Origin of the sequence: Pseudomonas sp. BP11-1-1, from assembly GCF_052112105.1 — a bacterium.
GTDB classification, from domain to species: Bacteria; Pseudomonadota; Gammaproteobacteria; order Pseudomonadales; family Pseudomonadaceae; genus Aquipseudomonas; species Aquipseudomonas alvandae.
In genome coordinates, this window is the sequence record NZ_JAUTYU010000002.1 from 173,014 (window position 1) to 397,858 (window position 224,845).

General features: G+C 61.8%; 209 protein-coding genes, 1 other RNA gene and 4 pseudogenes (2 of these 214 running past the window's edge). 119 read left to right on the forward strand and 95 right to left on the reverse strand.

All coding sequences use genetic code 11. The features are described 5' to 3' along the window. The 4 genes from Q7C33_RS04345 to tssA form a co-directional block, all read right to left on the reverse strand. Nucleotides 1-321 carry the 5' portion of an Hcp family type VI secretion system effector gene (locus tag Q7C33_RS04345; protein ID WP_030138239.1) on the reverse strand. 168 nt of this gene lie to the left of the window's left edge, so the window shows 321 of its 489 coding nt (coding positions 1-321); it begins with the start codon at nt 319-321; its stop codon lies beyond the left edge, outside the window. A 223-nt stretch (nt 322-544) separates the two neighbouring features. Next, nucleotides 545-2,041 (reverse strand): type VI secretion system contractile sheath large subunit, encoded by a 1,497-nt coding sequence (gene tssC / locus Q7C33_RS04350; protein ID WP_030138240.1) that lies wholly within the window; start codon nt 2,039-2,041, stop codon nt 545-547. Between the two features lie 12 nt (nt 2,042-2,053). Next, entirely contained in the window at nt 2,054-2,569 is a 516-nt protein-coding gene (gene tssB, locus Q7C33_RS04355; protein ID WP_025216163.1) for a type VI secretion system contractile sheath small subunit, read from the reverse strand. An 81-nt stretch (nt 2,570-2,650) separates the two neighbouring features. Next, nucleotides 2,651-3,679, reverse strand: coding sequence for a type VI secretion system protein TssA (tssA, locus tag Q7C33_RS04360; protein ID WP_407682902.1), 1,029 nt, complete (start codon nt 3,677-3,679; stop codon nt 2,651-2,653). A 401-nt stretch (nt 3,680-4,080) separates the two neighbouring features. Here tssA and tagH point away from each other — a divergent pair, with 401 nt between their 5' ends. The 12 genes from tagH (at nt 4,081) to tagQ (ending at nt 21,411) form a co-directional block, all read left to right on the forward strand. Then, nucleotides 4,081-5,541 carry a type VI secretion system-associated FHA domain protein TagH gene (gene tagH, locus Q7C33_RS04365; RefSeq protein WP_407682903.1) on the forward strand — a complete coding sequence of 487 codons (1,461 nt, stop codon included), beginning with the start codon at nt 4,081-4,083 and terminating at the stop codon, nt 5,539-5,541. A 69-nt stretch (nt 5,542-5,610) separates the two neighbouring features. Further along, nucleotides 5,611-6,117: a type VI secretion system lipoprotein TssJ gene (gene tssJ, locus Q7C33_RS04370; RefSeq protein ID WP_030138243.1), complete on the forward strand. Its 507-nt coding sequence runs from the start codon at nt 5,611-5,613 to the stop codon at nt 6,115-6,117. Between the two features lie 15 nt (nt 6,118-6,132). Continuing rightward, complete coding sequence (gene tssK, locus Q7C33_RS04375) at nt 6,133-7,467, forward strand: type VI secretion system baseplate subunit TssK (RefSeq protein ID WP_030138244.1); 1,335 nt, start codon at nt 6,133-6,135, stop codon at nt 7,465-7,467. 6 nt (nt 7,468-7,473) lie between these two features. Continuing rightward, nucleotides 7,474-8,784, forward strand: coding sequence for a DotU family type VI secretion system protein (locus Q7C33_RS04380; protein WP_030138245.1), 1,311 nt, complete (start codon nt 7,474-7,476; stop codon nt 8,782-8,784). Then, entirely contained in the window at nt 8,781-12,281 is a 3,501-nt protein-coding gene (gene tssM / locus Q7C33_RS04385; protein ID WP_407682904.1) for a type VI secretion system membrane subunit TssM, read from the forward strand. The genes Q7C33_RS04380 and tssM overlap by 4 nt, the downstream gene beginning before the upstream one ends. Beyond that, nucleotides 12,278-12,931 (forward strand): type VI secretion system-associated protein TagF, encoded by a 654-nt coding sequence (gene tagF / locus Q7C33_RS04390; RefSeq protein WP_407682905.1) that lies wholly within the window; start codon nt 12,278-12,280, stop codon nt 12,929-12,931. Before tssM ends, tagF begins: the two co-directional genes overlap by 4 nt. Further along, complete coding sequence (locus Q7C33_RS04395; protein ID WP_030138248.1) at nt 12,932-13,663, forward strand: PP2C family protein-serine/threonine phosphatase; 732 nt, start codon at nt 12,932-12,934, stop codon at nt 13,661-13,663. Then, complete coding sequence (locus tag Q7C33_RS04400) at nt 13,660-16,752, forward strand: serine/threonine-protein kinase (protein WP_334598527.1); 3,093 nt, start codon at nt 13,660-13,662, stop codon at nt 16,750-16,752. The genes Q7C33_RS04395 and Q7C33_RS04400 overlap by 4 nt, the downstream gene beginning before the upstream one ends. Beyond that, nucleotides 16,752-17,468: an ABC transporter ATP-binding protein gene (locus tag Q7C33_RS04405; RefSeq protein WP_198796203.1), complete on the forward strand. Its 717-nt coding sequence runs from the start codon at nt 16,752-16,754 to the stop codon at nt 17,466-17,468. The genes Q7C33_RS04400 and Q7C33_RS04405 overlap by 1 nt, the downstream gene beginning before the upstream one ends. Next, a complete protein-coding gene (locus Q7C33_RS04410) occupies nt 17,468-18,664 on the forward strand; it encodes an ABC transporter permease (protein ID WP_030138251.1) in 1,197 nt (398 codons plus the stop codon). Before Q7C33_RS04405 ends, Q7C33_RS04410 begins: the two co-directional genes overlap by 1 nt. Further along, nucleotides 18,657-20,384 (forward strand): formylglycine-generating enzyme family protein, encoded by a 1,728-nt coding sequence (locus Q7C33_RS04415; protein WP_030138252.1) that lies wholly within the window; start codon nt 18,657-18,659, stop codon nt 20,382-20,384. Before Q7C33_RS04410 ends, Q7C33_RS04415 begins: the two co-directional genes overlap by 8 nt. 85 nt (nt 20,385-20,469) lie before the next feature. Beyond that, nucleotides 20,470-21,411 (forward strand): type VI secretion system-associated lipoprotein TagQ, encoded by a 942-nt coding sequence (gene tagQ, locus Q7C33_RS04420; RefSeq protein WP_030138253.1) that lies wholly within the window; start codon nt 20,470-20,472, stop codon nt 21,409-21,411. Nucleotides 21,412-21,931: 520 nt separating this feature from the next. Here tagQ and Q7C33_RS04425 read toward each other — a convergent pair. Next, the gene (locus tag Q7C33_RS04425) at nt 21,932-22,312 is read right to left on the reverse strand and encodes a DUF6124 family protein (RefSeq protein WP_407682906.1); all 381 of its coding nucleotides are present in this window, start codon (nt 22,310-22,312) and stop codon (nt 21,932-21,934) included. A 457-nt stretch (nt 22,313-22,769) separates the two neighbouring features. On the opposite strand from Q7C33_RS04425, the gene Q7C33_RS04430 reads away from it, so the two are divergent. Further along, nucleotides 22,770-23,150, forward strand: a complete 381-nt coding sequence (locus Q7C33_RS04430) for a helicase (RefSeq protein WP_217860632.1) — start codon at nt 22,770-22,772, stop codon at nt 23,148-23,150. Between the two features lie 186 nt (nt 23,151-23,336). On the opposite strand, the gene Q7C33_RS04435 is transcribed toward Q7C33_RS04430, so the two are convergent. The 6 genes from Q7C33_RS04435 to exbB all read right to left on the reverse strand — a co-directional run bounded on the left by Q7C33_RS04435 (nt 23,337) and on the right by exbB (nt 30,263). Then, complete coding sequence (locus tag Q7C33_RS04435; RefSeq protein ID WP_407682907.1) at nt 23,337-24,734, reverse strand: aminoacyl-tRNA deacylase and HDOD domain-containing protein; 1,398 nt, start codon at nt 24,732-24,734, stop codon at nt 23,337-23,339. Nucleotides 24,735-24,813: 79 nt separating this feature from the next. Further along, nucleotides 24,814-26,889, reverse strand: coding sequence for an ATP-dependent DNA helicase RecG (recG, locus tag Q7C33_RS04440; protein WP_334598523.1), 2,076 nt, complete (start codon nt 26,887-26,889; stop codon nt 24,814-24,816). 9 nt (nt 26,890-26,898) lie between these two features. Then, nucleotides 26,899-27,819, reverse strand: a complete 921-nt coding sequence (locus Q7C33_RS04445; RefSeq protein ID WP_030142183.1) for a hydrogen peroxide-inducible genes activator — start codon at nt 27,817-27,819, stop codon at nt 26,899-26,901. A gap of 285 nt (nt 27,820-28,104) precedes the next feature. Continuing rightward, complete coding sequence (locus Q7C33_RS04450) at nt 28,105-28,860, reverse strand: energy transducer TonB family protein (RefSeq protein ID WP_030142182.1); 756 nt, start codon at nt 28,858-28,860, stop codon at nt 28,105-28,107. Continuing rightward, the gene (gene exbD, locus Q7C33_RS04455) at nt 28,857-29,285 is read right to left on the reverse strand and encodes a TonB system transport protein ExbD (protein ID WP_030142181.1); all 429 of its coding nucleotides are present in this window, start codon (nt 29,283-29,285) and stop codon (nt 28,857-28,859) included. Before exbD ends, Q7C33_RS04450 begins: the two co-directional genes overlap by 4 nt. A gap of 6 nt (nt 29,286-29,291) precedes the next feature. Continuing rightward, the gene (gene exbB, locus Q7C33_RS04460; RefSeq protein WP_030142180.1) at nt 29,292-30,263 is read right to left on the reverse strand and encodes a tonB-system energizer ExbB; all 972 of its coding nucleotides are present in this window, start codon (nt 30,261-30,263) and stop codon (nt 29,292-29,294) included. 189 nt (nt 30,264-30,452) lie between these two features. Here exbB and Q7C33_RS04465 point away from each other — a divergent pair, with 189 nt between their 5' ends. Then, entirely contained in the window at nt 30,453-31,310 is an 858-nt protein-coding gene (locus Q7C33_RS04465; RefSeq protein WP_030142179.1) for an SDR family oxidoreductase, read from the forward strand. A 133-nt stretch (nt 31,311-31,443) separates the two neighbouring features. On the opposite strand, the gene Q7C33_RS04470 is transcribed toward Q7C33_RS04465, so the two are convergent. The 6 genes from Q7C33_RS04470 to Q7C33_RS04495 all read right to left on the reverse strand — a co-directional run bounded on the left by Q7C33_RS04470 (nt 31,444) and on the right by Q7C33_RS04495 (nt 36,750). Next, complete coding sequence (locus Q7C33_RS04470; protein WP_407682908.1) at nt 31,444-32,184, reverse strand: hypothetical protein; 741 nt, start codon at nt 32,182-32,184, stop codon at nt 31,444-31,446. Nucleotides 32,185-32,240: 56 nt separating this feature from the next. Next, entirely contained in the window at nt 32,241-32,621 is a 381-nt protein-coding gene (locus Q7C33_RS04475) for a RidA family protein (protein WP_030142177.1), read from the reverse strand. Between the two features lie 35 nt (nt 32,622-32,656). Then, nucleotides 32,657-34,762 carry a bifunctional GTP diphosphokinase/guanosine-3',5'-bis pyrophosphate 3'-pyrophosphohydrolase gene (gene spoT / locus Q7C33_RS04480; RefSeq protein ID WP_407682909.1) on the reverse strand — a complete coding sequence of 702 codons (2,106 nt, stop codon included), beginning with the start codon at nt 34,760-34,762 and terminating at the stop codon, nt 32,657-32,659. Between the two features lie 60 nt (nt 34,763-34,822). Further along, nucleotides 34,823-35,086: a DNA-directed RNA polymerase subunit omega gene (gene rpoZ, locus Q7C33_RS04485; RefSeq protein WP_003177259.1), complete on the reverse strand. Its 264-nt coding sequence runs from the start codon at nt 35,084-35,086 to the stop codon at nt 34,823-34,825. Between the two features lie 167 nt (nt 35,087-35,253). Then, nucleotides 35,254-35,874 (reverse strand): guanylate kinase, encoded by a 621-nt coding sequence (gmk, locus tag Q7C33_RS04490; RefSeq protein ID WP_030142175.1) that lies wholly within the window; start codon nt 35,872-35,874, stop codon nt 35,254-35,256. A gap of 12 nt (nt 35,875-35,886) precedes the next feature. Next, nucleotides 35,887-36,750, reverse strand: a complete 864-nt coding sequence (locus tag Q7C33_RS04495; protein WP_407682910.1) for a YicC/YloC family endoribonuclease — start codon at nt 36,748-36,750, stop codon at nt 35,887-35,889. Between the two features lie 262 nt (nt 36,751-37,012). Between Q7C33_RS04495 and rph the strand changes: the two genes are divergently transcribed. After that, complete coding sequence (gene rph / locus Q7C33_RS04500) at nt 37,013-37,735, forward strand: ribonuclease PH (RefSeq protein ID WP_003177262.1); 723 nt, start codon at nt 37,013-37,015, stop codon at nt 37,733-37,735. A gap of 30 nt (nt 37,736-37,765) precedes the next feature. After that, nucleotides 37,766-38,134 (forward strand): DUF4870 domain-containing protein, encoded by a 369-nt coding sequence (locus tag Q7C33_RS04505; RefSeq protein WP_198796211.1) that lies wholly within the window; start codon nt 37,766-37,768, stop codon nt 38,132-38,134. Nucleotides 38,135-38,311: 177 nt separating this feature from the next. Here Q7C33_RS04505 and Q7C33_RS04510 read toward each other — a convergent pair whose 3' ends face one another. Next, nucleotides 38,312-39,091 carry an exodeoxyribonuclease III gene (locus Q7C33_RS04510; protein WP_013694557.1) on the reverse strand — a complete coding sequence of 260 codons (780 nt, stop codon included), beginning with the start codon at nt 39,089-39,091 and terminating at the stop codon, nt 38,312-38,314. 83 nt (nt 39,092-39,174) lie between these two features. Between Q7C33_RS04510 and pyrE the strand changes: the two genes are divergently transcribed. Continuing rightward, nucleotides 39,175-39,819: an orotate phosphoribosyltransferase gene (gene pyrE / locus Q7C33_RS04515; RefSeq protein WP_060740059.1), complete on the forward strand. Its 645-nt coding sequence runs from the start codon at nt 39,175-39,177 to the stop codon at nt 39,817-39,819. Between the two features lie 225 nt (nt 39,820-40,044). Here pyrE and argB read toward each other — a convergent pair whose 3' ends face one another. From argB to coaBC, 4 genes and pseudogenes are all read right to left on the reverse strand, one after another. Beyond that, nucleotides 40,045-40,950: an acetylglutamate kinase gene (argB, locus tag Q7C33_RS04520; RefSeq protein WP_030138216.1), complete on the reverse strand. Its 906-nt coding sequence runs from the start codon at nt 40,948-40,950 to the stop codon at nt 40,045-40,047. A gap of 27 nt (nt 40,951-40,977) precedes the next feature. Continuing rightward, nucleotides 40,978-42,381, reverse strand: a pseudogene (locus Q7C33_RS04525) (phosphomannomutase/phosphoglucomutase); the annotation flags it as partial. Nucleotides 42,382-42,631: 250 nt separating this feature from the next. Continuing rightward, nucleotides 42,632-43,087 carry a dUTP diphosphatase gene (gene dut, locus Q7C33_RS04530; protein WP_030138214.1) on the reverse strand — a complete coding sequence of 152 codons (456 nt, stop codon included), beginning with the start codon at nt 43,085-43,087 and terminating at the stop codon, nt 42,632-42,634. Nucleotides 43,088-43,092: 5 nt separating this feature from the next. Beyond that, nucleotides 43,093-44,301 carry a bifunctional phosphopantothenoylcysteine decarboxylase/phosphopantothenate--cysteine ligase CoaBC gene (coaBC, locus tag Q7C33_RS04535; protein ID WP_030138213.1) on the reverse strand — a complete coding sequence of 403 codons (1,209 nt, stop codon included), beginning with the start codon at nt 44,299-44,301 and terminating at the stop codon, nt 43,093-43,095. A 145-nt stretch (nt 44,302-44,446) separates the two neighbouring features. Between coaBC and radC the strand changes: the two genes are divergently transcribed. Next, complete coding sequence (radC, locus tag Q7C33_RS04540; protein WP_030138212.1) at nt 44,447-45,121, forward strand: RadC family protein; 675 nt, start codon at nt 44,447-44,449, stop codon at nt 45,119-45,121. Nucleotides 45,122-45,209: 88 nt separating this feature from the next. Here the strand turns inward: radC and Q7C33_RS04545 are convergent, their stop codons facing one another. After that, nucleotides 45,210-46,799, reverse strand: coding sequence for an ABC transporter substrate-binding protein (locus Q7C33_RS04545; RefSeq protein WP_407682911.1), 1,590 nt, complete (start codon nt 46,797-46,799; stop codon nt 45,210-45,212). A gap of 436 nt (nt 46,800-47,235) precedes the next feature. On the opposite strand from Q7C33_RS04545, the gene rpmB reads away from it, so the two are divergent. Both rpmB and rpmG read left to right on the forward strand, forming a co-directional pair. Beyond that, nucleotides 47,236-47,469 carry a 50S ribosomal protein L28 gene (gene rpmB, locus Q7C33_RS04550; protein WP_003177273.1) on the forward strand — a complete coding sequence of 78 codons (234 nt, stop codon included), beginning with the start codon at nt 47,236-47,238 and terminating at the stop codon, nt 47,467-47,469. Nucleotides 47,470-47,480: 11 nt separating this feature from the next. Further along, nucleotides 47,481-47,636, forward strand: a complete 156-nt coding sequence (gene rpmG / locus Q7C33_RS04555) for a 50S ribosomal protein L33 (RefSeq protein WP_003177274.1) — start codon at nt 47,481-47,483, stop codon at nt 47,634-47,636. A 184-nt stretch (nt 47,637-47,820) separates the two neighbouring features. On the opposite strand, the gene Q7C33_RS04560 is transcribed toward rpmG, so the two are convergent. Then, nucleotides 47,821-48,183, reverse strand: coding sequence for a cupin domain-containing protein (locus Q7C33_RS04560; protein ID WP_030138210.1), 363 nt, complete (start codon nt 48,181-48,183; stop codon nt 47,821-47,823). A gap of 231 nt (nt 48,184-48,414) precedes the next feature. Between Q7C33_RS04560 and Q7C33_RS04565 the strand changes: the two genes are divergently transcribed. Then, complete coding sequence (locus Q7C33_RS04565; RefSeq protein ID WP_407682912.1) at nt 48,415-49,908, forward strand: aldehyde dehydrogenase; 1,494 nt, start codon at nt 48,415-48,417, stop codon at nt 49,906-49,908. Between the two features lie 162 nt (nt 49,909-50,070). Next, on the forward strand, nt 50,071-51,213 hold the full coding sequence (locus Q7C33_RS04570) for an MFS transporter (protein ID WP_407682913.1): 1,143 nt from the start codon (nt 50,071-50,073) through the stop codon (nt 51,211-51,213). A gap of 42 nt (nt 51,214-51,255) precedes the next feature. Here the strand turns inward: Q7C33_RS04570 and Q7C33_RS04575 are convergent, their stop codons facing one another. Further along, a complete protein-coding gene (locus tag Q7C33_RS04575; RefSeq protein WP_217860626.1) occupies nt 51,256-52,824 on the reverse strand; it encodes a phospholipase D family protein in 1,569 nt (522 codons plus the stop codon). Between the two features lie 175 nt (nt 52,825-52,999). Between Q7C33_RS04575 and Q7C33_RS04580 the strand changes: the two genes are divergently transcribed. The 3 genes from Q7C33_RS04580 to Q7C33_RS04590 all read left to right on the forward strand — a co-directional run bounded on the left by Q7C33_RS04580 (nt 53,000) and on the right by Q7C33_RS04590 (nt 57,002). After that, nucleotides 53,000-53,749 (forward strand): DUF1120 domain-containing protein, encoded by a 750-nt coding sequence (locus Q7C33_RS04580; RefSeq protein ID WP_334598520.1) that lies wholly within the window; start codon nt 53,000-53,002, stop codon nt 53,747-53,749. A 131-nt stretch (nt 53,750-53,880) separates the two neighbouring features. Then, nucleotides 53,881-54,585 carry a fimbria/pilus chaperone family protein gene (locus Q7C33_RS04585; protein ID WP_033864412.1) on the forward strand — a complete coding sequence of 235 codons (705 nt, stop codon included), beginning with the start codon at nt 53,881-53,883 and terminating at the stop codon, nt 54,583-54,585. Continuing rightward, entirely contained in the window at nt 54,585-57,002 is a 2,418-nt protein-coding gene (locus tag Q7C33_RS04590; protein WP_407682914.1) for a fimbria/pilus outer membrane usher protein, read from the forward strand. Before Q7C33_RS04585 ends, Q7C33_RS04590 begins: the two co-directional genes overlap by 1 nt. Nucleotides 57,003-57,036: 34 nt before the next feature. Here the strand turns inward: Q7C33_RS04590 and Q7C33_RS04595 are convergent, their stop codons facing one another. Further along, the gene (locus Q7C33_RS04595; RefSeq protein WP_407682915.1) at nt 57,037-58,467 is read right to left on the reverse strand and encodes an aminotransferase-like domain-containing protein; all 1,431 of its coding nucleotides are present in this window, start codon (nt 58,465-58,467) and stop codon (nt 57,037-57,039) included. Between the two features lie 178 nt (nt 58,468-58,645). Between Q7C33_RS04595 and Q7C33_RS04600 the strand changes: the two genes are divergently transcribed. Next, a complete protein-coding gene (locus tag Q7C33_RS04600; protein WP_030138202.1) occupies nt 58,646-58,891 on the forward strand; it encodes a DUF1127 domain-containing protein in 246 nt (81 codons plus the stop codon). 175 nt (nt 58,892-59,066) lie between these two features. Here the strand turns inward: Q7C33_RS04600 and Q7C33_RS04605 are convergent, their stop codons facing one another. Then, nucleotides 59,067-60,380: an NAD(P)/FAD-dependent oxidoreductase gene (locus Q7C33_RS04605; RefSeq protein WP_407682916.1), complete on the reverse strand. Its 1,314-nt coding sequence runs from the start codon at nt 60,378-60,380 to the stop codon at nt 59,067-59,069. A gap of 146 nt (nt 60,381-60,526) precedes the next feature. Here Q7C33_RS04605 and Q7C33_RS04610 point away from each other — a divergent pair, with 146 nt between their 5' ends. Further along, nucleotides 60,527-60,880, forward strand: a complete 354-nt coding sequence (locus tag Q7C33_RS04610) for a YkgJ family cysteine cluster protein (protein WP_030138200.1) — start codon at nt 60,527-60,529, stop codon at nt 60,878-60,880. 133 nt (nt 60,881-61,013) lie between these two features. Here Q7C33_RS04610 and Q7C33_RS04615 read toward each other — a convergent pair whose 3' ends face one another. Continuing rightward, complete coding sequence (locus tag Q7C33_RS04615; protein ID WP_003206849.1) at nt 61,014-61,502, reverse strand: Lrp/AsnC ligand binding domain-containing protein; 489 nt, start codon at nt 61,500-61,502, stop codon at nt 61,014-61,016. 155 nt (nt 61,503-61,657) lie between these two features. On the opposite strand from Q7C33_RS04615, the gene dadA reads away from it, so the two are divergent. The 6 genes from dadA (at nt 61,658) to Q7C33_RS04645 (ending at nt 67,791) form a co-directional block, all read left to right on the forward strand. Further along, nucleotides 61,658-62,962 (forward strand): D-amino acid dehydrogenase, encoded by a 1,305-nt coding sequence (gene dadA, locus Q7C33_RS04620; RefSeq protein WP_030138199.1) that lies wholly within the window; start codon nt 61,658-61,660, stop codon nt 62,960-62,962. Beyond that, nucleotides 62,934-63,287 (forward strand): RidA family protein, encoded by a 354-nt coding sequence (locus Q7C33_RS04625; protein ID WP_258648520.1) that lies wholly within the window; start codon nt 62,934-62,936, stop codon nt 63,285-63,287. The genes dadA and Q7C33_RS04625 overlap by 29 nt, the downstream gene beginning before the upstream one ends. A gap of 97 nt (nt 63,288-63,384) precedes the next feature. Further along, nucleotides 63,385-64,458: an alanine racemase gene (gene alr / locus Q7C33_RS04630; protein ID WP_407682917.1), complete on the forward strand. Its 1,074-nt coding sequence runs from the start codon at nt 63,385-63,387 to the stop codon at nt 64,456-64,458. 128 nt (nt 64,459-64,586) lie between these two features. Beyond that, complete coding sequence (locus tag Q7C33_RS04635; protein WP_030138196.1) at nt 64,587-65,135, forward strand: cupin domain-containing protein; 549 nt, start codon at nt 64,587-64,589, stop codon at nt 65,133-65,135. Nucleotides 65,136-65,318: 183 nt separating this feature from the next. Beyond that, nucleotides 65,319-65,732, forward strand: coding sequence for a c-type cytochrome (locus Q7C33_RS04640; protein WP_309475726.1), 414 nt, complete (start codon nt 65,319-65,321; stop codon nt 65,730-65,732). Nucleotides 65,733-65,868: 136 nt separating this feature from the next. Next, a complete protein-coding gene (locus Q7C33_RS04645) occupies nt 65,869-67,791 on the forward strand; it encodes an acetyl-CoA hydrolase/transferase C-terminal domain-containing protein (protein ID WP_407682918.1) in 1,923 nt (640 codons plus the stop codon). 120 nt (nt 67,792-67,911) lie between these two features. Here the strand turns inward: Q7C33_RS04645 and Q7C33_RS04650 are convergent, their stop codons facing one another. Together Q7C33_RS04650 and rep are read right to left on the reverse strand one after the other, a co-directional pair. Beyond that, a complete protein-coding gene (locus Q7C33_RS04650; RefSeq protein WP_030138190.1) occupies nt 67,912-68,484 on the reverse strand; it encodes a xanthine phosphoribosyltransferase in 573 nt (190 codons plus the stop codon). 53 nt (nt 68,485-68,537) lie between these two features. After that, on the reverse strand, nt 68,538-70,547 hold the full coding sequence (rep, locus tag Q7C33_RS04655; RefSeq protein ID WP_030138189.1) for a DNA helicase Rep: 2,010 nt from the start codon (nt 70,545-70,547) through the stop codon (nt 68,538-68,540). Nucleotides 70,548-70,820: 273 nt separating this feature from the next. Between rep and Q7C33_RS04660 the strand changes: the two genes are divergently transcribed. Next, a complete protein-coding gene (locus Q7C33_RS04660; RefSeq protein WP_407682919.1) occupies nt 70,821-72,494 on the forward strand; it encodes a putative bifunctional diguanylate cyclase/phosphodiesterase in 1,674 nt (557 codons plus the stop codon). 112 nt (nt 72,495-72,606) lie between these two features. On the opposite strand, the gene Q7C33_RS04665 is transcribed toward Q7C33_RS04660, so the two are convergent. Continuing rightward, nucleotides 72,607-74,001 (reverse strand): NorM family multidrug efflux MATE transporter, encoded by a 1,395-nt coding sequence (locus tag Q7C33_RS04665; protein WP_407682920.1) that lies wholly within the window; start codon nt 73,999-74,001, stop codon nt 72,607-72,609. On the opposite strand from Q7C33_RS04665, the gene Q7C33_RS04670 reads away from it, so the two are divergent. The 5 genes and pseudogenes from Q7C33_RS04670 to Q7C33_RS04690 all read left to right on the forward strand — a co-directional run bounded on the left by Q7C33_RS04670 (nt 74,000) and on the right by Q7C33_RS04690 (nt 78,695). Further along, on the forward strand, nt 74,000-74,125 hold the full coding sequence (locus Q7C33_RS04670; RefSeq protein ID WP_258648517.1) for a hypothetical protein: 126 nt from the start codon (nt 74,000-74,002) through the stop codon (nt 74,123-74,125). The two genes, Q7C33_RS04665 and Q7C33_RS04670, sit on opposite strands and share 2 nt — an antisense overlap. Before the next feature lie 33 nt (nt 74,126-74,158). Continuing rightward, nucleotides 74,159-75,079: a LysR substrate-binding domain-containing protein gene (locus tag Q7C33_RS04675; RefSeq protein WP_030138186.1), complete on the forward strand. Its 921-nt coding sequence runs from the start codon at nt 74,159-74,161 to the stop codon at nt 75,077-75,079. A 344-nt stretch (nt 75,080-75,423) separates the two neighbouring features. Continuing rightward, nucleotides 75,424-76,338: pseudogene (locus tag Q7C33_RS04680) on the forward strand (Cache 3/Cache 2 fusion domain-containing protein); the annotation flags it as partial. 180 nt (nt 76,339-76,518) lie between these two features. After that, nucleotides 76,519-77,241 (forward strand): methyl-accepting chemotaxis protein, encoded by a 723-nt coding sequence (locus Q7C33_RS04685; protein WP_442095322.1) that lies wholly within the window; start codon nt 76,519-76,521, stop codon nt 77,239-77,241. Between the two features lie 239 nt (nt 77,242-77,480). Next, nucleotides 77,481-78,695 carry an aldose 1-epimerase family protein gene (locus tag Q7C33_RS04690; RefSeq protein ID WP_407682922.1) on the forward strand — a complete coding sequence of 405 codons (1,215 nt, stop codon included), beginning with the start codon at nt 77,481-77,483 and terminating at the stop codon, nt 78,693-78,695. 6 nt (nt 78,696-78,701) lie between these two features. On the opposite strand, the gene Q7C33_RS04695 is transcribed toward Q7C33_RS04690, so the two are convergent. Further along, nucleotides 78,702-80,195 carry a YifB family Mg chelatase-like AAA ATPase gene (locus Q7C33_RS04695; protein WP_407682923.1) on the reverse strand — a complete coding sequence of 498 codons (1,494 nt, stop codon included), beginning with the start codon at nt 80,193-80,195 and terminating at the stop codon, nt 78,702-78,704. A gap of 221 nt (nt 80,196-80,416) precedes the next feature. On the opposite strand from Q7C33_RS04695, the gene Q7C33_RS04700 reads away from it, so the two are divergent. Continuing rightward, a complete protein-coding gene (locus Q7C33_RS04700; RefSeq protein WP_323154095.1) occupies nt 80,417-81,694 on the forward strand; it encodes a sensor histidine kinase in 1,278 nt (425 codons plus the stop codon). Between the two features lie 6 nt (nt 81,695-81,700). On the opposite strand, the gene Q7C33_RS04705 is transcribed toward Q7C33_RS04700, so the two are convergent. From Q7C33_RS04705 to Q7C33_RS04715, 3 genes are read right to left on the reverse strand one after another with little or no spacing between them, the layout of a single operon-like run. Beyond that, complete coding sequence (locus tag Q7C33_RS04705; protein ID WP_323154096.1) at nt 81,701-83,335, reverse strand: GMC family oxidoreductase; 1,635 nt, start codon at nt 83,333-83,335, stop codon at nt 81,701-81,703. Then, on the reverse strand, nt 83,332-83,859 hold the full coding sequence (locus Q7C33_RS04710; RefSeq protein WP_407682924.1) for a sugar dehydrogenase complex small subunit: 528 nt from the start codon (nt 83,857-83,859) through the stop codon (nt 83,332-83,334). The genes Q7C33_RS04705 and Q7C33_RS04710 overlap by 4 nt, the downstream gene beginning before the upstream one ends. Nucleotides 83,860-83,889: 30 nt before the next feature. Continuing rightward, nucleotides 83,890-85,314, reverse strand: a complete 1,425-nt coding sequence (locus Q7C33_RS04715; protein ID WP_407682925.1) for a cytochrome c — start codon at nt 85,312-85,314, stop codon at nt 83,890-83,892. A 462-nt stretch (nt 85,315-85,776) separates the two neighbouring features. Here Q7C33_RS04715 and Q7C33_RS04720 point away from each other — a divergent pair, with 462 nt between their 5' ends. Further along, entirely contained in the window at nt 85,777-87,417 is a 1,641-nt protein-coding gene (locus tag Q7C33_RS04720) for a methyl-accepting chemotaxis protein (RefSeq protein WP_323154099.1), read from the forward strand. A gap of 91 nt (nt 87,418-87,508) precedes the next feature. On the opposite strand, the gene Q7C33_RS04725 is transcribed toward Q7C33_RS04720, so the two are convergent. Beyond that, a complete protein-coding gene (locus Q7C33_RS04725; RefSeq protein ID WP_053148583.1) occupies nt 87,509-87,769 on the reverse strand; it encodes an accessory factor UbiK family protein in 261 nt (86 codons plus the stop codon). 415 nt (nt 87,770-88,184) lie between these two features. Here Q7C33_RS04725 and glnK point away from each other — a divergent pair, with 415 nt between their 5' ends. The 4 genes from glnK to sutA all read left to right on the forward strand — a co-directional run bounded on the left by glnK (nt 88,185) and on the right by sutA (nt 90,954). Beyond that, the gene (gene glnK / locus Q7C33_RS04730; RefSeq protein WP_002555808.1) at nt 88,185-88,523 is read left to right on the forward strand and encodes a P-II family nitrogen regulator; all 339 of its coding nucleotides are present in this window, start codon (nt 88,185-88,187) and stop codon (nt 88,521-88,523) included. 33 nt (nt 88,524-88,556) lie between these two features. Beyond that, complete coding sequence (locus tag Q7C33_RS04735) at nt 88,557-89,891, forward strand: ammonium transporter (RefSeq protein ID WP_030138181.1); 1,335 nt, start codon at nt 88,557-88,559, stop codon at nt 89,889-89,891. A gap of 212 nt (nt 89,892-90,103) precedes the next feature. Then, a complete protein-coding gene (locus Q7C33_RS04740; protein WP_030138180.1) occupies nt 90,104-90,529 on the forward strand; it encodes a secondary thiamine-phosphate synthase enzyme YjbQ in 426 nt (141 codons plus the stop codon). A gap of 101 nt (nt 90,530-90,630) precedes the next feature. Further along, a complete protein-coding gene (sutA, locus tag Q7C33_RS04745) occupies nt 90,631-90,954 on the forward strand; it encodes a transcriptional regulator SutA (protein WP_007941277.1) in 324 nt (107 codons plus the stop codon). 203 nt (nt 90,955-91,157) lie between these two features. On the opposite strand, the gene Q7C33_RS04750 is transcribed toward sutA, so the two are convergent. The 6 genes from Q7C33_RS04750 to lptM are packed head-to-tail and all read right to left on the reverse strand — an operon-like array spanning nt 91,158 to nt 95,768. Further along, nucleotides 91,158-91,862 carry an HAD family hydrolase gene (locus Q7C33_RS04750; protein ID WP_030138179.1) on the reverse strand — a complete coding sequence of 235 codons (705 nt, stop codon included), beginning with the start codon at nt 91,860-91,862 and terminating at the stop codon, nt 91,158-91,160. After that, complete coding sequence (gene xerC, locus Q7C33_RS04755; RefSeq protein ID WP_030138178.1) at nt 91,859-92,758, reverse strand: tyrosine recombinase XerC; 900 nt, start codon at nt 92,756-92,758, stop codon at nt 91,859-91,861. The genes Q7C33_RS04750 and xerC overlap by 4 nt, the downstream gene beginning before the upstream one ends. 2 nt (nt 92,759-92,760) lie before the next feature. Then, nucleotides 92,761-93,483, reverse strand: coding sequence for a DUF484 family protein (locus Q7C33_RS04760; protein WP_217860617.1), 723 nt, complete (start codon nt 93,481-93,483; stop codon nt 92,761-92,763). A 13-nt stretch (nt 93,484-93,496) separates the two neighbouring features. Further along, nucleotides 93,497-94,327, reverse strand: a complete 831-nt coding sequence (gene dapF / locus Q7C33_RS04765) for a diaminopimelate epimerase (RefSeq protein ID WP_030138176.1) — start codon at nt 94,325-94,327, stop codon at nt 93,497-93,499. Between the two features lie 4 nt (nt 94,328-94,331). Next, the gene (lysA, locus tag Q7C33_RS04770; protein WP_030138175.1) at nt 94,332-95,579 is read right to left on the reverse strand and encodes a diaminopimelate decarboxylase; all 1,248 of its coding nucleotides are present in this window, start codon (nt 95,577-95,579) and stop codon (nt 94,332-94,334) included. 9 nt (nt 95,580-95,588) lie between these two features. Continuing rightward, the gene (gene lptM / locus Q7C33_RS04775; RefSeq protein WP_030138174.1) at nt 95,589-95,768 is read right to left on the reverse strand and encodes an LPS translocon maturation chaperone LptM; all 180 of its coding nucleotides are present in this window, start codon (nt 95,766-95,768) and stop codon (nt 95,589-95,591) included. 226 nt (nt 95,769-95,994) lie between these two features. Between lptM and cyaY the strand changes: the two genes are divergently transcribed. The 3 genes from cyaY (at nt 95,995) to rnk (ending at nt 97,261) form a co-directional block, all read left to right on the forward strand. After that, complete coding sequence (cyaY, locus tag Q7C33_RS04780; protein WP_030138173.1) at nt 95,995-96,327, forward strand: iron donor protein CyaY; 333 nt, start codon at nt 95,995-95,997, stop codon at nt 96,325-96,327. Between the two features lie 4 nt (nt 96,328-96,331). Continuing rightward, nucleotides 96,332-96,550: a DUF1289 domain-containing protein gene (locus Q7C33_RS04785; protein ID WP_198797536.1), complete on the forward strand. Its 219-nt coding sequence runs from the start codon at nt 96,332-96,334 to the stop codon at nt 96,548-96,550. A 300-nt stretch (nt 96,551-96,850) separates the two neighbouring features. Further along, on the forward strand, nt 96,851-97,261 hold the full coding sequence (gene rnk / locus Q7C33_RS04790; protein WP_030138171.1) for a nucleoside diphosphate kinase regulator: 411 nt from the start codon (nt 96,851-96,853) through the stop codon (nt 97,259-97,261). A 7-nt stretch (nt 97,262-97,268) separates the two neighbouring features. Here the strand turns inward: rnk and Q7C33_RS04795 are convergent, their stop codons facing one another. From Q7C33_RS04795 to Q7C33_RS04805, 3 genes are all read right to left on the reverse strand, one after another. Further along, a complete protein-coding gene (locus Q7C33_RS04795) occupies nt 97,269-100,112 on the reverse strand; it encodes a class I adenylate cyclase (RefSeq protein WP_323154100.1) in 2,844 nt (947 codons plus the stop codon). Between the two features lie 177 nt (nt 100,113-100,289). Beyond that, the gene (locus Q7C33_RS04800; RefSeq protein ID WP_030138169.1) at nt 100,290-100,535 is read right to left on the reverse strand and encodes a TIGR02647 family protein; all 246 of its coding nucleotides are present in this window, start codon (nt 100,533-100,535) and stop codon (nt 100,290-100,292) included. A gap of 255 nt (nt 100,536-100,790) precedes the next feature. Further along, nucleotides 100,791-101,075: a hypothetical protein gene (locus Q7C33_RS04805; RefSeq protein ID WP_198797534.1), complete on the reverse strand. Its 285-nt coding sequence runs from the start codon at nt 101,073-101,075 to the stop codon at nt 100,791-100,793. 125 nt (nt 101,076-101,200) lie between these two features. On the opposite strand from Q7C33_RS04805, the gene Q7C33_RS04810 reads away from it, so the two are divergent. Then, entirely contained in the window at nt 101,201-101,860 is a 660-nt protein-coding gene (locus Q7C33_RS04810; RefSeq protein ID WP_407682926.1) for a glutathione S-transferase family protein, read from the forward strand. Between the two features lie 136 nt (nt 101,861-101,996). On the opposite strand, the gene argH is transcribed toward Q7C33_RS04810, so the two are convergent. Beyond that, the gene (gene argH / locus Q7C33_RS04815; RefSeq protein ID WP_217860610.1) at nt 101,997-103,391 is read right to left on the reverse strand and encodes an argininosuccinate lyase; all 1,395 of its coding nucleotides are present in this window, start codon (nt 103,389-103,391) and stop codon (nt 101,997-101,999) included. 314 nt (nt 103,392-103,705) lie between these two features. On the opposite strand from argH, the pseudogene Q7C33_RS04820 reads away from it, so the two are divergent. The 8 genes and pseudogenes from Q7C33_RS04820 to Q7C33_RS04855 form a co-directional block, all read left to right on the forward strand. Next, nucleotides 103,706-103,855 (forward strand): annotated as a pseudogene (locus tag Q7C33_RS04820) (sensor histidine kinase); the annotation flags it as partial. Then, nucleotides 103,852-104,598 (forward strand): LytR/AlgR family response regulator transcription factor, encoded by a 747-nt coding sequence (locus tag Q7C33_RS04825; protein WP_030138167.1) that lies wholly within the window; start codon nt 103,852-103,854, stop codon nt 104,596-104,598. The pseudogene Q7C33_RS04820 and the gene Q7C33_RS04825, both read left to right, overlap by 4 nt. Before the next feature lie 127 nt (nt 104,599-104,725). Further along, nucleotides 104,726-105,667, forward strand: coding sequence for a hydroxymethylbilane synthase (gene hemC / locus Q7C33_RS04830; protein ID WP_258648513.1), 942 nt, complete (start codon nt 104,726-104,728; stop codon nt 105,665-105,667). Next, nucleotides 105,664-106,410, forward strand: a pseudogene (locus Q7C33_RS04835) (uroporphyrinogen-III synthase); the annotation flags it as partial. The gene hemC and the pseudogene Q7C33_RS04835, both read left to right, overlap by 4 nt. A 36-nt stretch (nt 106,411-106,446) precedes the next feature. Continuing rightward, nucleotides 106,447-107,577 (forward strand): uroporphyrinogen-III C-methyltransferase, encoded by a 1,131-nt coding sequence (locus tag Q7C33_RS04840; protein ID WP_030138191.1) that lies wholly within the window; start codon nt 106,447-106,449, stop codon nt 107,575-107,577. Further along, nucleotides 107,574-108,815 (forward strand): heme biosynthesis protein HemY, encoded by a 1,242-nt coding sequence (locus tag Q7C33_RS04845; RefSeq protein ID WP_030138165.1) that lies wholly within the window; start codon nt 107,574-107,576, stop codon nt 108,813-108,815. The genes Q7C33_RS04840 and Q7C33_RS04845 overlap by 4 nt, the downstream gene beginning before the upstream one ends. A 192-nt stretch (nt 108,816-109,007) precedes the next feature. Then, nucleotides 109,008-109,550: a disulfide bond formation protein B gene (locus Q7C33_RS04850; RefSeq protein ID WP_030138164.1), complete on the forward strand. Its 543-nt coding sequence runs from the start codon at nt 109,008-109,010 to the stop codon at nt 109,548-109,550. A 176-nt stretch (nt 109,551-109,726) separates the two neighbouring features. Further along, nucleotides 109,727-110,185, forward strand: a complete 459-nt coding sequence (locus Q7C33_RS04855) for an Rsd/AlgQ family anti-sigma factor (protein WP_030138163.1) — start codon at nt 109,727-109,729, stop codon at nt 110,183-110,185. A gap of 53 nt (nt 110,186-110,238) precedes the next feature. Here the strand turns inward: Q7C33_RS04855 and Q7C33_RS04860 are convergent, their stop codons facing one another. Continuing rightward, the gene (locus tag Q7C33_RS04860) at nt 110,239-110,904 is read right to left on the reverse strand and encodes an FKBP-type peptidyl-prolyl cis-trans isomerase (RefSeq protein WP_030138162.1); all 666 of its coding nucleotides are present in this window, start codon (nt 110,902-110,904) and stop codon (nt 110,239-110,241) included. Nucleotides 110,905-111,097: 193 nt separating this feature from the next. Here Q7C33_RS04860 and Q7C33_RS04865 point away from each other — a divergent pair, with 193 nt between their 5' ends. Then, nucleotides 111,098-112,282, forward strand: a complete 1,185-nt coding sequence (locus Q7C33_RS04865; protein WP_407682927.1) for an AlgP family protein — start codon at nt 111,098-111,100, stop codon at nt 112,280-112,282. On the opposite strand, the gene Q7C33_RS04870 is transcribed toward Q7C33_RS04865, so the two are convergent. Then, nucleotides 112,279-112,743, reverse strand: a complete 465-nt coding sequence (locus tag Q7C33_RS04870; protein ID WP_030138160.1) for a TIGR02444 family protein — start codon at nt 112,741-112,743, stop codon at nt 112,279-112,281. The genes Q7C33_RS04865 and Q7C33_RS04870 overlap by 4 nt on opposite strands. A gap of 50 nt (nt 112,744-112,793) precedes the next feature. On the opposite strand from Q7C33_RS04870, the gene Q7C33_RS04875 reads away from it, so the two are divergent. The 3 genes from Q7C33_RS04875 to rhtB all read left to right on the forward strand — a co-directional run bounded on the left by Q7C33_RS04875 (nt 112,794) and on the right by rhtB (nt 116,009). Further along, nucleotides 112,794-114,704, forward strand: a complete 1,911-nt coding sequence (locus Q7C33_RS04875; RefSeq protein WP_030138159.1) for an ATP-binding cassette domain-containing protein — start codon at nt 112,794-112,796, stop codon at nt 114,702-114,704. Then, on the forward strand, nt 114,704-115,285 hold the full coding sequence (locus Q7C33_RS04880; RefSeq protein ID WP_030138158.1) for a mechanosensitive ion channel family protein: 582 nt from the start codon (nt 114,704-114,706) through the stop codon (nt 115,283-115,285). Before Q7C33_RS04875 ends, Q7C33_RS04880 begins: the two co-directional genes overlap by 1 nt. 91 nt (nt 115,286-115,376) lie before the next feature. Next, nucleotides 115,377-116,009 carry a homoserine/homoserine lactone efflux protein gene (gene rhtB, locus Q7C33_RS04885; protein WP_030138157.1) on the forward strand — a complete coding sequence of 211 codons (633 nt, stop codon included), beginning with the start codon at nt 115,377-115,379 and terminating at the stop codon, nt 116,007-116,009. 142 nt (nt 116,010-116,151) lie between these two features. Here the strand turns inward: rhtB and Q7C33_RS04890 are convergent, their stop codons facing one another. From Q7C33_RS04890 to Q7C33_RS04905, 4 genes are all read right to left on the reverse strand, one after another. Beyond that, a complete protein-coding gene (locus tag Q7C33_RS04890; RefSeq protein WP_407682928.1) occupies nt 116,152-116,895 on the reverse strand; it encodes a penicillin-binding protein activator LpoB in 744 nt (247 codons plus the stop codon). Between the two features lie 3 nt (nt 116,896-116,898). After that, complete coding sequence (gene lpoB, locus Q7C33_RS04895; RefSeq protein ID WP_030138155.1) at nt 116,899-117,486, reverse strand: penicillin-binding protein activator LpoB; 588 nt, start codon at nt 117,484-117,486, stop codon at nt 116,899-116,901. Nucleotides 117,487-117,634: 148 nt separating this feature from the next. Beyond that, nucleotides 117,635-118,006 (reverse strand): YcfL family protein, encoded by a 372-nt coding sequence (locus Q7C33_RS04900; RefSeq protein ID WP_030138154.1) that lies wholly within the window; start codon nt 118,004-118,006, stop codon nt 117,635-117,637. Nucleotides 118,007-118,024: 18 nt separating this feature from the next. Then, on the reverse strand, nt 118,025-119,419 hold the full coding sequence (locus Q7C33_RS04905; protein ID WP_198797524.1) for a COG3014 family protein: 1,395 nt from the start codon (nt 119,417-119,419) through the stop codon (nt 118,025-118,027). Between the two features lie 312 nt (nt 119,420-119,731). Between Q7C33_RS04905 and Q7C33_RS04910 the strand changes: the two genes are divergently transcribed. Beyond that, nucleotides 119,732-121,630, forward strand: a complete 1,899-nt coding sequence (locus Q7C33_RS04910; RefSeq protein ID WP_407682929.1) for an FTR1 family protein — start codon at nt 119,732-119,734, stop codon at nt 121,628-121,630. A 94-nt stretch (nt 121,631-121,724) separates the two neighbouring features. Beyond that, complete coding sequence (locus tag Q7C33_RS04915) at nt 121,725-122,180, forward strand: YaiI/YqxD family protein (RefSeq protein ID WP_030138151.1); 456 nt, start codon at nt 121,725-121,727, stop codon at nt 122,178-122,180. A gap of 139 nt (nt 122,181-122,319) precedes the next feature. Here the strand turns inward: Q7C33_RS04915 and elbB are convergent, their stop codons facing one another. Next, nucleotides 122,320-122,988 (reverse strand): isoprenoid biosynthesis glyoxalase ElbB, encoded by a 669-nt coding sequence (gene elbB / locus Q7C33_RS04920; protein ID WP_407682930.1) that lies wholly within the window; start codon nt 122,986-122,988, stop codon nt 122,320-122,322. Between the two features lie 121 nt (nt 122,989-123,109). On the opposite strand from elbB, the gene Q7C33_RS04925 reads away from it, so the two are divergent. Beyond that, a complete protein-coding gene (locus Q7C33_RS04925; protein WP_407682931.1) occupies nt 123,110-124,345 on the forward strand; it encodes a sterol desaturase family protein in 1,236 nt (411 codons plus the stop codon). Here Q7C33_RS04925 and Q7C33_RS04930 read toward each other — a convergent pair. Then, complete coding sequence (locus Q7C33_RS04930; RefSeq protein WP_030138148.1) at nt 124,326-124,949, reverse strand: DedA family protein; 624 nt, start codon at nt 124,947-124,949, stop codon at nt 124,326-124,328. The two genes, Q7C33_RS04925 and Q7C33_RS04930, sit on opposite strands and share 20 nt — an antisense overlap. 204 nt (nt 124,950-125,153) lie before the next feature. Between Q7C33_RS04930 and hemB the strand changes: the two genes are divergently transcribed. Continuing rightward, on the forward strand, nt 125,154-126,167 hold the full coding sequence (gene hemB / locus Q7C33_RS04935; RefSeq protein ID WP_030138147.1) for a porphobilinogen synthase: 1,014 nt from the start codon (nt 125,154-125,156) through the stop codon (nt 126,165-126,167). 17 nt (nt 126,168-126,184) lie between these two features. After that, on the forward strand, nt 126,185-128,401 hold the full coding sequence (gene ppk1, locus Q7C33_RS04940; RefSeq protein ID WP_030138146.1) for a polyphosphate kinase 1: 2,217 nt from the start codon (nt 126,185-126,187) through the stop codon (nt 128,399-128,401). A 206-nt stretch (nt 128,402-128,607) separates the two neighbouring features. On the opposite strand, the gene ppx is transcribed toward ppk1, so the two are convergent. The 5 genes from ppx to Q7C33_RS04965 form a co-directional block, all read right to left on the reverse strand. Continuing rightward, entirely contained in the window at nt 128,608-130,110 is a 1,503-nt protein-coding gene (ppx, locus tag Q7C33_RS04945) for an exopolyphosphatase (RefSeq protein WP_030138145.1), read from the reverse strand. Nucleotides 130,111-130,368: 258 nt separating this feature from the next. Then, on the reverse strand, nt 130,369-131,103 hold the full coding sequence (locus tag Q7C33_RS04950; RefSeq protein WP_030138144.1) for an amino acid ABC transporter ATP-binding protein: 735 nt from the start codon (nt 131,101-131,103) through the stop codon (nt 130,369-130,371). Further along, nucleotides 131,090-131,740: an amino acid ABC transporter permease gene (locus Q7C33_RS04955; protein ID WP_198797519.1), complete on the reverse strand. Its 651-nt coding sequence runs from the start codon at nt 131,738-131,740 to the stop codon at nt 131,090-131,092. The genes Q7C33_RS04950 and Q7C33_RS04955 overlap by 14 nt, the downstream gene beginning before the upstream one ends. Beyond that, complete coding sequence (locus tag Q7C33_RS04960) at nt 131,737-132,405, reverse strand: amino acid ABC transporter permease (RefSeq protein ID WP_030138142.1); 669 nt, start codon at nt 132,403-132,405, stop codon at nt 131,737-131,739. Before Q7C33_RS04960 ends, Q7C33_RS04955 begins: the two co-directional genes overlap by 4 nt. Nucleotides 132,406-132,426: 21 nt before the next feature. Continuing rightward, complete coding sequence (locus Q7C33_RS04965) at nt 132,427-133,212, reverse strand: transporter substrate-binding domain-containing protein (RefSeq protein ID WP_258648506.1); 786 nt, start codon at nt 133,210-133,212, stop codon at nt 132,427-132,429. 255 nt (nt 133,213-133,467) lie between these two features. Between Q7C33_RS04965 and Q7C33_RS04970 the strand changes: the two genes are divergently transcribed. The 7 genes from Q7C33_RS04970 (at nt 133,468) to Q7C33_RS05000 (ending at nt 141,743) form a co-directional block, all read left to right on the forward strand. Further along, complete coding sequence (locus Q7C33_RS04970) at nt 133,468-134,175, forward strand: FadR/GntR family transcriptional regulator (RefSeq protein ID WP_323154107.1); 708 nt, start codon at nt 133,468-133,470, stop codon at nt 134,173-134,175. A 121-nt stretch (nt 134,176-134,296) separates the two neighbouring features. Then, the gene (trxA, locus tag Q7C33_RS04975) at nt 134,297-134,626 is read left to right on the forward strand and encodes a thioredoxin TrxA (RefSeq protein WP_003206727.1); all 330 of its coding nucleotides are present in this window, start codon (nt 134,297-134,299) and stop codon (nt 134,624-134,626) included. 241 nt (nt 134,627-134,867) lie between these two features. Beyond that, entirely contained in the window at nt 134,868-136,127 is a 1,260-nt protein-coding gene (gene rho / locus Q7C33_RS04980; RefSeq protein WP_003206716.1) for a transcription termination factor Rho, read from the forward strand. A gap of 134 nt (nt 136,128-136,261) precedes the next feature. Next, entirely contained in the window at nt 136,262-138,217 is a 1,956-nt protein-coding gene (locus Q7C33_RS04985) for an acyltransferase family protein (RefSeq protein ID WP_198797517.1), read from the forward strand. A gap of 79 nt (nt 138,218-138,296) precedes the next feature. Further along, on the forward strand, nt 138,297-139,763 hold the full coding sequence (ubiD, locus tag Q7C33_RS04990; protein WP_198797516.1) for a 4-hydroxy-3-polyprenylbenzoate decarboxylase: 1,467 nt from the start codon (nt 138,297-138,299) through the stop codon (nt 139,761-139,763). Further along, nucleotides 139,763-140,731: a CDP-6-deoxy-delta-3,4-glucoseen reductase gene (locus Q7C33_RS04995; protein WP_198797515.1), complete on the forward strand. Its 969-nt coding sequence runs from the start codon at nt 139,763-139,765 to the stop codon at nt 140,729-140,731. The genes ubiD and Q7C33_RS04995 overlap by 1 nt, the downstream gene beginning before the upstream one ends. A gap of 343 nt (nt 140,732-141,074) precedes the next feature. Next, on the forward strand, nt 141,075-141,743 hold the full coding sequence (locus Q7C33_RS05000) for a gamma-glutamylcyclotransferase (protein WP_217862117.1): 669 nt from the start codon (nt 141,075-141,077) through the stop codon (nt 141,741-141,743). Here Q7C33_RS05000 and glpT read toward each other — a convergent pair. Then, complete coding sequence (glpT, locus tag Q7C33_RS05005) at nt 141,719-143,068, reverse strand: glycerol-3-phosphate transporter (protein WP_030138135.1); 1,350 nt, start codon at nt 143,066-143,068, stop codon at nt 141,719-141,721. The two genes, Q7C33_RS05000 and glpT, sit on opposite strands and share 25 nt — an antisense overlap. A 309-nt stretch (nt 143,069-143,377) precedes the next feature. Between glpT and Q7C33_RS05010 the strand changes: the two genes are divergently transcribed. After that, nucleotides 143,378-143,983, forward strand: coding sequence for an energy transducer TonB (locus tag Q7C33_RS05010; protein ID WP_198797514.1), 606 nt, complete (start codon nt 143,378-143,380; stop codon nt 143,981-143,983). 131 nt (nt 143,984-144,114) lie between these two features. Here Q7C33_RS05010 and Q7C33_RS05015 read toward each other — a convergent pair whose 3' ends face one another. Further along, a complete protein-coding gene (locus tag Q7C33_RS05015) occupies nt 144,115-145,092 on the reverse strand; it encodes an NADPH:quinone oxidoreductase family protein (RefSeq protein ID WP_198797513.1) in 978 nt (325 codons plus the stop codon). A gap of 150 nt (nt 145,093-145,242) precedes the next feature. Here Q7C33_RS05015 and Q7C33_RS05020 point away from each other — a divergent pair, with 150 nt between their 5' ends. Then, complete coding sequence (locus Q7C33_RS05020) at nt 145,243-145,659, forward strand: flagellar basal body-associated protein FliL (protein ID WP_030138132.1); 417 nt, start codon at nt 145,243-145,245, stop codon at nt 145,657-145,659. Between the two features lie 67 nt (nt 145,660-145,726). On the opposite strand, the gene Q7C33_RS05025 is transcribed toward Q7C33_RS05020, so the two are convergent. From Q7C33_RS05025 to Q7C33_RS05040, 4 genes are all read right to left on the reverse strand, one after another. Then, nucleotides 145,727-146,845, reverse strand: a complete 1,119-nt coding sequence (locus Q7C33_RS05025) for an ABC transporter permease (protein ID WP_030138131.1) — start codon at nt 146,843-146,845, stop codon at nt 145,727-145,729. Further along, complete coding sequence (gene rbbA, locus Q7C33_RS05030) at nt 146,845-149,568, reverse strand: ribosome-associated ATPase/putative transporter RbbA (RefSeq protein ID WP_030138130.1); 2,724 nt, start codon at nt 149,566-149,568, stop codon at nt 146,845-146,847. The genes Q7C33_RS05025 and rbbA overlap by 1 nt, the downstream gene beginning before the upstream one ends. Beyond that, nucleotides 149,565-150,530: an HlyD family secretion protein gene (locus Q7C33_RS05035; RefSeq protein ID WP_030138129.1), complete on the reverse strand. Its 966-nt coding sequence runs from the start codon at nt 150,528-150,530 to the stop codon at nt 149,565-149,567. The genes rbbA and Q7C33_RS05035 overlap by 4 nt, the downstream gene beginning before the upstream one ends. Nucleotides 150,531-150,611: 81 nt before the next feature. Next, entirely contained in the window at nt 150,612-151,061 is a 450-nt protein-coding gene (locus Q7C33_RS05040) for an EVE domain-containing protein (RefSeq protein WP_030138128.1), read from the reverse strand. Nucleotides 151,062-151,256: 195 nt separating this feature from the next. On the opposite strand from Q7C33_RS05040, the gene Q7C33_RS05045 reads away from it, so the two are divergent. After that, nucleotides 151,257-151,403: a hypothetical protein gene (locus Q7C33_RS05045; protein WP_085987032.1), complete on the forward strand. Its 147-nt coding sequence runs from the start codon at nt 151,257-151,259 to the stop codon at nt 151,401-151,403. 35 nt (nt 151,404-151,438) lie between these two features. On the opposite strand, the gene Q7C33_RS05050 is transcribed toward Q7C33_RS05045, so the two are convergent. The 4 genes from Q7C33_RS05050 to Q7C33_RS05065 all read right to left on the reverse strand — a co-directional run bounded on the left by Q7C33_RS05050 (nt 151,439) and on the right by Q7C33_RS05065 (nt 152,896). Next, entirely contained in the window at nt 151,439-152,044 is a 606-nt protein-coding gene (locus Q7C33_RS05050) for a 5-formyltetrahydrofolate cyclo-ligase (protein ID WP_198797510.1), read from the reverse strand. Nucleotides 152,045-152,162: 118 nt separating this feature from the next. Further along, a non-coding RNA gene (ssrS, locus tag Q7C33_RS05055) (6S RNA) lies at nt 152,163-152,342 on the reverse strand. Nucleotides 152,343-152,372: 30 nt separating this feature from the next. After that, a complete protein-coding gene (locus tag Q7C33_RS05060) occupies nt 152,373-152,690 on the reverse strand; it encodes a cell division protein ZapA (RefSeq protein WP_030138126.1) in 318 nt (105 codons plus the stop codon). Then, on the reverse strand, nt 152,687-152,896 hold the full coding sequence (locus tag Q7C33_RS05065; protein ID WP_030138125.1) for a TIGR02449 family protein: 210 nt from the start codon (nt 152,894-152,896) through the stop codon (nt 152,687-152,689). The genes Q7C33_RS05060 and Q7C33_RS05065 overlap by 4 nt, the downstream gene beginning before the upstream one ends. Nucleotides 152,897-153,025: 129 nt before the next feature. Between Q7C33_RS05065 and Q7C33_RS05070 the strand changes: the two genes are divergently transcribed. The 8 genes from Q7C33_RS05070 to gcvH all read left to right on the forward strand — a co-directional run bounded on the left by Q7C33_RS05070 (nt 153,026) and on the right by gcvH (nt 162,158). Further along, nucleotides 153,026-153,580, forward strand: coding sequence for a YecA/YgfB family protein (locus tag Q7C33_RS05070; RefSeq protein WP_030138124.1), 555 nt, complete (start codon nt 153,026-153,028; stop codon nt 153,578-153,580). Between the two features lie 27 nt (nt 153,581-153,607). Continuing rightward, entirely contained in the window at nt 153,608-154,942 is a 1,335-nt protein-coding gene (gene pepP, locus Q7C33_RS05075; RefSeq protein ID WP_407682932.1) for a Xaa-Pro aminopeptidase, read from the forward strand. Further along, the gene (gene ubiH, locus Q7C33_RS05080; protein WP_407682933.1) at nt 154,939-156,126 is read left to right on the forward strand and encodes a 2-octaprenyl-6-methoxyphenyl hydroxylase; all 1,188 of its coding nucleotides are present in this window, start codon (nt 154,939-154,941) and stop codon (nt 156,124-156,126) included. Before pepP ends, ubiH begins: the two co-directional genes overlap by 4 nt. A 61-nt stretch (nt 156,127-156,187) precedes the next feature. Beyond that, on the forward strand, nt 156,188-157,405 hold the full coding sequence (locus tag Q7C33_RS05085; protein WP_407683037.1) for a 2-octaprenyl-3-methyl-6-methoxy-1,4-benzoquinol hydroxylase: 1,218 nt from the start codon (nt 156,188-156,190) through the stop codon (nt 157,403-157,405). A gap of 187 nt (nt 157,406-157,592) precedes the next feature. Next, nucleotides 157,593-158,597 (forward strand): extracellular solute-binding protein, encoded by a 1,005-nt coding sequence (locus Q7C33_RS05090; protein WP_407682934.1) that lies wholly within the window; start codon nt 157,593-157,595, stop codon nt 158,595-158,597. Between the two features lie 238 nt (nt 158,598-158,835). Continuing rightward, complete coding sequence (locus Q7C33_RS05095; RefSeq protein ID WP_407682935.1) at nt 158,836-160,452, forward strand: ABC transporter permease; 1,617 nt, start codon at nt 158,836-158,838, stop codon at nt 160,450-160,452. A 187-nt stretch (nt 160,453-160,639) separates the two neighbouring features. Continuing rightward, complete coding sequence (gene gcvT / locus Q7C33_RS05100) at nt 160,640-161,722, forward strand: glycine cleavage system aminomethyltransferase GcvT (protein ID WP_217860593.1); 1,083 nt, start codon at nt 160,640-160,642, stop codon at nt 161,720-161,722. A 52-nt stretch (nt 161,723-161,774) separates the two neighbouring features. Beyond that, nucleotides 161,775-162,158: a glycine cleavage system protein GcvH gene (gene gcvH / locus Q7C33_RS05105; RefSeq protein WP_030138117.1), complete on the forward strand. Its 384-nt coding sequence runs from the start codon at nt 161,775-161,777 to the stop codon at nt 162,156-162,158. A 119-nt stretch (nt 162,159-162,277) separates the two neighbouring features. On the opposite strand, the gene Q7C33_RS05110 is transcribed toward gcvH, so the two are convergent. The 5 genes from Q7C33_RS05110 to Q7C33_RS05130 all read right to left on the reverse strand — a co-directional run bounded on the left by Q7C33_RS05110 (nt 162,278) and on the right by Q7C33_RS05130 (nt 166,443). Then, nucleotides 162,278-162,598, reverse strand: coding sequence for a DUF2388 domain-containing protein (locus Q7C33_RS05110; RefSeq protein ID WP_172680574.1), 321 nt, complete (start codon nt 162,596-162,598; stop codon nt 162,278-162,280). 65 nt (nt 162,599-162,663) lie between these two features. Continuing rightward, nucleotides 162,664-163,113: an NfeD family protein gene (locus Q7C33_RS05115; RefSeq protein ID WP_264430527.1), complete on the reverse strand. Its 450-nt coding sequence runs from the start codon at nt 163,111-163,113 to the stop codon at nt 162,664-162,666. A 9-nt stretch (nt 163,114-163,122) separates the two neighbouring features. Then, on the reverse strand, nt 163,123-164,043 hold the full coding sequence (locus Q7C33_RS05120; protein ID WP_030138115.1) for an SPFH domain-containing protein: 921 nt from the start codon (nt 164,041-164,043) through the stop codon (nt 163,123-163,125). A 126-nt stretch (nt 164,044-164,169) separates the two neighbouring features. Further along, complete coding sequence (locus Q7C33_RS05125; RefSeq protein ID WP_030138114.1) at nt 164,170-165,954, reverse strand: GspE/PulE family protein; 1,785 nt, start codon at nt 165,952-165,954, stop codon at nt 164,170-164,172. A gap of 150 nt (nt 165,955-166,104) precedes the next feature. Beyond that, nucleotides 166,105-166,443: a hypothetical protein gene (locus Q7C33_RS05130; RefSeq protein WP_217860592.1), complete on the reverse strand. Its 339-nt coding sequence runs from the start codon at nt 166,441-166,443 to the stop codon at nt 166,105-166,107. Nucleotides 166,444-166,569: 126 nt separating this feature from the next. Between Q7C33_RS05130 and Q7C33_RS05135 the strand changes: the two genes are divergently transcribed. Then, nucleotides 166,570-167,040: an Lrp/AsnC family transcriptional regulator gene (locus tag Q7C33_RS05135; protein ID WP_198797502.1), complete on the forward strand. Its 471-nt coding sequence runs from the start codon at nt 166,570-166,572 to the stop codon at nt 167,038-167,040. Between the two features lie 130 nt (nt 167,041-167,170). Here the strand turns inward: Q7C33_RS05135 and Q7C33_RS05140 are convergent, their stop codons facing one another. Beyond that, nucleotides 167,171-168,538, reverse strand: a complete 1,368-nt coding sequence (locus tag Q7C33_RS05140; RefSeq protein ID WP_407682936.1) for a CYTH domain-containing protein — start codon at nt 168,536-168,538, stop codon at nt 167,171-167,173. A gap of 313 nt (nt 168,539-168,851) precedes the next feature. Here Q7C33_RS05140 and argE point away from each other — a divergent pair, with 313 nt between their 5' ends. The 3 genes from argE (at nt 168,852) to Q7C33_RS05155 (ending at nt 173,242) form a co-directional block, all read left to right on the forward strand. Then, nucleotides 168,852-170,009 (forward strand): acetylornithine deacetylase, encoded by a 1,158-nt coding sequence (gene argE / locus Q7C33_RS05145; RefSeq protein ID WP_407682937.1) that lies wholly within the window; start codon nt 168,852-168,854, stop codon nt 170,007-170,009. A 136-nt stretch (nt 170,010-170,145) separates the two neighbouring features. Beyond that, nucleotides 170,146-171,444, forward strand: coding sequence for an amino-acid N-acetyltransferase (gene argA, locus Q7C33_RS05150; protein WP_198797500.1), 1,299 nt, complete (start codon nt 170,146-170,148; stop codon nt 171,442-171,444). Between the two features lie 472 nt (nt 171,445-171,916). After that, complete coding sequence (locus tag Q7C33_RS05155) at nt 171,917-173,242, forward strand: OprD family outer membrane porin (protein ID WP_407682938.1); 1,326 nt, start codon at nt 171,917-171,919, stop codon at nt 173,240-173,242. An 83-nt stretch (nt 173,243-173,325) separates the two neighbouring features. Here the strand turns inward: Q7C33_RS05155 and hepT are convergent, their stop codons facing one another. Together hepT and mntA are read right to left on the reverse strand one after the other, a co-directional pair. Continuing rightward, nucleotides 173,326-173,754, reverse strand: a complete 429-nt coding sequence (hepT, locus tag Q7C33_RS05160) for a type VII toxin-antitoxin system HepT family RNase toxin (protein WP_030138107.1) — start codon at nt 173,752-173,754, stop codon at nt 173,326-173,328. Continuing rightward, nucleotides 173,744-174,139, reverse strand: a complete 396-nt coding sequence (gene mntA / locus Q7C33_RS05165; RefSeq protein WP_407682939.1) for a type VII toxin-antitoxin system MntA family adenylyltransferase antitoxin — start codon at nt 174,137-174,139, stop codon at nt 173,744-173,746. The genes hepT and mntA overlap by 11 nt, the downstream gene beginning before the upstream one ends. Before the next feature lie 335 nt (nt 174,140-174,474). On the opposite strand from mntA, the gene Q7C33_RS05170 reads away from it, so the two are divergent. The 7 genes from Q7C33_RS05170 to Q7C33_RS05200 all read left to right on the forward strand — a co-directional run bounded on the left by Q7C33_RS05170 (nt 174,475) and on the right by Q7C33_RS05200 (nt 180,073). After that, nucleotides 174,475-175,113, forward strand: a complete 639-nt coding sequence (locus Q7C33_RS05170) for a peroxiredoxin (protein WP_258648492.1) — start codon at nt 174,475-174,477, stop codon at nt 175,111-175,113. A 302-nt stretch (nt 175,114-175,415) separates the two neighbouring features. Further along, a complete protein-coding gene (gene ssuE / locus Q7C33_RS05175; RefSeq protein WP_407682940.1) occupies nt 175,416-176,009 on the forward strand; it encodes an NADPH-dependent FMN reductase in 594 nt (197 codons plus the stop codon). Nucleotides 176,010-176,100: 91 nt separating this feature from the next. Further along, nucleotides 176,101-177,066: a sulfonate ABC transporter substrate-binding protein gene (locus Q7C33_RS05180; RefSeq protein WP_217860588.1), complete on the forward strand. Its 966-nt coding sequence runs from the start codon at nt 176,101-176,103 to the stop codon at nt 177,064-177,066. A gap of 24 nt (nt 177,067-177,090) precedes the next feature. After that, nucleotides 177,091-178,239 carry an FMNH2-dependent alkanesulfonate monooxygenase gene (ssuD, locus tag Q7C33_RS05185; protein ID WP_198797495.1) on the forward strand — a complete coding sequence of 383 codons (1,149 nt, stop codon included), beginning with the start codon at nt 177,091-177,093 and terminating at the stop codon, nt 178,237-178,239. A gap of 7 nt (nt 178,240-178,246) precedes the next feature. Further along, on the forward strand, nt 178,247-179,029 hold the full coding sequence (ssuC, locus tag Q7C33_RS05190; RefSeq protein WP_407682941.1) for an aliphatic sulfonate ABC transporter permease SsuC: 783 nt from the start codon (nt 178,247-178,249) through the stop codon (nt 179,027-179,029). Then, nucleotides 179,026-179,832 (forward strand): aliphatic sulfonates ABC transporter ATP-binding protein, encoded by an 807-nt coding sequence (gene ssuB / locus Q7C33_RS05195; protein ID WP_003206644.1) that lies wholly within the window; start codon nt 179,026-179,028, stop codon nt 179,830-179,832. Before ssuC ends, ssuB begins: the two co-directional genes overlap by 4 nt. Before the next feature lie 25 nt (nt 179,833-179,857). After that, nucleotides 179,858-180,073 carry a TOBE domain-containing protein gene (locus Q7C33_RS05200; RefSeq protein ID WP_003177394.1) on the forward strand — a complete coding sequence of 72 codons (216 nt, stop codon included), beginning with the start codon at nt 179,858-179,860 and terminating at the stop codon, nt 180,071-180,073. Between the two features lie 116 nt (nt 180,074-180,189). Here Q7C33_RS05200 and Q7C33_RS05205 read toward each other — a convergent pair whose 3' ends face one another. The 4 genes from Q7C33_RS05205 to Q7C33_RS05220 form a co-directional block, all read right to left on the reverse strand. Further along, nucleotides 180,190-181,161 carry a CorA family divalent cation transporter gene (locus Q7C33_RS05205; RefSeq protein WP_407682942.1) on the reverse strand — a complete coding sequence of 324 codons (972 nt, stop codon included), beginning with the start codon at nt 181,159-181,161 and terminating at the stop codon, nt 180,190-180,192. Between the two features lie 41 nt (nt 181,162-181,202). Next, entirely contained in the window at nt 181,203-181,385 is a 183-nt protein-coding gene (locus tag Q7C33_RS05210) for a hypothetical protein (protein WP_053182876.1), read from the reverse strand. Nucleotides 181,386-181,495: 110 nt separating this feature from the next. Next, nucleotides 181,496-182,209, reverse strand: a complete 714-nt coding sequence (locus Q7C33_RS05215) for an MgtC/SapB family protein (protein ID WP_053182873.1) — start codon at nt 182,207-182,209, stop codon at nt 181,496-181,498. A 472-nt stretch (nt 182,210-182,681) separates the two neighbouring features. After that, nucleotides 182,682-183,317, reverse strand: coding sequence for a TetR/AcrR family transcriptional regulator (locus Q7C33_RS05220; RefSeq protein WP_018610580.1), 636 nt, complete (start codon nt 183,315-183,317; stop codon nt 182,682-182,684). Between the two features lie 687 nt (nt 183,318-184,004). Between Q7C33_RS05220 and ltrA the strand changes: the two genes are divergently transcribed. Continuing rightward, nucleotides 184,005-185,396, forward strand: coding sequence for a group II intron reverse transcriptase/maturase (gene ltrA, locus Q7C33_RS05225; RefSeq protein ID WP_407682943.1), 1,392 nt, complete (start codon nt 184,005-184,007; stop codon nt 185,394-185,396). Between the two features lie 83 nt (nt 185,397-185,479). On the opposite strand, the gene Q7C33_RS05230 is transcribed toward ltrA, so the two are convergent. After that, nucleotides 185,480-186,856 (reverse strand): glutamine synthetase family protein, encoded by a 1,377-nt coding sequence (locus tag Q7C33_RS05230; RefSeq protein ID WP_030138099.1) that lies wholly within the window; start codon nt 186,854-186,856, stop codon nt 185,480-185,482. 278 nt (nt 186,857-187,134) lie between these two features. On the opposite strand from Q7C33_RS05230, the gene Q7C33_RS05235 reads away from it, so the two are divergent. From Q7C33_RS05235 to Q7C33_RS05270, 8 genes are all read left to right on the forward strand, one after another. Continuing rightward, nucleotides 187,135-187,911 (forward strand): gamma-glutamyl-gamma-aminobutyrate hydrolase family protein, encoded by a 777-nt coding sequence (locus Q7C33_RS05235; RefSeq protein WP_030138098.1) that lies wholly within the window; start codon nt 187,135-187,137, stop codon nt 187,909-187,911. Between the two features lie 40 nt (nt 187,912-187,951). Next, the gene (locus tag Q7C33_RS05240; protein WP_030138097.1) at nt 187,952-189,310 is read left to right on the forward strand and encodes a glutamine synthetase family protein; all 1,359 of its coding nucleotides are present in this window, start codon (nt 187,952-187,954) and stop codon (nt 189,308-189,310) included. 56 nt (nt 189,311-189,366) lie between these two features. Continuing rightward, nucleotides 189,367-190,731: an aspartate aminotransferase family protein gene (locus tag Q7C33_RS05245; protein ID WP_198797493.1), complete on the forward strand. Its 1,365-nt coding sequence runs from the start codon at nt 189,367-189,369 to the stop codon at nt 190,729-190,731. A gap of 169 nt (nt 190,732-190,900) precedes the next feature. Then, nucleotides 190,901-191,998 (forward strand): polyamine ABC transporter substrate-binding protein, encoded by a 1,098-nt coding sequence (locus Q7C33_RS05250; RefSeq protein ID WP_030138095.1) that lies wholly within the window; start codon nt 190,901-190,903, stop codon nt 191,996-191,998. Between the two features lie 185 nt (nt 191,999-192,183). Further along, nucleotides 192,184-193,281 (forward strand): polyamine ABC transporter substrate-binding protein, encoded by a 1,098-nt coding sequence (locus Q7C33_RS05255; RefSeq protein ID WP_030138094.1) that lies wholly within the window; start codon nt 192,184-192,186, stop codon nt 193,279-193,281. A gap of 71 nt (nt 193,282-193,352) precedes the next feature. Then, on the forward strand, nt 193,353-194,495 hold the full coding sequence (locus tag Q7C33_RS05260; RefSeq protein WP_407682944.1) for an ABC transporter ATP-binding protein: 1,143 nt from the start codon (nt 193,353-193,355) through the stop codon (nt 194,493-194,495). Continuing rightward, the gene (locus tag Q7C33_RS05265) at nt 194,492-195,412 is read left to right on the forward strand and encodes an ABC transporter permease subunit (protein WP_030138092.1); all 921 of its coding nucleotides are present in this window, start codon (nt 194,492-194,494) and stop codon (nt 195,410-195,412) included. Before Q7C33_RS05260 ends, Q7C33_RS05265 begins: the two co-directional genes overlap by 4 nt. After that, nucleotides 195,409-196,296 carry an ABC transporter permease subunit gene (locus Q7C33_RS05270; protein ID WP_217860585.1) on the forward strand — a complete coding sequence of 296 codons (888 nt, stop codon included), beginning with the start codon at nt 195,409-195,411 and terminating at the stop codon, nt 196,294-196,296. Before Q7C33_RS05265 ends, Q7C33_RS05270 begins: the two co-directional genes overlap by 4 nt. Before the next feature lie 406 nt (nt 196,297-196,702). Here Q7C33_RS05270 and Q7C33_RS05275 read toward each other — a convergent pair whose 3' ends face one another. Further along, nucleotides 196,703-197,341, reverse strand: coding sequence for an HD domain-containing protein (locus Q7C33_RS05275; protein ID WP_407682945.1), 639 nt, complete (start codon nt 197,339-197,341; stop codon nt 196,703-196,705). A gap of 184 nt (nt 197,342-197,525) precedes the next feature. On the opposite strand from Q7C33_RS05275, the gene Q7C33_RS05280 reads away from it, so the two are divergent. Beyond that, the gene (locus Q7C33_RS05280; protein WP_258648490.1) at nt 197,526-198,491 is read left to right on the forward strand and encodes a GlxA family transcriptional regulator; all 966 of its coding nucleotides are present in this window, start codon (nt 197,526-197,528) and stop codon (nt 198,489-198,491) included. A gap of 2 nt (nt 198,492-198,493) precedes the next feature. Here the strand turns inward: Q7C33_RS05280 and Q7C33_RS05285 are convergent, their stop codons facing one another. The 4 genes from Q7C33_RS05285 to Q7C33_RS05300 all read right to left on the reverse strand — a co-directional run bounded on the left by Q7C33_RS05285 (nt 198,494) and on the right by Q7C33_RS05300 (nt 204,333). Further along, nucleotides 198,494-198,835, reverse strand: coding sequence for a carboxymuconolactone decarboxylase family protein (locus Q7C33_RS05285; protein WP_003206631.1), 342 nt, complete (start codon nt 198,833-198,835; stop codon nt 198,494-198,496). Between the two features lie 87 nt (nt 198,836-198,922). Further along, complete coding sequence (locus Q7C33_RS05290; RefSeq protein ID WP_407682946.1) at nt 198,923-201,328, reverse strand: penicillin acylase family protein; 2,406 nt, start codon at nt 201,326-201,328, stop codon at nt 198,923-198,925. Between the two features lie 373 nt (nt 201,329-201,701). Further along, nucleotides 201,702-203,828, reverse strand: coding sequence for a type III effector (locus Q7C33_RS05295; protein WP_407682947.1), 2,127 nt, complete (start codon nt 203,826-203,828; stop codon nt 201,702-201,704). A 16-nt stretch (nt 203,829-203,844) separates the two neighbouring features. Then, nucleotides 203,845-204,333 carry a type III effector gene (locus tag Q7C33_RS05300; protein ID WP_334598488.1) on the reverse strand — a complete coding sequence of 163 codons (489 nt, stop codon included), beginning with the start codon at nt 204,331-204,333 and terminating at the stop codon, nt 203,845-203,847. A 151-nt stretch (nt 204,334-204,484) separates the two neighbouring features. Between Q7C33_RS05300 and Q7C33_RS05305 the strand changes: the two genes are divergently transcribed. Continuing rightward, on the forward strand, nt 204,485-205,606 hold the full coding sequence (locus Q7C33_RS05305; protein ID WP_407682948.1) for a transglycosylase SLT domain-containing protein: 1,122 nt from the start codon (nt 204,485-204,487) through the stop codon (nt 205,604-205,606). Between the two features lie 149 nt (nt 205,607-205,755). On the opposite strand, the gene Q7C33_RS05310 is transcribed toward Q7C33_RS05305, so the two are convergent. Continuing rightward, nucleotides 205,756-206,913, reverse strand: coding sequence for a serine hydrolase domain-containing protein (locus Q7C33_RS05310; protein WP_407682949.1), 1,158 nt, complete (start codon nt 206,911-206,913; stop codon nt 205,756-205,758). 582 nt (nt 206,914-207,495) lie between these two features. On the opposite strand from Q7C33_RS05310, the gene Q7C33_RS05315 reads away from it, so the two are divergent. After that, nucleotides 207,496-208,710, forward strand: coding sequence for a cytochrome P450 family protein (locus tag Q7C33_RS05315; protein ID WP_030138416.1), 1,215 nt, complete (start codon nt 207,496-207,498; stop codon nt 208,708-208,710). Nucleotides 208,711-208,824: 114 nt separating this feature from the next. On the opposite strand, the gene Q7C33_RS05320 is transcribed toward Q7C33_RS05315, so the two are convergent. Continuing rightward, nucleotides 208,825-209,421 (reverse strand): GNAT family N-acetyltransferase, encoded by a 597-nt coding sequence (locus Q7C33_RS05320; protein WP_030138415.1) that lies wholly within the window; start codon nt 209,419-209,421, stop codon nt 208,825-208,827. Continuing rightward, the gene (locus Q7C33_RS05325; RefSeq protein ID WP_030138414.1) at nt 209,418-209,969 is read right to left on the reverse strand and encodes an RNA polymerase sigma factor; all 552 of its coding nucleotides are present in this window, start codon (nt 209,967-209,969) and stop codon (nt 209,418-209,420) included. The genes Q7C33_RS05320 and Q7C33_RS05325 overlap by 4 nt, the downstream gene beginning before the upstream one ends. 319 nt (nt 209,970-210,288) lie before the next feature. Between Q7C33_RS05325 and Q7C33_RS05330 the strand changes: the two genes are divergently transcribed. The 12 genes from Q7C33_RS05330 to Q7C33_RS05385 all read left to right on the forward strand — a co-directional run bounded on the left by Q7C33_RS05330 (nt 210,289) and on the right by Q7C33_RS05385 (nt 221,428). After that, the gene (locus tag Q7C33_RS05330) at nt 210,289-211,416 is read left to right on the forward strand and encodes a TyeA family type III secretion system gatekeeper subunit (RefSeq protein ID WP_198796917.1); all 1,128 of its coding nucleotides are present in this window, start codon (nt 210,289-210,291) and stop codon (nt 211,414-211,416) included. Then, complete coding sequence (gene sctV / locus Q7C33_RS05335) at nt 211,413-213,500, forward strand: type III secretion system export apparatus subunit SctV (RefSeq protein ID WP_217860580.1); 2,088 nt, start codon at nt 211,413-211,415, stop codon at nt 213,498-213,500. The genes Q7C33_RS05330 and sctV overlap by 4 nt, the downstream gene beginning before the upstream one ends. 160 nt (nt 213,501-213,660) lie before the next feature. After that, nucleotides 213,661-214,554 carry an FHA domain-containing protein gene (locus tag Q7C33_RS05340; RefSeq protein ID WP_258648486.1) on the forward strand — a complete coding sequence of 298 codons (894 nt, stop codon included), beginning with the start codon at nt 213,661-213,663 and terminating at the stop codon, nt 214,552-214,554. Then, nucleotides 214,548-215,909, forward strand: coding sequence for a FliI/YscN family ATPase (locus Q7C33_RS05345; RefSeq protein ID WP_407682950.1), 1,362 nt, complete (start codon nt 214,548-214,550; stop codon nt 215,907-215,909). Before Q7C33_RS05340 ends, Q7C33_RS05345 begins: the two co-directional genes overlap by 7 nt. Beyond that, nucleotides 215,896-216,315 carry a hypothetical protein gene (locus Q7C33_RS05350; protein WP_407682951.1) on the forward strand — a complete coding sequence of 140 codons (420 nt, stop codon included), beginning with the start codon at nt 215,896-215,898 and terminating at the stop codon, nt 216,313-216,315. The genes Q7C33_RS05345 and Q7C33_RS05350 overlap by 14 nt, the downstream gene beginning before the upstream one ends. Further along, nucleotides 216,308-216,877, forward strand: a complete 570-nt coding sequence (locus Q7C33_RS05355) for a type III secretion system HrpP C-terminal domain-containing protein (protein WP_407682952.1) — start codon at nt 216,308-216,310, stop codon at nt 216,875-216,877. Before Q7C33_RS05350 ends, Q7C33_RS05355 begins: the two co-directional genes overlap by 8 nt. Further along, nucleotides 216,874-217,974: a type III secretion system cytoplasmic ring protein SctQ gene (sctQ, locus tag Q7C33_RS05360; protein ID WP_407682953.1), complete on the forward strand. Its 1,101-nt coding sequence runs from the start codon at nt 216,874-216,876 to the stop codon at nt 217,972-217,974. The genes Q7C33_RS05355 and sctQ overlap by 4 nt, the downstream gene beginning before the upstream one ends. Further along, nucleotides 217,971-218,624, forward strand: a complete 654-nt coding sequence (gene sctR, locus Q7C33_RS05365; RefSeq protein ID WP_030138406.1) for a type III secretion system export apparatus subunit SctR — start codon at nt 217,971-217,973, stop codon at nt 218,622-218,624. Before sctQ ends, sctR begins: the two co-directional genes overlap by 4 nt. Nucleotides 218,625-218,633: 9 nt before the next feature. Beyond that, nucleotides 218,634-218,888, forward strand: a complete 255-nt coding sequence (gene sctS, locus Q7C33_RS05370; RefSeq protein WP_030138405.1) for a type III secretion system export apparatus subunit SctS — start codon at nt 218,634-218,636, stop codon at nt 218,886-218,888. Then, entirely contained in the window at nt 218,888-219,685 is a 798-nt protein-coding gene (gene sctT, locus Q7C33_RS05375; RefSeq protein WP_030138404.1) for a type III secretion system export apparatus subunit SctT, read from the forward strand. Before sctS ends, sctT begins: the two co-directional genes overlap by 1 nt. A gap of 15 nt (nt 219,686-219,700) precedes the next feature. Then, nucleotides 219,701-220,801: a type III secretion system export apparatus subunit SctU gene (gene sctU, locus Q7C33_RS05380; RefSeq protein ID WP_407682954.1), complete on the forward strand. Its 1,101-nt coding sequence runs from the start codon at nt 219,701-219,703 to the stop codon at nt 220,799-220,801. A 117-nt stretch (nt 220,802-220,918) separates the two neighbouring features. Beyond that, nucleotides 220,919-221,428, forward strand: coding sequence for a type III effector (locus Q7C33_RS05385; RefSeq protein ID WP_407682955.1), 510 nt, complete (start codon nt 220,919-220,921; stop codon nt 221,426-221,428). Between the two features lie 129 nt (nt 221,429-221,557). Here Q7C33_RS05385 and Q7C33_RS05390 read toward each other — a convergent pair whose 3' ends face one another. The 5 genes in view from Q7C33_RS05390 to Q7C33_RS05410 are tightly spaced (at most 50 nt apart) and all read right to left on the reverse strand, a layout consistent with a single transcriptional unit that may run on beyond the window. After that, nucleotides 221,558-222,007, reverse strand: coding sequence for a type III secretion system chaperone (locus tag Q7C33_RS05390; RefSeq protein ID WP_407682956.1), 450 nt, complete (start codon nt 222,005-222,007; stop codon nt 221,558-221,560). Nucleotides 222,008-222,057: 50 nt separating this feature from the next. Continuing rightward, a complete protein-coding gene (locus Q7C33_RS05395; RefSeq protein ID WP_407682957.1) occupies nt 222,058-222,435 on the reverse strand; it encodes a hypothetical protein in 378 nt (125 codons plus the stop codon). A gap of 6 nt (nt 222,436-222,441) precedes the next feature. Then, the gene (gene hrpT, locus Q7C33_RS05400; RefSeq protein WP_407682958.1) at nt 222,442-222,639 is read right to left on the reverse strand and encodes an HrpT family type III secretion system protein; all 198 of its coding nucleotides are present in this window, start codon (nt 222,637-222,639) and stop codon (nt 222,442-222,444) included. Between the two features lie 8 nt (nt 222,640-222,647). Continuing rightward, nucleotides 222,648-224,798: a type III secretion system outer membrane ring subunit SctC gene (gene sctC, locus Q7C33_RS05405; RefSeq protein WP_407682959.1), complete on the reverse strand. Its 2,151-nt coding sequence runs from the start codon at nt 224,796-224,798 to the stop codon at nt 222,648-222,650. Next, nucleotides 224,791-224,845, reverse strand: the end of a protein-coding gene (locus Q7C33_RS05410; RefSeq protein ID WP_407682960.1) for a type III secretion system chaperone. Its footprint extends 371 nt past the window's final position; only the last 55 of its 426 coding nucleotides appear in the window; its start codon lies off the right edge, out of view; its stop codon occupies nt 224,791-224,793. Before Q7C33_RS05410 ends, sctC begins: the two co-directional genes overlap by 8 nt.

A 224,845-nucleotide genomic window follows, 5' to 3' on the forward strand; every position in this document is an offset into this window, starting at 1 on the left:
GATCAGCACTTCTTCCAGGTTGATGATCATGTACTCGACCTGGCTTTCACCACCGGCCTTGCGCACGGTCAGCTTGACCTTGTCGACGTGCTTGCCGCTGGCGCAGTGCATCATCAGGTTCGGCGAAGCCTTGTCGACGTACTTGGTCAGCGACAGGTCCTGGATGTTGACCTTGCCCGCGCCACCGCCGCTGCCGACGTGCATGTTGCCGGACTGGGACATGCCCCAGCTCCAATTCAGGACGTCGATCTCGTCCTTGTGGGCCTTGTCCATGGACTCGCCCTTGATGTCGCCAATCTTGATGAAAATATCAACAGCCATGTTTTCTCCCTGTGTGGTCTCTACCACATTGTTTGGTTGACGCTGACCTTGCGAAATTACTGCTGTTGAACGTTACGCAGGCGATCTCCAATCCACTGAAGATCCCCTGTGGGAGCGAGCTTGCTCGCGATAGCGGAGTGTCAAGTTCAGGCATGACAACTGATCCACCGCCATCGCGAGCAAGCTCGCTCCCACATTGGCCCTTGTTCCGTTCAGTAAAGCTTTACGCGCCCTTGGCCGAAGGCAGTTTCGATACCAGGCGCAGCGACACGGTCAGCCCTTCGAGCTGGTAGTGCGGGCGCAGGTAGAACTTGGAGTTGTAGTACCCCGGGTTGCCTTCGACTTCTTCGACGATCACTTCGGCGGCAGCCAGTGGATGCTGGGCCTTGGTGGTCTCGGTGGAGTGCGCCGGATCACCGTCGACGTAGTTGAGGATCCAGTCCTGCAACCAGCGCTGCATCTCGTCCTTCTCTTTGAAGGAACCGATCTTGTCGCGCACGATGCACTTCAGGTAATGGGCGAAACGGCAGGTGGCGAACAGGTACGGCAGGCGCGCGGCCAGGTTGGCGTTGGCGGTGGCGTCCGGGTCGTCGTATTCGGCCGGTTTCTGCAGCGACTGGGCGCCGATGAACGCGGCGAAGTCGGTGTTTTTCTTGTGCAGCAGCGGCATGAAACCGTTCTTCGCCAGTTCCGCTTCACGGCGGTCCGAAATGGCGATCTCCGTCGGGCACTTCATGTCCACGCCGCCGTCGTCGGTCGGGAACGTGTGGGCCGGCAGGTTTTCCACTTCACCGCCCGATTCCACGCCACGGATGCGCGAGCACCAGCCGAAGTGTTTGAACGAACGGTTGATGTTCACCGCCATCGCGTACGCAGCGTTGGCCCAGGTGTACTTGGAGCTGTCGGCGCCGTCGGTGTTTTCTTCGAAGGCGAAGGCTTCCACCGGGTCGGTCTTGGCGCCGTACGGCAGGCGCGCCAGGAAGCGCGGCATGGTCAGGCCGATGTAGCGCGAGTCTTCCGATTCACGCAGCGAACGCCAGCCGGCGTATTCCGGAGTGGTGAAGATCTTGGTCAGGTCGCGAGGGTTCGACAGTTCCTGCCAGGAACCCATGCCCATCACGGTGGGCGAAGCAGCGGCGATGAACGGTGCGTGCATCGCGGCGCAGACTTTCGACAGTTCGCCCAGCAGTTCCACGTCCGGTGGCGACTGGTCGAAGTAGTAGTCACCCACCAGGCAGCCGTAAGGCTCGCCGCCGAACTGGCCGTATTCTTCTTCGTACATCTTCTTGAAGATCGGGCTCTGGTCCCACGCGGTGCCCTTGAATTTCTTCAGGGTCTTGTGCAGGTCAGGCTTGGAGATGTTGAGCACGCGGATCTTGAGCTGCTCATCGGTCTCGGTGTTGTTGACCAGGTAGTGCAGGCCACGCCAGGCGCTTTCCAACTGCTGGAAATCCGGGTGATGGATGACCTGGTTGACCTGGGCGGTGAGCTTGGCGTCGATGGCGGCGATGATCGACTCGATCGACTTGATGGCATCGTTGGACACCAGGTCGGTCTGCGCCAGGGCCTGTTCGGCCAAGGTGCGCACGGCGGTCTCGACGGCTTCGCGGGCGCGTTCGGTCTTGGGTTTGAATTCTTGCAGCAACAGCGAGGCGAACTCGCTGGTTTCTTCGGTGGCGCCCAGGTTCTGGGGCTGATTGTCGCGTACCAAATCGTTCATGATCGTTAGTCCTTAAGCCTTGGGCTCTGCGTCGGCGGGCTTCGGCGCGCTCGCCAGGGCCTGCAACAGCGCTGGGTCCTTGATCGCCTTCATGATGATTTCCTCGGCGCCGGTCTTGCCGTCCATGTAGGTCAGCAGGTTGGCCAACTGAGTGCGCGCTTCGAGCAGCTTGTTCAGCGAATCGACCTTGCGCGCCACGGCTGCCGGGCTGAAGTCGTCCATGCTTTCGAAGGTCAGGTCCAGGCTCAGGTTGCCTTCGCCGGTCAGTTCGTTAGGCACATGGAACGCCACGCGCGGCTGCATGGCCTTGAGGCGCGAGTCGAAATTGTCGACATCGATCTCGAGGAACTTGCGATCGGCCACCGGTGCCAGAGGCTCGGCGGGCTTGCCGGCGAGGTCGGCCATGACGCCCATGACGAAGGGCAACTGGACCTTTTTCTCGGCGCCGTAGAGCTCGACGTCGTACTCGATCTGCACTCGAGGCGCGCGGTTGCGCGCGATGAATTTCTGAGAACTTTGCTTCGCCACGTTGCTGCTCCTGGTCGCTTGAGCGACGGTGTTGGCGTCATCGGGGGTACCTATGACGTGACTGCGTGATCCGCTCGCTTTTTATTCGCTTTCCGGGCCGCGCAGGTTTTCAAATTGACTCATGCCGTCGGGAATCAGATTGCGCACGATCGCCGCAAAGTCGGCGTGCACCAGATTCTTCGCCCGGTTCAACAGCACCGGCAGCGGGCTGGAGGGCTCGTGGCGGGTGTAGTACGCCAGGATCCGGTCCAGGCTGCGCAGCACGTCGTCACGGTTGTTGATTTCCCCCGGGACGGTACTGCCGCGCGGCGCGCTCGGTGCGCTGGGGTGTTCAGCCGGCGCGGTGTGGTCGGGTTCGACGGGATCGGCGAGGTCGCTGTCGCCGCTCTGTGGGGCGAACTGACCGAGAATCTGCAGGGCCATCTTCAGCGGTTGTTTCAACGGGCCGAGGTCCACGCCCTGGGCGGAACCGACCTGGTCGCTGACTTGCTGTTCGATGGTTTCGGCGGCGCTGCGGGCTTCCAGCAAGGCGGCACGGATGGTTTCCAACTGCTCGGGATCGCTGTCGAGCAGGGCCCCGGCAAGCTGTTCGGCACCGAGGCTTTCATCGGCAAAACTCTGCAAGCCGCTGGCATTGGCGGCGGCGCGCAGGCTGACGGCACCGAATGTCCGTGAGCGGGCCAGGATGCTTTCACGCAGCAAGCGAATGGTGACGTCCGAGGTCAGGCCGGCGAGGGCGTTGATGCGCACGGTGGGGTCATTGTCGTCATCGGCGTCCAGGCGCGGATGCAGATCAGCCCAATACTGCTTGAGCAGTTCGCTGATCAGCGTCAGTACGCGGGCGAGGCCGGGAATGCCTTCCAGGGCCAGGGAGCTTTGCAGCAGGAAATGGGTGATGCGCAGGTCTTTGCTGCGTTGCAGCAGGTCCAGGCTCTGCTGCTGGATGCTGCGCCACTCGGGAGGTTCGGCAGGCAGGATCGAATCGCCCATGCTGCGCTCGGGTTGGCCCCGAGAGTCGCGTTCCAGGCGCAAGAAATCCGCGTCATATTCCAGGTCTTCACCGCAAGGCGAATTCGCGGAAACGGCGGCGAGCAACAAAGGCACATCCACTTGGATCGATCTCCCTATCACCCGCTGAAGAAGTCGGGCAGTGCACACGCAAGTTTCGGATGAAACTCCACATGTTCCTTGATGATAATGGCGCTATAAGTGCGAGATGATCTTAAAGTGCCATCATGTATATTCAAGAAGTTGTGCATTTTTGGTGTAGTACTTATCCGTTGTCAAGGTAAGCTATTTCGCCGATGTGACAGTTGTGAGGTGCTTAACAACCCGCGCGACCCATGGGTCGAAGCGCGCACCGATGCAGGGTTTTTGTCATGCGGGCCGGTTAAGATCAGCAATCATGCTGGCAAAAAGCCGTTTCGGGTTGTTTGCAAGGTGTGTGGCGCATAGCCGGCGCCGCTCCCAATGTATCGTCGGCGACAAGAAGTATTCAGCAAGGAGGCGAGATGCCGCTGTGTTTGACTATCACTAGTTATCACAAGATTACCCCCGGACAGTGCTCTGAAAAGACCTTGGGCCAGGGGGTGATGGCAATTGGCCGCAATTCCGATAATGACTGGGTATTACCGGATCCGGAGCGCCTGGTCTCGGGCAAACATTGCGTTATCCAATATAAGGATGGGCGCTATTACTTGACCGATAACAGCACTAACGGTGTGGAATTGGTCAAGGCCGGTATTCGCTTGCGCAAAGGCAACAGCGAGCCGTTGCAGGACGGCGAAGTGATCCGCATCGGTGACTACGAGATCCAGGCGCGGGTGGACTTCGACCTGCCGATGACCGACAGCAACCCGTTCGCCGAAGCCCCCAGCAGTTTCGAAGCCTTGATGGGACGCCAGAGTGCCCCCGTGCATACGCCTTCGCCAATGCCCGTGAGTACGCCGGCGCATTTCCAGGGTGTGTCGTCGATGGACACGCTGCCGGACCTGTTCGATTTTCTCGCGCCGACCAGCGTCCCGCCGGCCACCCAGCCGGACCACGTGCCGGCCGAGCAGCATGATTTCCGTCCGCCTACGCCGATTACACGCCCGAGCCCACCACCGGTGGCTGAGCCAGTGTTCGAGCCGGTGGCCGTGACGTCCGCCCCGGTCATCCCGGATGACTGGGACCCGTTCAGCGACAAGTCTGTGGCGGTGGCACCGATGCCCGTCGCGCCGCTGCCTGAGCCGGTTTCCATGCCGTCGCTGCCGGTGCTTGAACCAGTACCCCCGCCGCCGATCCCTGTGGTTGAAGTTGTTGCGCCGATTGAATCCGCGCCACAGCAAGAAGCGCCGGTCAGCCGCGTCGAGCCGACAGCCACCCCGGCGCAAACCTCTCAACCGGACCTGCTGCAAGCCTTCCTGCGTGGCGCCGGGCTGGATCAGCTGCGCCTGGACAAGGCCAACGCCGAAGCCCAGATGGAAAGTATCGGTCGCAGCTATCGGTTGATGGTCGAAGGCCTGATCGATGTACTGCGCGCCCGCAGCAGCCTCAAGGGTGAATTCCGCATCCAGCAGACGATGATCCAGCCGGTGGAAAACAACCCGCTGAAGTTCGCCCCCAATGTCGACGAAGCGCTGCTGTTACTGCTGCGCCATGGCAACCAGGCGTTCATGGCGCCGGATGCGGCGGTGCGCGACAGCTTCGATGATCTGCGTGCCCACCAACTGGCGGTGATGGCCGGCGTGGAAGCGGCGATCAAGCATTTGCTGGCGCGTTTCGAGCCGGCGCAGTTGGAAGAGCGCATGGGCAAGCCCGGTGGGCTGTCGGGCATTTTCAGCGGCTCGCGACAGGCCCAGTACTGGCAGCAATTCACCGAGCTCTACAGCAACATTTCCCGGGAAGCCCAAGAGGATTTCCAGGACCTGTTCGGTCGCGAATTCAGCCGCGCCTACGAAGAACACAGCACACGACAGCGACGCCGTTGAGCGCCGCCGTCTTATAACAATACTGATCAAGTCAACAACGGATAGCTCAAACGTCATTGAGGACGCAGGATGATTCCCAGGTTTTTACTCGCAGTCGCCGCAGCGCTTCTGCTGACGGCGTGTGCCAAGGATGCGGCCCCACCCCAGCCCGAAGAAGCTGAGGCCGACACCGCCGCCATCGAGTTGCATTTCCATGCCATTGCCGGCCTCAACCCCGGCGCCACCGGACAGCCGGCCCCGGTCCGGGTGCGCATTTTCGAACTGAAAAATGCCGCGACCTTTGGCCGTTCGGATTATTTCGCCTTGGCCGAGCGAGCCCAGGCCACCCTCGGCGCCGACCTGATCGACCAGGACGAAGTGCTGATCCAGCCCGGCCAGCAATTGAGCCTGCAACGCGACCTCGACCCTTCAACGCGGCACATCGGAATCCTGGTGGGCTATCGCGAGCTGGACCAGTCGCTGTGGCGCACGGTGATGAATGTCCCGCCGCGCGAATACACCGAATACCAGATCAGCCTCGACGTGCGCGCCGTGCGCAGCGCCGTCGTCGTTACCCCATCCAGCCCTGCCCAATAAGCAATCGGAGCCCCCATGTCCTGGAACAATCGCGTGGTCTGGTCGGAAGGCATGTTCATTGGAACGCAGCACTTCCAACAGCATGACCGTTACCTGGAAAACCTCATCGACGCACGCAGCCGCCCCTTGTCGGCCGGCGCCTGGGGTTTTTCCGAATTGCTGATCGACCAGGGCCTGCTGGCCCAGGGCAAGCTGGCGATCATTTCGGCGCGGGGCCTGTTGCCGGACGGCACGCCGTTCAACATTCCCCAGGATGACCTGGCGCCAACGCCGCTGAACGTCGATGACAACCTGCGCGATGGCCTGGTCTACCTGGCCTTGCCGCTCAAGCGCGCCGGTGCCCGCGACACCGTGGACGAAGGCGAGGACCTCGGCGCTGCACGTTATGTAAGCCAGGTGTGCGAAGTGCGCGACGACAACGCGCCGTTCGAAAACCGCGCGCCGGTGGCCCTCGGCTCGCGGGCCCTGCGGTTGTTGACCGAGCAGGATGGCATCGGCGACTACGCCGCCATCGGCGTGGTGCGCATCAAGGAAAAACGTGCCGACCGTGCGTTGGTGCTCGACGATGTCTACATCCCGCCGCTGCTGGATGTCATCGCCTCCAAGCCATTGGCGGCGTTCCGCAGTGAACTGCTGGGCCTGCTGCATCAACGTGGCGAAGCCCTGGCCGGGCGGGTGGTGGCGTCCGGTGCCGGTGGCGCCTCGGAGATCGCCGATTTCATGCTGCTGCAACTGGTCAACCGCGCCCAGCCGCTGATCCAGCACCTGAGCCAGTTGAGCCCGCTGCACCCCGAGCGTTTCTACAGCGAACTGGTCAGCCTGGCTGGCGAGTTCTCCACCTTCACCGCCTCCGGCCGACGACCGCAGCAATATCCGCCTTACCAGCACGATGACCTGGCGCTCAGCTACGCGCCGGTGATGCAGGCCCTGCGCGAAGCCTTGTCGATGCTGATCGACAGCAAGGCCACGCCGATCCCGATTGTCGAGAAAGCCTACGGCATCCACGTGGCGATGCTGGCCGACAAGACCCTGCTCGACAGCGCCAGCTTCATTCTCGTGGTGCGCGCCGATGTGCCCGCCGAAACCCTGCGCGGCCGCTTCGGCCAGCAGAGCAAGGTCGGTTCGGTGGAGCACATCCGCGACCTGGTCAACCTGCAACTGCCGGGCATCGGCCTGCTGCCGTTGCCGGTGGCGCCACGGCAACTGCCGTACCACGCCGGTTCCACCTATTACGAATTGGACCGGGGCAGCGACCACTGGCAGCAACTCAGCAACTCCGGTGGCTTTGCGTTCCATATCGCCGGCCAGTTCCCAGGGTTGAACCTGGCGTTCTGGGCGATCCGAGGATAAACCGCGATGAGCAACGACGATCGTACCCAGTTCATGCCGACGCCCGGTGGCCGTGGCGCGGATCCGTTCCGTCCGGACCCGGCACGCCAGCAGCCGGCACCCGCACCGGCGCCGTTGTCGATGCCGGCCGCGCCAGTCCTGACCGGCAAGGCCCAAGGCCTCAACCCGCTGGAAAGCGCCGCCGGCCCGCTGCTGGCCCTGCTGACGCGCCTGCGCAACACCATCGCCCACCCGGCGCCGGCCAGTTTGCGCGCGCAACTGTTGGCGTACCTGCGCCAGTTCGAAGAGCGCGCCGAGGCCGCCGGTGTGGTGCGCAACGATGTATTGCTGGCCCGCTACGCCTTGTGCACCGCGCTCGATGAGGCGGTATTGAGCACGCCCTGGGGCGGCACCAGCGACTGGGGCAAGCAAAGCCTGTTGATCACCGTGCACAACGAGGCCTGGGGCGGCGAGAAGGTGTTCCAGCTGCTGGAGCATTGCCTGCAAAGCCCGCGCGAGCGCCTGTATCTGCTGGAGCTGCTGTACCTGTGCATGTGCCTCGGTTTTGAAGGCCGCTATCGGGTGATGAACGACGGTCGCAGCCAACTCGAAGCATTGCGCGAGCGCACCAGCGCGGTGATCCGCAGCGCCCGTGGCGACTATGAACGCGAGCTGTCGCCGCACTGGCGCGGCGTCACCGTGGCCCGCGATCGACTGGCGCAATTCATGCCGCCGTGGATTGCCGTGGCCATCGGTGTGGCTTTGCTGCTGGCGCTGCTGTTCGGCCTGCGCATGAAACTGGCCGCCGATGCCGAGCCGGTGTTCAAGAACATCCATTTCCTCGGTGAAATCCCGGTGCAGACCATTGACCGTCCGGTGGTGCAGCCGAAAGTGATCGAGCGCCCACGCCTGGCCGGTTTCCTTGCCGATGAAATCCGCTCCGGCAAGGTCGCCGTGGAAGACGCCGTCGATCGCTCGGTGGTGACCATCCGTGGCGATGAACTGTTCGCCTCCGGCAGCGCGAGCATCAAGGATGATTTCCAACCGCTGATGCTGCGCATCGCCGATGCCGTGCGCAAGGTCAAGGGCCAGGTGCTGGTGACCGGCCACAGCGACAATCGTCCGATTGCCACGTTGAGGTTCCCGTCCAATTGGGCCTTGTCCGAGGCACGGGCGCGGTCGGTGCTGGACATTCTTTCGGCCAAGACCGGCCAACCCGAGCGCTTCAGCGCCGAGGGCCGCAGCGACACCGAACCGTTGGCGTCCAACGCCACGACCGAGGGACGTGCGCGCAATCGTCGGGTTGAAATCACAGTGTTGGCGGAGGGGGTCGAGTGAAGGCGTTTTTCAGTTTCATGATCCGCTGGGTCATTCCATTGCTGGGGCTGATTGCCCTGAGCCTGATCATCTGGTTCGTTGGCCCGCTGCTCGATTGGCTGGTGCCAGAAGGGCGGCGCTGGACGTTGATCATCCTGGTGTTCGCGGTGTGGATCGCCTACCGGGTGTTCCGCATTATCCAGGCCCGCCGCCAGGCCGCGGAAGTGATGCGCAGCCTGGCCGCGCAGACCCCGCCCGACCCGACCAGCATCGCCACCGCCGAAGAACTCGAGACCCTGCGCCAGCGCATGGACGAAGCCTTGGCCTTGCTCAAGAAAGCCAAGCTCGGCGGCGACGAGCGTCGCAACCTCTACGAACTGCCGTGGTACGTGATCATCGGCCCGCCGGGCTCGGGCAAGACCACTGCGCTGGTCAACTCCGGCCTGCATTTCCCGTTGGCCGCGCAACTCGGTGCCGGTGCCGTGCGCGGTGTCGGCGGCACGCGCAACTGCGACTGGTGGTTCACCGACCAGGCGGTGCTGCTCGACACCGCTGGCCGCTACACCACTCAAGACAGCGACGCGACCGTCGACAAGGCGGCGTGGCTGGGTTTCCTTGGCCTGTTGAAGAAGCAACGGGCGCGTCGGCCGATCGATGGCGCGTTCATCGCCATCAGCCTTTCGGACCTGCTGTTGGGCAGCGACGCCGAACGCGCCGCCCACGCCGCAGCGATTCGCCTGCGGATCCAGGAGTTGTACACCCAGCTAGGCGTGCGTTTCCCGGTCTACCTGATGCTGACCAAGCTCGACTTGGTGCCGGGCTTCATGGAGTACTTCGACAGCCTGAGCAAGGAAGAGCGCGCCCAGGTCTGGGGCATGACCTTCGCCCTGGACGATGGCAAGAGCAACGACAGCCCGTTGGCGCACCTGCAAAGCGAATTCACCTTGCTGGAGCAGCGTCTCAACGACCGCCTGGTGGAACGCCTGCAACAAGAACGCGACCCGGCGCGGCGCGACCTGATCTACGGCTTCCCGCAGCAGTTCGGGGCGTTGAAGGACTGCCTGCAAAGCTTCCTCGACGGCGTGTTCAAACCCAACGCCTTTGAAGAGCGGGTGTTGCTGCGCGGTGTGTATTTCACCAGCGGCACCCAGGAAGGCAGCCCGATCGATCGCCTGATCGGCTCCATGGCCCAGAGCATGAACCTGGACCGCCAGCACCTGGCGCGCCAGACCGGCACCGGGCGCAGTTACTTCATCGAAAAACTCTTCAGCGCCGTGGCGTTTGCCGAGCGCGGACTGGTGGGTGTCGATCCGAAGGTCGAGCGTCGACGCAAATGGATCGCCCGTGGTGTGCTCGCGTCCACCGTCGTGCTGGTGTTGGTGGTCAGCACGTTGTGGTGGGTCAGCTACCGCGCCAACCAGGCCTACATCGCCCAGGTCGATCAGAAAGTCGCGCCGCTGGGCCAGACCGTGCAGAACCTCAGCCCGGCCCAGCGCGACGTCCTTGCGGTGTTGCCACTGCTCAATGCCGTCAAGCATTTGGCCGGCGACGCGCCCGACTGGGCTGAAGGCCTGGGCCTGTATCAGGGCGACATGCTCGAAGCCGAGTCCGGCAGCGTCTACCGCAAGCTGTTGATCGCGGTGTTCGCGCCACGCCTGCTGACGCGCATCGAAGAGCAACTGCACAGCGGCGGCAATTCGGACTTCCTCTACGAAGGCTTGAAGGCTTACCTGATGCTCGCTGATAACGAGCATTACGACGCCGACTTCATCAAGGCCTGGATCGCCCTGGATTGGGACCGCAGCCTGCCACGGGATTTGCCGGCCGAGCAGCGCCTGGCCTTGACCGGGCATTTGCAGGCGCTGTTCGAGCGGCGTCCGCCGACCGCGCGCCTCGACCCGCGCCTGATCGAAGACCTGCGTCGCCAGCTGCAACAACTGCCGGTGGCCCAACGCGTCTACGACCGCATCAAGCGCCAGAAGCTGCCCGAAGGCATCCCGGACTTTCGCATCAACGAAGCCGCCGGGCGTGACGCCGCGTTGGTGTTCAGTCGCAAGAGCGGCAAGCCATTGGGCGAACCGCTGAGCGGGTTCTTCACCGTCAAAGGCTACCGCCAGGGGTTCTTGCTCAGCAGCCTGAGCCAGACCGGCACCCTGGCCGAAGAACAATGGGTACTGGGCCACGAAGAGGCCGATCAGCAGAACGTCGCCAGCCTGGCCGCCGATGTGCGTCGCTTGTACTTCCAGGACTACATGCGCCAATGGGACGCCTTGCTGGCCGACATCGACTTTGTGCCGATCACTAGCGTGGCCCAGGCCGCCGACGTGCTGCGGGTGATTTCCGGCCCGACCTCGCCGTTGAAAAAGCTGCTGGTGGCGGTGGCGAAGGAAACCGACCTGCAACAGGATGAACGCCTGCTGGCCGCACAAGGCGCGCCGGTGGAAGGTGGCGTGGACAAGCTCAAGGAGCGCCTGGGCAGCTTGCTCGGCCAGGAACAGGCGACGTCAAACGCGCCGGCCACCAGCGATGACCCGATCACCGCGCATTTCGCCGAGCTCAACAGCATCGTCAACAAGAACGAAGGCGAACCTGCAGCTATCGACGGCCTGCTGTCCGACATGAACGCGCTGTACGTGCAAGTCAGCGCCATGGTCGGTGCCAGCGGCGATGCCTTGCTTGGCGAGGCCAAGAACCAGGCGTCGGCCGCCGCGACCCGCGTCAGCCTCAATGCCGAACGCCAGCCGCCGCTGGTGCAAGGCCTGGTCAAGTCGGTGGTCAACTCCACCACCAACACCATGATGGGCGGGGTACGCAATCAACTGAACGCCGCCTGGACCAGCGAAGTGGTGAACATCTATCGCCAGTCCCTGGCCGGGCGTTATCCGATGTCGCCGGGCAGCGCGCGGGACGCGACCCTGGATGACTTCGGCCAGTTCTTCGGCGTCGGCGGGGTGATGGACAACTACTTCCGCAAGTACCTGCAACCGTACGTGGACACCTCGACGCAGACTTGGCGCTGGCAGCCGGGCGCGGCGCAGAAGCTCGGGATTTCCCCGGGTGTGCTGCAGACCTTCCAGCGTGCGGCGACCATCCGCGATGCGTTCTTCCGTTCCGGCGGCACGCAGCCGATGGTGCGCTTCGAGCTCAAGCCGGTGGCGATGGATTCGACCATCACCCAATTCCTCCTCGACCTCGACGGCCAGCAGTTGAGCTACGACCACGGCCCGAGCCGGCCGACCGCCATGCAGTGGCCGAACCCAGGCAGCATCGGCGTGGTGCGGATCTCGATCATGCCACCGTCGTCCAGCGGTCGTTCCGGCATCACACTGGACGGGCCGTGGGCCTGGTTCCGCCTGCTGGAGCAATCGGACCTGACCGCCGGCAACTCGCCGGATCGCTTCAACCTGCGGCTGCGGGTCGATGGCGCCAGCGCCTCTTACGAATTGCGCGCCAACAGTGCGTTCAACCCGTTCAAGAGCCGAGTACTCAGCGGTTTCAGCCTGCCGGAGCGTCTATGAGTACGCCGGGCTTCTATGGAAAGTTGGCCAGTCGCGGGGACTTCGTCAGTCGCGGCTTGCCCCAGAGCTTTATCGGGCCGTGGGACTCCTGGCTGGCGGCGGGTTTGCTCGCCAGCCAGACCAGCCTCGGCGAGCGTTGGCTGGACGCCTATCTGGTCAGCCCGCTGTGGCGTTTCATGGTCGCGCCCGGCGTGTGCGGGCCGGACGCTGCCGTTGGCGTGGTGATGCCGAGCATCGACCGGGTCGGGCGCTATTTTCCGCTGACCGTCGCGGTATTGCTGGACCCGGATGCGGACCCGGCCTCGGTGGTCGGTGGCGCGGACGACTGGTTCGAGCGGGTCGAGAACCTTTTGCTGAGCACATTGAGCGTCGAGGCCAGTTTCGAGGCATTCAACGAACAGCTGGAAAACCTGGGTAGCCCGATGTACCTGCCGCGCACCCCGAGCAGCCGCTTCGCCAGCCTGCATCGCTTCGACGCCACCGACCCGCAGCGAAGGATGAACGCCCTCGCCGAGTCGTCCTGCGAAGGCGCGAGCCTGTGGTGGGGCCAGGGTTCGGAGCGCATCGCGCCCGGTTTGATGCGCTGCCAGGGATTGCCGGCGGCGGCTGATTTTGCGCAATTTTTGCTCGGCCAAGAAGGTGTTGTGTAGATGCGTCCAAGTGCCGGAAAAGCAATCAAGTCTGCCAGCAAGAGCCACGTCGGCATGGTCCGCCAGGTCAACGAAGACGCCTGCCTGGACCTGCCGGAAAACGGCCTGTGGGTGGTGGCCGACGGCATGGGCGGGCACGCGGCGGGCGACTACGTCAGCAGCCTGATCGTCGATAGCCTGCGCAGCATCGCGGTAGGCCGTTCCCTGGATGAATACATCGCGGCGCTGCAAAGCGACCTGCTGCGGGTGAACGCCGCCGTGCGCGAAGAAACCGCCAACCGTGGCGTGACCATGATGGGCAGCACCGTGGTGGTGCTGGCCGCCCGCGACCTGCGCGGCATGTGCCTGTGGGCCGGCGACAGCCGCTTGTATCGCTTGCGCGACGGCGTGCTCGAAAGCATTTCCCGGGACCACAGCTACGTCCAGGATTTGCAAGACAGCGGCCTGCTCAGTGAAGCCGAGGCCCGCGTGCATCCGCGCGCCAACATCGTCACCCGCGCCATCGGCGTCGAGGCGCAACTGAACCTGGCGATGACTGAGCTGTTGCTGGTGCCCGGCGACAGCTACCTGTTGTGCAGCGACGGCCTGACCAAGACCGTCGAGGACGAGGAAATCCGTGAAGTCTTGAGCCACGACGAGCCCGGCGAGATCGCCAGCAGCCTGGTGTCCCTGGGCCTGATGCGCGGCGCGCCGGACAACATCACCGTGGTCGTCGTGAAGGTGCCGTCATGAGCTTGACCCTGAACATTGTCATCCCCGGATACGACATCGACGGCGAGATCGGCGAAGGCGCGATGGCCAGCGTGTACCTGGCGACCCAGCGCTCGCTGGAACGCAAGGTGGCGCTGAAAGTCATGGCCGCCGCCCTGGCCGCCGACCCGACGTTTTGCGAACGTTTCCTGCGCGAAGGCAAGACCCTGGCGCGCCTGTCGCACCCGCACACCGTCACCATCCATGACATCGGCAACGTCGGTGAGTTGTATTACATGGCGATGGAATACCTGCCCAACGGCACGCTCAAGGAGCGCATCGCCGCGGGCCTGACGCCGGAGCAGGGCCTGACCTACATCCGCCAGATCGCCTCGGCCCTGGGTTACGCTCACGGCTTGGGCCTGGTCCACCGCGACGTGAAGCCGGCCAACATTCTGTTTCGTGCCGACGGCACGGCGGTGCTCTCGGACTTCGGCATCGCCAAGTCCCTGGACGACCGCACCCAATTCACCCAGGCCGGTTTCGCCGTCGGCACACCGAGCTACATGAGCCCGGAACAGGCCCGAGGCCAAGACATCGATGGCCGCGCCGACCTGTACGCCCTGGGTGTGGTGCTCTACGAAATCCTCGTCGGCAAGCTGCCCTACACCGGCAGTGACGCGCTGTCGACGGCGCTGGCACACCTGACCGAACCCTTGCCGGAACTGCCGGTGCATCACGGCCGTTACCAGGACGTGTTGCGCAAGCTGCTGGCGAAGGATCCGGCGGAGCGCTTCCCGGACGCGGCGGCGTTGCTGCGGGCGTTGGACAATTTGCCCCAGGAATCGTCGGAAGCGACGCTGATCCGGCCGTTGTCGTTTGAACTGCCTGCCGTGCCGCCTCCGGTGGATGACTTGGCGGGATTGACGCCCATGTCCATCGACATTCCCAGCGGGCCCGCGCAACCGCAGTCGCAGCCACAACCCAAGCCTGTTCCGCCGCCGGCCAAGCCGACGCCGCAGTCCACCGTGTCGGAGCAGCGCAAGGGGCCGGTGTTCGCCCTGGCGGCTGTCGCGGTTGCCGTGGCGCTGGCGTTGGGCGGCGCGGGTTATTGGTGGTTGGCTGGCGGCGATGGCAAGGAAGTGAAGACGCCGGTGGCCAAGACAACATCGGTCAAGCCTCCGGAGGTCGCCCCACCGAAAGCCCCCGAGGTACCTGCGGTCAAGCCTCCCGTCGCCCCTCCAGCCCAGCCGCCCGTGGCGACCGAGGCCGACGGCGGCCAGCGTCCGCTGCTGATGGCCGGCAAGAAAACCCTGTTCCAGCGCGTGCTCAGCAAGCCGGGAGCGAAGTTGGCCGCCGAACCGGGCGCCGCGCCGGACAAGGCTTTGCCGGCGTTTTCCGTGTTGTATGTCTACCAGCGCAAAGACGTGGATGGCAGCGGATGGGTGCGCGTCGGCGCGGCCACCGACGGACGCAGCGACGGCTGGTTGCCCGCCGCCCAGGTCAGCGACTGGAAACAGAGCCTGGTGCTCAAGTTCACCGAGCGCTCCGGCCGTGCGCCGGTGATGTTCCTGCGCCAGCCCGGCGAGGTGGAGAAGCTGCTGGCCAATCCGTCGGCGGCCAAGAACGTGTTGCTCAAGGCCCAGCAGAGTCCCCAGGACGACCAGCAAGTGCTGGCCCTGGAACCGGCCGCCAGCGCCGTGCCGCAGAACCAGTTCTACCTCTTGCCGATCTTCGATTCCCGCGAGAGCTTCGACGACAACGGCCAGCCGGTGCAGTTGTTGAACGTGGCCTCTATCGACCCGGGCAACATCCCCAAGGCTTCGGGCAACACACCGATCACCACCGCCAACGCCGACGCGTTCCGCACCGCCGTGGTGCTGGTGGTGGACACCACCGTGTCGATGCAGCCCTACATCGATCAGGTCCGTGACGTGGTGCACCAGCTGCAGACCCGCATCGGCGAACGCGGCGAACTCGACAGCGTCAGTTTCGGCATGGTCGGTTTTCGCAGCAGCATCAAGAAAACCCCGGGCCTGGAGTACACCGCCAAGACCTTGATCACCCTGGAACAGGGCCGCGACCCGCAACGCTTCCTGGAGATGGCGCGGCAGGTCAAGGCCTCCACGGTGTCGAGCCATTCGTTCAACGAAGATGCGTTCGCCGGGGTCATGGAAGCCGTCGAAGGCATGGACTGGTCCGGCTACGGCGGACGCCTGATCCTGCTGGTCACCGATGCCGGTGCGCTGCGCAAGAACGACCCGTTCGCCGCCACGCAAATGAACGAGGCCGAAGTGCGCCAGGCGGCGCTGGGCAAGCAGATCAAGATCTATGCGCTGCACCTGCTCAGCGACGCCGGCAAGAAGACCCACGCCGGCGCCCAGAGCCAATACCGCACGCTGACCGCCGACGCCAACCCGCAGATCGGCGACCTGTACATCCCGGTGCCGGGCGCCGATGTGCGCAAGTTCGGCGAGCGCGTCGACGAGATCGGTTCGGTGTTCGCCGACCTCGTCCATCAAGTGCGCAGCAATAAGCCGCAGAGCGTGCCGTTGCTCAGCGCCGCGCCAAGCCTGACCGACAAATCGGCAGCGGTCGGCTACGCAATGCACATGGATTTCCTGGGGCGCAAATCCGCCAGCCAGGCGCCGCAACTGGTCAGCGCCTGGACCGCCGACCGTGACCTGACCAACCCGGCGCTGCCGGCATTCCAGGTCTGCGTGATGCTGACCAAGCTGCAACTCAACGATCTGCAACAGTCGCTGAAACTGATCGTCGACGCGGCGCGCAAGACCCAGAGTTCACCCAAGGACTTCTTCCAGGAAATCGCCAGCGCCAGCGCCTACATGAGCCGCGACCCGTCGGCCCTGCGCAAGGGTGGCAACCTCGCCACCGGCGGGATTCTCGGCGAGTACCTGGAAGGGCTGCCGTACCGCAGCAAATCGCTAAACATGACCCAGGACTTGTGGCTGTCGTTGAGCGTCGCCGAGCAGGAGGATTTCATCGACGAGCTGGAGTCGAAGATCCGCCTCTACGAAACCTTCCACAATGACCTCGCCAACTGGGTGCGCTTCGGCGATGCCGAGCCGGGCGATGCGTTGTACCGCGTTCCGTTGTCGACGCTGCCGTGATGCTGAACCTGAGCGCGGTGCACAAAAGCCGGGGCGCCGGCGGCCAACGCTACAGCCTGGTGATACCCCGGCTGCAACTGCGCGCCGGTGAACAACTGGCGGTGGTCGGCCCCAGCGGCTGCGGCAAGAGCACCTTGCTGGACTTGCTGGCGCTGGTCCTGGCGCCGGATCAGGCCGGGCAGTTCGACTTCACGCCCGCCAACGCGCCGCTGGACATCGCCAAACTGTGGCGTGCGTCGCAACAAGGCACCTTGGCCGAGCTGCGCAGCCGTCACCTGGGCTATGTTCTGCAAACCGGTGGCCTGCTGGGCTTCCTGGACGTACGCGGCAACATCGAGTTGTCGCGCAAATTGCTGGGCTTGAAGGATGACGGCAGCGTGAAGCGCCTGGCCGGACAATTGGACATTGCCGATCAACTGGACAAGAAACCGGCGGACCTTTCCGTCGGCCAGCGCCAGCGGGTCAGTTGCGCCCGGGCGTTGGCCCATGGCCCGCGCCTGCTGCTGGCCGATGAGCCGACCGCCGCCCTCGACCCGCTGAACGCCGAACGCGTCATGCAATTGCTGGTCACCCAGGCCCGCGAGCACGGCGTGTGCTGCGTGGTTGCCACCCATGACGAAGCGCTGGCCCGCGCCAGCGGCTTGCAGGTGCGCCGCATCAGTTGCCGTCGCGATGTCGACGGTGGCGTGACGGCCACGCTCGGGGAGGCTTGCTGATGCGCGGCGCGCTGGTGGCTTCCCTGGCCTGGCAGGATTACCGCAACGACGCCTGGCTGTCGGCGTGTTCGGTGCTGGCGTTGGTGGCCGTGGTGGCGCCGTTGCTGGTGCTGTTCGGCCTGAAGTTCGGCCTGGTCAGCAGCCTGACCGAACGCCTGCAAAACGACCCGGCCACCCGGGAAATCATTCCCTTGGGCGGCGGCCGCTTCAGTGCCGGATTCGTTGAACAGTTGGCGCAGCGCAGTGATGTGGCGTTTGCCTTGCCGCGCACCCGACAGATCGCGGCCACGGCGGACCTGAGCAGCGAGGCTGCCGCCGTCACGGTCGAGATGATTCCCACTGCCGCTGGCGACCCTTTGTTCGATCACCTGCCGGTGCCACAAGGCTTGGATCAAGTGGTGCTCAGCCAGACTGCTGCTGAAAAGCTCGGCGCCAAGGCCGGTGATTGGTTGCAGGCCAGTTTCGGTCGGCAGGTGGCCGGTCGCAGCGAGGCGCAGCGCACGCGGGTTCAGGTGTTGAACGTGCTGCCGCTGGAAGCCTTTGCGAGGGACGGTTTGTTCGCACCGTTGGCCTTGCTCGAAGCCGCGGAAGATTACCGTGACGGTCGCGCCGTGCCCGCGTTCGGTTGGCCGGGCGATGCGGTGGGCGAGGCCGGGCAACGGGTCTATCCGGCGTTTCGCTTGTACGCGCGCAACTTGGGCGATGTCGAGCCGCTGCGCCAGTTCTTCGCCGGGCAGAACCTGTTGGTGTCGACCCAGGCCCAGACCATCGCACAAGTGCAATCGTTGAGCCGCAACCTGTCGATCGTGTTCTGGATCATCGCCGGGTTGGCGTTGGCCGGCGCCTTCGCGGCGATCTTTGCCGGTGCCCTGGCGGCGGTCGAACGCAAGCGCCGCGAGCTGTCGGTGCTGCGCCTGTTGGGGGTTTCCACCGCGGCACTGTTGTTGTTCGTGGTGTTGCAGGCGCTCTACAGCGCCACGTTTGCGGCCCTGCTGAGCGCTGGCCTGTATGGCCTGGCGCAGTCGGGCCTGAATCTTTTATTTGCGCAGATGCCCGGCGAGTACGCCAGCCATCTGCTGGTGCGTCATTACACCTTGGCCCTGGTGGCCGTGCTCGGCGTCAGCGCCGTCGCGGCGGCTTGCGGTGGTTGGCGGGTGGCGCGCATCCAGGCGTGTGAAGGAATTCGCGATGTATAAGTTATTGGGTGCCGCCGTGGCGCTGAGCCTGGCCAGTCTGGTCTGGGCGGATGAGGGCACGGACAAGCTGGACAATCCCAAGCCGTTGCCCGACGACGTCAGCCTGCCGCTGCCGTGTGAAGGGCAGATGGTGTTCCGCTACGTCTATATCCTCGCCCAAGGCACCCTGGACGATCGCGAGATCAGCCTCGGCTACCCGTTCAGCGAAGGCGAGGCGGGCTATCAACAGTCGTTCATTTCCGGCTACCGGCGCGACTTCATCAACGGCCAGTTCACCCTCAAGGACCTGCCCAAGGACTGGAACAAGACCATCACGCCGTTGATGCCCAAGACCGACGCCAAGACGCCGCTTAAGCCGATGCTGTACTTCATCGGCAAGTACGAAGTCACCGCTCGCCAGTACGCCCAGGTCATGGCGCAGGCGCAGTCGCTGGCCAGTGGCGAAGCGGCGCCGGCCTGCGAGGCGCTGTTGGCCGAGTTGCCCCAGGGCATGGCCGGGCGCTTACCCAAGGTGAAGCTGTCGAAGTTCGAGGCCGAGCGCTTCTCGGCGGTGTACAGCGCCTGGCTGATGAAATATCACAAGGACCTGCTGCCGGTGAGCGGTCGCGGCACTTCCGCCGAAGACGGCGGCCTGGGCTTCGTGCGGCTGCCCACCGAAGTGGAGTGGGAGTTCGCCGCCCGGGGTGGGCAAGCCGTCAGCCGTCAAGAGTTGGAAGGCCGGCTGTTTCCACGACGCCTGGAAGGCAGTGAAAGCGACGGGCCGCTGGCCGATTGGGCGGTGTTCAACCAGGTCGCCGGCGGCACCGGCCAGGCTGCGCGGCTGATGCCTATCGGCACCAAATTGCCGAACCCCATCGGCCTGTTCGATGTGGTCGGCAACGCCGCCGAGATGGTCCAGGAATCGTTCCAGTTGGTGCACGCCGGTCGCCGCCAGGGCGCCTATGGCGGCTTCGTGGTCAAGGGCGGTAATTACCTGGAAGGCGAGGGCACGCTGTTCACCGGCATGCGCCGCGAGTACCCGTTATTTGCTGCCGACGGCACTGAGCAAAGCAACGAAACCACCGGTTTTCGGGTGGCCGTCGGCGCGTTGTCGGCGCCGCGTTCGCGCTACAAGGAATTGTTCGCCCAGTGGCAGAAGGAGGGCCGGCTTGCATCCTTGACCGATGCCATCGACGACGCCGACGACCCGACCAAGCGCCTGGACAGCATCATCTCCGCGAGCACCGATCCGCGCCTGCAAGCCGAGTTGGGCCTGGTCAACGAAGAGCTCAAGCGCAACGTCTCGCTCATCGCCCAGCAGCGCGAAGAAGCGGCGGGCAACCTGATCCAGTCTTCGGCGCTGGTGGCCGAGACCATCAACAACTACAACATCCGCCTGACCAATCTGCAGAACAGTCGGCAGGCGGCCTTGGATGCCAAGGACGAGGCCAGCGCCACGCTGTTCGCCACGGCCATCGACAACGGCCGCAGTGCGCTGGACGGCGCGGTGGCGATCTACATCGACAACCTGGCAACCGGCACGCGCTACACCGATGCCGTGATCCAGGCGCAGTTCCAGCGCATCAAGGAAGAGCTTGAGCGCAAACCGGTACTGGGCAAGAGCCTGGTGGCGCGTGCAACGTTATTCGTTCGTCATGTCGGGGATTATCGTCAGCAGAAACGAGCCGACCCGGCGGCGATATTGAAGGAATTGCTCGCATCGAATGCTCAGCGGTCTTGAGTGTTCGTTGTCAGCGAGCTTGGAAGGGACTCAGGCGGCGATAGGGCTGCGCTGAGCTGGTCAAAACTTAAACGAGAACACAACTATGCTTTTCTCCCGTAAACCTTTTGCTTCGGTTTCCAAGCGTCATTTGCTGCTGGTCGCTGTTGGCTTCAGCACCGTACTGACCGGCTGCGCTTCGTCGCCGACCTCCAAGGTCGCTTCGAGCACCAAGGTCGAGTACTACCCGAATTGCTACGAGCCGGTGCAGCACCTGCGCTCCACCGAAGGCAACATGACCAAGTCGGTCGTCACTGGCGCAGCCGTCGGTGCCGTCGGTGGTGCGCTGCTGGGCGCCCTGACCGCCGACAAGGAAGACCGTGGTCGCAACGCCGCCATCGGTGCCGCGGGCGGCGCCCTGGCCGGTGGTGCAGCTGGTTACTACACCGAGCGCCAGAAGCAGATCGCCGATGACAACATGCGCATCGCTTCCTACGCTGCCGACGTCAGCAAGAGCGCTTCGGACATCGACCGCAGCACCGCGTACGCCAAGGCTTCGCAACAGTGCTACCAGAACGCGTTCAGCAAACTGGTTGCCGACCGCAAGGCCAAGACGGTCAACGACACCGAGGGCCGCAAGCGCCTGGCGGAAATCGTTGCCGGCCTGAAAGAGTCCAACGACCTGATCGTCGCGGTGAACGGCAAGGCGTCCGAAGACCTGAACAACTACACCCAGGCTTACGAGAAAGACCTGCAACAAGTGGGCGTGCAGCGCACTGACGTGGTGACCGTGGCCACTGCTGACACCACGCAGGTTGTGGCGGCGCAGACCAGCACCAAGACCAAGAAGAAAGTGACGCCGGCGAAGAAGAAAGAACTTCCAGTGGTGCCGAAAGAAGCGGTCGCTACCGAGAAGACTTTGCAGGATGCCAAGGCCAAGCAGGATCAGAGCAAGCAGGTTGCGAGTGCCGGTACTACGCAGGTGAACAGCATGTGCAAGAACCCGGACCTGGGTGACTGGGCGCCGGTTCCTTGCCCGAATGTTTGATCGGGTGCATATCCGTTGCTGCGGTGATGGCGGCTGGCGGTTACGCCCTTACGGCGTGTCACTTTTGGCAAACGCCCCAAAAGTAACCAAAAGGTCTTGCCCCACCACTCGGCACCTCGCCTAGGCTCGGTGTGCCCGAACGCAGGCATTGCTCCGTGGGCCGCCGCGAAGGGTCATCCATGACCCAGCGCGGCTAACCCGGCATCCATGCCGGGTTGCCCACTGCGCAATACCTGCGTTCGGCCATCGTGGTTAACGGGGCCCCAAAATCAAAAGCCAAGCCGAGGCGGCCTTAAAGCCGACCTGGCTTTGGGTGAGACCGTGTTTCCTCTGTGGGAGCGGGCTTGCTCGCGAAGGCGGCCGTTCAGCTTGCATCGATAGCGACTGATCGACCGCTTTCGCGAGCAGGCTCGCTCCCACAGTTGTTTTGTGGTGACCGAAATATCTGCGACAACCCCGATCCCTTGTGGGAGCGAGCTTGCTCGCGAATGCGTCGGTTCAGCTTGCCTCTATGTCCGTCCTATCCCTTGGCTGCGGACGCCGCCCCCTTCGTCTCCAGATGATCCAACGCCCGCTCGACCAACAACTGCACCCCATCGGCCATGCGGCTGATCGCCAGGGCGATGCAGCGGCGTGATTCGTCGATGTCGTCGGCCAGGTCGGCGGCGATGGTGCTGATGGAGAGCAGGTCTTCGGAGGCGTTGGCGAGCAGGGTTTCGGTGTCGATGTGGGGAGAGACGATGAAGAGTTGGTCTTTGTCGGGTTCCGGCGGTGAGGCGGGGTGGGGCTTGAGGTAGTAGTCGAGGGCGCGGTTGGTGGCGTCTTCGAGGCGTTTTTCTTCGAGTTTTTCGGCGCGGGATTTGTGTTCGTTTTTCGGTGGATTCGGTGAATGCTTGACCATATCTATGTACCAGAGTTGGGGTCGACATCCTTTCGCTTGCATTCGAAGAGGTGGCAACTGTACGTAGGTGTGCAAGACCGGTCCGGTACCGCCGGCAGACCCGAAGGTCTCCCACGCACAATTGCCATAACGGACGCGAGCATAAAAAAATGCTCGATCAATAGCCATAACCAATTGCGTACCAGTCCGGACTTGCACGTCCGTGTCACCGTTTTTTTGCGATGACGAACAGAGGTTAGCGGCCCTGGGGACCGCTGCCTAGTTCATGGACAGCCCGGCGTATTGAAGGAAATGTCCGACGAGTCTGAAGGCCAACGAATGACGCTTCTAAACGTGACTTGGCGGTCATCATGCGCAAAAGATGGCCGATCTTCCGCAAACTGGATTCGATGATGGCGTTCTTCTGAAGAATCGCTAAACTGCGCCAGCCGTTCATTTTTCTCACGAGGCTGTGCCGATGAAATTTCGTTTCCTGTTGTGGCTGCTGGGGTGGTTGATGGGCAAGGCCAGCCGCACCAATCCGGCGTTCCAGCAGCAGCTGGGCGACAAGGAGCTGGTGTTCCAGCTGCAAACCCTCGACGGCAAGGTTGCCCGGCACTTCACCGTGAAGAACCAGCGCATCACCAGCCAGTCGGGTGTTTATCCGACGCCGGCCTTCGCCATCGCGTTCAAGGATGCAGGCTATGGCTTCGCCACGATGCAGGCGAAGAACAAGCAGTTGGCATTCATGACGGGGATCCAGGACAAATCGATCCAGATCAAGGGCAACCCGGCGCTGGTGATCTGGTTTCAGGGGTTGATGAAGTATTTGAAGCCGAGGAAGGCGAAGAAGGCTTGAGCCCAGTGAGTCACTGTTCTGAGAGAGGCTTCTGTGGCGAGGGGATTTATCCCCGCTGGACTGCGCAGCAGGCCCCAAAAAGCTAAGTGCGGTGAGCCTGCTTAACCGGGGGGCTAGGTTTTAGGGCTGCTTCGCAGCCCAGCGGGGATAAATCCCCTCGCCACAACAGCCCATCTGCCGCATTCATTAGTGGCTGAACTGCGAAGCCAGCTCCCGCAGCAGCACTTCAGCCTCAAGCACCTTGCTCACCACATCATCGGCCTTTTCCCGAGTCAGCCCTACGCGATCGAGCAGTGCATCCGGGATCTCTTCGTCCGGACCGGAGCCGATGCTGCGCGAGCGCAGCAGGCGCACGGCCAGGCACACCAGGTTCGGGTAGGCGGCGTATTCGCCGTCGTAGTGGGGGTCGTGCTGGAAGCGCAGGGCGGTGGCCAGTTCGTCGGGCATGTCCCAGTAGCGCATCAGCCAGGCGCCGATCTGCTCGCGGCTGATGCCCAGCAGATGTTGCTCCACGTAGCTGTGGCACAGGTGCGGGTTGACCTCCAGGTGCCGACAGATCAATGAAAAATGCGGCGGGAACACATGGGCCAGCAGCAGATAACCGAAGTTGTGCAGCAGGCCCGACAGGTAGGTCAGGCCGCCTTCCGGGCGCTGGGCGCGGGGCATGGCGCGGGTCAGGCCTTCGATGACGGCGGCGGTGTAGATCGATTGCTGCCAGTACGGCGTGGTGTGTTGCGGGTGATCCTTGGGCAGGCTCAAGGTCTTGCCCAGGGCCAGGCCCAGCGCCAGGTTGATCACCAGGTCGAAGCCCAGCACGCGGACGATGGCGTCTTCCACCGAGCGAATCTTGCCCGGCGACGCGTAGTACGGTGATGCAGCCCAGCTCACCACTTGCGCGGCCAGGGCCGGGTCGGTTTCGACGACGCCGGTGATGTCGTCGATGGTGGCGTCGGGGTCGACCCGCAGCTTGATGATTTTCTGCGCGGTTTCAGCCAGCGGCGGGATCTCGATGGTTTCTTCCAGCCGTTGCTGGATGCGCCGGGCGGTGAATGCCTGTACCGCTTGGGTGATTTCCTTGCGGTCGTCGTCCGGGCGGTCCAGGTTCGGGGTGATGTTGCTCACAGGTTCGCCGAATGTCGCGGCGCTGGCCTTGGTGAGCATGGTCTTGAAGGCTTCGCTGGTGACTTCCAGAAGCAACCCCGGCTCACCGGAATTGATCAGCAACTTCGGCTCGCGCAGCAGGCCTTCTTCGTACAGGCACGGCGAACTGGTCAGCGCGGGCAGCCCCGGCAGCAGGCTCAGGCTGTGTTTGCCGAGCATGCGTTCCAGGCGCTCGGTCGGCACCGCCGTGAGCTTGCGGCCCGTGAGTTCGGCGAGGCGGTTGAGGTCCAGCAATTGGCTTTGCGGAAACAGCACCATGAGCGCGCCGACGGCGTCGTGCAACAGCACGGCCTGCACTTTGCGAGCGGGGTTGAGGCCCGGTCGTTCGATGACTTCGTCAAAGGCGATGCCCAATTTCTCGAGCAACTGCCGAATCACAGACGGAGCGTGCGGGGTTTCGGGAACGAGGGCAGCTTCAGTCATGGTCTGTATCCGTTTTCCTACAAGTGGGTCAGTATAACCAGCTTGTCCAACAGGCGCGTCCAGAAAACTGAGCGCGTGCTCACACTTGGCCGTATTGCTGCCCATGTCGCAGCCAGCGGTCCAGCAGCGGGCTGACATGGTCGGGCCAGCGCTCCAGCAGCGCCTGGGCAGCATCGCGTACTGCCGGGAGCAGGTCGGCGTCGCGCATCAGGTCGGCCACCTTGAATTGAAGCAGACCCGTCTGGCGCGTGCCGAGCATTTCACCCGGGCCGCGCAATTCGAGGTCTTTTTCGGCGATGACGAAACCGTCGTTGGTTTCGCGCATGATGCCCAGGCGCTGACGGCCGATCTGTGACAGCGGCGGGTGATACAGCAGCACGCAATGGCTGGCGGCGCTGCCCCGACCGACGCGGCCACGCAACTGGTGCAGCTGCGCCAGACCCAGGCGCTCGGGGTTCTCGATGATCATCAGGCTGGCGTTGGGTACGTCGACGCCGACCTCGATCACGGTGGTGGCGACCAGCAGTTGCAGGGCGCCGGCCTTGAACTCGGCCATCACCGCGGCTTTTTCGGCGGGCTTCATGCGACCGTGGATCAACCCGACCTTCAATTCGCCGAGGGCGGCGGTGAGGTCTTCATAGGTGGTTTCGGCCGCCTGGCAGGTCAGTTCTTCCGATTCTTCGATCAGCGTGCAGACCCAATAGGCTTGCCGTCCTTCGGTGCAGGCGCTGCGCACGCGCTCGATCACTTCCACTCGTCGGGTATCGGTGACCAGCACCGTGTTGACCGGCGTTCGACCGGGCGGCAGTTCGTCGAGGATCGAGGTGTCGAGGTCGGCGTAGGCACTCATCGCCAGGGTCCGCGGGATCGGTGTCGCGGTCATGATCAGTTGGTGCGGGCACATCCGCCCGCCGACGCCTTTCTGCCGCAGGGCCAGGCGCTGTTGGACGCCGAAGCGGTGCTGTTCGTCGATGATCACCAGGGCCAGGTTCTTGAACTGCACTTCGTCCTGGAACAAGGCGTGGGTGCCGACCACCATCGGCGCGCCCTCGGCGATCTGCGCGAGGGCGGCGGCGCGGTTCTTGCCCTTGAGCTTGCCGGCCAGCCAGGCGACTTCGATGCCCAGGGGTTCGAGCCAGCGCTGGAAGGTGATGAAGTGTTGCTCGGCGAGGATCTCGGTGGGCGCCATCAACGCCACCTGATACCCGGCTTCCAGCGCTTGCAGGGCGGCGAGGGCAGCGACCACGGTCTTGCCCGCGCCCACGTCGCCCTGGATCAGCCGCAGCATTGGCTCGGGCTGGCTCAGGTCGTAGGCGATTTCGTTGCCGACCCGCTGCTGCGCGCCGGTGGGGGTAAAACCGAGATTGGCCAGGTAGCGAGCCGGCAGCTTAGTCGCCTTGGGCATGGCGGGGGCGCGCAGCGAGCGCAGGCTTTCGCGCAGGCGTTGCTGGGACAGTTGATGAGTCAGCAGCTCTTCGAAGGCGAGGCGATGCTGGGCCCAGTGGTGTCCGAGGGCGAGCTCTTCCACATCCGCGTCGGCAGGCGGGTGATGCAGGTAGCGAATCGCGTCGGCCAGCGGCGCAAGCTGATAATCCCGGGCCAATTCCTTGGGCAGCCAGTCCGGCAGGCTGGTGGGGCCGAGCATTGTCAGGGTTTGCTGGCAGAGTTGGCGCAGGCGCTGTTGGGTCAGGCCTTCGGTGAGCGGGTAGACCGGCGTCAGGGTTTCCGCGACGGGCGGCGGCTCGTCGCCGGTGATGGCGCGGTATTCCGGATGATAGATCTCCAGCCCCGAGGCACCGGGCCGCGCCTCGCCGTAGCAGCGCACGCGGGTGCCACGCTTGAGGCCTTCCTTTTGTGCATTGCTGAAGTGATAGAAACGCAGGCTCAACCCGCCGGTGCCGTCCTGCAGGCGCACCACCAGGCTGCGACGCCGGCCCATGACCACGTCGGCGCCGCTGACGGTGCCTTCCACCACCGCATCCTGCCCGGGCCGCAAATGACCGATGGGCACCACGCGGGTGCGATCCTGATAGCGCAACGGCAGGTGAAACAGCACGTCCTGGAGGTTTTCCAGGCCGACCTTGGCCAGTTTCTCGGCCATGGCTTCACCGACACCCTTGAGTGTCGTCACCGGCACTTTCGACAGCTCAGTCATGGCTACGGCTTACTTGGCGGCAGGCGGCTTGGCCACGGAGCACAAGCGGATCGAGTCGGCGAGGATCTCGATGGCCTTGGGTCGCGGGAAGCTGGCGCGCCAGGCGATGGCAACGGTGCGGAACGGCACGGGGGCCGTCAGCGGGCGGACTTCGATCACGCCGGGGGAGTAATGATGGCTGTCCACCGCCGACAACGGCAGGATCGAAATGCCCAGGCCGGATGCGACCATGTGGCGAATGGTTTCCAGGGAGCTGGATTCCACCGTGGTGTGCTTGGCGCCTTCGCTGCCCTTGGTCAGCGTCGGACAGGCTTCGAGTACCTGGTCGCGGAAGCAGTGGCCTTCGCCGAGCAACAACAGGCTCTTGTCGTTGAGCAGGGCCGCGTCGATGGTTTTTTTCTGGGTCCAGGGGTGCTGGGCCGGCATCAAGACGTAGAACGGCTCGTCGTAGAGGGGCAGGGTCAGGACGTCGGCTTCGTTGAACGGCAGGGCGATGATGATCGCGTCCAGTTCGCCGTTGCGCAGCTTGTCACGCAGCACGTGGGTGAAGTTTTCTTCGATATACAACGGCATCTGCGGGGCAACCCGGTGCAGTTGTGGAATCAGGTGCGGGAACAGATACGGCCCGACGGTGTAGATCGCGCCGACTTTCAGCGGGGCGGTCAGCTGGTTCTTGCCGGCCTGGGCCAGTTCGCGAATGCCCTGGGCCTGTTCCAGGACCTTTTGCGCCTGGGCGACGATGCCTTCGCCCACCGGGGTCAGGCGCACGGCGCTTTTGCTGCGCTCGAAAATCAGCACACCGAGTTCGTCTTCAAGCTTTTTCACACCCACCGACAGCGTCGGCTGGCTGACATGGCAACGCTCGGCCGCGTGGCCGAAATGCTGCTCTTGGGCGAGGGTCACGATGTAGCGTAATTCTGTGAGGGTCATGGCGAAACGTCCGTGAAGTTGCGAGCCAAGCATACCGGCTGCAATCGATAGACGCACGTTATCAGACTGGAGGCGCGGTGCGACACTGGCGAATGTCTGATGTGGTGAGGGGATTTATCCCCGTTGGGCTGCGAAGCGGCCCCAAAAACAGGATTGGCGACGGGAAAGCCGGGGGGCATGTCAGCTTTTTTAGGGCCGCTACGCGCCCCAGCGGGGCGGTGCGACGTTTCGCTAAATCCCCTCGCCACAAATAAGAAGCCCCTAACAGGGGCTTGCAATTTGAGGTCAGCGCCGACGCTTGTCGATGGAATACAGGAACGGCGCCGTCAGTTCGACCGTGCCGTTGGTCAGCAGGTCGGCCGGTGGCTTGGGCAGCGGTTGGGCGCGGCGGATCATTTCCAGGGTGGCCCGGTCCAGATCGGCGTTGCCTGACTTGCCCACCAGTTCGAAGGACAACACGTTGCCTTCGGCATCCACCACGAACCGCAAGCGGTTCATGCCTTCCTTGCCGCGTGCCTGGGCGCTGGCCGGGTACTTCTTGTATTTGCCCAGGTGCGCCAGCAGCGTGCCTTGCCAGCTCGCCTTGGCTGCCATTTGCGCGGGCGAAGGGCCTGGGGCCGGCTGCGCGGACTTCTCGGTCGGCGCCTGGGTGGGCTGAGTGTCGGCGGGCTTCTGCTCCGACGGCGTTTCCTTCGGCGGCTCCGGCTTTTTCTCCACCGGCTTGGGCTTGGGCGGTTGAGGCTTCGGCTTGGGCTTGACCGGCTTGGGCACGGCGATTTCCGCCTTCGGCGCTTCGGCCAGTTTCGGCAGCGGCAGCTCTTCCACCGGCTCGGGCGGTTGCGGCGGTGTGACGACTTTTGGCGGGGCAGGCGGTGGCGGCGCTGGAACCGGGGCCAGTTCGACCATCATTGCCTGGGGCGGCAATTCGATGGGCGCACGTGTCGTCCAGTTCAGCGTCAGCGCGATGGCGAGCGCGTGCACGCCCAGCACCACGGCCAGGCTACCGCTGTAACGCGTCAGCTTTTGGCGCGTCGTGATCATTTTTTCGGCGCCGTCTCGAGTCCGACCAGGCCGACCTTCAGGTAACCGGCGCCGCGCAGGGCGTCCATCACGCTCATCAGGTCGCCGTAATCCACGCCTTTGTCGGCCTGGAAGAAGATCGTCGTGTCTTTCTTGCCCTGGGTCTTGGCGTCCAGGGTCGGGCCGAGGCTCTCGACCTTGATTTCCTCTTCGCCCAGGAACAGGCGCTGGTCAGCCTTGACGCTCAGGAACACCGGTTTTTCCGGCCGTGGCGACGGCTTGGCCGTGGACGCGGGGAGATCAACCTTGATGTCCACGGTGGCGAGCGGGGCGGCCACCATGAAGATGATCAACAGCACCAGCATCACGTCGATGAACGGCGTGACGTTGATTTCGTGGTTCTCGGCCAGATCGTCGTCTGCGCCTTCTTTCAAATGCAGGCCCATGGCCGATTACCCCACTTTCACCATGTGCGGTTGCGAGCCACGCTCGGGCGGCAGGTGATCGAGGTCGCGGCTGACCAGCAGCAGGACTTCGGCCGAAGCATCGGAAACCTGGGCCTTGTAGCCAGCGATGGAGCGAGCGAAGACGTTGTAGATCACCACCGCCGGGATGGCCGCGACCAGGCCTAATGCGGTCGCCAGCAAGGCTTCGGCAATGCCGGGGGCGACGACGGCGAGGTTGGTGGTCTGGGTCTTGGCGATGCCGATGAAGCTGTTCATGATCCCCCACACGGTACCGAACAGGCCGACGAATGGCGCGGTGGAGCCGATGGTGGCGAGCACGCCGGTGCCGCTGCTCATGTTGCGACCGCAGGCAGCCACCAGGCGCTCGAGGCGGAAGCTGACGCGTTCCTTGATGCCTTCCTTCTCGCGGCTGTTGGCCGACAGCTGCATTTCTTCGAGCGCGTCGTGCACCAGCAAATTGGCGAGGGTGCCTTCCTTCGCGGCGCTGGCGCTGGCTTCCTTGAGGGTGGCGGCCTTCTTCAGTGCGGCGATTTCACCCCGCAGGCGACGCTTGGCGCCCAGCAGTTCGAAGCCCTTGGCGATCCAGATGGTCCAGGTGATGATCGAGGCGATGGCCAGGCCGATCATCACGGCTTTGACGACCACGTCGGCGTTTTTGTACATGCCCCAGGGCGACAGGTCGTGGGCCATGCCCAGGGTGTTGTCTGCTTCGAGCACTTGAGGCGCGTCGGCTTCGACGGCCTGAGTCTGATCGGTGGCCACGGGCGTCGCAACGGGTGCGGCCGGGTCGGCGGGTGCCTGGGCGGCGGCCGGCGCGGTGGCCGGAGTCGTGGCGGGTGCCTGGGCATCAGCGAAGGCGGCGCTTGGCGCCAGCATCAGGCTGAGCAGCAGGGCTGCCACCGCGCTCCAGGCGCGAGGTCGGTTGGTTGGCGAAGCGGAAGAGAGAGAGCGTGTCATGCTGGCCGGACCTGAGAGGAAAAAGAAGGTTGATGTTCTTCCAGGCCTCGTGAGGCCGAGAACAAAAGTGGCAAGCATTATTGCAAGTAATTCTTGTTAACAAAAGTAATACAGTTACTTTTTTTGTCGCATGGCTAGCCGCTCATCCCTCTGGCAGCTAGTCTGCGGCTTTTCCAAAAGGAGATCCTGATGCCCGCGCCTTCTGTTTTGATTGCCGGTTGTGGTGATGTCGGCGGTCGTCTGGCCACGAAACTGCTGGCGGCTGGCTGGCATGTTTATGGCCTGCGCCGTGATGTCTCGCGGTTGCCGGACGGTGTGACTGGCGTTGCCGGCGACCTGTTCAATGAGGACTGCCCCATGACTTGGCCGGTAGGCGCTATCGATTATGTGGTTTATTGCGCCGCCGCCACCGACCACGATGAGAATGGCTATCGGAAGGCATACGTCCAGGGACTGCAGAACGTGCTGAGTTGGTTGGGTGACTACGGGCAGGTGCCCGATCGACTGATTTTTGTATCCAGCAGCAGTGTGTATGGCCAGCAGGACGGTGCATGGGTCGATGAGACCTCCGAGACTGTCGCTGCCGGCTATTCCGGACGCTTGATGCTTGAAGCCGAGCAGGTGGCACTCAATAGCGGTATTCGCGCAAGTATCCTTCGCCTGACGGGCATTTATGGCCCGGGCCGCGAATGGCTGCTGACGCAAGTGCGTCGGGGTTATCGCGTGGCGACGGAGCCGCCGCTCTATGGCAACCGGATTCATGCGGACGATGCTGCTGGATTGCTGGCGTTTCTGTTGGAAAAGGATCGGCAGGGCGTACAGCTGGAGGATTTCTACATCGGTGTCGACGATGCACCCGCGCCGTTGGCCGAAGTGGTGGGTTGGCTGCGCGAATATCTGGGCGTGACCGAGTGGGCTGATGACGCCAGCGTGCGCCGCACGGGTAGCAAGCGTTGCAGCAATGCGCGGGCGAAAGCGTTGGGCTGGGTACCCCGTTATCCGAGTTATCGCGAGGGGTATGCGGCGATTCTGGAAGGGCGCTGCTGACTTTCCTGCCCCCCCAGAACAACTGTGGGAGCGGGCTTGCTCGCGAAGGGGTCCTGACAGTCAACGAAGATGTTGAGTGTCAGGCCCCCTTCGCGAGCAAGCCCGCTCCCACATGAGAGTTGCGTCGGGGCTTCTATCGCTTTTCAAGTACCCAACGCCGAGCACCTGGTGTGAACGATGGAATTTCATCGGCGAGAGACGCGTTGATGGTCTCGAAGATTTCCAGCGTCTTGCCGTCGCGGGCAAAGATCCAGGTGTTGCCCAGGCCGTTCTGCTGTAGCCAGATGTTGTCGTTGCCGTTGCTCATGGAGGCGCAGCCGCCAGCCAGGCACAAGGCGTAGCGATCGGCACCCGGCAAGCCGCTGACCTGGCCGTCAGGTTGGAATTGCACCGTGGCGCCCTGGCCTGGTCCCTCGACAATGTTCCAATTGCCGCCCAGGTAGGCTGCGTACAACGCTCGCTCAAAGCTGGCGCCAATCGGTGCGCCTTCCGGTACCTGCACTTGGGCGCGGTCGAAAACCTGCTGTGGTTCGTTCTCGGTGGCGGTCTGGCTCAGTTGGTCGCCGTCGCGCTTGAGTTCGCTGGCGGAGCTGCCGTAGAAATCGACTTTCCAGGCGCCATCTTCTTCGCCGAGCAGCTTGCCTTCGACATTTTCAAAACCGTTGGTGTAGCGCGCCTGGCCGGCTCGGGTGTTGACGTCCCATTCCAGGTTAGGGCCATAGGCCTGCAGTGCTTCGCGAAGCGGGCCGCCCTTGGCGGCAGTGTCGATGGCGGCCTGGTTGATCCAGGTGCCGCTGATGTCTCGGTCGGCAGGGTCGCTGGCGCAGCCGCTCAGAAGGAGGGCAAGCAGCGAGAAGGCAAGCGCTTTGCGCATGGAGGAATCCTTTCAAAACGAAAACGGCGCAGCGGGGAAACGCTGCGCCGGGCTTTTTACTCGATGACCAGGATGGCGTCCATCTCGACTTGGGCGCCCTTTGGCAAGGCAGCCACGCCAATGGCTGCGCGGGCCGGGTAAGGCTGGTCGAAATACTTGCCCATGATCTCGTTGACCTTGGCGAAGTGGCTCAGGTCGGTGAGGAAGATGTTGAGCTTGACGATGTCCTTGAACGAACCGCCAGCGGCCTCGGCCACGGCTTTCAGGTTCTCGAAGACCTGCACGGTCTGGGCTTCGAAGCCCTCGACCAGTTCCATGGTTTTCGGGTCCAGCGGAATCTGGCCCGACATGTACACGGTGTTACCCGCCTTGATCGCCTGGGAATAAGTACCGATGGCGGCCGGGGCCTTGTCGCTGGAGATAACGGTCTTGGTCATTGATGACTCCTTGTAATGAGGCGCTGTTTGCAGAGCTATGCACGCATCCGCGTAATGCGGATAACCCCTGTCAGGGCGCGCAGTTTCTTGATCACGCGGGCCAGGTGTACGCGGTCGTGCACGCTGACCACCAGCTGGACGACGCTGATGCGGCCATCGCGTTCGTCCATGCTGATTTTCTCGATGTTGCCGTCGGCGGCGTTGACGCTGCTGGCCAGCAGGGCGATCAGGCCGCGCTGGTGCTCCAGCTCGACCCGCAGCTCGACATTGAATTCGCCGGTGACATCCTTGGCCCATGAAAGCTGGATGCATTTCTCCGGGTTGTGGCGGATTTCGCTGATATTGCGGCAGTTGTCCAGGTGCACCACCATCCCCTTGCCGGCAGACAGGTGGCCGACAATCGGGTCACCCGGGATTGGCGTGCAGCACTTGGCATAACTGAGCACCAGGCCTTCGGTGCCGCGAATCGCCAGCGGGCCTTCGGGGCTCGGCAATTGTTCGCCTTCGCCGAGCAGGCGACGGGCGACGACGTAGGCCATGCGATTGCCCAGGCCGATGTCTTCAAGCAGGTCTTCGATCAATTCGAGACGGTATTCGTTGAGCATGACCTGCACGCGTTCCGCCGGGATCTTGTCCAGGGAGCTGTCGAAACCGTTCAGGACCTTGTTCAGCAGGCGTTCGCCGAGGCTGATGGACTCGGAGCGGCGTTGCAGCTTCAGCGCGTGGCGGATGTGCGTGCGGGCCTTGCCGGTGACCACGAAGTTGAGCCACGCCGGGTTGGGGCGCGCGCCGGGGGCGCTGACGATTTCCACCGTGGAGCCGCTTTGCAGCGGTTCGGACAACGGTGCCAGGCGGCGGTTGATGCGGCAGGCGATGCAGCTATTGCCCACATCGGTGTGCACGGCGTAGGCAAAGTCCACGGCCGTGGAGCCCTTGGGCAGCTCCATGATCCGGCCTTTGGGCGTGAAGACGTAGACCTCGTCTGGAAACAGGTCGATCTTTACGCTTTCAATGAACTCCAGGGAGTTACCGGCGCGCTGCTGCATTTCCAGCACGCCCTTGACCCATTGCCGCGCGCGGGCGTGAGTGCTCTTGGGTTGCTCGTCGCCGCTGGATTTGTACAGCCAATGGGCCGCGATGCCATTGTTGGCCATCTCTTCCATTTCGCGAGTGCGGATCTGGATTTCGATCGGTACGCCGTGCATGCCGAACAGCGTGGTGTGCAGCGATTGGTAGCCGTTGGCCTTGGGGATCGCGATGTAATCCTTGAAGCGCCCCGGCAGCGGCTTGTACAAATTATGTACGGCACCCAGCACGCGGTAGCAGGTGTCGACCTTGTCGACGATGATCCGGAACGCGTAGACGTCCATGATCTCGTTGAAGGCCCGACGCTTGCCGCGCATTTTCTTGTAGATGCCGTAGAGGTGTTTCTGCCGTCCGCTGACTTCGCCTTCGATGCCGTCGATTGCCAGGCAGTGGCTCAGGGACTCTTCGATCTTGTTGACGATTTCCTTGCGGTTGCCCCGGGCGCGCTTGACGGCCTGGTTGATCCGCGCCGAACGCATCGGGTGCATCGCCTTGAAACCCAGGTCCTCGAACTCGATGCGGATCGCATGCATGCCCAGGCGATTGGCAATGGGGGCGTAGATTTCCAGGGTTTCCTTGGCGATGCGCCGGCGCTTTTCGCCGGAGAGCACTTCCAGGGTGCGCATGTTGTGCAACCGGTCGGCGAGCTTGACCAGGATCACGCGGATATCGCGGGCCATGGCCATGGCCATCTTCTGGAAGTTCTCGGCCTGGGCCTCGGCCTTGGTCTCGAAATTCATCTGGGTCAGCTTGCTGACCCCGTCGACCAGTTCGGCCACGGTTTCGCCGAACTGCGCTTGCAGCGCTTCCTTGGCAATGCCGGTGTCTTCGATCACGTCGTGCAGCATGGCCGCCATCAGGCTCTGATGGTCCATGTGCATGTCGGCAAGAATATTCGCCACCGCAAGCGGGTGCGTGACGTACGCCTCGCCGCTGCGGCGGCGCTGGCCGTCGTGGGCTTGTTCGGCGTAGAAATAGGCTCGGCGGACCAGGTTGACCTGGTCCGTGCCGAGGTAGGCCGATAAGCGATCGGCGAGGGCGTCTATGCTCGGCATGATGATGACTCCTGCCGTCTGCTGTGACCCCGCGCCGTGCTACGTCGACCAGGCATAGGCTTAGACCGCCTCGTTGGACTCGTCCTCGAACGCCGCGAACAGCGGTTCGTCTTCAACGATTTCAGCGTTGGCGATGAACTCGTAGCTCATCAGGCCTTCGGCGATTTCACGCAGCGCTACCACGGTAGGCTTGTCGTTTTCCCACTGGACCAATGGCTCTTTGCCGCCGGTGGCCAGTTGACGGGCACGCTTGGTAGAGAGCATGACCAGCTCAAAGCGGTTTTCCACGTGTTCTAGGCAGTCTTCAACGGTTACGCGGGCCATGGTATTCCTCGGAGCGAATGCAATATGCGCGCTGCCCGGTTGGGCGAGCGGACTCGACAGTTTAAAAAAACACCAGCGTTTAGGGAAGCGCTGATTTTTTGATCAAGCCCCTCGGCGCGCTGCGAGTACCAATGTAAAGCCGTCGCAGCGGTTTTGGGAAGGGCTGTTCAGCCCAGCAGTTCGGCCAATAATTTACCGAAACGTTGCTGTTGGCGTTTTTGCTGGAGCTGGCTGGCGCGGAAAATCGCCTTCAAGTCATCCAGTGCATGGGCGAAATCGTCGTTGATGATCAGGTAATCGTAGTCGACGTAATGGCTCATTTCGCTGACCGCTTCGCGCATCCGGCCTTCGATGATTTCATCGCTGTCCTGGCCGCGGTTGGTCAGGCGCTGGCGCAAGGCTTGCTGGCTCGGCGGCAGGATGAAGATCGAACGGGCGTGGGGCATCAGCTTGCGAACTTGCTCGGCGCCCTGCCAGTCGATTTCCAGGATCAGGTCGTGGCCCTCGTCGAGGGTCTGCTGCAAATAGCTTTGCGAAGTGCCGTAGAGGTTGCCGAAGACTTCGGCGCGTTCGAGGAAGTCGCCGTGCTCGGCCATCTTCACGAACTCCTCACGATCGACGAAGTGATAGTTCACCCCGTTGACTTCACCCGGGCGCATGGCGCGGGTGGTGTGGGAGACCGAAACGCGGATCTGCGGCTCTGCGTCGATCAGGGCCTTGACCAGGCTGGTCTTGCCGGCGCCCGAAGGCGCGGAAATGATGTAGAGAGTGCCGGTGCTGTGGGTCATGTCGGGTTAGCCTTACTCAATGTTCTGCACTTGTTCGCGCATTTGTTCGATCAACACCTTGAGGTTGACCGCCGCTTGGGTGCTGCGCGGGTCGAAGGCTTTGGAGCCCAGTGTATTGGCCTCGCGGTTGAGCTCCTGCATCAGGAAGTCGAGGCGGCGACCGGCCGCACCACCGGACTTGAGCACCCGGCGAACTTCGATGATGTGGGTGCTCAGTCGATCCAGTTCTTCAGCCACGTCGCTTTTTTGCGCGAGCATGACCATTTCCTGTTCCAGGCGCTGCGGGTCCAGCTCGGCCTTCATGTCGGCGAAGCGGTCGAGGACTTTCTGGCGCTGGGTGGCGAGCATCTGCGGGACCAGCTCGCGCAGGGTGATGACGTCTTCTTCAATGGAGGTCAGGCGCTCGTTGATCAGCCGGGCCAGCTCCGCGCCTTCGCGCTCGCGACCGGCCTTGAGTTCCTTCAGGCCTTGATTGAACAACGCCAGCGCCTCGGCATTCAGCGCTTGGGGATCGCTCGCGTCGCCTACCAGTACGCCCGGCCAGGCCAGGACCTCCAGTGGATTCAGGGCGGCGGGATTCTTGATCAGGCTGGCGACGGTTTCTGCGGCGGCGACCAGTTGCGCCGCGCGCTCGCGGTCGATCTGCAGCGTCTTGCCGCTGCTTTCTTCGGTAAAGCGCAGAGTGCATTCCAGCTTGCCCCGGGACAGGCCCTGGCGCAGCGCTTCGCGCACGCCGCCTTCGAGGTCGCGGAAGGACTCGGGCAAGCGCAGGTGCGGCTCCAGGTAGCGGCTATTGACCGAGCGCAGTTCCCAGCTCAGCGTGCCTTGGGCGCCGGCCTTCTCGACGCGGGCGAAGGCGGTCATGCTGTGCACCATGGAGGTTCCTCGCAATGCAGGCAGCCACAACGGTGGTCGTGGCGCCTGGGACTTGTGGATAAATGCCGCAGGGCAGCAAAGGCGCAGGATTGTAGCGCAGTGGGACGCAGTGCCCAAACAGCTCCGGTTACAAAGCGCTGCAGCCCGTCGGCCGGGGTCTCTAGCGTGTTCACCCGTCGCGTCGGCTTTTTAGATATGCCCTATGGCGGTCCACGGCTCTATAATGCCCAGCAGTTTTCCGTCCTCTGTACAGGTGTTCCCTATGAAACGTCCAAGTGGTCGCGCTGCCGATCAGCTTCGCTCGATCCGCATTACCCGCAACTACACCAAACACGCCGAGGGATCTGTACTGGTCGAATTCGGTGATACCAAAGTCATCTGCACCGTCAGCGTCGAAAACGGCGTGCCTCGCTTCCTCAAGGGGCAGGGCCAAGGTTGGCTGACCGCCGAATACGGCATGCTGCCGCGCGCAACCGGCGAGCGGAACCAGCGTGAGGCCAGTCGTGGCAAGCAGGGCGGCCGGACCCTGGAAATCCAGCGCCTGATCGGTCGTTCGCTGCGCGCCGCGCTGGACATGTCCAAGCTGGGCGACGTCACGCTGTATGTCGACTGCGATGTGATCCAGGCTGACGGTGGCACTCGCACTGCTTCCATCACCGGTGCCATGGTTGCGCTGGTCGATGCCTTGAAAGTGATCAAGAAGCGCGGCGGCCTGAAGGGCGGCGACCCGCTCAAGCAAATGATCGCCGCCGTGTCGGTGGGCATGTACCAGGGCGAGCCGGTGCTGGACCTGGACTACCTGGAAGACTCCGCCGCCGAGACCGACCTGAACGTGGTGATGACCAGCGCCGGTGGCTTCATCGAAGTCCAGGGCACTGCCGAAGGCGCGCCGTTCCAGCCGGAAGAATTGAACGCTATGCTGGAGCTGGCGAAGAAAGGCATGAACGAAATCTTCGAATTGCAAAAGGCCGCCCTGGCCGACTGATCGTTGTGCGCTTCAGACAAGGAGAATGTCATGAGTGATGAGCAAGTCCTGTTGCCCCAGCCGAGCAGAGAAGTGCGGCAATGGGCGATGTTTTGTCACCTGTCTGCGCTGGTGGGGATTTTCATTCCGTTCGGTTCGCTGATCGGCCCGCTGATCATCTGGCAGATCAAGCGTGAATCCGACCCGTTCATCGATGCCCAGGGCAAGGAAGCGCTGAACTTCCAAATCACTGTGGCGATCGCCGCGGCTATCAGCTTGCTGCTGATGATCGTGGTGATCGGTTTCTTCCTGTTTGGCCTGGTGGCAATCGGTGCGTTGGTGCTGACCATCATCGCTGGCGTGAAGGCCAATGAAGGGCAGCCGTATCGCTATCCGTTCACCTGGCGGTTGGTCAAATAACGATCAGTAAACGCCTGTCCCTGTGGGAGCGAGCTTGCTCGCGATAGCGATTTTTCATTCAGCATCGGTGTTGAATGATCCACCGCCATCGCGAGCAAGCTCGCTCCCACAATGGGTCTTCAACGCCCACAAAAAAACCGACATTGCAGTCGGTTTTTTTGTAGCTGCGGATGACACTTAGATCGTCAACGTCCAGTCGTAGTCCACGATCAGCGGCGCATGCTGCGAGAACCGAGGCTGGCGCGGCAGGCGGGCGCTGCGTACGAAGCGGCGCAGCCCAGGCGTCAGCAACTGGTAGTCGAAACGCCAGCCGAGGTTGAGCATCTCGGCCTGCTCGTTGTCCGGCCACCAGCTGTACTGGTCGCCTTCGCGGCTGACTTCACGCAGGGCGTCGACATAACCCATGTTGCCAATGATCTCGTCCATCCAGGCCCGTTCCGGCGCCAGGAAACCAGGAGATTGCTGGCTGTCGCGCCAGTTCTTGATATCCAGCTTCTGTTGCGCCACGTACAGCGAGCCACAGTAGATGTACTCGCGACGTTTGCGCCGCTGTTTATCAAGGTAACGGGCGAAGTCGTCCATCAACTTGAATTTCTGATTCAAATCTTCATCGCCGTTCTGCCCCGATGGGAGCAGTAAGGTCGCGATGCTGACCTTGTCGAAATCGGCTTGCAGGTAGCGCCCGTAGCGGTCCGCCGTCTCGAAACCGAGACCGTTGATGACAGCCTTCGGTTGCAGCCGCGAGTACAGAGCCACGCCACCCTGGGCGGGGACTTCGGCATCGCAGGCATAAAGGAAGTAACCATCCAGTTGGAAGGCTGCATCGTCCAGTTCAAAGGCGGAGGCGCGGGTGTCCTGCAGGCAGATGACGTCGGCATTCTGTGCTTGCAGCCAACTGAGCAAACCACGCTCGACTGCAGCCTGAATACCATTGACGTTCACACTGATGATCCGCATAAATGGCCCCAAAAATCACGTGCGTGTATGATACACGCCGTGTACCTATTTAGCTAAATCCGCGGTATTTGAGGCTTTTTTTCATGCAGGCGTATCAGCGCGATTTCATTCGCTTTGCCATCGATCGCGGCGTTTTGCGCTTCGGTGAGTTCACCCTCAAGTCCGGGCGCACCAGCCCGTACTTCTTCAATGCGGGCCTGTTCAACAGCGGAACCGCGCTGGCGCAGTTGGGCCGGTTCTATGCCGCGGCCATCGTCGAGAGCGGCATTCCGTTCGACGTCTTGTTCGGCCCCGCCTACAAAGGCATCCCCCTGGCCGCCACCACCGCCGTCGCCTTGGCCGAGCACCATGGCCGCGACTTGCCTTGGTGCTTCAACCGCAAGGAAGCCAAGGCCCACGGCGAGGGCGGCAGCCTGGTCGGCGCGCCGCTGACCGGCGACGTGCTGATCATCGATGACGTCATCACCGCCGGCACCGCCATCCGCGAAGTGATGCAGATCATCGCCTCGCAAGAAGGCGCCAAGGCCGCCGGCGTGCTGATCGCCCTGAACCGCCAGGAGCGCGGCAACGGTGAGCTGTCGGCGATCCAGGAAGTGGAGCGCGACTTCGGCATCCCGGTGATCAGCATTGTCTCGCTGAACCAGGTGCTGGAGTTCTTGGCCGACGATCCGCAGCTCAAGCAGCATCTGCCTGCGGTTGAGGCTTATCGAGCGCAGTTCGGCGTCTAAGAAGCCCGATGATTTTGATCTTGTGGCGAGGGAGCTTGCTCCCGCTGGGTCGGTCCGACGCTTCGGGCGCAGCGGCCCTAATATCTTTACGGTCGCTGCGCACTGGAGCGCCAGCCCGGCCGAGCGGGAGCAAGCTCCCTCGCCACAAAAGCATCATCTGAAAAAGTGGTGTAAAAAAAGACCCGCTCAACCAGGTTGAGCGGGGTCTTTTTTTCAGGGTATTGCTTACGGACGCTTGCGATTGCTGATCAGCGTGCCCACGCCGGTATCGGTGAAGATCTCCAGCAGGATCGCATTCGGCACACGACCATCGATGATCAGCGAGCTGCCGACGCCGCCTTGTACCGCTTCCAGCGCGCAGCGAATCTTCGGCAGCATGCCGCCGTAGATCGTGCCATCGGCGATCAAGTCATCGACTTGTTGGGTCGACAGTCCGGTCAGGACCTTGCCGGTCTTGTCCATCAGGCCGGCAATGTTGGTCAACAGCATCAGCTTCTCGGCCTTCAGTGCCTCGGCAACCTTACCGGCCACCAGGTCGGCGTTGATGTTGTACGACTCACCGTTGGCGCCCACGCCGATTGGCGCGATGACCGGGATGAAGTCGCCCTTGACCAGCAGGTTCAGCAGGTCGGTGTTGATGCCGACCACTTCGCCCACCTGGCCAATGTCGATGATTTCCGGCTGGGTCATCTCCGGGGTCTGGCGGGTAACGGTGAGCTTCTTCGCCCGAATCAGCTCAGCGTCCTTGCCGGTCAGGCCGATGGCGCTGCCGCCGTGGCGGTTGATCAGGTTGACGATGTCCTTGTTGACCTGGCCGCCGAGGACCATTTCCACCACGTCCATGGTCTGCGCATCGGTAACGCGCATGCCATCGATGAAGTGGCTCTCGATCGACAGGCGCTTGAGCAGGTCACCGATCTGCGGGCCACCACCGTGCACCACCACCGGGTTGATGCCCACGGCCTTCATCAGCACGATATCGCGGGCGAAGCCGGTCTTGAGCTCCTCGCTTTCCATCGCGTTGCCGCCGTATTTGATCACCAGGGTCTTGCCGACGTAGCGTCGGATATAAGGCAACGCTTCGGACAGGACCTTGGCGGTGTTGGCGGCGGCTTCGCGTTCGAGGGTCATTCAGGGCTCCGGTAGTGCTTCAAAAAATCAAAACGGTAGTTGGAGATCAGGTGCAACACGTTTGAGTTGGGCGTGGAACACGTCCTTGATGCGCTGCAGTTCGGCTTCGTTGTCGGCCTCGAAGCGCAGTACCAGCACCGGTGTGGTGTTGGACGCGCGAACCAGGCCCCAGCCGTGTGGATAGTCGACCCGAACGCCATCGATGGTGGTCAGTTCGGCGCCTTCGCCCCACTGGGCGTCGTGCAGTGCATCAATGATGCTGAATTTGCTCTCTTCGGTCACATGGATATTGATTTCTGGCGTAGAAATATCGTTCGGGAAGGTCGCGAACAGCTCTTCCGCGGTGGATTTCTCCTTGCTGAGGATCTCCAGCAGACGCGCGGCGCTGTAGATACCGTCATCAAAACCGAACCAGCGTTCCTTGAAGAAGATGTGGCCGCTCATTTCGCCGGCCAGCAGGGCACCGCTTTGTTTCATTTTCTTCTTGATCAAGGAATGACCGGTTTTCCACATGAGCGGACGACCGCCGTATTCCTTGATCAGGGGTACCAGGCGACGGGTGCATTTCACGTCGAAGATGATTTCGGCGTCGGGGTTGCGTGCCACCACGTCTTTGGCGAACAGCATCAACAGGCGGTCCGGGAACACGACGCTGCCGGTCTCGGTCACCACGCCCACGCGGTCGCCATCGCCGTCGAAGGCCAGGCCCAGGTCTGCCTTGGTTTCCTTGACCTTGGCGATCAGGTCCTGCAGGTTTTCCAGCTTGCCCGGGTCCGGGTGGTGGTTCGGGAAGTTGCCGTCAACGTCGCAGAACAGCGGGATCACTTCGCAGTTCAGGGCTTCGATCAGTTGCGGGGCGATCACGCCAGCCGCGCCGTTGCCGCAATCGACCACCACTTTCAGGCGGCGGGCGAGTTTCACGTCCTTGACGATCTCGTCGTTGTAGCGCGGCAGAATGTCGACCTTGGTCACGCTGCCTTGGCCGCTGCTCAAGTCATTGGTCTTGAGGCGGGTGTGCAGTGCCTGGATCTGCTCGTTGGCGAGGGTGTCGCCGGCGACGACGATCTTGAAGCCGTTGTAGTTCGACGGGTTGTGGCTGCCGGTGAGCATCACGCCGGATTTGCCGGCCAGCACGTTGGCGGCGTAGTACAGCGCCGGTGTTGGCACCAGGCCGACATCGCTGACGTGGCAGCCACTGTCGGCAATGCCCTTGATCAGTTGCTCGACCAGCTCCGGGCCGGACAAGCGACCATCGCGGCCGACGTTCACGTTCGGTTCGCCCTGGGCCAGGCTCTGGGAGCCGATGGCACGGCCAATCCAGTAGGCGGTTTCAGCCGTCAGGGTTTCCGGCACGACGCCACGGATGTCGTAGGCGCGGAAGATGCTGTCAGGAAAGATCGGGGCGATTGCGGCTGGGGTGTTCATGGGCGGGGCGCTCTATCAGGAAGGTGACTGGACAGGCCGACATTGGGTGTCGGCAGGCTCAAGCTGAAGGGTATGACGACGTTTTTGGCAGAGAGTTCGCGGTGGGAAAGTGCCATGAGACAGCGTTACCCCGGTCTGAACCGTCTAAAACGTTGATTCCGGATGGGAAACCTCGTCGCCAGCCGTCGCGCATTTTTCGTCCTGAAACAGAAGCTTAATAAAGCAGCCGGGCAGGGCACCCGGCTGGATATGTGGCTCAATGGCTCCCGGAATGCCCGAAACCACCTGCGCCACGCTGGCTTTCGTCGAATTCCTGGACCAGCTCGAAGTGGGCCTGGACCACCGGCACCAGCACCAGTTGGGCAATGCGCTCGCCCACGGCGATGTTGAAAGCGGTCTGGCCGCGGTTCCAGCACGACACCATCAATTCGCCCTGGTAATCGGAGTCGATCAGGCCCACCAGGTTGCCCAGCACGATGCCGTGCTTATGGCCCAGGCCCGAGCGTGGCAGGATCAGCGCGGCAAGGCCCGGGTCACCGATGTAGACCGACAGGCCGGTCGGAATCAGCAAGGTCTGGCCTGGTTCCAGCACCGTGTCCTGCTTGAGCATGGCCCGCAGGTCGAGGCCGGCGGAGCCAGGTGTGGCGTATTGCGGCAGCGGGAATTCGTTGCCAATGCGTGGGTCGAGGATCTTGGCTTGTAGAGCGTGCATTGAAATTAAACCTGGTTCAGCCGTTCGGCGATGAAAGTGATCAGTTGGCGGGCGATCTTGCCCTTGCTGGTCTGGGCGAAAAGCGTGGCGTGCAACTGGCGGTCGATCACGCTGCAGGCGTTTTCTTCGCTGTTGAAGCCGATGCTCGGGTTGGCGACGTCATTGGCGACGATCAGGTCCAGATTCTTGTCCTTGAGCTTACGCGCGGCGTAATCGAGCAGGTGTTCGGTTTCGGCGGCGAAGCCCACGCTGAATGGACGGTCGGGGCGGGTGGCGATGGTGGCCAGGATGTCAGGGTTGCGCACCATTTGCAGGAGCAGGCCGTCGCCGCTCGTAGGGTCTTTCTTCAATTTTTGCGGGGCGACGACTTCAGGGCGGTAGTCCGCCACTGCCGCCGAGGCGATGAACAGGTCGCACGGGATGGCGGCTTCGCAGGCTGCAAGCATGTCTCGGGCGCTGACCACGTCGATACGGGTCACGCGGTCCGGCGTTGGCAGGTGCACGGGGCCGGTGATCAGCGTCACCCGGGCGCCGGCCTCCACGGCGGCTTCGGCCAGGGCGAAGCCCATCTTTCCGGAGCTGTGGTTGGTGATATAGCGCACCGGGTCGATGTTTTCCTGGGTCGGCCCGGCGGTGATCAGCACGTGCCTGCCCGTCAGGGCCTCGCGTTTGAAGCAGTCGGCGGCGCACTGGGCCAGGTCGGTGGCCTCGAGCATGCGGCCCATGCCGACATCGCCGCAGGCCTGGCTGCCGGAAGCCGGGCCGAAGACTTTCAGGTCGCGGCTTTCAAGCAGTTGCAGGTTGGCCTGGGTGGCCGGGTCGCGCCACATCGCCTGGTTCATGGCCGGTGCCACGGCGACCACTGCGTCCGTGGCAAGCACCAGGGTGGTCAACAGGTCATTGGCAATGCCTTGGGCGAGGCGAGCGATCAGATCGGCCGTCGCCGGGGCGATCAGCACCAGGTCGGCCCACTTGGCCAGTTCGATATGACCCATGGCGGCTTCGGCCGCCGGGTCGAGCAGATCCAGGTGGACCGGGTGGCCGGACAGGGCCTGCATGGTCAGCGGCGTGATGAACTCGCTGCCGCCACGGGTCATGACGACCCGCACTTCCGCGCCCTGGTCGATAAGCCTGCGAACCAGCTCGGCGCTCTTGTAGGCAGCAATGCCGCCGCCGACGCCCAGAACGATGCGTTTCCGATACAGCCGCTGCATAGGCCTGCCTTTCGATTTCAGTGGTCAGTGCAGGGCGAAACCCTCGGCATGAGCCTGCCTGGGTGCAAATCGCCTGCAAAAAAGATGGGCTAAGATATCACAGCGTCCGCTACGGAACAGCGGCGCCCACTATCAGGGAGATGCCATGAGTATTCGGGATTGGCCCGTGGCCGAGCGGCCGCGGGAAAGGTTATTGGCGTCGGGAGCGGGGAGCCTTTCGGACGCCGAGTTGCTGGCGATATTTTTACGCACGGGTGTGGCGGGCAGAAGCGCGGTGGACCTGGCGCGACAACTCTTGATCCAATTTGGCAGCCTGCGCGCGCTGCTTGAAGCGGATCAGATCACCTTCAGTAACCATATGGGGCTCGGACCGGCAAAGTTTGCCCAGCTTCAGGCTGCTCAGGAAATGAGTCGTCGGCATCTGGCTGAACGGGCACGGGAGAAGACCACGCTGGAAAGCCCGTTCGCGGTTCGTGACTATCTGAAATCAATGCTGCGCCACGAGCCCCACGAGGTGTTTGGGTGCCTGTTTCTCAATTCCAAGCACCAGGTGCTGACCTTCGAGGCGCTGTTTCGCGGCTCGATCGATAGCGCCAGTGTCCATCCCCGGCAAGTGGTCAAGAGGGCATTGGCCCACAACGCCGCTGCCGTGATCCTGTGCCACAACCACCCCTCCGGCAACACCGAGCCCAGCCAAGCCGATCGAGCGCTCACCGAGCGGCTTCAGGAAGCGCTTGAGCTGATCGATGTGCGGGTATTGGACCATTTCATCGTTGGCGATGGGGAGCCACTGTCCATGGCGGAGTGTGGGTGGATGTGAAGCAGCGGCAAGCTATCAGCTTCAAGCGGCAAGCCAGGGCTGTATGCGGTCTGCTCTTGACTTGCGCTTGAAGCTTGAAGCTTGAAGCTTACGGCTTGAAGCTGACGTTCGAATAATCCTGGCGCCCAAACGGGCTCACCGCATACCCCTGCACATCCTTGCGGGTCAGTGCGAAGGCGGTGGGGTGTGCCAAGGGCAGCCAAAGGGCCTGCTGCTGGATCTGCGCCTGGGCCTGCTCGTAGAGCTTGGTGCGTACACCTTGCTCGCCAGTGGTCTTGCCGGCGCTGATCAGCTTGTCCAGGTCCGGGTTGCAATAACGGGCGAAGTTGGTCCCGGACTTCACCGCGGCGCAGGAAAATTGCGGGGTGAGGAAGTTGTCCGGATCGCCGTTATCCCCGGCCCAGCCCATGAACAACAGGTCATGTTCGCCGGCCTTGGCGCGGCGGATCAGCTCGCCCCATTCGATCACGCGGATTTCCGCCTGGATGCCGATCTCTGCCAGGTCCGATTGCAGCAACTGTGCCCCCAGGCTCGGGTTGGGGTTGAGCAGGCTGCCGGAGGGGCGAGTCCAGATAGTGGTCTTGAAGCCTTCCTTCAAACCAGCCTTGGCCAACAACTCCCGAGCCTTGGCCGGATCATGGGCATAGCCGGGCAGGTTTTTCGCGTAGCTCCAGGTGTTCGGTGGGTAAGGGCCGTTGGCCGCTTCGGCGGTGCCCTCGAAAACGGTCTTGAGGTAGCTGGGCTTGTCAAAGGCGAGATTGATCGCCTGGCGGACTTCAGGCTTGTCCAATGGCGGATGCTGGCTGTTGATCGCCAGGAAGGCGGTCATGAAGGCGTCAGTCTGTTCCACTTTCAACGTGGGCTCTTGCTTGGCGGCCTGTACGTCCAGTGGCTTGGGCGACAGTGCGATCTGGCATTCATTGCGCCGCAATTTCTGCAATCGGACGTTGGCGTCCGGGGTGATGGCGAAAATAAGGGGGTCTACCTGAGGCTTGCCGCCAAAATATTCGTTGTTGGCCTTGTAGCGAATCGAGGCGTCTTTCTGAAAGCGGTTGAAAATGAACGGGCCAGTGCCGATGGGTTGGCTGTTGAGCTGTTCCGGCTTGCCGGCGTTCATCAACTGGTCGGCATATTCGGCTGAATAGATCGACGCGAAACCCATGCTCAGCGTGGCCAGGAAGGTTGAGTCGGCGTGGTCCAGCGTGAATCGCACCGTCAGCGGGTCGAGTGCGTCGATTTTGGTGATCAGCGCAGGCAGTTGCATGGACTGCGCGTGGGGGAAGCCGCTTTGCGCAACTTTATGCCAAGGGTTGGCCGGATCGAGCATCCGATCGAAGCTGAACTTGACGTCTTCGGCCGTCAGGTCGCGGCGCGGTGTGAAATAGTCGGTGTGATGGAACTTGACCTGTGGCCGCAGCTTGAAGACATAGGTCAGGCCGTCGGGCGAGACGTCCCAACTGCTGACCAGGCTCGGCACCACTTTGCCGCTGGCCGTGTCGAAATCCACCAGGCGGTTCATCAGCACGTCGGCGGAAGCATTGGTGGTGGTCAGCGAGTTGTATTGAACGACGTCGAACCCCTCCGGGCTGGCCTCGGTACACACGCTCAGGGCGGCGGCCTGGGCCAGCGGGCTGATCAGCAGAGGGGCGAGCAACAAGGGTAGGGCAGCGAGGCGCATGATTGATTTCCTGTGCAGGTCGGAGGCCCATCTGCGAGTGCAGTCTGGAAAAGGCCTACCCTAGTGGGCTCGCCGGTAAATGACTATCCCCTTTTTGCATTTTCCGGCACTCTGCGGCGCTGTACTCAGGTTCCCATCGGGTGCCAGTGAAAAATTACCTGCGTGCAGCGACGAGCGGTAAAGGGCTGCGCCAGCCTCTGCCCCCGCCGTCCGGGGCGCTTGCTCGAAGATTCCCCAGGAAGACAAATCACAACGGCTGTTGTTGTGCCTGGGTCTTTCTGGTATAAAGCAGCGCTCTTTTCTAGGGGCCCGGTTCCTTCACTGTAGGTGTAGCCGGTAAGACCCTTAAAGAAACGCGGCGCCTGGCGCCAAATGACTGAGAGATTAAGCGGCCAACCCATGCCGGGTTGGGCATGTGGTTTTAGAGGGCTGAGGCATGTCTAGAGTCTGTCAAGTTACCGGTAAGGGTCCGGTGACTGGGAATAACATTTCCCACGCAAACAACAAAACCCGTCGTCGTTTCCTGCCGAACCTGCAGCATCACCGCTTCTGGGTTGAAGAAGAGAAACGTTTCGTACGTCTGCGCGTATCTGCCAAGGGCATGCGCATCATCGACAAGCGTGGCATCAGTGTCGTGCTGGCCGAACTTCGTCGCGATGGCAAGGTTTAAGGGAGCTAATCATGCGTGAATTGATTCGTTTGATCTCGAGCGCCGGTACTGGTCACTTCTACACTACCGACAAGAACAAGCGTACTACCCCGGACAAAATCGAGATCAAGAAATATGATCCGGTTGTTCGCAAGCACGTGATCTACAAGGAAGGCAAAATCAAGTAATTGATTTTTCCCTCTTTACGAAAAAGGCCCGTATCGCGAGATACGGGCCTTTTTTGTTGTCTTTTTTCTGTCTGTCAGGACCTCATCGCGAGCAAGCTCGCTCCCACAGGAGTCCAGGCGTCACACAGTCCAGTGTGGGAGCGAGCTTGCTCGCGATGGGGCCAGTCCAGGCAACACAAAATCCTCAAGCCTTCTGCTCAAACACCACATAGATCTTGCGGCACGGTTCCAGCACTTCCCAGGTGCCCTTGAACCCGGCCGGGATCACGAAGCGATCGCCCGCCCGCAGGGTCTTGGCGTAGCCATCGTTGTCCCGCAGTACGGAGACACCTTGGACGATCTCGCAGTATTCATGCTCGGTATAGTTGACCGTCCACTGGCCGACGGCGCCTTCCCAGACCCCGGCATTCATTTGCCCGCAGGGGCTGCTGTAGTGGTTGAACACCGCTTGTTCGGGATCGCCCTTGAGTACCTTGGCCGGGTCCGGGCGATAACGATCGGCGGGCGTATTGGCCTGGCCAAAATCGACGATGTCCTGAATGCTCATGCGCTTGGTCTCCGGTGATGGCTTGGAAGGCCTCGAGTCTATGTTTATTAAAATGAACATCGCAAGGCCGTTTGCCTGGGTTGTGTCAAATATATTGAAACATTACCAGCGGCTGGTTTAGGGTGGTGGATGCCCGTGCCGAAAACAACGCCGTAAACAGGCTGGCGCGGCAGGAATTCTTGAACGCTGCGCGGGACGCGGCGTTCCTACCAATAAGAGGAGGACACTCGCATGACCACCCTGACTCGTGCCGACTGGGAACAGCGCGCCCGCGACCTGAAGATAGAAGGCCGCGCCTTCATCAACGGTGAATACACCGATGCGGTGTCCGGCGAAACCTTTGATTGTTTGAGCCCGGTCGATGGCCGCCTGCTGGGCAAGATAGCCAGTTGCGACGTGGCTGATGCCCAGCGCGCCGTCGAAAACGCTCGTGCGACTTTCAGTTCCGGCGTCTGGTCGCGCCTGGCACCGAGCAAGCGCAAGGCCACCATGATTCGTTTCGCCGGCCTGCTCAAGCAGAACGCCGAAGAGCTGGCCCTGCTGGAAACCCTGGACATGGGCAAGCCAATCAGCGACTCCCTGAACATCGACGTTCCTGGCGCGGCCCAGGCGCTGAGCTGGAGCGGCGAAGCCATCGACAAGATCTACGACGAAGTGGCCGCTACGCCCCGCGATCAGTTGGGCCTGGTGACCCGCGAACCGGTTGGTGTCGTGGGCGCGATCGTGCCGTGGAATTTCCCGTTGATGATGGCTTGCTGGAAGCTCGGCCCGGCGCTGTCCACCGGCAACTCGGTGGTGCTCAAGCCCTCCGAGAAATCCCCGCTGACTGCGATTCGCATCGCTGCCCTGGCCATCGAGGCCGGTATCCCGAAAGGCGTGCTGAACGTCCTCCCGGGGTACGGTCACACCGTTGGCAAGGCCCTGGCCTTGCACATGGATGTCGATACGCTGGTGTTCACCGGCTCCACCAAGATCGCCAAGCAATTGATGATCTATTCCGGCGAATCCAACATGAAGCGCGTCTGGCTGGAGGCCGGCGGCAAGAGCCCGAACATCGTCTTCGCCGATGCGCCGGATCTGCAAGCCGCCGCCGAATCCGCCGCCAGCGCCATTGCCTTCAACCAGGGCGAAGTCTGCACCGCCGGTTCGCGGCTGTTGGTGGAGCGCTCCATCAAGGATACGTTCCTGCCGCTGGTGGTCGAGGCGCTCAAGGGCTGGAAACCCGGCAATCCGCTGGACCCGGCCACCAATGTCGGAGCCCTGGTCGATACCCAGCAGATGAATACCGTGCTGTCCTACATCGAGGCCGGTCACAGCGATGGCGCCAAGCTGGTGGCGGGCGGTAAGCGGATCCTCGAGGAAACCGGCGGTACCTATGTCGAGCCGACGATTTTCGACGGCGTGAGCAACGCGATGAAAATCGCCCAGGAAGAGATTTTCGGCCCAGTGTTGTCGGTCATTGCCTTCGACAGCGCCGAAGAAGCCATCCAGATCGCCAACGACACGCCTTATGGCCTGGCGGCGGCGGTATGGACCAAGGACATCTCCAAGGCTCACCTGACCGCCAAGGCACTGCGCGCCGGCAGCGTGTGGGTCAATCAATATGACGGTGGCGACATGACCGCGCCGTTCGGTGGCTTCAAGCAGTCGGGTAACGGTCGCGACAAGTCGCTGCATGCGTTCGACAAGTACACCGAGCTGAAGGCGACCTGGATCAAGCTCTGACCGGGGCTTCATGCAGCGCTGATCCTTTGTGGGAGCGGGCTTGCTCGCGAAGGCGGTTTAACATTCAACGGTTATGTTGACTGGTACTCCCCCTTCGCGAGCAAGCCCGCTCCCACATTGCTGTGTGCAAGGCTTGAAATCTGAATCCACAGGAGCGTGGAAATGCGTTGGGCGACTTATTTCGCCGTGTTGGCTTCTGTCCTGAGTGTCGGCCTGGCCTTGGGCGTAACCATGCCCCTGGTGTCGCTGCGCCTGGAAGGCTGGGGTTATGGCTCGTTCGCCATCGGTGTGATGGCGGCCATGCCGGCGGTTGGCGTGCTGGTAGGGGCCAAGGTGTCGAGCCGGCTGGCGGCGCGCTTCGGCACGGCGGCGCTGATGCGCTTGTGCCTGTGGGCCGGAGCGCTGTCCATCGGGTTGTTGGCCCTGATGCCAAGCTATCCGGTCTGGTTGGTGCTGCGGCTGGTGATTGGTGTGGTCCTGACCCTTGTATTCATTCTGGGCGAGAGTTGGATCAATCAGTTGGTCATCGAGCGATGGCGCGGGCGGTTGGTAGCGCTGTATGGCAGCAGTTATGCCTTGAGCCAGTTGTCCGGTCCGTTGCTGCTGGGGGCGCTGGGCACCGATCACGACTACGGCTTCTGGGTGGGCGTCGGCCTACTGCTGGGCGCGCCCTTGTTGTTGCTCGGTCGCAGTGGCGCGCCCAGCAGCGAAGCCAACAGTGTCACGCTCAAGGATTTGTGGGGCTTTTGTCGAGGCCTGCCGGCGATCGGCTGGGCCGTGTCCTTGTTTGCCGCCTTCGAAGCGATGATCCTGACGTTGCTGCCGGTCTATTGCTTGCGCCAGGGTTTCAGTGCGGATGTTGCGTTGGCGATGGTCAGCACCGTGGTGGTCGGCGATGCCTTGCTGCAACTGCCCATTGGCGCCTTGGCTGATCGCCTGTCACGCCGTTCGCTGTTTACCGGGTGCGCGGTCGCCTTGATGTTCTCGAGCCTGGCGGTGCCGCTGTTGATCGACACGCTTCTCATCTGGCCGTTGTGGGTGCTGTTTGGTGCCAGCGCGGGCGGGCTGTTCACGTTGTCGTTGATTCTGATCGGCGAGCGTTATCGTGACGATGCGTTGGTACGGGCCAATGCCCATATCGCCCAACTGTGGGGGATTGGGTGCCTGGTTGGTCCGCTGATCGCAGGCGCGGGAAGCCAGTGGGTCAGCGGGCATGCGTTGCCATTGTTCATGGCGGCAGGGGCGTTCGGATTGGTGATTCTATTGCTGCGCCAAGGCGCGTTCGGGGCGACGCAGACTGCCTGAAAGATAGAAGCGACTTGTGACTACCAGAAAAGCAGTCAATCTCTATAGCATCCGCTCCAATCCGATCGTCGTGGCGAACCAGGCATTGAACCGGCGCCACCAACTGCCCGGCTCACGGTCCAGGTCGTGCAGCTTGCCATTGTCTTCGGTGGTCCATATCAGCTTTCCGGCATCATCGAGGCGGGCCTGATAGCTCAGGGTTGGCGCCATGCCCTGCAATGCCAGCTCGCGCACCTGGCCGGCAAGTTCCGGGCTGTCTACCAGGACGCCGACTTCGGTATTCCATAGCACTGAGCGCGGGTCGAAATTGAACGAGCCGATGAACGATTTCTGCTGGTCGAAGATGATCGCCTTGCTGTGCAGGCTGGAGTCCGATTCGCCGTAGGACTTGCTGTAGAACAGGTGCGGGCTGCCGCCGGTGTCGCCCGGTTGTCGACGCAGCTCGAACAGGCGCACGCCGTGCTGCAACAGGGCGTTGCGATACGGCGCATAGCCGCCATGTACGGCGGGCACGTCGGTGGCTTCCAGGGAATTGGTCAGCAGGCTCACCGACACGCCGGCATCGGCGCGGCTGGTCAGGTACACCAGGCCTGGCTGGCCGGGCACGAAATAGGCGGAGATCATGATCAGTTCTTTGCTGACGCCGGCCAGCTCCGGGCCCAGTTGGGTGGTCAGCAACAATTGCGGGTCCGGCTCGTCTTTCGCCAGGACTTTACTCGGCGCGTCCCACAATGCCTGGTTCCAGGCCCAGGTCAGTTGGCTGCGCCAGGTGTCCAGGCGCGGTTGGGTCTTGTAGGCAGTCAACTGTTGGTACAGCGCGTGGTTTTCCTTGTGCGTCTGCTCCAGGGACTCCTGCAGGCGTAATCGGCTGTTGGCCAAGTCCTTGGCGGTAGGCCGATGGGACATGAATTGCTCGATGGGCTTGCTCAGCGCGCTGTTCCAGTACTGATCGAAGCTGTGCCCCAATTGTTCAGCCACCGGACCGACGCCGAGCAGGTCGATGTCGGTGAAGTTGAGGTTGGGTTCGGCATCGAAGTACTCATCCCCCAGGTTGCGACCTCCGACAATCGCCATGCTGTTGTCCGCCAGCCACAACTTGTTGTGCATCCTGCGATGCTGCAATGACAGGTCGAACAGGCGTCCAAGGCTGCGGGTCACGCCGGTCGCTCGGCCAAGATGCAAAGGGTTGAACAGGCGGATCTGGATGTTTGGGTGCGCGGCGAGCGTCGCGATGATCTGATCCTGGCCGTCACTGGTGGTGTCATCCAGCAGGATGCGCACGCGCACGCCCCGGTCGGCGGCCTTGAGCAATTCATCCACGAGCATTCGCGTGCTGATGCCGTCGTGGACGATGTAGTACTGCAAGTCCAGGCTGCTTTGGGCGTTGCGGATCAATTCGGCACGGGCGGTGAAGGCCTCGGTGCTGTCCGACAACAGGCGAAAACCCGAGCGACCCTCATGAGGCGCGGCTTGCGCCTGGACCGAGCGACCAAATGCCGAACTCGCCGCTGGCAATGCCTGGCTGGGCTCGCGAGTAATGTCCAGGCTCGTACAGCCGCAGAGAAGCGCAGCAAGCAGCAGAGCGAAAGGCAGGGCCAGATGTGGTCTCAAATCAAGTCGTCCCGGATCGTTGCGAGGAAGTATGGCATGGCTTTGTGATTCATCCTGTTTGCGGGATACGACGCCTCAGGCTGTGGGAACCCGCTTCAGAAGTTGGAAAAGCCACAAGCCATGTTGAAAAAGCCAGATCCTTGCAAGGTCTTTTCCTACATAAAAATCCTACCTGATGAGCAACGATACGCAGGCATTGGCAGGGGGTGGTTGGTTCTCTTTCCCCGATGCCATTGCATGGCTGTATCCCTTTCTCTTTTGCAGGTACGTGACTATGAAAAAACGACTCTTGGCCACCTGCTTGGCCGTTGCCTCTACACCCTTGATCGCCCAGGCGGCCAGTGTTGATTTGAACGTGACAGGCCGAGTTATCCCGACATCCTGCATTCCGGCATTTGCCGGCGGTAGCGATGTCAATCTAGGTCGGATTTTCTCTTCGGCCCTGGCTCCCGACAGGCAGAACGATCTTCCCCCGCGGGATATCAGTCTGCAAATCACCTGTAGCGCCCCGGCATCCGTGGAGATCGCCGTCACCGATAATCGCGGTGCATCCAAGGTGCCCGGTCTGGCTTTCAATGGTCGTTCGGGCGACGAACTGTATTACGGCCTGGGCAGCACCCAAGGGGTTGGAATCGGTGGTTTCGGTCTGTTGAGTGGCTTGCCGCGGACTGACGGCGTTCCGCAGATTCTGCTGGCGCGAACGCTGGCCAATCCGAGCTGGAGTGTTCCGACCAATGGTTTGATTACCAATTCGCCGACGACTTACTCCTGGGGTTCAAGCTCGGCATCCGGCCCTGCTCCTGCTCGTCTTCACACGTTGCCGATGAAAGTCGCCGCGGCCATCCGTGCCACTTCCGAGTTGCCGCCGACTACGGATGAGTTCGATCTTGATGGTTCGGTCACGTTCGATGTGTTTTACCTCTGACGCCTGAAGTGACGGAGCGTCGTGAGCGTTTGAAAGGCCTGCAGTGACCTGAAGGTCTGCGCTCCGGCGGGTTGGTTTGCTGCCGACGGGACATGCCAGGCATGTCTCGGTCGGTGCTTCTGGAGATTTCCATGTTTTTGCGAAATTGCTTACCGGTATTGAACACGGTGGCGGCGTTGTGCCTGCCATTTATAGCCTCCGGCGCCCAGGCCGCTGGAATGGTCCCGGAAACGCCGGTAGTGATTGTCGACCAGGGCAAGGGTGAGGCGACTCTGAATATCAAGAACACCGATGAACGACCGGCGCTGCTTTACAGCTCTGTCTTGGATGTTCCAGAAGACTCGGAGCCGTTGCTTCTGGTCAATCCGCCCGTGGCTCGGGTCGAACCCGGGCAGAGCCAGCAGGTGCGTTTTATCCTGCACAGTCGCGCTCCTTTGCAGACGGAGCGCCTCAAACGCGTGGTGTTCGAGGGTATCAAGGCGCGTCCAGCGGCGGGTGGCGCACAGATTTCCATGGGCGTGCGTCAGAACATTCCGGTCATTATTCGTCCGGCGCACCTGGCGATTGAGCGAATGCCTTGGACGCGACTGGTCTGGAGCGCCAAGACCGGGCAGGTCAGCGTGAGCAATCCCAGCCCCTACGTCGTGAGGCTGGCAAGATCAGTGAGTTTGATTCCAGGCGGTACGACACTTGATCTGGGGCGTACCTATATTTTGCCCGGGGAAACGTTGACGTTCACCACCCCCTCGAGCCTGGGCACCCATGTGCGGTTGTTTCCAGCCACCACTTACGGGTTCGCGGCTGCCAGTCATGACGCTCGCTTGAGCCTGCAATAATGCGCCCGGGTGTCCTTTGGCGGCTCGTCGGCAGCCTGGTCTTGATGTCGACTGCCCGGGCCGAAGCCTCGGCACAAGCATCCGCTGAATTTGACCGCTCGGTGCTGCGGGCGCGGGGAGTCGACCCGGATGTTGCCGAATATTTTCGCCGCGCCGCACGCTTTGCTGCTGGACGCCATCGTGTCGCCTTGAGCGTCAATGGCATTCCATCCGGGCAGGTCATGGCAATGTTCGATGGCGAAGGGCAGTTGTGCCTCGATGCGAACCTGCTTGAGCGCGCGGGGATTGCCGCGTCGCTTAATGCGTATCCCGGCGATGACGATCCGCAGTGCGTGTCTGTTGACCAAGGGTTGGCCGGCGCTCAGGTGCGGCTTGATCCAGGGCAAAACCTTGTGCATCTGGTGGTCCCCGCAGACTGGCTCTTGAGGCCCACCGAGAGCCGTGGAAGCTGGGATTCGGGTGGGATGGCCGGCGTATTGAACTACGACGCGCTAGTCATTGCCGGCTCCGCCGCCGGCCAGTCCAGCGCCTATCGCAGCGTTGGCACCGAACTGGGCTTCAACGCGGGAGACTGGGTGGTCCGCAGTCGTCAGAACTACACGTCATTCCAGGGAGTAACGCGTTTCGAGACGTTGTACACCCAGGCATCCAAGACGTGGGAGCGCTTCGATGCGCATATTCAACTGGGCCAGTTGAATATGCGTTCGCCGTTGTTTTCCACAGGACCTTTCACGGGTGTGCAAATCTTTCCTGAAAATGCGCTTTCGGCGGGTGCGGATGGACTGGGGGGCGGGTCGCTGGTCCACGGGCTGGCCTATTCGACGGCCAGGGTCGAGGTCCGCCAGAGCGCAATAGTAATCTACACCACGTTGGTGCCCGCGGGGCCGTTCACACTGCGCGATTTACCGTTGATCAGTGACCGGGTGGACTTGGAAGTCAGCGTGTTTGAAGAGAACGGCGAACGTCGCGACTTTCATGTGCCCGCCGCGGATGTGCGTCCGGTAAGGCTCGGGGCTGTGTCCAGTTATGGGCTGGCGGCAGGCAAGATCAGGCAGTTCCCTGGGAGCGAGCGTGACACGCCGGCTTTCTTTGCTGCCAGCCGGGACTGGCGATGGGGACCGCAGACCCAGACAAGCGCAGGGTGGATGGGGGCCGAAGGTTACCAGTCCATGGGCTGGGGGATCTCACAGGCATTGACCCGAACGACAATACTGGGCCTGCAGCAACTCGGTTCACGCACGGCGCAAGGCACCCGTGGCCAAGAAATGCAGGCTACGCTCAACACCGTGGCGGGCGCTGGGCTAACCGTCGGACTGACGGCCGGCCAGCGCAGTTCCGGGTTTCGATATCTGTCCGAGGCGAGTCTCGACCCTGCCGTTGGTGATCCGCTTGCCCGGGCGACCCATCACTGGAGTCTATCGCTGAGGCGGGCGGATTCGTCGTGGGGAGCAGTCAGCGGATCGCTGACTCGCTACAAAGGCGCGGGCGGGAACGGCAATTCGCGCATCAGTACGGCATGGTCACGGGCATTCGACTGGGCGACGTTTTCGTTGAGTGTCGAGCATGACCGGGCTGAACAGGCAGGCCGGACCGGTGTGTTCGCCAATATTGGCGTGCCCTTGGGACGCAATCGAAGGCTGAGCATTTCTACTCGCCATGATGACTCTAGAGGATTGCGTACGGGCGCGCGCTATACCGAGCAGGTCAGTGACAGCCTGGGTTACAGCATCGGTGCCGATCGTTCCGCCGCTGGCCGGAACGACCTCAATGCCAGGCTTAACGCCTTGCCCCGTTACACCAGCGCCGAACTGGGATATGCCCAGACCAGCGCGGGAGCGCGCCATTATGACTTGGCGTTGCGCGGCGGGCTGGCTTTGCATGAGGAGGGCGTTACGCCTTCGCCGTATCCGCTGCGCGACACGTTTGGCCTGCTCAAGGTCGGCGACTCTGCGGGAATCAAGATTGGCACTTCCCAGGGGCCCGTCTGGACCGACGGCGCGGGGCGTGCAGTGGCGGCCGCGTTGCCGGCCTACCAGGCGAGCCGCATTGAAATCGACACGGTGAGCTTGCCGGGCAACGTCGAGGTACCTAACGGTTTCCAAGAAGTACGCGCCGCGCGTGGCGCGGTGCCGCGGCTCGACTTCCAGGCCGGCATGGTTCGCCGTCTGATGCTGTACGTGCGCAACGAAGAAGGGACGCCCGTGGCGAAAGGCTTGGGCGTCTATGACCATGAAGGGCAGTACCTGACGACGGTAGTCGACGCTGGCCTGGTCTACCTGGAGGATGCCCCCGACGTGGTTCGGCTCAACGTGACACGTGCCGATGAGCGAATCTGCCGTCTGGAATTCGATACCCGCCAATTACCCGCTTCAACCGAACCCTATGACCGTCTTGAGGTGGTTTGCCAGGAAGGCTGAGCCCAGCGGTGCCTTGGATGTTGGCACGCAACGCTCAGGAGCCATCGGGCATGTCCGCCAGCAGTCGGCTGGCTGCTGTGCCGACCTTGCGCACGGCGTCTTCGATCTGCGCCGTGGGCTTGGCCGCGTAGTTCATGCGCAGGCAGTTGCGGTATTTGCCTGACGCCGAAAAGATGCTGCCGACGGCGATCTGTACACCTTGGTCATGCAGCACGCGATTGAGCTTCAGCGTGTCGAAACCCTCGGGCAGCTCGACCCAGAGCATGAAGCTGCCACGGGGGCGGCTGGCGCGGGTGCCTTGGGGAAAGTACCGGCTCACCCAATCCATCATTACGTCGCGATTGCGCTGGTATTGCGTGCGCATGCGGCGAAGATGGGGTTCGAAGTGCCCGTTCTTGAGGAACTCCGCGATGGCGATCTGAGGCTGCGGCGCGGTAGAACCGGTGCTGATGTACTTCATGTGCAGCGCGCGCTCAAGGTACCGACCGGGCGCAATCCAGCCGACCCGCAGGCCTGGCGCCAACGTCTTGGAAAAAGAACTGCAGAGCAGGACGCGGCCATCTTCATCGAAGGATTTGATCGTACGTGGTCGCGGGTAGGTGTCGGCCAATTCCCCGTACACATCGTCCTCGATAATGGCCACGTCGAAACGCTGGGCCAAGGTCAGCAAGGCGCGCTTATTGGCCTCCGGCATGATGTAGCCCAGCGGGTTGTTGCAGCTGGGCGTCAACTGTATGGCCTTGATTGGCCATTGTTCCAATGCCAGCTCCAGTGCCTCCAGGCTGATTCCCGTGAGCGGGTCGGTGGGAATCTCGAGGGCTTTCATGCCCAGGCCCTTCAGCGTCTGCATGGCGCCGTGAAAGCTGGGTGAATCCACTGCGACAATATCGCCCTGTTCGCAGGTCGCGCGAATGCTGACCGACAGCGCTTCGTGACAGCCGGTGGTGACGATCAGGTCGTTGGCTGTCAGTTGGCAGCCGGAATCCAGGGATAGCCGGGCGATCTGTTCGCGCAACTGGAGGTTGCCGTAGATGTTGTCGTAATACAGACCGGGCATGTCTTGTCGCCGGCTGATCTGCGCCAGGCTGCGCAGCAACGGTTTCATGGTGGGTGAATGGATATCCGGCATGCCACGGCCCAGCTGTACCACATCCTTGCGAGGTATTGCGCGTATCAGTTCCAGCACTTGGTCCCACTGGGAAATATCCACCGGGCGCTGGGCTGGACGGCCGATTGCCGGCAGGTCCGGCAGCTCACGGCTGACCGGGACGAAATAACCTGATTTGGGTTTCGGCGTGGCCAGCCCGTTGTCTTCCAGCACGCGGTAGGCCTGCTGGACGGTGCTCAGGCTGACGCCATGTTCCGTACTCAAGGCTCGCACCGAGGGCAGCCGGTCGCCGGGGCGGTAGAAGCCTTGTTCGATGCGGGTCCCGAGCAACTCGGCGAGATTCACGTAGAGCGTCATGGCGTAGTCCTGATCAGGTGAAAGCAGCGACCGATACAGATGAGCTGAAAAACTTCAATTCAGCCGTGAAAATAGCCTATCTGTATGCATGTAAAAGATATTGGTTGGATCTGTATCGTTTTTTGCCGTCCGCGCATCATGAAACCTCTGGCTACCCAAGTAAACAGGAGCGATCAAAATGAACGGCTTGAGCGATGTGCGGCTGACGTTACACAGTCAGGAACTGGCGGCGGGGCAGGAGAAGGGGCTGCGTAGCGGGGATTTGCGCAATGCTCCAGCCGACCTGAGTCGCTGGGGCCTGTTCTGGCATCGTTTGCATACACGCAAAGCCTTGCTGGACCTGTCGACCGAACAGTTGCGTGACATCGGGCTAAGTCGGGAGCAGGCACGGGCGGAAGGCCTGAAGCCGTTCTGGCGGCTTTGAATCGCACAGGGCCTAGTGGCGAGGGGATTTATCCCCGCTGGGGTGCGAAGCGGCCCTAAAACCTGACACCGTGAAGTGTCAGGGAGATTGCCTTGGGTCTGCTTCGCAGCCCAGCGGGGATAAATCCCCTCGCCACACTGATAGGCGCCTGGTTCCATTGGTTAGTATTCAATGGTTAGACCAACTCTTTCAACCGATGCCACAACATCCCCAGCGCCAGCAATGGCGAGCGCAAATGCTTGCCGCCCGGGAAGGTCATGTGCGGTACCCGGGCAAACAGGTCGAAACCGCCGTCCTGCTGTCCGCTGATCGCCTCAGCCAACAGTTTGCCCGCCAGGTGTGTGGCGTTCACGCCATGACCGGAATAGGCCTGGGCGTAATACACGTTCGGCTGGTCTTTCAGCCTGCCAATCTGCGGCAGGCGATTGGCGCCGATGCCAATCATCCCGCCCCACTGATAATCGATTTTCACGTCCGCCAGTTGCGGGAACACCTTGAGCATTTTCGGACGCATATAAGCGCCAATGTCCTGCGGATCACGCCCCGAATAATGACAAGCGCCGCCGAACAACAAGCGCCGATCTGCCGAAAGTCGGTAGTAATCCAATGCCACTCGTTGGTCACAGACGGCCATATTCTGCGGCAACAGGGCTTGAGCCTGGGCTTCGCTCAGTGGTTCGGTGGCGATGATGTAGCTGCCGGCGGGCAATACTTTTCCACTCAATTCCTGGTTCAGGCCGTTGAGATAGGCGTTGCAGCCCAGCACCAGGGTATTGGCGCGGACCGAACCTTGAGAGGTGTGGATTTTCACCTGCGGCCCATAGTCAATGCGGGTAACAGCCGATCCCTCGAACAGTCGGACCCCCAGTTGTTGCGCAGCGGCCGCTTCGCCCAGCGCCAGGTTGAGCGGATGCAGATGCCCCGAGCCCATGTCGATCAGGCCACCAACGTAGCGGTCCGAGCCCACCACGCTGTGCATCTCATCGGCCTGCAGCAGCCGGGTCTCGTAGCGATAGCCCAGGCTGCGGAGCTCTTCGCCGTCTTCGGCAAAGCCCTCGAGGTCGCCGGGTTTGTTGGCGAGGTCGCAATAACCCCAGGTCAGGTCGCAAGCAATCTGAAAACGCTCGACCCGCTGTCGGACGATTTCCACCGCCTCGAGCCCCATCAGTTTCATCTGACGGACGCCCTCGGTGCCGACGACAGGAGCGAACTGATCGAGACCGTGGCCAACGCCGCGAATCAGCTGGCCGCCGTTGCGTCCGCTGGCGCCCCAGCCGATTTTGTGTGCTTCAAGCAGGACCACGCTCATCCCGCGCTCGGCCAGTTCGATGGCTGTGTTCAACCCGGAGAACCCGCCGCCCACCACGCAGACGTCCGCTACCAACTCGCCTTGCAACGCCGGATGGTCCGGCTGCGGCAGGCTGCTGGCGGCGTAATAAGAGGCGGCGTGCGCGTGGCTGGGGACAGGTTGCTGAACACGGGCGTTCATGTGCGTAATCCTGATTTTTGTGTTTGAGAAATTTTACGGAGCATAAGCCGTGCTTTCCCCGGTCGGCAACACTGGTCGGCTGGTGCTGTCTGGCCTGCGGTTTTTAAGGCAGAATCCGGGGCTGTCCCGATCCGGTAATCGCCTCGATGAGCTGCAACAGTCAAAAAATCCGCACGTTGCGTCAGCAGATCCCGACGTTTGAGTGCGTTCCGGGCTGCCACGACTGCTGCGGTCCGGTGACCACCTCGCCCGAGGAAATGGCCCGCCTGCCGCGCAAGACCCGCGCCGAGCAGGACGCGGCGATGGAAGCGCTCGATTGCGTACACCTGGGGCCGAACGGTTGCACCGTATATGACGAGCGGCCGCTGATCTGCCGGCTGTTCGGCACCACGGCGACCTTGCCGTGCCCCAATGGCCGGCGGCCGGTGGAGTTGATCCATCCGCGCGTCGAGAAGCAGATCCATGAGTACATGGCCAGCACTCGGCAGGTGTTGGTCTAATCGCCCGGGCACCGAGTCGCCGCCTTCGCGAGCAAGCTCGCTCCCACAAGGGATCTCCGTTGTTCGCAAGAAAGCGTTCGCCACCTACCTGTGTGGGAGCGAGCTTGCTCGCGATAGCGGCCTGGAGCCAGACTCAATCCGGAATCGGCAGGTTCAGGCTCTCTTTCACCTCTTCCATCACGATGTAGCTCTTGGACTCGCGCACATGGGGCAGCTTGAGCAGGATGTCGCCCAGTAGCTTGCGGTACGAGGCCATCTCGGAGATCCGTGCCTTCACCAGATAGTCGAAGTCCCCCGACACGAGGTGACATTCGAGCACATGAGGCAATTTCAGCACCGCGCGTCGGAACTCTTCGAAGGTGTCGCCGGATTTGTAGTCCAGGCTGATCTCGACGAACACCAGCAGGCTACCCTTCAGGTGTTGCGGATTGAGCCGGGCGTTGTAGCCCATGATGATGCCTTCGCGCTCCAGCCGTCGCACCCGCTCCGTGCACGGCGTGGTGGAGAGGCCGACCTTTTCGCCCAGTTCGGTGAAGGAAATTCGCCCGTCCGCCTGAAGGATGCGCAGGATGTTGCGGTCGATCTTGTCCAGCTCGCGTTTGGTCTGAGTGTTGGTCCGCACAGGTGATGCGCCTCCGTGAAAAGGGTTCTTGCCGAGAATTCTCGCCAAATATAGGCATTTATATAGTGAAAAGCACTGGCTGATCTTTTTTACACTGCGCGCATCTAAGGTTTGTACAACAAACGTCAGCGGTTATCCGCGATGAGGGTTTCAACATGCGCGTTCTGGTCTTGGGTAGCGGCGTCATCGGTACCGTCAGTGCTTATTATCTGGCGCGTGCCGGGTTTGAAGTGGTGGTGGTCGACCGTCAGCCGGCGCCTGCCATGGAAACCAGTTTCGCCAATGCCGGCCAGGTATCGCCGGGTTACGCCTCGCCGTGGGCCGCGCCGGGCGTGCCGCTCAAGGCCATCAAATGGCTGCTTCAGCGTCACGCACCGCTGGCGATCAAGGCCACCGCCGACATCGACCAATACTTGTGGATGGCGCAGATGTTGCGCAATTGCACCGCGAGCCGCTATGCCATCAACAAGGAGCGCATGGTCCGGCTTTCCGAGTACAGCCGTGACTGCCTCGATGAGCTGCGCGCCGAAACCGGCATCGCCTACGAAGGCCGCAGCCTCGGCACTACCCAACTGTTCCGCACCCAGGCCCAGCTTGATGGTGCGGCCAAGGACATCGCTGTTCTGAAGGAATCCGGCGTACCGTTCGAAGTCCTCGATCGCGAAGGCATCGCCCGCGTCGAACCGGCCCTGGCGAATGTCACCGATATCCTTGCCGGTGCCCTGCGCCTGCCAAATGACCAGACCGGCGATTGCCAGATGTTCACCACTCGCCTGGCGGAAATGGCCGTGAAGCTCGGCGTGCAATTTCGTTTCGACCAGAACATCGAGCGCCTGGATTTCGCCGGCGACCGAATCAATGGCGTGTGGATCGATGGCAAGCTGGAAACCGCCGACCGTTATGTCCTGGCGCTTGGCAGCTACTCGCCGCAACTGCTCAAGCCGCTGGGTATCCGTGCGCCGGTGTATCCGCTCAAGGGTTACTCCCTGACCGTGCCGATCACCAACCCGGCGATGGCACCGACTTCAACCATCCTCGACGAAACCTACAAGGTCGCGATCACCCGGTTCGACAACCGTATCCGCGTTGGCGGCATGGCGGAAATCGCCGGTTTTGACCTCTCGCTTAACCCGCGCCGGCGCGAAACCCTGGAGATGATCGTCAACGACCTTTATCCTCAGGGCGGCGATTTGGCCCAGGCCAGTTTCTGGACCGGCCTGCGCCCGACCACTCCGGACGGCACGCCGATCGTTGGGGCGACGCCGTTCAAGAACCTGTTCCTGAACACCGGCCACGGCACCCTCGGTTGGACCATGGCCTGTGGTTCCGGTCGCCTTCTCGCGGACCTGATGGCAAAGAAAAAGCCACAGATCAGCGCCGAAGGCCTCGATATTTCCCGTTATGGCAGCAAACCCCAGGAGTCCGCGAAACATGGCAATCCAGCGCCAGCTCACCAATGACCGCATGAGTCAGGTTGTCGTGCACAACGGCACCGTTTACCTGGCAGGGCAGGTCGGCGACGACATGAGTGCCGGTATCGAACAGCAGACGCGCGAGACACTGGCCAATATCGAGCGACTGCTCGACCTGGCCGGGACCGACAAGAGCCGCCTGCTGTCGGTGACGATTTACCTGAAGGACATCGACGCGCACTTCGCCGGCATGAACGCGGTGTGGGACAAATGGCTGCCCAAGGGCGTCGCCCCGGCCCGCGCCACGGTAGAGGCCAAATTGTGCGAGCCGCAGATCCTGGTGGAGCTGTCCGTCGTCGCGGCGCTGCCCTGATCACTGTCAAGACTCTCCCTCTCCCGGCGCTGTTGTCGGCTGATGCCGTCAGCCGGCGCCGGTTTTTTTAACCATGACCGCCTAGAAGCCTGCCGCCATGCGTCCTGCCCGTGCCTTGATCGACCTCCAAGCCCTGCGTCACAACTACCAGCTAGCCCGTGAAGTCACGGGGGCCAAGGCCCTGGCGGTGATCAAGGCCGACGCTTACGGGCATGGCGCGGTGCGCTGCGCCGAGGCCTTGCAGGAAACCGCTGACGGTTTCGCGGTGGCGTGCATCGAAGAAGCCCTGGAGCTGCGGGCCGGTGGGATTCGCGGGCCGATCCTGCTGCTGGAAGGTTTCTTCGAGGCCGATGAACTTGCCTTGATCGTTGAGCACGACTTCTGGTGCGTGGTGCATGCATTGTGGCAGCTCGAAGCGATCGAGCGCGCGACGCTGGGCAAGCCGATCACGGTCTGGCTCAAGCTCGATTCGGGCATGCATCGGGTCGGCCTGCACCCGGACGATTTCCAGCCGGCGTATCGTCGTCTGCTGGCCAGTGGCAACGTGGCGAAGATCGTGTTGATGAGCCACTTTGCCCGCGCCGATGAATTGCATGACCCTAGCAGCCTGCAACAATTGGCAGTATTCGAGCAGACCCGCCAGGGCTTGATGGCAGAGGTCAGCCTGCGCAACTCGCCAGCGGTGCTGGGCTGGCCGCAGATTCCCAGCGACTGGGTGCGGCCCGGCATCATGCTGTACGGCGCGACGCCTTTCGAAGAAGCCAATGCCGTTGCTTCACGCCTGCAACCGGTCATGACGCTGGAATCGAAAATCATCAGCGTGCGTGAACTTCCCGCCGGCGAGCCCGTGGGCTATGGCGCACGCTTTGTCACGGCGCAACCGACCCGGGTCGGCGTGGTCGCCATGGGGTACGCCGACGGCTACCCGCGCCAGGTGCCCAACGGCACGCCGGTACTGGTGGATGGGCAGCGTAGCCAACTGGTCGGGCGGGTATCGATGGACATGCTGGCCGTGGACTTGACCCATATTCCCCAAGCCGGGCTTGGCTCAACCGTGGAGCTGTGGGGCAAGAATGTCCTCGCCAGTGACGTTGCGAAGGCTGCCGACATGATCCCCTACCAGATTTTCTGCAACCTGCGACGGGTGCCAAGGCTCTATTCCGAGGGCTGACCCCCAGCGTGACCTACCGAAAGTCGCTTCACCGCACAGGATTCGGGCCAAGGTGTTGTAAATACTGAACGCTGTCGCCATGATAACGCTCACTTTACACATAACCTGATTCCCTGGAGGCTCCAGCATTGGACGTCGGTGAACGACTGCAATCCATTCGTAAACTCAAAGGCCTTTCCCAGCGTGAACTCGCCAAGCGCGCGGGCGTCACCAACAGCACCATTTCGATGATCGAGAAGAACAGCGTGAGCCCCTCGATCAGCTCGCTGCGCAAGGTCCTTGGCGGGATTCCCATGTCCATGGTCGAGTTTTTCTCCGAAGAAATCCTCCAGGAGAAACCGACCCAGATCGTCTACAAAGCCAACGAACTGATCGACATCTCCGATGGCGCCGTGACCATGAAACTGGTGGGCAGGGCGCATCCGAGTCGGGCGATTGCTTTCCTGAACGAAATCTATCCGCCTGGCGCCGACACCGGTGACGAGATGCTCACCCATGAAGGCGAAGAAACCGGAATCCTGGTGGAAGGGCGGCTGGAATTGGTTGTCGGCGCCGAAACCTTCGTGCTGGAGGCGGGCGACAGCTACTATTTCGAGAGTACCAAGCCCCATCGTTTCCGTAATCCGTTCGACGTGCCGGCGCGACTGATCAGCGCAGCCACACCGGCCAATTTCTAGAAGAAGAGGCGCCGAACCCGCAGGGCAAAGGCGCTCGAAGGTTGGGCTGTCATGACAAACAAGACCCTTGCGACTTTGGGGTTGTTTCGGAGTGACAGGCTTACCGCTATACTTGCGCCCGCCTGCAAACCGTGGCCGCAGGCGTGACTAGCCACCATTGAGGGTGTACGCGTGAACCTAATTATGAAAATGCTGGCTGCACCAGCAACCGTATTGGCCCTATGGGCTGCGAGCGCTCAAGCGGCGCCGACCGATGATATCGCCAAGCGCCTTGAACCCGTCGGCCAGGTTTGCGTCCAGGGCAAGGAATGCAAGGGCATGGAAGTGGCTGCCGCGGCGGGTGGCGCTGGCGGTGCCAAGGCGCCAAAAGACGTCATCGCCAAACATTGCAACGCTTGCCACGGTACCGGCCTGCTGGGCGCTCCGAAAATCGGTGACAAGGCTGCCTGGAAAGAACGCGCCGACCACCAGGGCGGCCTTGACGGCATCCTGGCGAAGGCCATTACCGGGATCAATGCCATGCCGCCTAAAGGCACCTGCGCCGATTGCACCGATGATGAACTCAAAGGCGCCATCAAAGAGATGTCCGGCCTGTAACAGGCATTCATCTTCCGCAAAAAAGCCGCTTACGAGCGGCTTTTTTGTGCCTGGGATTTTTTCCGGACTGGTCATCGCAACCAAGACCCGGCAAGCTCGGTCCAACCCACATTCATGGAATGTCCCGGAGGGTCGGATGGTGCAGTTGTGTTCAATCGAACAGGCGGTGGATGACGTACTCGAGCGTCTGCCCGCGCATATCCACCTCGGCATGCCCCTGGGGCTGGGCAAGCCCAACCTGTTCGCCAACGCGCTTTACCAGCGCATTGCGCAAATGCCCGAGCGACAGCTGACCATTTACACAGCACTGAGCCTGGGTCGGCCGAGCTTGGGCGACGGGCTGCAGAAGCGCTTCCTCGAGCCCTTTGTCGAACGGGTCTTCGGTGATTATCCAGAACTCGATTACCTCGCCGATCTGCAGCGCGACAGCCTGCCGGCCAATATCCGCGTCCAGCAATTCTTCATGCAGCCCGGCAGCCTCCTGCACAGCGCTTCGGCCCAGCAGGACTATGTCAGCAGCAACTACAGCCACGCCGCCCGGGATATCAATGGGGCTGGCTTGAACCTGATCGCGCAACTGGTGGCGAGCGACCCGGAACATCCGGATCGCTTGAGCCTGAGCTGCAACCCGGACATCACCCTGGACCTGTTGCCGATGATCGCCAAGCGGCGCGAGGCGGGGGAAACCATTCTCATGGTGGGCCAGGTCCACAGCGATTTGCCCTACATGCCCGGCGATGCGGAAATCGGCATCGATGGCTTCGACCTGTTGATCGATGAGAAGGACAGCCACACGTTGTTCTCCACGCCGAACATGCCGGTGGGTTTCCAGGACCATTTGATCGGCCTGCACGCCAGCACCCTGGTGCGCGATGGCGGTACGTTGCAGATCGGCATCGGCTCCATGGGCGACGCGTTGACGGCGGCGCTGTTGGCGCGCCAGGCCGATAACGCCGGTTACCAGGCCCTGCTGGCGGACGTGAACCTCAGCCAGTGGGCGCAGTTGATCGAGCGCGAGGGTGGGGTCGAGCCTTTCGCCAAAGGGTTGTACGGTTGCAGTGAAATGTTCGTCAACGGTTTGCTGGTGCTGGCGGAGGCCGGGATTATCCGGCGCAAGGTCTACCCTGACGAACCGACCCAGGAACGGACCATCGCCGGAACCCTCGACGAAGCGGCGCAACCCGACGGCATCTGCATCCACGGCGGGTTCTTCCTCGGCCCGCGCAGTTTTTACGAGCGCCTGAGGGAGTTGCCGCAGAGCCGCCTGCTCGAATTCAACATGACCCGCATCAGCTACATCAACGAGCTGTACGGCCAGGAACCGCTCAAGCGCTTGCAGCGCCTCGATGCGCGTTTCATCAACACGGTCTTCACCATGACCCTGATGGGCGCCGGAGTGGCGGACCAGTTGGAAGATGGGCGGGTGCTCAGCGGTGTAGGTGGGCAGTACAACTTCGTCGCCCAGGGCCATGCGCTGGTAGGGGCGCGCTCGATCCTGCTGTTGCGCAGCTGGCGGGAGTCGGGCGGGGTGGCCAGTTCGAATATCGTCTGGGAATACGGCCATTGCACGATTCCCCGGCACCTGCGAGACATCGTGGTGACCGAGTACGGCATCGCCGACCTGCGGGGCAAGACCGACGCGGCGGTGATCGAGGCGTTGCTGAATATCAGCGATTCGCGCTTCCAACCCGGCCTGATCGAGCAGGCACAAAATGCCGGTAAATTACCGAAGGATTTTCGACTTGATCCACGGTTCGCCGACAACACGTCGGAGCGTCTACAGGCGATCCAGGCGCGGCATCCCAACCTTTTTCCGGAATACCCGCTGGGTTGTGATTTCGACGGGATCGAGCGCGACTTGTTACGGGCTCTGAACTGGCTGAAGAGCAAATTCAAGCTCACCGAGATCCTGGACCTTGGCAAGGCCGCCCTGGATGCGCCGGAGCCCTGGGAATATGCCGGGCATCTGGAGCGGATGCAGTTGACGAATCCCGAGGGGCTGAAGGAGGAGCTGTATCAGCGGCTGTTGCTGGCGGGGCTCAAGGCGACTGCGCCATAACGGCCGATCCACCCCCTGTGGGAGCGAGCTTGCTCGCGATAGCGGTGTATCAGTTACCCGAAATGTGTCTGACAGGCCGCTATCGCGAGCAAGCTCGCTCCCACAGAGGGTAGGGCGTGATCAGTCGATAAAGGTCACGACCCCACCCGCCAGCGACTTCACCCGAGCCAACGACTCGACGCGATAGCCCTGGGCATCCAATTCCGCACGGCCGCCCTGGAACGACTTCTCGATCACGATCCCCAGCCCGGCGACGGTGGCGCCAGCCTGCTTGATAATGGAGATCAGCGCCTGGGAGGCTTTGCCGTTGGCCAGGAAGTCATCGATGATCAGCACGCGGTCGCTGCTGGTCAGGTGACGCGGGCTGATGGCGACGGTGCTTTCGGTCTTCTTCGTGAACGAATACACCGTCGCGGACAGCAGGTTTTCCGTCAGGGTCAGCGACTGTTGCTTGCGGGCAAAGATCACCGGCACGCCAAGGTTCAGCCCGGTCATGATTGCGGGGGCAATGCCCGAGGCTTCGATGGTGACGATCTTGGTGATGCCCGAATCCTTGAACAGTTCGGCAAACTCATCGCCGATCAGCTTCATCAACTGCGGGTCGATCTGGTGGTTGAGAAACGCATCGACCTTCAGGACCTGGTCGGACAGCACAATGCCTAGCTCGCGGATTTTCTGGTGCAGGGCTTCCATGAAGCCTCCTCTGATGACGCGTTCAGCGCCTGAAGTCGTTGAGAAAAAGTAGTCTAGCGCTTCAACATCGCGCGTATATCCGCCAGGGCATTGTTGCCGCGAACGGCTTTGACTTCCGTCGGCGTGTCGTCGTTGCCTTCCCAGGCGAGGTCGTCCGGCGGCAGCTCATCGAGAAAGCGGCTGGGGGCGCAGTCGATCACTTCGCCGTACTGCTTGCGCTTGGCGGCGAAGGTGAAGGCCAGCGTCTGGCGCGCCCGGGTGATGCCGACGTAGGCCAGGCGCCGTTCTTCTTCAATGGTGTCGGCCTCGATGCTGGAGCGGTGCGGCAGGATTTCTTCTTCCATGCCCATGATGAACACATAGGGAAACTCCAGGCCCTTGGAGGCGTGCAGCGTCATCATCTGCACCCCTTCGGCGCCGTCTTCCTCTTCCTGCTGGCGTTCGAGCATGTCCCGCAGCACGAGCTTGCCGATGGCGTCCTCGACGGTCATGTCGCCGTCTTCGTCTTTTTCCAAGGTGTTCTTCAACGCCTCGATCAGGAACCAGACGTTGCTCATGCGGTAGTCGGCAGCCTTGTCGCTGGAGCTGTTGGTGCGCAGCCAGTTCTCGTAGTCGATGTCCATGACCATGCTGCGCAGCGCCGAGATCGGATCTTCCCCGGCGCATTGCTCGCGGACCTTGTCCATGAAGCGCTTGAAGCGCGCCAGGCGGTCGGTGAAGCGGCTGTCCAAATGTTCGCCCAGGCCGATTTCGTCCGTGGCGGCGTACATCGAGATCTTGCGCTCGGTGGCGTAGTTGCCGAGTTTCTCCAGGGTGGTCGAGCCGATTTCCCGGCGCGGCACGTTGATCACCCGCAGGAAGGCGTTGTCGTCGTCCGGGTTCACGATCAGGCGGAAGTAGGCCATCAGGTCCTTCACTTCCTGGCGGCCGAAAAAGCTGTTGCCCCCCGACAGGCGATAGGGAACCTGGTGATGCTGCAGTTTCAGTTCGATCAGCTTGGCCTGGTAGTTACCGCGGTACAGGATTGCAAAATCGCTGTACGGCCGATCGGTGCGCAGGTGCAGGCTGAGGATTTCCATGGCCACGCGCTCGGCTTCGGCGTCTTCGTTGCGGCAACGGATCACGCGGATTTCGTCGCCGTGGCCCATCTCGCTCCACAGTTGCTTTTCGAACTCGTGGGGGTTGTTGGAAATCAGCACGTTGGCGCAGCGCAGGATGCGGCTGGTGGAGCGGTAGTTCTGCTCCAGCATCACCACTTTGAGCGACGGATAGTCTTCCTTGAGCAACATCAGGTTTTCCGGCCGCGCGCCGCGCCAGGCATAGATCGACTGGTCGTCGTCGCCCACCACGGTGAACTGGTTGCGTTTGCCGATCAGCAACTTCACCAGCAGATACTGGCTGGCGTTGGTGTCCTGATATTCGTCCACCAGCAGGTAGCGGACCTTGTTCTGCCATTTTTCAAGAATGTCGGCGTGGTCCTGGAACAGCTTGACCGGCAGCAGGATCAGGTCGTCGAAGTCCACCGCGTTGAACGCCTTGAGCGTGCGCTGGTAGTGGGCGTAGACGATGGCGGCGGTCTGCTCCTTGGGATTGCGGGCATTTTCCAGGGCTTCGGGTGGCAGGACCAGGTCGTTTTTCCAGGCGCCGATCATGTTCTTGATCTCGTCGACGCCGTCGTCGCCCGAGTATTCCTTCTGCATGATGTCGGTCATCAGGGCCTTGACGTCGGTCTCGTCGAAAATCGAGAAGCCCGGTTTGTAGCCCAGCCGCGCGTGTTCCTTGCGGATGATGTTCAGGCCCAGGTTGTGGAAGGTGCAGACGGTCAGGCCGCGGCCTTCGCCGGCGCGCAACAGGCCACCGACCCGCTCCTTCATTTCCCGGGCGGCCTTGTTGGTGAAGGTCATGGCGACGATGTACTGGGCGCGGATGCCGCAGTTCTGGATCAAATGCGCGATCTTGCGGGTAATCACGCTGGTCTTGCCGGAGCCTGCACCGGCGAGCACCAAAAGAGGGCCGCCGACATAGTTCACGGCTTCTTGCTGCCGGGGATTGAGTCGGGACATGACAGAGTCAGGGAGTCGTTTGCGAAATGGGCCGGCATTTTAACAGGCTCTGAGAATTGTGCTGCCCTGTCCGACTTGTGACGCTGTCCATCATCTCCATTTGCCGCTTTTGTCACTTTCCCTCAGGATGCGGACAGAATTTAGGTCTAACGTTCGTTTTTGGATGAATAAACGCTCAAAAGCGGGTGTTTGAGAACCATTGGCATTGGTGATTGCCCTTTGGCGAGTCATAATGCCCCGCGCCTACCACCTTGCAGAGTCTAGGGAGTCAGCTTGTCTACGCCTGTCGAACCCTTGCGTTTGCTGTTGTTGGCCGAAACGCCTGAGTGGTCTGCGATATTGCGCGAGTGCCTGGCGCCCATGGGAGCCTCGGTCGTGTTGATCAGCGCTCCGAGCTGGGAATCGGTCAGCAGCCTGTTCGAAGACAACCGCAACGCGGTGCTGCTGACTGTTGCGTCCCTGCAGCCGGCGCCGGGTCGCTGTCGTCTGCCGACGGTCCTGTTGCTGGAGCATGAGCCTTCGACTTCCCCGGATGGTGTCAGCGACTGGTTGGTGCGTGATGTTCTTGACGAGGCGACGTTGCGCCGTTGCCTGCGCCATGTGCGCGAGCGGGGGGTGCTGGAAAATACCCTGCAACGACTCGCCGAACAGGACCCGCTGACCGGCATCGCCAACCGTCAGGGCTTCCAGACCCTGCTGGCGGCGCGCCTGGCTGAAAACGAAGGTCGTGGCCTGGCGCTTGGTCACCTGGACCTCGATAATTTTCGTCACGCCAACGATGCCCTCGGGCACCAGGCCGGTGATCGGCTGATCCTGCAAGTGGTCTCGCGGCTCAAGGGCTCGCTTGAGGCCGGTGATCAACTGGCGCGGCTGGGCAGCGACGAGTTCGCCCTGCTGATCGATACCCGCCGTGCGCCCCAGCGCGCGGAGTGGATGGCCGAACGCATCACCGAGGCCATGGCCGAACCCTACTGGGTGGATGGCGAAAGCCTGTTGATCGGTTGCAGCCTGGGTATCGCCCATGCCCGCGCCCAGGCCGGTGCCGATCCCTTGATGTGGCACGCCCACATCGCCATGCAGCAAGCCAAGAGCACACAAGGCTGCACGTTTCATATCTTCAATGAACGCATCAATCGCAATGCCCGCAGCCTCGCCGACCTGGAAAGCGAACTGCGCCGGACGCTGCGTCGCGATGAACTGGAGTTGCACTACCAGCCCCGGTTGAATCTCGATGGCGGCCATATCGTCGGCCTCGAAGCGCTGGTGCGCTGGCGTCACGGCGAGCGTGGCCTGCTGCCACCGAGTGAATTCGTGCCGCTGGCCGAGCAGAGCGGCTTGATCGTGCCGTTGGGTTACTGGGTGATTTCCCGGGCACTGCGGGATATGCAGGATCTGCGCGAACGCGGGCTGGCGCCGCTGCACATGGCGATCAACCTGTCATTCCGGCAGTTCCAGGACAGCCAACTGCTGCCGACCCTGAGTCGATTGATCGCCGAGCGGGGCGTCGAGGCCCAGTGGCTGGAGTTCGAACTCACCGAAACCGCCGTCATGCGCCGCAGTGAACTGGTCAAGCAGACCATGGATGCGCTGGGGCGCCTGGGGGTACGGTTTTCCCTGGACGACTTCGGCACCGGGTTCTCATCGTTCGTACACCTCAACAGCCTGCCGATCGCCTTGCTCAAGATCGACAAGAGCTTCGTCGGCGGCATGGAGCAGCGCGAAGAGAACCGCAAACTGGTGCACGCGATGATCAACCTGGCCCATAACCTCAACCTGGAAGTGGTCGCCGAAGGTGTGGAAACCGCTGAACAACTGGACCTGCTGCGTGGCTTCGGTTGCGATCAGGTGCAGGGGTTCCTGATCAGCAAGCCGTTGCCGCTGGGGGAGTTGGTGGAATACCTGACGTTCGGGGGGGATCAGCAGTCCACGCACGAAATCGTGGTCTGACTCCTTTCCCTTGTGGGAGCGAGCTTGCTCGCGATAGCGGTGTGTCAGTCAAAATCGATGTGACTGAACCACCGCTATCGCGAGCAAGCTCGCTCCCACAGGGGGATGAGTTTCATTTGGCCGGGATGGCTTCGAAACCGGGCTGCCCCGGCTCACGGCGAATCATCCGCTTCATCTTCCATTCGAACGCCAGCGTCAGGCTCACCGCCGCGCAGGCCAGCCCGAGGGCCAGGCCCCACCAGACGCCAGTTGGCCCCCAGTGCAAATGGAACGCCATCCACCACGCGGCTGGCGCGCCAATTAGCCAATAGCAACCCAGCCCCACCAGGAACGTAGTCTTGGCGTCTTTCAATCCGCGGATACAACCCATGGCAATGGTTTGCGTGCCGTCGAACAGTTCGAACCAGGCCGCCACGGCCAGCAGGCTCACTGCCAGGTTGATCACTTCGCGGAACGCCGGGTCGTTGTGGTCCAGGAACAAGCCGATCAGTTGGTGAGGCAACAACCAGAACACCATGGCAAATGCCAACATCGCCGCCGCGCCGAAGCCAATCCCGACTCGCCCGGCCAGTCGCGCCATCGGCAGCTGGCCGGCGCCGTAGTGCTGGCCGATGCGCATGGTGATGGCGTACGACATGCCCGCAGGCACCATGAACGCCACCGAGACGATTTGCAGCGCGATCTGATGGGCCGCCAGTGGCGTGCTGCCCATGGTGCCCATGCAGAGGGCGGCGAACGCGAACAACCCGACTTCCACCGCGTAGGTGCCGCCAATCGGCAGGCCGAGGCGCCACAATTCCTTGAGGTACTGGCGATTGGGCCGTGACAGGCCAGCGAGCAATGGATAGGCCCGGTAGGCCGGGTGCCGGTGGATGTGCCACGCCAGCGCCAGGGCCATGCTGTTGGCGACGATGGCCGTGACCAGGCCGATCCCCATCAAGCCGAGTTTCGGCAAGCCGAACATGCCGGTAATGAGCGCGTAGTTGAGCAGGAAGTTGGCCACCGTGCCGCCGAGGCTGATCACCATGACCGGCGTGGCCCGGCCAATGGCGCTGGTGAAACCGCGCAGGGCCATGAAACTGAGGTAGCCGGGCAGGGCGAACGGCAGCGCCAGCAGGAGCTGTCCAGCGGACAACACATTGGTTTCGGTCTGGCCGAACATCAACAGCACCGGCTTGAGGTTCCATAACAGCAGGCCCGCCATCAGCGCCATCAGCCAGGCCAACCACAAACCGGCCTGGGTCAGCCGAGTGGCGCCTTCGATGTCGCCCGCGCCTTGGCGGATCGCGACCAGGGTGCCCACCGCCGCGATCACGCCGATGCAGAAAATCGAGACGAATGAATAAGTCGCCGCCCCGAGTCCCCCACCGGCGAGGGCTTCAGGGCTCAGGCGCGCCATCATCACGGTGTCGGTGAGGACCATCAGCATGTGCGCCAACTGCGAAGCTATCAACGGCCCCGCCAGCCGCAGGATGGCCCAGAGTTCGGTACGCGCTGGATGCTGCATGATCATCACGCTCCATGTTCAACAAGGCAGTAAAGCGTTGATTCTCGGCGCTCGCCGTGGTTTGCACAAAAGGATAAATCCGATTGCTGGCATGATTAAAACTCATGCTGGAACGATCTTCTGATAGGGTTCAAAAATCGCTATAGGAGCTTTCCCAATGTCTCGTCGTCTTCCTCCTCTTTATGCATTGCGGGCATTCGAAGCGGCGGCGCGATACAGCTCGTTTACCCGGGCTGCCGAAGAGCTGTCGATTACCCAGAGTGCGGTGAGCCGACACATCCGCACGCTCGAAGATCATTTTGCCTGCCGGCTGTTCCAGCGCAGCGGCCGCAACCTGCAGTTGACCGAAGCGGCGCGCCTGTTGCTGCCGGGCGTGCGGGAAGGCTTCATGGCCCTTGAGCGGGCTTGCCATACGTTGCACGGTGATGACGGCATCTTGCGCATGAAGGCGCCATCGACCCTGACCATGCGCTGGTTGCTGGCACGGTTGAGTCGTTTCCGGCATCTGCAGCCTGGCAACGAGGTGCAATTGACCAGTGCCTGGATGGACATCGACTCGGTGGATTTCAACACCGAACCCTTCGATTGCGCGGTACTGCTGGGTAACGGGCACTTCCCTGGGGATTGGGAGGCCAGTTTGTTGTTCCCCGAGGAATTGATCCCGGTGGGCGCGCCGAACCTGTTGAACGATCAGCCTTGGGACGTGGCGCGCCTGGCCAGTGCGGAGCTGCTGCATCCCACGCCGGATCGTCGGGACTGGCGCAATTGGCTGCAGCGCATGGGCCTGGCCGACAAGGTCTCGCTCAAGGGTGGCCAGGTCTTCGACACGTTGGAACTGGGCATGATCGCGGCGGCCCGAGGTTATGGCGTGTCCATGGGCGACCTGTTGATGGTGGCCGAAGACGTCGCCCAGGGCCGCTTGAGCCTGCCATGGCCGACGGCGGTCGCGAGCGGCGAGCACTACTATCTGGTCTGGCCGAAAACCCGGTCGGGCGGTGAGCGCTTGCGTCGGCTCAGCGATTTTCTCCAGGGCGAGGTCAAGGCCATGCAGCTACCCGACGTGGAGCGCCTGGGCTGAATCGTTGAAGCCTTGGCGCCGGTTGTTTGGCATTTATCCTTCCGGATCGCTCAAGTATTAGGGTTTGCTGCCGAATCCGTGGACATAGAACCTTCGTTCAGAAAGGGCCAATTCATACCTTAACGAATAAGATGCCGAGCGTGCGACGTGATCAGGACGATCCGGTCTCTCGGCCAGGAGCCGTCATGTCTCAACCCCGTGCCCGAATCGCCTCACAGCTTGGCCTTGCCCTAGCCGTGATATTGGCGGTCGTGATTTCCGGCAGTACCGTCTTCGCCCTGCGTTCGTTGGACACTGCCAACCTGTCCACCCGTGAAGAGCATCTGGCCAGCGAAGCGCGCCTGATGGCCGATCAGCTCAACACGTTCCACAGCACCTTGCGCGAGAGCACCCAGCGGTTGGCCGGTCTGTTCGAAAAGCGCTTCAGCGCGGGCTTGAGCGTGCATGCGGACCAACCGGTGACGGTGGCGGGCGTGCAGACGCCGGGCTTGAGCCTGGGCGGCGAAGTGTTGAACAACAACTTCAAGGAAGTGGACGACTTCAAGACGATGACCGCCGGGGTGGCCACGGTGTTCGTGCGCAGCGGCGACGACTTCATCCGCGTCAGCACCTCGTTGACCAAGCAGGACGGCACGCGCGCGATCGGCACCGTGCTTGACCGCGCCGGCCCGGCTTATGGCCCGGTCATGGCGGGCCAGAGCTACATCGGCCGTGCCTTGCTGTTCGGACGCTACTACATGTCGCAATACACGCCCGTGCGCGACAGCAGCGGCAAGATCATCGCCGTGTTGTACGTAGGCTTCGACTACACCGATGCGCAGAACGCCCAGTTCGAAAACCTCAAGCGCTTCCGTATCGGCCAGACCGGCTCCCTGGCGTTGCTGGACGAGCAAAACAAATGGCTGGTGCCGCCAGCGGGCGTGCAGGCGCTGGACAAGGCCACCGCGACCATCACCGACTTGGTCAAGAAACCAGGCAAAGGTGCGTTCTGGGAAGACACCGCAGAAGATTTCTACAGCGTTGCCGTGCCGTTTGAAGGTGGGCCGTGGGCGGTCGTGGCGAGCATGCCGAAAGCCGAGATTCGTGCCGTGACCTGGAGCGTCGGCACGCAACTGGCAATTGGCAGCCTGCTGGCGATGTTGTTGGCGGTCGGCTCGGCGATGTGGTTGTTGCGAAGCAAATTGGCGCCGCTCGGGGATCTGGTGCGCCAGGCCGAAGCGCTGGGCGCCGGCGACTTGAGCGTGCGGCTGAACGTGTCGAGCCACGATGAAATTGGCCAACTGGCCCGTGCCTTCAACCAGATGAGCCAGGCCTTGTCGACCATGGTCGAGCACATCCGCAAAGCCTCCCAGGAGGTCAATAGCCGTGCCCAGGCGCTGTCGGGCTTGTCCAGCGGCGCGTATGAGGGGATGGAGCAGCAGTCCGGTGAAATCACCAGCATGGCGGGCGCGGTTGAAGAATTCAGCGCCACGTCCCTGGACATTGCCGACAACATGGGCAATACCCAGCGCCTGGCCCAGGAAAACGCCCAGCAAACCAAGATCGGTCGCACGTCGATGGACGAGGCTTCATCGTCGCTGGAGCAGATCGCCGGCGCGTTGAACAGCACGGCCACGGTCATCAACACCCTGGGCCAGCGTTCCCAGGAAATCGGCGGCATCGTTGGCGTCATTACTTCCATCGCCGAGCAAACCAACCTGCTGGCCCTGAACGCCGCCATTGAAGCTGCCCGCGCGGGTGAGCAGGGCCGTGGTTTCGCCGTGGTGGCCGATGAAGTGCGCAGCCTGGCCTCCCGCACTCGGCAGGCGACCGATGAAATTTCAGGGATGATCCAGAGCATCCAGCAGGAAACCGGCAACGCCATCAGCACCATGGAGCAGGGCAACCTGTTGATGCAGGAAGGCCTGTCGCGCAACGCCAACGTCGCCTCGGCCCTGGCGCGTATCGATGAGCAAAGCCGCTCCGCCGGCCAGCAATTCGCGGCGATCACCACCGCCACCCAGGAGCAGAGCAGCACCGCGACGTTGCTCAGCAGCAACCTGCAAAGCATTGCCATGGCCAACAGCGAACAACGGGAAGTGGTTTCGAACCTGGCGATCACCGCCAAGGAACTGGAAACACTGGCGCAGGACCTGCGCAAAGAGGTTGATCGATTCCGCTGAAGCCTCTGCAACCAGCGCGAGCAAGCTCCCCTGAGATCAGTGTGGGGGAGCCTGCTCGCGAAGGTGGCGTTCCAGCCACTTCTCTACTCACTGACCCACCGCCTTCGCGAGCATGCCCGCTCCCACAGAAGCTCCATTCGTGTGAACTTTACTTTTTAAGGAAATTGCTGTTTTTAAGCTTGCTGAAACGTTTCTTCAAGTCTATAAAAACCGCACAACTCCAATAAAAGGTCACGTCCATGACTCCGTTCAAACTCCTCGTTACCCTTGGCGCCCTGGGCGCTGCCTCCCATGCCCTGGCTTGGGATTACGTCCTGTTGGACACCGATAAAGCTGCCCAGCCCTGGAAAATCACCAGCGAACAGCTAGGCGTGAAAACCGGCAAGCCGTTCTCCGTGACGATGCGCACCCTGCACGGCGGTCGGCAGGAAGGCGTCAGCATCGTCGACATCGACAACGGCGCCCTGAAGCTCTCGGTCGTCCCGACCCGAGGCATGAACGTGCTGCAGGCTTCTGTCGGCAATGTGCGCATGGGTTGGGATTCGCCAGTCAAGGAAGTGGTCAATCCAGCCTTCATCGAACTCAACGGCCGCGGCGGCCTGGGCTGGCTGGAAGGTTTCAATGAACTCGTCACGCGCTGTGGCTACGAATGGGTTGGCCATCCGGGCATGGACAACGGCGAGCTGCTGACCCTGCATGGTCGAGCTGCCAATATTCCAGCCAATAAGGTCACCCTGCACATCGATGAAAAACCGCCCTACGCCATCACCCTGCGAGGCGAGTTGAAGGAGCAGGCGTTCAAGAAAGTCGATTTCTCGGTCCAGACCGAACTGGTCTCCGAGCCTGGCAGCGTGACCTTCGCGCTCAACGACACGCTGACCAACAACGGCGATTACCCGAAGGAATACCAGGCGCTCTACCACAGCAATTTCAGCACGCCCTTCCTGGAACAGGGCGCGCGTTTCGCAGCGCCGGTCAAGCAGGTCTCGCCGTTCAACGACAAGGCCAAGGGCGACCTGAAAGATTGGACGACCTATCGAGCCCCCACCAAGGATTACGACGAAACCGTCTACAACGTCGTGCCTTACGGCGATGCCAAGGGCGACACGTTGACGGTGCTGCACAACAAGGCCGGCAGCCTTGGCGTCTCGGTGGGCTTCAACACGGCCACGCTCCCGGTGTTTTCCCTGTGGAAAAATACCGATACCCAAGGCCAGGGCTACGTGACCGGGCTTGAGCCGGGCACCAGCTTTTCCTACAACCGCCACTACCAGCGCCCGCTGGGGCTGGTGCCGACCATCGCCCCGAAAGAGCGCAAGCAGTTCCAGATCCACTACAGCCTGTTGGCGGACAAGGCGGCGGTGGACAAGGCCCTCAAGCGCATCGACGACATCCAGGGCGATCGCAAAACCGAAGTGCGGGATGCGCCGTTGGTGGACCTGAGCAAACCATAAGCTGTTTCAGGCCGTGGTCGGCCGATACTGCAGCGCTTCGGCCAGGTGTTCCCGGCTGATCCGCTGCACATGCTCAAGGTCGGCCAGGGTCCGGGCGACCTTGAGCAGGCGATGAGCGGCTCGCAACGACAGGGTCAGTCGTTCGCAGGCGGTTTCCAGCCAGGCTTCGTCGGCGGTGGAGAGTTTGCAATGCTGGCGCAAGCCCGGCAGGTCCAGGAATGCATTGGCGCAACCTTGGCGTATTTGCTGGCGCTCCCGGGCTTCGGCCACCCGCTCGGCCGCGGTGGCCGTGTCGCCACCGGGTTCGCCTTTCGGATTCAGCGCCGTGGCCTCCCGTGCAACGGTCAGGTGCAGGTCGATGCGATCAAGCAAGGGGCCGGACAGTTTATTGCGGTAACGCTGCACCATGTCGGGCGTGCAGGAGCAACGGCCACTGGGCTCGCCGAGGTATCCACAGGGACAGGGATTCATTGCCGCGACCAGTTGGAAGCGCGCCGGGAAGCGCACGCGGTCGCGGGCCCGGGAAATCACAATGTGACCGGACTCCAATGGTTCCCTCAGCACTTCTAGCACCTTGCGGTCGAACTCCGGCAGCTCATCCAGGAACAGGACACCATGGTGGGCGAGGGTGATTTCCCCCGGTTGTGGCTTGGATCCGCCGCCTACCAGCGCAGGGCCGGAAGCCGAGTGATGCGGCTGGCGAAACGGACGTTGCGGCCAATGGCTCAACGGCACGCAGCTGGCCACCGACTGGATGGCTGCGACCTCCAGGGCCTCGCTTTCGGCCAGTGGCGGCAACAGCCCTGGCAAACGGCTCGCCAGCAGAGTCTTGCCGGTGCCCGGTGGGCCGCTGAACAACAGGTTATGAGCGCCCGCTGCGGCGATCAGTAGCGCGCGCTTGGCACCTGCCTGCCCTTGGACTTCGCTGAGATCGGGGTACGGCCTGCTGGCCGAGAGCAGCCCGTTGGAAACAAAGGGCTCGACGGGTGTGTGGCCGTTGAAATGCGCCACCGCTTCGAGCAGATGATCCACGGCGATCACTTTCAACCCCGAGGCCAGGCAGGCCTCCTCGGCATTCGCTCGCGGCACCACCAGCATCCGCCCGGCCTCCCGTGCCGCCAGTGCTGCCGGCAGAACGCCGCGTACCGGTCGCACGGCGCCGGACAACGCCAGCTCACCGAGGCACTCGACGTCGTCCAGCATCAGCGTTGGCACCTGCACGCTGGCGGACAGGATGCCAAGGGCAATCGCCAGGTCGAACCGCCCGCCGTCCTTGGGCAGGTCCGCCGGTGCCAGGTTAAGGGTGATGCGTCGTGCCGGAAAATTGAGTCCCGAATTGATGATCGCGCTGCGCACCCGGTCCTTGCTTTCCTTCACTGCTGCCTCTGGCAGGCCGACCATCGTCAACGACGGCAAGCCATTGGCCAGATGAACTTCAACGGTAACGGCGGGAGCCTCCACCCCCACCTGGGCGCGGCTGTGGACAATGGCGAGCGACATGAAGCGGTCCTTGAGACGAATAGGATGCCGCGTCCTGCGGCTCCTTAAGGCTAGTCGGGGAAACCAGCACATGAGCGGTCATTCGATGGGGAAATCTTCGCAGGATATTACCGAGGCGCCGGCCCCATCCCGGGATAAGCGTGGCCCGGGCGAGGCCTCTGCTAAGCTGGATTTGTCTGATCGACACCGGGCGGGATCAACGCACAGAGAGGATGTGACCCATGGACGATCTGTTGGCGTTGTTGACCGACAAGCGCTTCATGCCCCACGGGCATTGCTACATGTGGCGGCCTGACCTGCTGTGGACCAATGTGATCGCCGACGGTTTGATCACCCTGTCCTACGTCACCATCCCCTTCACCCTCCTGTACTTTATCCACAAGCGCAAGGACGTACCGTTTGATTGGATGCTGGCGGCCTTTGGCGTGTTTATCCTGGCCTGCGGGACCAGCCACGTGATGGAGATCCTGACCATCTGGCAGCCCTATTACTGGCTGTCGGCGCTGGTCAAGGTGATCACCGCGATTGCCTCGGTGATTACCGCGATCCTGCTGGTCCGGCTGGTACCGGCAGCCCTGAAGATCCCCAGCCCGCAGCAATTGGCCAGGGTCAACGACGAGTTGCGCGAGGCGCAGGCCGAACTGGTCACGACGGCGCGCCGGGCCGGCATGGCGGAAATTGCCACCAACGTGCTGCACAACGTGGGCAACGTGCTCAATAGCGTGAATGTGTCAGCCCAGGTCCTGTACGAGAAGGTGCATACGTCCAAGGGGCCATCGGTGGCCAAGGTCGTCCAGTTGATGAAGGAGCATCCCGATGACCTCGGTGACTTCATCAGCAGCGACCCGAAGGGGCGCGCGCTACCCGATTATCTCGACAAGCTGGCCGACGCGCTGGCAATCGAGCAACAGGGCATGATCGCCGAGCTGGCGCAGTTGACCCGCCGGATCGACCACATCAAGGAAATTGTCGCCACCCAGCAGTCCTACGCCGGCAACGCCAGCGTCCTGGAACCGGGCTCGTTGCGAGAGCTGGTCGAGGACGTGGTGCGCATTTGCGATGTGTCCCTGGCCCGCCACCACATCACGCTGATCAAGGAATTCAGTGATATCCCGCAAATGCCGCTGGACAAGCACCGAGTGCTGCAGATCCTGGTCAATCTGATCAACAACGCCAAGCAGGCGCTGGACGCGGGAGCGAACCGGCCGCCGCAGATTGTCCTCCGCCTGAAGGTCGTTGACGAGGGGCGCGTGCGGGTCGAGGTCGAGGACAATGGCGAGGGGATTTCTCAGGACAATCTTGCGCGGGTGTTCGAGCACGGCTTCACCACGCGTGTCGACGGTCACGGTTTTGGCCTGCACAGCTGCATCCTGGCTGCGCACGAGATGGGCGGTGATCTGATCGTGCAGAGCGCCGGGCCGGGCAACGGCGCACTGTTTACCCTGGAGCTGCCGCTGGCACTGACCCCGGACCCATCTCAGCGGGCGGCGGATGGTTGATAGGTCCTACACCTCCCTCAGCAATTGATCGGCGATACGAATACTCAACGCGGCACCTGTCAACGTGGGGTTCACGCAGGACGATGACGGCATCACGCTGGTGCCGGCGATAAACAGGTTGGCGTGGTCGTGGCTGCGGCAGTCGCGGTCGACCACTGAATTTTTCGGATCGTCGCCCATGATCGTGGTGCCCATGATGTGCTGACGGTTCTGGAAGTTGACGTCGGTACTGACGATGTCGGCGTCGAGCAGGTGGGCGAACTGCTTGAGGTCCTCCAGGGCCTTTTCCTTGCCTGCGTGCCAGTAGTCGGGAACGCTGTAGTAGATCTCCGGTACCGGCAGGCCAATCGCGTCGAAGCGAGTCTTGCTCGGGGTAACGCGGTTTTCCGGCAGCGGCAGGGTTTCGAAGTCCACCGCCCAGTTCAGCGAGCGCGCCGACTGCAGGCGGATCTGTTCGTCGAGCCTGGAGCCCAGCACACCCTTGGCGATCAGGTTGGTGGTGATCTGCGAGGTTGGCACCGTGTTGCGAACCTTGATCTTGTAGCTCGGGTAGTCCTTGCGGAATGCGCCGTCGCGGCTGTTCAGGTAGACCAGCAACTGGGTCGGTCCCTCGCCGGGCCACATGTCCTCCTTGGCCATCACGTTCATGCTCACCCCGGTGTGGTCCATCAGGTTGCGGCCGACCTGATCGGAAGTATTGGCGATGCCATTGGGGTATTTCTCGGACGTGGACATCAACAACAGCTTCGGCGATTCGATGCCATAGGCCGCCAGCACGAAGTACCGGGCGGTCAGGCGATGCTGGGTCTTGTCCGGGCGCATGTACCAGATCGCGGTGATCTTGCCGTCGTTGCCGGCCTCGATCCTGTAGACCACCGAGTTGTCCAGGACCTTGGCGCCATGGCGCTCGGCCTCGTCGATATGCATCGAGCCGTCGTATTTGGCGGCAATCGGACAGACCGGGTTGCAGTTGTTGTTGCCCGCGCATGGCGGGCGCTTGCCATAGGGGCGGGTGGCGCGGCCATTGGGTTCGAGGATCGGATTGTAGCCGCCCTTGCTCAACAGGCTCGAGAGGCGCTTGAACATATAACTCGGCTTCAGGCCTTCCATTGGGTAGGGAATCGAGCGCGGTGGATAGGCCGCGCCGCCCTGGCCGCTCTCATCCTGGCCGTCGACCCCGGACACGCCCAGCTCGGTCTCGGCGCGGGCGTAGAAGGGTTCCAGTTCGTCATAGCTGATCGGCCAGTCGCGCCCGCGCCCGTAGAGGGAGTTGAGGCGGAAGTCATTGGGCAGCATGCGCCACAGCGAGGAACCGAAGTGCCAAGTGGTGCCGCCGACCACGCGCAAGTAGGAAGTGTTGTACTTCACTGGGCCGACTTGCTGCAGATAATCGCCGTAGGTGGAAGGTGCATGAGGCAGGCTCGGATAGGGCGAACCGGCGCCTTGCAGTTTGGCATTGGCCAGTGAGAGCTTGACCGGCGCATTGCGGAAGGTCTCGACGATATCGCGGCGGTTCACCCGAGGACCTGCTTCGAGGACGATCACGGATTTGTTCGCCTTGGCCAGTTCGCTGGCAATCAAGCCACCCATAACGCCGGAGCCGATGACGACGACATCGGCATCGTAAACAACGCTGCTCATAGTTTGAAATCCTGGGTGTCGGCTGGCTTGGCGCCCCAGGAGTCGGGGCCACCGCCGTAGGTTGGGATGATGAGGATGCCGTGGGTCGGGCGATACATCAGCGCCTCGGAGTAGCTGATCAGTTCGGCATCGGCGAGCTCGCCGACGATGCCCAAGTACCAGGCCGAGATGATGCTGGTCGCGGTCGCCTTCAGCGATGCGTCAGGGCTGACCTGGGCCAGGTATTCATCCACATGCTTGAAGCCCTGCTCGTCGATCAACTGTCTGAGGGCGCCGACATTACCGCGGAAGTTCGGTGCGCGTCGGCTCAGGGCGCGGTAGTAACGTGCCGCCAGGACCGGGTTGACCGGGCGGCTGGTGAGGAATTGCGACAGGGTGATAAAGTCCCGGTCGTCCTCGGCCGTGGCCATCGCTGATTGCCAGGGGCCGAGGCCACTGACCAGGGCCGCCAGGCCCAGTGTGACCGAACCGCGCAGCAGGCTGCGGCGGGAGAACCCGTCGGTGGGGGCGGATGAAATGGGCATGTGCTTGTCCGTCATCGAAGTTTCCATTGCTCAGGCCCCCTGTCGCTGGCGACGAGTCTTGCGTCTGTAAAGCGCCAGGAGGATCAGCAGGCCGAGCACGATCATTGCCGGTACGCTGTACCCTGCCAGCATGGCAATAGGAGCCTTGGGTCCACCTTCACGTACCTGCGCCACATCGGCGGCGGTCACGCTCAGTCCGGCATTGCCATAGCGGGACAGGACATAGTTGCTGACATCGGCGATCTGTTGGTCGTCGAGACGATCAGTGAACAGCGCACCTGGACCGAAGGCCGGCATATCGATTGCCACACCGTCGACTTCGCGATGCACGCCGTAGACGATGGTTGCGATCAGGTTGTCGCGGCGGCTGGTCGCGGTGTTGTGAAACAGCGATGGATACTCGCGAGTGCCCTGGCCATTGGCTTGGTGACAGTTGGCGCAAGTGCCGCTGAAGATGTGCCAGCCTGGATTGTCTTGCGGATTGCCGCCGCGCAGGTTGAGTTCGTCGTTCGAGGCCTGGCCGAAGGTATGGCGGGCCTGTTGCTCGCCGGTAGCAATCGGTGTGGTCTGCAGCAGGTAGGCCGCGATGGCCTTGAGATCATCTTCGCCAAGGTACTGCAGGCTGTTCTCGACCGCTTCTGCCATGGGCCCGGCAGCTTGCGCCTTGCCCTCTACATGGCCGCTGCGCAGGTAGGCAACGAGCTCATCGCTCGACCAGTCCCCAATCCCGCTGGTCTTGTCCGAGGTGATGTTTGGTGCATACCAAGCGCCCAGCGAGCCACCGGAAAGCGCTTTTTCATTATCCGCTGCCATCAGGGCATTGCGCGGGGTATGGCAGGTGTCGCAATGGGCCAGCGCATTGACCAGATAGTCGCCTCGATTGACCTGCGCGGACTTGCCCGGATCTGCCACGAAGCGTTTCTGGCTATGGAACAGGGCGTTCCAGCCGAGCATCGCGGCGCGGATATTGAACGGGAAGTCGAGCTCGGTCTTGGGACTGGGTGTGTCCACCGGTGCCACCTCTTCCATGAAGTACTGGTACAGGGCGGCGACGTCGCTGTCGGTCATCTTTGCGTAGGAGGTGTAGGGCATCGCCGGGTACAGGCGGGAGCCGTCCGGGGTCACGCCATCGCGCACGGCGCGGGCGAAGTCTGCCTGAGTGTATTGGCCGATGCCGGCGGTCCTCGAAGGGGTGATGTTGGTCGAATAGATGACGCCCATTGGCGAGTTGAGTGGATAACCGCCGGCAAAGGGCTTGCCGCCGATGGCGCTGTGGCAGGCCACGCAATCGGCTGCCACCGCCAGTCGCTTGCCTGGGGAGGCGTGGGTGTCGAGCGTCTCGCCGTGGGCCGTCAGGCAGACCGTCATCAGGGCCAGACACCCTGCGAGCATATTCCTCACGAGCTTCGCCTTGCGCACGTCGGGCAATGGCTGGGCCATCCTCTGCGGATGCATGTGTAACTCCTCACGGTTGGGTTTCGACGCGCGTTTTTTGATTTTCTATTAATAACGCTTTGATGTCGTACGATGTCCTACGTTGCGATAAATATTTCACATGCTGTAACATTTCTCAATAAATATGGCTAAGGGCCATTATTTATTTTTTCTTTACGAGCGCTCTAAGTCGGGCATTTCATAAAGTTGTCAGCCCATGTCGTCATGAGCGTAATGGGCAGGTAAGCAAGGAGTTTGCTCCATCCAGCTTGAGGATGAACTGGGCGTTTTGCTTGTATGTTTGTGATGTTGTACGACGTCTTGATCAAAAAACAGCCAGTCATCCGCTCCCGGCGCCTGGCCGTCAGGGCGGGCTCAAGTGGCGATGGAATCCGGACACAGGCCCTTTACCTGGCGTTATGCGGGGCAGGGAAATGCACACATGACGGGTGCTGCTCGATCAGCACCCATGAGGATCAACCGATGAACTGGCTCAATGACGCAAAATTTTCGACCAAACTGATCACCTCGTTTTTTCTCTGCGCGCTGATCACGCTCGCCGTGGGCATGCTTGGCGTCAGTGGTGTTTCCGCGCTGTCGGCACGTCTGCAGGCGGTGTTCAACAACAACCTGGTCTCGGTGGCCAACACGTCGCAGACCAAGACCAAGGCGGTCGGCCAGTCGCGCGACCTGTACCGGTTATATGTCGCGACCGCGGGCAATGCTCCGCAGAGCGTGAAGGATGAGTTTCTCGCTTCGATGAAAGCCAATCAGTTGGCCAGCGAAAAGGCTTTCGCCGATTACCGCAAAGGCCACCTGGCTGAAGACGAGCGCATCGCCGGCGACCAGATGGCCCGCGACTGGCCGGTCTACCAGGCCATGGTGCAGCAGTACGTCGCGATGATGGCGGCTGGCGACCTGGAGAACGGTCGCACCCTGCTGCTGGGTGACTTGCAGAAGGCCTATCGCAAGGTGATGGACCAGTTGACCCTCATGATCGACTCCAATGACCGCCAGATCGGCGAAGACGCCAAGGCCGCCACGCAGCAGGAGATGACGGCCAAGACCGTGTTGTACAGCGGTATCGTCATTGCCTTTATCGCGGCGCTGCTGTTGGGCGTGTTTATCAGCCGCCTGATCAGTCGACCGATTGCCGTGGCGGTCGATTGCGCACAACGCATCGCCCAGGGCGACCTCACTCAGCACATCACCAGCAACAGTCGCGACGAGGCCGGCCAGTTGCTCAAGGCGCTGGGCGATATGCAGGCGAGCTTGAAGACCACCATCCAGCAGATTGCCAGCGCTTCGGACCAGTTGGCTTCCGCCGCTGAGGAGCTGACGATGGTCACCGACGATGGCAGTCGTGCCTTGCTCCGACAGAATGATGAGATCCAGCAGGCGGCCACGGCCGTGACCGAGATGACTTCGGCGGTCGAGGAAGTGGCTCGCAATGCCGTCTCCACCTCGCAGGCTTCGCAGTCGACCAGTTCGCAGGCGAGCAATGGACGGGATCAGGCCCGTAGCGCGGTGCAGGCGATCAACAATGCAACCCAGGAAATCACCTCGTCCACCGGGCTGGTCAGGGACCTTGCCGTGCAGGTACGCGATATTGGCAAGGTGCTGGATGTGATTCGCGGGATCGCTGAACAGACCAACCTGTTGGCGCTCAACGCGGCCATCGAAGCTGCTCGCGCCGGGGAGCAGGGCCGCGGTTTTGCCGTGGTAGCCGATGAGGTTCGCGCCCTGGCGGCGCGCACCCAGGCATCAACCGGTGAAATCGAGAGCATGATCCACTCGGTACAGGATCGTGCCGACAGCGCGGTCGATGCGATGGGCAAGAGCCAGGCGCTGGTGACCGAGACCCAGAGCTTGGCCCGGGCCACTGGCGAGGCGCTGGAGCAGATCGCCGATGGCATCTCGCAGATCAATGACCGTAACCTGATGATTGCCACGGCTTCCGAGGAGCAGGCCCATGTGGCCCGCGAGGTCGATCGCAACCTGGTGAATATCCAGGATCTCTCGACCCAGACTGCCGCTGGGGCGAACCAGACCAATACCTCGAGCCAGGAGCTGTCCAGCCTGGCCCTGTCATTCAATACGCTGGTCGGCCGTTTCCGTCTCTGACCCCTTGGGGTGATACGCCTGGGCTGCCAGGCGTATCACGTCGGCTCGCGGCCCAATGTCCGTGGCGCACCTGGCAATGATCCGGGGCTTTTTATTCCTGTGTCGGAGCCAGTCGCGCTTCCAACTCGGCGACCTTGGCTTCCAGGCTTTCGAGCCGCGCCCGAGTCCGGGCCAGCACGACCATCTGGCTGTCGAATTCCTCCCGGCTGACCAGGTCCAGCTTGCTGAAGCCGCTTTGCAGCAAGGCCTTGAACTGGCTTTCGATTTCGCTTTTGGGCAGCGGCGTGTCGCCACTCAACAGGCGGGAGGCATGGCCGCTCAGGGCGTCGAGGAGGTCTTTGGGCGCAAGCATGGCAGGTGTCCTGGAAAACAATGGCGGGCAGTGTATCACGCAGTGTCTATAGTCAATTCGCCAGGCAGGGATGCACGCTTTTCGCGCACAGGGCCGGGCGCTGTCGCACCGTTGTTGTGCGTATCGTTGCGCTTCGTGGCCCGACACCGCCGCATGCAACGGGTAAGGGGTTGAAATCAGGAGGGTTGGGCACAGATGGCAAGGTTTCTGCTTAGAGGCTGATGACCCATGCACTGATGCAGTCGCTGTGACGAATGCAGTGCAGCAGGCGAAACGGGGAGTTTCGTCAGGATCGGTTAACTGGCACCTGTCGGGCAACTTGGGCCGACGACGCGTTACAAAGCCAGGCACTGCGCTTAGACTTGAGTCGGGTTTGTTTTCCTGGGGCAAGTCCACCAATTCGGGAGAAAGTTTCATGAAGCTAGTCACTGCCATCATCAAGCCGTTCAAGTTGGACGACGTGCGCGAGTCGTTGTCCGAGATCGGCGTGCAGGGCATTACCGTTACTGAGGTCAAAGGCTTCGGTCGGCAGAAAGGTCACACCGAGCTGTATCGCGGCGCGGAATACGTGGTCGATTTCCTGCCCAAGGTGAAGATCGACGTCGCCATTGACGACAAGGATCTTGACCGGGTGATCGAGGCAATCACCAAGGCCGCCAACACCGGCAAGATCGGTGACGGGAAGATCTTTGTGGTCAATCTGGAACAGGCTATCCGCATCCGTACCGGCGAAACCGATACCGACGCCATCTAAGCCGCCAAACCCAACGCCCCAGGAGAAAACAATATGACTCTGCGTAAATTCGCAGGGCTAGGAGCCCTGTTGTCCTTCGCAATGCCTGGCCTGGCCATGGCAGAAGAAGCGGCAGCCCCCGTCCTGAACTCCGGCGACACCGCCTGGATGCTGACGGCCACGATTCTTGTACTGTTCATGACCATTCCCGGCCTCGCCCTGTTCTACGGTGGCATGGTCCGGTCGAAAAACCTTCTTTCCGTGATGATGCAGTGCTTTGCCATTACCGGTCTGATCAGCGTCCTGTGGGTCATCTATGGCTACAGCATCGCGTTCGACACCACCGGCATGGAGCAGGGCGTCGTCAACTTCAATTCCTTCATCGGTGGCCTGGGCAAAGCTTTCCTGGCCGGCGTCACGCCAGCGAGCTTGACCGGCCCGGCGGCGCTGTTCCCTGAGGCGGTGTTCATCACCTTCCAGATGACCTTCGCCATCATCACTCCGGCCCTGATCGTCGGCGCGTTTGCCGAGCGGATGAAGTTCTCCGCCATGCTGATCTTCATGGGCGTGTGGTTCACCCTTGTGTATGCGCCGATTGCGCACATGGTCTGGTCCGGTAACGGCGGCCTGCTGTGGGACTGGGGTGTGCTGGACTTCGCTGGCGGCACCGTGGTGCACATCAACGCCGGTATCGCAGGCCTGGTGGCGTGCCTGGTGTTGGGCAAGCGCAAGGGCTTCCCGACCACGCCAATGGCGCCGCATAACCTGGGTTACACCCTGATGGGCGCGGCCATGCTGTGGGTCGGCTGGTTCGGCTTCAACGCCGGTTCCGCCGTTGCCGCCAACGGCACCGCCGGCATGGCGATGCTGGTCACCCAGATCGCTACCGCCGCGGCGGCGCTGGGCTGGATGTTTGCCGAGTGGATCACCCATGGCAAGCCAAGCGCACTGGGTATCGCCTCGGGTGTCGTGGCCGGCCTGGTCGCCATCACTCCCGCTGCTGGCACAGTGGGCCCGATGGGCGCCCTGGTTATCGGCCTGGCGGCCGGTGTGGTGTGCTTCTTCTGCGCCACCACCCTCAAGCGCAAACTCGGCTATGACGACTCCCTGGACGCCTTCGGCGTGCATGGCATCGGCGGTATCCTCGGCGCGATCCTGACCGGCGTGTTCGCCGCACCGGCCCTGGGCGGCTTCGGCACCGTGACCGATATCGGCGCGCAAGTGTGGATTCAATTCAAGGGTGTGGCGTTCACCGTGGTCTACACCGCGATCGTCACCTTCATCATCCTCAAGGTACTGGACGCCGTCATGGGTCTGCGCGTCTCCGAGGAAGAAGAAGCCGTGGGCCTGGACCTGGCCCAGCACAACGAGCGCGGTTACAACCTGTAAGCAGCGCATAAAAAAAATGCCCGGTTCGCCGGGCATTTTTTTGTCTGGAATTTGTCATTGCTCACAGGGCGTGCTGGTTTTTCCGACGCCTTTTGTTGTGTATGCGACATGGGTTTTTCTACCGCCAAAGGCTTACATGGGGGCAAGAATATTAGGCCCTTTGTTTTTTCCCAGAGCGCGCTAGAATGCGCGCCGAACGTGCGGAGATCTGTATGTGGCAGCAGACGTTGATAACCCTGCGGGCAAGGCCCCGGGGCTTTCATCTGGTGACAGACGAGTTGCTCGCCGGCTTGCCTGAACTCAAGGCCTGTCGTGTCGGTCTGTTGCATCTGTGGCTGCAGCATACCTCGGCCTCGTTGACCATCAACGAGAACGCCGATCCGGCGGTACGTCGAGACTTCGAACGATTTTTCAATCGGCTGATCCCACAAGGAACCGCCGACTATGAGCACAACGACGAAGGCCTGGACGACCTCCCGGCGCACTTCAAGGCCAGTGTGCTGGGGTGTCAACTCAGCCTTCCGGTAACGGCGGGGCGGTTGGCATTGGGTACCTGGCAAGGTGTCTATTTGGGCGAACACCGTGATCATGGCGGTGCTCGTAAAGTCCTCGCCACCTTGCACGGTGAAGGGGCATGACCGCTGATTGCCGGCGGATCTTGAATTTTTTCTGGCAGCCTTCGACAGATGGCGAAGCTGGGCTATAACTAATCTGCTTTTCGCAAGTCATGAGGTAGAACATGAGCGACGATGATCTGGAAAACGACGACCTCGAAGTAGGTGATGAAGACGAGGCCGAAGAAGGCCTGGAAGCGGCGGCTGAAGACGTCGCTGACGACGACGGTGCCGATGTTCCGGTCCCGACTGCCAAAGGCAAGGCCAAGGCAGCGGTATCGGTCGACGAGTTGCCGAGCGTAGAGGCCAAGAACAAGGAGCGTGATGCGCTCGCCAAGGCCATGGAGGAATTCCTGGCCCGGGGCGGAAAGGTGCAGGAAGTGGAGGCCAACGTGGTCGCTGATCCGCCCAAGAAGCCTGACAACAAGTACGGCAGCCGCCCTATCTGAGTATCTGCCCTTGCTTGCTGAAAAAGCCCGCCGTCGCTGCGGGCTTTTTCATGGGTGCGATTCTGTTCCCAGACCAGGCGCAGTCTCTGTGGGAGCGAGCTTGCTCGCGATAGCGGTGGGTCTGTTGGGAGTTGATGTTGTATGTGCCGCCGTCATCGCGAGCAAGCTCGCTCCCACAGAAGGCTGTGGCTACAGGGCAGGGTTCAGCGCTGGCTATGCCACGCTGCCAACAACCCCGGCAGTTCGGTCAGGCTGCGGATCTCTGCGTCGGGGGCGTGATCGGCGTCCCAGGCCTTGCCCGTCGGGTTGAACCACACCGCGCGCAGGCCGGCCTGTTGGGCGCCGGCGATATCGTCGCCCGGGTGATCGCCGATGTGCACGGCGGTTTGCGCCGTTGCACCGCCGCGTTGCAAGGCTTCGTGGAACAGCCGGGCGTCAGGCTTGGCGACGCCGATGTCTTCGGCGCACAAGGCAAACTTGAAGTAGTCGGCCAGTCCGAGGCGACGCACATCGGCATTGCCGTTGGTGACGACGCCAAGGGCGAACTGGTTGGCGAGGATTTCCAGGGTCGGCTCGACGTCGGGAAAGACCTCCAGTTGATGCCGGGCATGGAGGAATGCCTCGAATCCCTGGTCTGCCAACTCCGAGGCTCGCCATTGGTCATAACCGGCGTCTTGCAGCGCCCGGAACAGCACGCGTCGGCGCAGTGCGCTGATGCGGTGCTTGAGGGTGGGTTCTTCGCTGAGCACTTGCGCGCGGATCGCCCACAGGCGCTCCACCGGGAAATCGCCCAGGTCGGGCGCGTTGTCGGTCAGCCATTGGCGTAGGACGGCTTCGGCGCTGGCGATCACCGGCGCGGTGTCCCACAGCGTGTCGTCCAGGTCGAAAGTAATGAGCTCGATGGTCATGATTCGTCGCCCTTGATGCGTTTGGCCCTGGGGTGGGCACTGTCATAGACCGTCGCCAGGTGCTGGAAATCCAGGTGGGTATAGATCTGGGTGGTCTTGATGTCCGAGTGGCCGAGCAGCTCCTGGACGGCGCGCAGGTCCTGGGAGGATTCCAGCAGATGACTGGCGAAGGAATGCCTGAGCATATGCGGGTGCAGGTTCTGCCCCAGCTCACGTTCGCCGGCGGCCTTGACCCGCAGTTGGATGGTCCGCGGGCCCAGGCGTCGGCCCTGCTGGCTGATGAACACCGCGTCGTCGACCGGATTGGCCAGTGCTCGCAGCGGCAACCACAACTCCAAGGCTTCGCGGGCTTTGCGGCCGATGGGTAGCAGGCGGGTCTTGCTGCCCTTGCCGAGCACCTGGACCATGCCGTCGGCCAAGTCCAGTTGATCCAGGTTCAGCCCCGTCAGCTCGGAAAGCCGCAAGCCGGAGGAGTAGAAGAGTTCGAGGATCGCCTGGTCCCGTCGCGCCATGAAGTCATCCTCGACGGCGCCGTCCAGCAATTGCAGGGCGCGGTCGGTGTCGAGGGTCTTTGGCAGGCGGCGTTCGCCTTTGGGCGGTGCCAGGCCGGTGGCCGGGTCGTGATCGCACAGGCCTTCGCGGTTCAGGTAGTGATACAGGCCCCGCACCGCCGACAACAGTCGCGCCAGGCTGCGGGAGGATTGCCCCTGCTGGTGCAGGCGGGCGACGAGGCTGCGCAGGCGCTGGATGTCGAGGCTCGACCAGGTGTCGATGTTCTGCTTCTGGCACCAGCCGAGCACTTTTTCCAGGTCACGGCGGTAGGCCGACAAGGTGTGAGGCGACACCTGGCGCTCACTGCGCAGGTGTTCGCAGTAGGCGTCCAACTGCCGTTCCATCGTCAGCGTACCGAGCGCAGCGAACCGGCGACTCGTGGCAGCACCCGACCGGTGACTTCGGCGATATAGCTCAGGAACAGCGTGCCCACCGAGCTCTTGTAGTGCTGCGGATCGCGGCTGGCGATGGCCAATACGCCGTGGACGCCTTGGTGGGCGATGGCCACGACAGCAGTGGAACCGATCTGCTTGCGTTGCTCCTCACCGAACAGGAAGTCCAGCTCGTGCTCGCGCAGGCTGCCGCTGACACTTTTGTTCTCCGTGAGCAGGCCGCCGATGGCTGTCTGCGCGTCGGCGTGGGTGACCCAACGGCCCACCGGCATGGCGTTGTCGCCAAACAGGATCAGGCTGACGAAGGGCACCTGGAAATCCTGGCGCAGGCTGTCCTCGACGCTCATCACCACGTCTTCCAGGGTGCTGGCATCCATCAGTGCAAGAATCAGCCGCCGGGTCTTGTCGAAGAGCCGATCGTTGTCCCGGGCGACGTCCATCAGGTGCGAAAGGCGATGGCGCATCTCGATGTTGCGCTCGCGCAGGATCTTCATCTGGTGCTCGACCAGCGACACGGTATCGCCGCGCCGGTGGGGGATCCGCATCGTGGCAAGCAGGTCTTCATGCTCGACGAAGAAGTCCGGATGCGCCTCCAGGTACGCGGTCACCGCCGCTGAGTCCGGAAGGCTCGGGGTTTCGTCGGATTGCGGGGCTGGAACCTTTGGCTTGTCGGTCATGGGTTTGGCTCACTCAAAGACGAACTTGTCCTTCGTATACGCGTACGGCCGGGCCGGTCATCATGACCGGTTCGCCAGGGCCTGCCCACTCGATGGACAGGCGCCCGCCGGGCAGGTCGATCAGCAATGGCGAATCCATCCACCCTTGGCTGATCGCAGCGACGGCCGCGGCGCAGGCGCCGGTGCCGCAGGCCTGGGTTTCCCCGGCGCCGCGTTCCCAGACGCGCAGTTGGGCGCGGTGGCGGTCGATCACCTGCAGGAAACCCACGTTTACCCGGGCCGGAAAGCGCGGATGGTTTTCGATCTTCGGCCCCAGTGCGTGTACCGGTGCGCTGTTGATGTCGTCCACGCGCAGCACCGCATGGGGATTGCCCATGGACACCGCCGCCAGTTCCACTGGCGTGCCGTCGACATCAACGGTGTAGTTCAGGGCCTGGGCCGGCGCCTGGAACGGAATGTCCGCCGGCACCAGGCGTGGAGCACCCATGTTGACGCCGATCTGGCCGTCGCTGCGCACATCGAGTTCGATGATGCCGCTCTTGGTCTCGACGCGAATCTGCCGCTTGGCGGTCAGGCGCTTGTCCAGCACGAAGCGGGCAAAGCAGCGCGCGCCGTTGCCGCACTGTTCCACTTCCGAACCGTCGGCGTTGAAGATCCGGTAGCGAAAATCCACGTCCGGGTTGTTGGGCGCCTCGACGATCAGCAACTGATCGAAACCGATCCCGGTGTGCCGATCACCCCATTGCTTGGCGTGCTTGGGCAGGATGTGCGCGTGCTGGCTGACCAGGTCGAGGACCATGAAGTCATTGCCCAGGCCGTGCATCTTGGTAAAACGCAGCAGCATGGTATTACTCCGGCAGCAGGCTTTCGCCGGCAAACAGCTCGGCTACCGTCTCGCGGCGGCGTACTTCGAATGCCTGATCACCGTCCACCAGCACCTCGGCGCAGCGGCCGCGGGTGTTGTAGTTGGAACTCATGACAAACCCGTAGGCGCCCGCCGAATGCACGGCCAGCAGGTCGCCTTCTTCCAGCGCCAGCTCACGACCCTTGGCTAGGAAGTCACCGGTTTCGCAGATCGGCCCGACGATGTCGTAGCTGCGAGCTTCGCTGTCACGTGGGCGCACGGCGGTGACGTCCATCCAGGCCTGGTACAGCGCCGGGCGGATCAGGTCGTTCATGGCCGCATCGACGATGGCGAAATCCTTGTGTTCGGTGTGCTTGAGGTACTCGACCTGGGTCAGCAGCACGCCGGCGTTGGCGACGATGTAGCGGCCCGGCTCGAACATCAACGCCAGGTCGCGGCCGTCGAGGCGTTCGCGCACGGTCTTGATGTAGTCGGCCACCAGCGGCGGCTCTTCATCGCGATAGCGCACGCCGACACCACCACCCAGGTCGATATGACGCAGGTAGATGCCGCAGTCGCCGAGGCGATCGACCAGTGCCAGCAGGCGGTCGAGGGCGTCGATGAAGGGTTCGAGGGTGGTCAGTTGCGAGCCGATGTGGCAATCGACGCCCAGCACTTCCAGGTTCGGCAGTTGGGCGGCGCGCACGTACACGTCCTCGGCGTCGGCAATGGCGATGCCGAACTTGTTTTCCTTCAGGCCGGTGGAAATGTACGGATGGGTGCCGGCGTCGACGTCCGGGTTCACGCGCAGGGAAACCGGCGCACGAACGCCCAGTTCGGCGGCGACGACTTGCAGGCGTTCCAGCTCATCGGTGGATTCGATATTGAAGCAGTGCACGCCGACTTCCAGGGCGCGACGCATGTCTTCGCGGGTCTTGCCAACGCCGGAGAACACGATCTTGTCAGCGCTGCCGCCAGCGGCCAGCACACGCTCCAGCTCGCCACCGGACACGATGTCGAAGCCGGCGCCCAGGCGTGCCAGGACGTTGAGCACGCCCAGGTTCGAGTTGGCTTTTACAGCGAAGCACACCAGGTGCGGCATGCCGTCGAGGGCATCGGCGAAGGTCCGGTACTGGGCTTCGATGTGGGCACGGGAATAGACGTAGGTCGGCGTGCCGAAACGCTCGGCGATCGCAGACAGGGCAACCCCTTCCGCGAACAGCTCCCCGCCACGGTAGTTAAAAGCGTCCATGGCGTTCCCTTAGTAGGTGGTCTGGGTGTCGTGCGTGTGGGATTTGGATTGCGACGACTTGGCCTGCTCTGCTTGTTCTTCGGGAGACTTGCTGTCATCAGGCAGGTACAGCGGACCTTTTTGACCACAGGCTGTCACAAGGCAGGCAACCGCGACGAGCGCAGCAAGGGAAGAGATCAGGCGCTTCATGGCGAAATCCTTGAAAATGCGTTAATTGCGCCGGAGTATACCGGCCACCCGACAGCTTGCCTATGCAACGGGGCGCCCGTCCGGCGGGCCTTGGGCTCCAGCGGCGCCCATTTGGTGAACAATGTTCAGCACCCACGGGCCCTTGGTCGTTATCCTTTGCATTCAGCCGGGCGCGTCCGTATCTTGCGGCGCTTGAGCATGAGCAGACATTTTCGAGGTTGCCGCAATGAGTTTGACTGAAGCCCGTTTCCACGATCTGGTCGATGCGACCCAGCAAACGCTGGAGGATATCTTCGAAGAAAGCGACCTGGACATCGACCTTGAAATGTCCGCCGGCGTGCTGACGGTCAAGTTCGAAAACGGTACCCAGCTGATTTTCAGCCGCCAGGAACCGTTGCGACAGTTGTGGCTGGCGGCGGTGTCCGGCGGCTTCCACTTCGACTACGACGAGGAAAGCGAGCGCTGGATGTGTGACAAGAGCGAAGAGCAACTGGGCGAGATGCTTGAACGCATCGTCAAGCAACAGGCCGGCGTCGAATTCGATTTCGAAGGCTTGTGATTTCGTGAGCCAGACCGTCCCGGCGCGGCCGCCCAAGCCGCTCTACAGCAATGTCAGCCCGGCCGTGCCGTCGCCGTGCACCAGCGTGTGCAAGCTCAATGAGCACAAGGTCTGCCTCGGCTGTTTCCGGCATGTGGAGGATATCCGCGAATGGCGCTCGGCCGACGATGAGCGTCGGCGGGTGATTTGTGCCGAGGCGCTCAAGCGCCGATCCCTGAAGTAGCCACTCACGGATGGATGAGCGCTTTGTGGCGACGGAGCTTGCTCCCGCTGGGACGGTCCGACGCCTCGGGCGAAGCGACCCCAAAAAACTGCGACTGCTGCGCAGCCGAGCGGGAGCAAGCTCCCTCGCCACAAGGGTTCTGTGTTGCCCATGGGCAGGGCGAGCCTTCCTCGGGTTGTATATTTTTTGAGCTGTGGTAGTGTCCAGCAACGCCTCACCTCATCGAGGCGCGTGAAAACCCCGTCTTTATGTGGCGGGGTTTTGCTTTTTTCGTGCAGAAGAAAGGAGTCTGCCTGGACCATGACCGCACCTTCCATCACCCTGACTCGCCTGGACGTACAGCGTCTGGAGCGCTTGATCGACAGCCTGGATGAAACGCTGCCAGGCGTGGTCGCCTTGCAAACCGAACTGGATCGCGCCGAAACCCTGGTGGGGCACGATGAAGTGCCTGCCGATGTCGTGACCATGAATTCGCGGGTGCACTGCCGCGAGGAAAGCAGCGGCAAGGATTATCACCTGACGTTGGTCTATCCACAGGACGCCAATGCGGACGAGGGGCGGATTTCGATTCTTGCGCCAGTGGGCAGCGCCTTGCTGGGCTTGAAGGTCGGGCAGCACATCGACTGGCCGGCCCCGGGCGGCAAGACGCTGAAACTGACCTTGCTGGAAGTCGAGTCGCAGCCGGTCAATGGCGGCGACTGCGCGTTCTGACCCCGTCTCAGACCTGGTTCAGCGCCTCGTTCAGCGCGCGTTCCAGGTCCGCCTTGTAGCGCAGGAACAAATTGCTTGAGCAAGCGCTGTCACCCACCAGGCCCGAGAGGTCCAGGTCGGTGATGTAGCAGCGATAGCGCTCGGCCTCGCGGCGCTGGCCGACAATTTCCCTGGCGACCACGCGGAACAATTGGTCGCCATGTTCCAGCTCCGAAAATTCGCGCTGATCGCAATAGAGGGTGACGTGCACCTGGCCGTGCGCGGCTTTGCCGATGATCGCCTGTACGTCATAGAACGACTTGTTGACCGGCGTTTGCGGCGATTGCCGTGATTCGACACGCCGGGCCCGTCCGCTGCCAGAAGGCAAGAGTTGGTAATAGAGAATTTCCAAGGGCAGGGGCTGCGCCCCGTCCATCGGTAACAAGGCATCGCGGCGGTAAAGTACCGATTGCAGGAATCGCTGCAGCGGCACCAGCAGGCTTTGTTCATCGTGGAATGGCAAGCGTTGCTGCCACAACGCATTGAACTCATCGAGCACGTACAGCTCGGCTTCTTCTTCATAGACCCGGTAGAACACCTGGATGCACTCGGGCTGGCCCATGGGCAGGATCAGCGCTACGTCGTGATCTTCCAGCGCCATCGCGTCCAAGTGCAGCGGGCTATAGGCCGTCAATTCTTCGCCCAGATAATCCATCAGCGCCGACAGGCTGCCGAGCGCCACGTGGTTGACCTGGCCCGGCACCAATTCCAGCACGTGGTAGTGCTGCTGGACCTGAAGCAGGTAGCGATAGTTGAGTCTGCTCAGCAGCAAGGTCTGGGCCGTCTCGATAACTTCCTCGACCCGTCGCGCGATGAACTGCGCGCGGTTGTGGCAGAAACAGCGGACCTGCAAGCGTGGCTGGTGCCGTGTCGCCGGCAGATCGTTGAGGTAATCGCGCAAACAGTCGAGCAACGCATGCTCGCCGTCGAAGCGGGTGACCAGCACTTCATTCCAGCTATTGAGCGTGACCTGGTCGAGGGTCAGCACCAGGTTCTCCCGCACCCCGGCATAGCTCAGGGAATCGGTGCGCTCGGTGGTCATCAGGATGTTCAGGTCGCGATGATGCTTGAGCGGGTCGACGCCGACGTTCACCAGGATCAGCACTTCGCTGGGGACGCTGGCATGCAGCAACTGCTCTTCGTCGACTGTGGTCAGGGGCAGGGCGATGGCCTGTTGCAGGCTGCCCAGCAGGTTGAACAGTTCAAACTCGCTCAGGTCGCTTTCGCCGGGGTGCAGCGCCAGGCGCGTGCTGCTGTCGATCACGCCGTTGCGATGGCACCAGGTGAGCAATTCAAGCAATTCGCGGCTGCGCTTGATGGGGGCGAAGTTTTCCCATTCCAGGGCGTTCAGGCTGCCGTTGTACAAGCCCCACTGGTTCTGCCCCGGTTCTTTCTTGTTCGGCGACTGGACCAGGGTCAGGGTGTCTTCGGCCAGGTCCGGGGCGATTCCAGGATTGATGAATTCGACCTTGTCGGCCTTGCGCTCGAAGGCCGCGTACAACCGACGACCGAGGACATTCAGGTCGCGCTTGTTGATCAGGCTGACGGTCTTTTCGGTGCGGGCGAACTGGGTCAGGAAGCGATAGCTGTAGGTCAGCTCGCCGACCAGCGCGCGCCGCTCATTGCTGACCTGGCGCACCTTCCATTGGCTGCGGCTGTCCAGCAGGGCGAGTTGACGTTGATCCCAGCCCCACTCACGGGCCAGGCGTTCCAGCAGGTTGCGCTGCCAGCCGCTGCTGCGAACCGGGCCGGTGAGCTTGCGATTGACCTTGAGGTACAGCGCACGCCGGATCAGCTCAAGGCGCTCGGGTTCGCCACGGGCGTTGAGGTATTCCTCGATCCGGCGATAAACCACCATGTATGGATCCAGCTCGTCCAAGTCCAGGCGGTTGGCGAATACGGCCTGCTTGAAGCGCAGGCTCAGGCAGCGCACCGTTGGGTGTTCGCTGGCGTAGACCTCGGTGAGCAGGAGCTTGAGCACGGACTTGTAGGGAGATTCGATGCCCTTGAACAACTGCCAGAGCCCGGCGCCGATGAATTCTCCCGGCGGGATGTAGGCCAGGTGTCCCAAGTCCAGGGTTTCGTCTGCACGAATGAAACGCTTGGATATCAGCGTATGGGTGTATTGCTCATAGTTTTCTTCTTCGTAGACCGGCACCAGCCACCAGATCGGCGTACGCCCGGCCAGCCAGATCGCGGTGCGGTAGAACTCGTCCAACAACAAATAGTGTTGCGTGGTGCCACAGTCATCGGAGCTGAGCTGATTGTCCCGTTCGCCCCGGACGAATCGCGCCGGGTCGATGAGAAAAAAGTGCGCTTCAGCGCCCTGGGTCGCAGCCCAGATTTCCAGCAACTGGCATTTCTTGCGCAGCTCGGCCAGTTCATCGTCGCTCAGGTCCGGCCCGTGGCACACCCACACGTCCATATCGCTCTGGTCGGCCTGGGCCAGGGTGCCGAGGCTGCCCATCAGGAACAGGCCAAGGATCGGCCGTGGTGGGTTGCTGCCATGGCGCGGCTTGTAGGAAAACGACCGGGTCAGGCGTTGGGCTTCGGCGAGGACGTTGGCGTCGGGTTCGTAATTGGATAACCCGGCGGGCGTGCTCCCCGAGACGTAGCCGGGAAGCAGCGGATGGTTGACGTGAAAAAACAGGGGAAGCAGCGTCAGCACGCCTTGCTGGCGGGTCGACAGACCTTCCAGGGCACGCTCCATGCGTACGGAGTTGAGCTTGAGAAAACGCGCGCGCAACTGGCTCAGGACCTTGCGGTCGATTCCCTCGTCCAGATCGGGGCGTATTTCGTGATTGCGGGTCATGTCAGCTCAAACCGGCTCGCGGCGTCGAACGTGGGGAACAACACAGGTGATGGCAGGTTAGCGCCCGTCTCTTGGAATTCTTGAGCTGGAAATGATTTTGAAATCAGGATTTTTACACAAGAAGCCTGTACGCCTGCGGAAATCCCGAGGAAGGGGATTTCCGTGGGCGGGGAGAGATCAGGCGGTTTCTTCGGCGCGGAGTATTGTCAGGACAGTTTGCACATTTTGCGCGGCATCACGCCCCAGGCTGGTCAGGTAGCCGCCATCGGGTTGGTCTATCAAGTCTTTTTCAAACAGCCGTTGGGCAGCGGCGATAGCTTTGGGGGCAGCGGTCTGATGAATTTTCAGGCCTTCCTGGGAACTGTCCAGGTTGAAGAGTGCAAGGATTTCCAGTTCGGCAACCAGCTCAGGGGTAAGCGACATAAGGACTCCAGACTTTCTAGGAATTTGGACGACAGCGTCACTAAGGTGAGCGCACTTGGCCGAGCTGTCCAGTGTCAGTGTCATGCTTTTTTTGTTTTTTGTAGCGAGTCCAGGCAAGTCCCTTGTGGCGAGGGGATTTATCCCCGCTGGGGCGCGAAGCGGCCCTAAAAAATGGATTCATTACCATTTTGGGCCTGCTGCGCAGTCCAGCGGGGATAAATCCCCTCGCCACAAAGAGCAGCTGTGCTTGTCGATTCAGTTCTTTTCCGGCGGCAGCTCGGGCAGGGCGCGCAACGCGGCTTCGTACCACTCGGTATTGAACGGGCGGTCTTCTTCCAGGATCGCGTCGATTTCCACCGCCAGCACGTGGGCCATCAGGTTGAGGATCTCGTCGCGCTCATAACCCACCAGGGTCAGCTTGTTGAACGTGGCCTTGGCCGCTGGCGGGTTGTCGCTTTCGATCTGGTTTTCAATGGCCTGGATCAGCGTGTTCTCGACGAATTCTTCCTCGTCGTTGTCGATGTCGGTCGGCTCGCTCATGGCAGGCTCCTTTGGGAAAGGGCGCCAGTTTACCTGCATTCAGCGGGGTGATGCGCCTGGCGCGAAATGCGTCGGCGGGCTATAACCCAAGGCTGCCAACCCCCGTACGGCCTGGAGGCTATGGAATGCTTAAGCTTTATGGTTTTTGTGTCAGCAATTATTACAACATGGTCAAGCTGGCGCTGCTGGAGAAGGGGCTGCCCTTCGAAGAGGTCCCGTTCGTGGGGGCCCAGACTCCCGAAGCGCTGGCCATCAGCCCTCGCGGCAAAGTGCCGGTGCTGAAGACCGAGCAGGGATTTATCAACGAAACCAGCGTGATCCTCGAATACCTCGAGCAAACCCAGCCAGGCAAGGCCTTGTTGCCCGCCGATCCGTTCGAGCGGGCCCAGGTGTTGGCCTTGTGCCGGGAAATCGAGCTGTACATCGAGTTGCCTGGACGTGTCTGCTACGCCGAGGCTTTTTTCGGCATGCCGGTGCCGGATGCGGTCAAGGAGAAGGCCAAGGGTGAATTGCTGCTGGGGTTCGCTTCCCTCGGCCGGCACGGAAAATTCGCGCCGTACGTGGCGGGTGAGACCCTGAGCGTTGCCGACTTGTACTTCTACTACAGCCTGTCGCTGGTCTTGCAGGTGGGCAAGAAAGTCTTCGATATCGACCTGCTGGCCGATATGCCAAAGGCGAAAGCCTTGATGGAACGGATGGGGCAGAACCCGCACGTGCAGCGGATAGCGGCGGACAGGGAGGCAGAGATGCCGGCGTTTTTGGCAAGGATCTCCGCCAAGAAGTGATACTTTTGCTGCTCTGAAGGGCGCTATCGCGAGCAAGCTCGCTCCCACAGTTGGATCTCCAATGTTCGCAATTATGCGTCTACCGAAGATCTACTGTGGGAGCGAGCTTGCTCGCGATGCTTTTGGCTTTGAGCTGTTAGCGGCTGGCGAGCAGAGCCTGGCCTCGCACCACGGCTGCCTTGACCTGCGCCGGCGCCGTTCCGCCAACGTGGTCACGGGCATTGACCGAACCTTCCAGGGTCAGCACCGCAAACACGTCCTGCTCGATCTGGTCGCTGAACTGGCGCAGTTCGTCCAGGCTCATTTCCGCCAGGTCCTTGCCAGTGTCCACGCCGTACTTCACCGCATGGCCAACGATTTCGTGGCAATCACGGAACGGCAAGCCACGGCGCACGAGGTAGTCGGCCAGGTCGGTAGCGGTGGAGAAGCCGCGCAGGGCCGCTTCGCGCATGACCGCATGCTTGGGCCTGATGGCCGGGATCATGTCGGCGAAAGCCCGCAGCGAATCGCGCAAGGTGTCGGCCGCGTCGAACAGCGGTTCCTTGTCTTCCTGGTTATCCTTGTTATAGGCCAGTGGCTGGCCTTTCATCAGGGTCAACAGGCCCATCAGCGCACCGAATACCCGGCCGCTCTTGCCCCGTACCAGTTCCGGTACGTCAGGGTTTTTCTTTTGCGGCATGATCGAGCTGCCGGTGCAGAAGCGGTCGGGCAGATCGATGAATTGGAATTGCGCACTGGTCCACAGCACCAGTTCTTCGGAGAAGCGCGACAGGTGCATCATGGCAATGCTCGCGGCGGCGCAGAATTCGATGGCGAAATCGCGGTCCGAGACGTTATCCAGCGAGTTCCCGCCGACGGCATCGAAGCCCAGCAGTTGCGCGGTGTACTCTCGGTCGATCGGGTAGGTGGTGCCGGCCAGCGCGGCGCTGCCCAGGGGCATGCGGTTGGTGCGCTTGCGGCAATCGACCAGGCGCTCGTAGTCGCGGCTGAGCATCTCGAACCAGGCCAGCATGTGATGCCCAAACGTTACAGGTTGCGCGGTTTGCAGGTGCGTGAAGCCGGGCATGATGCTCTCGGCCTCGCGCTCGGCTTGTTCCAGCAGGCCTTTTTGCAGGCGGGTGATCTCGGCCAGGATCAGGTCGATTTCATCGCGCAGCCACAAGCGGATGTCGGTGGCGACCTGGTCGTTGCGGCTGCGGCCGGTGTGCAGCTTCTTGCCGGTCACGCCGATGCGATCGGTCAGGCGCGCCTCGATGTTCATGTGCACGTCTTCCAGATCGACACGCCAGTCGAACTGGCCGGACTCGATCTCGCCCTGGATGGTCTTCAGGCCATTGATGATGCTGTCGCGCTCGGCATCGGTCAGCACGCCGACCTTGGCCAGCATGGTGGCGTGGGCGATCGAGCCCATGATGTCGTGGCGATACAGGCGCTGGTCGAAGTTGACGGAGGCGGTGAAGCGGGCGACGAAGGCGTCGACGGGTTCACTGAAGCGGCCGCCCCAGGACTGATTGGTCTTGTCAGTGCTCATGAATTCGCTCGTGATCGGCTGGAAAAAAGTAGCGGTTGAAGGCTGTGGCGGATGATAGCAGGGTTGCCGGGGCTGGCGCTGGCAGTGGTCGCCAGGTTTTTCGCAGCGAACGCCAACGGATCCAAAGGGTTTTTCGCGCAACGATATTTTTCGATTGAGCAATATCGTCGCGGCAACCGTCTACAGTGGACGGTAAGGCTTTGCTTTTTCACTTGGACGCATCGGATGCACCAAGCAAGGGGGTGTGCATATTGGTCAAATCGATTGTTAACAAACCCTGTGGCGACGCTGTGCGACAACAGGCCTCGAGCATCGGTCGGCAAGCGCTGGTAAAGATAGGCAACCGCCTCGCGGCACTTTTTGGCCCTCGGACGAGTCTTAGCGTGGATCGCGGTGACGGATGTCACTTCCCCTGTCTACGCTATCCTTGTGCGAGACTCACGCAGGAATCCAGCGCAATATGAATGTCCTGATCGTTGACGACGAACCACTGGCCCGCGAGCGCCTGAGCCGATTGCTCGGTGAACTCGAGGGTTACAGTGTCCTGGAGCCGAGCGCCACCAATGGCGAAGAGGCATTGGCCCTTATCGACAGCCACAAGCCGGATATCGTGCTGCTCGACATTCGCATGCCTGGCCTGGACGGCTTGCAGGTCGCGGCGAAGCTGTGCGAGCGCGAGTCCCCGCCCGCGGTGGTGTTCTGCACCACTCGGGATGACTTTCCCCCCGAGGTATTGCAGGCCGGCGCCGTGGGCTACCTGATCAAGCCTGTTTCCGTTGAGGCGCTGGAAGAGGCGCTGCGCAAGGCAGAGCGGCCGAACCGCACACAACTGGCGGCGCTGACCCGTCCTGCCGCCGAAAGTGGCAGCGGTCCTCGCAGCCATATCAGTGCGCGGACGCGCAAGGGGATCGAACTGATCCCGTTGAACCAGGTGGTCTATTTCATTGCGGATCATAAATACGTGACGTTGCGCCACGAAAGCGGCGAAGTGCTGCTGGACGAGCCACTCAAGGCCCTCGAGGACGAGTTCGGCGAGCGGTTCGTGCGCATTCACCGCAACGCGTTGGTGGCGCGTGAACGCATCGAGCGGTTGCAGCGCACGCCCCATGGGCATTTCCAGTTGTACCTCAAAGGGCTTAACGGCGATGCACTGATTGTCAGCCGGCGGCATGTCGCGGGTGTGCGCAAGATGATGCAGCAGCTTTAGCACGACGCCTCGATGGGTTCTGTTTCCAGGATTGGCGGCCAGGGAGGCCTCGGGGTCGTGATTCAAATCAAAGCGGATTTGGCTGAGCTGTTATTATCTGCCGTATCTTTTAAGTACGGATTGATCCATGTCCCCTCGCGAGATCCGCATCGCCACCCGTAAAAGCGCCTTGGCCCTCTGGCAGGCCGAATACGTCAAAGCCCGCCTGGAAGCGGCCCATCCCGGTTTGATCGTGACGCTGGTGCCGATGGTCAGCCGCGGGGACAAGCTGCTGGATTCGCCACTGTCGAAGATCGGGGGCAAGGGCCTGTTCGTCAAGGAACTGGAAACTGCCTTGCTGGACAACGAAGCCGATATCGCCGTGCATTCGATGAAGGACGTGCCCATGGATTTCCCCCGGGGCCTGGGTCTTTTCTGTATCTGCGAACGGGAAGACCCGCGCGATGCGTTCGTCTCCAATACCTATGCCAGCCTTGATGCATTGCCCGCCGGGAGTGTGGTGGGTACTTCCAGCCTGCGTCGCCAGGCTCAGCTGCTGACCCGTCGTCCCGATCTGCAGATCCGTTTCCTGCGCGGCAACGTCAACACCCGCCTGGCGAAGCTCGATGCCGGCGAGTACGACGCGATCATCCTCGCCGCCGCTGGCTTGATCCGTTTGGGTTTCGAAGACCGCATCACCTCGGCCATCAGTGTCGACGACAGCCTGCCGGCTGGCGGGCAGGGTGCGGTAGGGATCGAGTGCCGCAGCGCCGATGACGAAATCCATGCCTTGCTGGCGCCTTTGCACCACGAAGACACCGCCATCCGTGTGTTCGCCGAACGTGCTCTCAACAAACATCTGAATGGCGGCTGCCAAGTGCCGATCGCCTGCTATGCCGTGCTCGAGGGCGAGCAAGTCTGGTTGCGTGGCCTGGTCGGCGATCCGAGCGGCGGCACGCTGCTCAGCGCTGAAGCCCGGGCACCGTGGCGCGATGCCGAGGCGCTGGGTGTGCGGGTCGCCGAAGACCTGCTGAGCCAAGGCGCTGACGACATCCTCAAAAAAGTCTACGGCGAGGCAGGCCCCGCGTGACAGGTTGGCGCCTGCTGCTTACCCGTCCAGCGGACGAGTCGCGCGCGCTGGCGGCTGTCCTGGCGGATGCCGGTGTCTACAGCAGCAGCCTGCCATTGCTGGATATCGAGCCGATTCCCCTTTCAGCGCCAGGGCAGGCGACCCTCCAGGCCTTGGATCAATATTGTGCCGTGATCGTGGTCAGCAAACCCGCTGCACGGTTGTGCGTGGAACTGCTGCGCCAATATTGGCCACACCCCCCGGACCAACCATGGTTCAGCGTGGGGGCTGCGACCGGCCAGATTCTTGCCGACGCCGGCCTTGGCGTGTCTTATCCCGATAATGGCGACGACAGCGAGGCCTTGCTTGAGCTTGCGGCGTTGCGACAGGCTATCGACCGACCTGACCCACGCGTCTTGATCGTGCGCGGTGAAGGCGGGCGCGGTTTGCTGGCAGAGCGTTTGCGCGAGCAAGGTGCTAGTGTCGATTACCTGGAGCTGTACCGGCGCGGCCTGCCGCAATATGGCCAGGACGCTTTGCCGGCGAAGGTTGAAGCGGAACGCTTGAACGCCCTGGTGGTCAGCAGTGGGCAGAGCTTCGAGCATCTGCACCGGTTGGCCGGTGAAGCGTGGCCCGCCCTGGCGCGGCTACCGTTGTTCGTGCCAAGCCCCAGGGTCGCCGAGATGGCGCGTGCCGCCGGGGCTCGGACAGTTGTGGATTGCCGTGGCGCCAGCGCCGCGGCTTTGCTGGCGGCGTTACGGGAACAATCCGTGCCGTTTTCTAATGCAAAGGATGGACACGTGAGCGAAACAGCCTTGCCAAAAGATCAAGATCAGCCAGCGCTCGATGCTCCGCTCGACGCCAAGGCGCCGATTGCGCCGCGTCGCGGCAACGGACTGGCGATTGTCGCGCTGTTGTTGGGCGCCGCCGGCGTGGCGGTGGGTGGCTGGGGCGTGTGGCAAGTGCGCCACTTGCAAGCCAACACCCAGCAGCAGTCTGCCCAGGTCCAGACGCTCAATGACCAGGCCCAGAGCCTCAAGCTCAATGAGCAACGCCTGAGTGAGCGCCTGGAGCAGTTGCCCCCGGCTGAAGAATTGGAAGAGCGGCGCCGCCAGGTCGCGCAGTTGCAGGGCGATCAGCAGCGCTTGAACCAGCGCCTGGAAACCGTGCTCGGTGCCAGCCGCAAGGATTGGCGCCTGGCTGAAGCCGAACACTTGTTGCGCCTCGCCAGCCTGCGCCTTTCCGCCCTGCAAGACATCAGCAGCGCCCAGGCATTGGTGCAGGGCGCGGATGAAATCCTGCGCGAGCAAAACGATCCGGGATCGTTCGCCGCACGCGAGCAACTGGCCAGGACTCTCGCCGCGCTGCGCAGCACCGAACAACCGGATCGCACCGGCCTGTTCCTCCAGTTGGGTGCCTTGCGCGACCAGGTACTGCAGCTTTCAGAAGTGGCGCCCGAGTACAAGGATCGCGGTGAATCCCTGTTGGGCCTGACCGCCGATGGCGATGGTGCCAGCCGTTGGGCGCAGTGGTGGGATCAGATCTCCCGCTACATCCGCATCGATTTCAATGCCGATGAAAACGTTCGCCCACTCCTGGCCGGGCAGAGCTTGATGCAGGTGCGCCTGGCCTTGAGCCTGGCGCTGGAGCAGGCGCAATGGGCCGCTCTCAACGGCCAGGCGCCGGTCTACACCCAGGCGTTGGCCGAAGCGCGGGATGTGCTCAAGAACAACTTCAACCAGGACAACCCGCAAAGCAGGATCATGCTCGAGCGCGTCGTCGAGCTGAGCAAGTCGCCGGTCACTGTAGTCACGCCGGACCTGACCGGCACGTTGAGCGCGGTCCAGGCCTACCTTGAACGTCGCAACGTGAATGCCGAAGATTCCGTCAAGCCGATGCCCAAGGCTGGCGGGCAGGAGACCACGCCATGAAACGCCTCTACGTGATTCTGTTCGTGGTCATCGCTGTCGCCGCCGTGCTGGGCGTGGCGATTGCCGAGCATTCGGGTTACGTGCTCGTGGCGTACAAGAACTTTCGTTACGAAGCCGGTCTCTGGGTCACCCTCGCATTGCTGGCTGTGCTCTGGCTGGTATGGCGGGGCGTGAGCGCCTTGATCGGGCTGGTCACCACGTCCACTGGCGTGGTCAATCCGTGGTCGCGCCGCAACCGCAGTCGTCGCGTGCAAGTCGCCATCGAGCACGGCCAGTTGGACCTGGCTGAAGGTCGCTGGGCCAGCGCCCAGCGGCACCTGCACCGTGCGGCCGAAGCCGAGCGCCAACCCTTGTTGTATTACCTCGGTGCCGCCCGTGCGGCCAACGAACAAGGTCTTTATGAGCAAAGCGACAGTTTGCTGGAGCGAGCCCTGGAGCGTCAGCCCCAGGCGGAACTGGCCATCGCGCTGACACACGCTCAGTTGCAGACGGACCGGGGCGACACCGACGGTGCCCTGGATACGCTGCAAGCCATGCATGATCGCCATCCGCATAACGTGCAGGTCCTGCGTCAGTTGCAGCGTTTGCACCAACAGCGCGGTGACTGGTCGGCGGTGATCAGGCTGTTGCCTGAGCTGCGCAAGGACAAGGTGCTGCCCGCCGCCGAACTGGCCGAGCTGGAGCGTCGTGCCTGGGGCGAAAACCTCACCCTGGCGGCACACCGCGAAGCCGATGGGAGCGTCGGCTTGCAGTCGCTCAACCGCGCCTGGCAACAATTGAGTTCCGCACAACGCCAGGAGCCGGCACTGGTGTTGGCCTATGCCGAACAGCTCCGGCAGTTGGGCGCCCAAGTAGAAGCGGAAGACGTGTTGCGCACCGCCCTCAAGCGCCAGTACGACAGTCACCTGGCACGCCTGTACGGCTTGGTTCGCGGTGCGGATCCAACCCGTCAATTGCAGGCGGCAGAGGGCTGGCTCAAGGACCATCCGACGGACCCAAGCCTGCTGTTGACGCTGGGGCGCCTGTGCCTGCAAAACAGTTTGTGGGGCAAGGCCCGGGATTATCTTGAAAGCAGCTTGCGGGCCCAGCGCAACCCCGAGGCTTGCGCCGAGCTTGCGCGGTTGCTGGCGCAACTGGGGGATGCGGAGCGTAGCAACCAGCTCTTCCAGGAGGGGTTGGGGTTGTTGGACGAGCGTTTGCTTGCAGCACCCCTGCCAGTTCCGGCGCAGGTCGTTTAAGCAGCAATCTAGTCGCTGTAGCGACGGTATTGTGCTGCCTTCGGTAAAGTCCTACAGCTAACTGCGCCAAGTCCCGTTGTGTCTGTCGGGAATTCCCTACACCTTTGGTGAAGTGTCCGCACGGGCCTGCCTTGAAAGGCCCGACGGCTTTCCTCTACCGTAACAGCTTGTCTCTTCTGTTACGGAACCGCCATGTCTTTGGCCAGCTCACGCTTCTTGTTTCTCATGGCTTCCATTGCCGCAGCCCTGGCTCTGGGTATCGCCAGTTACCTGGAATATGCGGTCGGCCTGACCCCGTGCAGCTTGTGCATTTTGCAGCGGTTATGCCTGACGATTTTCCTGGTGAATTGCCTTGGGGCTTGCGTGCACGGTCCTGGCCGAAAGGGCAGTGTTGTCTATGCCACCGCAGGGGTGGTATTCGCGTCCGCAGGGTTGATGCTGGCGTGGCGTCAGGTCTTGGTGCAGAGCGCTTCGGTTGAGGGTTTGCCTGACTGCGTTGCCCGGTTGAAGGGAGCGGATTCGTGGTGGCATGCGATGAGCCATGTGCTTGAGGGCGCTATCGACTGCACAAGTGTCACTTGGACGTTATTCGATCTGAGCCTGCCCGAGTGGAGCCTGCTGTTTTTTCTTGTCCTGGCCATTTCGATGGCCTACCTGCTGTTGCGCCTGGCCTGGGATGCCCTGGTCCGCCCTTTCAGCGACCAGACGTCGCAGTTGGTCAGGGTGCTGGATTAAACACTTGTATGAACTTTATCTCCTGCGTACCTTGAAGCGGTTGTCGTGCGGGCATAATCTGGCCCGCACGTATCATTGGAATTGTGCCACTCGATCATGTTGTACCTGGCGTGTTCCTGGTCATCCAGGTGTGTTTCAGGCTGCGAGGGGCATGACTCAGAAGGGAAGAAATCACCATGCTCGAAAGTTGTCAGAATGCTCAGGAACGCTGGGGTGGGGTGCATCTGCTGATCGACCGCTGGTTGCAGGAGCGTCACGAACTGGTTCGGGCCTATGATGCTCTCGGCGCCAAGCCTGAAGCCCTGAGCGAAAGCCGCAAACCCTTGCAGGATTTCTGCGGTGTGCTGGTCGACTATGTGTCTGCCGGTCATTTCGAGATATACGAACAACTGACGGGCGAGGCCAAGGCCTTCAACGACAAGCGTGGCCTGGAGTTGGCCGACACGATTTATCCGCGCATCGACGTCATCACCGAAAAATTGCTGGCCTTCAATGATCTCTGCGACGAAGGCAAATGCGTGGCGGAAAAATTCAAGGAGCTGGGTGGCTTGCTCCACGAGCGTTTCGAGCTGGAAGACTGCCTGATCGAAGTGTTGCACAACGCCCATAAGGAAGAGGCTGCGGTCCAGGCTTGAGGGATTCGCGGTAAACGAAAAACGGTGCGCATTGCGCACCGTTTTTTTTTGCTTCAGGTCGTCGCGCCGAGCAATTCGATTTCAAACACCAGTGGCGTGAAAGGCGGAATCACATCCCCTGCACCTTCGGCACCGTAGGCCAGCGCCGACGGAATCACCAACCGCCATTTCGCACCCACCGGCATCTGCGGCAACGCACTGCGCCAGCCGTCGATCACGCTATCGAGGTTGAACCACTGCGCTTGATGGTTGGAGTCGAATACCGTGCCGTCCGGCAACCGACCGACATACAGCACCTGGACCTTGCCGTGAGGGCCGGCTTTGCTGCCGTTGCCGGGCTTGAGTTCGGTCAGCAGGATCCCATCCGGCAGTTGTTGCACACCCGGCCGGCTTTTTTCATCGTTGAGAAATTTCTGCTCGGTCTTCAACGCCACTTGGGTCTCGGGTGATGCCGATTGCGCGGTCAGTTGCGCCTGGTGTTCGGCCAGGATCTGTTCGATGCGCTCGTCCTTCAGGGCCAGCGGCTTACCGAGATAGGCCTGTTGCAGGCCTTCGACCAAGGCGTGTATCTGCAAGTCGGGCACGTCTTGGCGCAAGCGTTCGCCAAGGCTCGCGCCGAGGCTGTAGGCCAAGTCGTGGGCATCGTTTGCGTTGGTTTTCTCCGCGGCCTGCGCCATAGGGAAGACCAAGCAAAAGAGTAGAAAAAGGTGACGCGACATGTGTGCTTACTCCGGCCTCGATTCGAGGGATTATGCCAGTGTCGATATCTGTGCAAGCGCATGGCCGTGGCAATGCCGCAGAAGATTTTTTGCGACTTGCAACGCAACGCCTTGTGTAGTGTCAACATGCCCTAGCGGCGGTTGCAGCAGAGGTCTAGTATGAGCCGCACTCACGTCAGTCAGGAGGTAAACCATGTCGGCCACCAAGAAGCCTGTAAACACTCCGTTGCACTTGCTCCAACAACTGTCGGGCAGCTTGCTCGAGCATCTGGAAAATGCCTGCTCCCAAGCTCTGGCTGATGCTGAAAAATTGCTCGCCAAGCTGGAAAAACAACGCGGCAAGGCGCAGGAAAAACTGCACAAGTCGCGCACCAAACTGCAAGACGCGGCAACCGCTGGCAAGGCCAAGGCACAAGCCAAGGCAAAAGACGCCGTGAAAGAACTTGAAGACCTGCTCGACTCCCTGAAGGATCGTCAGTCCGAAACCCGCGCCTACATCCTGCAGCTCAAGCGTGACGCACAGGAAAGCCTGAAACTGGCCCAGGGTGTCGGTCGCGTCCAGGAAGCCGTAGGCAAGGCACTGAGCCTTCGTGCTGCGAAGCCTGCCGCTGTATCGGCCAAGAAACCCGTGGCTAAACCTGCCGCTGCAAAAACGCCAGCCAAGGCGCCCGTCAAGCCAGCCGCCAAGGCTGGGGCAAAAGCTGCCAGCAAGCCAGCTGCCAAACCTGCTGTTAAAAAACCGGTTGCTGCCAGTGCAGTAAAACCAGCGGCGAGCAAGCCGGCCGTCAAGACGGCGGCCAAGCCTGCTGCGAAAGCCACGGCTGCGAAACCTGCTGTCGCCAAACCCGCTGCAAAAGTCGCCGCCAAGCCAGCCGCCAAAACCGCTGCTGCCAAGCCCGTCGCGACGAAGACCGCCGCTGCCAAACCTGCCACTAAAGCCGTTGCCAAACCAGTTGCTGCGAAGCCTGCAGCAGCCAAGTCAACTGCGGCAAAAACCGCTGCGGCCAAACCAGCGACCAAGCCTGCAGCGAAATCGGCAGCCAAGCCAGCTGCAGCCAAAGCGCCTGCCAAGGTTGCGGCGAAACCTGCTGCGAAACCAGCAGCAGCCAAACCAGCAGCAGTGAAACCTGCGGCGGCCAAACCAGTAACGGCCAAGCCGGCCGCTGCCAAACCCACCACAAAACCAGCAGCGACCAAGCCTGCCGTGAAAAAGCCTGCCGCTGCAAAACCAGCGACTGCTCCGGTTGCCAAGCCTGCCGCGCCAGCGCCAGCGCCTGCGCCTACGGCGACTCCCGCGCCAACGGCCAGCACGCCGGCACCGGCTGTGAATCCGAGCGTTACCGCGGCATCGGGCAGCACTCCACCCCGCGCTTCCTAAGTGTCGGACACCGCGACGCGCAGCTGATGCAGCGCGTCGTGGTGAAGGCGGCCGGCGTTTCCCGCCACGCTTTGCAACCATTGACCCGCGCCCGCTTGTCGTTCCTTCGGCCAGTCCTTGGTCACTGTCTCCAATTGCTCGAGTAGTTGCCGCTCGGCTTCCAGCTCCAGTCGCTTGATCTGCTCGCGCAGGCCATTGAGCCTTGCATCCTCCAGGGCAGCCTCTTTCCATTGAATGCGCAGCGCCCGCAATGGCTGTACAACCTGTTCATCCCACGGTTCCGCCAGGTTCCGAAGTTGCTCCAGCCGCTGTTCATCGAACGTCACGCCACGCTGTTCCAGCCATAGCCCGCAGAGCAGCAGGCAGACATTTGCGCCGGCTGCCTGTAGCGCCAGGCATGCGGGCTCCACGCCAGGCTTGGCGTAGAGGTCGAGGGAAAAGCTCCACAGATCAGAGGACATCGTGCTACTCGCGCCAGTTGCGAGCGAAGCTGGTAGACTCCGCCGCCATTATGATTCGACTTCAGAACCTGACTTTACAGCGTGGCCCGCAACGTCTGCTAGAAGACGCCGAGCTGACCCTGCACGCCGGCCACAAAGCCGGCCTCATCGGTGCCAACGGCGCCGGCAAATCGAGCCTGTTCGCCTTGCTGCGTGGCGAGCTGCACCCGGACTCCGGCGATTGCTTCCTGCCGGCCGATTGGCGCATCGCCCACATGCGCCAGGAGGTCGATACCCTCGAACGCCTGGCGGTGGATTACGTGCTTGACGGTGACGTGCGCCTGCGTCAAGTCCAGCGTGACCTGGCCGCAGCCGAAGCCGCGCATGATGGGGGCGCCCAAGCCCGCCTGCACGCCGAGCTCGACAGTGCCGACGGTTACACCGCCGACGCCCGCGCTCGTAAATTGCTGGCCGGCCTGGGCTTCACCAACGAACAGATGGACCGTCAGGTCGGGGATTTCTCCGGCGGCTGGCGGATGCGCCTGAACCTGGCGCAAGCCCTGATGTGCCCGTCGGACTTGCTGTTGCTCGACGAACCGACCAACCACTTGGATCTCGACGCCATTATCTGGCTCGAAGACTGGCTCAAGGGCTATCCCGGCACGCTGCTGCTGATCTCCCACGACCGAGATTTCCTCGACGCCGTGGTCGATCACGTCGCCCATGTCGACCAGCGCAAGCTCACCTTGTATCGCGGCGGCTACAGTGCCTTCGAGCGGGCTCGGGCCGAGCGCCTGGCGCAGCAACAACAAGCCTACGAGAAGCAGCAGGCGCAGCGCGCGCACATGGAAAGCTACATCGCTCGCTTCAAGGCCCAGGCCACCAAAGCCCGCCAGGCGCAGAGCCGGATCAAGGCGCTGGAGCGGATGGAAGAGCTGTCGGCGGCCCATGTCGATTCGCCATTCGATTTTGTCTTCCGCGAGTCGTCGAAGATTTCCAGCCCACTGATCGACCTGTCCGATGCGCGACTGGGCTATGGCGACAAAACCGTGCTGGAGAAGGTCAAGTTGCAACTGACGCCCGGCGCGCGGATCGGTCTGCTGGGGCCTAACGGTGCCGGTAAATCGACCTTGATCAAGAATCTGTCAGGCGAGCTTGAGCCCTTGGCCGGGCGCCTGACACGCGGTGAAAACACCGTGGTCGGCTATTTCGCCCAGCATCAGTTGGATTCCCTCGACGCCAAGGCCAGCCCATTGCTACACCTGCAGCGCCTGGCCCCGACCGAGCGCGAGCAGACGCTGAAGGATTTCCTCGGCGGTTTTGATTTCCGCGGGGCGCGTATCGACGAACCGGTGCTGAACTTCTCCGGTGGTGAAAAGGCTCGCCTGGCGCTGGCGTTGATCGCCTGGGGCCGGCCGAACCTGCTGCTGCTCGACGAACCGACCAACCACCTGGACCTGGAAATGCGCCTGGCGCTGACCATGGCGTTGCAGGAGTTCAGCGGTGCGGTACTGGTGGTGTCCCACGACCGGCATTTGCTCAAGAGCACCACTGACAACTTCTTCCTGGTCGCGGACGGTAAAGTCGAAGAGTTCGACGGTGACCTTGAAGACTATGCGCGCTGGCTGGTGGACTATCGCCAGCGCAACGCACCGGTCAGCACCACGCCGGTCAATCCGGACAAGACCGACAAGAAAGCCCAGCGTCAGGCCGCCGCGGCGTTGCGTCAGCAACTGGCGCCACACAAGCGCGAGGCCGACAAGCTCGAGGCCGAGTTGGGCAAGCTCCATGAAAAACTTCAGAAAATCGAAACCAGCCTGGGTGACAGTGGTCTCTACGAGGCAGCGCGCAAAGATGAGCTGCGTGACTTGCTGGCTGAGCAGGCCAGGCTGAAGGTTCGGGAAGCGGAGCTTGAGGAGGCGTGGATGCAGGCCCTGGAGTTGCTGGAAAACTTGCAAGCGGAGCTGGAGGCGCTGTCCTGATGGAAGCGTTGTCCTTGCCCATACCTGTCATGTGGATCGAGCCGATCTGGCTCGGTGTGCAAGTCCTGCTGATCTTGCTGGTAGGTTACGTGGCCCAGCGTTTCGTGGCGCGTGCGCTCACGGGCCTGGGTGAGCGCTACCCGCTGCCGCCCCAGTTGGTCATCATCCTGCGCGGTGTGCTGCGCTGGTTGATCATGGGCAGCGCCGTGCTGGTGGCACTGGAGCGCCTGGGCGTTTCGGCCACGGTTCTGTGGACGGCCCTGTCGGGGTTCGTTGCCGTGGCGGCGGTGGCCTTCTTCGCCATCTGGAGCGTGTTGTCGAACCTGCTGTGCGCCATTCTGATCTACACCGTCGGGCCGTTCCGCCTCGGTGACGTGGTCGAGCTGGTGGAAGCCACCGACAAGCCAGGCATCAAGGGCCGGGTGGTGGCGATCAATCTGCTCTACACAACGTTGATCGAACCCGAGGAGCTCGGGACCGGAAGCTCAATGGTGCAAGTGCCCAATACGTTGTTCTTCCAGCGCTCGGTCCGCCGTTGGCGCGGCAGCGAAGCGTTTCCGGTTGGCGGGTTCGTCGAATAGCCTTATTTGCTGGTGCACGAAAAAATCGGTGGTTATCCCAACGGCGGCGCATTAGCTTATTCGTTTCGACGGATCCGAGCTGAGGTGTGCAATGTTGCTAGAAACGTGGCTGGCGTTCTTCGCCGCTTGTTGGGTTATCAGTCTTTCGCCGGGCGCCGGGGCCATTGCCTCGATGTCCAGTGGCCTGCAGTACGGCTTCTGGCGTGGCTACTGGAATGCCTTGGGCCTGCAATTGGGCCTGGCGTTGCAGATCGCGATCGTCGCGGCAGGCGTCGGCGCGATCCTCACCGCTTCGGCCACCGCGTTTTACGCCATCAAATGGTTCGGCGTGGCCTATCTGGTCTACCTGGGTATCAAGCAATGGCGGGCGATCCCCGGTGATCTCAGCGACGATGCAGCCGTTCGGCCCATCGGCAAGCCCCTGGCACTGGTGTTCCGCGGTTTCCTGGTGAACATCAGCAACCCCAAGGCCCTGGTGTTCATGCTCGCCGTGTTGCCGCAATTCATCGATCCCCACGCCCCCTTGGTCAAGCAGTACCTGATCCTGGGCGTGACAATGGTTTGCGTCGACCTGATTGTCATGGCCGGCTACACCGGGCTGGCGTCCAGGGTGCTGCGTCTGTTGCGTACCCCTAAGCAGCAACGGCGGATGAACCGGACCTTTGCCGGGCTGTTCATTGGCGCGGCGGGTTTGCTGGCGACGATTCGCAAGGCTGCGGTGTAGTCAAAGCCTGTATCAGAACGCTTCTGTGGCGAGGGGATTCATCCCCGTTCGAGTGCGCAGCGCTCGCAGAATGTCTGGGGCTGCTTCGCACCCCAACGGGGATGAATCCCCTCGCCACAAAAAGCACCCCCAACGATGTTGATCAGCGCAGGATCACCGGCGCCGTATCCCCCGGCAGGCTGTTGCGCTGCACAGGTTCGCCGGCCTGTTCACGGATCGGGCCGCCGAGCTGTTCGCTCAACTGCTGCACCACGTCTTCCCCCAGCGCCTTGGAAACTTCGCGCACGACCCGTGGACGATTGAGGCTGATGTGCACGTCCCGGTGGTTCATCAGCTTGGTGTCCTGGCCTTCGCCCATGGCGGTAAAGGCCGAGGTGATTTCAAAGGTCTTGGTATTGATCAGGCTGAAATCCGCCACCAACGTCAGGGCAAGCACCGCCGAGTAGCTGTCGGCAGTGCCCAGCTCGTTGATGTCGCGGGTGAAATCGATGTCCGACACGGTGCCGAACAGCACGTAGTCGGCGCCCTTGAAGTTCCCCGCCTTGATCCGCTTGATCACGTCGTAGACGTCGCCCTTCGACGATGCGGTATATGGCGTGCCCTGCACCAACTGGAACATCCCGCTGCGCAGGATCTCGCCCTTGATATCACCGGTGAACTTGCGCAGCTCGCCCTGTTCGATGTAGCTGCTGGTGGCCTCCATTTCGTCGTAGCTCGACGAGGCGCTGGCGGCGTATCCGTTCGCCTGGAAATTGTTCTGGGCCGAAACCGTGTGGATGTACTCCTCCACACGCTCCTGATAGGCGAGGTCAGTCACCGCGACTCTTGGGGCCGCTTGCGCAGTGAATGCGCAAGCCAGGGCCATCATGCCGATCCATGTGCGCATGGCTTATCGCTCCGTGGTCTTGCGGATTTCTTTTTCGTCCATCCATTCGGCCAGGCCGCTTTCGACGTCGATCAGTTGCAGGCTGAATTTGTAGAAGACGTCCTTGTAGTCTTCGCTGCGCTTGACGATGGAGCTGATGGAGCCCTCGATGCGGTATTTGGCCGCGATCATGTTGCCGGTCTTGGCCACGGTGCTCTTTTTGTACAAGCCGCTCTGGTTCTGCAACTTGAGCTGGTCGACCTGGCTGTCCATGGCGTTGTTGTCACTGGCAAAACGCGCCGCGCCGGTCTTCATCAGCTGGGTCTTGATGCTGGTGGTGATTTCCCGGGTATCGATGTATTCGCTGGTCTTGTTCTTCACGTCATAGACCTGAACCACCGGGCGACCCTGCAGGACGCCGGATTGGGCGAGGGAGCGGGTCATCGACTCGGCGATCATCTGCAGGTCGGTGGAGCCGAATTCATTGGTGACGGTTTCCACGGCCTTGGTGTCGCCATAACTGATGTTCTTGTTGCCCAGTACCGGCGAGTTGTTGGCGCAGCCGCTGACGAGCAGGGCGGCGAGGGCGAGGGAGGAGATGCGTAGGAACATGTGTGGGCTCTCGAAACTGAATAAAGGATAAGGCGTCACTCAAACTTTTGTGGGAGCGAGCTTGCTCGCGATGGCGCAGTACCAGTCGAACCATTCAGGCTGAACGAACGCTATCGCGAGCAAGCTCGCTCCCACAGTTTTTCGCATCTCAAGGGGTATTGATTTCCAAGCGGAAATCCACGGCCTTGGGCGTTGGGGCGATGGCCGGCAGGAAGCGGGTCTGTTCGCCGTACAGCGTCAGGCTTTTCCAGCTTTCCTCTTCTGCGATCGGAAAACCTTCCGGCCCCAGCCAGGCAAAGCGGTAGTACATGTTCTTGTTGTTGAAGCTGGTATTGCTCAACTGCACGTTGACGGTCAGGTAGCCGTTTTCCCGGGCGACGCGCATGGCGCCGACCACGATGTTCTTGGTCTTGCCCATCGCCACGACCTTGCTGGCGGCGCTGCCCGGCTCCGGTGGCGGTGGGGTGGCGCAGCCGGCCAGCAAGGCCAGGGCGCCGACGGCGATCAGTTTTAAACGCATGTGAACAAGACTCCGTTCTTAGGGTTGCTTGAGGGCGATGGCGGTGGGATTGGCGCTCGGGATGACCTGGGCCGCCAGGCCGCCGGCGAAAACCTGGTTGCCCACCGCTCGCAGGGTGATGACCTGATAACGCTGATCGACCTTGACCTTCACCACCGAGCCGCCTACTGCGCTTGGCAAGGTGACCTGGTGCTCACCTTTCTTCAGGCGCAGCCGCACCACTTGGGTGTAGTCCGGCAAGGTGCGCCAGGTCCGGGTGTCGGCCCCTTCGAGCACGGCCGAGGTAATGCCCACGGCCAGGCCGGCCAAGGGATTGGTTTCGTTGATCTGTTTCTGCGCCACGCCACGGCTCACCGCCCGCACGGTTGTGCGCAGGATGATCCCCGGCATGTCATCACGCAGGGCGCGGCGGGACATGGCGGTGGTGCTGTTGAGCTGGGTCAGGTCCAGTTGACGGCCGTCGACGCCGATCTGGGCGAAGGTCGCGGTGGAGGTGTCCGGCTTGATCAGCGGGAACGACAGCGGCGTGATCACCACGTTGCCACTGATGGGCAAGGGCAGCGGGATGCGGATCGAATCCCGGGAGGGCGCCAGGCCGCTCTGCACCACGATCAGGATATCGCTGTCGTCGCCCTTGGCGGCAGGCTTGTCCAGATTGAGCAGGGCCTGCTCCAGCAGCGGGGTGTTGGGACGCAGCTCGGCGGCTTTGCGATAACCCGGCGCAGCCAGGTCTTTCTCGCCCAAGGCTTCATAGACGAAGCCCGCCAAGTAGTGGCTGAACGCGCTCTGGTAGCTGTTCTTCAGGCTGACCACTTCCGGCGCGTCCAGGCTGGCGACCGGATAACCCTTGAGGTCCTTGTATTCGGTCTTGACCCCTTGCTTCTCGGCGTCTTCCTCGCGCTTGAGGTATTCCTTGTCGCGCAGGTCGGCAATCACCGCTTCGCGCTCGTGGGTCTTCTTGATTTGCGTCCGCGCGCCGTCGAAATCATTCACGGCCAGCAGGTTCAGGGCCATCTGCGTAGTGAGCATGACCTTTTCGTAGTCATAGCCCTCGTAGCGCCGGACCTTGTCGTTGACCAGGAAGCTGCCGAACTGCGCGAGGTACTTGGCGGTGTCGAGCTTGACCGCGTCTTCCCATTGTCCGACCTGTTGGTCGGCGCTGGTCCAGGCTGTCTGGCTGCCGGACAGATCACCCTTGGCCCGCAACAGTTCACCCTTTTCGAAGAAATAGAGCAGGTCTTTGTCCTGGCTGGCGTTGTTCTTTTCCAACAGGGTCAATGCGGCGTCGACGTTGCCGGAGGCCAGTTGCTGATTGGTCTGGGCCAGCTCACTGTCGTAGTTGCGGAAGGCTGAACAGCCGGACAGCAAGGTGATCGCACCAAGGGCGACCGAAAAAACGGCACGGGATGCCATGAACATTTCTTCCCTGAATAGCAGCCTGGGTGTGCGGGTCGGGCTGAGGCGATCCACGGACAGGCCTTGGGGGCGCCGTCGGTTCCTCGGAGCGAGGAGCGCTTATGCCGTCTGTTGATAAGAAGGCGGCGCATTATAAACAGCGCTTCGGTCGGAGTAGTGGCTTTTTAATCCCTAAATGATGTTTTTGTGATGTCACCTCCAAAGCGTGAATATCCGATGAAAAAGCGTTGCTTGAACACATAGGCACTTGAGCCAAGCGCATTGGAAGTGAACAATGTGTTACTTCTTATTTCCAATCGAGAGTCATTCATGACTGCCCCGTTTCGTTTCCTGGCCTGGCTAGCGCTGCCGTTGTTGGCGCTGTGCAGCGCCGACTTGCTGGCCGATACCGTCGAAGGCGCTCCCAAGGCGCTGCATCTGCTGGATTACATCGGGGCGGATTACCCGGCGACTGTCGAGGCGGGGAAGGTCATAGACGATTCCGAATACCGCGAGCAATTGGAGTTCACCGGGGTCTTGGAAGGCTTGATCGCCGAATTGCCAGCCAAGCCGGAAAAAGCTGAGTTGGCCCAAGGTATCGATACCTTGCGCAAGGCGATTACCGAGCGCCAGGAGGGCGGCGACGTGGCTCGCATGGCGCGGCAATTGGGCGCAAGGCTCGCGGTAGCGTACGAAGTCAGCCAGGCGCCGATCATTACGCCGGACCCGACACGCGGCGCGCCGCTGTATGCGCAGAATTGCTCGGTCTGTCATGGGGACAGCGGCGCCGGTGACGGTCCGGCCGGCGTCGGCCTGGAGCCGCCGCCGTCGAACCTGCGTGACGGCCAGCGTCTTGATCGGCTCAGTCTTTATGCGATCTACAACACCTTGGGCATGGGCGTTGAAGGCACCGACATGCCAGCGTTCGCCGATCAACTCGATGATCGGCAACGCTGGGACCTGGCCACTTACATTGCCAGTTTCAGCGCTGATCCGGCCGCGGCTAAAGGCGAGCTGACGTACAACCTCGCCGATCTCGCTCGCCAGACCCCGGCTGAAGTCCTGGCTGCCCAAGGTCCTGGCGCGGCGGCGACGTTCCGTGCCCAACGCGCCCAACCGCCACAAGTGCAGCGTGGGCCGGGGCAGTTGCTCGACTACACCGCCACCACATTGGATAAAAGCATCGCGGCGTACCGTGCGGGCGATCATGACCAAGCCTATGACCTCTCGGTAGCGGCCTACCTGGAAGGTTTCGAGCTGGTGGAAAGCTCGCTCGATAACGTCGACCCCAATGTGCGCAAGGACACCGAAAAGGCCCTGATGGCGTTCCGTCAGTCCCTGCAGGACGGCCTACCGGTGGCGCAGGCCGAACAACGCCTGGACGCGGCCAAGGCGAAATTGAAGGAATCCGCCGGCCTGTTGGGTGGCGATGGCTTGAGTTGGTCGTTGAGCTATATCTCCGGCTTGCTGATTCTGCTGCGCGAAGGCCTGGAAGCGATCCTGGTCCTGGCGGCGATCCTGGCGTTCTTGCGCAACACCGGCCAGCAATCGGCGGTGCGCAGCGTCAACATCGGCTGGGGATTGGCTTTGCTTGCCGGTCTGGCGACGTGGGGAGTGGCCGCGTATGTGATTGATGTCAGCGGCGCGCAGCGGGAATTGCTCGAGGGCGCGACAGCGCTGTTCGCCAGCGTGATGGTGCTGTGGCTGGGTGTATGGATGCACGACCGACGTCACGCAGCGGCCTGGCAGGATTACATCAAGAGCAGCCTGGTGGGCGGTGGTGGCCGTTTCGGTTTTGCGATCCTGGCGTTTTTCTCGGTCTACCGCGAACTGTTCGAAGTGATCCTGTTCTACGAGACCCTATGGCTGCAGGCCGGTCCCGCCGGGCACAACGCGGTGCTGGCCGGCGGCGCGTCGGCCCTGGTGTTGCTGGTGGGGTTGGCCTGGGTGATCTTGCGCGGCTCGGCGAAACTGCCGCTGGCGCTGTTCTTCAGCATCAACGCTGCGTTGCTGTGTGCGCTGTCGGTGGTATTCGCCGGTCATGGCGTGAAGGCATTGCAGGAAGCCGGCATCTTTGGCACACGGCCGGTGGCGTTCTTCGACTTCGATTGGCTGGGCATTCATGCCGATGCTTATTCGCTGGCGGCCCAGGCGCTGGCGATCACTGCGATCGTTGTGCTGTACGGACGCAGCTGGGTGGTAGAGAAACGTCGGGTCCAGGTTTCCTGAAGCCCTTTCGCGAGCAGGCTCGATCCCACAGGAGGTAGGCTGTCTATTGTGGGAGCGAGCCCGCTCGCGAAGCTTTCAAAGAGGAACAACCCTGATGCGCGTATGGATTGATGCAGACGCCTGCCCCAAGGCGGCGAAGGAACTGGTGGTCAAGTTCGCCTTGAAGCGCCAGTTCGAAGTGGTGCTGGTGGCCGGGCAACCGCAGATCAAGCCGGGCCTGGCCCTGGTGAAGCTGATCGTGGTGCCGAGCGGTCCTGATGCGGCGGATGATTACCTGGTGGAACATGCCGTGCCCGGTGAGTTGGTCATTTGCAGCGACGTGCCACTGGCCGATCGCCTGGTGAAGAAGGGTGTCGCCGCCCTGGACCCCAGGGGCAAGGAGTTCGACGCGCAGAACATGGGCGATCGACTGGCGGTGCGCAATTTGTTCACCGACTTGCGTGAGCAGGGCCATATGGGCGGCGGGCCGGCGGCGTACAGCGAGCGGGACAAGCAAGGGTTTGCCAATGCGCTGGATCGGATCCTGACGCGGTTGGCTCGCTTGTCCTGATTCTCATGGATCCCCTGTGGGAGCGAGCTTGCTCGCGATTGCGTCCGTCCTGCTGCATATGCATCGCTTGACACACCGCTATCGCGAGCAAGCTCGCTCCCACAGGTCCCACAGGTCCCACAGGAAAGGGGTAGGCGAGTCAGGCATCGTTCTCGTGCGTCAACTCCAACACCCGGTCCACCAGCTTGTTGATGCCCGACGCCGCTTCACTGATGTTCTTGGCCAGCATGTAGGCGGGTGTGCTGACCAGTTTGCGCGCGGTGTCCTCGACGATATCGGTGACCAGGCATTCCTCATGATTTCCGCCCATCTTGGTCACGGCAGCGGCCGTGTCGGCATCTGTGCCGATGGTGCAGTTCACTCCCGGGCCATAGATCTTCGCCGCCAGGGCGGGGGAGATGCACATCAGTCCTACCGGTTTCCCAGCCTCGGCAAAGGCCTCGGTCAACGCCAGGACTTCCGGCTGGACGGTACAGCCGGCACCCTCGACAGCGAAATTGGACAGATTTTTTGCCGATCCGAAACCGCCGGGCACGATCAGCGCGTCAAAGTCCTCGGCCTTGGCCTCGCGCAGGTCTTTCACATCGCCTCGGGCGATGCGCGCGGATTCCACCAGCACGTTGCGGCTTTCGGGCATTTCTTCGCCGGTCAGATGGTTGATGACATGCAATTGGGCAACGTTTGGCGCAAAGCATTGGACCTGCGCGCCGCGCTGGTCGAGACGCAACAGCGTGATCACGCTTTCGTGGATCTCTGCGCCGTCATACACGCCACAGCCGGAAAGGATCACTGCAACTTTTTTGCTCATGGGCTTTTCTCCAGATTCATGGCGTTAAATGTCTACTAATTTGTCACTCGTTGCCATAGGGGGATCTGGCGGCTACACCTAATCTGCCGACTTCTCCCGCCTTGCCTGCCCAGGTCGCGTCATGAACTTCATCCTGTATGCCGTGCCGTTTTTCTTCGTGCTGATTGCCGTCGAATTGCTCGCCGATCACTGGCGTGGCGTGAGCCACTATCGCCTGGCGGATGCGATCAACAGCTTGAGTACCGGGGTGCTGTCGACCACGACGGGGCTGATGACCAAAGGCGGTGGACTGGTGACGTACGCTTTTGCGTTGGAACACTTGGCAATTATCGAGCTGCCTGCCGATAAAGCCTGGACCTGGGTGTTCGCCTTCGTGTTCTACGACTTCTGTTATTACTGGCTGCACCGCATGGGGCACGAGCGTAATATTCTCTGGGCGGCTCATTCGGTGCATCACCAGAGCGAGGACTACAACCTCTCCACCGCGCTGCGACAGACCAGCACCGGTTTCCTGCTGAGCTGGATTTTCTATCTGCCGCTGGCGGTCCTGGGCGTGCCGCTGGTGATGTTCATCAGCGTCGCGGCGCTGAATCTGCTGTACCAGTTCTGGGTCCACACCCAGCACATTCCCAAGCTCGGCTGGCTGGAGTGGTTCTTCGTCACGCCGTCGAATCATCGTGCCCACCATGCACAGAACCCTCTCTACATGGATCGCAACTACGGCGGGGTGTTCATTATTTGGGACCGTCTGTTTGGCAGCTTCCAGGAAGAGGATGATCGGGAACCGGTGATCTTTGGCGTGACCACGCCGCTGGCGAGCTGGAATCCGTTGTGGGCCAACCTGCAGTTTTATGCGCAATTGTGGGCTGATGCGCGGCGGGCCGGGCGCTGGCGGGACAAGCTGCGGATCTGGTTCATGCCCACCGGTTGGCGGCCGGCGGATGTCGCGGCCAAGTATCCGCTGAACAAGCCGGACCTGGGCCAGTTCCGCAAGTTCGAGGTGCCGCTGGAAAGCCGCCAGCAGGGATATGTGGCGCTGCAGTTCTGCGTCTACATTGCCTTGGGCAGCTATTTGATGAACCTTGAACACCGCCTGCCGGCCGCCGCCCTGATACTGGGTGGGGGCGCGGTGGCGTTCGGTCTGTTCGTGTTGGGCGTGGCCCTGGAGAATCGCCCTTGGGCGCTGAAGCTGGAACTGCTGCGGCTGGCTTCGAGCCTGCCACTGGTGTGGCTGGCACCGATGACCGGGCTTTGGCCGGGCAGTCCGCTGGCCTGGGTGGGGGTGTCCTGCTATTGCCTGCTCAGCGGTATCGGGCTGTATTGCTGCCGCAGCCGGTTTACTCGTTTGGCGTCGTAGGTGTGCCGGACCGGCTCTGTTCCTGGCGCTCGGCTTCAAGGACCTTCCTGGCCAGTCGCGCATTCTTGATGCGCCGACGCAGCCACAAGCCCAAGCCCAGCAACAGCAGGGCACCGAGCACCCACAATTCGTATTTCTTGATGCTGCCCAGCATGCCTTCGAGCACCGCGCCGAAGTGGTACGCGGCGGCGGCCAGCGCCGTGGCCCAGATCGCCGCGCCGATACCGTTGAGCAGCAAGTAGCGGCCAGGCGGATAGCCCGACAGGCCGATGGCCACCGGCATCACCGTGCGCAGGCCGTAGACGAAGCGAAAGCTCAGCACCCAGATGTCCGGATGCTTGCGGATGTGCTCCAGCGCCCGATCGCCCATCAACTGCCAGCGCGGCTTGCGCGCCAATAGCTTGCGTCCGTGCTTGCGCCCGAGGAAATACCACAGCTGATCGCCCGCGTAGCTGCCGCAAAACGCCACGACCACCACCAGGTTGATGTCCATGTAGCCACGGAACGCCAGGAAACCTGCGAGCACGAGGATGGTTTCGCCTTCGAAGAACGTCCCGATAAAGAGGGCAAAGTAGCCGAAGTCATGCAGAAATTGTTGGAGCATTGTCTGGGTGCTGGCGAAATGAACGCGCAGCCTAACCCTTCAGGCACATTCAGGAAAGTATCGAAATGTGTCTCGACGTTAACATTTCCTACAGAAGACAATGACTGCGACTACAGGTCACGCCTACGCACAACTGTCATACGTTCGTCATAATGGCCGCTTATAACTGTCACGCTCGCCCGTCTGCGGGCTCAGGAGTCTGCCGTGAGCTTTACCCCTGCCAATCGTCTGTTTCCCGCTACCCGTCTGCGTCGCAACCGTCGCGATGAATTCTCTCGTCGGCTGGTGCGTGAAAACGTCCTGACGACCAACGACCTGATCCTGCCAGTGTTCGTGCTGGACGGGGAGAATCGTCGTGAAGCGGTGGCTTCGATGCCCGGCGTGGAACGCTTGACCATCGACCTGCTGCTCGAAGCGGCGGCCGAGTGGGTCGAGCTGGGAATTCCGGCGTTGGCGCTGTTTCCGGTCACGCCAGCTGAACTCAAGTCCCTGGACGCCGCCGAAGCCTGGAACCCGGAGGGCATCGCCCAACGCGCGACCCGTGCCCTGCGCGAGCGTTTCCCCGAGCTGGGCGTGATCACTGACGTTGCCCTGGACCCCTTTACCACCCACGGCCAGGACGGCATTCTCGATGAAGATGGCTACGTGCAGAACGACGTCACCGTCGATGCGCTGGTCAGGCAAGCGCTGTCCCACGCCGAGGCCGGCGCGCAGGTGGTGGCGCCGTCCGACATGATGGACGGCCGCATCCAGGCAATCCGCGAAGCCCTGGAAGTGGCCGGGTATGTGAATGTGCGCATCATGGCCTACTCGGCCAAGTACGCCAGCGCCTACTACGGTCCTTTCCGCGATGCCGTCGGCTCGGCCCTGAACCTGGGCAAGGCCAACAAGGCCTCCTATCAGATGGACCCGGCCAACAGCCATGAAGCCCTGCACGAAGTGGCCGCCGACTTGTCAGAAGGGGCAGACATGGTCATGGTCAAGCCGGGGATGCCTTATCTCGACATTCTTTATCGGGTCAAGGATGAGTTCAAAGTGCCGACCTTTGTTTATCAGGTCAGCGGCGAATACGCGATGCACATGGCCGCGATACAGAACGGCTGGTTGAACGAAGGGGTGATTCTCGAATCCCTGACCGCTTTCAAACGCGCGGGCGCTGATGGCATTCTGACTTACTTTGCCGTGCGCGCCGCCCAATTGCTTCGAGAGCAGAAATAGCCTCCCAGGAACTTGCGATGAATACCGAAGGACTCACAGAAGTTGCCGTAAAAGACGCTCAGCCCGTGGTCGAGCAGGTCGCCGAAACGCCGCCAGAGCTGGAGCCGGCTCCACCGGTCGTGCCTGAGGTGCCTCCAGCGCCAGCGATTGCGATCCCCAACCTGGATGACAGCAGCCTGTACATCCACCGCGAGCTGTCGCAACTGCAATTCAACATCCGCGTGCTGGAGCAGGCGCTGGACGAGTCCTATCCGCTGCTGGAGCGGCTGAAATTCCTGCTGATTTTCTCCAGCAACCTGGACGAGTTCTTCGAAATTCGCGTCGCCGGCCTGAAGAAACAGATCACCTTCGCCCGCGAGCAGGCCGGAGCCGACGGCCTGCAACCGCACCAGGCCCTGGCGCGCATCAGCGAGCTGGTCCACGGCCATGTGGATCGCCAATACGCGATTCTCAACGACATCCTGTTGCCTGAGCTGGAAAAGCACCAGGTGCGCTTCATCCGTCGCCGCTATTGGACCACCAAGCTCAAGACCTGGGTGCGCCGCTATTTCCGCGACGAGATCGCGCCGATCATCACCCCGATCGGCCTCGACCCGACGCACCCGTTCCCGCTGCTGGTGAACAAGAGCCTGAACTTCATCGTCGAGCTGGAAGGCATCGACGCCTTTGGCCGCGATTCCGGCCTGGCGATCATTCCAGCGCCACGCCTGTTGCCGCGGATCATCCGTGTGCCCGAAGACGTCGGCGGCCCGGGCGACAACTATGTGTTCCTGTCGTCGATGATCCACGCCCACGCCGATGACCTGTTCCAGGGCATGAAAGTGAAGGGCTGCTACCAGTTCCGCCTGACCCGAAACGCCGACCTGTCGGTGGACACCGAGGACGTCGAAGACCTGGCGCGCGCCCTGCGCGGCGAGTTGTTCTCCCGTCGCTATGGCGATGCGGTACGCCTGGAAGTGGCCGATACGTGCCCGAAACACCTGTCCGACTACCTGCTCAAGCAATTCAACCTGCATGAGACCGAGTTGTACCAAGTCAATGGCCCGGTGAACTTGACACGTCTGTTCAGCATTACCGGCCTGGACAGCCATCCGGAGCTGCAATACACGCCGTTCACCCCGCAGATCCCGAAACTGCTGCAGAACAGCGAGAACATTTTCAGCGTGGTCAGCAAGCAGGACATCTTGCTGCTGCACCCCTTCGAGTCGTTCACGCCTGTGGTCGACTTGCTGCGCCAGGCTGCCAAGGACCCCCATGTGTTGGCGGTGCGCCAGACCCTGTACCGCAGCGGCGCCAACTCGGAAATCGTCGATGCGCTGGTGGACGCGGCGCGAAACGGCAAGGAAGTCACGGCGGTGATCGAGCTGCGCGCACGCTTCGATGAGGAATCCAACCTGCAATTGGCCAGCCGCCTGCAAGCGGCCGGCGCGGTGGTGATCTACGGCGTGGTCGGCTTCAAGACCCACGCCAAGATGATGCTGATCCTGCGCCGTGAGGCCGGCGAGATCGTGCGGTACGCCCACTTGGGCACCGGCAACTATCACGCCGCCAACGCCCGTCTCTACACCGACTACAGCCTGCTCACTTCCGACGACGCCCTGTGTGAAGACGTCGGCAAGTTGTTCAGCCAGTTGATCGGCATGGGCAAGACGTTGCGCATGAAGAAGCTGTTGCATGCGCCGTTCACCCTGAAAAAGGGCATGCTCGACATGATCACCCGGGAGACGCAATTCGCCCTGGACGGCAAGCCTGCGCACATCATCGCCAAGTTCAACTCACTGACCGATCCGAAGATCATCCGTGCGTTGTACAAGGCCAGCCAGTCGGGCGTGCGCATCGACCTGGTGGTGCGCGGCATGTGCTGCCTGCGACCGGGCATCCCCGGTGTCTCCCACAACATCCACGTCCGCTCGATCATCGGGCGCTTCCTGGAGCACACCCGGGTGTTCTACTTCCTCAACGGTGGGGAGGAGCAGATGTTCTTGTCCAGCGCCGACTGGATGGAGCGCAACCTCGACAAGCGCGTCGAGACCTGCTTCCCGGTGGAAGGCAAGAAGCTGATTTTGCGAGTCAAGAAGGAGCTGGAGAGCTACCTCACCGACAACACCCACAGCTGGAGTTTGCAGTCGGATGGCCGCTATATCCGCAACACCCCGACCGGCAATCAGAACCCGCGCAGCGCCCAGGCGACCTTGCTGGAGCGCTTGAGCAACCCGGTGTTGGCGGTGCGATAAAAGCTCGACGGTTGGGGGGCAGGCTTCGCTTTTGTGGCGAGGCAGCTTGCTGTGGCGAGGGGATTTATCCCCGCTGGGCTGCGCAGCAGCCCTTGGAAGATTGAACCCAATGAAGCTGATGCACCGCGGTGCCAGGCTTTGGGGCTGCTGCGCAGCCCAACGGGGATAAATCCCCTCGCCACAAGAGATCTGTGTTGTCGCTGGACTCAGTGAATGTTCAGCAAAATCCCCACCCGAGTCAGCCATTCGGCTTCCTGGGCGAAGTCGGCCTGGGTCAGTTGGTTCTCTTCCAACCAACCGTCAGGAAACATCACATCCAACTGATCGCCGTCGGCACGCAGGGCCACTTGCGGCATTTCCTGGGTGCCACGGATGTGGTGGAACAGGATCGCAAAGCGCAGTAGCACGCACAGGCGAATCAGCTTGATGCCGTCGTCGCCGAACTCGGCGAATTTATCCTTGGGAATATTGCGTCGATGGCCGCGTACCAGTAGCGCGAGCATTTGCTGGTCTTCGCGGGAGAAGCCCGCCAGGTCCGAGTGCTCGATCAGGTAGGCGCCGTGCTTGTGATAATGATAGTGGGCAATGTCCAGGCCCACTTCATGGACCTTGGCCGCCCAGCCCAGCAGTTCACGCCAGACACCGTCGTTCAGGTCCCAATCGTCGGCCACCTGGTCGAAGGCATGCAGCGCCTTGCGCTCGACCCGTACGGCTTGTTCCTGGTCGACGTGATAACGCTCCATGAGCGAGCCCAGGGTGCGCTCGCGGACGTCTTCGTGATGATGACGACCCAGCAGGTCATACAGCACGCCTTCGCGCAGGGCGCCTTCGCAGTGATCCATGCGTTGCAGTTCGAGGGCGTCGAAAATCGCCTCGAGGATCGCCAGGCCCGCCGGGAAAATCGCCCGGCGATCAGGCTTGATGCCGTCGAAGTCGATCTTGTCCGATTCGCCGAGCTTGAACACCTTGCGCTTGAGCCAGGCCAGGCCTTCGGCGTTGACTTCACCGCTGCCGTGGCCGCCAGCCTTGAGTGCCAGGCCGATGGCGCGGATGGTTCCCGAGGAGCCGATGGCCTCATCCCAGGTCAGGCGATGCAGGGCATGTTCGATGCTCATGATTTCCAGGCGCGCCGCCGTGTACGCCTGGGCGTAGCGGGCCGGGGTGATCTTGCCGTCGCGGAAATAACGCTGGGTGTAGCTGACACAGCCCATTTGCAGGCTTTCGCGCAGCAGCGGTTCGAAGCGCTGGCCGATGATGAACTCGGTACTGCCGCCTCCGATGTCCGCCACCAGGCGCTTGCCGGGGGTGTCGGCCAGGGTGTGGGAAACACCGAGGTAGATCAGGCGCGCTTCTTCACGGCCGGAGATGACTTCCACCGGATGGCCGAGGATCTCTTCGGCGCGGTGAATGAACTCGCCGCGGTTGCGCGCCTCGCGCAAGGCGTTGGTGCCGACGATCCGCACCGCGCCCAGGGGCATGCCGTTGATCAGTTGGGCAAAGCGCTTCAGGCAATCGAGCCCGCGTTGCATCGATTCTTCGCTGAGCTTGCGCTCTTCGTCGATGCCGGCGGCCAGTTGGACCTTCTCGCCGAGCCGCTCAAGAATGCGGATTTCCCCGTTCTGGGCCTTGGCGACGACCATGTGGAAGCTGTTGGAGCCCAGGTCAATGGCAGCGATCAGGGACAGATTCTTGGCTTGGGATGGCGGCATGGTCAAAAAGTCTCGGTCGATAACCTTGCCATCCTGCCACGATCGACCGCTTACGCCAACGCGCCTGAACCAAACCCTTGAGCCAGAGCAGGCTGCAACGCGCCTTTGTGGCGAGGGAGCTTGCTCCCGCTGGGCTGCGCAGCAGCCCCAAAAACCAATCAACCCGGTACACCAGGAATACATCGGCAGGCAGATTCTGCGATTGCTGCGCAATCGAGCGGGAGCAAGCTCCCTCGCCACAAGAGCTTTCATCGACCGTCAGGCGGGCTCGACCGTCCCGATAAAATTCGCCAGTTCCGCCGTCTGCGGGTCGGCGAACAACACCTTGGGATCGCCCACCTCGTGCACCTTGCCCTGGTGCATGAACACCAGCTTGTCACCCACCTCCCGGGCGAAGCGCATTTCATGGGTGACCATGATCAGCGTCATGCCTTCCTTGGCCAGTTGACGCACCACGCTGAGCACTTCGTTAACCAGTTCCGGGTCCAGCGCCGAGGTGATTTCATCGCACAGCAACACTTTCGGCGACATCGCCAGGGCGCGGGCAATTGCTACCCGTTGCTGCTGGCCACCGGACAAGCGGTCAGGGAAAGCATCGAATTTCTCGCCGAGCCCGACTCGTTCCAGCATCTGCCGCGCCAGTTCGGCCGCCTTGGCCTTGGGCACTTTTTGCACAACTTGCGGCGCCAGCATCACGTTCTCGCCGACTGTCAGGTGCGGGAACAGGTTGAACTGCTGGAATACCATTCCGACTTTCTGGCGCAGGCTACGCAGGTCGGCGCGGGCGGCATCGAGGTATTCGCCGTCGACTTCGATCACGCCATCGTTGATCGATTCCAGGCCGTTGAGGGTGCGCAGCAGGGTGGATTTGCCCGAGCCGCTGCGGCCGATGATCGCCACCACCTGGCCTTCCTCGACGCTCAGGTCGATACCTTTGAGCACGTGGTGATCGCCATAGTATTTATGCAGGGCGGTGATTCTAAGCAGAGGCATGCAGTCTCCTTTCCAGGTAGCGCGCACTGAGGGACAGGGGGTAGCAGAGCAGGAAGTAGCCGAGGGCGACCAGGCCATACACCATGAAGGGTTCGAAGGTAGCGTTGGCGAGCATGCCGCCGGTCTTGGTCAGTTCGGTAAAGCCGATGATCGACGTCACGGCCGTGCCCTTGACCACTTGCACGGAAAACCCCACCGTCGGCGCCACGGCAATGCGCAGGGCCTGGGGCAGGATCACATAGCGCAATTGCTCCAATGGGTTGAGGGCCAAGCTCGCGGAGGCTTCCCACTGGCCATGGGCAATCGAATCGACGCAACCGCGCCAGATCTCCGCCAGATAGGCGCTGGTAAACAGCGTCAGGGCAATCGCCGCGGCCATCCAGGGAGAAATCTCCACCCCGGCCAGCGCTACGCCGAAGAACACCAGGAACAGCTGCATCAACAGTGGGGTGCCTTGGAACAGCTCGATATAGGTGCGGGCGATGTTGCGGGGCAGGGCGCTTTTTGAAATGCGCAGGACCATCACCAGCAGGCCGATCACGCCGCCACCGATAAACGCCACCAGCGACAGCGCCAGGGTCCATTGCAAGCCGGTGAGCAGGTTGCGCACCACGTCCCAGAAGGTGAAATCGCTCATTGGCTGCTCCTGGCGATATAGCGACGCCCGATCCAATTCAGGAACTGTCGGATCAACAGCGCCATGCACAGATAGATCAGCGTCGTCAGTGCGTAGGTTTCAAAGGCGCGGAAGTTGCGCGACTGGATGAAGTTGGCCGCAAAGCTCAGCTCTTCGGTGGCGATCTGCGAACAGACCGCCGAGCCGAGCATCACGATGATGATCTGGCTGCTCAGGGCCGGCCAGACCTTGCCCAGCGCTGGCAACAGCACCACGTGGCGGAACGCTTCGAAGCGGCTCATTGCCAACGCCGCTGCTGCTTCCAGTTGCCCTCGCGGGATCGCCTGGATGCCGGCGCGGATGATCTCGGTGGAATACGCACCCAGGTTGATCACCATCGCCAGCACCGCCGCCTGCCACTCGGAAATCTGCAAGCCCAGGGACGGCAGGCCGAAGAAGATGAAAAACAACTGCACCAGGAACGGCGTGTTGCGGATCAACTCCACGTACACGCCAAAGATCGCCGCGAACGGACGGATATTCCAGGCCCGGACCACGGCCCCTACGATGCCAACGCCGACCCCGAGCAACGCGCCAATGGCCGTCAGCTCGAGGGTGAACAGCGCACCGCGCAACAGCAGCTCGGTGTTTTGCACCACCGGCAGGAAATCGAACTGATAAGCCATGCTCAGCCTCTCAAGCGACGGTCAGAGATCGGCCGGCAGCGGCTGCTTGAGCCAGGTCTGCGAATTCTTTTCCAGGCTGCCATCGGTCTTGGCGGTGGAGAGGATCTGGTTGACCTTGTCGAGCAATGCCGGCTCGTTCTTGTTCACGCCGACGTAGACCGGCGAGTCCTTGAGTTTCACTTTCAACGCGGGGACGCGCTTGGGGTTGCGTTCGCTGATGGCGACCATCACCACGTTGCCGCTGGCGATCAGGTCCACCTGGCCGGCCAGGTAAGCGGCAATCGTCGAATTGTTGTCTTCGAAGCGCTTGATGGTGACGCCTTCGGGGGCGACCTTGGTTAGCTCGATGTCTTCGATGGCGCCACGGGTGACGCTGATGGTCTTGCCCTTGAGGTCGTCCAGGGTGTTGATGGCGGCATCAGGCGGACCGAACACCGCCAGGTAGAACGGCGCGTAGGCGCTGGAAAAATCGATGACCTTTTCGCGCTCGGGGTTCTTGCCCAGGCTGGAAATCACCAGGTCAACCTTGCCGGTGGTCAGGAAAGGGATGCGGTTGGTGCTGTTGACCGGTGTCAGTTCCAGCTTGACCTTGAGCTGGTCGGCCAGCAGCTTCGCCGTGTCGATGTCCAGGCCGCGCGGCTTCATGTCCGGACCGACCGAACCGAACGGCGGGAAATCCTGTGGCACAGCAACCTTGAGCGTGCCGCGCTTGACCACATCCTCCAGGCCATCGGCGTGGGCGGGCACCTGGCAAAGCATCAGGCTGGCAAACAGGGCAGTGAGCAGGACGCTGCAACGCTGGATCATGGTGAATCTCCGCAGTCGATGGTGTGGTTTCTGCGATCGGACAGAGCACAGGCCATGCCAAGGCGGGTTTTATCGGGTCAAAGCCACGGTTTTGCTGGTGGGATGCGGTCTTACTGGTCTGAACAGTTGGGCCGCGTTTCGCACCTTTATCGGGCGTTGGCATTTGCCACCGAACCCTGCTGGGGCACGACTTGCCGGGCACGGCGAATAGCATTACAACTAGTCGCTCACTGGCCCGGTTTGTCTGAAAAAATCATGAACTCCATCGCTCGTGCCGTTCCTGAAGTGGCATTGCAAGCCATCCGTAAACTGATCGCCGACGAGGGCTTCGGCCCGGGGGACGCGCTGCCCTCGCAGCGTGATCTGGCGGTTCAACTGGGTGTGAGCCGGGCGTCCCTGCGCGAGGCGCTTTCATCGTTGAGTGCCCTGGGGATGATCAGCGTGCAGCCGGGCCGGGGAGTATTCGTGCAATCGGCCGCGCAAGAACCGCGCAGCGACTCGACACCGGGTTGGCCCTTCGCGGCCCAGGCCTCGCCTGTGGATATCTTTCAATTACGCTATGCCCTCGAGGGTTTCGCGGCGGGATTGGCTGCCGTGACGTTGAGCGCCGATGAACTCGATGCGTTGGACGACAACGTCGAGGCCATGCGCCGGGAACTGAAGGCCGGGGACTTCGACGCGGCCGCCCAGCTGGATTTCGAGTTTCATCGACGCATCCTGCTGGCCAGCGGCAACCAGGCCATGCTGAGCATCCTCACCGCCAGCGCCGACATCTTCCTGGAAAGCCAGAAGCTACCGTTCATCAGGGCGGAGCGGGCGATGGAGACTTGGCAGGAACACCGCAAGATCCTTCGTGCATTGGCCCGCCGAGCCTCGGCCTCGGCGCAAAAAGCCATGCAGGAACATGTACGTAACGCTGCGCTGCGTACCGGTATTTCCTTTGTCACGCCCGCTGCCCCATGACCTCGGCGATATCCAAAGCCATCGTTCGTCATAGCGAGACTCAATCAACTGCGGCTTCCTGAACCTGGGAAGGGCAGCTATGATGGGCCACGTTTTTTTGCTGATTACCCCGGAGATTTCCATGAGCAGCGATCTGATCAAACACGTTAGCGACGCTAGCTTCGAAGCTGACGTACTCAAGGCCGAAGGCGCAGTGCTGGTCGACTATTGGGCTGAGTGGTGCGGTCCTTGCAAAATGATCGCTCCGGTCCTGGACGAAATTGCCGAGACCTACAAGGGCAAGCTGACCGTTGCCAAGCTGAACATCGACGAAAACCAGGAAACCCCGGCCAAGCACGGCGTGCGCGGTATCCCGACCCTGATGCTGTTCAAGAACGGCAACGTCGAGGCCACCAAGGTCGGCGCGCTGTCGAAGTCGCAACTGGCGGCATTCCTCGACGCCAACATCTAAGCGTCGAATGTCCTGCCAAAAGCCCCGCAAATCGCGGGGCTTTTTCGTTATTCGGGGCTAGACGCTCGCAAATCGAGGTGTTACATTCGGCCCCGCACTGGTTTCTCCATTGCCCCCTGCAAGCCGTCGCCGACGCTCTCCTTTCGAACAAGTACGCGATCCTGTCGCCTTCTCCGCGGCGCGGCCTCATTAAGCCAAAAGCTTAATTTCCCCCCTCCATAAATGATTACGTCATTCCTATATGAATCTGACTGAACTCAAGCAAAAGCCGATTACCGAACTGCTCGAATTGGCCGAACAGATGGGCATAGAAAATATGGCCCGTTCGCGCAAGCAGGACGTGATTTTCTCCCTGCTCAAGAAGCACGCGAAAAGCGGCGAGGAAATCTCCGGTGATGGCGTGCTGGAGATTCTCCAGGACGGCTTCGGCTTCCTTCGCTCCGCAGACGCTTCCTATCTCGCCGGCCCAGACGATATCTACGTCTCGCCGAGCCAGATCCGTCGCTTCAACTTGCGCACCGGTGACACCATCGTTGGCAAGATCCGCCCTCCGAAGGAAGGCGAGCGTTACTTCGCGCTGCTCAAGGTCGACACGATCAACTTCGACCGTCCGGAAAACGCGAAGAACAAGATTCTCTTCGAGAACCTGACCCCGCTGTTCCCGACCGTGCGCATGAAGATGGAAGCCGGCAACGGTTCCACCGAAGACCTCACCGGTCGTGTCATCGACCTGTGCGCACCCATCGGCAAAGGCCAGCGTGGCTTGATCGTGGCACCGCCGAAAGCGGGCAAGACGATCATGCTGCAGAACATCGCGGCCAACATCGCCCGTAACAATCCTGAAGTTCACCTGATCGTACTGCTGATCGACGAACGCCCGGAAGAAGTGACCGAGATGCAGCGCACCGTGCGCGGCGAAGTGGTCGCCTCGACGTTCGACGAGCCGCCGACCCGTCACGTGCAGGTTGCCGAAATGGTGATCGAGAAGGCCAAGCGTCTGGTCGAGCACAAGAAAGACGTGGTGATCCTGCTGGACTCCATCACCCGCCTGGCCCGTGCCTACAACACCGTGATCCCGAGCTCCGGCAAGGTGCTGACCGGTGGTGTCGATGCCCATGCCCTGGAGAAACCGAAGCGTTTCTTCGGCGCCGCACGGAACATCGAGGAGGGCGGTTCGCTGACTATCATTGCCACCGCGCTAGTCGAGACCGGCTCGAAGATGGACGAAGTGATCTACGAAGAGTTCAAGGGTACCGGCAACATGGAACTGCCCCTGGACCGTCGCATCGCCGAGAAGCGTGTATTCCCGGCCATCAACATCAACCGTTCCGGCACCCGTCGCGAAGAATTGCTGACCGCCGATGACGAGTTGCAGCGCATGTGGATCCTGCGCAAGCTGCTGCATCCAATGGATGAAGTCGCTGCCATCGAGTTCCTGGTCGACAAGCTGAAAACGACCAAGACCAACGATGAGTTCTTCCTGTCGATGAAGCGCAAGTAACACGAAGCTACGCATAAAAGGGCGCCCCACACAGGGCGCCCTTTTTTTCGGCTGAATGTATCAAAATGGACAACTTTCCAAGACCAGCAGTGTCCTTGCTGTTGACGTCTGTACTTCAAACGACAAGGAGCGTTATGCACACGTTTGGCAATCGCCGTGACATCGATGGCTTGAGGGCCCTGGCCGTTATTCCGGTGGTACTGTTTCACTTCGGCTTCAGCACGTTCAGTGGCGGCTTTGTCGGGGTCGATGTTTTCTTTGTCATCTCCGGATTCTTGATCACCGGTATCCTGTTTCGCGAGATCAGTGCGCAGCGCTTCAGTTTCGTCGACTTCTGGGCTCGACGTGCGCGCCGCATCCTCCCAGCCTTGAGCCTGGTGCTGTTGGTGACGTTAGCCTTGGGCTGGTTGTTGCTGACCGCCAAGGATTTTTCGGAGCTTGGCCGAACGGTTCGTTACCAGTCGCTGTTCATTTCGAACATCTTGTTCATGCGTGAGGACGGTTACTTCGAGCCAGCGTCGGATCTGAAACCGCTGCTTCATACCTGGTCCTTGGCCGTCGAAGAGCAGTACTACATTTTCTTCCCGTTGCTGATGGTGTTGTTGATGCGCCATGTTCGTCATTGGCGCTGGATGCTGTTTGCCGTATTGCTGATTTCCTTCGGGCTCAACGTCGCTTATATCGACCGCAAACCTGATGTCGCTTTCTTCTCGTTGCCGACACGCGCTTGGGAGCTGTTGTGCGGTGCGATGCTTGCGGTATTGCCAAAGCCGAGACACATCACGAAGCCGTGGGTCTGTCACTTGGCGGGCGTGGCCGGGTTGGCAGCGGTGCTGGCGGCGGTGTTCACTTTTGACAGGGCCACGACGTTTCCAGGTTGGGCTGCTTTACTGCCGGTCCTCGGCGCCACTGCGCTGATATGGTCTGGGGGGCAGGGTTCGAGCTGGGTCGCCCGACTGCTCGGTACCAGGGTGCTCGTCTGGATTGGCTTGATTTCCTATTCCCTTTACTTGTGGCATTGGCCGGTCTACGTCTACGCCAATGCCGTTTCCATCGACGGTATCGGGCATTTGGAAGCCGTGGGCTGGATCCTGTTGGCGTTGGGTCTTGCCTGGTTGAGCTGGCGCTTCGTAGAGCTTCCGTTTCGTGAAAAACGCGTGTTGCCCGGGCGCAAGCCGGTGTTGGTGGGCGGTTTGTTGGCCATGGTCGCCCTGGCGGTGACAGGTTCGGTGGTGCGTTCAGCGGATGGCTTTCCCCAGCGCCTTACCGGCAAGGCGTTGGCGTATGCGCAAGCGCGGGATTGGAAGGCTGGGCAGATGGAATGCATGCTCGTGACTTCTGACAAGAACCTGGACAAGGCCTGCCTGGTTGGCGAACGCAAAGAGGCGCCGGCGACCCAACTGTTTTGGGGCGATAGCCACGCCGCTGCGCTGTTGCCGGCGATTGAAGACAATGCCACGCGTGAGGGGCGCCCGGTTTGGCTTTACAGCATGAGCGCCTGTCCGCCAATCGTCAGCGATGACCTGCGCCAGCGCTGCAGGGACTTCAACGAAAAGACCATGGAACAGGTTCGTCACCTGCAGATCAAGGATGTGGTGCTGGCTTCCAATTGGAGTCTGTACGTATACGGCCGTGAGGACGGCGACAAGAAGGTATTGCTCAACGCCTCCGACAATACGGCCGAAGCCGAGGCGCGTATGGCTGCGGCGCTCAAGGCTCGGGTCGCGATGTTGAGGGCGGCGGGCGTACAGGTTTGGTTGTTCAAGGAAGTGCCGCTGCAGCGCAAGGGCGCTATCAGCAGATTGACGAGCCTGGCGCGGGCTGGGCGTTCAGCTGAAGGGTTGGGTCGCCCACTTGAGGAGCACTTGGCCCGTCAACATTTCCTCAGTGCCTTGTTTGACTCAATGAGTAGCGCCGATCCCGGTGTGCATGTCATTGACCCGACCCCGTTGATGTGTGCGGGGCAGGTCTGCAGCATTGAGGTCAACGGTTACTCGCAGTACAAGGACGAGGACCATCTGTCTGATCTCGGTAGTGCCCGGCTGAGCCCGCTGTTTGCCCCGGTGTTGCTGGGGTCAACCGGCAATTGATCGCCGCCGCGCACGCACGGGCTGCTGTTTGGGCGTTAGAGCAGGTAGGATGTACGCCTATTTTCGGGGTGGCATCTCAATGAAATTCAAGGATCTTCGGGATTTCGTGCAGCAGCTTGAACAGCGCGGCGAGTTGAAACGCATTCAGGTTCCTATCTCTCCAGTGCTGGAGATGACGGAAATCTGCGACCGCACGCTTCGGGCCAAAGGCCCGGCGTTGCTGTTTGAAAACCCGACGGGTTATGACATTCCGGTGCTGGGCAACCTGTTTGGCACGCCGGAGCGCGTGGCCTTGGGCATGGGCGCGGAAGCCGTCAGCGAGCTGCGCGAAATCGGCAAGCTGCTGGCGTTCCTCAAGGAACCCGAGCCGCCGAAGGGCCTGAAGGACGCCTGGTCCAAACTGCCGATTTTCCGCAAGATCATTTCCATGGCGCCGAAGGTCGTCAAGGACGCGATCTGCCAGGAAGTGGTGATCGAGGGCAACGATGTCGACCTGGCCATGCTGCCCGTGCAGACCTGCTGGCCAGGCGACGTAGGGCCGCTGATTACCTGGGGCCTGACCGTCACCAAAGGCCCGAACAAAGACCGCCAGAACCTGGGCATCTATCGCCAGCAGGTGATCGGCCGTAACAAGGTCATCATGCGCTGGCTGAGCCATCGGGGCGGCGCGCTGGATTACCGTGAGTGGTGTGAAAAACACCCTGGCCAGCCATTCCCGGTGTCCGTCGCCCTGGGCGCGGACCCCGCCACGATCCTCGGCGCGGTCACGCCGGTGCCCGATAGCCTTTCCGAATATGCGTTTGCCGGCCTGCTGCGCGGCAACCGTACCGAATTGGTGAAATGCCGCGGCAATGACCTGCAAGTGCCGGCCACTGCCGAGATCATCCTTGAAGGCGTGATCCACCCCGGCGAAATGGCCGATGAAGGGCCGTACGGCGACCACACCGGTTACTACAACGAGGTGGACAGCTTCCCGGTGTTCACCGTCGAGCGCATCACCCATCGCATCAAGCCGATCTACCACAGCACCTACACCGGTCGTCCGCCTGACGAGCCGGCGATTCTCGGTGTCGCGCTGAACGAAGTGTTCGTGCCGATCCTGCAAAAGCAATTCCCGGAAATCACCGATTTCTACCTGCCGCCCGAAGGTTGCTCGTACCGCATGGCCGTGGTGACCATGAAGAAGTCGTATCCGGGGCACGCCAAGCGGGTCATGTTGGGCGTCTGGTCGTTTTTACGACAATTCATGTACACCAAGTTCGTTATTGTCACTGACGACGATATCAACGCACGGGACTGGAATGACGTGATCTGGGCCATCACCACGCGCATGGACCCCAAGCGCGACACGGTGATGATCGAGAACACGCCGATCGACTACCTCGACTTCGCCTCGCCGGTGTCTGGCCTGGGGTCGAAGATGGGCCTCGATGCCACGCATAAATGGCCCGGTGAAACCACCCGCGAATGGGGCCGGGTTATCGTCAAGGATGAAGCCGTTACCCAACGGATCGATGCCATCTGGAATCAGTTAGGAATAGATTGATGCGTGTAACCTTGCAGCCTTCCGGTGCGGTGCTGGAGATAGAGTCGGCCGAGCGGATACTCGATGGCGCGCGGCGCCTGGGCTACGAATGCCCACAGAGCTGCCGCAACGGCAACTGTCACGTTTGTGGCGCGTTGTTGGTGGAAGGTCGCGTGGAGCAGGCCGGTGAAGTGCGTGACCACGGTGAGGTCTTTACCTGCATCGCCGAACCTCTGGAGGACTGCGTGCTGCTGTGGGATGGCGTGCTGTCGCCGGGTGAGCTGCCGGTGCGCACTCTCGCATGCCAGGTGATCGAGTGCGCCGATGTTGGTGGCGATGTCTGGCGGGTGCACTTGCGTGCGCCGGCGGGTAAGCCTCCGCGCTATCACGCCGGGCAATACTTGATGATCGAGCGGGAGAACGGTGAGAAGTCGGCGTTCTCCCTGGCCTCGGCGCCGCACTCGGGGCGCGACCTGCAATTGCATGTGCTGGTGCGCGAAAACAGTGCGCAAACGCTTTTGGAGCAACTGCAGCGCAACCCCAATGTGCGTATCGAGATGCCATTCGGCGACACCCATTTGTCCGAACTCCCGGATGGCCCGCTGGTTTTGATTGCCGCCGGCACCGGAATGGCGCAGATGCACAGCCTGATCGAGCACTGCCGCGCCCAAGGCTTCAAGCACCCGGTGCATCTGTATTGGGGTGTGCGGCGGCCGGAAGATTTCTATGAAATCGAACACTGGGACGAGTGGAAGAAGCTGCCAAACCTGTATCTGCACAAAGTCGTCAGCGATCTTTGTGGTTGGGAGGGGCGCTGCGGCATGCTCCACGAGGCAGTGTGCGAGGACATCAGCGATCTCTCCGGTGTCTACGTCTACGCCAGCGGCTCGCCGGCCATGATCTACGCCACGCTCGATGCGCTGGTGGAAGCCGGCATGGACGCTCATCAGATGCGCGCCGATGTGTTCGCGTATGCGCCGCGGGCTTGAGCTGTACTTATCAGCCCAGGCTCAGTTGAGCTTTTTGTGGCGAGGGGATTTATCCCCGTTGGGCTGCGCAGCAGCCCTAATGCAGTGAACTCAATCTTCCTGGCCCACTCAGTGCCTTGTTTGGGGCTGCTGCTCAGCCCAGCGGGGATAAATCCCCTCGCCACCAAAGCGGATGCCACGTTACCCATCGATATAACTTCCCATATTGCGTTTCGGTATTTAGCTGGCGGGCCAGATACCGATAACGTATATGCGGACGTAATGGCATTTAACTTGCCTTGATCCTCACAAACGTCAACGCCATGACGCTCTATTTTCCGCGAGGAGCCATCCGCTACCGGCCATGACCGCTATCGAATCCGCCATAACCTGCGCCCTGTACCCGCCCCGGCTCGAGCTGGGTGCCCAATTGACCCGTGAACAATTGCTCGCCTCGATGCGATCGACCATGAGCCTTCACCAGGGCGGCCCGGTCTGGCTGTTCGCCTACGGTTCGTTGATCTGGCGTCCGGAATGCACGGCGGTGGAGCGGATGCGTGGCCGGGTCCATGGTTATCATCGCGGCTTGTATCTATGGTCCCACGAACACCGGGGCACCCCGGAATTGCCAGGGTTGGTGTTTGGGTTGGATCGCGGCGGGTCCTGCAGCGGATTCGCCTACCGGTTGCCGGAGGAGAACCTCGAGGATTCGCTGTTCGCGTTGTGGCAGCGCGAGATGCCGGTCCCGTCCTATCGTCCGCACTGGCTGACGTGCCGTCTCGAGGATGGCAATCGGGTACAAGCCTTGGGCTTCGTGCTGGAGCGACACCTGCCCAGCTATGCCGGCAACCTGCCGGACCATGTGCTGAGCCAGGTGTTTGAAAGCGCTTGCGGGCGTTATGGCACGACTCGCGATTATGTCGAGCAGACCATCCACGCCCTGCGCAGCCACGCCATGCCAGACCGGAACCTGGAGGCGCGGCTCAAGCGCTGCCGATCAGCGCTGGATCAGGCGACCGCTTCGCGGCTCTGACTGGCGATCTGCTTGTGCCACAGGGTTGGCGCGAGGAACGCCATCGCCAGCAGGCAGGCGCCGATCAGCAGCACAAAGCCGCCGTTCCAACCAAAGTGGTCCACGGTGTAGCCCATGGCCGCACTGGCCGCGACTGAACCACCCAAATACCCGAACAGGCCGGTGAAGCCCGCAGCGGTACCCGCGGCTTTTTTCGGCGCCAGTTCCAATGCCTGCAAACCGATCAGCATCACCGGGCCGTAGATCAGGAAGCCGATGGAAACCAGGGCGATCATGTCGACGGTCGGGTTGCCGGCCGGGTTCAGCCAGTACACCAGGGTTGCCACGGTCACCAGGGCCATGAACACCATGCCGGTCAAGCCACGGTTGCCGCGGAAGATCTTGTCGGACATCCAGCCACACAACAGCGTGCCCGGGATGCCGGCCCACTCATAGAAGAAGTAGGCCCAGGAGCTTTTGTCCACGGTGAAGCCCTTGGCTTCCTTGAGGTAGGTCGGCGCCCAGTCCAGCACGCCGTAGCGCAGCAGATAGACGAAGACGTTGGCCATGGCGATGTACCAGAGCATCTTGTTGCGCAGCACGTACTTGACGAAAATTTCCTTGGCGCTGAATTCGTTCTCGTGACTGGCGTCGTAACCTTCCGGGTAGTCGTTCTTGTATTTCTCGATCGGTGGCAGGCCCACCGATTGTGGGGTATCGCGCATGGTTGCGAAGGCAAACACCGCAACGGCGAGCGCTACAGTAGCGGGTACATAGAAAGCCGCGTGCCAGTCGTTGAACCAGGCCATGCCCAGCAGGAACAGCGGGCCGATCAGGCCGCCGCCCACGTTGTGCGCCACGTTCCAAACCGAAACCACGCCACCGCGTTCCTTCTGCGACCACCAGTGCACCATGGTCCGCCCGCTTGGCGGCCAGCCCATGCCTTGGGCCCAGCCGTTGATGAACAGCAGGATGAACATGATCGTCACGCTGGAGGTCGCCCAGGGTGCGAAACCGAAAATGAACATCACCCCGGCTGATACCAGCAAGCCGAACGGCAGGAAGTAGCGCGGGTTGGAGCGGTCGGACACCAGGCCCATCAAGAACTTCGACAAGCCATAGGCGATGGCGATGGCCGACATGGCCAAGCCAAGCTGGCCACGGGTGTAGCCCTCGTCGATGAGATACGGCATCGCCAGGGAGAAGTTCTTGCGCAGCAGGTAATAACCGGCATAGCCGATGAAAATCCCGGCGAAGATCTGCCAGCGCAGACGTCGGTAGGTGCTGTCTATTTTTTCTTCAGGCAGGGCGGCCTGATGTGCGGCAGGTCGAAAGAAAGCAAACATTCAAGAGCTCCAGGTTTTTATTGTGGTGGCGGATGCGAATGTTACAGTTTCGTTACCGAAAATAGCATCGCTCGTTGTCGCATAAAAAGCGGAAATTTCGATAGGCCATGTTCTTAAGTGAACATGTCGCGTGCGCATAAACTGACGGCGCTGTAGGAATCGTCGCAGTGGGCATCTCCCGGCAGCTTTACATGACAAGAAACTGGGAAACGTCCTTCAATCGAATGGGAAGCGTCGCCATTCAATCCACGAGACACCGCCCTTACCCTTTACGTTTGTCGGTTCAGGCATTCAAACAAGGGGTCGGGTATGAGGTGGTGCGCTGTGACGTTGTGGCTGTGTCTGGCTGGCGCGAGTTGGGCGGGGGAAAGGGTGCTGGTGCCGGAGAACAATCCCAAGCCGGAGTATCCGACAGCTCTGAACCGGGCCGGGATCATGGGCGCGGTCAAGGCCAGTTTCACCGTACACACCGATGGTCGTGTGGATGAGATCACGATCCTGCACAGCGACCATCCGGAGTTTACCGAAGCGGTTCGAGGGGCGCTGGTTGAATGGCGTTTCCAGCCTTGGACGGCGGATGACGAACATTCCGCCCAAGTACGCGTCGTGGCGCCGTTCGAGTTTCGCCTGGATGACACGCCGATCGATGCCAATAAATGGATCAAGACCTGGCGATGCTCGGACATCAACGCCTATGCCAGCGACCGATTGCAGGTGCGGGACCTGCTCCCGTTCCATTACACGCGCAGCTACCTGTCCAATGTCTTCTTCGTCAGGCAGCTACCGGAAGCCGAGCGCCTGGCGCTGATCGCCCGGTTCAACCGGCTGCTGCCCTCGATCGTACAGCGCTGCGGAAGGTTTCCCGCGACGCGGTATATGAGGATGTTGCCGAAGGAGATTCGGGAGTTGCTTTAGAAATGGGCGGTAAATATCTACCGCCAAATCGGTTTGAATTTGTGGTTGGCAGGAATTACGGCGCGGTCATTGGAAAGAAAAAGGCCAGAACCCTCTATCAATGGCTCTGGCCTTTTTTAATCGGTACGGGTTCAGCGAACTTGCACAACTACCTTGCCCACAGCCTTGCGCTGCCCCAGGTCGTTGATCGCCTGCGCCGCGTTGTCCAGCGGATAAACCTGGGACACCAGCGGCTTGAGCTTGCCTTCGGCGAACCAGCCGAACAGTTGCTGGAAGTTGGCCGCGTTGTCCTGGGGCTGGCGCTGGGCGAAGGATCCCCAGAACACGCCGACCACCGAGGCGCCCTTTAGCAAGGCCAGGTTTACTGGCAGTTCGGGGATGCGGCCGCTGGCGAAACCGACCACCAGCAGACGGCCGTTCCAGGCGATAGCGCGCACGGCCTGGTCGAACAGGTCGCCGCCCACCGGGTCGTAGATCACGTCGGCGCCCCGGCCGTCGGTGAGGCGCTTGATTTCGTCCTTGAGGCTGGTTTCGGTGTAGTTGATCAGCTCGTCGGCGCCGGCGGTCTTGGCCACGGCAAGTTTTTCCGCGCTGCTGGCGGCGGCGATCACGCGAGCGCCCATGGCTTTGCCGATTTCCACTGCCGCCAGACCGACGCCGCCGGAAGCGCCAAGCACCAACAAGGTTTCACCGGGCTGGAGGTTGGCCCGCTGCTTGAGGGCGTGCATCGACGTGCCATAGGTCATGCTGAAAGCGGCAGCCGTGTTGAAATCCATGGACGAAGGAATCGGCAATACGTTGTAGGCCACAACCGCCACCTGTTCGGCGAAGCTGCCCCAGCCGGTCAGTGCCATGACCCGGTCACCTGTTTTCAGGTGGCTGACCTTTTCGCCTACTTCACGGACCACGCCCGCCGCTTCGCCACCCGGGGAAAACGGGAAGGGCGGCTTGAACTGGTATTTGCCCTCGATGATCAGCGTGTCAGGAAAATTCACCCCGGCGGCGTGCACATCCAGCAGCACTTCGTTCTTTTTCACGACGGGGCTGGCGACGTCTTCCAGCACCAGCGATTCGGCGGGACCGAATTCTTTGCACAGCACGGCTTTCATCAGGGCTATTCCTTTGGGAGTGATGGCCGATAAGTGTAGGTGTGAGAGTCAATGGGTCAACGAGCATGTCCCGCCCTGATAGCTGGCCATAAGCTTGTGCTTGGACGGCGGGTCGGTATGCTGGGCCGCAAACCGGATGAGGAGTCGAATGTGAAAGCGTGGATCATGTTGATGCTGGCCCTGTCGCTGCCAGCGGCAGTGATGGCCGAAGAGGGCAAGGAAGCCAAGGAAGGCGAGGCGCCGAAAGTCAGTTACATCACCCTGAGCCCTCCCTTCGTGGGGAATTATGGGCTGGACGGTACAGCCAAACTGAAGGTCTACAAGGCCGACGTCGCCCTGCGCGTAACCGGTGACGCCGCCGCTGCAGCGGTGAAGGCTAACGAGCCGTTGATTCGCAACCAGTTGGTGGCGCTGTTCGCCCAGCAGACGACCGAGACGATGAACAACCTTGAGGCCAAGGAGAAGCTGCGTCAGGAAGCGTTGAAGCAAACCCAGCAAGTGATGAATGACGAGACCGGCAAGCCGATGGTCGAGGATCTGTTGTTCAATAACCTGATCATTCAATAAGCCGCCTCGATCGCAGCCTTGGGCCGTGCCCGGATCTCCTGGCGCTGGCCAAGGCTGCTTTTTTTCGTCAAGACGCCAGGCTTTTCCGAAACCGGGCCAGGGCGATTGCAAAGAACAAAAGCCCGATGATCGCCAGCGCCAGCAGGTCCGGCCAAATCACGCCAGGGCCGGCATCTCGGAACAGGATCGCCGCGCTGAGGCTGACGAAATGCGTCGACGGCGAGCCCTGCATCACCCATTGCAACCACTGCGGCATGCTGTCCAGCGGCGTACTGCCGCCTGACAACAGCAGCATTGGGATGATGACCGGGATCGCCAGCAAGCCGAATTGCGGCGTCGAACGGGCCAGGGTGGCGAGGAAGATGCCCAGCGATGTGCTGGCGAACAGATAGAGTGCGGTCACCAGCAGGAAGAGCACCATGGAGCCAGCAAGCGGTACTCCCAGTGCGAATTTGACGATGATTTCCAGCGATGCCCAGGTGCACAGCACCACCACCAGCAGGTTGCTCCAGATTTTCGCCAGCATGATTTCCAATGCCGTCAGCGGCAGCACCAGCAAATGGTCGAGAGTGCCATGCTCACGTTCGCGTAGCAGCGCGGTCCCGGTGAGAATGATGGCCAGGATGGTGATGTTGTTGACGATCTGGATCACCGCCAGGAACCAGCCACCTTCAAGGTTGGTATTGAACAGCGAGCGGGTGGTCAGCCTCACGGGCGTTCGCTCGCTCGTTTCTGCCTGACCGGCGTAGGCCGCCAATTCCTGCTGGAAAATCCGCCCGATGTAGCCGGCACCCATGAACGCCTGGCTCATGGCCGTGGCGTCGACGTTGAGTTGCAGGGTTGGTTCGCGTCCTGCGAGCAGGTCGGCCTGGAAGTTGGCGGGCACGTTGATGACGAAGGTGAAGCGGCCACTGTCCATGACCTTGTCCAGGTCGGCATAGGGCAAGGCCACCGGGCTCTGGAATTCCGGAGGCTGCAGGACCTGGGCCAGTTCACGCGAGAGTTGGCTCTGGTCTTCGTCCACTATGGCGACACTGGCATGGTGGACGCCGACCACTGAACCGGCGGCCGGCATGTAGATCGCCACCGTGAAGGCGTAGCCCAGGAACAGCAGCAGGACGGAGTCATAGCGCAGGCTGGTCAGTTCCTTTAGCCCGAGACGCCAGATATGTGAAAGCGTGTGCATCAGGCCTCCTGCTTTTTCAGCATGATCAGGCTGAGTCCGGTGAAACCGAGGAAAAAACCGCATAACGCCAGGCATTGTGGCCAGAGCTGGCGCAGGTCCAGGGCCTTGGTGAAGGTACCGACGGCGATATCCAGGAAGTACCCGGCGGGAAACAACTGGCCCATCACCGAGGCTGCACCTTCCAGGGACGAGCGCGGCACGATCAGTCCGGAAAACTGAATGGTCGGCAGGCTGGTGATAATCATGGTGCCGAGGATCGCCGCGATCTGGGTGCGTGTGAATGCCGAGATCAGCAGCCCCATGCTGGTGGTCGCCAGTACATAGAGCAGGCCGCCCAACGCCAGCGTCACGCCGCTGCCCTTGAATGGCACGCCGAACAGCCAGCGGTTCATGGCAGTCAGCAGGGCCAGGTTAATCAGGCTGACGACCAGGTAGGGAACCTGTTTACCTAGCAGGAATTCCAGTCGGGTCAGCGGCGTGGCATAGAAATTGGTGATCGAACCCAGTTCCTTCTCCCGCACGATACCCAGCGCAGTCAACATGGCAGGAATGAATGCCAGGATCAGCGCCATGACCCCGGGGCCGATAGCGTTGACGCTGACCACGTCCTGGTTATAACGAAAGCGCGTCTCCAGCGTCGCGCCGGGTTGCCGGGCCAGCGCGCGACTGCTCGATTCAGCCAATTGCTCAAGGTTAGCCGCGTGGACGGCCTGGACATAGTTGCGACTGGTCTCGGCCCGAAACGGTATGCCGCCATCCAGCCAGGCGCCCACGGTTGGCTGACGGCCAGCGTAAAGGTCACGGCCGAAACCGGGTGGTATTTCCAGGGCGAGCTTGATCTCGGAGCGCTGCAAGCGTCGGTGCAGCTCCTTTGCGTCACGGATGATTGGCTGCTCCTCGAAGTAGCGTGAGCTGCGGAACGCTTCCAGGTACGTGCGACTTTGCGGGCTCTGGTCTTGGTCATACACAGCGAAGGCCAGTTTTTCTACATCGAGGGAAATACCGAAGCCGAAGACCACCATCATGAACAGGGCCCCCAGCAGGGCGAAGGCCATCCGTACTTTGTCGCGCAGCAGCTCCTTACCTTCACGGCTGGCGACAGCCCATAGGCGACCTAGGCTCAAGCCGCGCTGGTCCCGGGGTGTGTCGGCGCTGTCGAGGGCCACTGGGGCGGGGTCCTGCTGCGTCTCGCCCTGGGCTCTTTCCAGGCAAGTGACAAACGCGGCTTCCAGCGTCGGGCCGTTGAATTGCGCCTGTAAAGCCGTCGGCGTATCACAGGCCAATACTTTGCCGGCGTGCATCAATGAAATGCGGTCACAGCGCTGGGCCTCGTTCATGAAGTGCGTGGAAAGGAAAATCGTCACGCCCTGCTCGCGAGACAGCTCGACCAGTAGCCGCCAGAAATCATCCCGCGCCGCCGGATCGACACCTGAGGTCGGCTCATCGAGGATCAGGACTTCCGGGCGATGCAACACCGCCACCGCCAGGGACAAACGCTGGCGAAGGCCCAGTGGCAGCGCGCCGGAAGGTTGGTCCGCCAGCGCCCGGAGATTGAAGCGCTGGATCAACTCATCGATGCGCTGGCGACTGTCCGCCGTGGGCAGGTCGAACAGCTTCGCGTGCAGCGTCAGGTTCTGGCGCACGCTCAGTTCGCCGTACAGCGAAAAGCTCTGGGACATGAAACCCACTCGCTTGCGGGTGGCCAGGTCCTTGGCGTCGACCGGGTTGCCCAGCAGCTTGGCACTGCCTTCGCTGGCGGGGATCAGCCCGGTCAGCACTTTCATGGTGGTGGTCTTGCCGCAACCGTTGGAGCCCAGGAACCCAAAGATTTCACCGCGGCCAATCGCGAAGCTGACGTTATCGACGGCAGTAAAATCGCCGAAGCGCAAGGTGAGGTCGTGGGCTTGGATGGCAATGTCGGTGGTGTTGGCGTTCCTCGCAGGGATCAGCAACGGTTCGTTGTCGCGACCACGGTTGCCCTGGAAGTGGGTGAAAGCCGAGTCGAGCTTGCCATCCGGGGTGATCTTTGCCAGCTCTGCGCTCAAGCCCTTGGCGATCAAGCGACCGTTGTCGAGCATCAGGCAATGTTCGAATTGTTCGGCCTCTTCCATGTACGCCGTGGCGACCAGCAGGGTCAGTTGCGGCCGTTGTCGGCGCACGCCTTCTATCAGTTCCCAGAAGCGCCGCCGGGACAGCGGGTCCACGCCGGTGGTGGGTTCGTCGAGAATCAGCAGGTCCGGTTCATGGATCAGCGCGCAACACAGGCCGAGCTTCTGTTTCATGCCGCCGGACAGTTTGCCCGCCGGACGGTCGGCAAAAAGTTGCAGGTCGGTGGCCAGTAGCAAGGTATTCATGCGTTGGTCGCATTCGGTCCGCGATAACCCGAACAGCGTGCCGAAAAACCGAATGTTCTCGCGTATCGACAGATCAGGGTAAAGGTTGCCTCCCAGCCCTTGAGGCATGAAGGCAATGCGTCGATAGAGCGTATTGCGATGGCGTCGATCATTGATCGATGCACCCAGCACGTCCAGTTTGCCGTGCTGAAGTTTTTTTACCCCGGCGATCAACCCCAGCAGGCTTGACTTGCCTGCGCCGTCCGGGCCGATCAGGCCGCAGCGAGTGCCGGCGGGCAGGCTAAAGGTGATATCGCTCAACGCCGCGTGCTGGCCGTAGCGATGCTCAATGCCCGAGGCGTGCAATGCTTCGCTGGGGGCGATGCTCATTGCAAGTTGGCCGGCCAATCAATGGGGGCGGTTCGCACATAGCCGGCGCCGGGCATGCCGGGTTTGGCCTGGGGCACTTCGCCGGGACGGGTCAGGCGCACTTTGACGCGGAATACCAGTTTCTGGCGTTCATCGCGGGTTTCGACTTCTTTCGGGGTGAACTGGGACTTGGCCGCGACGAAACTGACCTTCGCCGGCAGCGGTCGCTCGGGCAGGGCGTCCAGCAGCAGTCGTGCCTCATCGCCCACTGCCAGTTTCCCGACCACCGACGCCGGCAGGTAGAGGTTCATGTATTGATCGTTCGGGTCGATCATCAACAACACTCGACCGCCGGCGCCCAGCACTTCACCGGGCTCGGCCAGGCGCAACTGGATCACGCCGTCGAGCGGTGCCCGCAACGTGCTGTCATCTATTTCGCTGGTGAGCTGGGCCACTTGGGCCAGGGTCGCGCCGATGGCCGCATTGGCGGCCGATTCCTGGGCCCGGGCGGCGTTGACCGCTGCATTGGCGGTGTCGACGCGGGCTTGCTGCTGATCGATGACCTGGCCGCTGGCGTAACCGCGCTTGAACAGTTCCTGGGTTCGCTTGAGTTCCTGATGGGCGAGCAATTGTTCGCTCTGGCGAAACTGTACATTGGCCTGGGTGGCGGCCAGATTTTGCCGGGCACGTAAGACTTCGGCCTCGGCCTGGTTGCGCTGGGCCTCCAGGGTCCGGGTGTCCATGCGTGCCAGCACTTGGCCCTTGATGACGCTGTCGCCCTCATCGACATGGACTTCGGCCAGGCGCCCGGGCGTCTTGCTGGCGATCTGGACTTCGGTGGCCTCGAGGCGACCGTTGCCCAGGCTCAAACCGTCCGGCAGGCGATCATGGCGCGACTTCCAGTAGCCGAAACCGCCGGCAGCCAGCAACACAGCCATCAAGGCGAGGGCAAAAAAGCGAGAGGTACGATGGTTCGTCGACATGTCCGGCATCCTGCTGCTGTAGCGTCGAAGTCTGCAGCATCAATAACCGGCTCAGCTTGATGTCCATCAACTCATCGCTAGTCAGCGCAGCGCAAGCACCGCCGCCCACTGTTCGGCTGTCACCGGCATCACCGACAGCCGCGAGCCTTTCTGTACCAGCGGCATCTCGGCAAGGGCGGCCTGCTGTTTTAGGTAGTCGAGCTTGAGTACGCGTGGGAATGTCTCGATATGGGCGACATCGATCGCAGTCCAAGGATTTTTTTCCGGGCTGGCCTTGGGGTCGAAATAGTGGCTGTCAGGCTCCAGGGCAGTAGGGTCTGGGTAGGCAGCCTGGATGATTTTGCCGATCCCGGCGATGCCTGGCTCGGGACAGCTGGAATGGTAGAAAAAGAACGTATCGCCCACCGCCATGGCCCGCAGGAAATTGCGCGCCTGATAGTTGCGAACGCCGTCCCAGCGCGCTTGGCCGAGCTTTTCCAAGCCCTGGATGGACAATTCGTCGGGCTCGGATTTCATCAGCCAATGGGCCATGATTTCTACTCCTGGGCGATGTGGAAAAAAATAGTTCAGCGATTTTATGACAAACCGACAGTCGGTTGACGCCAGAGTTTGCGTGTGGGTCCGGGTTGCCGCAAAATGCCGGCCTTCCAAGCTTGACGCTGCTGCACGGCCAATAAGAAAACCGCTGCTGTCATCGTGTGTGATATGCCTTGAGGGGGGCAATCGATGAAACGCAAACCGGATTTGTTGTGGATACTGGTCATTCTGTTTGGCCTGGGTGTCGTGACCACGGGTTACGCCCAAAGCCTTTGGGCCAACAAGACCGATGCGCCGGTGGAAATCACCCAGCCCGCACAATCGCTCAAGCGCTGAGCCCGCTTTCCAGGCGCCGCTGATCACCGCGGCGTCTATCCCGCGATATACCATCGCTTGTCGCTGACCGTTCCTTGCAGCGGCACGTCCCAGCTTGCCTGTGCCAATCGTTCGACTTTCTGGCATTCATGGGCCAGCCCCAACAGCGTCGGCTTGCGCCACTGTCTACGTCGTGCCAGGTACGCCAGGCTGCGGTCATAAAAGCCGCCGCCCATGCCCAGTCGACCTCCGGCGTCATCGAATCCCACCAACGGCAACAACACCAGGTCCAGGGCCCAGACCTTGCGCTGCCGGGCGATGTTCTGGCGCGGTTCCGGGATACGAAAGCGGTTGGGCTGCATTTTTTCGCCGGCGTGAATGCGCTGGAACACCATCTTGGTCTGCGGCCAGGGGCTCAGTACCGGCAAGTAGGTCGACTTGCCTCGACGCTGGGCCGCGCGCAGCAGCAGGCGCGGGTCGATCTCGCCGTCGTTGGGCAGGTAAAGCGCAATGTGCTTCGCGCGGCGAAACAGTGGATGCTGGGCCAGTTGCCTGTAGAGCCCGCGGGCCGCTTCCCGCTGCTGGGCCGGCGTCAGGGCACGACGGGCCTGGCGCAGCAGGCGTCGGAGTTGCGGGCGAGGCAGCAGCGCAGGTTCTGTCATATCGAGGCTTCACGAGGCGGTGTCATCACCACAGCGTAACCGCAAACGATCGGGCCAGAAATGGCGAAAGCCAGAAACGACAATGCCAGTCATGATGACTGGCATTGTGTCGAGAATCAGGCTCCCCGGATGAACCGCTGTCGGCTTAGCCCTTGAACCCGAAAGTTCAAGGTGGAAGTTGCAGGAGGCGTTAAGGCTTTCCGTCAAGCGGACATGCACACCGGCCCCAACGTGCAACCCCCGTGGTTGTGCGTATCGGCTCAGGGACATCACCAACTGGCAAGCACCCCAGGGAGTGTCGCAAGTATACCCCAGGCAGCCTCGCGAATCAGCCCTTGCTGACGTCCGGATCAGTGGCCAGTACCAAATCCACCCGTTCCAGCAGGTCGCGCACCTGTTCGCGGGTCGAGCCGCTGACCTGTAGGTCGGGCGTATCCTGGCGGTGTAGCAGGTCGTGGGTGATGTTCAAGGCGGCCATCACGGCGATGCGGTCGGCGCCGATGACTTTACCGCTGCTGCGGATCTCGCGCATCTTGCCGTCCAGGTAACGGGCGGCGCTCACCAGGTTGCTGCGCTCTTCCTGGGGGCAGATGATCGAATATTCTTTATCGAGGATCTGCACGGTGACGCTATTGCTTGAACTCATGAGTCTTGCTCCAGGGCCTTGAGGCGCGAAATCATCGATTCGACCTTACGCCGGGCGATTTCGTTTTTTTCAATGAGGTGCGCGCGTTCCTCGCGCCAGGTTTTTTCCTGAGCTAATAAGAGTCCGTTTTGGCTCTTAAGTTGCTCGACCCGTTCAATTAGCAGCTCGAGTCTGGCCATCAGCGCTTGCAGGTCGGTATCTTCCATTGTGTCCACTGAGGATTGTGTCTGATGGGGAATAAGGGTCGCACAGCCTTTAATGGTCTTGGCGAGTCTGTCGATGTAGGATACAAGGCCTCCATTCTAGACATAGCGCCGTCTGGCGCCTAGCTGCCCATGCCCATTCAGAATTCCCCGTATCAAGCATTCGCCACCCTGCTGAGCACCAGCGGTCATCCTGTCTCGCCTGCCGAACTGCATGGCTTGCTGCTCGGTCGCAGCTGTGCCGGCGCCGGTTTCGACGCCGATGGCTGGCTGGCCGACGCCGCCGAGATGCTCGAAGGCGAGCCTGCCGACAACGTGCGCAACGCGCTCATCGGCCTGCAGGAAATGGTCAAGGGTGAGTTGACCAGCGATGACATGACCGTCGTCCTGCTCCTGCCGACCGACGATGCGCCGTTGAGCGAACGCGCCGCCGCGCTGGGCCAGTGGTGCCAGGGCTTCCTCGCCGGTTTCGGCCTGACCCGCCGCGAATACACCCTGAGCGATGAAGCCAAGGAAGTGCTGCAAGATCTGGCGGCCATCTCTCAGGTCCAGGATGCCCTGGAAGAATCCGACGACGGCGAAAGCGACTATATGGAAGTGATGGAATATCTTCGGGTCGCGCCACTGCTACTGTTTACCGAGACCAAGAAAACCGCTGAGCCGGCTGCCAAGCCATCCTTGCACTGATCGCTTGAAAGGGAACACCGTCTGCCCATGATTCATATCCCGAAATCGGAATACAGTCGTCGCCGCAAGGCCTTGATGGCGCAGATGGAACCCAACAGCATCGCAATCCTGCCCGCCGCCGCCGTTGCTATCCGCAACCGCGACGTCGAGCATGTCTATCGCCAGGACAGCGATTTCCAGTACCTCAGCGGCTTTCCCGAGCCGCAGGCGGTCATTGTGCTGATGCCCGGCCGGGGCCATGGCGAGTACGTCCTCTTCTGCCGCGAACGCAACGCCGAGCGTGAGCTATGGGATGGACTGCGCGCCGGCCAGGAGGGCGCAATTCGAGACTACGGCGCCGACGACGCATTTCCCATCACCGATATCGACGACATCCTGCCGGGCCTGATCGAAGGTCGCGACCGGGTGTACTCGGCCATGGGCAGCAACCCTGAATTCGACCGGCACCTGATGGAGTGGATCAATGTGATCCGTTCCAAGGCCAACCTCGGCGCCCAGCCGCCGAACGAATTCGTTGCCCTGGATCATCTGCTTCACGACATGCGCCTGTATAAATCGGCAGCGGAAGTGAAAGTGATGCGCGAAGCGGCCCGGATTTCGACCCAGGCGCATATACGGGCGATGCAGGCGGCTCGGCCCGGGCTGTATGAGTTCAGCCTGGAAGCCGAGCTCGATTACGAATTCCGCAAGGGCGGCGCAAAAATGCCGGCCTACGGCTCCATCGTCGCGGCGGGGCGCAACAGCTGCATCCTGCACTACCAGCAGAACGACGCGCTGCTCAAGGACGGCGACCTGGTGTTGATCGATGCCGGTTGTGAGATCGATTGCTACGCCAGCGACATCACCCGTACCTGGCCGGTCAGCGGCAAGTTTTCGCCCGAGCAGAAGGCGATCTATGAAGTGGTGCTGGCCGCCCAGGAAGCGGCGTTCGTTGAAATCGCGCCGGATAAACACTGGAACCAGGCCCATGAAGCGACGGTCCGGGTCATCACCGAAGGGTTGGTGCGCCTGGGCTTGCTTGAGGGCGACGTGGATGAGCTGATTGCCAGCGAAGCCTACCGGGCGTTCTACATGCATCGCGCCGGCCATTGGCTGGGCATGGATGTGCATGATGTGGGCGAATACCGCGTCGGTGGCGAATGGCGAGTATTGGAAGCAGGCATGACGTTGACGGTGGAGCCGGGAATTTATATCTCGCCGGACAACCGCAACGTAGCGAAAAAATGGCGCGGCATTGGCGTGCGCATCGAGGATGACGTGGTAGTGACCAAGACCGGTTGTGAAATCCTGACCCGTGGCTTGCCCAGGACGGTCGCCGATATCGAGGCCCTGATGGCCGCTGCACGGACCCAGGCGGCATGAGCCGGGTCAATGTGGCAATCGTCGGCGGCGGCCTGGTCGGCGCGAGCCTTGCGCTGGCATTGCAGGCCGGTGCAAAGGCGCGGGGCTGGAAGATCATGCTGATCGAGCCCTTTGCACCTGGCGACACCTGGCAGCCGAGCTATGACGCGCGGTCCTCGGCGCTTTCATTCGGCGCCCGGCAGATCTATCAACGCTTGGGCCTGTGGCAGGAGATTTCCCGCCGCGCCGAGCCGATCAAGCAGATCCACGTGTCCGATCGCGGGCGGTTTTCCACGGCGCGGCTGTCCGCGATGGAAGAGGGCGTGCCGGCCCTCGGCTATGTCGTGGAAAACGCTTGGCTCGGCCAGTGCCTGTGGCAGGGCTTGGATCCGGAGGTCGTCAGTTGGCGCTGTCCGGCGCAGGTCACTCGGATGGAGCCGCAAGTCGAGGGTTATCGCCTGACCCTCGACGACGAAACCGTCCTCGAGTGCGACCTGGCGGTGCTTGCCGACGGCGGTCGTTCCGGCCTGCGGGAGCAGTTGGGGGTCGGTGTGCGCAACCGACCTTATGACCAGAGCGCGTTGATCGCCAACATCACGCCGGGCGAAGCCCATAACGGCATGGCGTTCGAACGGTTTACCGATGACGGTCCGATGGCCCTGTTGCCGCTCCCGGAGAATCGCTGTGCGTTGGTCTGGACCCGGCAGGGGATGGATGCGCAACGCCTGGCGGCATTGGACGAGCGCAGCTTCCTCAGTGAACTGCAGGAGGTGTTTGGCTATCGGTTGGGCGCGCTCAAGCAGGTCGGCGCGCGGCATCTTTACCCCTTGGCGCTGGTGGAGGCTGAAGAACAGGTCCGTCCGCACTTGGTGATCCTGGGCAATGCCGCCCATAGCCTGCATCCGATCGCCGGACAGGGGTTCAACTTGTCCCTGCGCGATGCGCAAGCCCTGGCCGATGCCTTGCTGGAAAGCGACAGCACGCCTGGCGATTTCGCCGTGCTGCAGGCCTATCGTGAGCGCCAGCGGATGGACCAGGCCCTGACCGTGGGATTCTCGGACCAGGTGACACGCTTGTTCGCCAGCGATATGCCGTTGGTGTCCGTGGGTCGCAATCTGGGCCTGTTGGGCCTTGATCTGTTGCCGCCGGCCAAACGCTGGTTCGCTCGCCAGGCCATGGGCCTGGGAACCCGTCCCGATGCGTGAGCCGGGGTATTTTTTTCACGGGCGGCTCATGTCGCCAGCTACACAGGCTTAAAGCATGGAATTGCGTGCAGATCTGCTGATTGTCGGCGCCGGTATGGTCGGCAGCGCCCTGGCGCTGGCGTTGCAGGGCAGTGGCCTGCAAGTGCTGTTGCTCGACGGCAGCCCGATGAGCGTCAAGCCCTTTGATCCACAGGCGGCGTTCGAACCGAGGGTCAGCGCCTTGTCGGCGGCCAGCCAGCGGATTCTCGAACGCCTTGGCGTCTGGGACGGCATCACCGGACGGCGCGCCAGCCTGTATACCGACATGCACGTCTGGGATGGCAGCGGCACCGGGCAGATTCATTTTTCTGCCGCCAGCCTGCATGCCGAAGTGCTGGGGCATATCGTCGAGAACCGCGTCGTTCAGGATGCCTTGCTGGACAGGTTGCATGACTGCGACCTGGGCTTGCTGGCCAGTGCGCGCCTGGAGCAGATGCGCCGCTCCGGTGATGACTGGCTGTTGACCCTCGCTGACGGCCGAACCTTGCGGGCACCGCTGGTGATTGCCGCCGACGGCGCGAATTCTGCCGTGCGCCGCTTGACCGGTGTCGCTACGCGCGAATGGGATTATCTGCACCACGCCATCGTGACCAGCGTGCGCACCGCAAAGCCCCATCGATTGACGGCCTGGCAACGTTTTACCGACAACGGCCCGCTGGCTTTCCTGCCGCTTGCGCGCGACGGCCAGCAGGATTGGTGTTCCATCGTCTGGTCCACGACCCCCGGCGAGGCGCAGCGCTTGATGGCGCTCGATGACGCAGCGTTCCGCGACGAACTGGAACGTGCTTTCGAAGGTCAGCTCGGCACGGTTCTCGCCGTCGACCCGCGCCTGTGCGTGCCGCTGCGCCAACGCCACGCCAAGCGCTACGTGGCCGAAGGGCTCGCACTGATTGGCGACGCGGCCCATACGATCCATCCGTTGGCCGGGCAGGGGGTGAACCTCGGCTTCCTCGACGCCGCCGTGCTGGCCGAAGTGCTGTTGCAAGCGGCCGGACATGGCGAGCGCTTGGCGGACGTCAAAGTCTTGAGTCGCTACGAGCGCAGGCGCATGCCTCACAACCTGGCGCTGATGGCGGCGATGGAGGGCTTCGAGCGGTTGTTCCAGGCGGATCCGCTGCCGGTTCGCTGGCTGCGCAATACTGGATTGAAACTGGTGGATCAGATGCCTGAGGCCAAGGCATTGTTCGTGCGCGAGGCGCTGGGGTTGATCGGGGATTTGCCGGAGTTGGCCAAGGCTTGAGACCCCTCCCCATAGGGTCAGGTGGGTCAGGTTGAAACAGGTCAATGTGGGAGCGAGCCTGCTCGCGAAAAGGGCGGAACAATCCCCGCTATGCAACATTTGGAAATGTGTCCGGCAACAGTTCGATTGAGCTGCCAAATGTGAGTCCTTATCATTTGCGCTCGTTCACAAACCAGAGACCGCTCCCATGTCGGCAACCAAACGCCTGCTGTCCGTCCTCGCCTTGGCCCTGATCGGCACTACCGCCGCTCAAGCCGCCGATGAGGTGGTGGTCTATTCCTCGCGCATCGATGAGTTGATCAAACCGGTTTTCGACGCGTACACCAAAAAGACCGGTGTGGCGGTGAAGTTCATCACCGACAAGGAAGCGCCACTGATGCAGCGGATCAAGGCCGAAGGCGAAAACGCCACCGCCGACCTGCTGCTCACCGTGGACGCCGGCAACCTTTGGCAAGCCGAGCAGATGGGGATCCTCCAGCCCTTCACCTCGCCGGTCATCGACGCCAACATCCCGCCTCAATATCGTGCGTCCTCCCACGCCTGGACCGGCTTGAGCCTGCGGGCGCGGACCATCGTCTATTCCACTGACCGGGTCAAACCGGGCGAGTTGACCACCTATGAAGCCTTGGCTGGCAAAGAGTGGGAAGGCCGCTTGTGCCTGCGGACGTCGAAGAAGGTCTACAACCAGTCCCTGACTGCGACCCTGATCGAAACCCACGGGGCGGAAAAAACCGAGGAAATCCTCAAGGGTTGGGTCAAGAACCTGTCTACCGACGTGTTCTCCGACGACACTGCGCTGCTTGAAGCGATCAATGCCGGCCAGTGTGATGTCGGTATCGTCAACACCTACTACTATGGCCGCCTGCACCAGCAGAAGCCGGACTTGAAGGTCAAGCTGTTCTGGCCGAACCAGGCCGATCGGGGCGTGCACATCAACCTTTCGGGCATTGGCTTGACCAAGCATGCGCCGCACCCGGAGGCCGCGAAGAAGCTGGTGGAATGGATGACCACGCCTGAAGCGCAAAACATCTTTGCCGACGTGAACCAGGAATTCCCGGCGAACCCGAAAGTGGAGCCTTCCAAGGAAGTTGCCGCCTGGGGCAAGTTCAAGGCCGATACGTTGCCGGTGGAAGTCGCGGGTAAGCGCCAGGCCGAAGCCATCCGCATGATGGATCGTGCTGGTTGGAATTAACACCTGTGGGAGGGAGCTTGCTCCCACCGGGCCTGTAGGAGCTGGCAGGGACTGGTCGGAGTTGGTAGGAGCTGTCGAGTGGAACGAGGCTGCGATTTTTTCCCCAGCCCCTTGAGTTTCAAGCGAAAGATCAATAGATCAAAAGATCGTCCGAACGCGGCCCGAGCCTTCGCCAGCTCCTACGAAGCCCAGCGGGAGCAAGCTCCCTTGCCACGTGACCATTTAACGAGAGTTTTCCTTGGCCCACCCCGCCCAACGCCGCTGGTATCCCCTGGTCTTCGCCGTCACTGCGTTGGTCCTGCTGCCCTTGAGTGTGCTGCTGCTGTCCTGGCAAAGCATCGATCAGCAGATCTGGTCCCATCTGTGGGAAACCCAGATGCCGCGCCTGTTGGGTAATACCTTGACGCTGATCCTTGGCGTGGGCATCGGCGTGACGCTGTTGGGCGTCAGCCTGGCCTGGCTCACCAGTCTTTGCGAGTTTCCCGGCCGACGCTGGCTCGACTGGGCGTTGATGCTGCCGTTCGCGATTCCTGCCTATGTCCTGGCATTCGTATTCGTTGGCCTGCTGGATTTTGCCGGCCCCGTACAGACGCTGCTGCGTGAATGGTTCGGCAGCGGCCTGCGCCTGCCCCGGGTGCGTTCCACTGGCGGGGTGATCCTGGTTCTGGTCCTGGTGTTCTACCCCTATGTCTATCTGCTCGCCCGAAGTGCTTTCCTGGCCCAGGGCAAAGGACTGATGGAAGCGGCCCGGGCGCTGGGGCAGTCGCCATGGCAAGCGTTCTGGCGTGTGGCGTTGCCGATGGCGCGGCCGGCAATCGGCGCGGGCGTAGCGCTGGCCTTGATGGAGACCCTGGCGGACTTCGGCGCGGTGTCGGTGTTCAATTTCGACACGTTCACCACGGCGATCTACAAGACCTGGTACGGCTTTTTCAGCCTCTCCAGTGCGGCCCAGCTGGCAGGTCTCCTGCTGTTGGCGGTGATGGTGGTGCTCTACGGTGAGCGCCGAGCCCGGGGTGCCCAGCGAGCCGGCAACGAGCGACCTCGGGTCAAGGCGCTTTACCCCCTGCAAGGGCTCAAGGCGCTGGCCGCCAGCGGTTGGTGTTTCCTGGTGTTTGCCTGCGCTTTTGTCATTCCGGTGCTGCAACTGGTGGTGTGGTTCTGGCAGCGCGGTCGTTTTGACCTGGACGAGCGTTATGCCGGGCTGATCGTCCATACCCTTTATCTGGGCGGCTTGGCTGCGCTGGTTACCGTATGCGTCGCCTTGCTGCTGGCCTTTGCCCGACGACTGGCGCCGACCCGCGCCATCCGCGCCGGTGTCGGTCTGGCGAACTTGGGCTATGCGTTGCCGGGCTCGGTGCTGGCGGTCTCGATCATGCTTGCGTTCAGCTATCTGGACCGTGAGTGGGTCATTCCGCTGTCGAGCCTGTTCGGCGGTGCGGGCAAACCCTTGCTGCTGGGCAGCCTTTCAGCGCTGTTGTTGGCGTACCTGGTGCGTTTCCTGGCGGTGGCCTACGGTCCATTGGAAAGCAGCCTGGCGCGCATTCGTCCGTCCTTGCCCGAGGCCGCCCGAAGCCTCGGCGTCAGTGGACCACGATTGTTTTTCAAGGTGTATCTGCCGTTGCTGTTGCCGGGCACCCTGAGTGCGGCGCTGCTGGTATTCGTCGATGTGCTCAAGGAAATGCCCGCGACCTTGCTGATGCGCCCGTTCGGTTGGGACACCCTGGCGGTGCGGATCTTTGAAATGACCAGTGAGGGAGAATGGGCCAGGGCAGCGTTGCCGGCGTTGACGCTGGTGCTGGTGGGGCTGTTACCGGTCATCGGATTGATACGACGTTCGGCCCATCGAAACCCCTAGCAGGCGATCTCAATTATTGAGCGTCCTCCTAGGTGCCAGTCCTACATCATGCGGATACAATGCGCGGCATTCGGTGCGGTCCGTCTGTCGGACCGGGTAGCTGGGAGCGTCAGAAAACTCTTCTTTTCAGATGCTCGTGCTGTGCAGTGCCCGTCCGCACCTTCGCCAAGCCCGGAAGGAGAAACCCATGGGACAGCGTACGCCTCTGTATGACCTTCATCTCGCCCTCGGCGCGAAGATGGTCGATTTTGGCGGTTGGGATATGCCTTTGCACTACGGCTCGCAAGTCGAAGAGCACCATCAGGTGCGTCGCGATTGCGGTGTGTTCGATGTATCCCACATGACCGTGATCGACGTTGCCGGTCCCCAGGCCAAAGTCTGGTTGCAGCGCTTGCTGGCCAACGATGTCGATCGCTTGCAGGACGCGGGCCGTGCGCTGTACAGCGCCATGCTCAATGAGCATGGCGGCATTGTCGACGACATGATCATCTACCGGGTCGAGGACGGCTATCGGTTGGTGTTCAACGCTTCGACCCGCGATCAGGACCTGGCTTGGATGCAGGCGCAGCTCGGCGATTACGACGTGCAATTGCATGAGCGTCCCGAACTGGCGATGCTGGCGATCCAGGGGCCTCACGCCCGGCACAAGATCGCTGAACTGGTCACGCAATCTCGCGGCCAATTGCTTCAGCAACTCAAGCCTTTCGAAGGTCGCGCCGACGGTGACTGGTTCATCGCTCGTACCGGCTATACCGGAGAAGACGGTCTGGAAATCGTTCTTCCGGCCCATGAAGCCCCAAGCTTTTTCAACGACCTGGTGGGCGCCGGTATTTCACCCATTGGCCTCGGCGCCCGCGACACCCTGCGCCTGGAAGCTGGCATGAACCTCTATGGCCAGGACATCCACCAGGATGTTTCGCCCTTGGCTTCGAACATGGCCTGGAGCATCGCCTGGGAGCCGGCCAGTCGCCAATTCATCGGCCGCGAAGCGCTGGAAGCCGAACTCGCTGCGGGCGTGCAGCACAAATTAGTGGGGTTGGTGCTTGAAGAACGGGGAGTCTTGCGCGCCCATCAAGTGGTTCGAATCGCAGATGTTGGCGAAGGGGAGATCACCAGTGGTAGTTTTTCTCCTACGCTTAGCAAGTCAATTGCCTTGGCTCGTGTCCCAATGGCCACCGCCGACCGTGCCGAGGTGGAAATTCGTGGCAAGTGGTACCCGGTACGGGTGGTCAAGCCGACCTTCGTCCGCCATGGCAAAACCCTGATCTAACCTTTTTACGGCGGGCCGCCGGCCGCTGACACTTCTCTTGAGGACACAGAATATGAGTGATATCCCTGCCGAACTGCGTTTCGCCGAAAGCCATGAGTGGGCGCGCCTGGAAGCCGACGGTACTGTCACCGTGGGCATCAGCGATCACGCGCAGGAAGCCTTGGGCGATGTGGTGTTTGTCGAGCTGACTGAGGTCGGTAAGGTTTTTGCTGCGGGCGATCAAGCCGGTGTGGTGGAGTCGGTCAAGGCCGCTTCCGATATCTATTCCCCAGTTTCGGGTGAAGTGATTGCAATCAACGAAGAGTTGAGCGGTTCGCCAGAGCTGCTGAACTCCGACCCGTACGGGGCATGGATCTTCAAGCTCAAGCCAAGCGACAAGGCCGAGCTGGACAAGCTGCTCGACGCTGCCGGCTACAAAGCTGCAATCGGCGAATAACCGGATCTAATGCGGGAGCGAGCAAGCCCGCTCCCGCACTGGGTACTGCGGGCAGCCTGATAATATTTTCGGGCAAAAAAATGCCGCTCAATCGAGCGGCATTTTTTATGGGCCGGGAATCAATCCTGGGCGACGGCGTTCTTCGCCAGGATCGCGTTGGCCAGTTCCATGTCGGTGGCCTGCAGGCCTGGGTTGTCGGCACGGACTTTCTGCATCGCGGCTTCCAGGTAAGGGCCACGGATGCTGCCGTCACTGGCGACAAAGCTGCCGGCGTCGTCCTGGGCGGCGACGATCAGCTTGTGATCCTTGAAGGTCAGGTAGGTGGAACCGGTGGTCGCACCGGACGAGATGACGTTACGCCAAAACGTGTCGGCCATTGCCGAGCCCACAGGAAGAGAAAGCAAGGCTAGGGTCGCGACAGCAAGTTTGAGACGCATGATAGGTGACTCCACTGGGTTAACTATGACGTTGGATTGTCGAGGGCTCGATTCAGTTCCATGACACGTCACTCCGCCCGTTCAACCGTCAACACCGTTCCCTCCTGCGCCACCACCCTGACTCGGGCACCAACAGGCAAATCGGGTCCCTTCGCCAACCACACGCCATCGGCCACCTTGATCTTGCCCCGTCCATCGACGATTGCCTCGTGGACCTGGAAGACCTTGCCGATCAGCTCCTGACCGCGCAGGTTCAGGTGTGGCTGATCGCTCTGGCGCACCGCGCTGCGCTGGCGTCGCCACCAATACAGGGCTGTTGCGATGGCGAACAGGCCGAACAGCAGGAACTGCATCTCCCAAGCCATTTGCGGCAGGATAAAGGTCAGCACACCGACCGCAGCGGCGGCCATGCCGATCCAGAGCAGATATCCGCCGGCGCCGAATACCTCCAGGATCAGCAAGATGACGCCAAGCGCCAGCCAGTCCCAATACGACATCTGTTGCAGGAAACCCCACATACGCGCGCCTCAGGCTTTCTTGCTGTCGAAGGTGGCCTTGACGATCTCACCGATACCGCCGACGGCGCCAATGACCTGGCTCGCTTCCAGCGGCATCAGGATCACCTTGCTGTTGTTGGCCGAGGCAAGACGGCCGAGGGCATCGATGTATTTTTGCGCAACGAAGTAGTTCACGGCCTGGACGTTACCGGCGGCGATCGCCTGGGACACCACCTGGGTAGCCAAGGCTTCGGCTTGCGCCTGGCGTTCGCGGGCTTCCGACTCCAGGAACGCGGCCTGCCGACTGCCTTCGGCCTCGAGGATCTGCGCCTGTTTCTTGCCTTCGGCGGTAAGAATGGCCGACGCTCGCAGGCCTTCCGCTTCGAGGATCTGGGCACGCTTGATCCGTTCGGCTTTCATCTGCCCGGACATGGCGGCCATCAGGTCGGCTGGCGGGCTGATGTCCTTGATCTCGATCCGGGTGATCTTGATGCCCCACGGCGCCGTGGCCTCATCCACGGTGCGCAATAGTTTTTCATTGATGCCGTCGCGCTGGCTGAGCATGGCATCCAGTTCCATGGACCCCAGCACCGTGCGGATGTTGGTCTGCAACAGGTTGCGGATGGCGTGTTCGAGGTTGTTGACCTCGTAGGCGGCCTGGGCTGTGTTGACGACCTGGAAGAAACACACGGCGTCGATCTGTACCGTGGCGTTGTCGGCGGTAATCACTTCCTGGGGAGGAATATCCAGCACGCTTTCCATGACGTTGATCTTGCGCCCAATGCGATCCATTACCGGAATGATGATGTTCAGGCCGGGCTTGAGCGTATTGGTGTAACGGCCAAAGCGCTCGACGGTCCACTGGTAGCCCTGGGGCACGACCTTGAACCCCATGAACAGGATGGCGACCACGAGGCCGATGAACAGTAAAAGTACGCTACCGATCTGCATGACGGTTCCCTGTGCGAATTGAAATGGACCTGCGAACCCTGAGTGTAGGGCACGCGGCCATTATCTTCGCTACGGTCCGTTCCGGTTTGTTTGTGGGATATTTCTGCCTCTTGAGCAGGATGGTGCCTACTTCTGCTCGCTCTGTGGCGTTACCCGCAATACTTCCTCGACGGTGGTCAAGCCCGCCGCAACCTTTTGCGCGCCCGAGAGCCGCAGGCTGCGCATGCCTTCCTTGAACGCCTGGCGGCGTACGGCCAGCAAATCGGTGTCGGGGTGGATCAAGCCTTTGACGCTGTCGCTCAATTGCATGATTTCGTAGACCCCGGCACGCCCGCGATAGCCGGTGTCACGGCACTCCGAGCAACCGACCGCCCGTTGGGCATTGGTGGGCAAGGGTGCCTGCCAGGGACGCGTCAGGGTTTGCCAGTCGTCTTCGTCCAGGGTCAACGGTGCCTTGCAATGCGGGCACAGCGTACGTACCAGGCGCTGGGCCATGACCCCGAGGACCGTGGCCTTGATCAGGTAATGCGGCACGCCAAGCTCCAGCAGGCGGCTGATGGCGCTCGGCGCGTCGTTGGTGTGCAGGGTCGAGAGCACAAGGTGTCCGGTGAGCGCTGCCTGGATCGCCATCTCGGCGGTTTCCAGGTCGCGGATCTCGCCGATCATGATGATGTCCGGGTCCTGTCGCATCAGCGCGCGGACGCCGGCGGCAAACGACAGCTCGATATTGTGCTGGACCTGCATCTGGTTGAAGGACGACTCGACCATTTCAATCGGATCTTCGATGGTGCAGAGGTTCACTTCCGGTGTCGCCAGCTTCTTGAGCGTGGTGTAGAGGGTCGTGGTCTTGCCGGACCCGGTGGGCCCCGTAACCAGGATGATGCCGTTGGGCTGGCGCGTCATGTCCTGCCAGCGGCGCAGGTCGTCGGCGGAAAAACCGAGCTGGTCGAAATCCTTGAGCAGCACTTCCGGGTCGAAGATCCGCATGACCATTTTTTCGCCGAATGCCGTGGGCAAGGTCGACAGTCGCAACTCCACTTCGCCGCCGTCCGGGGTCTTGGTCTTGACGCGTCCGTCCTGGGGCTTGCGCTTTTCCGCGACGTTCATCCGCCCCAGGCTCTTGAGGCGACTGATGATCGCCATCGTCACCTGCGGCGGGAACTGGTAGACGGTGTGCAGCACGCCGTCGATGCGAAAACGCACGGTGCCCTGCTCGCGGCGGGGTTCGATGTGGATATCGCTGGCGCGCTGCTGGAAGGCGTACTGGAACAGCCAGTCGACGATATTGACGATATGGGCGTCGTTGGCGTCCGGCTCCTGGTCGCTGGCGCCGAGATTGAGCAGTTGTTCGAAGTTGCTCAGGTTGCTCGGTTGCTGCTCGACCGTGGTGGCACCGCTGACCGACTTGGCCAGGCGGTAGAATTCCACGCTGAGGCGCTGGATATCCACCGGGTTGGCGACCACCCGCTTGACCGGCAACTTGAGCACGTGGGTCAGGTCCGCTTCCCAACTGCTGACGTAAGGCTGGGCGCTGGCAACGGTGACCGCGTCGCGATCGACCGCCACGGCGAGGATCTTGTGGCGCTGCGCAAAGGCGTAGGACATCAGGGGCGTAACGGCTGCCACGTTGATCTTCAACGGGTCGATGCGCATGTAGGGCTGGTCGGCCTGCTCGGCCAGCCACAGCGTCAGGTTTTCCAGGTCCAGGCGCTTGCCGGGACGGCTCAGGTCGTCCAGGTGCTGGTTGGCAATGAATTCAAGTGGATGCAACTGGCTGTTGGCAGTGTGACGCCGACGCGCATTGAGTGCGGTTTCCGCTGAATCCTGGCTGATGATGCCTTGGGCGACCAATTGGCGCAGCAGATCGTTAAGGTCCAGCCAGCGGTCCTGAGTGGCGTGTTTGGTGGACATGAGCGTTCGAATTCCTATTGGACAATTGCAGCAAAGCCGCGATACAGACACCTCGATGTCTTGGCCTGGTCTGCAAAAGAATAGTCGCGACGTTATGTACCGTTGGGCCACTACCCGACCAATGAGTTTCGAATTCTTGCCGCAGCGATCTCAACTCGCTGCCTGAACCGATCCAGCCCGTGCAATATCAATGTCTTGCATGTCCACCGAACTCACGCTGATCAAGTTACGTAATTTTTCCGCAATCACCTGGGCACGGTGCCAGCTCAGCCCGTCCACGAGGATCTCCATGGACAGTTGATCATGGTGGCACTCCATATGGATTTTCTCCGGCGTCAGGCCCTGCAACGCGAACAGGTTGAGCACCCGGCAAGGCAGATCCGGCTCGGCCTCGCCCAACAATTGATACTCGACGCGACGATGGGGATTGGCGGAGTGCCAGACGTCGGCGCGCAGTGGAGGCGTGGCAGTGGAATCGAATGAGGGCATGGAACATCTCCTGGATATGCGGAGAAATATTTACATGCGTCCTGAGGTATTTCTTATCTAAGATATGCCTTTATGCTGTTCTAGCGAATTAATCCAATCGATATCTGGTTTGTTAAAGGTTTATTTATGCACAGCGAGCTGGACAGCTACGACCGCAGGATACTCGCACTGCTGCAAGAGGACGCTTCGCTGTCCAGCGCGCAGATTGCCGAGCAGGTAGGTTTGTCCCAATCGCCGTGCTGGCGACGGATCCAGCGGATGAAGGAGGAGGGGATCATTCGCGGGCAGGTGACGTTGCTGGATCGCAAGAAAATCGGCCTGAACACGCAGATATTCGCCGAAGTGAAACTCAACGCCCACGGTCGTTCGAACTTCACTGAGTTCACCGAGGCGATCCGCGGCTTTCCCGAAGTCCTGGAGTGCTATGTGCTGATGGGGTCAGTGGATTTCCTGCTGCGTATCGTCACGGCGGACATCGAGGCGTATGAGCGGTTCTTCTTCGAGAAGCTGTCGATGGTGCCGGGGATCCAGGAAGTGAACTCGATCGTGGCGCTGTCGGAGATCAAGTCGACGACGAGTTTGCCGGTGGTGCGCTGAGCTTGTTTTTGCGATGTTTGGGCTGACCTCATCGCGAGCAAGCTCGCTCCCACAGTTGATCTTCAGCGGCCACAAGATCTGTGTGCAACGCTGGACCCCTGTGGGAGCGAGCTTGCTCGCGATGGCGATCTTACAGGCGCAACAAAGTCTTCCACGCCCGATTCTGATACACCGCGATCGCCTGTTGCTTGCGCGCATCCAGAAGCTCGTCGGTGATCGGCTCGTTGGCCAGTTGCGCCAGCTTGTTCAATTCACCGTAGAGGCGGTCCATTTCCGCAATATCGAGGACGTGGCGGGCATGGTGCAGCCAGGCCTGGATCCGTTCGATGCGCGGCAATTGCTCGGCCAGGTCTTCCGGCTGTTGCTGGTAGCGTTGCAGTTGCAAAGACGAAGCTTCTTCGCTCAACAGGCGCGGCAACCAACTGCCCAGTTGCGCCGCGCCTTGGCGGTTGCCGCGGGTGTTGCGGTCGGCGGTCCAGCTACGGGCCAGCAACCAGCGTGAGGCTTCGAGGGAGAACAGGCCCCAGCGCGGGTCCTGCAGCTCTTCGAGGAATTGCTCCGGGGCTGCCTTGCGCACGTCTTCGTCCTCGATGCCGGCCTGGACCAATGGGCGCCAGTCTTCCAGCAGTGCGTCCAGGGCAACGCGCAGATCATGAGTCGATTGACGCGGCGCGGCCTGGCCGAGGCTGCTGAGCAGGGCGCGCAGTTCGGCGAGGTTTTCCACCCAGTCTTGCAGCAGGCGCCAATGGCCATTGAAGCGGTATTGTTCGGCCAGGCGCTGGCTGCTGCCCAGCAAATGCCAGCTCAAGGCGGCGAAGGCATCGTCTAGCGGTGTTTCGACGGTCAGTTGCGGGGACGGAAGGCTCAGGGCATAGCTGCCCGCGTCATGCAGGCGATAGCCCCGTTCGGCCTTGCTGATGTCGCAGGGCATCAAGGGCAGGGTCGCGGCCAGCTCGGCGGCCAGTTCCAATAGCGCGGCGGGTTCGCCTTCGCGCAGCTCCAGCTCCAGCTCGCAGATTTCTTCCTTTTGCTTGCCCACCACGACGTGGCCCAGGTCGAGCGCGGCCTCGATGACCACTTTGCTCTTGCCACGGCCCCAGGCGATTTCGGCGCGCTCGCGAACGAAGTCGGTGGTGAAGATCGCCTTGAGGGTTTTCTTGTCCAGTTCGGCCAGTGCCTCGGGCCAGCATTCGCCCTCGAGTTTCTTCAGGTCCAGCTTGGCCTTGGGCAGGTGCCAGTCGTACTCGTTGCGCTCGGACAGGCCGGCGACGCTCTGGCCACGGGTCTTGAGGGTCTGGATCACTTCTTCACCGTCGCGGCGCAGGCGCAGGGCAACCTTGGCCCGGGCGAGGTCACGCTCCGGGGTGTCGAAGTACTGATTCATCAGTTCGTGGCGTTCCCAGCCACTCTTGTTGCGTTTTTTCAGCAGCGGATGCTCACGCAAGGCTGCCAGGGTCTCGCGGCTGACGCGGAGTTTGATTTCGGTTTCTTTCTGCATGGCCGGAAAATCCAGGGATCGGGTGCGCAGCCGGGGGGAGGTGTGGCTGCCAAGGTCGTGCAGTGTACAGGACTCATCCGTCCTACGCGTCGCGACGGTATAAGAGTGTCCTATCTCACCAATACGTTCTTTTTGACGGCGTCTGTTGCCGTCATGCTGCGTTGCCGCTCCTCGCCATAGCGGGCTATGACTCGTCGCGGCGCCTTGCGTGACGACAACAGCCACTCGTCAAAAAAGAACGTATTGGTAAGACAGGACACTCGCTCTCGATGGTTCTATGATGGACGTCAATTTGTACGCCCCGGAGCCAGCGATGCCTTTGCCGTCCATGAAAGATCAGTTCGCTGCCCTGATCGCCGCGCCTTCGGTCAGTTGTACCCAGCCAAAGCTGGACCAGTCCAACGGTGCGGTGATCGAGCTGCTGGCAGGCTGGCTCACCGAGCTGGGGTTCTCCTGTGATATCCAGCAGGTCAGCCCAGGCAAATTCAATTTGCTGGCCAGTTTCGGCAGCGGTCCCGGCGGCCTGGTGCTGGCGGGCCACAGCGACACGGTGCCGTTCGACGGCGCGTTATGGCAGACCGATCCGCTGAAGCTCACCGAAGTCGACGGTCGTTGGGTAGGCCTGGGCAGTTGTGACATGAAGGGCTTTTTCGCCCTGGCCATCGAAGCGGTCAAGCCGCTGCTGGACCAACCCTTCAAGCAGCCGCTGTTGATCCTCGCCACCTGCGATGAAGAAAGCTCCATGTCTGGCGCCCGGGCCCTGGCCGACGCCGGACGGCCGTTGGGGCGTGCCGCGGTGATTGGCGAGCCCACCGGCTTGCGGCCGATCCGCCTGCATAAAGGCGTGATGATGGAACGCATCGACATCCTCGGGCGCAGTGGCCATTCTTCCGATCCGAGCCTGGGCCACAGCGCCCTCGAAGCGATGCATGACGCCATGGGCGAGCTGCGCGGCCTGCGCCTGCAATGGCAGCGTGAATTCCGCAACCCGCAATTCACCGTGCCGCAACCGACCCTGAATTTCGGCTGCATCCACGGCGGCGACAACCCCAACCGGATCTGCGGCCAGTGCTCCATGGAATTCGACTTGCGGCCCTTGCCCGGCATGGATCCGCAAGTGCTGCGGGCGGCGATCCAGCAGAAGCTCGACCCGATTGCCGAACGACACCACGTGAAGATCGACTACGCGCCGCTGTTCCCCGAAGTGCCGCCATTCGAGCAGGTCGAGGATGCCGAACTGGTGCGCGTGGCCGAACGGCTTACCGGCCATCGTGCCGAAGCAGTGGCGTTCGGCACCGAAGCGCCTTATCTTCAGCGCCTTGGCTGCGAAACCCTGGTGCTCGGCCCTGGCGACATCGCCTGTGCCCACCAGCCGGGCGAATACCTTGAAATGTCACGTTTGCAGCCTACCGTGCAATTGCTCCGTCAGTTGATTGGGCACTACTGCTTGACGCCGGCCACGGCCGGTTAAATTGCCCTCTTGCGGGCCCGTATTCATCACATGAGGAGAGCGCGCGTGTCGCCAAGCCTGTTCCGACGATAACCACCAGCCCGCTGTGCGTTCTGTTTCGTCTTTTTTCGGCTGTTATTTATTACAGGTCAGGTTCATGCCCGAATACGTCAATTGGCTTCGCCACGCTTCGCCCTATATCAATGCCCACCGTGATTGCACCTTCGTCGTCATGCTGCCCGGAGATGGGGTTGAACACCCCAACTTCGGCAACATCGTTCATGACCTGGTGTTGCTGCACAGTCTCGGCGTGCGCCTGGTGCTGGTCCATGGTTCGCGCCCGCAGATCGAGACTCGCCTCGCGGCACGGGGCCTGACACCTCATTATCACCACGGCATGCGCATCACCGATGCCGCGACCCTGGAGTGCGTGATCGATGCGGTCGGCCAACTGCGCATCGCCATCGAGGCGCGCCTGTCCATGGACATGGCGTCTTCGCCCATGCAGGGCTCGCGGCTGCGGGTCGCCAGTGGCAACCTGGTCACTGCGCGGCCGATCGGCGTCCTTGAGGGCGTGGACTATCACCACACCGGCGAAGTGCGCCGGGTCGATCGCAAGGGCATCAACCGGCTCCTGGACGAGCGTTCCATCGTGCTGCTGTCGCCGCTGGGCTATTCGCCCACGGGGGAAATCTTCAACCTGGCCTGCGAGGATGTCGCCACCCGGGCGGCCATTGACCTGGCGGCTGACAAGTTGCTGCTTTTCGGCGCTGAACAGGGGCTGATCGATGAGCATGGACGCCTGGTTCGCGAGTTGCGTCCGCAACAGGTTCCGGCCCACATGCAGCGATTGGGCAGCGACTACCAGGCCGAACTGCTCGACGCCGCGGCCCAGGCTTGCCGCGGTGGTGTCGCGCGCAGCCATATCGTCAGCTATGCCGAGAACGGTGCGCTGCTGGCCGAGTTGTTCACCCGCGATGGCAGCGGCACGCTGGTGGCCCAGGAGCAATTCGAGGTGGTGCGCGAAGCGGCCATCGAGGACGTTGGCGGCTTGCTGGACCTCATCAGCCCGCTGGAGGAGCAGGGGATCCTGGTGCGTCGTTCCCGTGAAGTGCTGGAGCGTGAGATCGAACAGTTCAGCGTGGTCGAGCGCGAGGGCATGATCATTGCCTGCGCCGCGCTGTATCAGATTGCCGATTCGGACGCGGGTGAGCTGGCCTGCCTGGCGGTCAATCCGGAGTATCGCCATGGCGGGCGCGGTGATGAACTGCTGGAGCGAATCGAAACCCGTGCCCGTGCCCAGGGGCTCAAGACGCTGTTCGTGCTGACGACCCGGACCGCCCACTGGTTCCGCGAACGGGGCTTCGAGCCCAGCAGCGTCGAACGCCTGCCGGCGGCGCGGGCTTCGCTGTACAACTACCAGCGCAATTCGAAGATCTTCGAAAAATCCCTGTAGACGGCTCTCGGAAATCTCCCATCGCCGCGACTTTCTTGATTTCAGACAATGAGCAGCTAGTCTGGAACGCGTCAAGATCGCGGCATGCGCGAGTTGTCATGAGCAGGATCGAAGGCGCAGGAGGCGCGGAATATATCTCGTCGCCAGGAATTCGCGGGGTTGCGTAAAACCCGGACGAATAACCGTTCAGTTATCCCCTACGTCGCCGATAAGGCTTGTCACAGCTTGATGACGCTGTGATGGCACTCATATGTCAAAACGCACTGAAAACTGTTGAAACAATTCTTTTTGGATTTATAAAGAATCCTTTATTCTGCGGGCCGATGTCGCGGGGTTAGACCATGGTCGTAGTCCGAAAGGGTTACGGTTGACTTGCCAGTCACGGTCTGGCGCTAATCGCGCATCCGCGGATTCCGGGCGTTCGATCCGGAGCCAAAGATAGACAAGAATTAGAAAACGAGAGGAGCGATGCATGAAGAAGTCCACCTTGGCCATGGCAGTGGCCGTTGGGGTATTGGCGCAGCAGGCAGGCGCCGCCGGTTTTATCGAAGACAGCAAGGCGTCTGTCAGTTCTCGCACGTTGTACTTTGACAACGACAACCGTGAAACAGGCAAAACCGACCAGCGTGAAACGGCCACTGGGCTGAAGTTCGACTATAAGTCCGGCTTCACTCAAGGCGTCGTCGGTTTTGGTATCGACGCCCAGGCACTGGTTGGTATTCACCTTGATGGCGGCAAAGGCCACCACCCGGATAACAACTCTTTCGTGCCAAGCGATTCCGATGGCTCGGCTGTACACAACTGGAGTCGTCTGTCGGGTAACGTCAAGGCGCTCTTCTCCAAGACCGAGGCTCACCTGGGTGGCGCCCTGGCGCCTAACCTGCCGATCCTGGTCGCCAGCGATGGTCGTCTGCTGCCCCAAACCTTCGAAGGTGGCACAATCACCTCCAAGGACCTGGACAACGTTACGTTCAACGCTGGTCAGTTGGAACATGCCACAGGCCGTGCGTCGAGCAACAGCACCGGCTTGTCGGTGAATGGTGCAACGGAGGAAAGTAACCAGTTCCGTTACGCTGGCGCTGACTGGAAGGTCACTAAAGATCTGACCTTGCAGTATTACTACGCCAACCTGCAGGATTTCTACAAACAGCACTTCCTGGGAGCGGTCCACGTTTTTCCGATCAGCGAAGGCCAGTCATTCAAAACTGACCTGCGTTACTTCGACAGCAGCTCCGATGGCCGTAACGGCGAGGCGGGTTATACCTTCAATAACAACCAAGGTTATGCCAAGAACGCTGGCGAGGTCGATAACAAGACCTGGAGCGCCATGTTTACCTATACCTTGGGTGGCAGTGCGTTCCTGTTGGGTCACCAGCAGGTCGGTGATGACGGTGGTTTCGTCTACCTGAATCAGGGCAGCCTCCGCAGCGACTCCAATGGTTTTGAAGGAGCCGGTGGTTCGAGCTTCTACTTGTTCACCGACAGCATGATCAACGCGTTTGTTCGTGCTGGTGAGAACACCACGTTCGGCCAATACTCCTATGACTTCACTGGTCTGGGCGTTCCGGGTCTGAAGGCCGCTGTTGCATATTTGCGTGGTGACGACGTTAAAACCGCCGACGGCGCAAGCGATTACTCCGAGTGGGAACGCGACATGCGTGTGGATTACGTGATCCAGCAAGGTGCGCTGAAAGGCTTCGGCACCACCTTGCGCCACGGTACCTACCGTAGCAGCGGCGTGGGCGACAGCCAGGATCAGACCCGCCTGATCTTCAACTACACTTACAACTTCATGTAAGACGTAGCGAAGTAAAAAAGCCCCGCCCGGCATCACGCCGGGCGGGGCTTTTGCGTTTCGGGTATGTCGGATGGATCTCGCCTTTATCCCTTTGGCTCCGCTGCGTCCTTGCGCAGGATAAACGCACTGAACGCCAGAAAATCATCCAGATGCCCGGTAATGATCGCGACCATGATCGGCAGTTGAAGGGCCTGGTAGTCATGCACCGCGATGTTCCTGAACCCCACCATGTTCTTCAGGTTTTTCACCAGGCCTTCTTCGATCCAGCCGCCTTGAAAAAGCAACTCGAATGTATCGCGGGCACTTTGCGGGACACCCAATCGCTCACGGCGAATCAGATGCTGCCCCATATCCAGCGCCGCTTCGCAGGCACGCTGGATGTTCAGGACGGCCGAATCCTGGCGAGTGAAATCGGTGGCAAACGTGGCAGGATCTTTCCCGTATTCCTCGCGCACCCTGGCTACGCAACGCTCGATACTCGCTGCCTTGTTGATCAATACGTCATCGGCCATACACGCTGCCCTGTTCCTGAATATCTTTGAGCAATCCTGCTCGAGTCTCATCGAGCGCGGTCTTTTCGCTGAGAATGAAACATTCGAACAACCCCGCCTGTACATCTTTGGCCCAGAGTCTTCGGCCTCGGGTCACGATCTGGTACTGCATGACGGTGGTTGCCGCCCGTAGATCTATCAGATCCACCGGACTGCCCACAATGTCCGCCAAATCGCCTGAAAGTTGCCACAACGACACCGGGTCCACCGTGCCTGACAACAGCACAGCCAAATCGACATCACTGTCAGGCCCGGCGGTCCCCTGGGCGTGGCTTCCGAACAGGTAAACCGCCAACAGGTCAGGCAGATGATTTTGCAAGTGAGTCAACGAGGCTTGAGCGTTCATGCTGCCTATCCTAGCCGCTCGTCTCAAAATCGCGTCAATAATTTCCGTAATGTAGCTCCAAAACAAAAAAAGCCCCGCCCGGCATCACGCCGGGCGAGGCTTTTGCGTTTCGGGTCCGGCCCACCCCTGTAGCCTTTCCCGAACCTTCTCCTCTTTTCAGCAACTTGAGGCCTTCTCGAAACCTCGGGAATGATCTTGGGCCGCTATGCGTCAAGGCACCAGTGAACAGTTTTTTATATTTCCTAATGATCTAAATAAATGGGTATTCATTCTTTTTAAAGCAACGAAAAGCGGCGCACAGTTTGGGCTCATAAAAACCATCCAGGAGCCGCATCATGAGCCTCAGACTCGGCGACATCGCCCCCGATTTCGAACAGGATTCCAGCGTCGGCAAGATTCGCTTCCACGAATGGCTCGGCGACAGCTGGGGCGTGCTGTTCTCCCATCCGGCGGATTTCACCCCGGTGTGCACCACCGAGCTGGGCCTCACCGCCAAGCTCAAGGATGAATTCGCCAAGCGCGGCGTCAAGGCCATCGCCCTGTCGGTGGACCCGGTGGACTCGCACCATAAATGGATCGAAGACATCAACGAAACCCAGAACGCCGTGGTCAATTTTCCGATCCTGGCCGATGCCGACCGCAAGGTGTCCGACCTGTACGACCTGATCCATCCCAACGCCAGCGACACCTTGACCGTGCGCTCATTGTTCGTGATCGACCCGAACAAGAAGATTCGCCTGACCATCACCTACCCGGCCAGCACCGGGCGCAACTTCAACGAAATCCTCCGAGTGATCGACTCCCTGCAACTGACCGACAACTACAAAGTCGCCACGCCCGCCAACTGGCAGGACGGTGATGAAGTGGTGATCGTGCCGTCGCTCAAGGACGAAGAAGAGCTCAAGCAGCGCTTTCCCAAGGGCTACCGCGCGGTGAAGCCGTACCTGCGCCTCACGCCCCAACCTAATCGTTGACGCAATACCGAACCTGTGGGAGCGAGCTTGCTCGCGATAGCGGTGTATCACTCAACATCAAGGCTGGCAGATCTGACGCCATCGCGAGCAAGCTCGCTCCCACAGGAACATCTGTGTACCAAGGGTTTTGGCCGTTTCGACGGCCTTTTTTATTGCGCAGAGAAAAGCTGGACGCATATCTCTATATCGAATAATCAAATGAATAAATATGATTTAAAGATATATGCCCGCGCTGTTATGGTTGGCCCCATACCGCGAGATCGCCTACTGCGAATCGCAAGAGACTTTAAGGAATGGTTGGCATGTTGGTTGTCTCGCTCGGCGGCAGTCCCAGCCAGCGCTCCCGTTCTGGAGTGCTGTTGGAGCGCTCGCAACGTTGGTTGCAGCAACACGGTGTGGAAGTGGTGAGTTATCAGGTGCGTGATTTCCCCGCCGAGGATCTGCTCCATGCCCGCTTCGACAGTCCCAAGGTGGTGGACTTGCTGGCCCAGATCGAAAGCGCGGACGGGCTGCTGATCGCCACACCGGTCTACAAGGCGTCTTTTTCCGGTGCGTTGAAGACCGTGCTTGATCTGCTGCCGGAACGGGCCCTGGCCCACAAGGTGGTGTTACCCATGGCGACAGGCGGCAGCATCGCCCACATGCTCGCGGTGGACTACGCCCTGAAGCCGGTACTGTCGGCGCTCAAGGCCCAGGAAATGCTCCATGGGATTTTCGCCGAAGACAGCCAGATCGCTTATGGCGAAGGCAGCGCCCAGGCGCAATTGACGCCGGCCTTGCAGCAGCGCCTGGACGAAGCGCTTGAACAGTTTCACAGCGCCATGGCCCGTCGGCCGAGGCCGCTGGACCCCGATGTATTGAACGAACGTTTGTTGAGTGCTCGCTGGAGCATCTGAACCCCGAACACCACTGATTCAACTCACCTTACTCAGCCGTCAACGGCCAAGCAGGTGCAGCCAAAACCCCACAGCAAAAAGGAGAGGCGCCATGCGCACTGTCATTTTGCGTCGCGGGCTGGTCGCTCTGTTTGCTGCGGCTGTGTCCTTCGGCGCCATCACCCAGGCTCAAGCCGAGACCTTGCGGATCGGTTACCAGAAATACGGCACCCTGGTGCTGCTCAAGGCCAAGGGCTCATTGGAAAAACGCCTCGCGGCCCAAGGCGTGGACGTGCAATGGACGGAGTTTCCCGGCGGCCCGCAGCTGCTTGAAGGCTTGAACGTCGGCTCCATCGATTTTGGCGTCACTGGCGAAACCCCGCCGGTGTTTGCCCAGGCCGCAGGCGCCGACCTGCTCTATGTCGCCTACGAACCTCCGGCGCCCACCAGCGAGGCGATCCTCGTGCCGAAAGGCTCGGCCATCCAGTCGGTGCAGGACCTCAAGGGTAAGAAAGTCGCGCTTAACAAAGGCTCCAATGTCCACTATCTGCTGGTGCGGGCGCTGGAAGACGCCGGCCTCAAATATTCAGACATCCAGACGGTTTTCCTGCCTCCGGCCGATGCCCGTGCAGCGTTCGAACGGGGCAGTGTGGACGCCTGGGTCATCTGGGATCCGTACCAGGCCGCGGCTGAACAGCAGTTGCAGGCACGCACCCTGCGTGACGGCAAGGGCATCGTCGATAACCATCAGTTCTACCTCGCGACCAAACCCTATGCGCAGAAAAATCCCCAGGTGATCACGGCCCTGGTGGAGGAAGTGCGGGCGGTGGGGGAGTGGTCCAAGGCCAATCCTGAAGACGTGACCCAGCAGGTCTCGCCGCTGCTCGGGCTGCCAGCGGATATCACCCTGACGTCGGTGAAGCGCCAGGGCTACGGCGCGTTGTTCCTCACGCCGGAAGTCGTCGCGGCCCAGCAGAAAATCGCCGACAGCTTCTACCAACTCAAGTTGATTCCCAAGCCCTTGAGCATCAAGGACGTGATCTGGACGCCGCCGGCGGCCGTTGCGAACGCGCAGTAATTCGATCCCTTAGGAGACCACTCCATGAGCCTCAACATTTTCTGGTTCCTGCCAACCCACGGCGACGGCCATTACCTTGGCACCGCCGAAGGCGCTCGCGCCGTCGATCATGGTTACTTGCAACAAATCGCCCAAGCGGCGGATCGGCTGGGTTTTGGCGGCGTCTTGATTCCCACCGGGCGTTCCTGCGAAGACTCCTGGCTGGTAGCCGCTTCGCTGATTCCGGTGACCCAACGCCTGAAGTTCCTGGTTGCCCTGCGCCCCGGGATCATTTCCCCGACGGTGGCGGCGCGTCAGGCGGCGACGCTGGATCGGTTGTCCGGCGGGCGCGCGCTGTTCAATCTGGTGACCGGCGGTGATCCGGACGAACTGGCCGGCGATGGGTTGTTTCTTGATCACGAAGAGCGTTACCAGGCCTCGGTGGAATTCACCCGGATCTGGCGTCGGGTGTTGGAAGGCGAGACCGTGGATTATGACGGTGAGCACATCAGCGTGAAGGGCGCCAAGCTGCTCTATCCGCCCATCCAGCAACCGCGCCCGCCGCTGTATTTTGGTGGCTCGTCGGAAGCGGCACAGGACCTGGCCGCCGAGCAGGTGGAAATGGTGCTGACCTGGGGCGAGCCGCCCGCAGCCGTCGCGCAGAAAATCGAACAGGTGCGAGCCAAGGCCGCAAAGCTTGGGCGCACCGTGCGCTTCGGAATCCGCCTGCATGTGATTGTGCGGGAAACCAATGCCGAGGCCTGGCAAGCGGCCGACCGTTTGATCTCCCATCTGGACGACGAAACCATCGCCCGTGCCCAGGCGTCCCTGGCGCGCTTCGACTCGGTGGGCCAGCAACGCATGGCCGCGCTGCACGGCGGTCGCCGCGACAAGTTGGAAGTCAGCCCCAACCTGTGGGCCGGGGTCGGCCTGGTGCGTGGTGGTGCCGGTACGGCGCTGGTGGGCGATGGCCCGACCGTGGCCGCGCGGGTCAAGGAATACGCCGACCTGGGCATCGACACGTTCATCTTCTCGGGTTATCCACACTTGGAAGAGTCCTATCGGGTGGCCGAGCTGTTGTTCCCGCACTTGGATGTGGAGCGCCCGGAGCTGCCGAAAAGCCAGGGTTACGTGAGCCCGTTCGGTGAGATGGTCGCCAACGACATCTTGCCCAAAGCCGCGTCCCAGAGCTGAGGCGACCATGAAGAAAGTTATCCACAACCTGGCGCCGTGGGCGGTGCCGCTGCTGTTGCTGGCGGTGTGGCAATTGTCGGTATCGGCCGGCTGGCTGTCCACGCGGATCCTGCCGGCACCGGTCGCGGTGATCGAGGCTGGCGTGAACCTGGTGCGCAGCGGCGAGATCTGGACACACTTGGCCATCAGCGGCTGGCGTGCGGCGGTCGGCTTCTTGATTGGCGGCGGCCTCGGCCTCGGCCTTGGCTTTATCACCGGCCTGTCGAAGTGGGGCGAGCGGTTGTTGGACAGCTCGGTGCAGATGGTGCGAAACGTGCCGCACCTGGCGCTGATTCCGTTGGTGATCCTGTGGTTCGGCATCGACGAGTCGGCGAAGATTTTCCTGGTGGCGCTGGGCACGCTGTTCCCCATCTATCTCAATACCTATCACGGCATTCGCAACGTCGACCCGGCGCTGGTGGAAATGTCCCGCAGCTACGGCTTGTCCGGTTTCAGCCTGTTTCGCCAAGTGATCCTGCCGGGCGCCTTGCCTTCGATCCTGGTGGGTGTGCGCTTTGCCCTGGGTTTCATGTGGCTGACGCTGATCGTGGCGGAAACCATCTCGGCCAGCTCCGGCATCGGTTATCTGGCGATGAATGCCCGGGAGTTCCTGCAGACCGATGTGGTGGTGCTGGCGATTCTTCTGTATGCCGTGCTGGGCAAATTGGCTGACCTTGCCGCCCGCGGACTTGAGCGGGTCTGGCTGCGTTGGCACCCGGCCTACCAAGTGATCAAGGGAGGTGCCGCATGACCGCCCAACAACCTCCGCGCCTGCTGCGTGGCATCCCGCTGGCAGTGCGCAAGCTGCAAAAAACCTTCGGCACACGCCAGGTGTTGCGCGACATCGACCTGCATATCCCGGCCGGGCAGTTCGTGGCCGTGGTCGGTCGCAGTGGCTGTGGCAAAAGTACCTTGCTGCGGTTGCTGGCCGGTCTCGATCAGCCTACCGATGGTCAGCTGTTGGCGGGCTCGGCGCCGCTGAGTGCTGCGCAACAGGACACGCGTTTGATGTTCCAGGAAGCGCGTTTGCTGCCTTGGAAAAAAGTCATCGACAACGTCGGCCTTGGACTAAAAGGCAACTGGCGCCCGCAGGCGCTGCAAGCACTGGAAGCCGTCGGCTTGGCCGACCGCGCCCATGAGTGGCCGGCGGCGCTGTCTGGCGGACAGAAACAACGAGTGGCCCTGGCCCGCGCGCTGATTCATCAGCCACGCCTGTTGCTGCTCGATGAACCCTTGGGGGCGCTGGACGCACTGACCCGCATCGAGATGCAGCAACTGATCGAAAACCTCTGGCAGCAGCACGGCTTCACGGTGTTGCTGGTGACCCACGACGTCAGCGAGGCGGTAGCGATTGCCGATCGGGTGATCCTGATCGAGGACGGCCAGATCGGCCTCGACCTGCCCATCGACCTGCCACGTCCACGGGTTCGCGGCTCTCATCGCCTGGCGAGCCTGGAAACCGAAGTCCTCAACCGTGTGCTGTCCTTGCCCGGCCAACCGCCGGAACCCGAACCCGTTTCACCCTTGCCCACGCAATTGCGTTGGGCGCAATAACTTCATCCAGACAGGAATCGACACCATGACTATCAAAGCCATCAACGTACGCAACCAGTTCAAAGGCACCATCAAGGAAATCGTCGAAGGCGACGTGCTATCGGAAATCGACGTGCAGACCGCTTCGGGCATCGTCACGTCGGTCATCACTACCCGCTCGGTCAAGGAGTTGGAACTGGCGATCGGCAGTGAAGTGATCGCCTTCGTCAAATCCACCGAGGTGTCTATCGCCAAGTTGTGAGCGATGCTTGACCCACAGCCCCGGACGGCGTGAGCCCTTCGGGGCTTTTATCAGCACCAAACAGATGACTGGCGCGTTGAGCAGGTTGATTCGTCAACGCATCAATGAACGCGGTGTTATCGCAACCAGCCCTTGCGCTTGATATAGACAAGTGGGAGAACCGCAGCTGAAAGTGTCAGCCCCATCGAATAGATGAAGCCGTGCTCCCACGAAAGCTCTGGCATCACCGCAAAGTTCATACCGTAGAATGTGCCGACCAGCGTGGGTGGCAGGAAAACGGCCGTAATGATCGTGAATACCTTGACGATCTGATTCTGTTTTATGTTGAGAATGTTCGTCACGGCGTTTTGCAAGTAGCGGACTTTTTCGTGTTCGAAGTAGGCATGCTCCTTGACCCCAGCGACATCGGCTGCAAGCTCATTCACCAGACCCTGCAAATCAGCTTCGGTGGTGTTGTCCACTTCGCTGCTTAGATATCGCACTGTGCGTGCAAGGGATAACTGTGCCTCAATACAGAGAGAAATCAGTTCTTCCTTGTCGTTGAGCGCGCGCATCGTTTCGACCAAGTCCGGTACCCCCAACTCCTTGCCATTCGCATTATAGCCATCGGATATTTCGGAAATTTCTTCGGCACTCTTTTCCAACTCATCGGCAATACGATCGATGACGGCGTCAGCGCTGTCATTGGCCATCTGCAGCAGAGCTCGCAGCATTGCCTTGGGGCTCTGGGCGTTGGCAGGTTTGCGGCGCAAGCGTTGCAGGGCTACATCAAAAGGGTGGAAATCCGCGTCGTCGCAGAGAATCGCTACTACCTGCTCACCCAAGACGAAGGTTACACCTCCAAAATGCGGAGCCCCGTTGGCATCCAGTGCAAGCAACTTCGAACGCATGTATAGAAACTGGCCGTCCTCTACGACGCTGCCGTTCTTCTGGTCGGTTTCAATGCCAAAGCGCTGCTGCAAGCACGCCCGCTCTTCGAGTGTCGGTGTGTTCACCTCAAGCCAAACAACGTCTCGATCATGCTCCGGCTGAGGTAGCCCCTGAGCGATAGAAAGGGTTGCGTGATTATTGATAATGCTGCGGATCATGTCTGATTACTCGTAGGCTGGTCGTATATGAGCAAATGCCCCTACTTGGACGCTGGGTTGAGTTCGCTATGAGAGGGTGAGGTCGATGATGTTGTGGTTTCCTGATCCGGTGGCTGCATGTAATGCACCGCCGTCATGACTATTGCCAGCAGCAGATACAACACAATCACTGCAACGATTACTTCGTTCTCAAGGCTGGTGCGGTTTGGCGGCTTCTTTTTCATGGCAAACTCCTCGGTTCGTATCTACGAGAGGGGATAGAAATACCGGGGAAGGGGTCATGGCGTCCCCGGTGAGTGCTAAAACGCAAGGTTATACGTGATCGGCAGGGCGATTATTCATCTTGCAGATTGCTGTTGAGTAACTGCCAGCGTACGGAACTTACACCTTTTTCCAGGCTCACCCGGCTAGCCAGTTGCTCTAGTTGAGCCGGGCTCGCAGGCGTGCCGACAAGTTCTGCGCGCACTTCGAGCTTGTCCGGGTTGGCCAAGTCTTCGCTGTGCAGTGATTGCAAACGTAGTGCGCTTCCGCTCAAACCATGCAGAACCAGGGTGCGTACGTGCACCTCGTCCTCGGCCCGGCAGACAATGTTGAAGGTAAAGCGCTGATCAACTTCCACGGCTGCGGCTGCGCCCTGGCGGTTTATACGCTGAGCGGCTTCGCGCAGCAGGATGTTGGCGCAGAGCACCACCAGGGTGCCCATGGCGGCTTCCAACATATGACCCATACCCGACAAGATGCCTATCGCAGCAGAGCACCAGAGCGTGGCGGCGGTATTAAGGCCGCGTACATTGAGGCCTTCGCGCATGATTACACCGGCACCCAGGAAACCGATGCCGGAAACGACTTGAGCGGCGATCCGTGCAGCGCCCGAGCTATCGCCGTTGGAGGTCAGCAGGGACACCATGACGAACAAAGCCGCGCCGGTCGAAACCAAGGCGTTGGTGCGCAGTCCAGCCAGACGCTGGCGAAGTTGACGTTCGGCACCCACCAGGGCACCTAGAGCGAGCGCGACGGTCACGCGCAGGAAAAAAATCTTCCAATCCATAATTCACTTCCATACCGACAATTGTTCGAATAGCGAACAGAGTTTTAGGGATGGATCGCGCAGGCATGAGCGAAAACCACAGATGCGCTGGGCACTTGCGTGCGGGCACTGAGGGGAACTCATAGGGGAAGGAGGTTCGAATCCCGGGTCGGGAACGAAATACCACTATCCGCCGTAAGACGGCAGGAAAGTGGCAGAGAGGGACTCTGCTGGACTAGCTTGCCGCTTTAGCCTGTCGGGATCGACTGGGGTAACTGTCCAAGACTGGACTCCTGTGTTGACTAAAAAGCGGGGGCGAAAGTATGTTTTTTATATGTAGAAGTCAAACAACGGCTGGAGGGATTTTGTTTCAGGCTACTTCGGTATCGTTACATCGGTCACTGTTTTAGGCGGCCTGAACAATGCGCTTTGTTGGGGTTGGAAGGGGGGCTGCTACGCAGCCCAGCGGGAGCAAGCTCCCTCGCCACATGGGTCAGGGCGCTTCACGCTTGGGCAGATACGGCGGCAGATACAGCCCCAGGTACGCATCGAACACCCGCATGCCTTCTTCGGCCATGCGCGGGGTGATCTGGCCGTGTTGTTGTACCGAGCGGGCGTAGACGCGGTCGCCCAGTTCCATGGCCAGGGCGAATACGTCGACGTCTTTGGGCAAGCTCGGCAGCTCGAAATGGTGGTTGAACACCTTATGCATCAGGTCGCCCAGCTCGAGGTCGTGCTGGCGGTCGGCCTGGATGACTTCGGTCAGGCCGTGCTGGGCCAGGATCAGTTGGCGAGCGGCGGCGTCCTGGCTGTAGATGGTGAGCATGCGCTGCTCCACCAGCCGTGACAGGTCGTGCCAGTGGTTCAACGCCGCATGATCAATCGGTGCTTGCAGGCCGGCGCGAAAGGCGGCGTGGATGTCGGCGGTCAGGGCTTCGAGCAGGGCCGGGACGCTGGCGAAGAAGTGGTACACGGAAGAGGGCGGGATCCCGGCGCGCTCGGCGACGCTGTAGATCGACAGGCTGGCCACGCCTTCGGCGGCAAGCAGCGTACGGGCGGCATCAAGAATGGTGTCGATCCGGGCCTGGCTGCGTGCGCGGGGTTTGCGGGGGGTGGCGATACGCGTCATGGACGTCTCCTGCGGGGCTGCCGGGCATTGTACGAGTCGGGTCCTGTGTTGTCTTCCCGGTCGCCATCGCGAGCAAGCTCGCTCCCACATTGGGTGTGTGCTGACCCTCAAATCAGTGCACCGAAAATCCCCTGTGGGAGCGAGCTCGCTCGCGATCCGCCGAAGGCGGCCATTCACCCAAATACATAAAAAAACGCCGCAGGCCATAAGGCCTGCGGCGTTTCTTGTTGTGCGCCAGGCATGGCGCGTTGCGCGTAAGCGCAACCAGCTTGGCTGTGGTGGCCACGCTGGTGACTTGGAGGTGAAAGTCCTCTACACACCCGGCAAGGGGAAGTGTTAGCCGAAGGTAAGGGTGTCGCGGGTGACTGCGAATCTGAAGGAAGCCCGAGGCAAAATGCTGGCCTGACGAACAGGAAGCGGATAGAGGCGGCGCAGCGGGGTGAGGTGGCAATGATCACTAAAGCCCGATACTTGCACGGAACGCTGTGACGTAGATCCGACAGGCATAAGCAGGAAGGTCGCGTGAATTACCCTGGGAGATCTGTAGGTTTGCCACTGTGCTACCGAGCGTCGAGAGGCGCCGGGATGAATCTACAGAAGTCAGCCGAGGCCGTAGTAAGTGACGAATAACCACGTCACCAAGGGCCGAACAGGTTATGCCGCCAGTAGGCGTCAGAGTCTCGTCGAATGTCGAAAAAGCAGAAATTTCTCCGCAAGAGAACTGTAACCCCAAGTCTCGGACGGAATCCTGGGCTTGCGGCCGGCAGTGCGCAGACATCGGCGGCGTCTGTGGCGTGGACGAACGCGGAGCCGGACACGCTGATGGAGCGGGTGCTTGCACCCGCCAACCTCAAGCGTGCGTATCAACGTGTGGTCAGCAACAAGGGCGCACCGGGTGCCGACGGCATGACGGTCGACCAGTTGGCGGACTACGTGAAGCAGTATTGGTCGATCCTCAAGACTCGGCTGCTGGCCGGTGAGTACCATCCGCAAGGTGTGCGCGCCGTTGAAATCCCCAAACCCAAAGGCGGAACACGGCAGTTGGGCATTCCCAACGTCGTGGATCGCCTGATCCAACAGGCCCTGCTGCAACAGCTTACGCCGATCTTCGACCCTCTGTTCTCGGACTACAGCTACGGTTTTCGTCCAGGCAGAAGCGCTCATCAAGCTATAAAAACAGCCCGCGGCCATGTAGCGGCGGGGCACCGTTGGTGTGTGGAACTTGATCTTGAGAAATTCTTTGATCGAGTTAACCACGACGTTTTGATGGCCCATATAGAGCGTCAGGTCGACGACAAACGAGTGCTCAGGCTGATCCGTCGTTACCTCGAAGCGGGAGCGATGTCAGGTGGGCTCGTCAGCCAACGGCGGGAAGGGACGCCGCAAGGCGGCCCGCTCTCGCCGTTGCTGTCGAATATCCTGCTTAACGAACTCGACCGCGAACTGGAACGACGGGGTCACCGTTTCGTACGCTATGCCGACGACGCCAACATTTATGTGCGCAGTCGTCGTGCTGGCGATCGAGTGTTGGCTGGGGTTGAGCGCTTCCTGAATCAGCGTCTGAAACTGACATTGAATCGGGAAAAGAGCCGCGTGGCACGGCCTTGGGTCTGCGACTACTTGGGCTATGGGATGAGCTGGAATAAACAGCCGAGGCTAAAAGCGGCGGCAATGAGCCTGGATCGTCTGTGCGACCGTCTCAGAGACCTGCTGCGCGGAGCACGGGGGCGCTCGATGGTGTACGTCATCGAGCGGATAAATCCTGTCCTGCGCGGTTGGGCTGGCTACTTCAAGCTGAGTCAAAGCAAGCGACCGCTTGAGCAGTTAGATGGTTGGGTGCGTCACAAGCTTCGCTGTATCGTCTGGCGTCAATGGAAGACGCCTTCTACGAGGGCGCGAAACCTGATGCGTCTAGGGATTGGCGAAGCACGTGCATGGCCTTCAGCCTTCAACGGCCGAGGCCCATGGTGGAACTCGGGGGCATCGCATTTGAATCAGGCGTTGCCGAAGAAACTGTGGGATGGGCTTGGGTTGGTCTCGATACTGGATACGATAAACCGGCTTAGCCGCATAACCTGAACCGCCGTATACGGAACCGTACGTACGGTGGTGTGAGAGGACGGCGGCTGTAAAGCCGCCTCCTACTCGATTACCGCAACCGCTTACACGGTATGCAGGTACCAGTTGTACTCGAGGTCGGAGATGGAGTGTTCGAACTCCTCCAGCTCGCTTTCCTTGCAGGCCACGAAGATATCGATGTATTTCGGGTCGATGTACTTGGCCATGACTTCGCTGTCGTCCAGTTCGCGCAGGGCATCACGCAAGTTGTTCGGCAGGCTTTGCTCGTTCTGCTCGTAGCTGTTGCCTTCGACCGGCGCGCCGGGCTCGATCTTGTTGGTCAGGCCGTGATGCACACCCGCCAATACGGCTGCCATCAGCAGGTACGGGTTGGCGTCGGCGCCGGCAACGCGGTGCTCCAGGCGCACCGCATCGGCCGAGCCGGTCGGTACGCGCAAGGCGACGGTGCGGTTGTCCAGGCCCCAGGTCGGCGAGTTCGGCACATAGAACTGTGCGCCGAAACGACGGTAGGAGTTGACGTTCGGGCAGAGGAAAGCCATCTGCGCGGGCAGGGTCTCGAGCACACCGCCGATCGCGTGACGCAGTGCGGCGTTCTGCTCGGGATCCTCGCTGGCAAAGATATTCTTGCCGTCTTTGTCCAGGATCGAAATGTGGACGTGCAAACCATTGCCTGCCTGGCCCGGGTACGGCTTGGCCATGAATGTGGTGTCCATTTCATGGTCGTAGGCAATGTTCTTGATCAACCGCTTGAGCAGGACCGCGTAGTCGCAAGCCTTGATCGGGTCGGCGACGTGGTGCAGGTTGACTTCGAACTGCGCCGGGGCACTTTCCTTGACGATGGCGTCGGCGGGAATGCCTTGCTCCTTGGCCCCTTCCAGGATGTCCTGGAGGCAATCGACGTATTCGTCGAGGTCATCGATCAGGTAGACCTGTGTCGAATGCGGGCGTTTTCCGGAGATGGGCGAGCGGGGCGGTTGTGGGCGGCCATTCACGTTCTCTTGGTCGATCAGGTAGAACTCCAGCTCGAAAGCCGCGCAGATGGTCAGGCCCAATTCATCGAACTTGGTCACGACCTGGCGCAGGACTTCACGCGGGTCGGCAAAGAAGGGTTCGCCTTCCAGTTCGTGCATGGTCATCAGCAGTTGCGCGGTCGGGCGCTTCTGCCAGGGTTCGTTGCTCAGAGTGCCGGGGATGGGATAGCAGATGCGGTCGGCATCGCCGATGTCCAGGCCCAGGCCGGTGCTTTCCACCGTCGAGCCATTGATATCCAGGGCAAATAGAGAGGCCGGCAGGTTGATGCCTTTCTCGTAAACCTTGTGGAGGCTGGTGCGTTCGATGCGCTTGCCGCGCACCACACCATTCATATCCGCAATCAGAAGGTCAACGTACAGAACCTCAGGATGTTCCTTAAGGAACGCGTTCGCTTCGTTAAGCTGAACGGCACGCGGGGGTACCGACATGATGCAACACCTTTGTTGTTAAAAATATCAATCATTGATCTCTTCGAAAGCCAGTCAACCCGAACGGCATGCCGAAGTCAAGCAGGGCCTTTTTTGCCCTAAAAAAGCACCTGTGGGGCTTTTTTGAGGCAATTTGGGGCGTTTTTTTCCCTTTGAGGGGCTTGGCGCCCGCAGGCTTGAGCGGGCCGTGTTGTATTTTTTACGGGGGTGTTGTGTAAAAAAATGAACAAGGCTAAGCTCGATTCAAACCCATAACAGCAATAATACCGGGGTGCTTCATGTCTCGCCTGCCGTTAATCGGCGTCACCACCTGCTCCAGGCAGATTGGTTTGCATGCGTATCACACCACTGGCGACAAATATGCCCGGGCTGTCGCAACAGCCGCCAAGGGCTTGCCAGTGCTGATCCCCTCATTGGCGGATCTGTTCGCACCGTCCGATATTCTGGACGCCCTGGACGGTATTCTCTTTACCGGCTCTCCTTCCAATGTAGAACCTTTTCACTACCAAGGCCCGGCCAGTGCGCCAGGCACTGCCCATGATCCTGCACGTGACGCCATCACCCTTCCGCTGATCCGCGCCGCTGTCGACGCGGGCGTCCCGGTGCTGGGCATCTGCCGGGGCTTCCAGGAAATGAACGTAGCCTTTGGCGGCAGCCTGCATCAGAAAGTTCATGAAGTCGGAACCTTTATCGATCATCGTGAAGACGACACCCAACCGGTCGAGATCCAATACGGCCCGGCCCACGTCGTGCATATCCAGCCAGGCGGGGTTCTCGCGGGCCTGGGCCTGCCGCCGCAGATCGACGTCAACTCGATTCACAGCCAGGGCATCGAGCGCCTGGCACCGGGACTGCGGGCCGAAGCGCTGGCGCCGGATGGCCTGATCGAGGCCGTCTCGGTTGTACAAGGCAAGGCTTTTGCTTTAGGTGTGCAATGGCACCCGGAATGGGCGGTAGGCTCTAATCCGTACTATCTTGCGATTTTCCAGGCATTTGGCGATGCCTGCCGAGCAAGGGCAACACAACGCGACGCCGATGCGTCAAACAACGCCTGACTTCTAATAGCAGCCAGGAAACTCACGCCTAGAGGCATTTATGAGTAACAACCTCGACCAGCTCACCGATTGGTTGAAAGACCACAAGATCACAGAAGTCGAATGCATGATTGGCGACCTGACCGGCATCACCCGGGGCAAGATCTCGCCGACCAACAAGTTCATTGCCGAAAAAGGCATGCGCCTGCCCGAGAGCGTCCTGCTCCAGACCGTAACGGGCGACTATGTCGAAGACGACATCTATTACGAACTGCTCGACCCTGCCGACATCGACATGATGTGCCGCCCGGACGAAAACGCAGTGTTCCTGGTGCCTTGGGCCATCGAGCCCACCGCACAGGTGATCCATGATTCCTACGACAAGCAAGGCAACCCCATCGAGCTGTCGCCGCGCAACGTATTGAAGAAGGTGCTCAAGCTCTACGCCGACAAGGGCTGGCAGCCGATTGTCGCGCCGGAAATGGAGTTCTACCTGACCAAGCGCAGCGACGACCCGGACTTTCCGCTGCAACCGCCGATCGGCCGCTCCGGCCGCCCGGAAACCGGTCGCCAATCGTTCTCGATCGAAGCGGCCAACGAATTCGACCCGCTGTTCGAAGACGTCTATGACTGGTGCGAATTGCAGGAGCTGGACCTCGACACGCTGATCCATGAGGACGGCACCGCGCAGATGGAGATCAACTTCCGTCATGGCGACGCGCTGTCCCTGGCCGACCAGATCCTGGTGTTCAAGCGCACCATGCGCGAGGCAGCGCTCAAGCACGACGTGGCCGCCACGTTCATGGCCAAGCCCATGACCGGCGAGCCGGGCAGCGCGATGCACCTGCACCAGAGCATCATCGACAAGGAAACCGGCAAGAACGTCTTCTCCAATGAAGACGGGACCATGAGCGATCTGTTCCTGCACCACATCGGTGGCCTGCAGAAATTCATCCCCGAGCTGCTGCCGCTGTTCGCACCCAACGTCAATTCGTTCCGCCGCTTCCTGCCCGACACCTCGGCGCCGGTGAACGTGGAGTGGGGCGAGGAGAACCGTACCGTGGGCCTGCGGGTTCCGGATGCCGGGCCGCAGAACCGTCGGGTGGAAAACCGCTTGCCGGGCGCCGACGCCAACCCGTACCTGGCGATTGCCGCTAGCCTGTTGTGCGGCTACATCGGCATGGTCGAAGGCATCAATCCGAGCGCCCCCGTGGTGGGCCGAGGGTATGAGCGCCGTAACCTGCGCCTGCCGCTGACCATCGAAGATGCCTTGGAGCGCATGGAAAACAGCACCACCATCGAGAAATACCTGGGCAAGAAATTCATCACGGGCTACGTCGCGGTCAAGCGGGCCGAGCATGAAAACTTCAAGCGCGTCATCAGTTCGTGGGAGCGGGAATTCCTGCTCTTTGCCGTCTGAAGCGCCGGGCGGGGCTGACCCAGGCCTCGCCCCCAATGGAATAAAGGAGAATTCGCATGACCCGCAACAACCCTCAAACCCGTGAATGGCAGGCCCTGAGCAACGACCATCACCTCGCGCCATTCAGCGATTTCAAACAGCTCAAAGAGAAAGGCCCGCGCATCATCACCCACGCCAAGGGCGTGTACCTCTGGGACAGTGAAGGCAACAAGATCCTCGACGGCATGGCCGGCCTCTGGTGCGTGGCCGTCGGCTACGGTCGCGATGAGCTGGCGGATGCCGCCAGCCAACAGATGCGTGAGCTGCCGTACTACAACCTGTTCTTCCAGACCGCCCACCCGCCGGTACTGGAATTGTCCAAGGCCATCGCCGACATCGCCCCGGAAGGCATGAACCATGTGTTCTTCACCGGCTCCGGCTCGGAAGGCAACGACACCATGTTGCGCATGGTCCGCCATTACTGGGCGATCAAGGGTCAGCCGAACAAGAAAGTCATCATCAGCCGCAAGAACGGTTATCACGGCTCGACCGTGGCCGGCGCCAGCCTGGGCGGCATGACCTATATGCACGAGCAGGGCGACCTGCCGATCCCGGGCATCGTCCACATCGCCCAGCCGTACTGGTTCGGCGAAGGCGGCGACATGAGTCCTGAAGAGTTCGGCATCTGGGCCGCCAACCAACTGGAAGAGAAGATCCTCGAGATCGGCGTCGACAACGTCGGTGCGTTCATTGCCGAGCCGATCCAGGGCGCGGGCGGGGTGATCGTGCCGCCGGACAGCTACTGGCCGCGCATGAAGGAAATCCTCGCCAAGTACGACATCCTGTTCGTGGCCGATGAAGTGATCTGCGGTTTCGGGCGCACCGGTGAGTGGTTCGGTACCGACTTCTACGGGTTGAAACCGCACATGATGACCATCGCCAAGGGCCTGACCTCCGGCTACATCCCCATGGGTGGCCTGATCGTGCGCGATGACGTGGTCGCGGTGCTCAACGAAGGCGGCGATTTCAACCACGGCTTTACCTACTCCGGTCATCCCGTGGCCGCTGCGGTGGCCCTGGAAAACATCCGCATCCTGCGTGAAGAAAAGATCATCGAGCGCGTCCACGGCGAAACGGCACCCTATTTGCAACAACGCCTGCGGGAACTGAACGATCATCCGCTGGTGGGTGAAGTGCGCGGTGTCGGTTTGCTGGGGGCTATCGAACTGGTCCAGGACAAGGCCACGCGCAAACGCTACGAAGGCAAGGGCGTGGGCATGATCTGCCGGCAGTTCTGCTTCGATAACGGGCTGATCATGCGTGCGGTGGGCGACACCATGATCATTGCGCCGCCGCTGGTGATCAGCAAGGCCGAGATCGACGAACTGGTGGCCAAGGCGCGGCAATGCCTGGACCTGACGCTCAGTGCGTTGCAGGGCTAAGTGCTAGGCTCTGAGCGAGGTGCCGGAACGGCCCTCGCCCAGCATGAACAAAAGGCTGGGCTTGTGTTGAAAGCCTGCCCTGTAACTTGCCAGACTACCGCTGCTGTTCAAGTTGCGCTGAACGTGGCTAAAAAGAATAACCGGAGCATCATCCATGAAGGCATTAGGTATGAAGATAGCTGGCAAGACCCTCCTCGCCATGTCCCTGGCGGGCCTGATGGCGGGCGCCGTCCAGGCGGACGATAAAGTGCTGCACGTCTATAACTGGTCCGACTACATCGCGCCGGACACGGTCGCCAAGTTCGAGAAAGAGACGGGGATCAAGGTCGTCTACGACGTGTTCGACAGCAACGAGACGCTGGAAGCCAAGTTGCTGGCCGGCAAGTCCGGCTACGACGTCGTGGTGCCGTCGAACAACTTCCTCGCCAAGCAGATCAAGGCCGGCGTCTACCAGGAGCTGGACAAGTCCAAGCTGCCTAACTGGAAGAACCTGGACACCGACCTGCTCAAGGCCGTCGGCGATGCCAGCGACCAGGGCAACAAGCACGCCTTCCCTTACATGTGGGGCACCATCGGCATCGGCTACAACCCCGAGAAGGTCAAGGCCGCATTGGGCGTCGACAAGATCGATTCCTGGGACACCCTGCTCAAGCCGGAGAACATCGCCAAGCTCAAGAGCTGCGGTGTGAGTTTCCTCGACTCGCCAACGGAAATGATCCCGGTGGCCCTGCATTACCTCGGTTACCCGACCGACAGCAAAGACAAGAAGCAACTGGCCGAAGCCGAAGCACTGTTCCTCAAGCTGCGCCCATCGATCGGTTACTTCCACTCTTCCAAATACATCTCGGACCTGGCCAACGGCAACATCTGCGTGGCCGTGGGCTACTCGGGTGATATCGAGCAATCGAAGAGCCGCGCAGCCGAAGCTGGTGGCAAGGTGAAAGTGGCCTACACCATTCCGAAGGAAGGTGCCGGTTCGTTCTATGACATGGTCGCCATTCCCAAGGATGCCGAAAACCTCGAGGCCGCCTACAAGTGGATGAACTTCATCATGCAGCCGGAAATCATGGCGGAGATCACCGACAACGTGCGTTTCCCGAACGGCAACAAGGCCGCCACCCCTCTGGTGGACAAGGAAATTTCCGGTGACCCGAGCATTTATCCATCGGACGAAGTGAAGGCCAAGCTGTACGCGATCAGCGATCTGGATGCGGCCACCCAGCGGCTGTTGACCCGCAGCTGGACCAAGATCAAATCCGGTAAATAAACCGGCTTGAAGCAGTCTCTCGTTGTCGCGGTCGTCGCGACGGCGACAACGGGAGCAATTAAATAACTAAAAGTTTTGCTGGATCGGTTTATCGAGGGTAAGTTGCGCGCCGGTTTTGTTGCAGGGCACTTCATTGGCCCGGTGACGGGGGCAACTTGGGCCCAACTATTTAAGAGGACCTCCACGTGCCTGTCTTTTCTTTGTTGCGCAACGCCTTGCTGGTCGGTGCCGGCCTGACATTCGCTGTCAGTGTCCAGGCGGCCTCCACCGTGCATATTTATAACTGGTCGGACTACATCGGCGAATCCACGCTGGCGGACTTCGAGAAAGCCACCGGGATCAAGCCGGTCTATGACGTATTCGATTCTAACGAAACCCTGGAAGGCAAGTTGCTGGCCGGTCGTACCGGTTACGACGTGGTCGTGCCGTCCAACCATTTCCTGGGCAAGCAGATCAAGGCCGGGGCGTTCCAGAAGCTCGACAAATCCCAGCTGTCCAACTACGCCAACCTCGATCCGCTGTTGCTCAAGCGCCTGGAAAAGAACGACCCGGGCAACCAGTACGCCGTGCCTTACCTGTGGGGCACCAACGGCATCGGCTACAACGTCGAGAAGATCAAGGCCGTCCTGGGCGTCGACAAGATTGATTCGTGGGCCATGCTGTTCGAGCCGGAAAACATCAAGAAGCTGTCCAGCTGTGGCGTTTCGTTCCTCGATTCGGGTGACGAGATGATCCCGGCGATGCTCAATTACCTGGGCCTGGACCCCAACAGCCAGGATCCGGAAGACTACAAGAAGGCCGAGGCCCAGCTCCTCAAGATCCGACCTTACGTGACCTATTTCAACTCCTCCAAGTACATCTCCGATCTGGCCAATGGCGAGATCTGCGTGGCCGCCGGGTTCTCCGGCGACATCTTCCAGGCCCGTTCCCGCGCCAGCGAAGCCGGCAAGGGTATCGAAATTGCCTACGTGATTCCCAAGGAAGGCGGCAACCTCTGGTTCGACATGCTGGCGATCCCGCGCGACGCCACCAACGTCAAGGAGGCCCATGCGTTCATCAACTACCTGCTCAAACCTGAAGTGATCGCCCAGGTCAGCGACGTGGTCGGTTATGCCAACCCGAACCCCAAGGCTGGCGAACTGATGGACCAGAAAGTACGCACCGATGAAGCGGTTTATCCACCGCAAGCGGTCGTCGACAAGCTCTACGTCAACTCCGAGTTGCCGGCCAAGATCCAACGACTCATGACCCGCAGCTGGACCAAGGTCAAGTCGGGTAAATAGCGTTCAACGCTCTAACTTTCAGAAGGTTCGCCCGTCTTGGGCGAGCTGCAAATTTTGTGGGAGTTTCGTAAATGGCAGTTGCCTCCGGCGCCTATAAGAAAGCCCTCGAGGGCGACCAGACACCCAAGCAGGTGTTGGTCAAGATCGACCGGGTCACGAAGAAGTTCGACGAGACGATTGCCGTGGACGACGTGTCCCTGGAGATCAAGAAAGGCGAGATCTTTGCCTTGCTCGGCGGTTCGGGATCGGGCAAGTCCACCTTGCTGCGCATGCTGGCAGGTTTCGAGCGGCCCACGGAGGGGCGGATTTTCCTCGATGGCGTGGACATCACCGACATGCCGCCCTATGAGCGGCCAATCAACATGATGTTCCAGTCCTACGCCTTGTTCCCGCACATGACCGTGGCGCAGAACATCGCCTTCGGCCTGCAGCAGGACAAGATTCCCAAGGCCGAGATCGACGCCCGCGTGGCCGAGATGCTCAAGCTGGTGCAGATGAGCCAGTACGCCAAGCGCAAGCCGCACCAGCTCTCCGGCGGCCAGCGTCAGCGCGTGGCCCTGGCCCGTTCCCTGGCGAAGCGGCCGAAGCTGCTGCTGCTCGATGAACCGATGGGTGCCCTGGACAAGAAGCTGCGCTCGCAGATGCAACTCGAACTGGTGGAAATCATCGAGCGGGTCGGCGTGACCTGCGTGATGGTGACCCACGACCAGGAAGAGGCCATGACCATGGCCGAGCGCATCGCGATCATGCACCTGGGCTGGATCGCGCAGATCGGCAGCCCGATCGATATCTACGAGACCCCGACCAGCCGCCTGGTCTGCGAGTTCATCGGCAACGTCAACATCTTCGAGACCGAAGTGGTGGACGACGCCGAAGGCCACGCGGTGCTGACCTGCAAGGACCTGGACCGCGGCATCTACGTCGGCCACGGCATCAGCACCTCGGTGCAGGACAAGTCGGTGACCTACGCCATTCGCCCGGAAAAACTGCTGGTCACGTCCGAGCAGCCGACCTGCGAGCACAACTGGTCCAGCGGCAAGGTCCACGACATCGCCTACCTGGGCGGCCATTCAGTGTTCTACGTCGAATTGCCGAGCGGCAAGCTGGTGCAGTCCTTCGTCGCCAATGCCGAACGCCGTGGCCAACGTCCGACCTGGGGTGACCAGGTGTTCGTCTGGTGGGAAGACGACAGCGGCGTGGTGCTTCGCTCATGAACATGCGCAAATTCAAACGCCGACTCGCCCGAATAACGCCCGGTGGCCGTCAGATGGTCATCGGGGTGCCCTTCATCTGGTTGTTCCTGTTCTTCATGCTGCCGTTCTTCATCGTCCTGAAGATCAGCTTCGCCGAAGCCGACGTGGCGATTCCGCCGTATACCGAGATCTACAGCTACGTCGACCAGAAACTGCAGGTGCTGCTCAATCTCGCCAACTACGTGATGTTGAGCGAGGACGAGCTGTACATCGCCGCCTACCTTGGGTCGCTGAAAATGGCCCTGATCAGCACCACCTTGTGCCTGCTGATCGGCTATCCGATGGCCTACGGCATCGCCAACGCCCGCAAGGAAATGCAGACGGTGCTGGTGCTGCTGATCATGATGCCGACCTGGACCGCGATCCTCATCCGCGTCTACGCGTGGATGGGCATCCTCAGCAACAATGGCTTGCTCAACGGTTTCCTGATGAGCATGGGCTGGATCAGCGAGCCGCTGCAGATCCTCAACACCAACCTGGCGGTGTATATCGGCGTGGTCTATTCGTACCTGCCGTTCATGATCCTGCCGTTGTACGCCAACCTGGTCAAACACGATCCAAGCCTGCTGGAAGCCGCGTCCGACCTGGGCTCGAGCACCTTTAACAGCTTCTGGAAAATCACCGTGCCGCTGTCCAAGAACGGCATCGTTGCCGGCTGCATGCTGGTGTTCATCCCGGTGGTGGGCGAGTTCGTGATTCCGGAGCTGCTGGGCGGCCCGGAAACGCTGATGATCGGTAAAGTGCTGTGGCAGGAATTTTTCAACAACCGTGACTGGCCGGTGGCATCCGCCCTGGCGGTAGTGATGCTGGCGATCCTGATCGTGCCCATCATCCTGTTCAACCGCAGTCAGGCCAAGGAAATGGAGGGCAAGGAATGAAGCGCTTCAGTTTTTCAAGCCTGATGCTGGTGCTGGGCCTGTTGTTCATCTACGCACCGATGGTGATCCTGGTGATCTTCTCGTTCAACGCCTCGAAACTGGTGACGGTGTGGGGCGGCTGGTCGGTCAAGTGGTACGTCGGCCTGCTGGACAACACCCAACTGATGGGCTCGGTGGTGCGCTCGCTGGAGATCGCCTGCTACACCGCGATTGCTGCGGTAGCCCTGGGGACGCTGGCGGCCTTCGTGCTGACCCGTATCACCCACTTCAAGGGCCGCACGCTGTTCGGTGGCCTAGTCACCGCGCCATTGGTGATGCCGGAAGTGATCACCGGCCTGTCGCTGTTGCTGCTGTTCGTGGCCATGGCGCAAATGATCGGCTGGCCCCAGGAGCGTGGCATTGTCACGATCTGGATCGCCCACACCACGTTCTGCGCGGCCTATGTGGCGGTGGTGGTGTCGGCGCGCTTGCGTGAGCTGGACCTGTCCATCGAAGAGGCGGCCATGGACCTCGGGGCGCGGCCGTGGAAGGTGTTCTTCCTGATCACCATTCCGATGATCGCGCCGTCGCTGGCGGCAGGCGGCATGATGTCGTTCGCGCTGTCCCTCGACGACTTGGTATTGGCCAGCTTCGTCTCCGGCCCTGGCTCCACCACATTGCCGATGGAAGTCTTCTCGGCGGTACGCCTGGGGGTGAAACCGGAAATCAACGCCGTGGCGAGCCTGATCCTGCTGGCGGTGTCCCTGGTGACGTTCCTGGTCTGGTACTTCAGCCGCCGCGCCGAAGAAAACCGCAAGCGGGCGATCCAGCAAGCCATCGAGGAAAGCGCCGCCGATTCCTGGAAACAACCGGAAGTCCGCCGGGCGGAGACTGTTTCGGCCTGAGGTAACGCAGAACCCAATGTGGGGACAAGCTTGCTCCCACAGTTTTTTGTGGTCCGTGAATGTGTGGCCTGGCTCGAATCCTGTGTGGGAGCGAGCTTGCTCGCGATAGCGGTATGGCAGTCGATGTAGGTGTTGACGGTCAGGCCGCCTTCGCGAGCAAGCTCGCTCCCACAGGTTTTTGTGGTGTCCATAAATTCGTGGCCTGGCTCGGATCCTCTGTGGGAGCGAGCTTGCTCCGGGCGGCGATCCGACGATAGCGGTGTGGCAGTCGATGCAGGTGTTGACGGTCAGTCCGCCTTCGCGAGCAAGCTCGCTCCCACAGGTTTTTGTGGTGTCCATAAATTCGTGGCCTGGCTCGGATCCTCTGTGGGAGCGAGCCTGCTCGCGAAGGTGGTGTACAGGCTGGTTATGAATTCCAAGGCGAGCTGCGGATCACTTCAACGAAGTTCATCGGCTTGAACCCCGGCTCCTGATCCCTCAGCACGTCGGTCTTCACATTGCCGAAGGTGGTCTGCGGACGATGCCGCAAGCCGTCGGCAAAGGCGCAGATGATGCATTCCTTGAAGCCTTCCCCACGGGGATGCGCATGTACCACGGCCTCGCGTTGTGCGGCCGGGAATGCGGCGTAATCCATGCCCAGCACGTCCATCTCCACGCCAGCGGTCACCAGGGCGACGTTGGGGCGCAGGTGCTTGGGCACGCCGGGCGTGGTGTGCAACGCGATCGAAAGCCACACTTGCTCGATGTCGTCGTCGCTCAACCCGTAGGGTTTGAGAAACGCTGCGGCGGCATTCGCGCCATCCACCTCGAAACGCTCATCGTCGCTGCGATAACCTTCGACCAGCCCGATATCGTGAAACATCGCGCCGACGTACAGCAGCTCCGGATCGTAAGCCAATTGCTGGCGTTGGCCGCTCAACGCGCCGAACAGGAACACCCGGCGGGAATGGTGGTACAGCAGGTCCGATTCAATGTCGCGAATGTATTCGGTGGTGGCCCGGGCGAGGGCGCTGTCGGGGATCTGGATGCCGGCGATGCTGTTCATGCTGCTCTCCTCTTGGCGGTGCGCCGTGGCGGCGCTGAGGTTCCAGTCTGTTCGCCGGGGTATGGCGCAGCAATCGCGCCATGGCTGCGATTACGGCCAATGAACTCGGGTTTCATGCCATCTGGCTTCTGCGCGCCGGATTGGCTAGGGTTCGGTGGTCAATCCGGACAGGTCGGCCAGAATCATGGAAATATCCGTCGCCATCGTGGTGTTCACAGGCGCCCAATCCCTGGACGTCAGCGGCCCCATGGATGTGTTTTGCGAAGCCAATCGCTTTCTCGCCACGCAGGATCACTATCGGTTGCAAGTGATCGGCGTCGAGCGCGGTGCGACGTCTTGCTCCAACGGAATGTCCCTCAATCCCCACCGTCATTTCAGCGAAGCATCGGAGGCGTACGACCTGCTGTTGGTCGCGGGCGGGCCGCAATTGCCGTTCATGGACTTTGGCCCGGCGTTCAATGCCTGGCTGCGCGAGGCCTGCGCACGGGCCCGGCGCTTTGGTTCGATCTGCAATGGCGCGGTCATGCTGGCCCGGGCCGGACTGCTCGAAGGGCGGACCGTCACCACCCATTGGGGCGATGCTTCGGCGCTGGCGCAGATGTGCCCCTCGACCCGGGTCGAAGCCGATCGGCTGTACGTGCAGGACGGCGAGCTCTATACCTCGGCGGGTGTTACGGCAGGCATCGACCTGTCGCTGTTCCTGCTGGCGCAGGACCACGGGCCGGACGTGGCGCTGAATGTCGCCAAGCGGCTGGTGGTGTTCACCCAGCGTTCAGGCGGTCAATCGCAGTTCAGTCCGTTCCTCACGCCCCATGCCGAGCCGACCTCCACCGTGGCTCAGGTCCAGGCGTACGTGCTGGCGAATCTCAACGGTGACCTGGGCATCGCCGACCTCGCCAACGCGGCGAACATGAGCCCACGCAATTTCTCCCGCGTGTTCAGCCGGGAGGCGAAGGTCACGCCGGCGGAGTTCGTCGAGCAGGCCCGGGTGGACGCGGCACGCGTGATGCTGGAAAGCACTCGGGCACCGCTCAAGACCGTGGCATACCAATGCGGCTTTCGTGATGCCCAACACATGCGCAGCGTATTCAATCGGCGGTTGGGCGTGACACCGCAACAGTTCAGGTTGAATTTCGCCGCGATGCTTTGAGCTCATTTTTTCAGTGCGTCATGGGCCTCCAGCGCCCGCAGGGAATAGATATAAGCCGCGCCGGCATTCAGCGAGACCGCTGTCGCCAGGGTGGCCGCGATTTCTTCGCGGGTCGCGCCGGCCTTGATCGCGGCGTCGGTGTGTACGCCGATGCAACCGTCACAGCGGGTGGTGATCGCCACGGCAATGGAGATCAGCTCGCGGGTCTTGGCGTCGAGTACGTCGTTCTCGGCGGCGGCTTCATCCAGGGCCATGTAGGCCTTGACCATTTTCGGATTGCTTTTGCCCAAGGCGCCAAAGGCGCTCTTGATGGTAGGCAGCAGCTCGGACCAGTTATTGAACATTGCGTGGACTCCTTCGAGATAAATGGGTTTGGGCCCTTGTAGTCTTGACCATCCAAGGCGATAGGGCCTGCTGATGGTCGAAAAGATTTACTCCGCCCTGGCGGGTAGCAGCTTCAACGTACCGCGGGTGTTGGCCGTGACCTCTTCTTCGGCCAGGTGCGCCTGGTGATACAGCCCCTCGATGTAGGCTTCGGCCTGGTCCTCGTAGTGCTTGTCGAACGGCACGCCGCTCTGGCCCACGGGATTGATGGTGACGCTGTGGGTCGGGTCGGCGAAGTCGATGATGCGCCGGGTGGAGGGGCCATAGGTCACTGGCCAGGGCGCCGGACCGATCCTGGCCGAGAGGTTGTTCGGCACTTCATGGGTGCCGGGGGCGGCGAATGGGCCGACGTTGAAGATCCGGTCCAGCGGTTTCTGCTGGCCCAGCGGATGGCCGTGGGTCAGGGTGTGAGCCTGGCCCCACTGCCATTGGCTGGCGTCCTCGCCCAAGGTGGCCTTCAGGTGCACCAGGGTCCGATGCCAGGCCTTGATGACCGTGTCGGCACGGGTTTCGGTGCCCAGCGTCGAACGGTCGTCCCACCATGGCGAATCCTTGGCGGCGGCCAGGCGGGGGAGCGCGGCGTCAATCACGCGGGTCGACAGCGCGGTTTCGAAGAAACTGTCCCCCAGTTCATCACGCAGGGCAACGTCGGCCAAGTCGAACAGGAACTGGTTGAACAGCGTGGCGCTGACGGAATCCAGCGGGTAGTCGCCCTTCCAGTCAGCCAGTTGCTCCACCCACTTGCGTTCCTGCGGGTCGCTGACCGCTTCGCGCAGGATCGGCAACAAGGGCGCGAGCAAGCGCGGACCGTAGGCGGTGGTGGTGCCCAGTTGCAGTTTCTGGGTGGTCTGGATGTCCCATTTGGCCTGCCTTTCACTCAACTGCCGGTCGAGTTGCTGGCCGCGGTCGGGCAGGTTGTAGTAGCCGGGGATCTCGATCCCGCTGGCCGCCACCGGCTGGAAATTCGCCGAGAGCACATAGCCCCGGGCCGGGTTCTCTTCCTGGGGGTTACTGCCGAACGGGTAGAAACCGTCCTTGTCCGCTTCGGTGCTGCTGCCGTCGAGAATGAAACCGGGCTTCACACCAGCCGGCCGCTTGGGTAATTGGGCTGCGGCCCACCAGCCGATATCACCCTTGGCGTTGGCCCAGACCACATTCAGGCCGGGCGCATGGATCTTCGCCGACGCGCCGCGAGCCTTGACCAAGGTGTCGGCGCGATTGAGCTGGTAGAACGCCTCGAGGATCGGGTTGCGGCTTTCCAGGAACCCCCACCACATGGCGATTGGCGTCTTGCCGGCATTGGCACCGAGGGCATCGTTGACGATCGGCCCATGGGGCGACTGGCGCAGCACCAGTGTCACGGGTGCTTGGCCCTTCACGGCAATCTGCTGTTCGCTGCGGGTCATGTCCACCCATCGGTCCCGGTACCAGACCTGTTCGGGGTTGTCCGGGTTGACCTTCTCGGCCACCAGGTCCAGGTCGTCGTTTTGGAACATGGTGATGCTCCAGCCGAAATCCTTGTTCATGCCCAGCGAGGCAAACGGCATCAGCGCCTGGTACTGGCCGTAGAGTTCGAATCCCGGCGCCGAGAGGTGTGCCTCGTACCACACCGACGGCGCTGAAAAACGAATATGCGGATCGCCGGCCAGCAAGGGCTTGCCACTGTGAGTGCGATTGCCGGAGACCGCCCAGGCGTTGCTGCCTTCGAATTGCGGCAGGCCGTTGTCGGCCAAGGCCTGCTCGCTCAGGCGCGCCAGGGCGTTGAGGTCTTTCCAAGCGCTGGCGGTCAGTGTCGGACCGCTTGCCGGAGCCTGCGGCAGCCCGCCCTGGGGCTGCCAGTCGAGGTCGAAGATGTTCAGGTAGTCGGCACCGAGTTGGTCACGCACGTAGGTCAGCAAGGGTTCGGTGCGAAAGGCCGCGGCAAAGCTGTAGGCCATGTAGCCGACGATGCTGGCGGTGTCTTCGGCGGTGAAGGGACGCTTGGGAATGCCCAGCACATCGAACTCCAGCGGCCGCGTGTGAGTTTGCTGATAGGTGTTGATGCCGTCCAGGTACGCCTGCGTCGCGATCCAGGCCGGCGATTGTCGATCCCGCTCGGCGACATAGCTGGCGGCGCGCTCGCGAATGCGCAGGCTGCGCATCAGCTTGTCGGTGTCGAGCAACTTGGGGCCGAGGATTTCCGCCAGTTCGCCCCGGGCGAGGCGGCGCATGATTTCCATCTGGAACAGCCGGTCCTGGGCATGGACATAACCGAGGGCGCGGTACAGATCGGTTTCGTTCTCGGCGCGAATGTGCGGCACGCCGCGTTCGTCATAGCGCACCGTCACCGAGCCCTGCAGCCCTTGCAACTGCACCGTGCCCTGGCGGGTCGGCTGCTTGCTGTAGAGGTAGCCGCCCGCGACGATGATTGCGGTGACGATCAGCGACAGGAAGGCGACGAGGGTGCGTTTCATGGTTGATCCTTATTCGAGTGGCAGCGGTCCCATGATCTTGCTGCTGATTCCCTGTTTAACATGCAATCGCGTGCCGGTGCATCGTTCCTCGGAGGGATTTTCCCTGGGCAACCCGATCCCGTGGCGAGGGAGATTGCCCCCGCTGGGTTGCGAAGCGACCCCAAAAGGTTTGGACGCGATCAACCTGACCACCTCGACGGCTGGTCCAGGGGCTGCTGCGCAGGCCAGCGGGAGCAATCTCCCTCGCCACGGATGTGCAGCAGGCTTTCCTGATGCGCAGAGAAGTGAGTCGCGAGGGCTGGCCACAGGCGAATGCCTGTGGCCAGCGAGGAGGGAAGGATGCCGGACCGTCTGGCGATGGCCCGGCGGTTTTTCAGCTTGGCCGGGTGGTGGGCGTGGCTTCGGTGGACGGTCCGCCCTGGGGTCGCGCTTCGCCGCGCTCTGCCAGTTCCAGGCCATCGCCCGCTTTTTTCGGCCTCGTTACCACGCCCTTGGCAAAGTCAGCGGTGATGTTCAGCGCGGAAAGGGTGCTTTGCGGAACCACCTGGGTCAGGCCCCGGGTGACGTGATAGGCGTTCTCGAGGTTGCGGGTCAAGCCCTCGGTCTGGGTGTGGGGCAGGGTGTCGCGGTTTGGACTGGTAACGTTCTGCCACGGTACCTGCGCTCGCTTGGTCAGGTCGTCCGTGCCATCGCCCAGTGCTTTATTTTCCAGCGGTGCCGCCACGCTGTTGGCGAAGAATGGGAGCAGCGTCAGGCCGGAGGAGAAGAAGGTCGTGACAATCTGCTCCATTTTCTCCCGGACATCGGGATTTTCACCCACCGCGGCGGCGTCTCCGACCCCGGTGCGCATGGCGATCCCCGGACCGACACCGACGATTCGGTTGGTCAAGTCACTGACATTGGCCATGCTGATCGGGTTGAGCTTGCCAGTCGCTTCGGCAAACGCCTTGGGCAGGAGCTCTTTCCATTCGCGGTTTTCCTTCGTGACGCGATAGGTGGGGATCTGCTCGTCGCCGTGGGTCTGGGCATATTTGGCCACCGCCTGGCCGCCCGCCATGAAGGTGCCGCCCACTGCCGAGGCGACGCTGCGAGCCGCGATGCCGGAGGCGTTGACGGACGTGAACTGGTCTATCGTGTCCCGTACCGCATGGGCCGCGCCGAAGGCGAGGTAACCGGTGAAGTCGCCGCTCATGGTGCCGAAGTTGTTGGCGTTCTGTTTCAGTTTGAAATCGGCTCGCTTGTCGCTCTGTGTCGCGTCGAGGGTGTCACGTTGGGCGTTGGCAACCCGCCGCCCATTCACGGTGATGTCTTGCAAGGCCTTGGGGTACACCGCCAGCGGGTCGACCTTTTCCAACCCCCGGCCGATGGTCTTGTCGACGACGACTTGGATAAACGGGCGCAGACCGTCGCTGATGACCTTGTGGGCGGTACCAAGGACGGTTGATGTCGCCGCTACATGTTTTCCAAAGGACTGATCCGCCATCGCCTCGTCGATTGCCGCGGTGCTGGCGCCGAAGTGTCCGGCAGACGCGAAGCCCTGGGGGATCCCCGCGTCGGCAAATACGGCCAGGCCCGTCACGAAGCCGCTGTGGGTCTTGAGTTCGGCCACGTAGTCCTGGCGTCCGACATTCTTCAGCGCGGTGTCCAGCACTTCGTTCTTCTTCGTGGCTTTTGCCAGTTCGCTTGTGGTACCGGGCTTGTCGTCATCTTTCTTGAGGAACTCGCCAAGCTCATCCCGGACCTCACGCAGTTGGCTCAACTCGTCGTTCGCCTTGTCTCGGTCGGCCTGGGGCAGGCTCTCGTTGCTCGCCGCTTGTTGCGCGTGCTCAATCCGGCTTTCCATGAACCTGTTCAGTCGCTGGGGCATGTCTTGCGTCATGGCTTGCGTGACGCCTTTTGCATAACCACGGAAGGCTTTATGGCTGCTCTCCAGCAGCTTGCGATCGTCTTCCCCCGGGGTTTGGTCGATCACTTCCTGGCACAGCGAGTGATAGGCGCCGAGGGTGTTACCGACGCGCTCGCAATGCTTGTCCCAGACGGCTTTGAAACAGCCGCTTTCTTCCCGATCGGCCTCGTTCTTGCCTAGGTACTCGTTGAAATCCTTGACGAATGCTTCGGTTTCTTCGTGGCCGGACAGCATTGGATGAGGCGTGCCGCCAAGTTCGGCAAGGTGCTTTTGGATGTCCTGATAGCCTGCATTGGGCGCGTAGTCCAACGCGGTACCTTCCAGAACCATCTGTTGGCGTGCATAGCCGATAGGGTTGCTATCAGCGTTTTCCTTGCCGAGTTTGTTGATCATCACCGTCAGGCGATGCTGCCTGGTCTTGAGCGTTTCCTGGGTCTTGTCGCTTGCTTTCCCTTCGAAGTGATAAGGCACCAGGGGAGTCGTGGAAGGACGCACCTGTCCGGCCAGGCTGGTGCCCACCGGCGTGATCCGATCATCCTGCTGCTGGTGCAATGGCGCCGAACTTGAGGTTCCGCCTACTGATACTGCTGGCATGTGATGTTCTCCTTTCCTAGATCGACAGGGCGTTGTTCAGCCCTGCGCTACGCGGGGTGGGTTTTTGCTGGGTGGTCTTGGCGGCTTGGCCCGGGCTGGCGCCGTCGAAGAAGTAGCCCTCCCGCCAGATAAGCGCCATGTCGGCAGCACCGCTCATCAGTCCGAGCAGGCGCTCGGCGCTGAGGTTGTCCAGGGGCACGTGGCCGATCAGGACCACCTGTTCGCTGTCGCGGTTGTACGACAGCGACGGGCAGAACGCGCCGCTCAGCAGGTACAGGTTGGTTTCCAGCAGCCGTTGCATGACCGCTTCGCGATTCGCCACGGGCAACGGCCCGAAGCCGCAGTAGATGAACACGTCTCCCTCGCCCACGCCGGGTGTGTGCTTGAGGGAAAAATCGACTTCCTTGACCGACAGGTTTGCCTGTTCGTAGAACGCTGACGGGGTAGGAATCATCGTGAGTTCGCAGAGCTGATCGATCAGCTTGCAATAGGTGGGTGACGCCATGATTGACCTCGCATTGTCATCCAGGCACCGACGAGCGCCTGCTGCCCATCGTGAGTGACACCTGCGGCATTTCGGTTCCACTGCGCCGCGTGGAACCGCTGGCAGCTGATCTGCCACCCAATGGCGCCACCTCATTCAAGGTTGACCGCCCATGTCCCGATCACTTGCACTTTCGCCGGCCCTTCGATTTGTCCCCAAAGGGTTGTCTCTGCTCGCCATGGGGACCTTGCTGTACGGGTGTCAACACCTCGAACCGCAGCTGACCATCGGCGATCGTTTCGCCAATGAACCGTATCGCGCCCAATTGCGCTGGCTCGAACCGGCGCCCACCGACACGATCATCGAGATTGGCGAATCATCGCCGCAAAGCGATGGCAGCCTGTGGGCACGGATGCGCCAGGGGTTTTCCTTGCAGGCCAAGACCCAAGGCGTGGCGCGTATCGACGAGCAACGCCGCTGGCTGATGGAGCGCCCGGCGTTTCTCACCCAGACCGGACGCGCCGGCAGCCGATACTTGCACTTCATCGTCGGCGAACTGAACAAGCGCAACATGCCGCTGGAGCTGGCCCTGCTGCCGGCGATCGAGAGCGGGTTCAACCCCAATGCGCAATCGCCTGCCCAGGCCTTGGGGCTCTGGCAATTCATTCCCGCCACCGGGCGTCGTTATCAATTGCAGCAACGGGGCGACTACGACGAGCGTCGAGACATTCCGTCGTCCACCCGGGCGGCCCTGGATTATCTGTCCTACCTGCACGACTACTTCGACGGTGACTGGCTGCTGGCGCTGGCCGCCTACAACGCCGGGGAAGGGCGGGTGCGCGACGCCATCACCCGGAACCGCGCCCGGGGCCTGGCGACCACTTACTGGAACCTGTCGTTGCCCGGAGAAACCCAGAACTATGTGCCACGGTTGCTGGCGTTGTCGCAGTTGGTCAACGCGCCAGCGAGCTACGGCGTGAGCCTGGCGCCGATTGCCGACCAGCCGTACTTCCAGATGGTCGCGTTGGCGCAACCCGTGGACCTCGCGCAACTGGCGCAGGTATCCGGCGTCCATGAACGCGAGTTGCGCATGCTCAATCCAGCCGGGCGCGGCCGGGTCAGGGGGCGTCTGCTGATGCCGGTGGAAGCGTCACGCAGGTTGCTGGCACAACCGGACATGATCGCCAAGGCGGCGCTGCCTCGGGCGAGTGGTGACGAGCAAGTCGCTGCTTCTCCGGAGGCCGGCGTGGCCGAGCCGCAGGTCGCGGAGGTGGTGCCGCCGCCGGGGGTTTGAGCGGGCTGTGCAATGAGTTGCCGATATTCAATCTGTGGCGAGGGAGCTTGCTCCCGCTTGGGTGCGCAGCGCCCATCAGACAATGGGATTGCTGCGCAATCCAGCGGGAGCAAGCTCCCTCGCCACGGATCCAGCGCCGGGTGTCCGGTTCAGAGACACCCCATCGCCACATTCGCCAGGCCGCGTGCGCGAGGGTCCATCAAGACGTAGGAACCAATGGTGTTGCAGGCAAAGCCGAACGCCACGCCGCGCTCGGGGTCGGCAAAACCGATGGTGCCGCCGGCGCCCATGTGGCCAAAGGCGTCGGGTCCCATGCCGTAACTGCCGTTCGCCACGTCCGCCTGGTTGAGCATGATGCCCAGGCCGAACCGCGTCGGTGTCTGGATGGTCGGGTCATATTCGGCGCTGTGCTCGCGCAGCATTTCGTTGAGCAGTGGCGACTCCAGCAACCGCCCGTCCAGCAGGCCGGCATAGAACTCCGCCAGGCTGCGGGCGTTGCCGTGGCCGTTCGCCGCCGGCTGGGTCATGCGCTTCCAGCCCGGCTCGTTACTGCGCCCCAGCACCATCGGCGGGTTGGCGAAGGCCAGTGAGCTCATGGCTGTCGGCTCGGTGAGCACATACTGCAGGACTCGACCAAAGGCTTCATCGTCGACTTCATCTTTGGTTCGGGCCATGTAGGCGCAGCGAGCGATGGTCGCGTCGTCCAGGCCGATATGAAAATCCAGTCCGAGCGGCACCGCCACCCGCTGGTGGATGCTTTGCGCCGGGCTTACGCCATCCACTCGGCGTAGCAGCTCACCGAGAATCCAGCCGAACAGCAACGGTGAATAGGTCTGCTGTTGCCCTGCATCGGCCCATGGCTGCTCCTCGGCGATCAGGGCAATCATGGTGTCCCAGTCGTAAAGGGTTTCCGGGGCGAGGGGCGTGCGCAGCGCCGGTAGCCCGGCGCGATGGCAGAGCACTTGGCGCACGGTCGTCGTTGCTTTACCGGCCTTGGCGAACTCGGGCCAGTAGCGGCAGACCGGTGCATCCAGGTCCAGGCGTCCTTCGCCAACCAGTTGCATGATCGCCACGGCCGTGAAGGGCTTGGTGCAGGAGAACAGGTTGAGCAGTGTGTCGCGCTGCCAATGGCTGTCCGGTTCCGGCCCGGCGATACCAGCCCACAGGTCGATCACTGTTTCACCGTCGACCTGGACGCACAGGGCGGCGCCGCGTTCGAAAGGGCTTTGCATCAGTCCGGTAAAGGCCGCTTTGACCGGTTCGAAGCGAGGGTCGCAGTGGCCGTGGATGGTGGGTGAGTGTGTCATGTCAGTTCCACGCAGGGTTGGGGGTTTTCCTTGAGTGACGAGGGCTGGGGGAACGGTTCACTGACCTCTGGGGAGCATTCAGTCGGGATGTTGTTGATCGGGTACATATCCATTGCTGCGGTCACGGCGGCTTATGGTTCCGCCCTTACGGCGGGTCACTTTTTTCAGACGCCAAAAAAGTAACCAAAAAGGCTTGCCCCACCACTCGGTGCCTCGCCTAGGCTCGGCATGCCCGCACTCCGGCATTGCTCCGTGGGCCCGCCGCGATGGGCCATCCATGGCCCTGCGCGGCTAACCCGGCATCCATGCCGGGTTGCCCACTCCACAATGCCTGCGTTCGGTCATCGTGGTTAACGGGGCCTGGCAGATCAAAAGCCGAGACGAGGCGGCCTTAGGGCCGACCTGGCTCTGGTGCCACACCACATTTCCCTTGTGGGAGCGAGCTTGCTCGCGAAGGCGGCCGTTCAGCTTGCATTGATAGCCACTGATCCACCGCCGTCGCGAGCAGCGTTTTTTCATAGGGATCTTTTTGGGCGCCCCCCGCCACTCAGGAGCAACGATGCCTGCCCCCGGAGAATGTCCATGCCCTACGAGCGTACCCTCGACTTGAACAGCGACGCCTTTCGCGGCGAGGCTTATCGGCATTATGCGGCGTTGCGCCAAGCGTCCCCGGTGTTCCTCAGCCAGCCCGATGGGCAGTTGCCGATGTGGTACGTCACCGGGGCCCGGGAGGTCGAGGAGGTGCTGTTGGACAGCGAGCGCTTCGCCCGCGATCCGTCACGGATCGATCCGCAGTTCGCGGCGATGCTGGGGGGCGAGCAGTCCATCGCCTTTCTCAATGACCACATGCTTAACCGTGACGGAGAGAGTCATCGTCGGCTGCGTCGGCTGGTCAACAAGGCGTTTACCCTGAAGGCGGTGACCGCCATGCGGCCGCGTATCGAGCAGATTGCCGAGTCGCTGCTGGACGCCGTTGGGCCAAGCGGGCGAATGGATGTGGTGAGCCAATATGCCTTCCCGCTGTCGATCACCGTCATCGCCGAGCTGCTCGGCGTACCTGCTCAGGACCGAGACGATTTCCGCCGCTGGTCCCACATGATCGTCCGGCAGGTGGGCCACGATCTGAGTGAACTGCAACGCTGCTACAACGAGTTCGCCGGCTACATGCTTGCCTTGATCGACCGGCGCCGGGCCTATCCGACCGATGACCTGGTGTCGGCCCTGGCCCAGGTCGAGGAAGAGGGCCGCATGCTCAGCCGAAGCGAGTTGTGCAGCATGATTGCGCTGCTGATCATCGCCGGCCACGAAACGTCGGCGTCGATGATTGGCAATGCTGTGCACACGCTCGTGCAACACCCCGATGCGCTGGTCCGGTTGCGTGATGAGCCGGCACTGATGCCCGACGCGGTCGAGGAGTTCTTGCGCTATGACTCGTCGGTGGAACGGGCAATGGTCCGCTTCGTCACGCGGGACACTGAATTGGCCGGGCAACATCTGCGACGCGGGCAATTTGTGGTGGCGGTGGTGGGCTCGGCCAATCGTGATGAGGCGATGTGCGCCAATCCTGAACGGCTGGATATCACCCGCCCGGCCTGTCCGCACATGTCGTTCGGCAAGGGCACGCATTATTGCCTGGGTGCATCGTTGGCTCGGCAGGAATTGGACATTGCGTTGAACACCTTGCTGCGGCGCTGCCCGGGTCTGCGATTGGCGGTTGATCCAAGTGCTGTGCGCTGGCGTTATGTGCCCAACTTCAGGGGACCGGATGCGTTGCCGGTGTGCTGGTCGGTGGGCTGATTCGGTAGTGCTGAGCCTTTGTGGCGAGGATTCGTGGTGCCCCGTGCAAAAAATGGCATGGGTTCGAATTCACGAGACGGCTCGCCCGGCAATGCCTCCGGACGAGCCGTGGACTCACGCCAGGCTGGTCTCCAGTGTTTGCACAGGCGCTGAAGCGGTAGTGGATGCCGTGTCGATGGGCATCAGGTCCAACCCATAAAGCACCACGTCCGCGCGCTTGTCAGCGAACCGGGCGATACCCGGGAAACGGCCCCATTGCGTCGCGCCCAATCCCTGCACGCCACGTTTGCTCGCCTCGTTGTGCTCGATGATCCAGGCCACCAACGTTTCGAAACCGTACCGCTTGGCCAACACCACCGCTGCCTGGCCCAGGCGAATGCCGACGCCGCTGCCAATGTGGTCGTTGCGCACGTAGATCGATACTTCGCCGGTCAGCCGGCAGGCCTGGGCGCCCCAGCAGAAGCGGTTGACGATCAACCAGGCGACCACTTCACCGCCACGTTCGAGCACGTAGATCGGATCACCTTCCTTGACGAAGCAATCGACGAAGAAGGTCATTTCCTTCAGGGAAAACGCTCTGAGCACGGGGGAACTGGTGCCGCCCAGAGCGCTTTCGTTGAAGATATCCGTCATCACCGGCAGGTCGTCGGGGGTATAGCGGCGCACGCCGCGTGGCAGGTCGGGTCGGCTGTTCAGACGATTATGGGTCATGGCCGGGCTTCTCCGTAGACGCTGCGCTTGAGTTGTTCACGGGCGCGAAACAGCCGCGAGCGTACGGTGCCGATGGGCACGCCCAGCCGTTCGGCGGCATCGCGGTAGCTGCTCTCGGTGTCCACGGCGGTCCACAGGGTTTCGCGCATGTCCTTGGGCAGCGCGTCCATGGCAGACAGCGTGCGGTCCAGCAGCCGGCGGTTATCGCACAGTTCACTCAGGTCGATGTCTTCGCTGGATTCGTTGAAATCGCTTTCGTCGAACGTGCTCAGTGGCGGTTGCGCGTAGAAGCGGCGGAAGTGATTGCGGATCAGGTTGAGGGCGATGCCGCACAGCCAGGTGTCCGGCTTGGCCAGTCCCTTGAACTTCTCCTGGTTGCGCCAGGCTTCCAGGTAAGTGAGTTGGATGATGTCGTCGGCGTCGTCCTGGTTGAGCACACGCTTTTGCACAAACAGACGGAGCTTACGTTCCTCGCCGAAACTGACGCCCGGCGTGCCTGGGCGTTTCGAGGAGGTTTGCGGGGGCAGCATGAGGTTCAGGCTGTTCATTGATAAATCCCTCTGAGTAGGTTCCATAGCGCCGATCCGTATGTCGGCGTTCCCCCTTCAGCAGGACCTGTGCCAAGCCGCTTTCATAATCTATCTAACTGATATTCAAAGTATTTTTGTTAGTTCTAAAGCTCTATTTGTGCAAGCTCGTGCACGACTTTCAAAGAATTCACTGCATGAAATTGCACCGCACGGACCGTCGAAAATCGGCATGCGGAAGGTGTCGCCGATGAGATCGAAAAAGGCCTGATCGGCCATGGAACCGAATGCGGGATCGGCGCCACCCACTGAGCGTCCGAAACCACGCTCCCGGTTTGTCATGAAAGTAGAAGCCCCGACCAATGCGCACATTGCCGTCAATCTCGCCCAGGCCGTTTCGGCAGTCGCGGGCGTTGGCAGGCCTGTGGAATCGACGCAGGTCGCGCAGTCCAATTCGATGGAGGAGGTCGGCATGACCTTCAGTCATCACGTGGAGCGCAACACCAAGGCGCTGAGCCAGCGGCGCATTCGCAACGCCCGCAGTGAGGTGGGCCGGACACGGGTCGAAACCCGCGAGCAGTTGGAAGAGTGGTACGACCAGCTTGGCCATCCAGGCAAGCAGAGCCTGAGTGCCATGGCGGCCCAGGCCGGTGTGCTGCTGATGGGCGAGCCGGTATTGGAAGAGGTGGTGCAGTCTACCGGCGGCGATCCGGCCCGGACTGACCTGATCCTCCAGCAAACGTTGCTGGACGCCGAGGCGCAAGGTCGTCTTGTCGAGGCCAAGCGCGCCCGCGACTACCTGCAACTGCTGCGCGAGCGTTACGGTGCGCAGATCCAGGCCGGCATGAACATCGCCGAGGCCCTGCGTGCCGCCGGTGGCGATCCTGAATTGCGCCAGGCGGTACGTCGCCTCTATTACGACACCGTGGTGCTCAAGCAATCGTTGCCGACCATGATGCAGGCGTTGCTTGGCCTGTTCGGCGAAACGGCATTCGTGTCCGGGCTGGACATGATGCGCCGCGCGCTGGCCGACGACATCGCCGCCCACGCGCCTTCGCGGCCCACGCCCTTGCTGCGTACGCTGCTGATCGGCCTGGCTGCCTCGACGCAACTGGGCAGCGTGCTGCAAAGCTGTCGCCGTCTGCTGGAGCAACTGGCCTACAGTTGCCCGTCCAGCCAGCTCACCGCCGTCCTGCTGCTGCAACGCATGCTCGGGTTTGTCAGCAGCGGCCTGTCTTCGGCGGAAGTGCGGCGTATCGGTCGCGAACTGGGAGGGGACGAGGAGCATGATCAACTGGTTTCCTTGAACGGCTTGTATCCCTTGCTCAAGCGCTTGCCGTTGGCGCTCTGGCGAGATGCGAAAAGCCGCCAGACCGCGCTGAAGAATCTGCTGGTGCTGCTCGATGAGCGTTCCCGTGGCGAGACCCGTGGACAGACCGCCGAACCGGTCATTGGGGCGCGGTCATGATTGCCCTGCTGAACAAGGTCGCCAACGCGGCGGTGCGGCGTATCGAAGTGGCCGGGGCGTTCGTCGTGCTTGGCATCGTGTTCATGCTGATCCTGCCGTTGCCGACTTCAGTCGTCGATGCGCTGATCGCCATCAACATCTGTATTTCCTGCCTGTTGATCGTGCTCTCGTTGTACCTGCCACGACCGCTGGCGTTTTCCTCGTTTCCAGCGGTGCTGCTGCTGACCACGTTGTTCCGCTTGGCACTGTCGGTGGCGACCACGCGGTTGATCCTGCTCCAGGGCGACGCTGGCCATATCGTCCAGGCGTTCGGCAATTTCGTGGTCGGGGGCAACCTGGCCGTCGGGCTGGTGATCTTTCTCATCCTCACGGTGGTCAACTTCCTGGTGATCACCAAGGGCTCGGAGCGGGTTGCCGAAGTGGCGGCGCGGTTCACCCTGGACGCCTTGCCGGGCAAGCAGATGTCCATCGACAGCGACCTGCGGGCCAACCTGATCGACGTCAGCGAAGCGCGCCGTCGTCGCGAGGAATTGAACAAGGAAAGCCAATTGTTCGGGGCGATGGACGGGGCGATGAAGTTCGTCAAGGGCGACGCCATCGCCGGCCTGGTGATCGTGGTGATCAACCTCATCGGCGGCTTTTCGGTCGGCATGGTCCAGCACGATATGAGCGCGTCCGAGTCGATGCACTTGTATGCCGTGTTGACCATCGGCGACGGCCTCATTGCGCAAATTCCGGCACTGCTGATTTCCCTCACCGCCGGCATGATCATCACCCGCGTATCGCCGGAAGGGCAGCCGGCGGGCAGCAGCGTCGGCAAGGAAATCGCCAAGCAATTGACCGCCGAACCCAAGGCCTGGGTCATCGCTTCGGTGGGCATGCTCGGCTTCGCCGCGTTGCCCGGCATGCCGACGCTGGTGTTCATCGTCATTGCCGTGATCACCGGCACGGCGGGCATCGTCCAGCTGTATGGCCGCGCGCGACAGGCGCGCGAGGGCGAGCAGCCTCAAGCCAGCGTCACACCGGAGCAGAATGGCGCCGAGGATTTGCGCAGTTTCGACCCGACCCGTGCCTATCTCTTGCAGTTCTCCAAGTCGATGCAAGGCAACCCGGCCGCCGACGAGGTCATCCAGGCGATCCGCAAGAAACGCAACGCGCTGGTCGCCGGTTTCGGCCTGACCTTGCCGCCGTTCGAGATCGAATACAGCGCGCGCCTGGAGGACGACGAATTCCGCTTCTGCGTGCACGAGGTGCCGATGCTGCGCGCCACGTTTGGAGATCGCGTAGCCGTCGCCCGCGGGCCGTTGCCGTTCGAACCGCAGGATGCCCGGGTCGGCAGCGAAGTACGCGACGAGCATCAATGGCTCTGGCTGGCGCCCGGCGACCCGTTGCTGGCGGACGAACGCGTGGAAGCGGTACCGGCGGGAGAGTTGCTGGTGGAACGCATGAGCCGCGCCATGTTTGCCACCGGGCCGCAGTTCCTCGGCTTGCAAGAGAGCAAGTCGATTCTCAGTTGGCTCGAAGCGGGCCAGCCAGAGCTGGTGCAGGAACTGCAACGAACCATGCCCCTGGCCCGTTTCGCTGCCGTGCTGCAACGCCTGGCGGGCGAAGGCGTGCCGCTGCGGGCGGTGCGGCTGATCGCCGAGTCGTTGATCGAGCACGGCCAGCACGAGCGTGACGTCGGCGCGCTGACCGACTACGCGCGCATCGCCTTGAAGTCGCAAATCTACCACCAGTACCGCGATGAAAACGGCCTGCACGTCTGGCTGCTGACGCCAGAGACCGAAGGGTTGCTGCGCGACGCGCTGCGCCAGACCCAGACCGAAACCTTCTTTGCCCTGGAGAGCGTGCACACCCGCGCCCTGGTCCTGCAACTGCGCGAAGGTTTCCCGCTGCGGGCCAAGCGGACGGCGGTGCTGTTGGTGGCGCAGGACTTGCGCGCGCCGCTGCGCGATCTGTTGCGCGACGAGTTCAACCATGTGCCGGTGCTGGCCTTCAGCGAGTTGCACAGCAATGCCCAGGTCACCGTGCTTGGGCGCTTTGATCTGGAGCAGGAAACCCTCCAGATCGAGGACGCCGCATGACGTGTTCTTGCGCTTGGCGCGCCAGCCGCGATGCCAGGCGTAGCGATGTGAAGCCAGGCGCGTCCGATGGCCTGGCTGTGACAGTGGACGAGGGCCGCCCGTGCCCCGTCGTTCAAGCGGATTGTCGGCGCACTTCGGTCGCGCCTTGAGGAAATTGACCATGTTCGAGCTACGCGTATTGAGTGGTCTGCACCGGGGGGCGGCATTGCCGCTGGTGGGTGAACAATGGGTTGTCGGGGCGGCGGAAGACGCCGATCTGGCGCTCTACGACCCAGGTATCTGCGGGCGTCACGCTGCCGTCAGCCTAGTCCAGGGCCAGTGGCTGCTGGCGTCGCTGGAGGGCGTGGTTTGCAACGGACAAGGCCAGCCTTGGGCCGCGACCGAGCCTTTGCCAGGCAATACCCCTTTTTCCATCGCCGGCGTCTGGTTGTGCCTGGCCCCGGCCGATCAGCCTTGGCCTGAAGAAGCGGCACTGGATGACGCTGCGCACTTGACGGCGGACCGCGAAACCCAAAAAACCGCGGCACGGCCGTCGTGGCCCAAGCGCCTGGGAATCGCTGCGGCGGTGATCACCGTCGCCTCCAGCGCTTGGGCCTTTACCAGCCAACCGGCACCGACGGTAGCGCCCAGCGCGGCCCAGCAGCACAAGCCGACCAAGGCTGCATTGGACACAGTGGAGGCGGTTCGCCTGGAGCTGGATCGCATGCTCCAGGAGCGCGACCTGGATGCCAATGTCCGGGTCGAGGTCCAGGACGGTCGGCTGGCGCTGGTGGGCGAGCTGCCGCGCCAGCGCCTGGCGGTGGTCGAGCGGCTGATGGAGCGTTTCCACGCTCGCTACGATACGTCAGTGGAGATCACGGCCAGCGTCAAGGAACGGCTGACGCAACTGCCGTTCCAGATCGCCCAGATCGTCGGCGGCAAGCGTGGTCACGTCGTCACCTCCGATGGTCGCCGGCTGTTCCTCGGCGATCAGATCGACGGTCTGCGACTGACCGCCATCGACAGCGGCAAAGTCACTTTCGAAGGCGAGCAGCGCTACGAGGTGACATGGTGATGCACACAGCCATCGCCCGATTGGAGACCTGGGAAGCCGGGCAGCGGGCACGCCTGCGCCGATTCGCGCCGGTGATGGTGCGCGGACGGGTGCAGCGGGTCAGCGGGATCTTGTTGCAGTGCCGGCTGCCGGGGGCGCAGATCGGTGACCTCTGCCAGGTCGAGCGTGACGGGCGTGAGCCATTGCTCGCCGAGATCGTCGGCTTCGACCAGCACGACGCCTTGCTCAGCGCCCTGGGCGGCCTGGAAGGTGTCCGGGTCGGCGCGGCGGTGGAGCCGCTGGGCATGCCGCATCGGGTGACCGTCGGCCCGCAGCTGCTGGGGCAGGTGCTGGATGGCTTTGGCCGCCCTTTGCTTGAGGATGGCGTAGGCGCGTTCGCCGGGCCTCAAGTGCCGGACGCCTCGCAAGTGATCGGCGAAGCCCCGCCGCCGACCGCACGGCCGCGCATCCAGCGACCGTTGATGACTGGCGTACGCGCCATCGACGGCGCGCTGACGCTTGGCGAAGGCCAGCGTGTCGGGTTGTTCGCCGGCGCCGGTTGCGGCAAGACCACCTTGTTGGCGGAGATCGCCCGCAACGTTGAATGTGATGTGATCGTTTTCGGGCTGATCGGCGAGCGCGGTCGCGAGCTGCGGGAATTCCTCGACCATGAGCTGGATGATGAACTGCGGGCCCGTGCGGTCCTGGTGTGCGCCACGTCCGACCGTTCCAGCATGGAGCGCGCCCGCGCGGCATTCACCGCCACGGCCCTGGCCGAGGGCTTTCGTGCCCGGGGCCAGCGGGTCTTGCTGCTCATCGATTCGCTGACCCGGTTCGCCCGCGCCCAACGGGAAATTGGCCTGGCTGCGGGCGAGCCGTTGGGGCGGGGCGGCTTGCCTCCTTCGGTGTACAGCCTGTTGCCGCGCCTGGTGGAGCGGGCGGGGTTGAGCAATGACGGGGCGATCACCGCGCTCTATACCGTGCTCATCGAGCAGGACTCCATGAACGATCCGGTGGCGGACGAAGTCCGTTCGCTGCTCGACGGCCACATCGTCCTGTCGCGCAAACTCGCGGAGCGCGGTCATTACCCGGCCATCGACGTGCTTGCCAGCCTGTCGCGAACCTTGGCCAATGTGGCCGAGGCCGAGCACCTGCGCGCGGGCATCAATCTGCGCCGCTTGCTGTCGGCCTACGATCAGATCGAGCTGATGCTGCGCCTGGGCGAATACCAGGCCGGCGCCGACCCCTTGACCGACCTGGCGGTGGAGTCGCGCGGTGCCCTGGACGCATTCCTGCGCCAGGACCTGCGCGAGCCCGAGCCGTTTGCGTCGACGCTCGCCCATCTCCAGCAGTTGACCGCTTATGTCCCGGGCTGATCTGGATGCCCTGACGCCGGTGCGTCGGCACCGCGAGGCGCAAGCCGAACGGGCCTGGCGCCAACAGCGCGACCTGTTGCGCGAGCGCGAAGCAGCGGTCGCCGCCGCGCGGGCGCGCTGGCAGGCCGCGAGCGAACAGCAGGCAGCGCAGCGCGAGGCGTTATACGGCGAGCACCGCGGCCGCGCGCTGAGCGTCTGCGAACTCAACGCCTGGAGCACCGAGGAGCGACGCTTGATCGGCGAGTTGGCCGAGCAAGCGCAGGCCTTGCAGGCGCTCGACGACGAACAGGCGCAACAGGCACGAGACACCGAAGCTGCCCTGGAGCGCCTGCGAGGGCGCAGGCGTGACCTGGAAAAGCTCAGCGCAATGATGGATTACCTGGTGGAGGTCTCCGGTGATGAATGAACGCTCTGTGCACGGTGGACCGTCACCCCATGGCAGCCCTGCGGCGGCCCCCGTTCGTCACGCGCCGAAGGCGTATGAGCAACCGCTTGCCCAGGTGAGCCGGGCCAGTCGTCCAGTGGCGCGCGAGCCTTTGCCTGCCACTGGGCGCGACCCCGAGGTGACGGCAGAACGCAGCGACGGCTACTGGTTTCGCCAGTGGGTCGATGCGCCGCGGGGCGGCTCCGAGGACGACATGGCAGGCACCGGCTCCCTATCGGGGTTGGTGAATCTGGAGGGTGGTGAAATGGAGGCATTTGTCGATCAGCTCTCGCCACGCCTCCAGGCCACCCTCGACCAGCAACTTGACCTGCTGCTGCACCTTCCTCATCTGGGCCGGATCAGGGTGACTGCCCAGCGGCTGGGCGGGACGTCCGGCTGGGACATCGGCCTGAGCGGCGAAAGCGAAGAGACGCGCGCGCGGCTGTCGAGTCGAACCGGGCGCCTCGAAGAGGCACTGGCCCAAAGCCTGGGCCAACCGGTGGTGGTGCGCGTGACCCACGAAGAAGAGGCGAGCGTGACATGAGCGTACAGGCTTTGGCGCTGCCACCGATGAGCGGCGATGACGCCGTCGCCCGGCAGCGATTGGGAACGGGCGTCAGCTTGTCTTTCGAGGTGGCGGGCGAGACGGGCTTGCTGGAACTGACCCTGGACAGCGGCGCCGTGGGAGGCGGGTCGTGTTTGCTCGAGTGCACCCATGGCGTCTTGGCGCTTGACGAGCCGGGGCCGCTGCTCAGCTTGTTCGGCGAATGTCCGGTGGTCCTGCCGGCCGAGCCTGGGCCGGACGATGCCTGGTTCTGGGCGCTGTTCCAGCAGACCCTGAGCGAGCCGCTGCGCCAGGCGTTCGGTTTTCTCAAGCCAACCACCGGCCCCGCGGTCCGGGGCATTCCCTGCCGGCTCGAAGCACGGCTGGGCGCGGCCCATGCGACGACTCACCTGGAACTGGCCGGGTCGACCTTGCTGGGATTGCTTCGCGCAGCGCCTTGGCAGCGGCGGACAACACCGGTGGACGATCATTTTGCGCTGCACGTTCCATTGCCGCTGGGGCACCTGGTGCTGGCGGCCGGGCAGGTGTCGGCGTTGCGCCCCGGTGACGTGCTGGTGCCGGAAACCGCCTTGTTCGACCCATCCGGCCAAGGGCTGGTTCGCCTCGGCCGGCACTGCCTGCGGGTCGGGGTGCAGAGCCGCTCCGCGCCGTTGCGCCTGACCTTGCTCGCTCTGGAGGAGACCGATATGAGTACCACCGCTGACACCGATATCCTGACCCCCGACTGGGACGATACCGCCCGCTACGAACCCGACGCAGAGGCGCCCGAGGCGACGGGTTTCGCGGCGCCTGACGATGCCGAAGCTGTAGCCGCAGAGACGCCGGTGCAGGCGCCGGTGGCCGGCGACGAGCGCTTCGGCGACTTGCCTCTGGCGCTGACGATACGCTGCGGTCACTTGAGCCTGACCCTGGGCGAACTGCGCAACCTGGCGCCCGGCGCGGTGCTCCAGGTCCAGGGCGTGGCACCGGGTGCGGCGACGTTGTTCCATGGTGAACGGGCCTTGGCCCAGGGTGAACTGGTGGACGTCGAGGGTCGGCTCGGCCTGCAAGTCACTCGCGTGGATGTGGCTGGATGAGCTTCCAGGGGGTCGACCCCTTTCTGCTGGCGCTGTTCATCGGCGGGATCTCATTGGTTCCGCTGCTGCTGATCATCTGCAGCGCCTTCCTCAAGATCGCCATCGTGCTGACCATCACCCGCAACGCCATCGGCGTGCAGCAGGTGCCGCCGAACATGGCGCTCTACGCCATCGCCCTGGCCGCGACGCTGTTCATCATGGCGCCGGTCGGTCACAACATCGCCGAGCAACTGAAGGAGCAGCCGCTGGATTTCAGCAGCACCGAGGCGCTGCAGGGCTCGGCCTTGAACGCGGTCAAGCCGTTGCAAGCGTTCATGTCGCGCAATACCAACCCGGACATCCTCACCCATCTGCTGGAAAACACCCAGCGGATGTGGCCCAAGGAGCGCGCCGAGCAAGCCAGTCGCGATGACCTGATGCTGCTTATCCCGGCCTTCATGCTGTCGGAGCTCGAAGCGGGTTTCCAGATGGGGTTCCTGATCTACATCCCGTTCATCGTCATTGACCTGATCGTGTCCAACCTGCTGCTGGCGCTCGGCATGCAGATGGTTGCGCCGATGACCATCTCGTTGCCGCTCAAGCTGCTGATCTTCGTGCTCGTGCAGGGTTGGACGCAGTTGCTCGACAGCCTTTTCTATTCCTATCTTTGAGGGCCTGCGATGGACGCGTTGACGTTGTTCAAGGAAGGCATGCTGTTGGTGGTGCTGCTATCCGCGCCGCCCTTGATCGTCGCGGTGATCGTTGGCGTGCTGACCTCCCTGGTGCAGGCGTTGATGCAGATCCAGGACCAGACCTTGCCGTTCGGGATCAAGCTGGTGGCGGTGGGACTGACCTTGCTGGTCACCGGTCGCTGGATTGGCGGCGAGCTGCTGGGGCTGTTGCGCCGGGCATTTGAAATGATGGCCAGCACCTGATGACGGCCCAGGCGTTCGTCCCGTATTTCGACTTGCTGCTGTCGATCGCCCTCGGCATGGCGCGCATTTATCCGGTGGCGTACCTGGTCCCGGTGTTCTGCTTCCAGCATCTGCGAGGCTTGCCGCGCCATGCCGTGGTGTTCGCCCTGGGCATGTTGCCCGCGCCGGGTATTCGCCAGGCGTTGATTGACGCACAGGCCGACTGGCTGACCCTCGGCGGGCTGATGTTCAAGGAGGTGCTGCTGGGCCTGCTGCTCGGTGTGCTGCTGGCGATGCCGTTCTGGCTCTACGAATCGGTGGGGGCCTTGCTCGACAACCAGCGCGGCGCGCTCATCGGCGGGCAATTGAACCCGGCCCTCGGCACGGATACGACGCCCTTGGGCCATCTGTTCAAGGAAATGACCATCCTGTTGCTGGTCGCCACCTTGGGCATCGGCACGTTGACCCAGGTGATCTGGGACAGCTACCTGGTGTGGTCGCCCACGGTCTGGTTCCCGTTGCCCGGCGCGGATGGCTTTGGGGTGTTTCTCGGGCTGCTCGGTGAAATGTTCATGCACATGATGCTCTACGCCGCGCCCTTCATCGGCTTGCTGTTGCTGGTGGAGTTCGCCCTGGCCTTGCTCAGCCTGTACAGCCCGCAATTGCAGGTGTTCGTCCTCGCCATGCCGGCCAAGAGCCTGGTCGGCCTGGGCTTCCTGCTGTTCTACCTGCCCACGTTGTGGGACGCGATGACCGGCCGTCTCAGCCGATACGGGGAAATCCGCCATCTGCTGCATCTGTTGATACCGGCGCCCTGAAGGAGGGGCTCGTTCATGAGCGAAGACAGCGGCGAAAAGACCAAGCAGGCGACACCGAAGAAAATCCGCGATGCGCGCAAGAAGGGTCAGGTCGGGCAGAGCCAGGATTTGAGCAGCCTGCTGGTGCTCACGGCAATCACCGAAGTGGCGTTGACCCAGGCCGACAGCAGCATGCAGGCGCTGGGCGACATGGTCGCGTTCCCGCTGCACCGGCTCGATGGTGACTTTGTCCGTGCCTTCGAGGAAACCCTGGCCCGCGCCGGCGGGGTGTTGCTCAACTCCACCTTGATGACCGTGGGGTTGGCCATTGCCACGCGGCTGATCGCCGGTTGGGTACAGTTTGGCTTCCTGTTCGCGCCCGAGGCCCTTCAACCTGATCCGAACCGTCTGAATCCGCTGAACCAGGCCCAGCAGATGTTCTCCGCCCAGGCGCTGATCCAATTGTTCATGGGCCTGGTCAAGGCAGTGTTCATCGCCAGCGTGCTTTACCTGGTGACGATGCCGGCCCTCGGCTCGTTGATCAGCCTGGTCAATGGTGACCTGAACGGGTATTGGCGCGGGCTGGCCGGCCTGTTCCGGCACATCATGCACATCTGCCTGGGCGTGTTGCTGGTGCTGGCGATCCTCGATTTCGGCCTGCAGAAATACTTCTTCGCCAAGCGCCTGCGCATGAGCGAAGAGGAGGTGCGCAAAGAGTTCAAGGAAATGGAAGGCGACCCCCACGTCAAGATGCACCGCCGCAGCCTGGCCCGACAGTTGATCGACCAGCCCGCCAGCCAGGAAACCAAGCCGGTGGAGGAAGCCGACATGTTGGTGGTCAACCCGACTCACTATGCCGTCGCGTTGTTCTATCGTCCCGAGCAGACGCCGTTGCCGCAGTTGATCACCAAAGGTGTCGATGCCGATGCCCGCGCGCTGATCGAGCGGGCCAAGGCTGCGCGCGTCCCGGTGATCCAGTGCATCTGGCTGGCGCGAACGATCTACCGCGAAGACGTTGGCGGTTATATCCCGAGGGAAACGCTCCAGGCCGTCGCGCACATCTATCGGGTCCTGCGCGAGCTGGACGACGAGGCCAAGGGCGAGGTGATCGAAATTCCGGAATTGAACCTGCGTTGAGGCCGATGGAACCGATGCATACGCGGGTGCCACTCAGGTAGTGAGTCGGACTCGCCCGGGCGATGCCGGCTTGCCAACCGTGCGCATTGCACGCCCATCGACTCGAGGAGATTTTCCATGCCTGAACCCAATCCGCTGTCCATAAGGGGCACCGGTGCCCTGCATGGCGCCGAAGGTTTGCACTCATCGCGCTCACCCTCGCTGAGCCAGCAACCTCGCGACGCCCAGCAGCGCACCGGCACCCAGAGCCTGCATGGGCTGGGACGTTCATCATCGGTCCCCCCTGCGGTGCACCAACGTGGCCGGACCCGCACTCGGGGCGCGAACCGCACGGCGGCGTCCGACGATCGGCCGCTGGATGACACGCAAAGGTCCAGCTCCACGCCACCGTCTCGCACGCCCGACTCGTTCATGAGCGAGATGGAGACCCGTCAGAAAGCGCTGATGGAAAAGCAGTTCCAGATGCAGATGGGAATGGAGGAGCGTCAGAGCACCATGGTGCTGGTCAAAAGCTCCGCCGACATGGCCAAGTTGATGAGCGATACGGTGACGGAGGTGACCAAGGGCTTCATGGACAGCGCCAGGAAAGTCATGCAGGAGGGCGGTGAAGCGATGAAGCTTCGGTAAGGACCGCAATGGCCCAGCAGAAACACCCCGTGGCGAGGGAGCTTGCTCCCGCTTGAGGGCGAAGCCCTCACAAAAAACGGGTCTGCTGCGCAGCCCAGCGGGAGCAAGCTCCCTCGCCACGTTCGTTGTCTAGACCAGCCGGGCACGGCCCGCGTTGAGCGAGGCTGGACGTGAAGCCGTGGGTGCTGCGGACGGCATCCAGCGTGTACGCACCTCGCCGACCTGGCCGATGAAACCCACGACCCAATGGCAGAACTGCGCTTCATCGAGCATCGACAATGGGCAGTGGGCACACAAGCGAACGCTGCCCTTGTCGTCCAGGGCCAGCCAACTGCCGGCGAGCAAGTCCAATCGAAAGTTGAGCTCCAGCAAGCGCTTGTGCAGGCCGGGCATATGGGCTGGCACGTCGACCGCGCAGTGGAGGATGGCGAGATCGCCATGTTCGGGCAGCTCGATGACCACGGCTTCGCGGTTGCTCGCGTCATACAACGCACAGACGCCGCCCTCCAGCTGAAGGTCCGCATTCAAGTGTTCCGCTAGGGCCGCGATCAGGCGCTGGGCGATGGGTGGAGCGGTCATGGAAAATCTCCTCAACAAAAAATCATGAACCCCTGTGGCCAGGCAGCTCGTTAATAAGCCACCGAATAATCATCGAGGTCTTCCAGGCCCAGCAGCGCCAACTGCCGGGACTGGATCTCGTCGAGCATTTGCGACGATATCGGTGATTCCGGCAGGGCCTGCCAAACCACCAATGCGCGCTGCGGATCAAGAAACAGGAACAGCTGCGCGTAGTCTGCCGGCTGGGCGAAACGTCGCTCGAGCGCGTGCTGCATCTGGTTCGCCCGCAGCGCCTGGCTGTGCACTTGCAAGGCCAGCCCCACGCTGTGGGGTTCACGTCGCAGGCAGAACTCGATGCCCGGGGCAATTTCCCAATACGTCGCGATGCCGGCGATGATGTTTTTCTGAAAAGCCTGGCGCGTGCTTACGCTGTGTACCGAAAAAGACATACCGTTTCAGTTCTCCAGTGGAACGACCGTGTGGTCGAGCGGGTGTTCAGGTGAACCCAGGCCGCCGCGCATGCCCGGCGACCACCAGATCACCAGCCGGCCGGTATCGGGTTCGGCGCGGTCGCAGGCATCGCCCTGGCAGCCCCAGCGGCTTGCGCAGCCGGCAAACACCGGCAGGCTCAGCAATAAGATGAGTAGCTTCAACGTGCGACTCATGGCGTGGTCCTCGCACTGGTTTGCAGGAGAGAAGAGCGTCCGCCGCCTGGCGTGCGCTTGGGTTGTTTCATGACGACGAAGACTTCCGTTTCTTCGCCCGGCTCAAGCCACACCTTCGGCCAGGCGGAAGCCGCCAGGGTCCAACGGGTGCTGCAGCTCGCCTCGTCGAAGCGCAGCCGATGACTGCCCTCGTTGCGCACCACGCCCACGGCGATTCCGTAGTCGGGGCCGGCGAACCATTGGGCTCTCGTGGCGTCCAGGGACAAGCCAGGCTGCAACGCACACAGCGTGTCGGGTGAATAGGGGATCGAGGCGGCCTGCTTGAATGTCGCCGGGATATTGCCGTCGGCCAGTTGCGCGAGGACATCGCTGACCTCGACGCGACCGACGGGCCGCGTGCCGTTGCGCCGCTCTTCCAGGCGCGCCATGGCGCTGTCCACTTGTTCACGGTCGAGTGCGGAGATGTAGCGAGCCGGGTCGACCTGGTCACCGATCAGGCGGGGCGTGAGGATGAACACCCGTTCGCGGCGACTGGTCTCGCGCGTGGTCGAGGAGAACAGCAGCGGTCCGATCAGCGGGATACGCCCCAGCCACGGCACGCGCTCAAGGTTGTCCCCGGTTTCTTCGGTATGAAAGCCACCCACCACCAACGAGCGGCTTTCCCCCATCACTGCCTGGGTGCTGACCACGCCCCGGCGCACGCTGGGGGTCTGTTGCCCGACTTCCGAGGGTTCGATGCGACCGTCCTCGATGTCCAGGGACATCTGGATCTGGTTGCGGCCACCGGTTTCGATGGCGTGGGGCACGACCTGCAGGCTGGTGCCGGCCGTGATGGGCTCGACGGTGGCCACGCGTTCGCCGATGGCGGAGATGTACTCGGTCTTGCTGAAGTCGATGACCGCCGGCTGGTTTTCCAGGGTCAACACCGATGGATTGGCCACCACCGAGGCCAGGCCGCGACCTTCCAGGGCGCGCAGTTGCGCGGAGAAATCGCCGTAGTCCTGGATGAACACCGTCGAGCTGGCGCCGGGACGAATCATCGAGGCGCCGCCAATCAGGTCGCCGCTTTCAACGTTCCAGTTCGACGCCAGCTCGGCCAGTTGGGTGCGGTCGATGTCGAGGATGATCGCGTCAATCTCCACGAGCTTGCGCGGCACGTCCACATCACGAATCAGCGGTGTGTAGATCTCCCGCCGTTTGGGTGAGTCGTAGATGAGCACCGCGTTGTTGCGTACGTCGGCTTCGACGCGGATCCGGCCGCGGCCGCCGCTGCCCCCGTTCCCGCCGGGCTGCACGCGGTTGGTGTTCGGGCGGCCCATGCCGTTCAACGCCAATTGCTCGATGTTGCCCATGCTCATGGATTGCTGGGTCTGCATGTTCTGGAACGCCGCTTGGGGCGAGGCCGCCTGCATCCCGCCCGAAACGGCGCTGCGGCTTTCCAGCAAGCCTTTGAGGATGGTCGCGACCCCGGGAATCACCAGCGTATCGCCCCGGTACTTGACGCTGCGGTCGGCGGCGGTGGCGTAGCGCAGCGGGAAGCTGATCACTTCCTGCTTCTCTTCCGGTGTCTTGCGTGCTTCGGCGAACTGCGCCACCAGGCGCACGTAGCGCTCCGGGCCGGAGACCAGGACCACGCCTTCGTCGGGCAACTCGCCCCAACCGAAGCGCGGGTCCAGCAGGCCGATGTCGATCAAGGCTTGCTTCATGTCCGGTGCCGCGTCGGCGGACACTTCCAGGCGCTTGGAGTCCTGGTTCTGCAACGGGCTGACGTACAAGGTGTTGCCGTACATGAACCACTGGAAGCGATTTTCCAGGCCGAGCCGATCGAGGAACGCCTGGGGACTTTCAGCGCGCATCCGGCCGTCGACGGTGCCTTTCACGGTGCCGTCGAGCACCAGTTGCACGCCGAAGGTGTTGGCAAAATCGCCAAGTACCTTGGGCAGTGGCGTGTTCTGGGCATCGTAGGCGTACGGCGTGTTCTTCCAGTCGGTCGGTACTGCCGCCTCTGTCGGCATGCCCGCGCCCAGCGCGCCGGCCAAGGCCAGGGCGAGCAACGAGGCTTTCGTCCAACGACGCGCGATCGACCGGCGAAGAACTGCCTTGCCAGCGGACAACGGAGGGTACGGTGCAAGCCACCTGTTAGGCATGGCGGATTCCTGTTCCGAGCAAGTGAAAGTGCGAGGGACGTTGCGCG

Bases quoted from the DNA above. Each gene is read 5' to 3' on its own strand.
- tssC (WP_030138240.1), bottom strand. From the start codon at position 2,041: ATGAACGATTTGGTACGCGACAATCAGCCCCAGAACCTGGGCGCCACC.
- tagH (WP_407682903.1), top strand. From the start codon at position 4,081: ATGCCGCTGTGTTTGACTATCACTAGTTATCACAAGATTACCCCCGGA.
- tssJ (WP_030138243.1), top strand. From the start codon at position 5,611: ATGATTCCCAGGTTTTTACTCGCAGTCGCCGCAGCGCTTCTGCTGACG.
- tssK (WP_030138244.1), top strand. From the start codon at position 6,133: ATGTCCTGGAACAATCGCGTGGTCTGGTCGGAAGGCATGTTCATTGGA.
- Q7C33_RS04380 (WP_030138245.1), top strand. From the start codon at position 7,474: ATGAGCAACGACGATCGTACCCAGTTCATGCCGACGCCCGGTGGCCGT.
- tagF (WP_407682905.1), top strand. From the start codon at position 12,278: ATGAGTACGCCGGGCTTCTATGGAAAGTTGGCCAGTCGCGGGGACTTC.
- Q7C33_RS04395 (WP_030138248.1), top strand. From the start codon at position 12,932: ATGCGTCCAAGTGCCGGAAAAGCAATCAAGTCTGCCAGCAAGAGCCAC.
- Q7C33_RS04400 (WP_334598527.1), top strand. From the start codon at position 13,660: ATGAGCTTGACCCTGAACATTGTCATCCCCGGATACGACATCGACGGC.
- Q7C33_RS04405 (WP_198796203.1), top strand. From the start codon at position 16,752: ATGCTGAACCTGAGCGCGGTGCACAAAAGCCGGGGCGCCGGCGGCCAA.
- Q7C33_RS04410 (WP_030138251.1), top strand. From the start codon at position 17,468: ATGCGCGGCGCGCTGGTGGCTTCCCTGGCCTGGCAGGATTACCGCAAC.
- Q7C33_RS04415 (WP_030138252.1), top strand. From the start codon at position 18,657: ATGTATAAGTTATTGGGTGCCGCCGTGGCGCTGAGCCTGGCCAGTCTG.
- tagQ (WP_030138253.1), top strand. From the start codon at position 20,470: ATGCTTTTCTCCCGTAAACCTTTTGCTTCGGTTTCCAAGCGTCATTTG.
- Q7C33_RS04425 (WP_407682906.1), bottom strand. From the start codon at position 22,312: ATGGTCAAGCATTCACCGAATCCACCGAAAAACGAACACAAATCCCGC.
- Q7C33_RS04430 (WP_217860632.1), top strand. From the start codon at position 22,770: ATGAAATTTCGTTTCCTGTTGTGGCTGCTGGGGTGGTTGATGGGCAAG.
- Q7C33_RS04435 (WP_407682907.1), bottom strand. From the start codon at position 24,734: ATGACTGAAGCTGCCCTCGTTCCCGAAACCCCGCACGCTCCGTCTGTG.
- recG (WP_334598523.1), bottom strand. From the start codon at position 26,889: ATGACTGAGCTGTCGAAAGTGCCGGTGACGACACTCAAGGGTGTCGGT.
- Q7C33_RS04445 (WP_030142183.1), bottom strand. From the start codon at position 27,819: ATGACCCTCACAGAATTACGCTACATCGTGACCCTCGCCCAAGAGCAG.
- Q7C33_RS04450 (WP_030142182.1), bottom strand. From the start codon at position 28,860: ATGATCACGACGCGCCAAAAGCTGACGCGTTACAGCGGTAGCCTGGCC.
- exbD (WP_030142181.1), bottom strand. From the start codon at position 29,285: ATGGGCCTGCATTTGAAAGAAGGCGCAGACGACGATCTGGCCGAGAAC.
- exbB (WP_030142180.1), bottom strand. From the start codon at position 30,263: ATGACACGCTCTCTCTCTTCCGCTTCGCCAACCAACCGACCTCGCGCC.
- Q7C33_RS04465 (WP_030142179.1), top strand. From the start codon at position 30,453: ATGCCCGCGCCTTCTGTTTTGATTGCCGGTTGTGGTGATGTCGGCGGT.
- Q7C33_RS04470 (WP_407682908.1), bottom strand. From the start codon at position 32,184: ATGCGCAAAGCGCTTGCCTTCTCGCTGCTTGCCCTCCTTCTGAGCGGC.
- Q7C33_RS04475 (WP_030142177.1), bottom strand. From the start codon at position 32,621: ATGACCAAGACCGTTATCTCCAGCGACAAGGCCCCGGCCGCCATCGGT.
- spoT (WP_407682909.1), bottom strand. From the start codon at position 34,762: ATGCCGAGCATAGACGCCCTCGCCGATCGCTTATCGGCCTACCTCGGC.
- rpoZ (WP_003177259.1), bottom strand. From the start codon at position 35,086: ATGGCCCGCGTAACCGTTGAAGACTGCCTAGAACACGTGGAAAACCGC.
- gmk (WP_030142175.1), bottom strand. From the start codon at position 35,874: ATGACCCACAGCACCGGCACTCTCTACATCATTTCCGCGCCTTCGGGC.
- Q7C33_RS04495 (WP_407682910.1), bottom strand. From the start codon at position 36,750: ATGGTGCACAGCATGACCGCCTTCGCCCGCGTCGAGAAGGCCGGCGCC.
- rph (WP_003177262.1), top strand. From the start codon at position 37,013: ATGAAACGTCCAAGTGGTCGCGCTGCCGATCAGCTTCGCTCGATCCGC.
- Q7C33_RS04505 (WP_198796211.1), top strand. From the start codon at position 37,766: ATGAGTGATGAGCAAGTCCTGTTGCCCCAGCCGAGCAGAGAAGTGCGG.
- Q7C33_RS04510 (WP_013694557.1), bottom strand. From the start codon at position 39,091: ATGCGGATCATCAGTGTGAACGTCAATGGTATTCAGGCTGCAGTCGAG.
- pyrE (WP_060740059.1), top strand. From the start codon at position 39,175: ATGCAGGCGTATCAGCGCGATTTCATTCGCTTTGCCATCGATCGCGGC.
- argB (WP_030138216.1), bottom strand. From the start codon at position 40,950: ATGACCCTCGAACGCGAAGCCGCCGCCAACACCGCCAAGGTCCTGTCC.
- dut (WP_030138214.1), bottom strand. From the start codon at position 43,087: ATGCACGCTCTACAAGCCAAGATCCTCGACCCACGCATTGGCAACGAA.
- coaBC (WP_030138213.1), bottom strand. From the start codon at position 44,301: ATGCAGCGGCTGTATCGGAAACGCATCGTTCTGGGCGTCGGCGGCGGC.
- radC (WP_030138212.1), top strand. From the start codon at position 44,447: ATGAGTATTCGGGATTGGCCCGTGGCCGAGCGGCCGCGGGAAAGGTTA.
- Q7C33_RS04545 (WP_407682911.1), bottom strand. From the start codon at position 46,799: ATGCGCCTCGCTGCCCTACCCTTGTTGCTCGCCCCTCTGCTGATCAGC.
- rpmB (WP_003177273.1), top strand. From the start codon at position 47,236: ATGTCTAGAGTCTGTCAAGTTACCGGTAAGGGTCCGGTGACTGGGAAT.
- rpmG (WP_003177274.1), top strand. From the start codon at position 47,481: ATGCGTGAATTGATTCGTTTGATCTCGAGCGCCGGTACTGGTCACTTC.
- Q7C33_RS04560 (WP_030138210.1), bottom strand. From the start codon at position 48,183: ATGAGCATTCAGGACATCGTCGATTTTGGCCAGGCCAATACGCCCGCC.
- Q7C33_RS04565 (WP_407682912.1), top strand. From the start codon at position 48,415: ATGACCACCCTGACTCGTGCCGACTGGGAACAGCGCGCCCGCGACCTG.
- Q7C33_RS04570 (WP_407682913.1), top strand. From the start codon at position 50,071: ATGCGTTGGGCGACTTATTTCGCCGTGTTGGCTTCTGTCCTGAGTGTC.
- Q7C33_RS04580 (WP_334598520.1), top strand. From the start codon at position 53,000: ATGAGCAACGATACGCAGGCATTGGCAGGGGGTGGTTGGTTCTCTTTC.
- Q7C33_RS04585 (WP_033864412.1), top strand. From the start codon at position 53,881: ATGTTTTTGCGAAATTGCTTACCGGTATTGAACACGGTGGCGGCGTTG.
- Q7C33_RS04590 (WP_407682914.1), top strand. From the start codon at position 54,585: ATGCGCCCGGGTGTCCTTTGGCGGCTCGTCGGCAGCCTGGTCTTGATG.
- Q7C33_RS04595 (WP_407682915.1), bottom strand. From the start codon at position 58,467: ATGACGCTCTACGTGAATCTCGCCGAGTTGCTCGGGACCCGCATCGAA.
- Q7C33_RS04600 (WP_030138202.1), top strand. From the start codon at position 58,646: ATGAACGGCTTGAGCGATGTGCGGCTGACGTTACACAGTCAGGAACTG.
- Q7C33_RS04605 (WP_407682916.1), bottom strand. From the start codon at position 60,380: ATGAACGCCCGTGTTCAGCAACCTGTCCCCAGCCACGCGCACGCCGCC.
- Q7C33_RS04610 (WP_030138200.1), top strand. From the start codon at position 60,527: ATGAGCTGCAACAGTCAAAAAATCCGCACGTTGCGTCAGCAGATCCCG.
- dadA (WP_030138199.1), top strand. From the start codon at position 61,658: ATGCGCGTTCTGGTCTTGGGTAGCGGCGTCATCGGTACCGTCAGTGCT.
- Q7C33_RS04625 (WP_258648520.1), top strand. From the start codon at position 62,934: ATGGCAATCCAGCGCCAGCTCACCAATGACCGCATGAGTCAGGTTGTC.
- alr (WP_407682917.1), top strand. From the start codon at position 63,385: ATGCGTCCTGCCCGTGCCTTGATCGACCTCCAAGCCCTGCGTCACAAC.
- Q7C33_RS04640 (WP_309475726.1), top strand. From the start codon at position 65,319: ATGAAAATGCTGGCTGCACCAGCAACCGTATTGGCCCTATGGGCTGCG.
- Q7C33_RS04645 (WP_407682918.1), top strand. From the start codon at position 65,869: ATGGTGCAGTTGTGTTCAATCGAACAGGCGGTGGATGACGTACTCGAG.
- Q7C33_RS04650 (WP_030138190.1), bottom strand. From the start codon at position 68,484: ATGGAAGCCCTGCACCAGAAAATCCGCGAGCTAGGCATTGTGCTGTCC.
- rep (WP_030138189.1), bottom strand. From the start codon at position 70,547: ATGTCCCGACTCAATCCCCGGCAGCAAGAAGCCGTGAACTATGTCGGC.
- Q7C33_RS04670 (WP_258648517.1), top strand. From the start codon at position 74,000: ATGATCATCACGCTCCATGTTCAACAAGGCAGTAAAGCGTTGATTCTC.
- Q7C33_RS04665 (WP_407682920.1), bottom strand. From the start codon at position 74,001: ATGCAGCATCCAGCGCGTACCGAACTCTGGGCCATCCTGCGGCTGGCG.
- Q7C33_RS04675 (WP_030138186.1), top strand. From the start codon at position 74,159: ATGTCTCGTCGTCTTCCTCCTCTTTATGCATTGCGGGCATTCGAAGCG.
- Q7C33_RS04685 (WP_442095322.1), top strand. From the start codon at position 76,519: ATGGCGGGCGCGGTTGAAGAATTCAGCGCCACGTCCCTGGACATTGCC.
- Q7C33_RS04690 (WP_407682922.1), top strand. From the start codon at position 77,481: ATGACTCCGTTCAAACTCCTCGTTACCCTTGGCGCCCTGGGCGCTGCC.
- Q7C33_RS04695 (WP_407682923.1), bottom strand. From the start codon at position 80,195: ATGTCGCTCGCCATTGTCCACAGCCGCGCCCAGGTGGGGGTGGAGGCT.
- Q7C33_RS04700 (WP_323154095.1), top strand. From the start codon at position 80,417: ATGGACGATCTGTTGGCGTTGTTGACCGACAAGCGCTTCATGCCCCAC.
- Q7C33_RS04705 (WP_323154096.1), bottom strand. From the start codon at position 83,335: ATGAGCAGCGTTGTTTACGATGCCGATGTCGTCGTCATCGGCTCCGGC.
- Q7C33_RS04710 (WP_407682924.1), bottom strand. From the start codon at position 83,859: ATGCCCATTTCATCCGCCCCCACCGACGGGTTCTCCCGCCGCAGCCTG.
- Q7C33_RS04715 (WP_407682925.1), bottom strand. From the start codon at position 85,314: ATGCATCCGCAGAGGATGGCCCAGCCATTGCCCGACGTGCGCAAGGCG.
- Q7C33_RS04720 (WP_323154099.1), top strand. From the start codon at position 85,777: ATGAACTGGCTCAATGACGCAAAATTTTCGACCAAACTGATCACCTCG.
- Q7C33_RS04725 (WP_053148583.1), bottom strand. From the start codon at position 87,769: ATGCTTGCGCCCAAAGACCTCCTCGACGCCCTGAGCGGCCATGCCTCC.
- glnK (WP_002555808.1), top strand. From the start codon at position 88,185: ATGAAGCTAGTCACTGCCATCATCAAGCCGTTCAAGTTGGACGACGTG.
- Q7C33_RS04735 (WP_030138181.1), top strand. From the start codon at position 88,557: ATGACTCTGCGTAAATTCGCAGGGCTAGGAGCCCTGTTGTCCTTCGCA.
- Q7C33_RS04740 (WP_030138180.1), top strand. From the start codon at position 90,104: ATGTGGCAGCAGACGTTGATAACCCTGCGGGCAAGGCCCCGGGGCTTT.
- sutA (WP_007941277.1), top strand. From the start codon at position 90,631: ATGAGCGACGATGATCTGGAAAACGACGACCTCGAAGTAGGTGATGAA.
- Q7C33_RS04750 (WP_030138179.1), bottom strand. From the start codon at position 91,862: ATGACCATCGAGCTCATTACTTTCGACCTGGACGACACGCTGTGGGAC.
- xerC (WP_030138178.1), bottom strand. From the start codon at position 92,758: ATGGAACGGCAGTTGGACGCCTACTGCGAACACCTGCGCAGTGAGCGC.
- Q7C33_RS04760 (WP_217860617.1), bottom strand. From the start codon at position 93,483: ATGACCGACAAGCCAAAGGTTCCAGCCCCGCAATCCGACGAAACCCCG.
- dapF (WP_030138176.1), bottom strand. From the start codon at position 94,327: ATGCTGCTGCGTTTTACCAAGATGCACGGCCTGGGCAATGACTTCATG.
- lysA (WP_030138175.1), bottom strand. From the start codon at position 95,579: ATGGACGCTTTTAACTACCGTGGCGGGGAGCTGTTCGCGGAAGGGGTT.
- lptM (WP_030138174.1), bottom strand. From the start codon at position 95,768: ATGAAGCGCCTGATCTCTTCCCTTGCTGCGCTCGTCGCGGTTGCCTGC.
- cyaY (WP_030138173.1), top strand. From the start codon at position 95,995: ATGAGTTTGACTGAAGCCCGTTTCCACGATCTGGTCGATGCGACCCAG.
- rnk (WP_030138171.1), top strand. From the start codon at position 96,851: ATGACCGCACCTTCCATCACCCTGACTCGCCTGGACGTACAGCGTCTG.
- Q7C33_RS04795 (WP_323154100.1), bottom strand. From the start codon at position 100,112: ATGACCCGCAATCACGAAATACGCCCCGATCTGGACGAGGGAATCGAC.
- Q7C33_RS04800 (WP_030138169.1), bottom strand. From the start codon at position 100,535: ATGTCGCTTACCCCTGAGCTGGTTGCCGAACTGGAAATCCTTGCACTC.
- Q7C33_RS04805 (WP_198797534.1), bottom strand. From the start codon at position 101,075: ATGAGCGAGCCGACCGACATCGACAACGACGAGGAAGAATTCGTCGAG.
- Q7C33_RS04810 (WP_407682926.1), top strand. From the start codon at position 101,201: ATGCTTAAGCTTTATGGTTTTTGTGTCAGCAATTATTACAACATGGTC.
- argH (WP_217860610.1), bottom strand. From the start codon at position 103,391: ATGAGCACTGACAAGACCAATCAGTCCTGGGGCGGCCGCTTCAGTGAA.
- Q7C33_RS04825 (WP_030138167.1), top strand. From the start codon at position 103,852: ATGAATGTCCTGATCGTTGACGACGAACCACTGGCCCGCGAGCGCCTG.
- hemC (WP_258648513.1), top strand. From the start codon at position 104,726: ATGTCCCCTCGCGAGATCCGCATCGCCACCCGTAAAAGCGCCTTGGCC.
- Q7C33_RS04845 (WP_030138165.1), top strand. From the start codon at position 107,574: ATGAAACGCCTCTACGTGATTCTGTTCGTGGTCATCGCTGTCGCCGCC.
- Q7C33_RS04850 (WP_030138164.1), top strand. From the start codon at position 109,008: ATGTCTTTGGCCAGCTCACGCTTCTTGTTTCTCATGGCTTCCATTGCC.
- Q7C33_RS04855 (WP_030138163.1), top strand. From the start codon at position 109,727: ATGCTCGAAAGTTGTCAGAATGCTCAGGAACGCTGGGGTGGGGTGCAT.
- Q7C33_RS04860 (WP_030138162.1), bottom strand. From the start codon at position 110,904: ATGTCGCGTCACCTTTTTCTACTCTTTTGCTTGGTCTTCCCTATGGCG.
- Q7C33_RS04865 (WP_407682927.1), top strand. From the start codon at position 111,098: ATGTCGGCCACCAAGAAGCCTGTAAACACTCCGTTGCACTTGCTCCAA.
- Q7C33_RS04870 (WP_030138160.1), bottom strand. From the start codon at position 112,743: ATGTCCTCTGATCTGTGGAGCTTTTCCCTCGACCTCTACGCCAAGCCT.
- Q7C33_RS04875 (WP_030138159.1), top strand. From the start codon at position 112,794: ATGATTCGACTTCAGAACCTGACTTTACAGCGTGGCCCGCAACGTCTG.
- Q7C33_RS04880 (WP_030138158.1), top strand. From the start codon at position 114,704: ATGGAAGCGTTGTCCTTGCCCATACCTGTCATGTGGATCGAGCCGATC.
- rhtB (WP_030138157.1), top strand. From the start codon at position 115,377: ATGTTGCTAGAAACGTGGCTGGCGTTCTTCGCCGCTTGTTGGGTTATC.
- Q7C33_RS04890 (WP_407682928.1), bottom strand. From the start codon at position 116,895: ATGCGCACATGGATCGGCATGATGGCCCTGGCTTGCGCATTCACTGCG.
- lpoB (WP_030138155.1), bottom strand. From the start codon at position 117,486: ATGTTCCTACGCATCTCCTCCCTCGCCCTCGCCGCCCTGCTCGTCAGC.
- Q7C33_RS04900 (WP_030138154.1), bottom strand. From the start codon at position 118,006: ATGCGTTTAAAACTGATCGCCGTCGGCGCCCTGGCCTTGCTGGCCGGC.
- Q7C33_RS04905 (WP_198797524.1), bottom strand. From the start codon at position 119,419: ATGGCATCCCGTGCCGTTTTTTCGGTCGCCCTTGGTGCGATCACCTTG.
- Q7C33_RS04910 (WP_407682929.1), top strand. From the start codon at position 119,732: ATGACTGCCCCGTTTCGTTTCCTGGCCTGGCTAGCGCTGCCGTTGTTG.
- Q7C33_RS04915 (WP_030138151.1), top strand. From the start codon at position 121,725: ATGCGCGTATGGATTGATGCAGACGCCTGCCCCAAGGCGGCGAAGGAA.
- elbB (WP_407682930.1), bottom strand. From the start codon at position 122,988: ATGAGCAAAAAAGTTGCAGTGATCCTTTCCGGCTGTGGCGTGTATGAC.
- Q7C33_RS04925 (WP_407682931.1), top strand. From the start codon at position 123,110: ATGAACTTCATCCTGTATGCCGTGCCGTTTTTCTTCGTGCTGATTGCC.
- Q7C33_RS04930 (WP_030138148.1), bottom strand. From the start codon at position 124,949: ATGCTCCAACAATTTCTGCATGACTTCGGCTACTTTGCCCTCTTTATC.
- ppk1 (WP_030138146.1), top strand. From the start codon at position 126,185: ATGAATACCGAAGGACTCACAGAAGTTGCCGTAAAAGACGCTCAGCCC.
- ppx (WP_030138145.1), bottom strand. From the start codon at position 130,110: ATGCCGCCATCCCAAGCCAAGAATCTGTCCCTGATCGCTGCCATTGAC.
- Q7C33_RS04950 (WP_030138144.1), bottom strand. From the start codon at position 131,103: ATGCCTCTGCTTAGAATCACCGCCCTGCATAAATACTATGGCGATCAC.
- Q7C33_RS04955 (WP_198797519.1), bottom strand. From the start codon at position 131,740: ATGAGCGATTTCACCTTCTGGGACGTGGTGCGCAACCTGCTCACCGGC.
- Q7C33_RS04960 (WP_030138142.1), bottom strand. From the start codon at position 132,405: ATGGCTTATCAGTTCGATTTCCTGCCGGTGGTGCAAAACACCGAGCTG.
- Q7C33_RS04965 (WP_258648506.1), bottom strand. From the start codon at position 133,212: ATGATCCAGCGTTGCAGCGTCCTGCTCACTGCCCTGTTTGCCAGCCTG.
- Q7C33_RS04970 (WP_323154107.1), top strand. From the start codon at position 133,468: ATGAACTCCATCGCTCGTGCCGTTCCTGAAGTGGCATTGCAAGCCATC.
- trxA (WP_003206727.1), top strand. From the start codon at position 134,297: ATGAGCAGCGATCTGATCAAACACGTTAGCGACGCTAGCTTCGAAGCT.
- rho (WP_003206716.1), top strand. From the start codon at position 134,868: ATGAATCTGACTGAACTCAAGCAAAAGCCGATTACCGAACTGCTCGAA.
- Q7C33_RS04985 (WP_198797517.1), top strand. From the start codon at position 136,262: ATGCACACGTTTGGCAATCGCCGTGACATCGATGGCTTGAGGGCCCTG.
- ubiD (WP_198797516.1), top strand. From the start codon at position 138,297: ATGAAATTCAAGGATCTTCGGGATTTCGTGCAGCAGCTTGAACAGCGC.
- Q7C33_RS04995 (WP_198797515.1), top strand. From the start codon at position 139,763: ATGCGTGTAACCTTGCAGCCTTCCGGTGCGGTGCTGGAGATAGAGTCG.
- Q7C33_RS05000 (WP_217862117.1), top strand. From the start codon at position 141,075: ATGACCGCTATCGAATCCGCCATAACCTGCGCCCTGTACCCGCCCCGG.
- glpT (WP_030138135.1), bottom strand. From the start codon at position 143,068: ATGTTTGCTTTCTTTCGACCTGCCGCACATCAGGCCGCCCTGCCTGAA.
- Q7C33_RS05010 (WP_198797514.1), top strand. From the start codon at position 143,378: ATGAGGTGGTGCGCTGTGACGTTGTGGCTGTGTCTGGCTGGCGCGAGT.
- Q7C33_RS05015 (WP_198797513.1), bottom strand. From the start codon at position 145,092: ATGAAAGCCGTGCTGTGCAAAGAATTCGGTCCCGCCGAATCGCTGGTG.
- Q7C33_RS05025 (WP_030138131.1), bottom strand. From the start codon at position 146,845: ATGCACACGCTTTCACATATCTGGCGTCTCGGGCTAAAGGAACTGACC.
- rbbA (WP_030138130.1), bottom strand. From the start codon at position 149,568: ATGAGCATCGCCCCCAGCGAAGCATTGCACGCCTCGGGCATTGAGCAT.
- Q7C33_RS05035 (WP_030138129.1), bottom strand. From the start codon at position 150,530: ATGTCGACGAACCATCGTACCTCTCGCTTTTTTGCCCTCGCCTTGATG.
- Q7C33_RS05040 (WP_030138128.1), bottom strand. From the start codon at position 151,061: ATGGCCCATTGGCTGATGAAATCCGAGCCCGACGAATTGTCCATCCAG.
- Q7C33_RS05045 (WP_085987032.1), top strand. From the start codon at position 151,257: ATGAAACGCAAACCGGATTTGTTGTGGATACTGGTCATTCTGTTTGGC.
- Q7C33_RS05050 (WP_198797510.1), bottom strand. From the start codon at position 152,044: ATGACAGAACCTGCGCTGCTGCCTCGCCCGCAACTCCGACGCCTGCTG.
- Q7C33_RS05060 (WP_030138126.1), bottom strand. From the start codon at position 152,690: ATGAGTTCAAGCAATAGCGTCACCGTGCAGATCCTCGATAAAGAATAT.
- Q7C33_RS05065 (WP_030138125.1), bottom strand. From the start codon at position 152,896: ATGGAAGATACCGACCTGCAAGCGCTGATGGCCAGACTCGAGCTGCTA.
- Q7C33_RS05070 (WP_030138124.1), top strand. From the start codon at position 153,026: ATGCCCATTCAGAATTCCCCGTATCAAGCATTCGCCACCCTGCTGAGC.
- pepP (WP_407682932.1), top strand. From the start codon at position 153,608: ATGATTCATATCCCGAAATCGGAATACAGTCGTCGCCGCAAGGCCTTG.
- ubiH (WP_407682933.1), top strand. From the start codon at position 154,939: ATGAGCCGGGTCAATGTGGCAATCGTCGGCGGCGGCCTGGTCGGCGCG.
- Q7C33_RS05090 (WP_407682934.1), top strand. From the start codon at position 157,593: ATGTCGGCAACCAAACGCCTGCTGTCCGTCCTCGCCTTGGCCCTGATC.
- gcvT (WP_217860593.1), top strand. From the start codon at position 160,640: ATGGGACAGCGTACGCCTCTGTATGACCTTCATCTCGCCCTCGGCGCG.
- gcvH (WP_030138117.1), top strand. From the start codon at position 161,775: ATGAGTGATATCCCTGCCGAACTGCGTTTCGCCGAAAGCCATGAGTGG.
- Q7C33_RS05115 (WP_264430527.1), bottom strand. From the start codon at position 163,113: ATGTGGGGTTTCCTGCAACAGATGTCGTATTGGGACTGGCTGGCGCTT.
- Q7C33_RS05120 (WP_030138115.1), bottom strand. From the start codon at position 164,043: ATGCAGATCGGTAGCGTACTTTTACTGTTCATCGGCCTCGTGGTCGCC.
- Q7C33_RS05125 (WP_030138114.1), bottom strand. From the start codon at position 165,954: ATGTCCACCAAACACGCCACTCAGGACCGCTGGCTGGACCTTAACGAT.
- Q7C33_RS05130 (WP_217860592.1), bottom strand. From the start codon at position 166,443: ATGCCCTCATTCGATTCCACTGCCACGCCTCCACTGCGCGCCGACGTC.
- Q7C33_RS05135 (WP_198797502.1), top strand. From the start codon at position 166,570: ATGCACAGCGAGCTGGACAGCTACGACCGCAGGATACTCGCACTGCTG.
- Q7C33_RS05140 (WP_407682936.1), bottom strand. From the start codon at position 168,538: ATGCAGAAAGAAACCGAAATCAAACTCCGCGTCAGCCGCGAGACCCTG.
- argE (WP_407682937.1), top strand. From the start codon at position 168,852: ATGCCTTTGCCGTCCATGAAAGATCAGTTCGCTGCCCTGATCGCCGCG.
- argA (WP_198797500.1), top strand. From the start codon at position 170,146: ATGCCCGAATACGTCAATTGGCTTCGCCACGCTTCGCCCTATATCAAT.
- Q7C33_RS05155 (WP_407682938.1), top strand. From the start codon at position 171,917: ATGAAGAAGTCCACCTTGGCCATGGCAGTGGCCGTTGGGGTATTGGCG.
- hepT (WP_030138107.1), bottom strand. From the start codon at position 173,754: ATGGCCGATGACGTATTGATCAACAAGGCAGCGAGTATCGAGCGTTGC.
- mntA (WP_407682939.1), bottom strand. From the start codon at position 174,139: ATGAACGCTCAAGCCTCGTTGACTCACTTGCAAAATCATCTGCCTGAC.
- Q7C33_RS05170 (WP_258648492.1), top strand. From the start codon at position 174,475: ATGAGCCTCAGACTCGGCGACATCGCCCCCGATTTCGAACAGGATTCC.
- ssuE (WP_407682940.1), top strand. From the start codon at position 175,416: ATGTTGGTTGTCTCGCTCGGCGGCAGTCCCAGCCAGCGCTCCCGTTCT.
- Q7C33_RS05180 (WP_217860588.1), top strand. From the start codon at position 176,101: ATGCGCACTGTCATTTTGCGTCGCGGGCTGGTCGCTCTGTTTGCTGCG.
- ssuD (WP_198797495.1), top strand. From the start codon at position 177,091: ATGAGCCTCAACATTTTCTGGTTCCTGCCAACCCACGGCGACGGCCAT.
- ssuC (WP_407682941.1), top strand. From the start codon at position 178,247: ATGAAGAAAGTTATCCACAACCTGGCGCCGTGGGCGGTGCCGCTGCTG.
- ssuB (WP_003206644.1), top strand. From the start codon at position 179,026: ATGACCGCCCAACAACCTCCGCGCCTGCTGCGTGGCATCCCGCTGGCA.
- Q7C33_RS05200 (WP_003177394.1), top strand. From the start codon at position 179,858: ATGACTATCAAAGCCATCAACGTACGCAACCAGTTCAAAGGCACCATC.
- Q7C33_RS05205 (WP_407682942.1), bottom strand. From the start codon at position 181,161: ATGATCCGCAGCATTATCAATAATCACGCAACCCTTTCTATCGCTCAG.
- Q7C33_RS05210 (WP_053182876.1), bottom strand. From the start codon at position 181,385: ATGAAAAAGAAGCCGCCAAACCGCACCAGCCTTGAGAACGAAGTAATC.
- Q7C33_RS05215 (WP_053182873.1), bottom strand. From the start codon at position 182,209: ATGGATTGGAAGATTTTTTTCCTGCGCGTGACCGTCGCGCTCGCTCTA.
- Q7C33_RS05220 (WP_018610580.1), bottom strand. From the start codon at position 183,317: ATGACGCGTATCGCCACCCCCCGCAAACCCCGCGCACGCAGCCAGGCC.
- ltrA (WP_407682943.1), top strand. From the start codon at position 184,005: ATGTCGAAAAAGCAGAAATTTCTCCGCAAGAGAACTGTAACCCCAAGT.
- Q7C33_RS05230 (WP_030138099.1), bottom strand. From the start codon at position 186,856: ATGTCGGTACCCCCGCGTGCCGTTCAGCTTAACGAAGCGAACGCGTTC.
- Q7C33_RS05235 (WP_030138098.1), top strand. From the start codon at position 187,135: ATGTCTCGCCTGCCGTTAATCGGCGTCACCACCTGCTCCAGGCAGATT.
- Q7C33_RS05240 (WP_030138097.1), top strand. From the start codon at position 187,952: ATGAGTAACAACCTCGACCAGCTCACCGATTGGTTGAAAGACCACAAG.
- Q7C33_RS05245 (WP_198797493.1), top strand. From the start codon at position 189,367: ATGACCCGCAACAACCCTCAAACCCGTGAATGGCAGGCCCTGAGCAAC.
- Q7C33_RS05250 (WP_030138095.1), top strand. From the start codon at position 190,901: ATGAAGATAGCTGGCAAGACCCTCCTCGCCATGTCCCTGGCGGGCCTG.
- Q7C33_RS05260 (WP_407682944.1), top strand. From the start codon at position 193,353: ATGGCAGTTGCCTCCGGCGCCTATAAGAAAGCCCTCGAGGGCGACCAG.
- Q7C33_RS05265 (WP_030138092.1), top strand. From the start codon at position 194,492: ATGAACATGCGCAAATTCAAACGCCGACTCGCCCGAATAACGCCCGGT.
- Q7C33_RS05270 (WP_217860585.1), top strand. From the start codon at position 195,409: ATGAAGCGCTTCAGTTTTTCAAGCCTGATGCTGGTGCTGGGCCTGTTG.
- Q7C33_RS05275 (WP_407682945.1), bottom strand. From the start codon at position 197,341: ATGAACAGCATCGCCGGCATCCAGATCCCCGACAGCGCCCTCGCCCGG.
- Q7C33_RS05280 (WP_258648490.1), top strand. From the start codon at position 197,526: ATGGAAATATCCGTCGCCATCGTGGTGTTCACAGGCGCCCAATCCCTG.
- Q7C33_RS05285 (WP_003206631.1), bottom strand. From the start codon at position 198,835: ATGTTCAATAACTGGTCCGAGCTGCTGCCTACCATCAAGAGCGCCTTT.
- Q7C33_RS05290 (WP_407682946.1), bottom strand. From the start codon at position 201,328: ATGAAACGCACCCTCGTCGCCTTCCTGTCGCTGATCGTCACCGCAATC.
- Q7C33_RS05295 (WP_407682947.1), bottom strand. From the start codon at position 203,828: ATGCCAGCAGTATCAGTAGGCGGAACCTCAAGTTCGGCGCCATTGCAC.
- Q7C33_RS05300 (WP_334598488.1), bottom strand. From the start codon at position 204,333: ATGGCGTCACCCACCTATTGCAAGCTGATCGATCAGCTCTGCGAACTC.
- Q7C33_RS05305 (WP_407682948.1), top strand. From the start codon at position 204,485: ATGTCCCGATCACTTGCACTTTCGCCGGCCCTTCGATTTGTCCCCAAA.
- Q7C33_RS05310 (WP_407682949.1), bottom strand. From the start codon at position 206,913: ATGACACACTCACCCACCATCCACGGCCACTGCGACCCTCGCTTCGAA.
- Q7C33_RS05315 (WP_030138416.1), top strand. From the start codon at position 207,496: ATGCCCTACGAGCGTACCCTCGACTTGAACAGCGACGCCTTTCGCGGC.
- Q7C33_RS05320 (WP_030138415.1), bottom strand. From the start codon at position 209,421: ATGACCCATAATCGTCTGAACAGCCGACCCGACCTGCCACGCGGCGTG.
- Q7C33_RS05325 (WP_030138414.1), bottom strand. From the start codon at position 209,969: ATGAACAGCCTGAACCTCATGCTGCCCCCGCAAACCTCCTCGAAACGC.
- Q7C33_RS05330 (WP_198796917.1), top strand. From the start codon at position 210,289: ATGAAAGTAGAAGCCCCGACCAATGCGCACATTGCCGTCAATCTCGCC.
- sctV (WP_217860580.1), top strand. From the start codon at position 211,413: ATGATTGCCCTGCTGAACAAGGTCGCCAACGCGGCGGTGCGGCGTATC.
- Q7C33_RS05340 (WP_258648486.1), top strand. From the start codon at position 213,661: ATGTTCGAGCTACGCGTATTGAGTGGTCTGCACCGGGGGGCGGCATTG.
- Q7C33_RS05345 (WP_407682950.1), top strand. From the start codon at position 214,548: ATGGTGATGCACACAGCCATCGCCCGATTGGAGACCTGGGAAGCCGGG.
- Q7C33_RS05350 (WP_407682951.1), top strand. From the start codon at position 215,896: ATGTCCCGGGCTGATCTGGATGCCCTGACGCCGGTGCGTCGGCACCGC.
- Q7C33_RS05355 (WP_407682952.1), top strand. From the start codon at position 216,308: ATGAATGAACGCTCTGTGCACGGTGGACCGTCACCCCATGGCAGCCCT.
- sctQ (WP_407682953.1), top strand. From the start codon at position 216,874: ATGAGCGTACAGGCTTTGGCGCTGCCACCGATGAGCGGCGATGACGCC.
- sctR (WP_030138406.1), top strand. From the start codon at position 217,971: ATGAGCTTCCAGGGGGTCGACCCCTTTCTGCTGGCGCTGTTCATCGGC.
- sctS (WP_030138405.1), top strand. From the start codon at position 218,634: ATGGACGCGTTGACGTTGTTCAAGGAAGGCATGCTGTTGGTGGTGCTG.
- sctT (WP_030138404.1), top strand. From the start codon at position 218,888: ATGACGGCCCAGGCGTTCGTCCCGTATTTCGACTTGCTGCTGTCGATC.
- sctU (WP_407682954.1), top strand. From the start codon at position 219,701: ATGAGCGAAGACAGCGGCGAAAAGACCAAGCAGGCGACACCGAAGAAA.
- Q7C33_RS05385 (WP_407682955.1), top strand. From the start codon at position 220,919: ATGCCTGAACCCAATCCGCTGTCCATAAGGGGCACCGGTGCCCTGCAT.
- Q7C33_RS05390 (WP_407682956.1), bottom strand. From the start codon at position 222,007: ATGACCGCTCCACCCATCGCCCAGCGCCTGATCGCGGCCCTAGCGGAA.
- Q7C33_RS05395 (WP_407682957.1), bottom strand. From the start codon at position 222,435: ATGTCTTTTTCGGTACACAGCGTAAGCACGCGCCAGGCTTTTCAGAAA.
- sctC (WP_407682959.1), bottom strand. From the start codon at position 224,798: ATGCCTAACAGGTGGCTTGCACCGTACCCTCCGTTGTCCGCTGGCAAG.